This is a genomic window from Zoogloea sp. GDB6 (assembly GCF_056724105.1).
This window is the reverse complement of record NZ_CM161497.1, coordinates 5,130,251-5,354,719: the sequence shown is the minus strand read 5'-3', so window position 1 is coordinate 5,354,719 and position 224,469 is coordinate 5,130,251. Positions and strand designations below refer to the sequence as shown.

Annotated in this window: 210 protein-coding genes, 1 pseudogene and 1 riboswitch (2 of these 212 only partly in view); of the genes and pseudogenes, 85 read left to right on the top strand and 126 right to left on the bottom strand. The window is 64.5% G+C overall.

What is annotated here, in order from left to right; genetic code table 11:
• From AC1PQG_RS24395 to AC1PQG_RS24345, 11 genes and pseudogenes are all read right to left on the bottom strand, one after another.
• Positions 1-261 carry the 5' portion of a hypothetical protein gene (locus AC1PQG_RS24395; protein ID WP_481120318.1) on the bottom strand. It extends 180 nt beyond the left edge of the window, so the window shows 261 of its 441 coding nt (coding positions 1-261); it begins with the start codon at positions 259-261; its stop codon lies beyond the left edge, outside the window.
• Between the two features lie 316 nt (positions 262-577).
• Positions 578-1,993: an IS66 family transposase gene (gene tnpC, locus AC1PQG_RS24390; protein WP_481120182.1), complete on the bottom strand. Its 1,416-nt coding sequence runs from the start codon at positions 1,991-1,993 to the stop codon at positions 578-580.
• 137 nt (positions 1,994-2,130) lie between these two features.
• Complete coding sequence (locus AC1PQG_RS24385; RefSeq protein ID WP_481120317.1) at positions 2,131-2,652, bottom strand: hypothetical protein; 522 nt, start codon at positions 2,650-2,652, stop codon at positions 2,131-2,133.
• A gap of 23 nt (positions 2,653-2,675) precedes the next feature.
• A complete protein-coding gene (locus tag AC1PQG_RS24380; protein ID WP_481120316.1) occupies positions 2,676-3,101 on the bottom strand; it encodes a hypothetical protein in 426 nt (141 codons plus the stop codon).
• A gap of 219 nt (positions 3,102-3,320) precedes the next feature.
• Complete coding sequence (locus AC1PQG_RS24375) at positions 3,321-3,746, bottom strand: hypothetical protein (protein WP_481120315.1); 426 nt, start codon at positions 3,744-3,746, stop codon at positions 3,321-3,323.
• On the bottom strand, positions 3,706-4,794 hold the full coding sequence (locus tag AC1PQG_RS24370) for an RHS repeat-associated core domain-containing protein (RefSeq protein WP_481120314.1): 1,089 nt from the start codon (positions 4,792-4,794) through the stop codon (positions 3,706-3,708). Before AC1PQG_RS24370 ends, AC1PQG_RS24375 begins: the two co-directional genes overlap by 41 nt.
• An 833-nt stretch (positions 4,795-5,627) precedes the next feature.
• Positions 5,628-5,960, bottom strand: coding sequence for a hypothetical protein (locus tag AC1PQG_RS24365; protein ID WP_481120313.1), 333 nt, complete (start codon positions 5,958-5,960; stop codon positions 5,628-5,630).
• 379 nt (positions 5,961-6,339) lie between these two features.
• Positions 6,340-6,510 (bottom strand): annotated as a pseudogene (locus AC1PQG_RS24360) (RHS repeat-associated core domain-containing protein); the annotation flags it as partial.
• A gap of 122 nt (positions 6,511-6,632) precedes the next feature.
• Positions 6,633-6,932, bottom strand: a complete 300-nt coding sequence (locus AC1PQG_RS24355; RefSeq protein ID WP_481123057.1) for an ankyrin repeat domain-containing protein — start codon at positions 6,930-6,932, stop codon at positions 6,633-6,635.
• A gap of 86 nt (positions 6,933-7,018) precedes the next feature.
• Positions 7,019-7,849: an RHS repeat domain-containing protein gene (locus tag AC1PQG_RS24350; RefSeq protein ID WP_481120312.1), complete on the bottom strand. Its 831-nt coding sequence runs from the start codon at positions 7,847-7,849 to the stop codon at positions 7,019-7,021.
• Positions 7,850-8,234: 385 nt separating this feature from the next.
• Positions 8,235-9,194, bottom strand: coding sequence for a hypothetical protein (locus AC1PQG_RS24345; protein ID WP_481120311.1), 960 nt, complete (start codon positions 9,192-9,194; stop codon positions 8,235-8,237).
• Positions 9,195-10,007: 813 nt separating this feature from the next.
• Here AC1PQG_RS24345 and AC1PQG_RS24340 point away from each other — a divergent pair.
• Complete coding sequence (locus AC1PQG_RS24340; RefSeq protein WP_481120310.1) at positions 10,008-10,532, top strand: hypothetical protein; 525 nt, start codon at positions 10,008-10,010, stop codon at positions 10,530-10,532.
• A 275-nt stretch (positions 10,533-10,807) separates the two neighbouring features.
• Here the strand turns inward: AC1PQG_RS24340 and AC1PQG_RS24335 are convergent, their stop codons facing one another.
• Positions 10,808-12,892 (bottom strand): sensor histidine kinase, encoded by a 2,085-nt coding sequence (locus tag AC1PQG_RS24335; protein ID WP_481120309.1) that lies wholly within the window; start codon positions 12,890-12,892, stop codon positions 10,808-10,810.
• Positions 12,893-12,911: 19 nt separating this feature from the next.
• The gene (locus tag AC1PQG_RS24330) at positions 12,912-14,294 is read right to left on the bottom strand and encodes a sigma-54-dependent transcriptional regulator (RefSeq protein ID WP_481120308.1); all 1,383 of its coding nucleotides are present in this window, start codon (positions 14,292-14,294) and stop codon (positions 12,912-12,914) included.
• 202 nt (positions 14,295-14,496) lie between these two features.
• Here AC1PQG_RS24330 and AC1PQG_RS24325 point away from each other — a divergent pair, with 202 nt between their 5' ends.
• From AC1PQG_RS24325 to AC1PQG_RS24305, 5 genes are read left to right on the top strand one after another with little or no spacing between them, the layout of a single operon-like run.
• Positions 14,497-15,009, top strand: coding sequence for a PAS domain-containing protein (locus AC1PQG_RS24325; RefSeq protein WP_481120307.1), 513 nt, complete (start codon positions 14,497-14,499; stop codon positions 15,007-15,009).
• On the top strand, positions 14,984-16,435 hold the full coding sequence (locus AC1PQG_RS24320; RefSeq protein ID WP_481120306.1) for a methyl-accepting chemotaxis protein: 1,452 nt from the start codon (positions 14,984-14,986) through the stop codon (positions 16,433-16,435). The genes AC1PQG_RS24325 and AC1PQG_RS24320 overlap by 26 nt, the downstream gene beginning before the upstream one ends.
• Positions 16,436-16,449: 14 nt before the next feature.
• Positions 16,450-16,779, top strand: a complete 330-nt coding sequence (locus AC1PQG_RS24315; RefSeq protein WP_481120305.1) for an SMR family transporter — start codon at positions 16,450-16,452, stop codon at positions 16,777-16,779.
• 47 nt (positions 16,780-16,826) lie between these two features.
• Positions 16,827-17,636, top strand: coding sequence for a sterol desaturase family protein (locus AC1PQG_RS24310; protein ID WP_481120304.1), 810 nt, complete (start codon positions 16,827-16,829; stop codon positions 17,634-17,636).
• Positions 17,637-17,667: 31 nt separating this feature from the next.
• Positions 17,668-18,702 (top strand): NAD-dependent epimerase/dehydratase family protein, encoded by a 1,035-nt coding sequence (locus AC1PQG_RS24305; RefSeq protein WP_481120303.1) that lies wholly within the window; start codon positions 17,668-17,670, stop codon positions 18,700-18,702.
• Between the two features lie 71 nt (positions 18,703-18,773).
• On the opposite strand, the gene ilvA is transcribed toward AC1PQG_RS24305, so the two are convergent.
• Complete coding sequence (gene ilvA, locus AC1PQG_RS24300; RefSeq protein WP_481120302.1) at positions 18,774-20,294, bottom strand: threonine ammonia-lyase, biosynthetic; 1,521 nt, start codon at positions 20,292-20,294, stop codon at positions 18,774-18,776.
• 98 nt (positions 20,295-20,392) lie between these two features.
• Here ilvA and AC1PQG_RS24295 point away from each other — a divergent pair, with 98 nt between their 5' ends.
• The 3 genes from AC1PQG_RS24295 (at position 20,393) to AC1PQG_RS24285 (ending at position 26,060) form a co-directional block, all read left to right on the top strand.
• A complete protein-coding gene (locus AC1PQG_RS24295) occupies positions 20,393-20,743 on the top strand; it encodes a RidA family protein (RefSeq protein WP_481120301.1) in 351 nt (116 codons plus the stop codon).
• A gap of 254 nt (positions 20,744-20,997) precedes the next feature.
• Positions 20,998-21,990 (top strand): SGNH/GDSL hydrolase family protein, encoded by a 993-nt coding sequence (locus AC1PQG_RS24290; protein ID WP_481120300.1) that lies wholly within the window; start codon positions 20,998-21,000, stop codon positions 21,988-21,990.
• 191 nt (positions 21,991-22,181) lie between these two features.
• A complete protein-coding gene (locus AC1PQG_RS24285; protein ID WP_481120299.1) occupies positions 22,182-26,060 on the top strand; it encodes a DUF3683 domain-containing protein in 3,879 nt (1,292 codons plus the stop codon).
• 102 nt (positions 26,061-26,162) lie between these two features.
• Here AC1PQG_RS24285 and AC1PQG_RS24280 read toward each other — a convergent pair whose 3' ends face one another.
• Positions 26,163-26,888, bottom strand: a complete 726-nt coding sequence (locus AC1PQG_RS24280; protein WP_481120298.1) for a carbonic anhydrase family protein — start codon at positions 26,886-26,888, stop codon at positions 26,163-26,165.
• 186 nt (positions 26,889-27,074) lie between these two features.
• Here AC1PQG_RS24280 and AC1PQG_RS24275 point away from each other — a divergent pair, with 186 nt between their 5' ends.
• Genes AC1PQG_RS24275 through AC1PQG_RS24265 form a run of 3 tightly spaced genes read left to right on the top strand, consistent with a single transcriptional unit; the run spans position 27,075 to position 31,183 of the window.
• On the top strand, positions 27,075-29,078 hold the full coding sequence (locus AC1PQG_RS24275) for an SAM-dependent methyltransferase (RefSeq protein WP_481120297.1): 2,004 nt from the start codon (positions 27,075-27,077) through the stop codon (positions 29,076-29,078).
• A gap of 24 nt (positions 29,079-29,102) precedes the next feature.
• Positions 29,103-29,894, top strand: a complete 792-nt coding sequence (cobA, locus tag AC1PQG_RS24270; RefSeq protein WP_481120296.1) for a uroporphyrinogen-III C-methyltransferase — start codon at positions 29,103-29,105, stop codon at positions 29,892-29,894.
• Entirely contained in the window at positions 29,891-31,183 is a 1,293-nt protein-coding gene (locus AC1PQG_RS24265; protein ID WP_481120295.1) for a cobyrinic acid a,c-diamide synthase CobB, read from the top strand. The genes cobA and AC1PQG_RS24265 overlap by 4 nt, the downstream gene beginning before the upstream one ends.
• An 8-nt stretch (positions 31,184-31,191) precedes the next feature.
• Here the strand turns inward: AC1PQG_RS24265 and AC1PQG_RS24260 are convergent, their stop codons facing one another.
• A complete protein-coding gene (locus AC1PQG_RS24260; protein ID WP_481120294.1) occupies positions 31,192-32,355 on the bottom strand; it encodes an aminotransferase-like domain-containing protein in 1,164 nt (387 codons plus the stop codon).
• Positions 32,356-32,428: 73 nt separating this feature from the next.
• On the opposite strand from AC1PQG_RS24260, the gene AC1PQG_RS24255 reads away from it, so the two are divergent.
• Positions 32,429-32,863, top strand: coding sequence for a MarR family winged helix-turn-helix transcriptional regulator (locus AC1PQG_RS24255; RefSeq protein WP_481120293.1), 435 nt, complete (start codon positions 32,429-32,431; stop codon positions 32,861-32,863).
• Between the two features lie 88 nt (positions 32,864-32,951).
• On the opposite strand, the gene AC1PQG_RS24250 is transcribed toward AC1PQG_RS24255, so the two are convergent.
• The 12 genes from AC1PQG_RS24250 to AC1PQG_RS24195 form a co-directional block, all read right to left on the bottom strand.
• The gene (locus AC1PQG_RS24250; RefSeq protein WP_374480565.1) at positions 32,952-33,515 is read right to left on the bottom strand and encodes a hypoxanthine-guanine phosphoribosyltransferase; all 564 of its coding nucleotides are present in this window, start codon (positions 33,513-33,515) and stop codon (positions 32,952-32,954) included.
• A gap of 16 nt (positions 33,516-33,531) precedes the next feature.
• Positions 33,532-33,816, bottom strand: a complete 285-nt coding sequence (locus AC1PQG_RS24245) for a YqjK-like family protein (protein ID WP_481120292.1) — start codon at positions 33,814-33,816, stop codon at positions 33,532-33,534.
• Positions 33,813-34,196, bottom strand: coding sequence for a phage holin family protein (locus tag AC1PQG_RS24240; RefSeq protein ID WP_481120291.1), 384 nt, complete (start codon positions 34,194-34,196; stop codon positions 33,813-33,815). Before AC1PQG_RS24240 ends, AC1PQG_RS24245 begins: the two co-directional genes overlap by 4 nt.
• 12 nt (positions 34,197-34,208) lie before the next feature.
• Positions 34,209-34,517 carry an ElaB/YgaM/YqjD family protein gene (locus tag AC1PQG_RS24235; protein ID WP_079434566.1) on the bottom strand — a complete coding sequence of 103 codons (309 nt, stop codon included), beginning with the start codon at positions 34,515-34,517 and terminating at the stop codon, positions 34,209-34,211.
• A gap of 109 nt (positions 34,518-34,626) precedes the next feature.
• A complete protein-coding gene (locus AC1PQG_RS24230) occupies positions 34,627-37,710 on the bottom strand; it encodes an efflux RND transporter permease subunit (RefSeq protein ID WP_481120290.1) in 3,084 nt (1,027 codons plus the stop codon).
• 10 nt (positions 37,711-37,720) lie between these two features.
• Positions 37,721-38,857 carry an efflux RND transporter periplasmic adaptor subunit gene (locus AC1PQG_RS24225; protein WP_481120289.1) on the bottom strand — a complete coding sequence of 379 codons (1,137 nt, stop codon included), beginning with the start codon at positions 38,855-38,857 and terminating at the stop codon, positions 37,721-37,723.
• The gene (locus AC1PQG_RS24220; protein ID WP_481120288.1) at positions 38,854-40,299 is read right to left on the bottom strand and encodes an efflux transporter outer membrane subunit; all 1,446 of its coding nucleotides are present in this window, start codon (positions 40,297-40,299) and stop codon (positions 38,854-38,856) included. Before AC1PQG_RS24220 ends, AC1PQG_RS24225 begins: the two co-directional genes overlap by 4 nt.
• On the bottom strand, positions 40,296-40,967 hold the full coding sequence (locus AC1PQG_RS24215; protein WP_481120287.1) for a CerR family C-terminal domain-containing protein: 672 nt from the start codon (positions 40,965-40,967) through the stop codon (positions 40,296-40,298). Before AC1PQG_RS24215 ends, AC1PQG_RS24220 begins: the two co-directional genes overlap by 4 nt.
• Before the next feature lie 118 nt (positions 40,968-41,085).
• Positions 41,086-42,246, bottom strand: a complete 1,161-nt coding sequence (locus tag AC1PQG_RS24210; RefSeq protein ID WP_481120286.1) for an NAD(P)/FAD-dependent oxidoreductase — start codon at positions 42,244-42,246, stop codon at positions 41,086-41,088.
• Between the two features lie 81 nt (positions 42,247-42,327).
• Complete coding sequence (locus AC1PQG_RS24205; protein WP_079434560.1) at positions 42,328-42,492, bottom strand: rubredoxin; 165 nt, start codon at positions 42,490-42,492, stop codon at positions 42,328-42,330.
• Between the two features lie 49 nt (positions 42,493-42,541).
• Complete coding sequence (locus AC1PQG_RS24200) at positions 42,542-43,027, bottom strand: rubrerythrin family protein (protein ID WP_481120285.1); 486 nt, start codon at positions 43,025-43,027, stop codon at positions 42,542-42,544.
• 150 nt (positions 43,028-43,177) lie between these two features.
• A complete protein-coding gene (locus AC1PQG_RS24195; RefSeq protein WP_481120284.1) occupies positions 43,178-43,966 on the bottom strand; it encodes an exodeoxyribonuclease III in 789 nt (262 codons plus the stop codon).
• Between the two features lie 34 nt (positions 43,967-44,000).
• Here AC1PQG_RS24195 and pyrE point away from each other — a divergent pair, with 34 nt between their 5' ends.
• The 4 genes from pyrE (at position 44,001) to AC1PQG_RS24175 (ending at position 46,745) form a co-directional block, all read left to right on the top strand.
• Positions 44,001-44,648, top strand: a complete 648-nt coding sequence (pyrE, locus tag AC1PQG_RS24190; protein WP_481120283.1) for an orotate phosphoribosyltransferase — start codon at positions 44,001-44,003, stop codon at positions 44,646-44,648.
• 4 nt (positions 44,649-44,652) lie between these two features.
• Positions 44,653-45,282, top strand: coding sequence for a hypothetical protein (locus AC1PQG_RS24185; RefSeq protein WP_481120282.1), 630 nt, complete (start codon positions 44,653-44,655; stop codon positions 45,280-45,282).
• Positions 45,283-45,325: 43 nt separating this feature from the next.
• Positions 45,326-45,967 (top strand): MBL fold metallo-hydrolase, encoded by a 642-nt coding sequence (locus tag AC1PQG_RS24180; protein WP_481120281.1) that lies wholly within the window; start codon positions 45,326-45,328, stop codon positions 45,965-45,967.
• A 61-nt stretch (positions 45,968-46,028) separates the two neighbouring features.
• Positions 46,029-46,745, top strand: coding sequence for a response regulator transcription factor (locus tag AC1PQG_RS24175; RefSeq protein ID WP_481120280.1), 717 nt, complete (start codon positions 46,029-46,031; stop codon positions 46,743-46,745).
• A 26-nt stretch (positions 46,746-46,771) separates the two neighbouring features.
• On the opposite strand, the gene mscL is transcribed toward AC1PQG_RS24175, so the two are convergent.
• Positions 46,772-47,200: a large conductance mechanosensitive channel protein MscL gene (mscL, locus tag AC1PQG_RS24170; RefSeq protein ID WP_481120279.1), complete on the bottom strand. Its 429-nt coding sequence runs from the start codon at positions 47,198-47,200 to the stop codon at positions 46,772-46,774.
• A gap of 201 nt (positions 47,201-47,401) precedes the next feature.
• Here mscL and AC1PQG_RS24165 point away from each other — a divergent pair, with 201 nt between their 5' ends.
• The gene (locus AC1PQG_RS24165) at positions 47,402-49,729 is read left to right on the top strand and encodes a CHASE2 domain-containing protein (protein ID WP_481120278.1); all 2,328 of its coding nucleotides are present in this window, start codon (positions 47,402-47,404) and stop codon (positions 49,727-49,729) included.
• 145 nt (positions 49,730-49,874) lie between these two features.
• Here the strand turns inward: AC1PQG_RS24165 and AC1PQG_RS24160 are convergent, their stop codons facing one another.
• The 18 genes from AC1PQG_RS24160 to AC1PQG_RS24075 all read right to left on the bottom strand — a co-directional run bounded on the left by AC1PQG_RS24160 (position 49,875) and on the right by AC1PQG_RS24075 (position 67,385).
• Complete coding sequence (locus tag AC1PQG_RS24160; RefSeq protein ID WP_481120277.1) at positions 49,875-51,206, bottom strand: diguanylate cyclase domain-containing protein; 1,332 nt, start codon at positions 51,204-51,206, stop codon at positions 49,875-49,877.
• A complete protein-coding gene (locus AC1PQG_RS24155; protein WP_481120276.1) occupies positions 51,203-51,850 on the bottom strand; it encodes a hypothetical protein in 648 nt (215 codons plus the stop codon). Before AC1PQG_RS24155 ends, AC1PQG_RS24160 begins: the two co-directional genes overlap by 4 nt.
• Before the next feature lie 4 nt (positions 51,851-51,854).
• Positions 51,855-52,220 (bottom strand): response regulator transcription factor, encoded by a 366-nt coding sequence (locus AC1PQG_RS24150; protein WP_481120275.1) that lies wholly within the window; start codon positions 52,218-52,220, stop codon positions 51,855-51,857.
• A gap of 118 nt (positions 52,221-52,338) precedes the next feature.
• Complete coding sequence (locus AC1PQG_RS24145; protein ID WP_481120274.1) at positions 52,339-53,625, bottom strand: DUF2325 domain-containing protein; 1,287 nt, start codon at positions 53,623-53,625, stop codon at positions 52,339-52,341.
• Positions 53,609-53,851, bottom strand: a complete 243-nt coding sequence (locus tag AC1PQG_RS24140; protein ID WP_481120273.1) for a hypothetical protein — start codon at positions 53,849-53,851, stop codon at positions 53,609-53,611. Before AC1PQG_RS24140 ends, AC1PQG_RS24145 begins: the two co-directional genes overlap by 17 nt.
• A gap of 194 nt (positions 53,852-54,045) precedes the next feature.
• Positions 54,046-54,366: an amine oxidase gene (locus AC1PQG_RS24135; protein ID WP_481120272.1), complete on the bottom strand. Its 321-nt coding sequence runs from the start codon at positions 54,364-54,366 to the stop codon at positions 54,046-54,048.
• 233 nt (positions 54,367-54,599) lie between these two features.
• A complete protein-coding gene (locus tag AC1PQG_RS24130) occupies positions 54,600-56,771 on the bottom strand; it encodes a primosomal protein N' (RefSeq protein ID WP_481120271.1) in 2,172 nt (723 codons plus the stop codon).
• 49 nt (positions 56,772-56,820) lie between these two features.
• Complete coding sequence (locus AC1PQG_RS24125; RefSeq protein ID WP_481120270.1) at positions 56,821-57,000, bottom strand: hypothetical protein; 180 nt, start codon at positions 56,998-57,000, stop codon at positions 56,821-56,823.
• Positions 57,001-57,266: 266 nt separating this feature from the next.
• Complete coding sequence (gene hemE, locus AC1PQG_RS24120) at positions 57,267-58,340, bottom strand: uroporphyrinogen decarboxylase (protein WP_481120269.1); 1,074 nt, start codon at positions 58,338-58,340, stop codon at positions 57,267-57,269.
• A 203-nt stretch (positions 58,341-58,543) separates the two neighbouring features.
• Positions 58,544-59,794, bottom strand: a complete 1,251-nt coding sequence (locus AC1PQG_RS24115) for a sigma-54-dependent transcriptional regulator (RefSeq protein WP_481120268.1) — start codon at positions 59,792-59,794, stop codon at positions 58,544-58,546.
• Positions 59,787-61,913: a sensor histidine kinase gene (locus tag AC1PQG_RS24110; RefSeq protein WP_481120267.1), complete on the bottom strand. Its 2,127-nt coding sequence runs from the start codon at positions 61,911-61,913 to the stop codon at positions 59,787-59,789. The genes AC1PQG_RS24115 and AC1PQG_RS24110 overlap by 8 nt, the downstream gene beginning before the upstream one ends.
• Positions 61,910-62,527, bottom strand: a complete 618-nt coding sequence (locus AC1PQG_RS24105) for a DUF4390 domain-containing protein (protein ID WP_481120266.1) — start codon at positions 62,525-62,527, stop codon at positions 61,910-61,912. Before AC1PQG_RS24105 ends, AC1PQG_RS24110 begins: the two co-directional genes overlap by 4 nt.
• Positions 62,487-63,803, bottom strand: coding sequence for a 16S rRNA (cytosine(967)-C(5))-methyltransferase RsmB (gene rsmB / locus AC1PQG_RS24100; protein ID WP_481120265.1), 1,317 nt, complete (start codon positions 63,801-63,803; stop codon positions 62,487-62,489). Before rsmB ends, AC1PQG_RS24105 begins: the two co-directional genes overlap by 41 nt.
• Positions 63,804-63,807: 4 nt before the next feature.
• Positions 63,808-64,668, bottom strand: coding sequence for a fused MFS/spermidine synthase (locus AC1PQG_RS24095; protein WP_481120264.1), 861 nt, complete (start codon positions 64,666-64,668; stop codon positions 63,808-63,810).
• A 14-nt stretch (positions 64,669-64,682) separates the two neighbouring features.
• On the bottom strand, positions 64,683-65,447 hold the full coding sequence (locus AC1PQG_RS24090; RefSeq protein WP_481120263.1) for a sulfite exporter TauE/SafE family protein: 765 nt from the start codon (positions 65,445-65,447) through the stop codon (positions 64,683-64,685).
• Between the two features lie 30 nt (positions 65,448-65,477).
• Complete coding sequence (locus AC1PQG_RS24085; protein ID WP_481120262.1) at positions 65,478-66,320, bottom strand: SIR2 family NAD-dependent protein deacylase; 843 nt, start codon at positions 66,318-66,320, stop codon at positions 65,478-65,480.
• Positions 66,317-67,078 carry a methyltransferase domain-containing protein gene (locus AC1PQG_RS24080; RefSeq protein ID WP_481120261.1) on the bottom strand — a complete coding sequence of 254 codons (762 nt, stop codon included), beginning with the start codon at positions 67,076-67,078 and terminating at the stop codon, positions 66,317-66,319. Before AC1PQG_RS24080 ends, AC1PQG_RS24085 begins: the two co-directional genes overlap by 4 nt.
• 76 nt (positions 67,079-67,154) lie before the next feature.
• The gene (locus AC1PQG_RS24075) at positions 67,155-67,385 is read right to left on the bottom strand and encodes a hypothetical protein (RefSeq protein WP_481120260.1); all 231 of its coding nucleotides are present in this window, start codon (positions 67,383-67,385) and stop codon (positions 67,155-67,157) included.
• A gap of 215 nt (positions 67,386-67,600) precedes the next feature.
• Between AC1PQG_RS24075 and AC1PQG_RS24070 the strand changes: the two genes are divergently transcribed.
• Positions 67,601-67,801, top strand: a complete 201-nt coding sequence (locus AC1PQG_RS24070) for a hypothetical protein (protein WP_481120259.1) — start codon at positions 67,601-67,603, stop codon at positions 67,799-67,801.
• Between the two features lie 588 nt (positions 67,802-68,389).
• Here AC1PQG_RS24070 and AC1PQG_RS24065 read toward each other — a convergent pair.
• The 10 genes from AC1PQG_RS24065 to rpmH form a co-directional block, all read right to left on the bottom strand.
• The gene (locus AC1PQG_RS24065; protein ID WP_481120258.1) at positions 68,390-68,623 is read right to left on the bottom strand and encodes a hypothetical protein; all 234 of its coding nucleotides are present in this window, start codon (positions 68,621-68,623) and stop codon (positions 68,390-68,392) included.
• A gap of 143 nt (positions 68,624-68,766) precedes the next feature.
• Positions 68,767-69,000, bottom strand: coding sequence for a hypothetical protein (locus tag AC1PQG_RS24060; protein WP_481120257.1), 234 nt, complete (start codon positions 68,998-69,000; stop codon positions 68,767-68,769).
• A gap of 677 nt (positions 69,001-69,677) precedes the next feature.
• Positions 69,678-70,055 (bottom strand): hypothetical protein, encoded by a 378-nt coding sequence (locus AC1PQG_RS24055; RefSeq protein WP_481120256.1) that lies wholly within the window; start codon positions 70,053-70,055, stop codon positions 69,678-69,680.
• 235 nt (positions 70,056-70,290) lie between these two features.
• Entirely contained in the window at positions 70,291-70,731 is a 441-nt protein-coding gene (locus tag AC1PQG_RS24050; protein WP_481120255.1) for a hypothetical protein, read from the bottom strand.
• Between the two features lie 330 nt (positions 70,732-71,061).
• Positions 71,062-71,391, bottom strand: coding sequence for a hypothetical protein (locus AC1PQG_RS24045; protein ID WP_481120254.1), 330 nt, complete (start codon positions 71,389-71,391; stop codon positions 71,062-71,064).
• Between the two features lie 370 nt (positions 71,392-71,761).
• Positions 71,762-73,108, bottom strand: a complete 1,347-nt coding sequence (mnmE, locus tag AC1PQG_RS24040) for a tRNA uridine-5-carboxymethylaminomethyl(34) synthesis GTPase MnmE (RefSeq protein WP_481120253.1) — start codon at positions 73,106-73,108, stop codon at positions 71,762-71,764.
• The gene (yidC, locus tag AC1PQG_RS24035; protein WP_481120252.1) at positions 73,089-74,732 is read right to left on the bottom strand and encodes a membrane protein insertase YidC; all 1,644 of its coding nucleotides are present in this window, start codon (positions 74,730-74,732) and stop codon (positions 73,089-73,091) included. Before yidC ends, mnmE begins: the two co-directional genes overlap by 20 nt.
• A 46-nt stretch (positions 74,733-74,778) precedes the next feature.
• A complete protein-coding gene (yidD, locus tag AC1PQG_RS24030) occupies positions 74,779-74,988 on the bottom strand; it encodes a membrane protein insertion efficiency factor YidD (protein ID WP_481120251.1) in 210 nt (69 codons plus the stop codon).
• Complete coding sequence (gene rnpA, locus AC1PQG_RS24025; protein WP_481120250.1) at positions 74,988-75,329, bottom strand: ribonuclease P protein component; 342 nt, start codon at positions 75,327-75,329, stop codon at positions 74,988-74,990. The genes yidD and rnpA overlap by 1 nt, the downstream gene beginning before the upstream one ends.
• Before the next feature lie 88 nt (positions 75,330-75,417).
• The gene (gene rpmH / locus AC1PQG_RS24020) at positions 75,418-75,552 is read right to left on the bottom strand and encodes a 50S ribosomal protein L34 (RefSeq protein ID WP_079434516.1); all 135 of its coding nucleotides are present in this window, start codon (positions 75,550-75,552) and stop codon (positions 75,418-75,420) included.
• Positions 75,553-75,845: 293 nt separating this feature from the next.
• Here rpmH and dnaA point away from each other — a divergent pair, with 293 nt between their 5' ends.
• The 3 genes from dnaA (at position 75,846) to gyrB (ending at position 81,166) form a co-directional block, all read left to right on the top strand.
• Complete coding sequence (gene dnaA, locus AC1PQG_RS24015; protein ID WP_481120249.1) at positions 75,846-77,306, top strand: chromosomal replication initiator protein DnaA; 1,461 nt, start codon at positions 75,846-75,848, stop codon at positions 77,304-77,306.
• Between the two features lie 77 nt (positions 77,307-77,383).
• Entirely contained in the window at positions 77,384-78,490 is a 1,107-nt protein-coding gene (gene dnaN, locus AC1PQG_RS24010; RefSeq protein WP_481120248.1) for a DNA polymerase III subunit beta, read from the top strand.
• Positions 78,491-78,691: 201 nt separating this feature from the next.
• Complete coding sequence (gene gyrB / locus AC1PQG_RS24005; RefSeq protein ID WP_481120247.1) at positions 78,692-81,166, top strand: DNA topoisomerase (ATP-hydrolyzing) subunit B; 2,475 nt, start codon at positions 78,692-78,694, stop codon at positions 81,164-81,166.
• A 217-nt stretch (positions 81,167-81,383) separates the two neighbouring features.
• On the opposite strand, the gene AC1PQG_RS24000 is transcribed toward gyrB, so the two are convergent.
• Positions 81,384-83,090, bottom strand: a complete 1,707-nt coding sequence (locus AC1PQG_RS24000) for an endonuclease NucS domain-containing protein (protein WP_481120246.1) — start codon at positions 83,088-83,090, stop codon at positions 81,384-81,386.
• Positions 83,091-83,435: 345 nt separating this feature from the next.
• On the opposite strand from AC1PQG_RS24000, the gene AC1PQG_RS23995 reads away from it, so the two are divergent.
• The 6 genes from AC1PQG_RS23995 (at position 83,436) to AC1PQG_RS23970 (ending at position 90,800) form a co-directional block, all read left to right on the top strand.
• Positions 83,436-83,849 (top strand): helix-turn-helix domain-containing protein, encoded by a 414-nt coding sequence (locus AC1PQG_RS23995; RefSeq protein WP_481120245.1) that lies wholly within the window; start codon positions 83,436-83,438, stop codon positions 83,847-83,849.
• Positions 83,850-84,094: 245 nt separating this feature from the next.
• Positions 84,095-84,817 carry a TnsA endonuclease N-terminal domain-containing protein gene (locus AC1PQG_RS23990; RefSeq protein WP_481120244.1) on the top strand — a complete coding sequence of 241 codons (723 nt, stop codon included), beginning with the start codon at positions 84,095-84,097 and terminating at the stop codon, positions 84,815-84,817.
• Complete coding sequence (locus tag AC1PQG_RS23985) at positions 84,780-86,750, top strand: Mu transposase C-terminal domain-containing protein (RefSeq protein WP_481120243.1); 1,971 nt, start codon at positions 84,780-84,782, stop codon at positions 86,748-86,750. The genes AC1PQG_RS23990 and AC1PQG_RS23985 overlap by 38 nt, the downstream gene beginning before the upstream one ends.
• Positions 86,743-87,699 carry a TniB family NTP-binding protein gene (locus AC1PQG_RS23980; protein ID WP_481120242.1) on the top strand — a complete coding sequence of 319 codons (957 nt, stop codon included), beginning with the start codon at positions 86,743-86,745 and terminating at the stop codon, positions 87,697-87,699. The genes AC1PQG_RS23985 and AC1PQG_RS23980 overlap by 8 nt, the downstream gene beginning before the upstream one ends.
• Complete coding sequence (locus tag AC1PQG_RS23975; protein ID WP_481120241.1) at positions 87,680-89,011, top strand: TniQ family protein; 1,332 nt, start codon at positions 87,680-87,682, stop codon at positions 89,009-89,011. The genes AC1PQG_RS23980 and AC1PQG_RS23975 overlap by 20 nt, the downstream gene beginning before the upstream one ends.
• Positions 88,998-90,800 (top strand): TniQ family protein, encoded by a 1,803-nt coding sequence (locus tag AC1PQG_RS23970; RefSeq protein WP_481120240.1) that lies wholly within the window; start codon positions 88,998-89,000, stop codon positions 90,798-90,800. The genes AC1PQG_RS23975 and AC1PQG_RS23970 overlap by 14 nt, the downstream gene beginning before the upstream one ends.
• 1 nt (position 90,801) lies before the next feature.
• On the opposite strand, the gene AC1PQG_RS23965 is transcribed toward AC1PQG_RS23970, so the two are convergent.
• The 6 genes from AC1PQG_RS23965 to AC1PQG_RS23940 form a co-directional block, all read right to left on the bottom strand.
• Positions 90,802-92,127, bottom strand: coding sequence for a hypothetical protein (locus AC1PQG_RS23965; RefSeq protein WP_481120239.1), 1,326 nt, complete (start codon positions 92,125-92,127; stop codon positions 90,802-90,804).
• 361 nt (positions 92,128-92,488) lie between these two features.
• Positions 92,489-92,716 (bottom strand): DUF2188 domain-containing protein, encoded by a 228-nt coding sequence (locus AC1PQG_RS23960; RefSeq protein ID WP_481120238.1) that lies wholly within the window; start codon positions 92,714-92,716, stop codon positions 92,489-92,491.
• Between the two features lie 38 nt (positions 92,717-92,754).
• Complete coding sequence (locus AC1PQG_RS23955; RefSeq protein WP_481120237.1) at positions 92,755-93,057, bottom strand: hypothetical protein; 303 nt, start codon at positions 93,055-93,057, stop codon at positions 92,755-92,757.
• A 12-nt stretch (positions 93,058-93,069) separates the two neighbouring features.
• Complete coding sequence (locus AC1PQG_RS23950; RefSeq protein ID WP_481120236.1) at positions 93,070-93,453, bottom strand: hypothetical protein; 384 nt, start codon at positions 93,451-93,453, stop codon at positions 93,070-93,072.
• Between the two features lie 422 nt (positions 93,454-93,875).
• A complete protein-coding gene (locus tag AC1PQG_RS23945; protein ID WP_481120235.1) occupies positions 93,876-94,457 on the bottom strand; it encodes an ImmA/IrrE family metallo-endopeptidase in 582 nt (193 codons plus the stop codon).
• Positions 94,444-94,815 (bottom strand): helix-turn-helix domain-containing protein, encoded by a 372-nt coding sequence (locus tag AC1PQG_RS23940; protein ID WP_481120234.1) that lies wholly within the window; start codon positions 94,813-94,815, stop codon positions 94,444-94,446. Before AC1PQG_RS23940 ends, AC1PQG_RS23945 begins: the two co-directional genes overlap by 14 nt.
• 439 nt (positions 94,816-95,254) lie before the next feature.
• Between AC1PQG_RS23940 and AC1PQG_RS23935 the strand changes: the two genes are divergently transcribed.
• Entirely contained in the window at positions 95,255-95,566 is a 312-nt protein-coding gene (locus AC1PQG_RS23935; protein ID WP_481120233.1) for a helix-turn-helix domain-containing protein, read from the top strand.
• Between the two features lie 377 nt (positions 95,567-95,943).
• Entirely contained in the window at positions 95,944-97,011 is a 1,068-nt protein-coding gene (locus AC1PQG_RS23930) for a DNA cytosine methyltransferase (RefSeq protein WP_481120232.1), read from the top strand.
• On the opposite strand, the gene AC1PQG_RS23925 is transcribed toward AC1PQG_RS23930, so the two are convergent.
• From AC1PQG_RS23925 to AC1PQG_RS23915, 3 genes are read right to left on the bottom strand one after another with little or no spacing between them, the layout of a single operon-like run.
• Positions 96,987-97,754, bottom strand: a complete 768-nt coding sequence (locus AC1PQG_RS23925; RefSeq protein WP_481120231.1) for an MAE_28990/MAE_18760 family HEPN-like nuclease — start codon at positions 97,752-97,754, stop codon at positions 96,987-96,989. The two genes, AC1PQG_RS23930 and AC1PQG_RS23925, sit on opposite strands and share 25 nt — an antisense overlap.
• On the bottom strand, positions 97,751-98,389 hold the full coding sequence (locus AC1PQG_RS23920) for a hypothetical protein (protein WP_481120230.1): 639 nt from the start codon (positions 98,387-98,389) through the stop codon (positions 97,751-97,753). Before AC1PQG_RS23920 ends, AC1PQG_RS23925 begins: the two co-directional genes overlap by 4 nt.
• Positions 98,334-98,747 carry a DUF262 domain-containing protein gene (locus tag AC1PQG_RS23915; protein ID WP_481120229.1) on the bottom strand — a complete coding sequence of 138 codons (414 nt, stop codon included), beginning with the start codon at positions 98,745-98,747 and terminating at the stop codon, positions 98,334-98,336. Before AC1PQG_RS23915 ends, AC1PQG_RS23920 begins: the two co-directional genes overlap by 56 nt.
• 81 nt (positions 98,748-98,828) lie before the next feature.
• Here AC1PQG_RS23915 and AC1PQG_RS23910 point away from each other — a divergent pair, with 81 nt between their 5' ends.
• Together AC1PQG_RS23910 and AC1PQG_RS23905 are read left to right on the top strand one after the other, a co-directional pair.
• On the top strand, positions 98,829-99,269 hold the full coding sequence (locus AC1PQG_RS23910; protein ID WP_481123056.1) for a very short patch repair endonuclease: 441 nt from the start codon (positions 98,829-98,831) through the stop codon (positions 99,267-99,269).
• A 73-nt stretch (positions 99,270-99,342) separates the two neighbouring features.
• Positions 99,343-100,377 carry a virulence RhuM family protein gene (locus tag AC1PQG_RS23905; RefSeq protein WP_481120228.1) on the top strand — a complete coding sequence of 345 codons (1,035 nt, stop codon included), beginning with the start codon at positions 99,343-99,345 and terminating at the stop codon, positions 100,375-100,377.
• Between the two features lie 31 nt (positions 100,378-100,408).
• On the opposite strand, the gene AC1PQG_RS23900 is transcribed toward AC1PQG_RS23905, so the two are convergent.
• From AC1PQG_RS23900 to AC1PQG_RS23890, 3 genes are read right to left on the bottom strand one after another with little or no spacing between them, the layout of a single operon-like run.
• Positions 100,409-100,963, bottom strand: a complete 555-nt coding sequence (locus AC1PQG_RS23900; protein WP_481120227.1) for a hypothetical protein — start codon at positions 100,961-100,963, stop codon at positions 100,409-100,411.
• Positions 100,960-101,535 carry a lysozyme family protein gene (locus AC1PQG_RS23895; protein WP_481120226.1) on the bottom strand — a complete coding sequence of 192 codons (576 nt, stop codon included), beginning with the start codon at positions 101,533-101,535 and terminating at the stop codon, positions 100,960-100,962. Before AC1PQG_RS23895 ends, AC1PQG_RS23900 begins: the two co-directional genes overlap by 4 nt.
• Positions 101,525-101,821 carry a hypothetical protein gene (locus AC1PQG_RS23890; protein ID WP_079434481.1) on the bottom strand — a complete coding sequence of 99 codons (297 nt, stop codon included), beginning with the start codon at positions 101,819-101,821 and terminating at the stop codon, positions 101,525-101,527. The genes AC1PQG_RS23895 and AC1PQG_RS23890 overlap by 11 nt, the downstream gene beginning before the upstream one ends.
• 467 nt (positions 101,822-102,288) lie before the next feature.
• Between AC1PQG_RS23890 and AC1PQG_RS23885 the strand changes: the two genes are divergently transcribed.
• Together AC1PQG_RS23885 and AC1PQG_RS23880 are read left to right on the top strand one after the other, a co-directional pair.
• Entirely contained in the window at positions 102,289-102,765 is a 477-nt protein-coding gene (locus AC1PQG_RS23885) for a hypothetical protein (RefSeq protein WP_481120225.1), read from the top strand.
• A gap of 887 nt (positions 102,766-103,652) precedes the next feature.
• On the top strand, positions 103,653-103,916 hold the full coding sequence (locus AC1PQG_RS23880) for a hypothetical protein (RefSeq protein ID WP_481120224.1): 264 nt from the start codon (positions 103,653-103,655) through the stop codon (positions 103,914-103,916).
• Positions 103,917-104,036: 120 nt separating this feature from the next.
• Here AC1PQG_RS23880 and AC1PQG_RS23875 read toward each other — a convergent pair whose 3' ends face one another.
• Positions 104,037-104,591, bottom strand: a complete 555-nt coding sequence (locus AC1PQG_RS23875) for a dihydrofolate reductase family protein (protein ID WP_481120223.1) — start codon at positions 104,589-104,591, stop codon at positions 104,037-104,039.
• A 91-nt stretch (positions 104,592-104,682) separates the two neighbouring features.
• On the opposite strand from AC1PQG_RS23875, the gene AC1PQG_RS23870 reads away from it, so the two are divergent.
• Positions 104,683-107,943, top strand: a complete 3,261-nt coding sequence (locus AC1PQG_RS23870) for a DUF2339 domain-containing protein (RefSeq protein ID WP_481120222.1) — start codon at positions 104,683-104,685, stop codon at positions 107,941-107,943.
• A 5-nt stretch (positions 107,944-107,948) separates the two neighbouring features.
• Positions 107,949-109,424, top strand: coding sequence for a DUF3999 family protein (locus tag AC1PQG_RS23865; RefSeq protein ID WP_481120221.1), 1,476 nt, complete (start codon positions 107,949-107,951; stop codon positions 109,422-109,424).
• Between the two features lie 19 nt (positions 109,425-109,443).
• On the opposite strand, the gene AC1PQG_RS23860 is transcribed toward AC1PQG_RS23865, so the two are convergent.
• From AC1PQG_RS23860 to AC1PQG_RS23850, 3 genes are read right to left on the bottom strand one after another with little or no spacing between them, the layout of a single operon-like run.
• Positions 109,444-110,619, bottom strand: a complete 1,176-nt coding sequence (locus AC1PQG_RS23860; protein ID WP_481120220.1) for a metallophosphoesterase — start codon at positions 110,617-110,619, stop codon at positions 109,444-109,446.
• A gap of 24 nt (positions 110,620-110,643) precedes the next feature.
• The gene (locus AC1PQG_RS23855; RefSeq protein ID WP_481120219.1) at positions 110,644-111,033 is read right to left on the bottom strand and encodes a hypothetical protein; all 390 of its coding nucleotides are present in this window, start codon (positions 111,031-111,033) and stop codon (positions 110,644-110,646) included.
• Positions 111,034-111,049: 16 nt separating this feature from the next.
• The gene (locus AC1PQG_RS23850; RefSeq protein ID WP_481120218.1) at positions 111,050-111,646 is read right to left on the bottom strand and encodes an RNA polymerase sigma factor; all 597 of its coding nucleotides are present in this window, start codon (positions 111,644-111,646) and stop codon (positions 111,050-111,052) included.
• Between the two features lie 275 nt (positions 111,647-111,921).
• Here AC1PQG_RS23850 and AC1PQG_RS23845 point away from each other — a divergent pair, with 275 nt between their 5' ends.
• Together AC1PQG_RS23845 and AC1PQG_RS23840 are read left to right on the top strand one after the other, a co-directional pair.
• Entirely contained in the window at positions 111,922-112,380 is a 459-nt protein-coding gene (locus AC1PQG_RS23845; protein ID WP_481120217.1) for a helix-turn-helix domain-containing protein, read from the top strand.
• A 1-nt stretch (position 112,381) separates the two neighbouring features.
• Complete coding sequence (locus tag AC1PQG_RS23840) at positions 112,382-112,921, top strand: VapC50 family PIN domain-containing toxin (RefSeq protein ID WP_481120216.1); 540 nt, start codon at positions 112,382-112,384, stop codon at positions 112,919-112,921.
• Positions 112,922-112,996: 75 nt separating this feature from the next.
• Here AC1PQG_RS23840 and rtcR read toward each other — a convergent pair whose 3' ends face one another.
• A complete protein-coding gene (gene rtcR / locus AC1PQG_RS23835; RefSeq protein WP_481120215.1) occupies positions 112,997-114,598 on the bottom strand; it encodes an RNA repair transcriptional activator RtcR in 1,602 nt (533 codons plus the stop codon).
• A gap of 207 nt (positions 114,599-114,805) precedes the next feature.
• On the opposite strand from rtcR, the gene AC1PQG_RS23830 reads away from it, so the two are divergent.
• The 4 genes from AC1PQG_RS23830 (at position 114,806) to rtcA (ending at position 120,033) form a co-directional block, all read left to right on the top strand.
• On the top strand, positions 114,806-116,380 hold the full coding sequence (locus AC1PQG_RS23830; RefSeq protein ID WP_481120214.1) for a vWA domain-containing protein: 1,575 nt from the start codon (positions 114,806-114,808) through the stop codon (positions 116,378-116,380).
• Between the two features lie 441 nt (positions 116,381-116,821).
• Positions 116,822-118,099: an RtcB family protein gene (locus tag AC1PQG_RS23825; RefSeq protein WP_481120213.1), complete on the top strand. Its 1,278-nt coding sequence runs from the start codon at positions 116,822-116,824 to the stop codon at positions 118,097-118,099.
• 53 nt (positions 118,100-118,152) lie between these two features.
• Positions 118,153-118,968, top strand: a complete 816-nt coding sequence (locus tag AC1PQG_RS23820) for a nucleotidyltransferase domain-containing protein (protein WP_481120212.1) — start codon at positions 118,153-118,155, stop codon at positions 118,966-118,968.
• Between the two features lie 27 nt (positions 118,969-118,995).
• On the top strand, positions 118,996-120,033 hold the full coding sequence (rtcA, locus tag AC1PQG_RS23815; RefSeq protein ID WP_481120211.1) for an RNA 3'-terminal phosphate cyclase: 1,038 nt from the start codon (positions 118,996-118,998) through the stop codon (positions 120,031-120,033).
• Positions 120,034-120,077: 44 nt separating this feature from the next.
• Here rtcA and AC1PQG_RS23810 read toward each other — a convergent pair whose 3' ends face one another.
• The 6 genes from AC1PQG_RS23810 to AC1PQG_RS23785 all read right to left on the bottom strand — a co-directional run bounded on the left by AC1PQG_RS23810 (position 120,078) and on the right by AC1PQG_RS23785 (position 123,739).
• On the bottom strand, positions 120,078-120,662 hold the full coding sequence (locus tag AC1PQG_RS23810; RefSeq protein ID WP_481120210.1) for a YdcF family protein: 585 nt from the start codon (positions 120,660-120,662) through the stop codon (positions 120,078-120,080).
• A gap of 138 nt (positions 120,663-120,800) precedes the next feature.
• Positions 120,801-121,457 carry an anti-sigma factor family protein gene (locus AC1PQG_RS23805; RefSeq protein WP_481120209.1) on the bottom strand — a complete coding sequence of 219 codons (657 nt, stop codon included), beginning with the start codon at positions 121,455-121,457 and terminating at the stop codon, positions 120,801-120,803.
• 1 nt (position 121,458) lies between these two features.
• Positions 121,459-121,995, bottom strand: coding sequence for a sigma-70 family RNA polymerase sigma factor (locus AC1PQG_RS23800; RefSeq protein ID WP_481120208.1), 537 nt, complete (start codon positions 121,993-121,995; stop codon positions 121,459-121,461).
• Positions 121,996-122,001: 6 nt separating this feature from the next.
• Complete coding sequence (locus AC1PQG_RS23795) at positions 122,002-122,376, bottom strand: cupredoxin domain-containing protein (RefSeq protein ID WP_481120207.1); 375 nt, start codon at positions 122,374-122,376, stop codon at positions 122,002-122,004.
• Positions 122,373-123,272, bottom strand: coding sequence for a metallophosphoesterase family protein (locus AC1PQG_RS23790; RefSeq protein WP_481120206.1), 900 nt, complete (start codon positions 123,270-123,272; stop codon positions 122,373-122,375). The genes AC1PQG_RS23795 and AC1PQG_RS23790 overlap by 4 nt, the downstream gene beginning before the upstream one ends.
• Before the next feature lie 71 nt (positions 123,273-123,343).
• A complete protein-coding gene (locus tag AC1PQG_RS23785; protein ID WP_481120205.1) occupies positions 123,344-123,739 on the bottom strand; it encodes a c-type cytochrome in 396 nt (131 codons plus the stop codon).
• 218 nt (positions 123,740-123,957) lie between these two features.
• Here AC1PQG_RS23785 and AC1PQG_RS23780 point away from each other — a divergent pair, with 218 nt between their 5' ends.
• Positions 123,958-126,687, top strand: a complete 2,730-nt coding sequence (locus tag AC1PQG_RS23780; RefSeq protein ID WP_481120204.1) for a M16 family metallopeptidase — start codon at positions 123,958-123,960, stop codon at positions 126,685-126,687.
• Positions 126,688-126,823: 136 nt separating this feature from the next.
• Here AC1PQG_RS23780 and gshA read toward each other — a convergent pair whose 3' ends face one another.
• Both gshA and AC1PQG_RS23770 read right to left on the bottom strand, forming a co-directional pair.
• Positions 126,824-128,410, bottom strand: coding sequence for a glutamate--cysteine ligase (gshA, locus tag AC1PQG_RS23775; RefSeq protein ID WP_481120203.1), 1,587 nt, complete (start codon positions 128,408-128,410; stop codon positions 126,824-126,826).
• A gap of 320 nt (positions 128,411-128,730) precedes the next feature.
• A complete protein-coding gene (locus tag AC1PQG_RS23770; protein ID WP_481120202.1) occupies positions 128,731-130,089 on the bottom strand; it encodes an MFS transporter in 1,359 nt (452 codons plus the stop codon).
• A 197-nt stretch (positions 130,090-130,286) separates the two neighbouring features.
• On the opposite strand from AC1PQG_RS23770, the gene AC1PQG_RS23765 reads away from it, so the two are divergent.
• Positions 130,287-132,425 (top strand): sensor histidine kinase, encoded by a 2,139-nt coding sequence (locus tag AC1PQG_RS23765; RefSeq protein ID WP_481120201.1) that lies wholly within the window; start codon positions 130,287-130,289, stop codon positions 132,423-132,425.
• Positions 132,422-133,021 (top strand): response regulator transcription factor, encoded by a 600-nt coding sequence (locus tag AC1PQG_RS23760; RefSeq protein ID WP_481120200.1) that lies wholly within the window; start codon positions 132,422-132,424, stop codon positions 133,019-133,021. Before AC1PQG_RS23765 ends, AC1PQG_RS23760 begins: the two co-directional genes overlap by 4 nt.
• A gap of 5 nt (positions 133,022-133,026) precedes the next feature.
• On the opposite strand, the gene AC1PQG_RS23755 is transcribed toward AC1PQG_RS23760, so the two are convergent.
• Positions 133,027-133,719, bottom strand: coding sequence for an MgtC/SapB family protein (locus tag AC1PQG_RS23755; protein ID WP_481120199.1), 693 nt, complete (start codon positions 133,717-133,719; stop codon positions 133,027-133,029).
• A 106-nt stretch (positions 133,720-133,825) separates the two neighbouring features.
• Positions 133,826-134,446, bottom strand: a complete 621-nt coding sequence (locus AC1PQG_RS23750; RefSeq protein WP_481120198.1) for a glutathione S-transferase family protein — start codon at positions 134,444-134,446, stop codon at positions 133,826-133,828.
• A gap of 110 nt (positions 134,447-134,556) precedes the next feature.
• On the opposite strand from AC1PQG_RS23750, the gene AC1PQG_RS23745 reads away from it, so the two are divergent.
• Positions 134,557-135,000 (top strand): hypothetical protein, encoded by a 444-nt coding sequence (locus AC1PQG_RS23745; RefSeq protein WP_481120197.1) that lies wholly within the window; start codon positions 134,557-134,559, stop codon positions 134,998-135,000.
• A 42-nt stretch (positions 135,001-135,042) separates the two neighbouring features.
• Here AC1PQG_RS23745 and AC1PQG_RS23740 read toward each other — a convergent pair whose 3' ends face one another.
• Complete coding sequence (locus AC1PQG_RS23740; protein WP_481120196.1) at positions 135,043-136,293, bottom strand: nucleoside recognition domain-containing protein; 1,251 nt, start codon at positions 136,291-136,293, stop codon at positions 135,043-135,045.
• An 85-nt stretch (positions 136,294-136,378) separates the two neighbouring features.
• Entirely contained in the window at positions 136,379-137,062 is a 684-nt protein-coding gene (locus AC1PQG_RS23735) for a L,D-transpeptidase family protein (RefSeq protein ID WP_481120195.1), read from the bottom strand.
• Positions 137,063-137,159: 97 nt separating this feature from the next.
• On the opposite strand from AC1PQG_RS23735, the gene AC1PQG_RS23730 reads away from it, so the two are divergent.
• The gene (locus AC1PQG_RS23730; protein ID WP_481120194.1) at positions 137,160-137,621 is read left to right on the top strand and encodes an NUDIX domain-containing protein; all 462 of its coding nucleotides are present in this window, start codon (positions 137,160-137,162) and stop codon (positions 137,619-137,621) included.
• On the opposite strand, the gene AC1PQG_RS23725 is transcribed toward AC1PQG_RS23730, so the two are convergent.
• Genes AC1PQG_RS23725 through nirB form a run of 4 tightly spaced genes read right to left on the bottom strand, consistent with a single transcriptional unit; the run spans position 137,618 to position 143,116 of the window.
• Positions 137,618-139,357 (bottom strand): bifunctional protein-serine/threonine kinase/phosphatase, encoded by a 1,740-nt coding sequence (locus tag AC1PQG_RS23725; RefSeq protein ID WP_481120193.1) that lies wholly within the window; start codon positions 139,355-139,357, stop codon positions 137,618-137,620. The genes AC1PQG_RS23730 and AC1PQG_RS23725 overlap by 4 nt on opposite strands.
• Positions 139,358-139,385: 28 nt before the next feature.
• Positions 139,386-140,198 (bottom strand): formate/nitrite transporter family protein, encoded by an 813-nt coding sequence (locus AC1PQG_RS23720; RefSeq protein WP_481120192.1) that lies wholly within the window; start codon positions 140,196-140,198, stop codon positions 139,386-139,388.
• Between the two features lie 30 nt (positions 140,199-140,228).
• On the bottom strand, positions 140,229-140,567 hold the full coding sequence (gene nirD / locus AC1PQG_RS23715; RefSeq protein ID WP_481120191.1) for a nitrite reductase small subunit NirD: 339 nt from the start codon (positions 140,565-140,567) through the stop codon (positions 140,229-140,231).
• Positions 140,568-140,578: 11 nt separating this feature from the next.
• Positions 140,579-143,116 (bottom strand): nitrite reductase large subunit NirB, encoded by a 2,538-nt coding sequence (gene nirB, locus AC1PQG_RS23710; protein ID WP_481120190.1) that lies wholly within the window; start codon positions 143,114-143,116, stop codon positions 140,579-140,581.
• A 481-nt stretch (positions 143,117-143,597) separates the two neighbouring features.
• Here nirB and AC1PQG_RS23705 point away from each other — a divergent pair, with 481 nt between their 5' ends.
• Positions 143,598-145,133, top strand: coding sequence for a diguanylate cyclase domain-containing protein (locus AC1PQG_RS23705; protein ID WP_481120189.1), 1,536 nt, complete (start codon positions 143,598-143,600; stop codon positions 145,131-145,133).
• 26 nt (positions 145,134-145,159) lie between these two features.
• Here the strand turns inward: AC1PQG_RS23705 and AC1PQG_RS23700 are convergent, their stop codons facing one another.
• On the bottom strand, positions 145,160-145,528 hold the full coding sequence (locus AC1PQG_RS23700; RefSeq protein WP_481120188.1) for an MmcQ/YjbR family DNA-binding protein: 369 nt from the start codon (positions 145,526-145,528) through the stop codon (positions 145,160-145,162).
• A gap of 583 nt (positions 145,529-146,111) precedes the next feature.
• Here AC1PQG_RS23700 and hsdR point away from each other — a divergent pair.
• From hsdR to AC1PQG_RS23675, 5 genes are all read left to right on the top strand, one after another.
• Entirely contained in the window at positions 146,112-149,534 is a 3,423-nt protein-coding gene (gene hsdR / locus AC1PQG_RS23695; protein ID WP_481120187.1) for a type I restriction-modification system endonuclease, read from the top strand.
• A gap of 5 nt (positions 149,535-149,539) precedes the next feature.
• A complete protein-coding gene (locus AC1PQG_RS23690) occupies positions 149,540-151,117 on the top strand; it encodes a class I SAM-dependent DNA methyltransferase (RefSeq protein ID WP_481120186.1) in 1,578 nt (525 codons plus the stop codon).
• Entirely contained in the window at positions 151,114-152,172 is a 1,059-nt protein-coding gene (locus AC1PQG_RS23685; RefSeq protein ID WP_481120185.1) for a PDDEXK nuclease domain-containing protein, read from the top strand. The genes AC1PQG_RS23690 and AC1PQG_RS23685 overlap by 4 nt, the downstream gene beginning before the upstream one ends.
• A gap of 662 nt (positions 152,173-152,834) precedes the next feature.
• On the top strand, positions 152,835-152,975 hold the full coding sequence (locus AC1PQG_RS23680) for a hypothetical protein (RefSeq protein WP_481120184.1): 141 nt from the start codon (positions 152,835-152,837) through the stop codon (positions 152,973-152,975).
• Between the two features lie 14 nt (positions 152,976-152,989).
• A complete protein-coding gene (locus AC1PQG_RS23675; protein WP_481120183.1) occupies positions 152,990-155,212 on the top strand; it encodes a putative bifunctional diguanylate cyclase/phosphodiesterase in 2,223 nt (740 codons plus the stop codon).
• Between the two features lie 929 nt (positions 155,213-156,141).
• Here AC1PQG_RS23675 and tnpC (AC1PQG_RS23670) read toward each other — a convergent pair.
• The gene (gene tnpC / locus AC1PQG_RS23670) at positions 156,142-157,557 is read right to left on the bottom strand and encodes an IS66 family transposase (RefSeq protein ID WP_481120182.1); all 1,416 of its coding nucleotides are present in this window, start codon (positions 157,555-157,557) and stop codon (positions 156,142-156,144) included.
• Between the two features lie 75 nt (positions 157,558-157,632).
• Between tnpC (AC1PQG_RS23670) and AC1PQG_RS23665 the strand changes: the two genes are divergently transcribed.
• Positions 157,633-157,923 carry a hypothetical protein gene (locus AC1PQG_RS23665; protein ID WP_481120181.1) on the top strand — a complete coding sequence of 97 codons (291 nt, stop codon included), beginning with the start codon at positions 157,633-157,635 and terminating at the stop codon, positions 157,921-157,923.
• Between the two features lie 127 nt (positions 157,924-158,050).
• On the opposite strand, the gene AC1PQG_RS23660 is transcribed toward AC1PQG_RS23665, so the two are convergent.
• Together AC1PQG_RS23660 and AC1PQG_RS23655 are read right to left on the bottom strand one after the other, a co-directional pair.
• A complete protein-coding gene (locus AC1PQG_RS23660; protein ID WP_481120180.1) occupies positions 158,051-159,226 on the bottom strand; it encodes a GGDEF domain-containing protein in 1,176 nt (391 codons plus the stop codon).
• Between the two features lie 306 nt (positions 159,227-159,532).
• Positions 159,533-159,727 (bottom strand): hypothetical protein, encoded by a 195-nt coding sequence (locus tag AC1PQG_RS23655; RefSeq protein ID WP_481120179.1) that lies wholly within the window; start codon positions 159,725-159,727, stop codon positions 159,533-159,535.
• Positions 159,728-160,020: 293 nt separating this feature from the next.
• On the opposite strand from AC1PQG_RS23655, the gene AC1PQG_RS23650 reads away from it, so the two are divergent.
• The 3 genes from AC1PQG_RS23650 to AC1PQG_RS23640 all read left to right on the top strand — a co-directional run bounded on the left by AC1PQG_RS23650 (position 160,021) and on the right by AC1PQG_RS23640 (position 162,664).
• Positions 160,021-161,607, top strand: a complete 1,587-nt coding sequence (locus AC1PQG_RS23650) for a DUF4139 domain-containing protein (protein ID WP_481120178.1) — start codon at positions 160,021-160,023, stop codon at positions 161,605-161,607.
• A 45-nt stretch (positions 161,608-161,652) separates the two neighbouring features.
• Entirely contained in the window at positions 161,653-162,273 is a 621-nt protein-coding gene (locus AC1PQG_RS23645; protein WP_481120177.1) for a hypothetical protein, read from the top strand.
• Between the two features lie 127 nt (positions 162,274-162,400).
• Positions 162,401-162,664, top strand: coding sequence for a hypothetical protein (locus AC1PQG_RS23640; protein ID WP_481120176.1), 264 nt, complete (start codon positions 162,401-162,403; stop codon positions 162,662-162,664).
• 179 nt (positions 162,665-162,843) lie between these two features.
• On the opposite strand, the gene AC1PQG_RS23635 is transcribed toward AC1PQG_RS23640, so the two are convergent.
• Positions 162,844-162,990 (bottom strand): hypothetical protein, encoded by a 147-nt coding sequence (locus AC1PQG_RS23635; RefSeq protein ID WP_481120175.1) that lies wholly within the window; start codon positions 162,988-162,990, stop codon positions 162,844-162,846.
• Between the two features lie 830 nt (positions 162,991-163,820).
• On the opposite strand from AC1PQG_RS23635, the gene AC1PQG_RS23630 reads away from it, so the two are divergent.
• Positions 163,821-164,435: a hypothetical protein gene (locus AC1PQG_RS23630; RefSeq protein ID WP_481120174.1), complete on the top strand. Its 615-nt coding sequence runs from the start codon at positions 163,821-163,823 to the stop codon at positions 164,433-164,435.
• A gap of 349 nt (positions 164,436-164,784) precedes the next feature.
• On the opposite strand, the gene AC1PQG_RS23625 is transcribed toward AC1PQG_RS23630, so the two are convergent.
• A complete protein-coding gene (locus AC1PQG_RS23625) occupies positions 164,785-165,423 on the bottom strand; it encodes a transposase (protein ID WP_481120173.1) in 639 nt (212 codons plus the stop codon).
• Between the two features lie 722 nt (positions 165,424-166,145).
• Here AC1PQG_RS23625 and AC1PQG_RS23620 point away from each other — a divergent pair.
• Positions 166,146-166,703 carry an NADAR family protein gene (locus AC1PQG_RS23620; RefSeq protein WP_481120172.1) on the top strand — a complete coding sequence of 186 codons (558 nt, stop codon included), beginning with the start codon at positions 166,146-166,148 and terminating at the stop codon, positions 166,701-166,703.
• A 258-nt stretch (positions 166,704-166,961) separates the two neighbouring features.
• Here AC1PQG_RS23620 and AC1PQG_RS23615 read toward each other — a convergent pair whose 3' ends face one another.
• Positions 166,962-167,162 carry a hypothetical protein gene (locus AC1PQG_RS23615; protein ID WP_481120171.1) on the bottom strand — a complete coding sequence of 67 codons (201 nt, stop codon included), beginning with the start codon at positions 167,160-167,162 and terminating at the stop codon, positions 166,962-166,964.
• 137 nt (positions 167,163-167,299) lie between these two features.
• Here AC1PQG_RS23615 and AC1PQG_RS23610 point away from each other — a divergent pair, with 137 nt between their 5' ends.
• The 3 genes from AC1PQG_RS23610 (at position 167,300) to AC1PQG_RS23600 (ending at position 169,119) form a co-directional block, all read left to right on the top strand.
• On the top strand, positions 167,300-167,809 hold the full coding sequence (locus tag AC1PQG_RS23610; RefSeq protein WP_481120170.1) for a hypothetical protein: 510 nt from the start codon (positions 167,300-167,302) through the stop codon (positions 167,807-167,809).
• Between the two features lie 426 nt (positions 167,810-168,235).
• Positions 168,236-168,655 (top strand): ankyrin repeat domain-containing protein, encoded by a 420-nt coding sequence (locus AC1PQG_RS23605; RefSeq protein WP_481120169.1) that lies wholly within the window; start codon positions 168,236-168,238, stop codon positions 168,653-168,655.
• Between the two features lie 104 nt (positions 168,656-168,759).
• Positions 168,760-169,119 carry a hypothetical protein gene (locus AC1PQG_RS23600; protein ID WP_481120168.1) on the top strand — a complete coding sequence of 120 codons (360 nt, stop codon included), beginning with the start codon at positions 168,760-168,762 and terminating at the stop codon, positions 169,117-169,119.
• Positions 169,120-169,750: 631 nt separating this feature from the next.
• On the opposite strand, the gene alr is transcribed toward AC1PQG_RS23600, so the two are convergent.
• The 4 genes from alr to AC1PQG_RS23580 form a co-directional block, all read right to left on the bottom strand.
• A complete protein-coding gene (gene alr, locus AC1PQG_RS23595; protein ID WP_481120167.1) occupies positions 169,751-170,875 on the bottom strand; it encodes an alanine racemase in 1,125 nt (374 codons plus the stop codon).
• An 80-nt stretch (positions 170,876-170,955) separates the two neighbouring features.
• Positions 170,956-172,368 (bottom strand): amino acid permease, encoded by a 1,413-nt coding sequence (locus AC1PQG_RS23590; protein ID WP_481120166.1) that lies wholly within the window; start codon positions 172,366-172,368, stop codon positions 170,956-170,958.
• Between the two features lie 51 nt (positions 172,369-172,419).
• Entirely contained in the window at positions 172,420-172,794 is a 375-nt protein-coding gene (locus AC1PQG_RS23585) for a RidA family protein (protein ID WP_481120165.1), read from the bottom strand.
• A gap of 49 nt (positions 172,795-172,843) precedes the next feature.
• Positions 172,844-174,097: a D-amino acid dehydrogenase gene (locus tag AC1PQG_RS23580; RefSeq protein WP_481120164.1), complete on the bottom strand. Its 1,254-nt coding sequence runs from the start codon at positions 174,095-174,097 to the stop codon at positions 172,844-172,846.
• Positions 174,098-174,350: 253 nt separating this feature from the next.
• Between AC1PQG_RS23580 and AC1PQG_RS23575 the strand changes: the two genes are divergently transcribed.
• On the top strand, positions 174,351-175,880 hold the full coding sequence (locus AC1PQG_RS23575; protein ID WP_481120163.1) for a sigma-54-dependent transcriptional regulator: 1,530 nt from the start codon (positions 174,351-174,353) through the stop codon (positions 175,878-175,880).
• On the opposite strand, the gene atzF is transcribed toward AC1PQG_RS23575, so the two are convergent.
• The 8 genes from atzF to AC1PQG_RS23535 all read right to left on the bottom strand — a co-directional run bounded on the left by atzF (position 175,877) and on the right by AC1PQG_RS23535 (position 186,232).
• Positions 175,877-177,673: an allophanate hydrolase gene (gene atzF / locus AC1PQG_RS23570; RefSeq protein ID WP_481120162.1), complete on the bottom strand. Its 1,797-nt coding sequence runs from the start codon at positions 177,671-177,673 to the stop codon at positions 175,877-175,879. The two genes, AC1PQG_RS23575 and atzF, sit on opposite strands and share 4 nt — an antisense overlap.
• Positions 177,674-177,689: 16 nt before the next feature.
• The gene (uca, locus tag AC1PQG_RS23565; protein ID WP_481120161.1) at positions 177,690-181,295 is read right to left on the bottom strand and encodes an urea carboxylase; all 3,606 of its coding nucleotides are present in this window, start codon (positions 181,293-181,295) and stop codon (positions 177,690-177,692) included.
• Between the two features lie 202 nt (positions 181,296-181,497).
• Positions 181,498-182,151 carry an urea amidolyase associated protein UAAP2 gene (locus AC1PQG_RS23560; RefSeq protein ID WP_481120160.1) on the bottom strand — a complete coding sequence of 218 codons (654 nt, stop codon included), beginning with the start codon at positions 182,149-182,151 and terminating at the stop codon, positions 181,498-181,500.
• Between the two features lie 10 nt (positions 182,152-182,161).
• Positions 182,162-182,950: an urea amidolyase associated protein UAAP1 gene (locus AC1PQG_RS23555; protein ID WP_481120159.1), complete on the bottom strand. Its 789-nt coding sequence runs from the start codon at positions 182,948-182,950 to the stop codon at positions 182,162-182,164.
• A 5-nt stretch (positions 182,951-182,955) separates the two neighbouring features.
• Entirely contained in the window at positions 182,956-183,813 is an 858-nt protein-coding gene (locus tag AC1PQG_RS23550; RefSeq protein ID WP_481120158.1) for an ABC transporter ATP-binding protein, read from the bottom strand.
• A complete protein-coding gene (locus AC1PQG_RS23545) occupies positions 183,810-184,634 on the bottom strand; it encodes an ABC transporter permease (protein WP_481120157.1) in 825 nt (274 codons plus the stop codon). Before AC1PQG_RS23545 ends, AC1PQG_RS23550 begins: the two co-directional genes overlap by 4 nt.
• A 7-nt stretch (positions 184,635-184,641) precedes the next feature.
• A complete protein-coding gene (locus AC1PQG_RS23540) occupies positions 184,642-185,694 on the bottom strand; it encodes an ABC transporter substrate-binding protein (protein ID WP_481120156.1) in 1,053 nt (350 codons plus the stop codon).
• A gap of 55 nt (positions 185,695-185,749) precedes the next feature.
• Positions 185,750-185,884: riboswitch (guanidine-I (ykkC/yxkD leader) on the bottom strand.
• Between the two features lie 42 nt (positions 185,885-185,926).
• Entirely contained in the window at positions 185,927-186,232 is a 306-nt protein-coding gene (locus AC1PQG_RS23535; protein WP_481120155.1) for a hypothetical protein, read from the bottom strand.
• 32 nt (positions 186,233-186,264) lie between these two features.
• On the opposite strand from AC1PQG_RS23535, the gene AC1PQG_RS23530 reads away from it, so the two are divergent.
• The gene (locus AC1PQG_RS23530) at positions 186,265-187,179 is read left to right on the top strand and encodes a TorF family putative porin (protein WP_481120154.1); all 915 of its coding nucleotides are present in this window, start codon (positions 186,265-186,267) and stop codon (positions 187,177-187,179) included.
• Between the two features lie 89 nt (positions 187,180-187,268).
• On the opposite strand, the gene AC1PQG_RS23525 is transcribed toward AC1PQG_RS23530, so the two are convergent.
• Entirely contained in the window at positions 187,269-188,198 is a 930-nt protein-coding gene (locus tag AC1PQG_RS23525) for an AEC family transporter (protein ID WP_481120153.1), read from the bottom strand.
• Positions 188,199-188,293: 95 nt separating this feature from the next.
• On the opposite strand from AC1PQG_RS23525, the gene AC1PQG_RS23520 reads away from it, so the two are divergent.
• From AC1PQG_RS23520 to AC1PQG_RS23485, 8 genes are all read left to right on the top strand, one after another.
• Complete coding sequence (locus AC1PQG_RS23520) at positions 188,294-189,178, top strand: LysR substrate-binding domain-containing protein (RefSeq protein ID WP_481120152.1); 885 nt, start codon at positions 188,294-188,296, stop codon at positions 189,176-189,178.
• A gap of 172 nt (positions 189,179-189,350) precedes the next feature.
• A complete protein-coding gene (locus AC1PQG_RS23515; RefSeq protein ID WP_481120151.1) occupies positions 189,351-189,947 on the top strand; it encodes a cytochrome c oxidase subunit 3 family protein in 597 nt (198 codons plus the stop codon).
• A 2-nt stretch (positions 189,948-189,949) separates the two neighbouring features.
• Entirely contained in the window at positions 189,950-190,258 is a 309-nt protein-coding gene (locus AC1PQG_RS23510; RefSeq protein ID WP_481120150.1) for a hypothetical protein, read from the top strand.
• A gap of 116 nt (positions 190,259-190,374) precedes the next feature.
• Positions 190,375-190,965, top strand: a complete 591-nt coding sequence (locus AC1PQG_RS23505; RefSeq protein WP_481120149.1) for a Spy/CpxP family protein refolding chaperone — start codon at positions 190,375-190,377, stop codon at positions 190,963-190,965.
• 149 nt (positions 190,966-191,114) lie between these two features.
• Positions 191,115-192,296, top strand: coding sequence for a serine hydrolase domain-containing protein (locus AC1PQG_RS23500; RefSeq protein WP_481120148.1), 1,182 nt, complete (start codon positions 191,115-191,117; stop codon positions 192,294-192,296).
• A gap of 154 nt (positions 192,297-192,450) precedes the next feature.
• Positions 192,451-193,344 (top strand): transporter, encoded by an 894-nt coding sequence (locus tag AC1PQG_RS23495; RefSeq protein ID WP_481120147.1) that lies wholly within the window; start codon positions 192,451-192,453, stop codon positions 193,342-193,344.
• A 61-nt stretch (positions 193,345-193,405) separates the two neighbouring features.
• Entirely contained in the window at positions 193,406-194,419 is a 1,014-nt protein-coding gene (locus tag AC1PQG_RS23490; RefSeq protein ID WP_481120146.1) for a helix-turn-helix transcriptional regulator, read from the top strand.
• A gap of 244 nt (positions 194,420-194,663) precedes the next feature.
• Entirely contained in the window at positions 194,664-194,939 is a 276-nt protein-coding gene (locus tag AC1PQG_RS23485) for a hypothetical protein (RefSeq protein WP_481120145.1), read from the top strand.
• A gap of 123 nt (positions 194,940-195,062) precedes the next feature.
• Here AC1PQG_RS23485 and AC1PQG_RS23480 read toward each other — a convergent pair whose 3' ends face one another.
• Together AC1PQG_RS23480 and AC1PQG_RS23475 are read right to left on the bottom strand one after the other, a co-directional pair.
• Positions 195,063-195,980: an alpha/beta hydrolase gene (locus tag AC1PQG_RS23480; protein ID WP_481120144.1), complete on the bottom strand. Its 918-nt coding sequence runs from the start codon at positions 195,978-195,980 to the stop codon at positions 195,063-195,065.
• A gap of 26 nt (positions 195,981-196,006) precedes the next feature.
• Positions 196,007-196,489 (bottom strand): hypothetical protein, encoded by a 483-nt coding sequence (locus AC1PQG_RS23475; RefSeq protein ID WP_481120143.1) that lies wholly within the window; start codon positions 196,487-196,489, stop codon positions 196,007-196,009.
• A 202-nt stretch (positions 196,490-196,691) separates the two neighbouring features.
• Between AC1PQG_RS23475 and ompR the strand changes: the two genes are divergently transcribed.
• On the top strand, positions 196,692-197,411 hold the full coding sequence (gene ompR, locus AC1PQG_RS23470) for an osmolarity response regulator transcription factor OmpR (RefSeq protein WP_481120142.1): 720 nt from the start codon (positions 196,692-196,694) through the stop codon (positions 197,409-197,411).
• Entirely contained in the window at positions 197,408-198,721 is a 1,314-nt protein-coding gene (locus tag AC1PQG_RS23465; protein WP_481120141.1) for an ATP-binding protein, read from the top strand. The genes ompR and AC1PQG_RS23465 overlap by 4 nt, the downstream gene beginning before the upstream one ends.
• Before the next feature lie 18 nt (positions 198,722-198,739).
• On the opposite strand, the gene AC1PQG_RS23460 is transcribed toward AC1PQG_RS23465, so the two are convergent.
• The 3 genes from AC1PQG_RS23460 to pdxH all read right to left on the bottom strand — a co-directional run bounded on the left by AC1PQG_RS23460 (position 198,740) and on the right by pdxH (position 202,360).
• Positions 198,740-200,788, bottom strand: a complete 2,049-nt coding sequence (locus AC1PQG_RS23460) for a hybrid sensor histidine kinase/response regulator (RefSeq protein WP_481120140.1) — start codon at positions 200,786-200,788, stop codon at positions 198,740-198,742.
• Positions 200,789-200,807: 19 nt separating this feature from the next.
• Positions 200,808-201,644: a phosphate/phosphite/phosphonate ABC transporter substrate-binding protein gene (locus AC1PQG_RS23455; protein ID WP_481120139.1), complete on the bottom strand. Its 837-nt coding sequence runs from the start codon at positions 201,642-201,644 to the stop codon at positions 200,808-200,810.
• A gap of 68 nt (positions 201,645-201,712) precedes the next feature.
• Positions 201,713-202,360: a pyridoxamine 5'-phosphate oxidase gene (pdxH, locus tag AC1PQG_RS23450; protein WP_481120138.1), complete on the bottom strand. Its 648-nt coding sequence runs from the start codon at positions 202,358-202,360 to the stop codon at positions 201,713-201,715.
• Positions 202,361-202,480: 120 nt separating this feature from the next.
• On the opposite strand from pdxH, the gene AC1PQG_RS23445 reads away from it, so the two are divergent.
• The 3 genes from AC1PQG_RS23445 (at position 202,481) to AC1PQG_RS23435 (ending at position 205,189) form a co-directional block, all read left to right on the top strand.
• Positions 202,481-203,590 carry a hypothetical protein gene (locus AC1PQG_RS23445; RefSeq protein ID WP_481120137.1) on the top strand — a complete coding sequence of 370 codons (1,110 nt, stop codon included), beginning with the start codon at positions 202,481-202,483 and terminating at the stop codon, positions 203,588-203,590.
• A 119-nt stretch (positions 203,591-203,709) separates the two neighbouring features.
• The gene (locus AC1PQG_RS23440) at positions 203,710-204,111 is read left to right on the top strand and encodes a PA2779 family protein (protein WP_481120136.1); all 402 of its coding nucleotides are present in this window, start codon (positions 203,710-203,712) and stop codon (positions 204,109-204,111) included.
• Between the two features lie 127 nt (positions 204,112-204,238).
• The gene (locus AC1PQG_RS23435; protein ID WP_481120135.1) at positions 204,239-205,189 is read left to right on the top strand and encodes a PA2778 family cysteine peptidase; all 951 of its coding nucleotides are present in this window, start codon (positions 204,239-204,241) and stop codon (positions 205,187-205,189) included.
• Between the two features lie 110 nt (positions 205,190-205,299).
• On the opposite strand, the gene AC1PQG_RS23430 is transcribed toward AC1PQG_RS23435, so the two are convergent.
• Genes AC1PQG_RS23430 through AC1PQG_RS23420 form a run of 3 tightly spaced genes read right to left on the bottom strand, consistent with a single transcriptional unit; the run spans position 205,300 to position 209,093 of the window.
• A complete protein-coding gene (locus AC1PQG_RS23430; RefSeq protein WP_481120134.1) occupies positions 205,300-206,526 on the bottom strand; it encodes a hypothetical protein in 1,227 nt (408 codons plus the stop codon).
• A gap of 42 nt (positions 206,527-206,568) precedes the next feature.
• Positions 206,569-207,006 carry a hypothetical protein gene (locus AC1PQG_RS23425; protein ID WP_374480379.1) on the bottom strand — a complete coding sequence of 146 codons (438 nt, stop codon included), beginning with the start codon at positions 207,004-207,006 and terminating at the stop codon, positions 206,569-206,571.
• A gap of 47 nt (positions 207,007-207,053) precedes the next feature.
• Entirely contained in the window at positions 207,054-209,093 is a 2,040-nt protein-coding gene (locus tag AC1PQG_RS23420; RefSeq protein ID WP_481120133.1) for a methyl-accepting chemotaxis protein, read from the bottom strand.
• Between the two features lie 291 nt (positions 209,094-209,384).
• Here AC1PQG_RS23420 and AC1PQG_RS23415 point away from each other — a divergent pair, with 291 nt between their 5' ends.
• Complete coding sequence (locus AC1PQG_RS23415; protein ID WP_481120132.1) at positions 209,385-212,072, top strand: cation-translocating P-type ATPase; 2,688 nt, start codon at positions 209,385-209,387, stop codon at positions 212,070-212,072.
• 59 nt (positions 212,073-212,131) lie between these two features.
• A complete protein-coding gene (locus AC1PQG_RS23410) occupies positions 212,132-213,154 on the top strand; it encodes a zinc-dependent alcohol dehydrogenase family protein (protein WP_481120131.1) in 1,023 nt (340 codons plus the stop codon).
• Between the two features lie 56 nt (positions 213,155-213,210).
• Here AC1PQG_RS23410 and AC1PQG_RS23405 read toward each other — a convergent pair whose 3' ends face one another.
• On the bottom strand, positions 213,211-214,140 hold the full coding sequence (locus AC1PQG_RS23405) for a LysR family transcriptional regulator (RefSeq protein WP_481120130.1): 930 nt from the start codon (positions 214,138-214,140) through the stop codon (positions 213,211-213,213).
• 118 nt (positions 214,141-214,258) lie between these two features.
• Here AC1PQG_RS23405 and trxA point away from each other — a divergent pair, with 118 nt between their 5' ends.
• Positions 214,259-214,585: a thioredoxin TrxA gene (trxA, locus tag AC1PQG_RS23400; protein WP_481116337.1), complete on the top strand. Its 327-nt coding sequence runs from the start codon at positions 214,259-214,261 to the stop codon at positions 214,583-214,585.
• Between the two features lie 158 nt (positions 214,586-214,743).
• Here trxA and AC1PQG_RS23395 read toward each other — a convergent pair whose 3' ends face one another.
• Both AC1PQG_RS23395 and AC1PQG_RS23390 read right to left on the bottom strand, forming a co-directional pair.
• Positions 214,744-214,968 (bottom strand): hypothetical protein, encoded by a 225-nt coding sequence (locus AC1PQG_RS23395; RefSeq protein WP_481116336.1) that lies wholly within the window; start codon positions 214,966-214,968, stop codon positions 214,744-214,746.
• A gap of 229 nt (positions 214,969-215,197) precedes the next feature.
• Positions 215,198-216,091: a tetratricopeptide repeat protein gene (locus tag AC1PQG_RS23390; RefSeq protein ID WP_481120129.1), complete on the bottom strand. Its 894-nt coding sequence runs from the start codon at positions 216,089-216,091 to the stop codon at positions 215,198-215,200.
• A 316-nt stretch (positions 216,092-216,407) separates the two neighbouring features.
• On the opposite strand from AC1PQG_RS23390, the gene AC1PQG_RS23385 reads away from it, so the two are divergent.
• The 3 genes from AC1PQG_RS23385 to AC1PQG_RS23375 all read left to right on the top strand — a co-directional run bounded on the left by AC1PQG_RS23385 (position 216,408) and on the right by AC1PQG_RS23375 (position 220,193).
• Positions 216,408-218,801 (top strand): penicillin-binding protein 1A, encoded by a 2,394-nt coding sequence (locus AC1PQG_RS23385; RefSeq protein ID WP_481120128.1) that lies wholly within the window; start codon positions 216,408-216,410, stop codon positions 218,799-218,801.
• Positions 218,802-218,806: 5 nt separating this feature from the next.
• Entirely contained in the window at positions 218,807-219,703 is an 897-nt protein-coding gene (locus AC1PQG_RS23380) for a ketopantoate reductase family protein (protein WP_481120127.1), read from the top strand.
• Positions 219,704-219,881: 178 nt separating this feature from the next.
• On the top strand, positions 219,882-220,193 hold the full coding sequence (locus AC1PQG_RS23375; RefSeq protein ID WP_481120126.1) for a BON domain-containing protein: 312 nt from the start codon (positions 219,882-219,884) through the stop codon (positions 220,191-220,193).
• A gap of 222 nt (positions 220,194-220,415) precedes the next feature.
• Here the strand turns inward: AC1PQG_RS23375 and AC1PQG_RS23370 are convergent, their stop codons facing one another.
• From AC1PQG_RS23370 to AC1PQG_RS23360, 3 genes are all read right to left on the bottom strand, one after another.
• The gene (locus tag AC1PQG_RS23370; RefSeq protein ID WP_481120125.1) at positions 220,416-220,826 is read right to left on the bottom strand and encodes a response regulator; all 411 of its coding nucleotides are present in this window, start codon (positions 220,824-220,826) and stop codon (positions 220,416-220,418) included.
• 9 nt (positions 220,827-220,835) lie between these two features.
• On the bottom strand, positions 220,836-221,105 hold the full coding sequence (locus AC1PQG_RS23365; RefSeq protein ID WP_481120124.1) for a hypothetical protein: 270 nt from the start codon (positions 221,103-221,105) through the stop codon (positions 220,836-220,838).
• A 62-nt stretch (positions 221,106-221,167) separates the two neighbouring features.
• Positions 221,168-221,509, bottom strand: coding sequence for a BON domain-containing protein (locus AC1PQG_RS23360; RefSeq protein ID WP_481120123.1), 342 nt, complete (start codon positions 221,507-221,509; stop codon positions 221,168-221,170).
• A 218-nt stretch (positions 221,510-221,727) separates the two neighbouring features.
• Between AC1PQG_RS23360 and AC1PQG_RS23355 the strand changes: the two genes are divergently transcribed.
• Positions 221,728-222,363, top strand: coding sequence for a response regulator (locus AC1PQG_RS23355; RefSeq protein ID WP_481120122.1), 636 nt, complete (start codon positions 221,728-221,730; stop codon positions 222,361-222,363).
• 28 nt (positions 222,364-222,391) lie between these two features.
• Here AC1PQG_RS23355 and AC1PQG_RS23350 read toward each other — a convergent pair whose 3' ends face one another.
• Positions 222,392-223,786, bottom strand: coding sequence for a CHASE3 domain-containing protein (locus AC1PQG_RS23350; protein ID WP_481120121.1), 1,395 nt, complete (start codon positions 223,784-223,786; stop codon positions 222,392-222,394).
• Between the two features lie 138 nt (positions 223,787-223,924).
• Between AC1PQG_RS23350 and AC1PQG_RS23345 the strand changes: the two genes are divergently transcribed.
• A protein-coding gene (locus AC1PQG_RS23345; protein ID WP_481120120.1) for an AsmA family protein crosses the window boundary here: on the top strand, positions 223,925-224,469 show its beginning. The gene runs 1,384 nt beyond the window's last position; only the first 545 of its 1,929 coding nucleotides appear in the window; its start codon is at positions 223,925-223,927; its stop codon lies beyond the right edge, outside the window.

The following is a 224,469-nucleotide window of genomic DNA, read 5'->3' as shown; positions in this document are numbered from 1 at the left end:
TTTCAGATCAAAACCAGCCTGAATAACTTCCGGAACAACCAAATATCCAGAAACAGCGTTAAAACAAATTCTTATTGGTTCATGTTCTTGGTTTTCAAGGATTCTATGCCTTTCGCCAATAGCCATAGGAATGACTCGACAAAAGAAGCTATCTTTATCCTCAATCACTGAAACCAAGGACAGTTCGTAAAATTGATCTAGAATTGATTTCATAGCATTAATACCTATGCTTAACCTTAACCACTGGATCTTTTCCGCCACCAATCTCTACGGTTGGGCACCCTGGTTGCGTAGACGATTCATGATAATTTATTGGACGCCATTCGCCTGCAGCGGCAGATGGGCAGGCAAGCTTGATGCGATGCCTCCACCCACTCCCTTGGCGGCAGGACCGGCGTCCTAATTAAGGCGTGCGTTGGCTGCAGCGTTACTGGCGGCGACCATATCAGCATTCGCGGCTGTTCCTGCAGCGCCCCATGGTGTCGCTCTCACGACAGCGCCACCTCCCATGAACGTGGTGGTCATTTCTTGTAAGCATTCACCCCCGCCTACTACTGCTTGAGGGGTATGGGGTCTTTCAGGCGGCTGCGTGCTGCGCACGGATCTCCTCCGGCACCAGCGAAGGGGGCGAAGTGCCGGCGAGCCAGGCGCTGAGGGCCTGGGTCATGTAGTCGAACACGTTGCGTCCCTGCAGCCGACAGGTCTGCACCGCCGAGAAGGTGTGCTCGATGAAGCGTAGCCCTCGTCCGGAACGCGTGAAGTAGGACAGCTTGCGCCGGATGACGAATCCACGCAGAGCCCGTTCAGCGGCATTGTTGGTGGGCGCAACGGCCGGGTCGTCCAGGAAGTGCCACAGCGCCGGCCACAGGGCGAGCAGGTTCCGGCAGGTCTTGGCGGTGCGCGAGCACGAGCTCTGGTCTGCGGCGGCCTGTAACTGGGTACGGATTCGCTTCTGCAGCCAGCCGTAGTGTGCCGCCGGCGCACCGGCGCCTCGCCAACGGAACAGCGTGAAGCCGTAGGCTTCGAGCCGCCGACCGATCCGTCCGGGCAGGCCTTGGCGCAGCCCGATCCGTGCAAAGTCACGCAGCAGGTGCGACCAGCAGACTTGGCGCTGGGAAGAATCGATCCAGGCATAGCCGGCATAGCGGTCGCTGACGATCATGCCTTGCGGCTCTTTGCCCAGAAGTGCCTGAGCGGCAAGCTTTCCGCGCGACGGATCGACCCGGAAGCCCGCGCCCCACGGCGTGACCTGGGCCCACAGCCACATCAGGGACGTGTGGCTCTGGTGCGAGGTTTCGTCCGCGTGGCGCACGGGCGCGCGTGCAATCTCGAGGTGCAGTTCCCGTACTGGCGCGGCCAGGGCCTGCGCCACATGGCCGTGGGCTTGCGAGATCGCCCCAAGACTGAAGCGAACCCCCATCACCTGCCCGAGCAGATCCCGGACCTTGGCTTGCGAGAGGTGGAACTGCCCAGCCAGCGTCCCCACGAGGGCGAGCGCCCGCGGCCCCAGCTGCCCACGCGGCACACCCGTGGGTAGGGCGCCGTGGTTCCGGTGACCGCAGCCCGTGCAGCAGCCCCGCTCGCGCACATACTCGGTGATCTCGGCGGTAAGCGCAGGCACCTCGAACACCTGGTGCCGGATCGGCTTGCCCTCGTCGGGCACAACTGCCGCACCACAGTTGGGGCAGGCCTCGGGCGGCGCACAGCGCACTTGCCGGTCCACCTCGTCCGGGGCCAGCATGGCCCGGAAGCTGCCCTTATGGCCCGCCTGGCCACCGAGGCTTCGTCCGCTCTTCTTTCGGGTCTTGCGCGGGAGCGCTCCGGGACCGTCACCGGACGGGGGCTTGGATGAATTGCGGGAATTGACCTTCAGTTGCTCTTCGAGTCGCGCCAAGCGCTCCAGCAGCGACGCGATCACCGCGTGGCACGCCTCGACCGTTGCGGGAAGCGGTGGCTCACTGGGCGGCGGGTCTGAAGGAGAGGACGGCTTCATGTCATGTGCGTTTTATCACAAGACAGGCTGCCTCGGGGGGAGTGTCACAACCGGGGGGCTGAATGGTTACCATTTCTTGCAGTGCTTGCTGGGACTTCAAACCTGAGGCCCGCCGCAGGAACCCGTGGGCGTTGGGTTTAAGGCCTGCCCCTCGAGCCCGGCGCTTCGGCTCGGCGCCGAACTCGCATGGTTGCCACGCGAACAATCCATGCCAAAAGCATTCCCAGAGGCGTGCCCAGCATCATCTGACCGACACTCGCAACCTCCGATTTCAGTGGCTGAAGTGTCTGAGCCGACGCCGAGTAGGTGAATGTCATTCGACTGCTATCGAGATGCTCCACGCGGACGAACTGCCGGCCAGGTGACTGCGATTCGGCGTGGTATTCCCACGCGAGGTCGGCAGTCGCGCCGGCCTTGTTGGACATCAACAGGGTCGCTTTCGGATGCTTCGCAAAGAAGTCTTGAATATCACTTAGCGGGACGGCGTCAGGATGCTCTCCTTGTCCCCGTTCGATCAACACGGTGAAACTCGAGTGAGGAGCCTCACCGTGGTCCATGGTGCGTGAGCATCCGGCTTGAACACAGACAAGCTCCAATCCGACGTGGGTGCCGACCAAGAAGCTGACCGGCATGAACCACACCGAGCCGAAGATCGCCAACGCCAAATTCAGGGCCTGATTAACTACTGGCCCTTGCACTTGCATTGCTCCATGGCCGGGGCAAACATCTTCCGCAGCGAAACGTCACCATATAGCCAGTAGTTGAAGGCGACGGGGCCATTTGAGTTGGCTTCGCCAGAAATGTTCTTCCATGGCTTTGTCATGTTCATGCTGTTCCACGTTAGTTTCATTCCCCAGTAAAGCAGATGACTCGCACCGGGAACCGCCACCGTACCGGCACCGCCACTCCGCATCATCCAATCGATGCTCACCTGCCCACCAATCGACGGGAACGCAGCGTCGAGGGCGACCATGCTATCTGAGAAATTGAGGGTATTGAACTTCAGCAGTGTTGCCGTCTTGCCGTTCTGGTCTTCGTAGGCCAACAGATCATTGAGAGCCTGACAGTTCATCGAATTGAGCGGGGCCCCATCTGTGGCCAACCCCATGCGATCCGTCCTGGTCAACGGATTCCCGCCGACATATGCGTACACAATCAGTGGCGCGATCTAGGTTGGAAGTAGCCGAGCACTTTCAAGGCATCAAAATGCCGATGCCTGAACAACAGCACCACGCGCGAGGCCGTCGAGCGACGGGAAGCAAGGCGCAAAATCTGCCCCCAAGCTTTGTGACTTCAAGGCCCCGAGAGCAAGGCATGAGCCGTGGCTTCAATTCCGCCGCGAGACGAGCGCAGACCCTTGCGCGGAGAGGTCGGTAAGCGTCACCCGCTCACACACCGCCGCAATCTGAGCACCAACGGACGGAAGCAGCACCACCAGCTCAAGCGCACCGGAGAGGCACAACTGCACCCACTCTGTTCGCTTCTCTTCATAAAGCCAAGATCGGGCGTCCGAGAGGCTGGTAGCCCAGATGATCCAGCGCCCAATCTCCGTGTCGTCAATTCGTCCCCTGCCGCCACTGCGCAGTACTTGCCCGACCTCGTTCTGCATAACGAGGTCTTCGACCCTAAAGGCCTTGACACCTGAGAGGATCAAAGCGTGTCGGCCACCTTCTGGTGCCCGTAATTCGATTGTGGCCAGAGCAGCTGGCCTATCAACTCGAATGGCTGTGACTTCGAAGTCTTGAATGTTCACGGGCCGCTCCTTGGGCCAGTAGGCCTGCCTTGAGGCCAAGGTGAGAAGGGACCACCGAACACGCGCCTCCGCTCCCCATTGGGTCCGCGCTCCCAGTTGTGCGAATGAGGCTGCCACCTACCTCGTTCATCCGAGTGGGCATGATCGTAGTCCAGATCCGTCTCTGGCCCGCCATCGGGCCAGTAGATGCGTTCTTGCCCACTACCAGGGTCACATGACAGGACCCAGGTTCACCTTCATTTGGCGTCTTCTCTTGGAACATACAGACGCCTGCAAGAACACAGGCTGCCACCATACCTGCAGGGCCATACTTGCGCGCCTCTACACCGATGGCACCAGCCAAAGCCCGCCCGCCTATGCCCCGGATGCCAACACCAATTGCGATGTTTGCGTACAGCCCTTCGGGGTCCGTGCTCGAAACCGGATTCCCCTCAACATAGGCGTAGGTATTGATGCCGCCTTGCAGGCCAATCGGGTCGCTCTGGATGTACCGCCCCGTCTCCGGATCATAGTACCGCCTGAAGTTGTAATGCAGCCCACTCTCCTCATCCTCGTACTGCTCCGGCAACCTCAGCCGGGAGACGATGACTGGTGCCTCCGCCGTCGCCGCGGGAGTGGTCAGCGTGGCCCGGCCAAAGGTTTCGTAGCGCGCCGCCCAGACGATGCGCCCGGCCTTGTCCGTCGCCTGCAGCGGCGTGCCCAGGTGGTCGGGGTGGTAGTAGGCGACACGGTCCTCGCCGCTGCTGTTCTTCGTCTTCACGAAGAGCAGGCCCGTGCCGAACGGGGCCCCCGGCCGCGGGCCGTATTGGGTGGTGATCTGCGGGCCCGTTTGGGCACTGACGCTGCCGTCGGGGGTCAGGTTGAGGGCCTGTTCGGCTTCGCCGATCAGCCCTTCGTCGGCGTACAGGTAGAGGGTGCGCTTGGCCGGGTTGAGCAGGCTGCCGGCCTTGTCCCGGTACTGCTCCTTCCAGATCCGCCGGTTGAGGGGGTCGTAGCCGTAGCGGGTAAGCCGGGTGCCCGCTTCGGTCTTCTCGGTGAGGTTGCCCACTCAGCCGCAGAGTCGGATCGGGGCGTTGCTGCCGCATCGGTGGGCACCGGATTCAGCCTGAGGCCCGGTCAAGAGGGGATTGCCGGGTGCTTACGCTGCGCCTGCGGCTGGGCTGCTGTAGCGCCAGGGGTGGTGTCGATGTGAGTCATGGTTTCCTTCGGTCTTGGGATCGATGGCCTGCGCGGGGTACAGGCGTGCAGGGGCCTTGGCGCTCTTGCTTCGGCGGCGCCGGTCGGTCGCGCTTTGGCGGCCTGCCGTGGTCGGGTAGATCGAGCGCGCACGGCTCGCAGCGCACGCGAGCCATGAGGGCTCGCGCGACCACGAAGGGGGCGTCGATGGGGTGGCGCCTTGCGCGTGAGCGCAGGGTGATGCCTTCGGCCTGGACCGCGAAGCGGTGCAGGCGCAGGGGTGTGCCGGTGTTCAAGCGCATGCGGACGTGTGCCGACCTGGTAGGCCGGCAAAGCACCGGCTTGATGGGGTTCAGCTCGGCAGCTTGGCCGAGCGGGCCGCCATTCGGCAGCGTTTCATGATGCGATCAGCGTCGATGGTCCTTGCGGACGCATCTTCCCTGGCGCGCCGCTTTGCAGGTCCTCGAAGTCCCTGCATCGCCGCCTCGGTGGGGGGCTTCGATGATGGCCAGGTCCAGCCTGGCCAAGTTGTCAGCGCCCAAGGGCGCCGAGTCTATGAACCGTTCCAACGCGCCCCGAAGGGCCACGGTGGGCAGTAGGCAGCCGGACGAGCCGGCCGCAATGTCTTTGCGTTGCAGGAAGGCTTTACGTCCGCTAGCTGACCACGGAAGTGGTCACGGGGACAGTACGACCGCGATGAGTGCTTCAACCGACACAGTAAGCGGAGGTTCGAGCCAGCAGCAGAAGAACGAGGCCGACGCCTATTCCCGCAGACACCAGTAGCCACATCCTCGCCTTCGAGGCCAGCTGGCGTAACGTTAGGTCCGGCTGCTCAGCAAAGTCGTTGGCGATCACGCGCCGCAAGTGCTCACGCTCGAAGGCGGTCATTCCCGCATCGTCGCGAAGACCTTCGACAAGAACTCCAGCTCCGGCACGATGCAGTTTGACCGATGCAAGAAATGCTGACCAAGCAAGTGCGCCGGCAGGAATCAGAAGCATCACGCACAACACGATCGCGACGGTTAGCGCCCTGCACATGTGCAGCTCCTACCACCCGAACCGCTGTTCTGTTGACAGGGAAGGTCCAGCCGGCACCCGGCGATGGGGGCGCGATGCCATAGAACCTGTCAGTTCGCCCACCGAAACCTCCGCTCGCTGACCCACCGCCACCGGTCGATCCATCGCCGATTGAGACTGCCACCGAAGCTTGCACATAGAAGCCAAGCCTAGCACCACCTGACGCCTTGATGGTGGGGCCCGCCATGCTCCCGGCGGTGGCATAGCCCTCGGTGAAGTTGCCGATTCCAAGGCCGGGCGCTCGAAGACCCAGGTATAGCGAACTGGCACCGCCCACCTTTGTCGTGTAGTTCACCTCGACCGGACCGAGATACGCAACAGACTTGTTCTGCATGCCCGCCTATCCTGGCGTGCAGCTATTGCCACTGTGCGCTGCCGAGTAACCTCCGCCGCCCATCAACCCCATGGGATCCGTGAAGCTGATCGGGTTCCCTTCGACATATGCATACGTATTGATGCCATCCGCTAACCCGATGGGGTCAGATTGAACGTAGCTCCGCCCAGGCACCCATCCGTCATAGTTACAGGCGTTTTGTCGAGGCGTGACGCGGGGTTGCGGAGCGAAGACGAAGGCGGCCTCCTGGGGTCAGAAAAATTTTTTCTAGAGGCCCATTCTTCGAGCAACGAGCATGCCTACCGCTTGGCTCGCCTCGCATTAGGTGGAGACTCAAGAAGTCTCACTATGTCGCTTGGCGCTGAAACGTTCCGCGCATAGTCGACAACGAGTCGCCCATAGTCGTTCTTCTCGGCAGGATTGGACCCTGCTGATAGCAGCAGCTTCACGACCTCGACATTTCGCCCGACGACAGCATTAAACAAAGGGGTTCCTCCTTGGTCGCCTCTAGCATTCACGTCAGCGCCAGCAGCAATTAGCGCTGCAACAGACTCGGCATCACCCCAACTGCAAACAGTATGCAAAACCGTGTCCTGCATGTAGTTTCTCTGGTGAACGGAGGTAATCGACTCACCATGCCATGCTCCCGTCGTTTCGCAACGATTGAATATTTCGTGGAGATTTTTCATTGCGGGCCACAAACACAAAATTTAGCGATGTCTTCTGCCGCATTCTTCAAACGCTGCTTAACGTGCGCCAAGGCGCGCTCGTGAGCCGCTTTGCTTCCAGGATGGCCCCAACGCTCCTCCCACTCAGAGCGCTTTCTTTGACAACTCATCGCTTGTCGATACCTCCAACGGGCTTTCTCACAGGGCGTCAGATTGGGGGGCTCCGGTTTATCACAGGTATTGTGATAAGCATCATGGTCTCTATCCTTTTGTGCCTCATCTGCAGGCGAAAGTGGCGGCGCTGAAAATATGAGGTCATTCAGCCATTCGCCGGCGGCACGACCACCCCACGCGCCCAAGCGACCACCAATGATTGCGCCAGGCACCCCACCGCCAGCGGGAAACACTGCCTCGCCGGCAGCAGCTCCCCCAACTCTCCCGCCCCAACCGCCGAGAAATGCACCTGCATCTCCGAGCGCGCTCAGCCCATTCGGATCCACGCTGCCCAGCGGATTCCCGCCCACATAGGCGTAGCCATTCACCCCACCTTCCAACCCAATCGGATCCCGGGTCGTATACCGCCCGGTCTCCGGATCATAGTACCGCCGGAAGTTGTAATACAGCCCACTCTCCTCATCCTCGTACTGCCCCGGCAACCTCAGCCGGGAGACGATGACCGGCGCCTCCGCCGTCGCCGCGGGGGTGGTTAGCGTGGCCCGGCCGAAGGCTTCGTAGCGCGCCGCCCAGACGATGCGCCCGGCCTTGTCCGTCGCCTGCAGCGGCGTGCCCAGGTGGTCGGGGTGGTAGTAGGCGACACTGTCCTCGCCGCTGCTGTTCTTCGTCTTCACGAAGAGCAGCCCCGTGCCGAACGGGGCCCCCGGCCGCGGGCCGTATTGAGTGGTGATCTGCGGGCCCGTTTGGGTGCTGACGCTGCCGTCGGGGTACAGGTAGAGGGTGTGCCTGGCTTGTGCCGGGGCTTGTCCGCTCTTGTCCCGGTACAGTTCCTTCCAGATCCGCCGGGTGAGGGGGGCGTAGCCGTAGCGGGTGAGCCGGTTGCCCGCTTCGGTCTTCTCGGTGAGATTGCCCGCCTCGTCGTTGCGGTCGTACTCGAAGCGGGTGGTGTTGCCCAGCGCGTCGATGAACTGGACCAGATTCCCGCGGGCGTCGTAACGATAGAAGCCAACAGCGCAATGACAAAACCATTAAAGCGAATTCTGTAAGCACCTGAATCGCTTATCCACATTGGGCACGGCAAGCGACACAGGCTGCCTCGACATCGGCCGCCACCATCCGGTAAAGCGCTATCCAGCCCCCAATCGCCACTGCCAAGTGGGCTGGGTTGCGGTACACGCCCCGCGGCCGTTCGACGAGGTAGAAAAAAGGAATCTTGACCTTCGCTCTATCCGAAAAACGACCTGCTAGTGAGCGCACATGCAAGCCCAGTGAAGGATCAACGAAATTTGGGGGGAAGTAGCACTCTTTGTCGGGGCCGATCCATCTCGGATGGAACTGACTGAAGCTCCATAAACCATGCAGATCCTCCAACTCGAACCGCAATTCCTGGTCGCCATTTAGGCGCTTGGCCAGAATGACGCGTTTCTTGTCACCTCGTTTGATGCGTTTCCATGCCGGATCACGCAATTCATTTAGCATGCAGGCCGCCACGAAATCCTTCACGGCCTCTGACTCATCCTCCACCGACGGAACGGCCACCGCACCTGAGGCGGCAATCTCATCACGACGCTGCAAGCGCTGATCCACTAGAGTAATACTCCTGTATCTCCAGTTCTGATCGCTCGCCATCCACCATGATCTTTCCCGAACATAGCAGGGATCCAAATGCGGGCGTGTCAGTTCTTCCGCGCGTTTGATCTCGCCGCGGACGCGCAATTCGGCCACAGTCTCAGCGTAAAGACTGTCCAACCAGTTACCCTCGTAGGGAGCCGGGCGGTCATAGCCAAACACATCCGGGCCACTCAGAAGGCACTCATCGTAAAATGACTGTTGTGCAAATTCCGCCTCCATCCGTCGATGCAGCGCTAGATCCTCCTCTGTTTCGGCAAAGGACTCAATGTGGCGCTCGTCAATCAAGAAATCGTCGAAGCCGGCCTTGATCAAGGCCTTTGCATACTTCGGGTAACGATCGAACCATCGAAAAAGAGCTAGCGCGACACAGGCCGAATAAATCACCATTGATTCTCCATAGTAAAAATCAAGGCAGGATCAGGGCACACAACACGCCGAGCAAAGCACCGAACGAAGGTTTAGTGCCTCGGTAAGGGTCAGGCGTGTTGGTCAGCCTGCACTGGTTGCTACCGTTGGCCACGGTGTAGCTGCGGGTGACAGCCCCCAGGCTCTGGAATATCCGTGGCTTGCCCCTTGTATCCTCTTTTATTTCATTGAGTAAATCCGGCTATCGTGGCCTGGGGCCAGAAAACCATTTTCTATCCACTATCGGAATCAGGAAAACAACTAGAACGTGAAAAGAAAGCAATATTGCACAATCGAGCCAAATAGAATGAGTAAATACAGGGTGGTTGGTAATAATAAGCGGTAATAAATAGCATGCGATAAGGGTCGCCATAAAAATACCCGATGGACCGTGTCCTTTTCTATTGCGGAGCATGAATAGGTAGCATGAATGAAAATCCATCAGCATGCCGAATACAATAACCAGAATTAGAAATGTGGAAATCACTTTTTGCACCCGTAACCGCTACCGCCACCAGTAGCTGCGTTTGCTGCACCTGCCTCGCCTATTGCGGCCCCAAGCGAGCCACCGCCCGCAGCAAGCAGCGCAGCTTGTGCCAGGTGGCACAGAGCGCCGGGTGCGGCACATCGCCTTCCGACCCCTTTGGCTAGTTCCGCCGTAGTCCGTAGTCCTCCTTCAGGTGTCTGATCACCGGCTCCACCGCCTGACGGCGTGCAGGGGTTGCCCGCAAAGGCCGGGGCACCGAAGAAATCGGGGGGCGTCATCGGAAAATCGCCCTCCAAGCCTTCCGGAAAATGAATGCCATTGGACTGGAAACTGAAGGGTTCGGCAAGCTCCCAGGGCTCAGCCCGCGTGCGGAAAGGCAGGTGCCGATTGTTCAGGGCCGACTAATTGCCATGATCACGTTCAAATATGCGAACAACAATACGTCCCCCGTACATTCCAACCAGAAAGCCGGCAACCATAAAGATGGCATGGCGACGTCGATTCTCAAATCCAGGATTGCCGGTGTTGATCACGCTGGCTATTTCGACTACCAAGGCTATTGCAGCGAACCAGACCGCCGTTGTCACAAGCATGTGAATCCCGAGACAGGCCGCCACGGGGGGAGTTGGGGCGTCGCAGACTGTGCCGACGACGTCGCAAACGGCCGTTGCGATGCCGGGCGCTGTCCTTGTGATGTCGTGGCACGGTTTGGCGATGCCGGGAAATGCCAGCGTGGCGTGGTGGCGGGATTTCCCGCTGTGAGGACGCGGTTTTGTCTCATCCCAAGCTGCGTTCATCGGATGGCGAACCGGCTTCATGGCGTCGCAAAATGAGTTTGCGACACCATGGGATGGGCTTGTGACGCCATGGGACGGGCTTGCGACGCCAGGGGATGGTCTTGTGACGTCATGGGATGGATTTGTCGCGTCAGGCCGTGGGGGGGGATGGCGTGAAAGGGGTTTGTCACGCGACGGCCTGACTTTTTCCCGTCGTAAACCGATGCGGGATTGGGCAGCACGGGTTTCGGCACGTCACCAGGGCATCGGGCGGTATGGCAATCCGCCGTCGTGGCGCCGATGGCCGCTGCCGGGCCGGCGCTTTTGGTCCGCTAGCCGGCGGCTTCGATGCGCCGGGCGGTGAAGCCGGGGGCCGACGGGGTGTCGGCGTAGCGGGCTTCGCAGCGCAGGTGGATGGTGAAGCAGGCGCCTTCGCCGGGGCGGCTGCTGACCTCGATGTGGCCGCCGTAGCGTTCGACGATGGCGTAGCTGATCGACAGGCCGAGGCCGGTGCCGGAGCCCTTCTTGGTGGTGAAGAAGGGGTCGAAGATGCGCGACAGGTCTTCGGCGGCGATGCCGTGGCCGGTGTCGCAGACGGCGATGGCGGCGCCCTGGGTGTCGCCGTGCTCATCGGCCCAGTCGCGGGTGGTGATGTTGAGGGTGCCGCCGTCGGGCATGGCCTGGATGGCGTTGACGATCAGGTTGATCAGCACCTGCTGGAGTTCGCTGGGGTTCACCTCGACGGGGCAGGTGGCGGCGTTGTCCACCTGCACAGCAATGTTCCGGCGGTCGAGGTTGTGGCGGGTCAGCACCAGGCAGTCGGCGATCACCGTGGCGGGGTCAATGGCCTCGCTGTAGCCGGCGAACTCGCCGGGCCGCGCGAACTGCAGCAGCTTGGTGACGATCAGCCAGATGCGGTGGGTCTGCTCGTGGATCAGGCGGATCTCCTCGCGCACCGGCTCGGCGGCGGGGCCGAGGATTTCCTTCAGTACGTCGAGGTTGCCCTGGATGACCGCCACCGGGTTGTTGATCTCGTGGGCGACGCCGGCGGTGAGTTCGCCGATGGCGGCCAGCTTCTCGGTCATGGCCAGGTGGCGGCGGGCCTGTTCGAGGGTGGCGAGGGCTTCCTGCAGGGCCTGGGTGCGCTCGGCCACCTTGCGGTCGAGTTCGTCGCCCCAGCGCTGCAGTTCGGCGCGGCGGGCGGCCAGGTTGTCGAGGAGGTCGTCGAAGGCGGCGGCGAGCAGGCCGATCTCGTCGCGGCTGGCCACCGGGCCGACACGGGCGTCGGTGTCGCCGGCGCCGATGCGGCGGATCGTCGCGTCCACCTGTTCGAGCGGCTTGAAGATGCTGCGCGCCCAGCGCAGGGACAGCACGCAGCCGCCCAGGCTGACGCTGACGAAGACCACGAACAGGGTCAGCAGCGCATTGCGCATGGCGACGCTGAACGGCGCTTCGAGGAAACCCACGTAGAGCATGCCGACCCGCTCGCCGAAGCTGTCCACCACCGGCTCGTAGCCGGACACGTAGTAGTCGTTCACCACGAAGGCGGTGTCGAGCCAGGTCTTGCCGTCGCTCAGCACGTGCTTGCGCACCGCCTGGGAGGCGCGGGTGCCGAGGGCGCGCCGTTCGCCGAACAGGCGCACGTTGGTGGCGATGCGGGTGTCGCCGAGGAACAGCGTGGCGGTGCCCTGGCTGCCCAACGGCAGGGTGCCGTCCCGGTAGATGATGGTGTTGAGGCTGTCCACCAGGCTGGTGTTGCCGTTGAGCAGCACGCCACCTTCGAGTACGCCGACCAGGCGGTCGTGGCCGTCGCGCACCGGGATCGCGGCGTGGATCAACAGGCCGCGGTTTTCTTCGCGGCGGCTGTCCGGCGCGGCGTTGGCGGTGGGCAGCAGCGGCAGGCGGCAGCGCTGGGCGAGGGCCGGGTCGATGGCGGCGAGGTGGTCGGCATCGAAGACGTCGATGGCGGTGAAGGCGGAGCCGGCCAGCGCGGCGTTGACCACCGGCCAGGCGGTCCGGCGGGCCCGCGGCAGGTGTCCGGGTAATGGGTGGCCCAAGGGCTGGCCGTGGGTATCGAGCAGGAACAGGAAGTCCAGCCCGGCCTGGCGGCGCGCGTCGTCCAGGTAGGCGGCGAGGGCGTCCGGCGCGTCGGCGGCCATGGCCTGGGACAGGCGCTGGGAGCCGGCGACCGCGCCGAGATCCACCGCCACCGTGTGCTGCATGCGGCCGAAGTACTCGTGGGCGGTGACCAGGTCGGAGCCGACCTTGTAGCTGAGCAGGCGGTGATAGCCGTCGTTGCCCCACAGCCACACCAGCCCGAGCAGGATCGGCACGCCGAGGAACAGCGGCGCCAGCACCATGGCCAGCAGCTTGGCGCGGACCGAGCCGGTGAAGCGCGCGAGGAGCGGGCGGATCATCGTCTTGCGGCGGCGGGCGTCAGGCCAGGCCCCATTCGACGGCCTTGCGGTCAAGGGTCTTGCGTGACACGCCGAGCAGCGCCGCGGCGCGGGTCTTGCTGCCGCCGCACTGGTCGAGGACGGCGAGGATGTGGCGTTTCTCGACTTCGGCGAGGCTCAGCGGCAGCGGTTCGACGAAGCCCGGCGCCTGGCTGTCGGCCGGCAGGCCACCGAGGATCAGCGAGCGTTCGATGAGGTTGCGCAGCTCGCGCACGTTGCCGGGCCACGCGTAGGCGGCCAGCCGGGCCAGGTCGGCCTGGCCGAGGGGCAGCGGCGGCAGGCCCAGGCGGCTGGCCAGCTGGGCGTTGAAATGCACGGCCAGCTCGGCGATGTCTTCGCGGCGTTGGCGCAGCGGCGGGATCGCCAGCGTGACCACTTCCAGGCGGTAGAACAGGTCCTGGCGGAAGCGCCCGGCGGCCACTTCGGCGCGCAGGTCGCGGTTGGTGGCGGCCACCACGCGGACGTCCACCGGCACTTCGGCTTCGCTGCCGACCGGGCGGATGCGCCGCTCCTCGAGCACGCGCAGCAGCTTGGTCTGCATGGCCAGCGGCAGCTCGCCGATCTCGTCGAGGAACAGGGTGCCGCCGTTGGCGTAGTGGAACAGGCCGCGGCGCGCTTCGCGGGCGCCGGTGAAGGCGCCGCGCACGTGGCCGAACAGCTCGCTCTCCATCAGCTCGGCGGACACCGCGGCGCAGTTGAGGGGCACGAAGGAGCGCTCGGCGCGGGGGCTCATCTGGTGCAGCGCGCGGGCGGTGACTTCCTTGCCGACGCCGGATTCGCCGAGGATCAGCACCGTGGACGGCGTTGGCGCGACGCGGTGGATCAGCTCCGACAGGCGGCGCATGGCCTCCGAGTGGCCGACCATGCCGTCCACCAGCCCGCCGAGGCCGGCCACCTGGCGCTGCAGCACGAAGTTCTCGCGGTCGAGGCGGGCGCGTTCGAAGCAGCGCTGCAGGGAGTTGACGATCTGGTCCACGCGGAAGGGCTTGAGGACGAAGTCGGAGGCGCCGGAGCGCAGCGCGTCGATGGCGGTCTCGATGTCGGCGAAGGCGGTGATCAGGATCACGTCGCCGGCGAAGCCGTCGTTCTTCAGGCTGCGCAGCCATTCCATGCCGGAGCGGCCGGGTAGCGCGATGTCCAGCACGATGGCGTCGAAGTGGTGCTGCTGCAGGCGCTCCATGCCTTCTTCCGCCGAGCCGGCGGTGTCCACGCGGCAGCCGCGGGCGCGCAGCGCCCGTTCGAGGAAGTTGCGCACGCCGGCTTCGTCGTCGACGACCAGTACGGCGTAGTCCGACCAGGCCGGTTCGCGGCCGGAGGGAGGAGGGGAGGCGGGATCGGTCAAAGTGGGCGGCGGCGGGGTCATCGCCCGATTTAACCACGTGGCCGGCGGCGTTGTCAGGGCGGGGGTGTCCCGTTTCGATGCACTTTTTTGGTAATACCGGTCTTCAGTGTGGGAAAAAATTGCCGACATAGTGCCTGGCCCCGCCCGCTTGTGCGCCCTGCGCACTCGTCCGGCGGGGCCTGTGTATATCGGAACCCGTACTTATGAAGGGCAGTGCCAGGCCATGAAGCCGCGTGTGACGCCGACCAGCAGCGAACGTTCGCTGGGCGAGCAGGATTTCATCGTTTCGAAGACCGATCCGAAGGGGCGCATCCTCTACGCCAACCGGATCTTCATTGCGCTGTCGGGCTACAGCGAGGTGGAACTCCTTGGCCGCCAGCACAACATCATCCGCCATCCGGACATGCCGCGCAGCGCCTTCAAGTTGCTGTGGGACAGCATCGCTGCGGGGCAGGAGTTCATCGCCTACGTGAAGAACATGGCCAAGGACGGCAGTTTCTACTGGGTGCTGGCGACGGTGACGCCGGACTACGATGCAGCGCGGCGGATCGTCAGCTACACCTCGGTGCGCCGCAAGCCGCGGGCCGAGGCGATCCGCGCTGCCGCCGGGCTGTACAAGGAGATGCTGGCCGCCGAGAACCGGGCCGGTGCGCGGGATGCGATCGCCGCCGGGACGGCGGTACTGACTGAAGTCTTGAATGGAAAGAGCTATGAGCAGTTCGTCCTTGCACTCTAAGCTGTCCCTGGTGGGCTGGGGGCAGTCGGCGCTGCTGCTGGCGACCCTGCTGACGGTGTTCTTCATCACCGGCTTCCACCCGGCGCTGCTGGTCTTCCTGGTGCTCGGCGTGGGCCTGACGGTGTGGGGGCAGTGGCAGTTCCGCCGCTCGCTGGCGCCGCTGCAGTCGGCGGTGGAGCTGGCCGAGAAGATCGGCCGCGGGCATTTCGTCGATCGCGTTACCGGAGTGTCGGACAAGGACGAAGTCGGCCGCCTGATCTGGGCGCTGAACGACATGCTCGACCAGCTGGAAGCCTATTTCCGCGAGGCCGACTCTTCCTTCCGGGCCCAGATGGAAGGCCGCTACAGCCGCCTCGCCCAGTCGGCGGGCCTGCACGGCAGCCTGTTCGAGGCGATGGAGACCCACAACACGCTGCTCACCAACATGTCCTCGCACCTGCGCGATCAGGCCCGCAACCGGGTGCTCAGCAATGCCGGCCTGCTCAACGCCGGCAACCTGATCGCCAACCTGACCGGTAACCAGGCCGACCTGCTGGAAGTCACCACGCAGATGCGCAAGGCTGCGACGGCCGCCACCGAAACGGCCAGCGAAGCGGCGGAGAACCAGCACGCGGTGGCCGAGGTGGTCAGCCAGCTGTCGGGCATCAGCGAGCGCATCGTGCACGTGGCGGACGCCATCGGTGGCCTCAATGCGCGCAGCAAGGAGGTCAGCCAGGCGGTGACGCTGATCACCGAGATTTCCGACCAGACCAACTTGCTGGCCCTCAACGCGGCCATCGAGGCGGCACGGGCCGGCGAATCGGGCCGCGGCTTCGCGGTGGTGGCCGACGAGGTGCGCAAGCTGGCGGAGAAGACCCGCAGCGCGTCCCAGGCCATCGGCGAGGTGATGCGCGGGTTGATCAGCGACGGCGAGGCGATGCAGGAGGATGCGCGGGAGATGCGCGAGATCACGGCCCGCTCGTCGGTGGTGGTCGGCGAGCTGACCCAGACCTTCGGCCGCTTCGCTGCAGCGGCGCGGCAAACCGAGCAGGAGTCGGTGCGGGTGCACGACAAGAGCCTGGTGACCCTCTTCAAGCTCGACCACATGGTCTACAAGCAGCGTACCTACCTGGCCCTCAACGGGACTTGCGAAGCGGAGGCGGTGCGGGCGGTGGCCCTGGATCACCATCAGTGCCGCCTCGGCACCTGGTATGACAGGGAGGGGCAAGAAAGCTTCGGTACGCTTCCCTCTTATCGCCGCCTGGAGCAGCCCCATGCCCGGGTCCATGACGGCGCCCATCAGGTAATGGCGCAGATCGACCAGGATTGGCAGAACGACGCCGCGCTGCAGGCGGCGATCGTCGATGGGCTGGAGAGCATGGAGGCGGGTAGCCGGGAGGCGATGGACCTGCTCGATCGGCTGGTTGCCGAGAAGCATCCCGATTGATGTAGAGGGCTTGGATGAACTGGGTTTTTCTTGGGATTGCGATCGTTTCGGAGGTTCTGGCGACTTCGGCGCTGAAGGCGTCGGAGGGCTTCACGCACCTGATCCCGTCGGTGATCGTCGTGCTCGGTTACGCGTCGGCCTTCTATTTCCTGTCGCTGACCATCCAGGTCATCAATCTCGGCGTGGCCTATGCGATCTGGTCCGGCGTGGGCGTGGTGCTGATTTCGGTGGCCGGCTGGCTGCTGTACGACCAGAAGCTCGATCTGGCCGCGGTGATCGGGATCGGCCTGATCACCGCGGGGGCACTGGTCCTCAACCTGTTTTCCAAGTCGGTGATGCACTGAAACGGGCGCCGCCTGGTTGATCTTCGTGAAGGAAGCATGAGCTGAAGATGCCTGAAGAGTTGCTGAGACTGCTCGCCTTCATCGTGCTGGGGATCATCGTCTGGGCGCTTGCCCGGCGTTTCCCGATGGATGAATACGGGCCGCAGCCCGTGGAACCCTTCGACCGCTGGTTCCTGGCCGTCGCGCTGGCCCTGGGGGGCGCGGTGGATGTGATCTTCGGGCCGGCCCTGAATGCCGTGGCGAATGGCCTCTACGCGTGGGCCGCCCCGGCGCGGCAGGCGGTTGCCGGCTGGAGCGTGACGACGCAGGTCCTGGTCTATCTGATCACCACCGATTTCCTCGGCTACTGGGCCCATCGGCTGATGCACTCCAGCGCGGTGTGGCGCATCCACGCGATGCATCACTCCGCCCGCAGCCTGAACTGGTTTTCGGGGATGCGCGGAACGCCGATGGACATGGTCTTCATCCTGGCGCCCGGTGCGCTGATGGCGCCGCTCTTCCTGCTGACGGAAAGCCACACGGCCTTCTTCATCCTGCTGTTCATCCAGATGGCCAGCGAGCACCTGACCCATTCGAACCTGCGCCTGCCCTTCGTGCGGCAGTTGGAGTGGTTCCTGGTCACGCCGCGGATGCACTTCATCCATCACCACCGGGACATGGCCTACGGGAATTCCAATTACGGCTTCTATTTCTCGATCTGGGACCACCTGTTCGGCACCTACATCGATTCGGACGATGTGCCCGACAAGGGGCCGCTGGGCCTGATGGAGGACTACACGATGAAGTCCCTGTTCCTCGGTGTCCGGCTGACCGAGCCGGCGCCTGAAAAGGGCCGGACGCAATCGGCGCAGGCTTGATCGAATGCAAACCACAACCTGGGAGTAAGCCTTGGAGCCTGTCGAAAACACTCTTGCGCTGGTGACCGGTGCCACCGGCTTCGTCGGCGGAGCGCTGGCCCGGCGCTTGCTGCGGGAGGGCTACCGGGTGCGGATCCTGGTCCGCAATGCGAACAACCCGGTGCTGAAGGAACTCGGGCTGGAGGCGTCGGCGAACGGCCGGCTGGAGATCGTCGAAGGTGACATCGCCGTCAAGGAATCCCTCGACGCGGCCTTCGATGGGGTGCGCTACGTGTTCCACGTTGCGGCGATGGTCAGCACCGAAGCCTCCTGGGATGCCTACCGGGCGGCCAATGTGAGCGGCACCGAGAACATGTGCGAACTGGCCTTGCGGCATGGCGTCGCCAAGTTCGTCTACGTCAGCACCGCCGATGTGTTCGGCCTGCCGAAGGCCGGGGAGGTCGTCACCGAGGCCACGCCACATGCGGCCTGGAACGAGAAATACGCGGACACCAAGATCGCCGGCACGCAGGTCGTGAAGGACTACCAAGCCCGCGGGCTGGTATCGACGATCATCTATCCGGGCTGGGTGTATGGGCCGGGCGACCGGGCTTTGCTGCCTTCGGTGCTGGAGCAGCTCGAGAGCGGCTTCCTGCCGCTGTGGAGTCCCAACAATCCGCTGGGCTTCATCTATGTCGAGGATCTGGTCGATGCGATGCTGCAGGCGCTGGCGAGTCCCGCCGCCGACAACGAGGACTTCCTCATCCTCGACGCCGAAACCCAGGCCGGCATGCTCGACCTGTGCGCGCGCATCGCCGAGCGCTTCGGGCTCAAGTACCGGGTGGTGAAGCTGCCGTACTGGCTGATGTATGGGCTGGCGGCGCTGCTCGAGGGGCTGTCCAAAATCGGCATCGGCGGCGAGCCGCTGATCACTACGGCGGTGGTCAAGTCATTCGGCCACTGCTTCATCTATTCGACGGAAAAGGCGGCGGCGCGTCTGCGCTGGACGCCGGCCACGCCCTTCGAAACGGGTATCCGCCAGGCGTTGGACTGGCATTGCGAGCATCTGGCCGTCGGCGGCGATTAGCAGGACATCGCGGGCCAGCCCCTTTTCGGGGCTGGCGCGGATGTGCCGGAACCCGGCGGGCCCGGGGATTTTCAGCCGAGGAACATCCGGTAGACCGGGTTGGCGGTTTCGTCCACGTACTCGTAGCCGAGCCGCGCCAGGAAGCCCTGGAAGGCCTCCCGGTCCGACGGCGGCACCTGCATGCCGACCAGTACGCGGCCGAAGTCGGCGCCGTGGTTGCGGTAGTGGAACAGGCTGATGTTCCAGTCTGAGCGCAGGGTCTCGAGGAAGTTGAGCAGTGCGCCCGGGCGCTCGGGGAACACGAAGCGGTACAGCACCTCGTTGTCCGCCTGCGGGGCGTGGCCGCCGACCATGTAGCGGATATGGCTCTTGGCCATCTCGTCGTCGGTCAGGTCGAGACAGGGCAGGTCGTGGCGCTGCAGCAGCTCGGTGATGCGTCCGCCCTCGACCCGGTTGTGTACGCCGACACCGACGAAGATGTGGGCTTTCTGCGCATCCGCGTAGCGGTAGTTGAATTCGGTGATGTTGCGGTTGCCGAGCAGGTTGCAGAACTTCTTGAACGAGCCGGGCTTCTCCGGGATGGTGACGGCCAGCACGGCCTCGCGCTGCTCGCCGACCTCGGCCCTTTCGGCGACGAAGCGCAGGCGGTCGAAGTTCATGTTGGCGCCGGAGGCCACCGCGACCAGGGTCTTGTCCTTCAGCGCGTGGCGCTTGGCGTATTCCTTGGCGCCTGCCAGGGCCAGTGCGCCGGAGGGTTCCAGAATCGAACGGGTGTCTTCGAAGACGTCCTTGATGGCGGCGCAGATGGCGTCGTTATCCACCAGGATGATCTCATCCACATACTCCCGGCATACGCGCAGCGTTTCGACGCCGACCTGCTTGACGGCGGTACCGTCCGCGAAGAGGCCGACGCTGTCGAGAGTAACGCGCTCGGTGCCGGCGAGGGAGCGTGCCATGGCATCGGAGTCGACGGTTTCGACGCCGATGACCTTGATTTCGGGGCGCACCCGCTTGACGTAGGCAGCGACGCCGGCGAGCAGGCCGCCCCCGCCGACCGCACAGAAGATTGCCTGGATGGGCTTGGGGTGCTGGCGCAGGATCTCCATGCCGATGGTGCCCTGGCCGGCGATCACTTCCACGTCGTCGTAGGGGTGGACGAAGGTCAGCTTCTCGGCCTTTTCGAGTTCCTTGGCGTGGCCGTAGGCGTCGGAATAGCTCTCGCCGGCCAGCACTACTTCGCCACCGTGGCGTTTGACCGCGTCGATCTTGATCGCCGGCGTAGTGGTGGGCATCACGATGACCGCCCGCGTGCCGAGCTTCTTGGCCGACAGGGCGACGCCCTGGGCGTGGTTGCCGGCGGAGGCGCAGATCACGCCGCGCTTGAGGGCCGCCGGGCTGAGGCTGGCCATCTTGTTGTAGGCACCGCGCAGCTTGAAGCTGAACACCGGCTGCATGTCCTCGCGCTTCAGGAAGATCCTGTTGTGAATTCGCGCCGACAGGTTGGGCGCCGGGTCGAGGGGCGTCTCGATCGCGACGTCGTAGACCTGGGCGGTAAGGATCTTCTGGAGGTAGTCCGGATGCTGCGCGCTCATGACACAAGACCTTTGCTTCGGCTGGGGGAAGCAACAAAGGGTAGCAGCCGGAGGCGCCGCGCTGCAACATTGCATCCTTTGACCCTGCGGAGCTTTCCATGACCCCGATCCAGCGTGCCGGCACCACGCCGCGCTATTCCGACTACACGATCCACAACGGCGTCGTTCATTGCGTCGAAGTGCCGCCTGACGAACACGCCGACATCACGGCGCAGACCGCGGCGATGCTGGCCAGCCTCGAAAACCTGCTCGCCCAGGCGGGTAGTGGCAAGGGTCGCCTGCTGATGGCGACCCTGTACCTGGTGGACATGGCCGATTACGACGCGGTGAACGCAGTGTGGGATGCCTGGCTGCCGCCGGGCACGGCGCCGGTCCGCGCCTGTGTGCAGGTGGTCCGTCTGGCCAAGCCGGGCTGGCGGATCGAGGTGGCGGTACAGGCGGCCTGCTGAGCCGGGCGCCGTCGGTTGAATGGTGTCGGGAAATCTTACATATGCTTAAGGAATTAATTGAGAATGATTGTTGAAGGAGATGTGAACGTTTGATGTAAAGGGATTTTTTCACGCTTGGTATTTTATTTGCTTGGCATCGCGTCGCCCGGTTTCGCGGCGTGGAAAGGCTGGTGGCGGTTTTTCGGTCGATGTCCCTGCCAAGCTCCAGCGACACCGGTTTTCCACCAAAAACTCGAACCAATGAGGGGAACCCCATGTCCTGGTCCAAGCGACTGTCCCGCGGCCTTGCCGCCCTGTGTCTGACGACGGCGGCTTTCGCCGCCGAAGCGAGCTATTCCAGCGTTTATTTCTTCGGCGACAGCCTGTCCGATACGGGTAACGTTTATTCGGCGACCAATGGAACCTACCCGCCGCCGCCCTACTACCAGGGCCGCTTCTCCGACGGACCGGTATGGACCGAGAGGGTTGCGGCGGGGCTGGGACTGCCTGCCGATTCCACGGCCTGGCGGCAAGGCGGTAATAACTACGCGTGGGGTGGCGCCCTGTCCGGCACGAACGGCCATGCGGGGCCCGGTACCGGCCTGCTGGCCCAGGTGTTCGGACAATGGGCGCCGACGACCGGCGGGGTGGCGGATCCAAATGCTCTTTACGTGATCGGCATCGGTTCCAACGATCTGCTCGACGCGGTGCGTACCAATAGCGGCAGTTCGGCGGCCGACGTCGCTTACCGTCAATCGGTGGCCGATGCGGTGCTCGGCAATCTGAGCACGTCGCTGGGCTATCTGATCAGTAGCGGTGCGCGCAATTTCCTGATCGCCAATGTCACGGATCTCGGTCTGACGCCCGAGATGAACCTCGGCGGCAAGGGTGGCGCGGCGACGGAAGTCAGCCAGTACTACGATGCACTGCTCGACACGGCACTCGACAACCTGCGCCAGATCTTCGCGGTGAATGTCGCTGAGGTCGACCTGTTCAGCATGCTCGAGGACGTCGTCGCCGATACCAATTCCGGTGGTCAGCGTTTTGGCCTCAGCAATGCGCTCTACCCGTGCTTTGCGTCGGGCGCGCCAGCGTGCGGTGACTCGGTGTTCGCCGATGAGATTCACCCGACGCAGATCGTCCAGGTCCGTGCCGGCGTGCTGGCGCTGTCGGCGCTGGGCATCCCGGAGCCGGGTACGGTGGCGCTGCTGGGAGTCGGCCTGGTGCTGCTGATGGCAACCCGGTATCGCGGCCGGTGCGCAATCTGATATCCGCAATTGCAGAAGCGACGATCGAGGCCGGCGGTTGGGCGCCGGCCTCGTCGTTTTTCAGGGGGGCGGTTGTGGCCGGCAGGCCGCCAGGCAATGGCCCCACAGGCGTTAAGGTATTGATTTGACGCCCCGGCGTTGCTTTCCATTGGATACAATTGGCAGTTCCCCTGTCGGTTCCGGTGTGTTCCATGACCCAACGCCTGCGCGAAATTCCCTACAACTACACGTCGTTCTCGGATCGCGAGATCGTCATTCGCCTGCTCGGCCCCGAGGCCTGGCGGACGCTGGATGACCTGCGCACCGAGCGTGTCACCGGCCGCTCTGCGCGGATGCTCTACGAGGTGCTCGGAGATGTGTGGGTCGTCCAGCGCAATCCTTATTTGCAGGACGATCTGCTCGACAACCGGGATCGCCTCGGTGCGCTGATCGGTGCCTTGCGCCACCGCCTGCACGAGGTGGAGAAGCGTCGCGAGGAGTCCAGCGACGAGGATCCGGAGCGCAGCGTCAAGGTGGCGAGCCTGGTGCAGGCCGCCAACGCCGCGGTGGACCGCTTCGCCAAGCTGTTCGACGACACCGCCGAGCTGCGCAAGAAGGTGCGCCACGAGCTGGCCCGCCATACCCGCAAGGACAACATCTGCTTCGACGGCCATGCCCGCGTGTCCCACGTGACGGATGCCACCGACTGGCGCGTCGAGTACCCCTTCGTGGTCCTCTATCCGGACACCGAGGAGGAGATGGCGCCGCTGGTGAAGAGCTGTATCGAGCTCGGCCTGACCATCATTCCGCGTGGAGGCGGCACTGGCTACACCGGCGGCGCCGTGCCGTTGGACGCGAAGTCGGTGGTCATCAACACCGAGAAGCTGATCTCGATGGGCCCGGTCGAGGACGTGGTGTTGCCCGGCCACACCGAGCCCTACGCGACCATCCGCACCGGCGCCGGCGTCGTCACCGACCGGGTGTCGGAAGCTGCGTCCCTGGCCGGCCGTGTGTTCGCGGTGGACCCGACCTCGGCCAGCGCCTCGTGCATCGGCGGCAACATCGCCATGAACGCCGGCGGCAAGAAGGCCGTGCTGTGGGGCACCGCGCTGGACAACCTGGCCTGGTGGAAGATGGTCACGCCGGATGGCAACTGGCTGGAGGTGGAGCGCCTCAACCACAATTTCGGCAAGATCCACGAACAGGAAACCGTCCAGTTCCGCCTGAAGCGCTTCGACGCCAAGAACTACAAGCCGCTCTCCGAAGAGATCCTGACGATGCCGGGCGCCGCCTGCCGCAAGGACGGCCTCGGCAAGGACGTCACCGACAAGTTCCTCGGTGGCGTGCCGGGCGTGCAGAAGGAAGGCACCGACGGCCTGATCGTGGCGTCGCGCTGGGTGCTGCACAAGATGCCGCCGGTGACCCGTACGGTGTGCCTGGAGTTCTTCGGCCAGGTTCGCGAGGCAGTGCCGGCGATCGTCGAGATCACCGACTACTTCAAGCCGGGCGGTGCCGGCAACGACGCCGGCGTGCTGCTGGCCGGCCTGGAGCACCTGGACGAGCGCTACGTGAAGGCGGTGGGCTACACCACCAAGGCCAAGCGCCACGGGCGGCCCAAGATGGTGCTGATCGGCGACATCGTCGGCCACGATGAAGCGGCGGTGATGACCGCCGCCTCCGAAGTGATCCGCATGACCAACACCCGCGGCGCCGAAGGCTTCATCGCGGTCAGCCCCGAGCAGCGCAAGAAGTTCTGGCTCGACCGCTCGCGCACCGCGGCGATCTCCCGCCACACCAACGCCTTCAAGGTGAACGAGGACGTGGTGATCCCACTGCCGCGGATGGGCGACTACTGCGATGGCATCGAGCGCATCAACATCGAGCTGTCCACGCAGAACAAGCTGGCCTTGTGCGACGCGCTGAAGGACTACCTGCAGGGCGAGCTGCCGCTGGATACCGGCGATGCGACGATCTCCCGCGACGAGCTGATCGGCGATCGCCGCGAGGCCGCCCTCAACTACGTGGAGGCGGTGCGCCTGCGTTGGGAATGGCTGCTCGACAACCTCGACACGCCGCTGGAGCTGGCCGAGCCGAGCTTCGTGTCTTATGGCATCGTAGCCGGCGAGCTGAGCAACCGCGCCGCCAACCCGAAGCTGTTCCACCGCCTGCAGGACTACTCGGTCCGCACCAGCTGGAAGAACGAACTCAAGCCGCGCCTCGACAAGATCTTCGACGGCCAGCTGTTCGGCCCGGTGCGCGAGGGCATCACGAAGCTGCACAAGCAGGTGCTGCGCGGCCGCGTCTTCGTGGCGCTGCACATGCACGCCGGCGACGGCAACGTGCACACCAACATCCCGGTGAACTCCGACAACTACGAGATGCTGCAGACCGCCAACAAGGCCGTCGACCGCATCATGGAGCTGGCGCGTTCGCTGGATGGCGTGATCTCCGGCGAGCACGGTATCGGCATCACCAAGCTCGACTACCTGACCGACGCCGAGATGGCCAACTTCTGGGACTACAAGAAGAAGGTGGACCCGGAAGGCCGCTTCAACCGCGGCAAGCTGATGCGCGGTGGCAACCTCGACAACGCGTACACGCCCAGCTTCAACCTGATGGGCCACGAGTCCCTGATCATGGAGCAGACCGCCATCGGCGAGATCTCCCATGACATCAAGGACTGCCTGCGCTGCGGCAAGTGCAAGCCGGTGTGCTCGACCCACGTGCCGCGCGCCAACCTGCTGTACAGCCCGCGCAACAAGATCCTCAGCACCTCGCTGCTGATCGAGGCCTTCCTGTACGAGGAGCAGACCCGCCGCGGTGTGTCCCTGGCCCACTGGGCCGAGTTCGAGGACGTGGCCGACCACTGCACGGTGTGCCACAAGTGCGAGAAGCCGTGTCCGGTGGACATCGACTTCGGCGACGTGTCGATCAAGATGCGCAACCTGCTGCGCGAGCAGGGCAAGAAGTCCTTCAGCCCCGGCAAGGCCGCGGCGATGGCCTTCCTGACCGCCACCGATCCGGCGACGATCAAGACCATCCGCGCCGGCATGATCGGCCTCGGCTACAAGGCCCAGCGCCTCGGCCACGCGGTCGGCAAGTCCCTCGGCCTGATCCAGGACCAGGTCCAGCATCCGCCGGCAACCCTCGGCAAGCCGACCATCAAGGCCCAGGTGATCCACTTCATCAACAAGCCGATGCCGGGCGGACTGCCCAAGCGCACGTCCCGCGCGCTGCTGGACATCGAGGATGACACCATCGTCCCGGTGATCCGCAACCCGCAGGTCAAGCGCGATGAGTCGGACGCGGTGTTCTACTTCCCGGGCTGCGGTTCCGAGCGTCTGTTCAGCCAGGTCGGCCTGGCCACCCAGGCGATGCTCTACCAGGTCGGTGCCACCACCGTGCTGCCGCCGGGCTACCTGTGCTGCGGCTATCCGCAGAGTTCCGCGGGCGAGGACGACAAGGGGCAGCAGATCACCACCGACAACCGGGTGCTGTTCCACCGGGTCGCCAACACGCTCAACTATCTCGACATCAAGACGGTGATCGTGTCCTGCGGCACCTGCATGGACCAGTTGCAGAAATACCAGTTCGAGAAGATCTTCCCGGGCTGCCGCCTGCTCGACATCCATGAGTACCTGATGGAGAAGGGCCTCAAGCTCGACGGCATCACCGGTACCCGCTACATGTACCACGAGCCCTGCCACACCCCGATGAAGGTCCATTCCGGCATCAAGGTGGCCAACGAGCTGATGGGGACGCGGGTGGACCTGTCCGATCGCTGCTGCGGCGAATCCGGCACGCTGGCGGTGGCCCGCCCGGACATCTCGACGCAGGTGCGCTTCCGCAAGCAGGAGGAGATCGAGAAGGGAGCCGAGAAGCTGCGCGGCGCCGACGCCACCGCCCAGGTGAAGATCCTGACGTCCTGCCCGGCCTGCCTGCAGGGCCTGTCGCGCTACGCCAACGATGCCGGCGGCGTGGATGCCGACTACATCGTCGTCGAGATGGCCAAACATATCCTCGGCGAGAACTGGATGGCCGACTACGTGGCCAAGGCCAACAGCGGCGGCATCGAGCGCGTGCTGCTGTAAGCTGTTTTTTGCTCCGCTGAAACGACGAGGCCCGCGCAAGCGGGCCTCGTCACATGGCGCCGGGGATCTGCAGTGGATCCCCATGGCTGCGCTGCGGCTGGCTCAGTACCAGGTCACCTTGCCGTTGCTGGTGTCGTAGAGGGCGCCGACGATCCTGATCTTGCCCTCGTCTTCCAGGCCCTTGAGGATCGGGCTCTGGTCGCGGATGCGCTGGACGACCTGCTTCACGTTGAGCTCGGTCACCTCATTCACCAGGGCGTGATTGTGGGAGCTGTGTTCGCCGGGCGTGGACGCGGCAGCAACGGCCGGCTTGAACTTGGCCAGCAGGCTGGTCAGGTTGCCCATCTGTACGTCGTCGCAGGCGCCCTTGATGGCGCCGCAGCCGGTGTGGCCGAGGACCACCACCAGGCGCGAGCCGGCCACCTTGGAGGCGTATTCGAGACTGCCGAGGATGTCCTCATTGACCGTGTTGCCGGCCACGCGGGCGGCGAAGATGTCGCCGACGCTCTGGTCGAAGACCACCTCCGGCGCGGCGCGGGAGTCGATGCAGCCGACCACGCTGGCGAAGGGGAACTGGCCGAGCGCCGTGGCCTGGACCCGTGCCTTGAGATTGCGCTTGAGGGGCTTGTCGGCGGCGAAGCGGGCGTTGCCGGCTTTCAGGATCTCCAGCGCCTTGTCCGGCGTGATGCTGGCCTGCACGGCCTTGGTGAGGGTAGCACCAGTGGTGTAGGGCTTGGGGGCAACCGGGCCGCCGTGGTCGTCGGCCAGCGCCGGGGTGTTGCTGATCAAGGCCGCGAGGGCCAGGGCAAGGACGGGTTTGGTTTTCATTATGTCTCCGCTAGTGTGTTGTTCAGACATCGGAATATCATGATGTCCCGCGCTGAAACGGCATTGCCGTGGCTGAACTTTAGTCGATTCTGCGACGCTTGTTGTCCCCGTCCGCGGCCGTAAATGGCTTCGTGCTATCCTGCGTCCCCCGTTTTTCCGGTCGTGCATCGACGCGGCCGCCAGAACATGAGCGAAGAACAGAATTTCGAGCCGCCGGCCGTGCCGGCGGACGCGGAGGTGCCCGCCAAGCCGGCCCGCCGCAAGGCTCCCGCCCGGACCTCGCGCAAGAAAGCCGAAGTCGTGGCCGAAGCCGTTCCCACCGCCGAGGCAGCTCCCGTCGTGGTAGAGGCTGAGACCGAGGCGCCTGCTGCCAAGAAGCCGGCCAAGCCCCGCGCCAAGCGTGCGCCGCGCAAGCCGAAGGCCGAGGCGGCCGTCGTCGTGGAGACGACTCCGGATCTCTTCGCGGCGGTGGAAGCCGTTGCCGACGTGCCAGCGCCGGCGGTCGAGCCGGAGCCGGTTGCCGAGGCGCCCGTTGTGGAAGCGCCCGTCATCCCCGCTCCCATCGTCGAAACCGTGACGTCGCAGGAGCAGCCGCAGCTGATCGAGGCCGTGCCTGCGCCAGTACAGGAGCCGGTACAGGACTCTGCCGCCGAAACGGTGGATGCGGTCGAAGACGCCGCTGACGAATCCGACGACCTGCAGCCGGCCGCCGACGGTGAAGCGGCCGATGCGCCCGCCGGTCCGCGGCGCAAGCGCAAGCGCCGGCGCGGCCGTGGCGAACGGAACGGTCAGGGGGAACGTCGGGAACAGGCTGGTGAAGCGCTGCCACAAGGCGAGTCCGATGAGCCGGTGGCCGAGGTGGTGGATGTGCCCGCCGAAGCAGTGGGCGCAACGCCTATGCCCGTCGACGCCGAAGCCGTCGAGGCGCTGCTGGCCGTCGATGGCGAGGCCGCGGTCGAACCCGAACCCGCTGTCGCCGAACCGGCCCCGCTGACCGTCGTCAGCCTGGGCCTGGACGTGCCGCCGGTGCTGTCCACCGAGGCGCTGACGGCGCTGCGCAATGCGAGGGTCGTGCTGGGCACCGCCGATGCGCTGGACCGCCTGGCTGGCCTCGAACTGAATGTGCCGCAGCAGCTGTGCGCCGCCGAATCGGCCCACATCGACGTGCGCGCCGTCGGCCATGCCGGCAGTGTGCTGGTGGTCACTGGCGACGGTGCCGGCGATGGCCCGGCCGCCGAACTGCTGGCCGAACTGGGCCCGGCCCATGTGCGCGTGCTGCCCGGTGTCGGGCGCGTGCAGGCGGCCTGCGCCGCACTGGGACTGTCGGCGGAGATCGTATCGGTGGTGGACTTGCGCCGGGCGCCGCTGGCGACGCTGCGTGGCCAGTTGCGCGCCCATCGTCTGCTGGCCCTGCCGCTGGCCGACGCCGCGGCGCCAGTGGCGGTGGCGCGCCTGCTGCTCGACAGTGGCTTTGCCGGTGCACGGGTGTGGGTCTGCGAATTCTTTTCGGGGCAACTGCAGGCTCGGGCCTGGCTGGCCTCCGAGCTGGTCGAGCTGCGCGAGACCTTTGATCCGCGGGCTGTGCTGATCATCGCGACTGGACCGTCGAACGGGCTGTTCGCCGAGTTGCCGGGGCTGTCCGATGCGGCCCTCGGCGAAGGGGCGCCCGCTGCGCTGCCGCTGGCGGTGCGCACGCTGGCACTGGCCTGGCTGCAGCCGGCAGCCTGGGAAACCGGCTGGGCGATCTCCGACGGCGAGGCCAGCCTGGCCCTCGAATGGGCGCGGGCGGTGCCGACGGCGCGGGTGCGTGCAGTGGGCATGGAGCCGAGCCTGTTGGGCGTGAGCATTCCGCTGGCCGGGGTGGGTGACAACCTGTCGGCGATCGGCAGCGCGTCGCCGCTGCGCTGCCGCGAATGGCCGGCGCCGGAAGCGGTGTTCATCCGCGGCGGTGTGGGGCTTGGCGACTGGCTGGCCGCTGCGTGGGCGCGTCTGGCGCCGGGTGGACGCCTGGTGGCCAGCGCCGAGGACGACCAGGCCCGCGGCGACCTGCTGGCTTTCGCCACCGAGGTACCTGCCGAAGCCTGGCAGGAACTGAGCCTGTCCAGCGGCGAGACGGTGGCCGGGCGCCTGCGTTTCACGCCCAGCGCACCGGTGCGTCTGGCCTTGTGGCGCAAGCCGGCCCTATCCTGAGACTTTCCACCGTGGAGCGCTGACGTGCCTGCTGACTCTCTTCCCCGCGAACGTTCTCCGGCCAAGCCGGGCTGGGTCTATCTGGTCGGCGCCGGCCCTGGCGACCCGGAACTGCTGACGCTGCGTGCCTTCCGCCTGTTGCTGGAGGCGGATGTGCTGGTCTATGACAACCTCGTCAGCAAGGAAGTGCTCGACTGCGTGCCGACCACCATCGAACGCATCTACGTGGGCAAGAAGGCCTCCAACCATGCGCTGCCGCAGGAAGGCATCAATGCACTGCTGGTGCGCCTGGCCCAGGAAGGCAAGCGCGTCGTGCGCCTGAAGGGCGGCGATCCCTTCATCTTCGGGCGCGGCGGCGAGGAAGTGGAAGAGCTGGTGAAGGCCGGCGTGCCCTTCGAGGTGATCCCCGGCATCACCGCGGCGGCCGGCATCGGCGCCTACGCGGGGATTCCGCTGACCCACCGGGATTTTGCCCAATCGTGCATCTTCGTCACCGGCCACCTCAAGGACGGCTCGGTGGACCTGGACTGGGAAATGCTCGCCCGCCGCAAGCAGACCCTGGTGTTCTACATGGGCATCACCCAACTGGCGACGATCTGCGCCCAGCTGGTCGCCCACGGCCTGCCGGCGACGACGCCGGCGGCGGTAGTGCGGCGTGGCACGACCAAGGCCCAGCGGGTGGTGACGTCCGATCTGGCCGGCCTGGCAGCGGCGGTGAAGGAAGCCGGCATCACGCCGCCAGCGCTGACCATCGTTGGCGACGTGGTCAGCCTGCAGTCGCGTCTGGCCTGGTTCCACCCGGAGGTGAAGGAATGAGCAGGGCCGCCTGTCCGGCCCTGTTCGTCGCGGCCCAGGCTTCCGGCCAGGGCAAGACCACCGTCACCGCCGCGCTGGCCCGCCTGCATACCCGCCAGGGGCGCAAGGTGCGGGTGTTCAAGTGCGGTCCGGACTTCCTCGATCCGCAGATCCACGCGGTGGCCAGTGGGGCGCCGGTGTACAACCTGGACCTGGGCATGTGTGGCGCGGAAGACGCCGCCTGGCGTCTGCACGCGGCCGCGCAGGAGGCCGACCTGATCCTCGTCGAGGGGGTCATGGGCCTCTTCGACGGCGCGCCGTCCGGCGCCGACATCGCGCGTCGCTTCGGCATTCCGGTGATGGCGGTGATCGATGCCAAGGCAATGGCGCAGACTTTCGGCGCGCTGGTGCATGGCCTCGCCACCTGGCAGCCGGATTTGCCGTTCTCCGGTGTGCTGGCCAACCACGTGGGCAGCGAGGGCCACGCCAAGCTGTTGCAGGACAGCCTGGGGCCCGGCATCGCGTGGTACGGCGCGTTGCCGCGGGATGCCGACGCCGCGCTGCCGGAACGCCATCTGGGCCTGTTGCAGGCGGCCGAGATTGCCGACCTGGACGCGCGCCTCGATCGCCTGGCCGACCACCTGGCGCGCACCGGCGCGGCGGATCTGCCGCCGCCGGTGAGTTTTCCGGTGGTCGAGCGTCCGCTGGTGGAGGCAGCCCTGCGCGGCCGGCGCATCGCCGTCGCCCGCGACGCGGCTTTCGGTTTCATCTACCCGGCCAACCTGGATACGCTGGCGGAGCTCGGCGCCGAAGTGAGCTTCTTCTCGCCGCTGGCCGGCGATGCCTTGCCGGACTGCGACGCCGTGTGGCTGCCCGGCGGTTATCCCGAACTGCACGCCGAGGCGCTCGCCGCCAACGTGCGCTGGCAGGCCGACCTGCATGCCCACGTGGCGGCCGGCAAGCCGCTGCTGGCCGAATGCGGCGGCATGATGAGCCTGTTCGAGACCATCACCAACAAGGAAGGCGCAACCTTCCTGGGCTCGGGTGTGCTGCCCGGCCACACGCGCATGCAGGCGCGGCTGGCGGCCCTCGGCACGCAGGTGGCGGAGTTGCCGGAAGGGCGGCTCACCGGCCACACCTTCCATTACTCGAAGAGCGAGACGCCGCTGCAGCCCTTGACCCGCGCCAGCAGCCTGCGCGGCGGCAAGGACGGTGAGGCGATCTACCGGCTGGGCCGGGTGACCGCCTCCTACGTGCATTTCTATTTCCCGTCCAATCCGGCTGCTGTCGCCGCACTGTTCGGCGCCTGACTGCCTTGTCAGGCTGGCTGGCGGGCGATCAGCGCGGCCAGCCGGGCAAGTCCGCGGTCGATCTCATCCTCGCTGGCGTGGCTGAAGTTGAGGCGCAGCGTGCCGGTGGCCTCCGGCGCGTCCGGATAGAAGGCCTCGCCGGGCATGAAGGCGACGCTTTCTTCGATGGCTAGCGGCAGCAGTTTGCGGGTGTCGATGCGGCGTTTCAGCTGCAGCCAGAAGAACAAGCCGCCCTTGGGCACGCTCCAGCTCGCCAGTGCGCCGAAATGGCGTTCCAGCGCCGCGGCAAACAGGTCGCGTTTGTGGCGGTAGAAATCGGCCAGCCCGGCGAGGCGTTCGGCCCGCGTCGGCGATTCGAGCTGCTGCAGTACCAGCCATTGGCTGAGGCGGTTGCTGTGCAGGTCGGCGGCTTGTTTGAGGCGCACCAGGTAGGGGAACAGGTCCGCAGAGGCCGCCAGGAAGCCCAGGCGCAGGCCCGGCGCCAGGCTCTTCGAGAAGGAGCCTTGGTAGATCCATGGGCTGTCCGTCAGCGATGCACACACCGGGCGCCGTTCGCAGGTGTCGTAGACCAGGTCGCGATAGGGATCGTCCTCGAACAGCGGCACGCCGGCTTCGCCGCAGGCCGTGGCGAGCGCCTGCCGTTCGGCGGCGCTGTAGCAATACCCGGTGGGGTTCTGGAAGGTCGGGATGGCGTAGGCCAGTGCCGGTTTGCTGGCGCGGAAGGCGGCGGTGTTGACCTCGGCTGCCGCGAAGGGCACGAAGCGCGCGCCGAAAAAGCGGAACACCTGCAGCGCGGCCAGGTACGTAGGCGATTCGACGGCCACCGGCGTGCCCGTATCGACGAACAGCTTGCCGACCAGGTCGATGCCCTGCTGAGAGCCCGACAGCACGATGATGCGCTCCGGGCCACAGTCGAGACCGCGGCGGCCGAGTTCTTCGGCGATGCGCGTGCGTAGTTGCGGATCGCCTTCGCTGGCGCCGTATTGCAGCGCCGCGGCAGGCGCGGCGAGGCCGAGTTCGGGAAAGGTCTCGGCGGCCGGCAGTCCGCCAGCGAAGGAGATCATGCCGGGACGCCCTACGACGGCCAGGATCTCCCGGATCGGCGACGGGTGCAGATCGTGCACACGGGCGGAAAGGGAGGTTGGCAGGCGCGGGGTGGGGGTGGTCGGCATGGAAGTCTCCAGAAAGAATTAAGTCAATAATATTGACCTATAAATCCTGAGCTTCTTCCGGAATAATGTCAACATGATTGACCTAAATCGCCAGGCTGAGCTCCGCGAGGCCATCGAACTGTTTTATTTCGCCTACCGGGCCTTCACCGCGCCGCCGGACGACATCCTGGCCCAGCGCGGCCTTGGCCGCGTGCATCACCGCATCCTGTATTTCGTCGGGCGTAATCCGGGGATCGCCGTGAATGCGCTGCTGACCACGCTGGGCGTCAGCAAGCAAGCGCTGCATGCGCCGCTGCGCCAGCTGGTGGACGATGGCCTGGTGGGGACTGCGGCAGCAGACAACGACCGGCGCGTGAAGCGCTTGCAGCTGACTGCCGAAGGTGCGGCGCTGGAGGCGCAGCTGTCGGGAACGCAGATGGAGATGCTGGAGAAGGTTTTCGCCGAGGCCGGCCCGGAGGCCGCCGAGGGCTGGCGCCGTGCGATGGCGGGGCTGGTGAAGGGGGGCTGAGGCCGGGGTTCTGAAGGAAAGCCCGGGCCGTTCCAGATTTCCCCTTGCCCGCCGCGGGGGGCGGGCTGGGCGCCGCCCGGTTGGGGGGTCAGTGGCCCTTCAGCGCGTAGATGCCCGGTGCGTTGCGCCAGTAGCCCTTGTAGTCCATACCGCCGCCGAAGAGGAAGCGGTCGGCTACGTCGAGGCCGGTGAAATCGGCGCGCATGCCGGGGTAGGCCTTGCGATCGTGAACCTTGTGCACCAGCACTGCCGAGTGCACCTCGCGGGCACCTTCCTGCTTCAGGTAGTCGATGATCGCGGCCAGCGTGTGGCCTTCGTCGAGGATGTCGTCGAGCACCAGCACCGTGCGGTCGCGCAGGTCTTGGGTCGGGCGCACGCGCCAGTCGAGCAGGGTGCCCTGCAGCGCGTGGCCGTAGCGGGTGGCGTGCAGGTAAGCCAGTTCCAGCGGGAAGGGCAGGCGTGGCAGCAGGCGGCCGGCGAGGATCAGGCCGCCGTTCATCACCACATAGACCAGCGGGTTCTTGTCCTGCAGGCGGACGGTGATGTCGGCGGCGAGCTGGTTGAGGGCGGCGTCCACTTCGGCCGGTGTGCACAGGCAATCGGCTTCTTCGCGGGCCCGGCGGATTTCCTCGAGGTCGACGGTGGTGGTCATGGCAATGGAGGGGCAGTCAGGGGATCAGGTTGCGGACGCGACGCAGCAGCTGCCAGCCGAGCCAGCCACGGCGGGCCCAGCGGATTGCTGCACGGGGGCGGACGACCAGCGTGAACACCGCAAGGCCGCTCAGCAGCGGAGCGTTGTGGCGGGCCCAGCGCAGACCGTCGCCGATACGGTCGATGCCGTGCAGTACCGGTGTGAAGGCCTGGGCGTGGTGGATCAGCGCGTCGCGTTGTTCGCTGCAGCGGATCTGCAGGCGCTGCTTGCGCAGCGCGAGTTCGACGAGTTCGGGGTTCATTCTTTCGGCCGCAGGGCTTCCCGGTCCTGGGCCAGTTCGGCCAGGCTGGAGGCGAACAGGCGCGAGCCGGCACGCAGCCGCGCAGCGGCCCGGGTGGCGGCCCACACGCCGGCGGCGAACAGCCCGGTGGTGGCGAGGCCGAGAGCCAGCAGGCGGTGGCTGTCCCACAGCAGCACGGTCAGGAAGGCCAGCAGGAAGACGAAGCCGAAGCCGATGAAGAGCGCGGCGAGCACGGTGTCGAAAAGGAAGCTGCCGGCGCGCAGCTTCTCTTCCTTCAGCTCGACGGCGAAGAGTTCGAGACGGGTCTGGACGGTGGCCAGACCCGAATCGGCGAGGCCCTTCAGGGACTCGCCGAGGCGCGAGGGCGAGGAATCGCTCATGCGCAACCGGGTTTAGCGGCGATTGACCAGCAGGCCCAGCAGGAAGCCGACGCCAGCGGCGACACCGACGGCCTTCCAGGGATTGTCATGCACGTAGTCGTCGGTGGCGCGGGCAGCGGCCTTGGTCTTCTGCACGACAGCGGCTTCGAGGTCTTGCAGTTTGTACTTGGCGCTGGTGAGGCGGTCGCCGAGGCGGGCACGGACGTCCGCGACCTTGTCGCCGGCCTGGCCGGCGGTCAGCTTGAGCAGTTCTTCGGTGTCGGCCACTACTGCCTTGAAATCGGTGACGAGTTTGTCCTTGGTTACTTGTGCGTCGCTCATGGTTTTCTCCCAATGAATGGCGTTATTGAAGATTGGTAAGCAGCTTGGAGGGCTTGTTGTGGCCACTTGTTCCGGGCTTAGGCTAATCCCAATCGAAGTCCGTGGCAATTCATTCTGGCTGCGCGGTGGGCGCGGAACGGCGCAGGACGCGGGCCAGCCAGGCTTCCAGGTCGTCCACGTAGGTGTACACGGCGGGTACCACCAGCAGGCTCAGCAGCGTCGAGCTGATCAGGCCGCCGATCACTGCGGTGGCCATCGGCGCGCGGAAGCTCGGGTCGGCGCCGAGGCCGAGGGCGATCGGCAGCATGCCGGCGCCCATCGCCAGCGAGGTCATGACGATCGGACGGGCGCGCTTGCGGCAGGCGTCCACCAGTGCGTCGTGGCGGCTGAGCGGCGTGCCGCTGCGGCCGTGGCGGGCCTCGATGGCGTATTCGACGAGCAGGATGGAGTTCTTGGTGACGATGCCCATCAACATCAGGAGGCCGATCAGGGACGGCATCGAGAAGCTGTTGTGGGTGACCAGCAGCGCCACGAAGGCGCCGCCGATGGCCAGCGGCAGGGCCGCCAGGATGGTCACCGGCTGCGTGAAGCCGCCGAACAGCAGTACCAGTACCATGTAGATGCACAGCACGCCGATGCCCATCGCCAGCCCGAAGCTGCCGAACAGCTCCTGCATGACCTCGGTGTCCCCGGAGTCGGCCAGCGTCACGCCGGGCGGCAGCTTGGCCAGGCCGGGCAGGGCCAGGGCTTCCTTGTACACCGAGCCGAGTTCGCGCTGGCCGAGTTCCACCTCGAGGGTCACGTTGCGGCTACGGTCGAGGCGGTTCACCTGGGCCGGGCCGCTGTCCATCGCGATGTCCGCCACGTTGACGAGGAACACCGGGCCGTTCCGGCCAGGCACCTGCAGGCGGCCGATGGCGGCCAGGTCGGCTCGCTCGATGTCCGGCAGGCGCACACGGATCGGCACCTGGCGGCGCTCCAGGTTGAGTTTGGCGAGGCCGACGTCGTAGTCGCCGGCAGTGGCGATGCGGATCGTGTCGGCGATGGCCTCGGCGGTGACGCCCAGGTCGGCGGCGCGGGCGAAATCGGGGCGGATCACCACTTCCGGGCGCACCAGGCTGGCGCTGGAGGTGATGTTGCCGATGCCCTGCAGCGTGCGAAGGTCACGGGTGGCGGCCTGGGCGGCGACGGCCAGCGTGGCTGGGTCGTCGCTCTTCAGCACCAGCAGCATCTTGACGCCCGAGTCGGCCGGCCCGACGGTGATGCGCATGCCGGGCAGCACGGCGAGGCGCTGGCGCATTTCCATCTCGACGGCCTGCTGGTTGCGATGGCGCTGGGTGCGGTGGCTGAGGGTCACCGTGAGCACGGCGCGGCGCACCTCGGCGGCGGCGCCGGGGTTGAAGCCGTCGCCGGCCGCACCGCCGCCTACCGAGCTGAGCACGGCCTTCACGTCGGGCATCACGGCAAGGGCCTGGCGGGCCTGCTCGGCGGCAGTCCAGGTTTCCTTCAGCGTGCTGCCGGGTGGGAGCTCCACGTTGACTAGCGTCTGGGCGCGGTCGGCGGGCGGCACGAAGCCGGTCGGCAGCAGCGGGATCAGCATTACCGAGCCGACCAGGAAGGCGACCGCGCCGAGCAGGGTCAGGAAGCGGTGGCGCAGGCACCACTCCATCGATGCCATGTAGCCGCGCATCAGGCGGCGCTCAGGCACCTCGCCATGGGCCACGGGCTTCAGGAAGTAGGCCGCCATCATCGGCGTCAGCAGGCGGGCGACGACCAGCGAGGCGAGGATGGCTAGCACCGCAGTCCATCCGAACTGCTTGAAGAACTTGCCGGCGATGCCGGCCATGAAGGCGGTGGGCAGGAACACCGCGACCAGTGCGAAGGTGGTGGCGATGACCGCCATGCCGATCTCGTCGGCGGCCTCCATGGCGGCCTGCAGCGGCGTCTTGCCCATGCGCAGGTGGCGGGCGATGTTCTCGATCTCGACGATCGCGTCATCCACCAGGATGCCGACCACCAGCGCCAGCGACAGCAGCGTGACGGTGTTGAGGGTGAAGCCGAACCAGGCCATGCCGAGGAAGGTCGGGATCACCGACAAGGGCAGGGCCAGCGCGGCGACCAGGGTGGCACGCCAGTCGCGCAGGAACCACCACACCACCAGCACCGCCAGCAGCGCCCCTTCGTAGAGGAGCTGCATGGAGCCGTCGAAGTTCTCCTGCACCGGGGCGACGTTGTTGTAGGCGTGGGCGAAATGCACGCCGGGATGGGCGGCTTCCAGTTCGGCGATGGCCTTGGCGACGCCGTCGGCAACGGTGATCTCGCTGGCACCCTTGGTGCGCGAAACTTCGAAGCCGACCACCGGCTGGCCGTCGAAGAGGGCTACGGAACGGCGCTCGGCGATGGTGTCGGTGATTTTGGCGATGCGGTCCAGGCGCACGCTGCGTCCTTCGGACAGCGGGATATCGATGGCGCCCAGCTCGCGGGCGCTGGCCACGGTGGCGATGGTGCGTACGGCCTGCTCGCCGCCGCCCACGTCGCCGCGGCCGCCGGGGGCTTCCTGCTGGGCGCGGCGCAGCTGGCGGGACACGTCGGCGGCGCTGACGCTGAGGGCGGCCATCCGCTCCGCGTCGAGTTCGATACGCACCTCCCGGGTGACGCCGCCGAGGCGCTTCACCGCGCCGACGCCCTTGACCGCCAGCAGGCGCCGGGTGACCGTGTCGTCCACCAGCCAGCTGAGGGATTCCTCGTCGTGGGTGTCGGCGCGGATCGTCCATGCGCCGAGGGGCCGGCCGGCGGTGACGATCTTGGCGACCACCGGGTCGCGCACGTCGGCGGGCAGGTCGGCGCGCACCCGGCTGACCGCGGCGCGGACTTCGGTCTCGGCCTCGTTGGCGTTCTTCTCCAGCTCGAATTCGATGGCCACCGTGACCTCGCCGTCGAGGATGGTGGTGTGCATGCGCTTGATCTGGGCGAGGGTCGCGATGCTGTTCTCGAGCTTGCGGGCGACCTCGGTCTCCAGCGTACCGGGGGCGGCGCCGGGCAGGCTGGCCTTGACAGTGACCACCGGCAGCTCGATGTCCGGAAAGTCCTGCACGCCGGTGCTCTTGAAGGCCAGCAGGCCGGCCAGGCTGAGCAGGATGAAGAGCAGGATCGCCGGGACCGGGTTGCGGATCGACAGGGCGGAAAAATTCATGGCGTGCCGCTCACTTGCTCGGGGCCTGGGGCCCCGGCGCCGTTACCTGGACCAGGTCGCCGTCGTCGAGGAAGCCGGCGCCGCTGGCCACCACCCGTGCGTCGGCGGGCAGGCCGGAGAGGATCTCGACGCGTTCGCCGTCACGCCGGCCGACCTCGACCTTGGTCTGCACGACGCGGTTGCCGTCGCCAATGCGGAACACATAGTTGAAGCCGTCGCGCAGGGCTATTGCCTGGCGCGGCAGCGTCAGGCCGCGGCTGGCGGCCAGCGTGAACTCGCCGCGGGCGAACATGCCGGCCTTGAAGGGGGCGTTGACTCCCTTGCCGGCGGCGGCCGGCAGATCGACGTAGACCAGCGCGTTGCGGCTCTGCACATCGACGGTGGGGGCCAGCGTGCGCACCGTCCCGGTGACCCGCTCGCCGCCGGGGGCGGTGAGCTGCACCGGCTGGCCGACACGGACGCGGGCCAGCTCGGCGGCCGGGACTTCGGCCCGCCATTCGAGGCGCTGCTGGCGGATAAGGCGGAACAGTTCCTGGCCCTGGGGCACCACTGCGCCGACGGTGGCGCCGGCGGCGCGGAAAGAGATCACGCCGTCGTCGCTGGCCACCACGCGGGTGTGGCGCACGCGCAGGTCGGCGCTGGCGAGGCTGGCGCGGGCGGCCTGGCGGCGCGCGTCGGCGGTGGCCTCGGCGGTCAGGTATTGCTGGATCTGCTGGGGGCTGAGGCCGCCGCTGGCTTCGACCGAACGGGCCCGGGCCGCGTTGGCGCGGGCTTCCTGTAGCGCGGCTTCCGCTTCGGCGAGGCTGGCGCGGGCCTGGGCCTGTTCGGCGAGGGGGACGTCGGCGGTAAACTCGGCGAGGAGTTCACCGCGCTTGACCGGGCTGCCCACATTGACCTTCACGTCGGCGAGACGGAGGCCACCGGATTCGGCGCCGATGGAGGCTTCCTGCCAGGCGGCGACGCTGCCGTTGGCGACCAGCCCGCGGGGTAGGTCGCGGCCTTCAGGACTGACGGTGGTGACGGCGAGGGCCGGTTTGGCGGGCCCGGCTGCGGGTTTGGCCGTCTCGGGCGGTGGGGCTTCCGAGGAGCAGGCGGTCAGCAGGCCGGCCAGCAGGCTGGCCATGAGGGGGGCGCGGAGGGACATCATCGGGCGTCGTCCGGGGAGGGAGCTTGAGGGGTGGCCGTATCGGCGGCGTTCCAGCCCCCACCGATGGCCCGGTACAGGGCGATCCAGGCCGAGGCCCGTTCCTGCTCCCAGCCGGCCACCGTGGTGTCGGCGGCGAGGAGGGTGCGGCGGGCGTCTTCGAGTTCGAGCAGGCTGGCGAAGCCGGCGCGTTGGCGGGCCTCGGTGGCGCCGTAGGCCTGGCGGTAGCCGGCGGCTGTGCGGCGTACGTCCGCCTCGCGGGTGGCGGCGGCATCGAGGCGTACGAGGGCTTGTTCGACTTCGCTGACCGCATTGCGCACGGCTTGGCGGTAGGCCGCTTCGGCGGCAGCGTAGTCGGCGCGGGCGGCCTCCACGTTGGCGGTAATGCGACCGCCGTCGAACAGCGGCATGGCCAGCGTCGGGCTGATCGACCAAGTGGTGGCGGACGTGTGCTGGCCGTTGGTGTTAAGGCGCATCGGCGTGAAGAAGCCGGCCAGGGTCAGGCGTGGGTAGCGCTCGGCGGCGGCACTGCCGATTGCGGCGCTGGCGGCAGCGAGATCCCGTTCGGCGGCGGCAACGTCAGGGCGCTGGGCGAGCAGGCGGGCCGGCAGCGTGTCGATGGCGAAGGCAGCAGGTGTCGGGAAGCGCCCGCTGGCGGTGGCGAGGCGGCGGCGCAGCTCGGCTTCATCGAGCCCGGTGAGGGCGACCAGGGCCTTGATCTGGCGGTCGCGGGCGGCGCGCAGGTCGGCCACCGAGGCGGCGCCGTCGGCGGCGCTGGCGCTGGCGAGGGCCACGTCGGCGGGGGCGTTGAAGCCGGCGCTGCCGAGCTTGCGGGTGAGTTCAAAGGTGGTGGCGCGGGAGGCGGCGTCGGCTTCGGCCTGGGCCAGACGGCGTTCCTGGTAGCGCAGCTGCAGGTAGGCGTCGGCGGTCTCGGCGGCGACCGACACGCGGGCGGCGTGCCAGCGGGCGGCGCTGGCCGCGAGGCGGGCTTCGGCGCCTTGCTGGTCGCGGGCCAGGCCGCCGAACAGGTCGATCTCCCAGTTGGCCATCACGGAGGCTTGGCGGGTGGTCTGGAAGGTGGTCGGGGCGCCGAAGGTGAAGGCCGCACGCTTGGCGGCGATGCTGCCATCAACGGTAGGCAGGCCGGCAACGTCGGCTGCCACGGCGGACGCACGGGCCTGGGCGATGCGTGCGCGGGCCTGGGCGAGGCTGGCGCTTTCCCGTTCGGCGGCGTCGATCAGCTCGGGCAGCAGCGGGTCGTCGAGGCGCCGCCACCAGTCGGTGAGTTCGGCGATCTGGCCGTTGTGGGGCTGCGGGGCCTGCCAGCCGGCGGGGGCGGGTATTGCAGGCGTCTGGTAGTCGGGGCCTACGCGGGGCAGCACGCTACAGGCAGACAGGCCGAGCAGCGTCAGCAGGGTGGCGGCAGTGTGCTGGCGCAGGTTCATGGGGTGCTCCCTGCCTGGCGGCGCTGTTGTTCGTTGGTGATCATCGCCAGGGCGTAGCCGGCGAGCCGGTCGGCGAGAGTGTCGACGGCGGTCGCATCGGCCAGCAGTGCGGGGCTGACCCGATCGATCAGGTCGCGGGCGACGTAGTAAGGCAGCGCCAGGCCGATGATGGAGTGAGCCAGGCGCTGGATGTCGGCGTCCATATCGGCGAGGCCCAGATGTTGGGCCAGCAGGCCGGCGAGGCCAGTGTAGAGGGCGGCCAGCTTGGCGTCGTGCTCCTGCCCAAGTACACCGCTTGGGTCGAGCAGCTCGCGGAAGTGCAGGCGCATCATCAGGTCCACCGGTGCGCCGTTCTTCAGCGGGATCAGGAAGTCGAGGAAGAAGCCGGCCAGGACGATTTCCAGCGGCAGCTCGGCGGCCGCGTCAAGGGGTGGGACCTTGGCGTCGGCGCACAGGGATTCGCTGAACACGGCTCGGTAGAGGCCGGCCTTGTCGCCGAAGTAGTAGTTGATGGCGGCCAGGTTGGCGCCGGCGGCATCGGCGATCTCGCGGGTCGAGGTCTGCTGGTAGCCCTTGGCGGCGAACAGCGGCAGCGCGGCTTCCAGCAGACGGCGACGGGCCAGGATGCCGTCGGCACGGGTCGGCTGATGGGCGGAGGTGGCGGTCATGGTGCACACCCCCTGGAAGCCGTGTCCATGCTTCCGGGGGACTAAGTTAATCAATCGACTGAATTTAGTCGATCGACATGATGCGGTCAACTCCTGGCCGTCGGCAGGGCGGCGCCCGTCAGCCCAGCGTGGGCGGCAACTGGGCGGTCAATGCCTGCTTGCCGGCGGTTGCGCTGCCGAGCACCGCGAAGCCGCGCAGACTGCCGTCCGGGGCGATGAAGCGGGCCGCCAGGCCGTCGCTGTCGCCATTGACCTGCCACGTGCCTTCCGTGCCGGCGGCGGGCGGGGCGACCACCGTGGGGGCTGCGGGGGTCTTCACCAGCACCGGCATCGGCGGGTAGCGCACGTCGGTCGGGGTGCCGGCGAGGGTCTGGGCCAGCGCCCGGACCTGCTGCATGATCGGCATCACGAAGGGCAGGCTGAGGCCGTCCACCTCTGCGCAGTCGCCGATCGCGTAGACATGCGGCGCACTGGTGGCCAGGCGACGGTCCACGACGATGCCGCGCTGGGTGGCAAGCCCCGCCGTTGCAGCGATATCGGTACGGGGGCGCAGGCCGACCGCCGACAGCACGAGGTCCACATCGAGCTTGCTGCCGTCGTCGAGTTCGAGGCGATAGCCGTCGGTCTGTCGGGCGACGCTGCGCGCCGCGGTGCCCATGCGGAAGCGGACGCCAGCCGCTTCGAGGCGTTGCTGGAACCAGTGTCCGGCGGCTTCCGGCAGCAGGCGGCCGAGGGGCCACGGGGCGGGGTCGAGTACCGTCGGCGCGATACCGCGGGCCAGCAGGTCGTTGGCGAATTCACAGCCGATCAGGCCGCCACCGAGGATGGCGATGTGCTGCACGCCGTCGAGGCGGGCGCTGAAGCGGGCGAAGTCGTCGAGATCATTGACCGACAGCACGTCGGCGGCGCCGTCACCATCGAGGGGCAGACGGATCGGGTCGGCGCCGACGGCCAGCACCAGGTCGCGGTAGGCCAGTTGTTCGCCGTTGCTGAAAGACACCTGACGCGCCGTCGTGTCGATGGACGCGACCTGGGTGTGGGCGAGGATGCGGGCGCCGAGTTCTTCGGCCATCCGGTCGGCGCTCTTCATCACCAGCGACTCGGCGGTCTTGCCGCCGGCCAGCGCGTTGGACAGCATCGGCTTGGAGTAGAAGGGCGCCGCGTCGCGGCTGACCAGCACCAGTGGGACGGTCTTGTCGAGCTTGCGGATCTCGCGGGCCAGGTTGTAGCCGGCGAGGCCGGTGCCGAGGATGAGGATGGGCAAGTCGGGGTGGGGCATCGGTAGGTCCTCGCGAAATGGGCTGGTGGGGCGGCGCGGTGGGGAGCAGATTGGGAAGGCGCGCCGCCCGGACGGGCATGGTCAGATCTCGACCATCTCGAAGTCCGACTTGGCGACGCCGCAGTCGGGGCAGGCCCAGTCGTCGGGGATGTCGGCCCAGCGGGTGCCGGGGGCGATGCCTTCGTCGGGGAGGCCGGCCGTTTCGTCGTAGATGAAGCCGCAAACGATGCACTGGTAGGTTTTCATGGTGCGCTTTCCTTTTTGGTCTGAATGCTGGGATTGAATGGGGTTGGGTTCAGGCGCCGATCTTGTCGAGGGCGGCCTGGTAGTGGGCGGCGTGGCGTTCCTCGACCTTGGCCAGGGCGGCGAAGCGCTTGGCGGCCTTTTCGAGCACGGCGCGGAACTGCTCCGCATGCTCCTTCGACTCGATGATCTGCTCATCGATCTCCTGCACCGCCGCATCGTTGCCTTCGGCGACCGCGGTGTGGCGGAAGGCCGGGTACATTTCGGTGTACTCGTAGGTCTCGCCTTCGATGGCGAACTGCAAGGCGCGGGCCGGGCTCATCTTGGCCTTCGGGTAGAGCAGGTCGAGGTGGCCGAAGGCGTGCATCACTTCCTGGTCGGCCGTGGCTTCGAAGGCCTTGGCGGTTTCCTCGTCGCCCATTTCGCGGCAAAGCTTGGCGAAATAGCGGTACTTGATGTGAGCCATCGATTCGCCGGCGAATGCGGCTTCGAGGTTCTGGATGGTGGCCGAGGCAGGATTGTGGAAGGGGTTTGCCATGATGGTTCTCCTGATGGTTGTCGTGTCGATCGGGATTCGATGGAGACCATGGTATGGCGGCGGGAAAAATACTTGAAATTGATTATTTAAAGAATTCTGATAATTAATAACTATTGATAAAACGTTCCGCCCCCCTTGGGGGCGACGGGATCAGCCGGCGAAGGGTAGGTCGTAGTCGACGGTCAGTGGGGCGTGGTCGCTGAAGCGCTGGTCCTTGTACACAGCGCTGCGTACCGCGCGGGCGCCAAGTTCTGGTGTGGCGATCTGGTAGTCAAGCCGCCAACCTACGTTCTTGGCCCAGGCCTGGCCGCGGTTGGACCACCAGGTGTAGCAGGCGTCGGTGGCCTCGGGATGGAGGCGGCGGTAGGTGTCCACCCAGCCCTGTTCGTCGAACAGGCGGCTCAGCCAGGCCCGTTCTTCGGGCAGGAAGCCGGAGTTCTTCTGGTTGGAGCGCCAGTTCTTGAGGTCGACGGCCTGGTGGGCGATGTTCCAGTCACCGCAAATCACCACGTCACGCCCGCTGGCGCGCAGTTCGGCCATGTGCGGCAGGAAAAGGTCCATGAAACGGAACTTGGCGGCCTGGCGTTCTTCGGAGCTGGAGCCGGACGGAAGGTACAGGGAAACGACCGACAGGTTGCCGAAGTCGGCCTGCAGGTAACGGCCTTCCAGGTCAAATTCTTCGTGACCCAGGCCCTCGACGATACGGTCAGGTGTCCGGCGGGTGTAGATGCCGACGCCGCTGTAACCTTTCTTGGCCGCGCAATGGAAGTATCCTGTCATGTCGGTTGGAGTGCTCATTTCGGGCGTAAGATCCGGCACCTGAGCCTTCAACTCCTGTACACATACGACGTCGGCATTCTGTTGGCCGAGCCACGTGAGGAAGCCTTTCACGCTGGCTGAGCGGATGCCATTGAGGTTGGCGGTGACGACGCGTAACATTTTGTTTGATTTAGTCCATTTTTTTGGAAACGACGTGGATTTTAGCCGTGATTTTATTGCCCTTTCCTGCGACAAGGGCGTGCTTAGGTTTGGAGAGTTCGTCACCAAGGCGGGCCGTCTCTCCCCTTATTTCTTCAATGCCGGTCTGTTCAACGACGGTGCGTCCTTCGGCAAGCTGTGCGACTTTTACGCGCAGACCTTGCTGGCGGCGCACTTGCCGTGCGACATGTTGTTCGGGCCGGCTTACAAGGGTATTCCGCTGGTGGCCGGTACCGCGATGCGGCTGGCCGAGCGCGGTCATAACCTGCCGTTCTGCTTCAACCGCAAGGAAGCCAAGGACCATGGCGAGGGTGGCACGTTGATCGGTGCGCCGTTGGCCGGTCGTGTGGCGATCCTTGATGATGTGATCTCGGCCGGTACTTCGGTGCGCGAGTCGGTGGAGATCATCCGGGCCCACGGCGCCACGCCGTCGGCGGTGGTCATCGCCCTCGACCGCATGGAGCGTGGCACCGGTACGTTGTCGGCAGTGCAGGAAGTACGCGATGCCTATGGGATTCCGGTGCTGGCGGTGGCCAACCTGACCGACCTGATCGCCTATCTGACCGACAGTCCGGCGCTGAATGCCAACCTGGAGGCCGTGCAGCGTTACCGCGACACTTATGGCGTGAGCGGAGAGCGCTGACCCCATGCGACGGCCGGCTCTGCTGTGTGCGTTGTTGGCGACCTTGCCGGTGGGCGCGCAGACGTCCTCCCGGACCATATACTGCTGCTCGGACAACGGTCATCAGGTATGTGGCGATGTGTTGCCGGCCCAGTGCTATGGCAAGAGCTACCGGGAGATGAGCCCGCAGGGCACCGTGCGTCGGCTGGTAGAGGCGCCGCTGACGCCCGAGCAACTGGCACGCAAGGAAGCCGAGGACCGGGCCCGACGGGCTGAACAGCTCCGTTTGCGGGCCGAGCAGCGCCGCAACCAGTCCCTGCTCGAAACCTACTCCAGTGTTGCCGACATCGATGCGCGGCGGGATCGCGCGATTCAGGGCGTGCAACTGGAACTCAAGCAGGCCGAGGCTGTGCGTGCCCAGTTGCTGCAGAAGCGGACCGGGCTGACCCGCGAGGCGGAGTTTTACCAGAAGCGCGGGTTGCCCCCCAGTCTGGCTGCCGCGCTGCGGGAGTCCGACAGCGAACTGGCTGCGCAGGGTTTGGTGATCGATGCGAAAAAGCGGGACATCGAGGCCATTCGTACCCGTTATGAACAGGATCGCAGCCGCTACATCGCACTGACCGAATCCCATTCGGTGTCGCCGTCCCAGCGGTGAGCGCCGCTGGAGCCTTTCAGATCACCTGACCGTTTTCCCGACCATGCTTCGATACAAGATCGTTCCTGTCACACCTTTCGAACAGAACTGCTCCCTGCTGTGGTGCGACGTGAGCCGCAAGGCGGCGGTTGTCGATCCGGGCGGAGATGTGGATCGGATTACCGCCGCCGCCGAGCAGTTGGGTGTGACGGTGGAGAAGATCCTGCTGACCCACGGCCACATCGACCATGCTGGCGGTACCGCCGAACTGGCCCGGCGCCTGGCCGTGCCGGTGGAGGGGCCAGAGCAGGAAGAACGTTTCTGGATCGATGCGTTGCAGCAGCAGAGCAAGATGTTTGGCTTTCCGCAGGTTGAGACCTTCACACCAGATCGCTGGCTGGTTGACGGGGATACGGTGACCGTGGGGCAGGAAACTCTGGACGTACTGCATTGCCCTGGCCATACACCAGGCCATGTGGTGTTTTTCAGCCCGACGGCGCGCTTGGCGGTGGTGGGGGACGTGCTGTTCGCCGGGTCGATCGGACGTACCGACTTCCCGCGTGGCAATCATGCAGATCTGGTGAAGTCCATCCGCGGCAAGCTGTGGCCGCTGGGCAACGATGTGTCATTCATTCCCGGCCACGGACCGATGTCCACCTTCGGCGAGGAGCGTGACAGCAATCCTTACGTGGGTGACTACGCCTGAGCATCAGGCGCATCCCGGTTTTCAGGCGACGAGCTTCAATTTCAGAAAAAGGTAGGTCTGCGTGCGATTTGCGATTATCGAGGACGATCCAGCCCAGATGGAGGTACTGACGGCCTGGCTGAAGGAGGCCGGGCACGACGTGCACGGTTTCACGCTGGCGCGTGAGTTCATGCGCGTGGCAAGTCGCGAGAGTTTCGACCTGTTGCTGGTGGACTGGATGCTGCCGGATCTGACCGGCGAACAGGTGTTGCGCTGGCTGCGCGTCGAGCGCAGCAACGATACGCCGGCGATCTTCATCACGTCGCGGGACGCGGAGGAGGACATCGCGAATGCCTTCAGCGCCGGAGCCGACGATTATGTGGTCAAGCCGCCGCGGCGCATCGAGTTGCTGTCACGCATCGAGGCGGTGTTGCGGCGCGCTCAGCCGAAGAGTCCCAACCAGACGCTGACGGTGGGTCTCTACCACTTCGACCTGGCCAAGAAGACTCTCGGTATCGACGGCACCGGTGTGGACCTCACGGACAAGGAGTTCGAACTGGCCGCCTTCCTGTTCCGCAACCTTGGCCGCCTGCTGTCCCGCGGTCACCTGCTGGAGGCCGTGTGGGGGCGCAACCCGTCCCTCGCGACGCGCACCGTGGATACCCACATCAGCCGCGTGCGCAGCAAACTGAACCTGCGCCCGGAAAACGGCTTCCGCCTGACCCCTACCTACAATTTCGGCTACCGCCTCGAGCGGATCGATCCGTCCGAACCGTCCGCCCTCGTCTCGCCCGATTGAGGGCGGGACGAGGGGCCGCGACGCGCCTACTTCTTCAGCGCGTCGCGGATTTCCCGCAGCAGTTTCACATCTTCCGGTTCTGGCGGCGGCTCGACAGCGGCTGATTCAGCGGCTGGTTCCTCGCGCTTCAGCTTGTTGATGGCCTTGATCGCCACGAAGATCGCGAAGGCGACGATCAGGAAGTCGATCACCGAGTTGATGAACACGCCGTACTTGAACAGTGGTGCGCCGGCCTTCTCGGCAGCCTCCATGGATTCGTAGGTCTTGTCGCCAAGATTCAGATAGAAGTGCTTGAAGTCCACGCCGCCCAGCAATTTACCGAGGACGGGCATCAGCATGTCCTTGACGAGGGAGTCGACGATCTTTTGGAAGGCGCCGCCGATGATCACACCGACGGCCAGGTCGACGACGTTGCCCTTGACGGCGAATTCCTTGAATTCCTCGATGAAGCTCACGGTTGCTCCTTTGTAGATGAGTCGATGAAAGCGCTTGGCGACCGGAGGTACGACCCGGTAAATGCAATAAATGCGCAAATCTGACAATATCGCATGCCGCTTGGCTCGAATTTGTTCATGAAGATCGAGTTTGGGAAGTATTGCACTTCGAGTAAAACAATAAACTAATATAGTGGTCGCATTTCAATCAAGAGACGTGACTTGAAAAGCGTTACCGCTTCCCTGCACCGGCCCACTCTCGAGTGGCTGGCGGTGACGTTCCTCTGTGTCGCGCTGGCGGTATTGTCGGCGTGCGAGGGCTGGTTGTGGCGTATCGACCATACACTTTATGACGATGCGCTTTCCAGCTGGCTGCGACCACCGAGTTCCGACCTGGTGATCATCGCCATCGACGATGCCAGCCTGGCAAGCGTCGGACGCTGGCCCTGGTCGCGCCGTCTGTACGCCAGGTTGATCGACCAGGCGCGTTCGGCGGGGGCTGCAGCGGTCGTCCTGGATCTGCCGCTGGAAACGGCGAGTCGCGACGATCCTGAGGGGGACCGTCTGCTGGCGCAGGCGATGCGGAATTTCCGGCGGGTCGTGCTGCCGCTGCACCAGGGGGGCTCCGGAATGGGCGAGGAGTTGCCCTTGCCGCTGTTTGCCAATGCTGCCGCGTCCATCGGGCACGACCAGCTGGAGTTCGATCCGGACGGCATCGTGCGCAGCCTGTATCTGTGGGGTGGTTTCGGGGCCGCGCGCAATCCCCACCTCGCGCTGGCTCTGTTGCGGCTGGTCGAGCCGGAAGCGGCGCAGCGCTATCGGGAACCTCCCCTGGCCGACGGGCTCGACAACGTGCTGTGGCAGCGGGCCGACTGGCTGCACATCCGTTTTGCGGGGCCGCCGGGCAGCTACACCCATCATCCCTTTCGCGCCGTGCTCAACGGTGACGTGCCGGACGCTGCGCTGCGCGGCAAGATCCTGTTCGTCGGCCTGACGGCCACCGGCCTCGGTGAGGCGGTACCGACGCCGACTTCCGGCCTGCTCCAGCAGATGCAGGGGATCGAGGTGCAGGCCAACGTCTTCGATGCGCTGCGTCGTGGCGCCACCGTGACGACCCTGTCCCCGTGGGCGGCGGCGGCCGTTGCGGCGGTACTCGTGGTGCTGCTGATGCTGTTCCTGCTGCATGCCGGTCCCAGCGCTGGCTTGATAGCCACTTTCCTGCTCGGCGGTTGGGCGGTTGTGCTGGCCTTTGTCGGGCTTCACGTCGGGGGGTGGTGGTTCGGCCCGGCGCCGGCAGTGCTCGGCTGCGCCTTGGCCTATCCCTTGTGGAGTTGGCGGCGGCTGGAGTCTGCGCAACGCTACCTGGATGCTGAGCTGGTGGCGCTGGAGCGCGAGGGCACGCCCTTCGGTGAGCCACTGAAAGCGGTGGGGGCACACAGCGCGGATCCGCTGGAGCGGCGCATCGGCATCGTCCGGCAGGTTGCCCAGCACCAGCGGGATGTGCGCCGTTTCATGGCGGCGACGCTCGAGCATCTTCCGATCGGCGTGGTCGTGATCGACCCGTATGATCGGGTGATCCTGCACAACGGCCAGGCACGCCTGCTGCTCCATGCCAGTCACGGCGAGGCGGTACTCGAGGCGCTACGGGCGCTGCCATGGCCGGCCTATCTGCCGATGCGCGATGGTCTGCCCGACCTGGGAGGTTTCAAGGGCGCCCGCCAGTTTGAACTGAGCAACGGTGAGCGGCATTGTCTGTTGGTATCGGTGGCTGACCTGACCCTTGAGTCGGGGGCGCCACCTGGACGGGTCATCGGTCTGGCCGACGTGACGGTGATGCATGAGGCGCGGCGCAGTCGCGAGGACACCATGCATTTCCTGTCCCACGATCTGCGGGCGCCTCTGGCTTCCATCCTGACCCTCATCGAGGGGTGCAGCCCCTCGCCGGAACAGCAGGCGGCCCAGATCCCGCGTATTGCCCGTTATGCCCGTTCGGCGCTGGATCTGGCCGACGGCCTGTTCCGCCTGGTGCGTGCGGAAGGGTCGGATCCTCGGGACTTCGTCGAACTCGACCTGGCCGGCCTGGTAGATTCGGCCGCCGACGAAGTGTGGCCCCAAGCCCACGCCCGAGGCATCCGCGTCGAAGTGGACACCCATGCGGCGGACAGTGAGGAGGCTATCGTGCGCGGGGATTTCTCCCTGTTGCGGCGGGCGGTGATCAACCTGCTGACCAATGCGATCAAATACGGCGCGCCGAACAGTACCGTGGGTGTGAGCCTGCAGGCCGACGGCGGTGACTGGCTGATCCGCGTTCGCGATCAAGGGGCTGGTATTCCCCGTGAAGCACTACCGCGCCTGTTCAGGCGCTTTGGCCGCATTGGTGGCGATGGGCCGGCGCAACCGTCCGGGGTTGGCCTGGGTCTGCTGATCGTCAAGACGGTGGCTGAACGCCATGGTGGCACGGTGACGGTGGACAGCACGCCGGGGCAGGGCAGCACCTTTGAAATGCGCCTGCCGTTGCGGGTCCCCTTATCGACGTCGCAGGCCGTCTGAGCAGCTGGTGGTGCCCCGGGGGGCTGTTGTGGCGTGGTCACCCCATGGTGTGAATTCGATCCTGCACGCCGCGAATCCGCGGGGGGAGAGCCCGACCTGGCTGATCTGCCAGCACAGGCTGCCTTGCGTGACGTATGGCCCTGCCTCAGCGCTGGGGATCGTTGTGGCGCCGCTTGGCGCTGTACATGCTCTTGTCGGAGTGGGTCAGCAGCGTGGCGGGATCACGGCCGTGATCGGGATAGATGGCCAGGCCGATGGAGCAGCAGATGTGTACGTGGCAGTGGCCGAGGTTGATCGGCAAGGCCACGACCCGTTTGATCTTGGCGATGACGCCGTCGAGGGCCCGGCGGTCATGGGCGCCGTTGAGCAGCACGGCGAATTCGTCGCCACCGTAGCGGGCAACCCGGTCTTCGTTGCGTAGCGTGCGGCGCAGGCGGCTGGCGATGGTCTTCAGCACGGTGTCGCCGGCCTGGTGCCCGTGGGTGTCGTTGATCTGCTTGAAGTCGTCGAGGTCGATGAACAGCACCGCGACGCGCTCGCCGCTTTCGGCGGCTCCGGTGATGGCGGCGCACAGGTGGCGGTCGAAGCGGTCCCGGTTGATCAGCGCGGTCAGGCTGTCGTGGTTGGCGCGGAATTCGTTGAGCACGGCTCGCTCATGGAATTCGGTGACGTCCACCATGGTGCCGATGAATCCGCTGATGCGTCCGAGTTCGTCGCGCAGCGGGCCGGCCTCGGCGCGCATGCGGCGCCGGCTGCCGTCGTCGGGGCGGATGAAGACGAATTCTTCGGCGAAGCGGGTTGCCGACGCGACGGCCAGGCGCCAGCTGTCCCGGACCCGCTGTTGCTCGCCGGGCGGCAGCAGGTCGAGCCACGGGATGTCGGTGACCTCGGGCAGGCTGCGGCCGAGGATCTGCTCGCAGCGTTCGTTGAGAAAGGTGCAGCGGGCATGGCTGTCGGCCTCGAACAGGCCGGCCGGGGCCTGGCGGGCCAGTTCGCGGAAGCGCATCTCACTGTGCTGGAGTTCGACCTGGGCGCGGGACAGGCGCTGGAGGTCGCTGCGCAGCTGGCGCGCCTGCTGCTTGAGGAGCGCTTCGCGGCGGACCGTTTCGGTGACGTCGCGGATCTGCAGCAGGCAGTGGCGGACGCCGTCCACGTCCACCGGGATCACGTCGATGGCCTGCTTGACTCTTTCGTCTTGCTTGCAGCCGGGCGGAAAGAGCGGCAGCGGCATCGGATGCAGCGCATGGGACAGGCGGGCCGACCAGCCGAAATCCAGGGTTTCACGGACGACCAGCGCCAGCCGTGGATCGATCGGGGCGCCGAAGGCCTCGGCCAGCGGAAGCTGGACAACCCGGGCAGCGTCGAGGCTGCTGCGTTGTTCGATCCAGCGGTTCCACAGGCAGATGCGCCCTTCCCGGTTCAGCAGGATCAGACCGATGTCGACGCAGTCGGCGAGGAGGGAGTGGAAGCCGGTCATGGCGCGGGTGGTGGATCGTCGTGGCCGGGGAGGCGGAACAGGCGGCGGATCTGCCCCATGAAGCTGGTGATCGACGGCACGTCCATGATGAACAGCACGAAGCCGGACAGGTTGTGGGCCGCCATGTTCATCGAGATGCGGGCCACCAGGATCACGCTGTCGGCATCCCGGTCGTCGAGCAGCGTGGCGGCGCTGCGCGACTGCACACTCGGCAGCGAGCCGATGATCTCGGTGCCGAAGAGGTTGGCCAGGCTGGCCATGCAGCTGTTGATGATGATGTTGCCGATCTCGGCGAGGGCATCCTGCTCGAGTTCGGTGATGTGCTGGACGGGTGTATCGTCGCCGAGCATGCGGCGCACGATTTCGAGGCTGCCGTGTTCGGGGAACAGCAGCAGCGCGTCGGTCTGAAAGCCGTCGGCCGAATTGAAGCGCTGGTTGATGCGACACAGGCGGTCGTTGCTGCTATCGGGCCGGCCCTGGGTCAGGCGTTCGGTGAGGGCGTCGCGGGACAGGATCTCGATGGTCGGTACCGATAGCTCGATCTCTTCGTGCACGATCGCCGAAAAGGTGGCCGCCGCCTCGCCGAGGGACAGGTTGAAGGCTTCGGTGAGTGCGTCGAGTTCGAGCTCGGAAAAGGTGTGCATCGCTTCAGTCCAGCAGTTGCAGGATGTCGCTGATGACGGCTTCGCCAATGGGTTTGCGGAAGAAGCGCACGCCCAGCCCAGCTGCCCGCCGCTGGATGGCCTCCTGGACGTTGGCGGTGAGAAGCGCGAGGGTGATGTCGGGATGGGATACGCGGATCTTTTCTGCCAGCTCAAGCCCGGAGATGCCCGGCATGTTCATGTCGAGCACAGCCAGATCGGGACGGGCTGTGCTCAGGATCTCGAGGGCTGCTTCGCCGTTGCCGGCCTCGAGCAGGTTCAGGTCGGGCCGCTGGCTGCGCATGACGGATGCGCAGAGCATCCGGGATGCGCGGCTGTCGTCGACGAGCAGGATCGTTGCAGGGGAGGGCATGCTGTCGCTCCGGTGAGTTTCTTCGATTGCTAACGGAGGACGGCATATGAACTTGAGTGAACTTATTCACAAGGAATGAGTGTGCTGGAACCATGCCAGCCTCTCCTGCAGCTGATGCTCAGCCGGGCTCACCGGCCAGGGTGTATTCACCGCGCCCGATGCGGGCCATCGCTACTGCGAAGCCGGAGATGCCGCCGCCCCGGTAGAACAGGCAGGGCTTGCCGACCCGCTTGCAGTGGGCTTTCACGTGGTAGTAGGCGTTGTGGCTGACGTGATCGGTCGGGCACATTACTGCGTCGGCGCTGCGGATCAGTTCGGGCAAGCGCGACAGGGATTCCTCCTGACCGCCGTCGTGGTGGATCAGCGTGATGCCCAAGCGCCCGGCGAGCTGGCGGTATTGGGCCAGCAGCGCGGCGCGGCCGCCCACATACAGTACGCAGCGTGCGCCCAGCGCGTGTTCGCAGGCGGCGCAGGCGTCGCTGCCGGCGTCACAAGCGGCCGGCTCCATGGCCCGCAGCAGATGTTCCAGCGCGTCCCGCTCGGCCAGTGCGGTGTCTCGTTCGGCGGCGATGCGCTGGGCGTCCTCACGGATGTCCTTCAGGTTGCGCTCCAGCTCCCAGATCCGTCCCGAGGCGGTCAGCAGCTTGTCGTGGGACGCCTGCATGGCCATCAGGCGCTGGCCCATCTCGACGACGACCTGGCCGGACTCGAAGCGTTGCAGTCGCTTCTGCAGGGTGTCGATCTCGCCGCGCAGTGCATCCCGTTCGGCACGCTCGGCTTCCGCGGCAGCGAGCTGGCGGCGCAGGGCGGCCAGTTCCCGTTTGAGGCCGCCTTTCAGTTCGGTGTTTTCCCGTTCCAGGTGGGCGAGGCGCCGTGTGTCGGCCGCGAGGCCGGCACCGACCTGGTGGGACAGCATGTGGACGTCGGCGTAGGCCTGCTGCAGCGTGGTCTGGGAGGCGTTCCGGTGGGTGCACAGGGCCCACAGGGGACCGGCGATGTCGCCGCGTTGCTGGCATTCGTGCCACAGGGCCAGCAGGTCCTGATCGTCCTTGAGCTTGCCGAAGCGGGTCACCGACAGCGCGTACTTGCGGTCGAGGTGACGCTGGATGGCTTCGGCAGCCGGGTTGCGGCCGCGGCACTGGGCGACGGCTTCCACGTGCAGCGCGAAGTCGTCGCCGGGGCGGGCGGTGAAGTGAAAGCGTTTGGCGAAGCGCTGCAACTCGTCGATGGTCAGGCAGGTGCCGATCAACGGGCAATGGTGCTTGTCGTCCAGATCCCACAGCTTGGGCCGTTTGCGGCCCGTGGTGGCGCCGCTCGGTGCTTCGATGGCCACCAGGGCGTTGGCGTATTCGGCACGCAGCAGGCTTTGCAGGCTCGGGGGCTGGTTTTCAGGGGCGAGACACATGGCGCGCTCCCGTATGTGCGGTTTCCAGGCGGTGGGCGGCGCGTTCGCACAGATCGCGAAAACCCGGGTCCAGGTTCGGCTGGTCGGCCAGGCGGCTGAGCAGATCGGCAGCGCGTCGGGCGGCGTGGTGGCAGCCGGTTTCATCGAAGCGGAGGAGTTGGGCGAGGGTTCCGGCCCATAGGCTGGGCGACTCGAGCGTGGTTGCCGACAGGGCTGGAGCGTTCATCGATTCATCCGTTTGAGCTAATGAGAATGGATCTCAATTTAGTGCTGTTGGATTGAAAAGTAAACGAGAATTATTATCAAATGATTGCAGGCGATGTTCGGGGCTGCTGGCGCTATGGACAAAAAGATCGCGGGGCGTGATCCGGATGACCGGACCACGCCCCGCGGCGCTGGTATCAGTACGACTGAGGCAGCTTACTTGGCAGCGGCGGGCGCTTCGGCGGCCTTGGTTTCCGCCTTGGCGTCAGTCTTGGCCGTGTGCTTGGCGTGCTTCATGTGCTTTTCATGCTTCTCGACCTTGGCACCTTCGCTCTTGGCCGGCTCGGCAGCCTTCGTCGTCTCGGTCTTCACCGTTTCGCCAGCCTTGGGAGCTTCAGCCTTCGGCGCTTCGGCCTTCTTTTCGGCAGCGGCGGTGGCTGCAGTAGCGGGCTTGGCTGGGGTTGCGGCGGGCGCTTGCGCAAAGGAGGCGGAAGCGAAACCGGCGGCGATGGCGATGGCGATGATCTTGTTCAGCATTTGCGTTCTCCTTGATGAGACTTGGTCGTTTGTTCCGGGGCGGCGTAATTGCCTGCCCTTGTAGCGAATAACGCCTGCCATCGCCGGTGGTTGTCAGGGGAAATGTAAGCCCTTGTTCATTTGTAACGGCGATGGGCACCACCTGTGGTCCGCGCTATAGCGCTGCCGCTCATACCCCAGCATGGGGCTGCGCTGTTGCGGGGAAGGTTGGTGCTGGGGCGAGCAGGAGCCGTTCAGACTTCGGCGGGGTCCACGTCCAGGTGCCAGCGCAGTTCCCTGGGCGGGCGTAGCGCCCACAGCCGGCGGCTCCACTCGGTGAGGAAGGCCTGCAGTGCCGGGCGGGTTTGTGCCTCGACCAGCAGCTGGGCTCGCTCCCGGCGGGCGAGACGGACCATGCGCATCGGTACCGGATCGAAGACATGCACGCCAAAGGCTTGCGACAAGGGCTCGGCGGTGGCGCGGGCGGCCTTCAGCCAGTCGATGGCGGTGGCCAGTTCGGTGGCGTTGGCGCACAGCAGTGCGTTGGCCGCAAAGGGCGGAAAGCGGGCCTGCTTGCGCTCTTCGAGCTGCAGTACGGCATAGCGGGCGAAGTCGTGGGCGGCGAGGCACTGGTACAACGGATGGTCGGGGTATTGGGTCTGCACCATCACTTCGCCCGGTAGCTCGCCGCGGCCAGCCCGGCCGCCGACCTGCATGAGCTGCTGGAACAGGCGTTCGGGGGCCCGGAAGTCGGCGGCGAACAGCGAGGAATCGGCGTTCAGCACGCCGACGAAGGTCAGCTTGGGGAAGTCGTGCCCCTTGGCCATCATCTGAGTGCCGACCAGGATGTCGGCGTCGCCGCGGCCGATCTGGTCGAGCAGCGCGTCCCATTGGCTGCGGGTACGCGCGGCGTCCCGGTCGACGCGCAGGATCCGGGCATCGGGGAAGCGCTCGCCCAGGGTTTCCTCGAGGCGCTGGGTGCCGCGCCCGAAGGGTTGGATGTCCTGGTCGCCGCAGTCCGGGCAGGCCAGCGGGATGGCGGCTTCGAAGCTGCAGTGGTGGCAGCGCAGGCGCCGGTCGGCCAGGTGCAGGACCATGTTGGCCGTGCAGTGCGGGCAGCGGCTGACCCAGCCGCAGGACGGGCACGAGAGCACCGGCGCGTAGCCGCGGCGGTTGAGGAAGATAAGGCTCTGCTCTCCGCGCTGCAGGCGCGCTTCGATGGCCCGCAGCAGGTGTTCGGAGACCCCGTGCTGGAGCTTCTCGCGGCGGATGTTTACCGGGCGCACCCGTGGCAACGTGGCGGCGACGGCGCGATTGGCCAGTTCGATGCGCCGGTAACGCCCCACATCGGCAGCGTGCCAGCTTTCCAGAGACGGTGTGGCAGAGCCGAGGACGATCGGGACGCTGCGCTGACGTGCGCGCCAGATCGCCAGGTCGCGGGCGTTGTAGCGCACGCCTTCGTGCTGCTTGTAGCTGGCGTCGTGTTCCTCGTCCACCACGATCAATCCAAGGCGGGGCAGTGGCGTGAACACCGACAGGCGGGTACCGAGAACGATTTCCGCGCGCCCCTCCATGGCCTGCACGAAGCCTTGGGAGCGGGCGCCTTCGGCCAGCGCGGAATGCAGGCTGACCACGCGCGCGGCCGGGAAGCGGCCGGCCACCCGCCCTTCCAGCTGAGGGGTGAGGGCGATTTCGGGCACCAGGATCAGAGCCTGGCCGCCGCGCGCAATAACCTGCTGGACGAGCCGCAGGTAGACCTCGGTCTTGCCGCTGCCGGTGACGCCGGCCAGCAGGAAAGTCTGGAAGCGGCCGAAGTCCGCCGACATCGCATCGACGGCAGCCTGTTGCTCCGTGGTGAGGGGCGGTGCGCCGGCCATCGCCGCGGGGTCGGCAGCGGCGGAAGGGGCAATCCAGCCCCGCTTGAGGGCGTCGGCCACCGCCGGGTTTGCACTGCTCCCCTCGCGCAGCTGCGACTTGCGGCGCGGGCCGTGGCTGGCGAGGTCGTGCAACAGGGCTAGCGCGCGGCTCTGCCGTTTGGTGGCGGTGATGGCGTCCCGGCCCGCATCGGTCAGATTGAGCAGGGGGTCGGCTTCATTGCCGCTGACGGCATCCGCCCGGCGCAGGCGCGGGGGCAAGGCCATCGCGACGACTTCGCCGAGGGGATGCTGATAGTAGCGGGCGGCGAATTCAACCATCTCCAGCCAGTCAGCGGGCAAGGCCGGTGCTTCGCGCTGGATGGCGATGACGGGCTTCAGCTGATCCGGTGACAACTCGGTCGTTTCCGGAAGCGCGACGATCAGTCCGGTCTTCTCGCCCCGCCCGAAGGGGACACGTACGCAGCGTCCGAGGTCGGCAGGGGATAGATCTTCGGCGATGTAGTCGAAGCTGCGGGGGAGGGGGACCGGCAGGGCGACGCGGACGATCACGGTGGGCTAGGGTGCGGAATGGTGACTGTTTTGGGAAAGTACCCGTAAATCAGCGTATTGCAACGGTTTTTTGAGATGGCGGATGGGCAAAGGGCTTGAACTCTTTGGCGTCGAATGCGTATTTTTTCTTGTCCACAAAACCTGTGGATAACTTTGTGGGGAAAACCGGCAAATCACCCTTATAGCTACCCGCCATATGCTTTCCATTTTCCAGCCGTGAATCTGGCACAGATAATATTCCATTTAAAAACAGTCTCTTGGAACGACCAAAAAGTCAGTTAGGAATTCATGTCAGAAAAATGACGAGGGACGTGAAGCTGTGCACAAGTCAAGGGGTAAGTCGAAAATTTAGTGCTTGACGGGGTCGTTTTCCCATCTGGGCTCCAGCAGGGGCCCGGATACTCCTGGATAGGCTGGGGAGCCGGCGGAATCCGGGGGCCGGCAGCAAAAAAGGCCGGCAAGCTGCCGGCCTTCGCATGATTGCGCTGCTGCGCCTCAGGCGGCCTTCGCCTTGAGTTCCCGGCTGTAGCTGTGCACGGTATTGACCAGCACCTCGACGTTTTCCGGCGGCGTGAACTGGGAAATCCCGTGGCCCAGGTTGAAGACGTGGCCGTGGTGGGGGCCGAAGGCGTCGAGCACCTTCTTCGCTTCGGCGGCGACGGCTTCGGGAGTGCCGAACAGCACGGCCGGGTCGAGGTTGCCCTGCAGCGCGACCTTGTCGCCGACCAGGCGGCGGGCCGCGCCGATATCCACGGTCCAGTCCAGGCCGACTGCGTCTGCGCCACTGTCTGCGATGTCGGCCAGCCACAGGCCGCCGCCCTTGGTGAACACGATGCACGGCACCTTCTCACCATCCTTTTCGCGGGTGAGGCCGGCGACGATCTTGCGGATGTAGGCGAGGGAGAATTCCTTGTAGGCGCCGTGGGCGAGCACGCCACCCCAGGAGTCGAAGATCATCACGGCCTGGGCGCCGGCTTCGATCTGCGCATTGAGGTAGGCGATGACGGACTGGGCGGTGATGTCCAGGATGTGGTGCATCAGATCGGGGCGGCTGTAGAGCAGGGCCTTGACCTTGCGGTAGTCGTCCGAGCCACCGCCCTCCACCATGTAGCAGGCGAGCGTCCAGGGGCTGCCGGAGAAGCCGATCAGCGGTACAGAATCGCCAAGCGCGCGACGAATCTCGGCGACGGCGTCCATCACGTAGCCGAGTTCGATGTTGGGATCGGGCACTGCCAGGTTGCGGATCTCCCATTCTTCCTTCAGCGGCCGCTCGAACTTCGGACCTTCTCCTTCCGCGAAGTAGAGGCCGAGGCCCATCGCGTCGGGCACGGTGAGGATGTCGGAGAACAGGATCGCCGCGTCGAGGTTGTAGCGGGTGAGGGGTTGCAGCGTGACTTCGCAGGCCAGGCTGGGGTTCTTGCACAGGTCGAGGAAGCTGCCGGCGCGTTTGCGGGTCTCGCGGTACTCGGGCAGGTAGCGGCCGGCCTGGCGCATCAGCCAGAGGGGGGTGTAGTCGGTGGGCTGGCGCAGCAGGGCGCGCAGGAAGGTGTCGTTCTTCGGACGGCTCACGGTAATTCCTCGACGGGGACCGCGCGGGGCGGCAAAGGCGGGATTATCCGCCATTTGTCGCCCCCGCGTGGATGGGGCAGATCAAGAAGGATTGATGGTCACCCGTGTCAGGGGTGGCCGTGGAGCGCGGACCTGTCGAGCGTGTTCGCTGTCTCTTTGCTGGGCCGCGAACTCAGGGAAGCGGGGCCATGCCCGGCATACGCTCAGGCGCTGCCTTCCTCGTGCTTGCGGCCGACGCTGATGCCGAGTTGCTTGAGCTTGCGGTAGAGGTGAGTGCGTTCGAGACCGGTCTTTTCCGCCAGGCGGGTCATGTTGCCGCCGTCCAGCTGCAGGTGGTGTTCGAAGTAGAGGCGCTCGAAGATTTCGCGGGCTTCGCGCAGCGGCAGGTCGAGGGGCAGGCCGAGGGCGGCGGTCGGTGTCTTGACCAGCAGGTGGGCGACGTCGTCCATGCCGATCTCTTCTTCCAGCGTGCCGAGGGACAGGGACTTGATGGCCGCCTTCAGTTCGCCGTAGCCGCCCGGCCAGGCCTGGTTGCGCAGCGCGTTGAGGGCGGCGGAGGAGAGGCGGCGGGGTGGCACTTCGCCGGCTTCGACCAGGTGCAACAGGACCTGGCTGGCGATCTCCGGGATCTCGTCGCGGATCTCGCCGAGGGCCGGTGGGGCCAGGGATACTTCGAACAGGCGGGTCAGTACGCGCTCTTCCCAGCCGTGCTCGGTCAGTTCGTCCGGGCGATGCTCGGTGGCGACGACCAGGGTCTGGCCGTGGCGTTCCAGACGGTCCATCGCGAAGACCAGGTTCTTCTGCTGGGGGCGTGACAGGTAAATCAGCTCCGGGACGTAGAGCAGGCCGTTGCGGGCTCCTTCGAGGATGTTCAGTTCGAGGGGCGCGCTGTTCAGCGAAAGGTCCAGCCATGGAGCGCCGACCCGCTGCAGCGTGCGTGCGCACAGCTCCGCCAGGCTGCCGGGGCCGACCCGCAGCAGGATGATCCGCGACTTGTCGGCCATCTGTTCCAGGCGCTTGCGCAGGTCACGCAGCGGGGCGGAGCGGGCGAAGGCCGCGAGGCCCAACGGACTCGGCGCATGGGCCGGCTTGATGCGGGCCAGGCCGCGTTTGACGGCGGCGAGCAGCTTCTGCAGTGCGATGGGCTTTTCGAGGAATTCCATCGCACCGATGCGCGTGGCTTCGACCGCGGTGTCGATGGTGCCGTGGCCGGACATCATCACGACCGGCATCGTCAACTGGCCATTGGCCGACCACTCCTTGAGCAGGCTGACGCCATCGGTGTCGGGCATCCAGATGTCGAGCAGGACCAGATCCGGGCGGGCGGCATTGCGGGCGGCCCGGGCGGTGGCGGCGTTTTCGGCGAGGATGATGTCGTGACCTTCGTCGCGCAGGATCTCGGACAGGAGTTCGCGGATACCGACTTCGTCGTCAACGATGAGGATTTTAGCCATGGACACTGGACTCAGAATGGGGGGCGCAGCGCAGGCGGATGCGGATTTCCGCTCCACCGGCTTCTCGATTGGCGAGACGGATCTCTCCCTCGTGTTCGTCGATGATCTTCTTGACGATGGCGAGGCCGAGGCCGGTACCGCGGGTTTTTGTCGTTACATAGGGCTCGAAAGCCCGGGACAGGATCTCGGGTGGGAAGCCCGGTCCGTTGTCGCGCAGGATCAAGTCTACCCGGCGCGCATCGGATCGGGTCAACAGCTCGATTTCCGGTTGCGCCTGTTCGGTGAGCGCGTCCTCGGCATTCTGCAGCAGATTGTGGATGACCTGGCGGATTTGCGTGACGTCGCCCAGCACACGGGGTAGCTCGGCGGCCAGCTCTGCATGGATCATCACCGGCGAGCCTTCGTAGAGGACCAGCACCTCGCGCACCAGGGCGTTCAGGTCCACCGGTGTCATCACCGGGCTGGGCAGGCGGGCGTAGTCGCGGAAAGCGTTGACCAGGTTCTTCATCGCCTCCACCTGGTTCACTATGGTGGTGGTGGAGCGCTCCAGCATTTGCCGGCCTTCGTCGTCGAGGCGGTCGGCCAGTTTGAACTGCAGGCGCTCGGCCGATAGCTGGATCGGGGTCAGCGGGTTCTTGATCTCGTGGGCCAGGCGCCGAGCCACCTCAGCCCAGGCGGCGGTGCGCTGGGCGGCGATGAGGTGGGTGATGTCGTCGAACACGACTACCCAGCCTCCGCCGGTATCGTCGGGCAGACGGGTGCCATGAAGGAGGAGGGTTTGGGTGCTGCCGTCCGGATTGGAGAATTCGATCTGCCGGTTCCAGTCGGCTTCGGGGCCATGGAAGCCATCCAGTAGCGCATCCCGGAAAGCACCGTGGCCTTCCCATTCGTCCAGGCGCAGGCGCTCGTAGCCGTCGAGCGGGTCGTTGAGAATGGTCATCGCACCGTGATTGGCTGCGCGTAGATGGCCGTCCGGCGAGAAAGCCAGCACGCCGGCCGAGAGGTTGGCGAGCACGCCTTCCAGGTAGGCCCGGTTGCGTTCGACGGCGGCCCGGTGCTTGTCGGCCTGTTCGCGGGCATCTTCCAGCTGGCGGGTCATCTGGTTGAAGGACTGGGTCAGCACACCGAGTTCATCGCGGGCCGGCAGGGCTTGACGCGGGCTGAAGTCACCGGCAGCCACCGCTTGGGTACCCTCGGCGAGGATGAACAGCGGTGCGGCGAGGCGGCGGGTCAGCACGAAGGCGACGGCGACGGCAGCAAACAGGGCCAACAGCAGGGTGAGCGTGAGGGTCAGCGTGTAGATGCGCTTCAGGCCGTTGCGGGCGAGGGAAAGCTCTTGGTAGTCCCGGTGCACTGTTTCAACGCTCTCGGCGTGCATCGCGAAGGAGCGCGGAACTTCCTGGGTGACCTGCAGTAGTTGGGGTTCGGTGAAGCGCCGCGACGGAATCGGCACGATCACGCGCAGCACCAGCCCTTCGGTGGCATTGCCTTCCGCCGCCCGGTAGCCACGGGTCTGGCGGGCCTGGCGCAACTGGGACGCACTGGGCTGCTCGGGCATCAGCGTGTCGAGCTGGATGTCGGCGGTGGCGATGATCTTGCCACTCGGAGAGAACACCGTTGCGGATTCGATGCCGGCCCTTTCGCGCAGTTGATTGAGCAGCGGCGGGCGGATCGGCGCGGCGGATTCGAGCTCGAGGGCTACCTGATCGGCTTTGTTGGCGAGCTGGTCGAGGAGGATTTCGAGGGTCGTACGACCGAGCTGGAGGCCACTTTCCAGGGCCGCGTCTACCCGCACGTTGAACCAGGATTCGATGCTCTTCACCGCGAACTGCAAAGATACCGCGTAGACGAGGGCGCCCGGTACGACCGCCATCGCCGCGAAGATGGCCATCAGTCGCAGCTTGAGACGGGAGCCGAAACGACGGGCCCGGTGCTCCAGCCACAAGCTGCGCAACTGGACGACCACCAGGCTGGCCAACCCGAGGGTGATGGCGCCGTTGAGCCCAAGGAGCAGGGTGTAGTTGCGGGCGAACAGTGGCGTGTTGGCGCTGGCGGTGGCAAGCAGGAAGAGCAGGATGCCGCCGACAGCCGCCGCGATGACGAGACCGGTGGATCTCATTTCGATTCCCGGGTGACGACGAAGGTCCACCGGTACCAATCGGTTGCCATGTTCCAGTCCTTCCGTCCGAAGGCACTGACCTGAAGTGGCTTGGGCAGCTCGCCGACATCCAGGCGGAAACGCAGCGCGGCGTTATAGCTCTTTCCGACCTTCAGCGCGTTGCGATCGGCGATGCCCCAGTTGCGGATGCGCAGCATGGTCCGCATGGCTTCCTCGAGACTGCCAAAGTTCTGGTGCAGGGCGCCAGTGGTGAGGCGGTACTGGCGGGTCAGGGACTGGTAGGAAAGGCGATAGGTCAGGGTCTTGCTGGCGATCTCCTCGTCCATCCAGTACCAACGTGGGGCACTCAGTTCGAACTCGGCATTGAAGTACAGCGATACCCCGCGGGCCACCACATCGGCGAGAAGCGGGGTGAGTTCGGCGTTGATGTCGGCGTTGAGGACGTAGAGATCGTCGCTGGGCAGCAGGGCGGCACTGCGGATGTCCGCATCGTTGGCATGCGCCGGTGCGGCTTCGAGTGCAAGTAGCGCACCGGCGGTGATGCCTAGGGTGTGGAGCAGGAAGCGGCGGCGCTCAGGCGATTTTCTCGAGCAGGGCGTAGAAGAATCCGTCATGTTCGGAGCTGGGCAGGTATTGGCAGTCGAGCTGGCCGTTCAGGGGCAGCCGGCGGCAATCGGGATGACGGGCAGCGAAGCCGGCCATCTGCTCACGGTTTTCTTCGGCAAATACCGAGCAGGTGGCATAGAGCATTTTGCCACCTGGGGCGAGGACCTGCCACAGGGCATCGACGATCTCGGACTGCTGGGCCGCGAAGTGGGCAATATCGCTGGCGCGTCGCAGCCATTTGATGTCCGGGTTGCGGCGCACCACGCCGGAGGCGGAGCAGGGTACGTCAGCCAGGATGCGGTCGAAGGGGCGGCCGTCCCACCAGCTGGAGACGTCGCGACAATCGGCGTGCTTTACGGTGGCGTCGAGGCCGAGGCGTTGCAGGTTCTCGGTAATGCGTCGTGTCCGCAACGGGTCGGCGTCGAGGGCGGTGAGTTCCGCATCGGCGATTTCGAGGATATGGGCGGTCTTGCCACCGGGAGCAGCGCAGGCGTCGAGAACGCGTTGTCCATCGTCCACGTCGAGGTATTGGGCGGCGAACTGGGCGCCGGCATCCTGCACGCTGATACAGCCTTCCGCAAAGCCGGGGACACGGGAAACGGGGACCGGGCGCTCCAGCAGCAGGGCTCCATTGGTGAGCTGGCGTACCGGCAAACTCGCTTCGGCGAAGCTGGCCAGGGTGTCCTCGAGGTTGCTGCGCAGCACGTTGATACGCAGGGCCATCGGGGGATGGGTGTTGCCGGCCCGCAGGATGTCGCGCCACTCGGCGGGGTATTGGGCCTTCAGGCGGCGGATCCACCAGGGCGGGTGACGGTGCTCGGCGACCATGTCCGCATCGGCAGCCTTGTTCAGTGCATCCATCTGCCGCAGGGCGTTGCGCAGCACGCCGTTCACGACACCCTTGAACTTGCCGTCGATGCATGTCGCCGCGGCACCGACCGCCTGGTTGACGACGGTGTGGGCAGTGTCGGCGTGGCTGTCCAGGCGGTACAGCGCCACGCGCAGGATGGACTGGACCGGTTCCGGTAGCGGCTTTTGCAGGAGCCTGCCGAGGATGAAGTCCTGGCGTCCGTAATCCCGCAGTGTCCCGTAGGTAAGGTCGAGCACTGCACCGCGCACGCCGGCCGGCGTCTGCGCCCGGGCGGCCCACAGGTCGGCCAGGCCCTCGGTGAGGGTGGTGCCGGCAGTGACGTCGGCGATCAGCTGGGCTGCGGTGAGGATCGCGTAGCCCAGGCTGTCTTCCGGCAGAGAGGTGGGGGGCGTGGAGGTAAAAGCGTGAGGCATGGGTTCAGGCGAGCAAATGGCGAAGGTGGTTAGGGAGGGTCTGGCAGGCGTGGTGCAGATCCGGATTGTAGTGGCGCAGACCCGTGATGCTGCGCTCGCTGAGGCGTGCGTTCAGTGTGGCGGGGGCCGGGTCTGTCATGGTGTTGATGGCTGCGCGGGCGAGTAGCCAGGGGCCACCATAGGACGGGACGCTGATGAGTGTCGGGCGCAGGTCGGCAAATACGCCGCGCATGCGTTGCCACAGGGCCGCAGTCTGCGTGGGTTGATAAAAGGGCGAGCCCAACTGGACGTGGATGATACCGCCAGGGTTCAGGCTGGCCGCACACAAGCGCATGAATTCTTCGTGATGAAGATGTGCGCAGGCTGGATCGTCGCTGGCCGTGAGATCGAAGAGGATAAGGTCGAAGCGCTCGCCTCTGGCATGGTGTTGGCGAAGGCTTGCGGCGGCGTCGCCGATCTGCAGGTGCACGCGGGGTGAGGCGAAGGCCAGGGCGGGGAGGGCGGGAATGAATTGTCCGACAAGACGCACGACCGCTGCGTCGAGCTCGGCCACGACGATCCGTTCAAGGCTGGGGTGTTTGAGCAGTTCCCGGGCCGTGGCGCCGTCGCCGCCGCCGAGGATCAGGGCGCTACGCGGGGCCGGGTGCGCCAGGGCTGGGATGTGGGCCAGGCTTTCGTGGATGATGAACTCGTCGGCCTCGCTGGCCATCAGGTCGCCGTCCAGGCGGTACAGGCGTCCGAAGGTGGCAGACTGCTCGATGGCGATGTGCTGGAATGGACTGCATGCCTCCACCAGGCTGAGTGTGGGTTCGATGGAGAGCGCAGCGTCGGGCGTCAGCGAGACATGGAAGGGCGGATGTTTCACGTGGAACAGCTCCTTCAGGCCAGGAAAGTGTCGTAGCTGAAACGCAGGATCAGCACGATGACGACGAGCAGGAAGGCCTTGCGGACGAAGACCGCCCCATGGCGCAGCGCAAGCGCGGTACCGACACGGGAGCCGAGCAGATTGCAGGCACCCATGATGGCTGCCACCTGCCAGAACACTTCGCCGTGGGAAACGAACACAGCGATGGCCGCCAGATTAGTCGCCACATTGATGATCTTGGCAGACACCGATGCATGCAGGAAATCCATCCCTAGGAATCTGATGAACAGGAAGATCAGGAAGCTGCCGGTACCCGGGCCGAAGAATCCGTCGTAAAAGCCGACTGCCGCGCCGATGGCAAGTGTTCGTTGCTGCTCGCGGGATGCATTGGTAAGACGTTGATGCTGGGTGCCGAAGTCCTTGCGGATGAAGGTATAGACCGCAACCGCGGTCAGCAGGATGAGGATCAATGGACGAAGTGCCGCGGGCGGAAAGAGCACGACGGTCCGCGCCCCGAGCCAGGACCCAACCGCAGCAGCGATCGCAGCCGGCCCTGCGGCCCGCCAGGGGATCGTCAGCCGTCGGCCGTACTGGACGGCGGCGCTAGTGGTGCCCAGCACGCTGGCCAGCTTGTTGGTGCCAAACAGCGTACCGGGGCTTGCCTGTGGAAAGGTCGAAAAGAGAAGCGGGATCTGGATCAGACCGCCGCCTCCGACGACGGCATCGACGGTACCGGCAAAGAAGGCACCGACAGCCAGGAGTGGAAGCGTTAAATCCATGGGGCGTGTTTCACGTGGAACAAGGGCTGCTCAGGCGAAGAAATGCTGGGCACTCAGTGCTGCGTGAATGCCGACGAGGGCGGCCAGGCCGCCCTGCGGAAGACTGACGCCAGGCCCAGGAATTTCCGGTTCCGTCGGGTTGATGCGTACCAGGGGCTCGCCAAGCGTCTCGCTGAACCAGCGGACCGTAGGAACGTGATTGCCGGCACCGATCTCGACGATGACTGGCTTGCGCATGTCTCGCAGCCAGGCTTCCAGGCGGCGGTGCTGGGCGTCGCTGCGTCGGCCCAGCCAGTCACCATCCCCGAACATGAGGATGTTGGGACGCAGGAGGCTGTTGCAGTGCGAACAGCGCGGCAGCGGTGAGAGGAGCCGGCAGGTGCTGTCGTCCACTTCGGGGTTGAAGTTGTCTGCCGAACCAATCCAGCCTTCGCACCCATCCAAACATTGGAGGTGATGGATGGAGCCGTGCACCTCGCAGATCCCTTTCTCGTCGTAGCCGGCTTGCTGGAACTGGCCGTCCACGTTCGACGTGAACACGAAGGCACCCTTGGGTAATCGATCGGCGATTTCGCGCAGGAGCGCGAAGCCGCGATGGGGGCGGGTGCTGCGATAGAGATTCAGACGGTGGCCGTAGAAGCCCCAGGCAAGCACGGGATCACGTCGGAAGGTCGCGGGGTTGGCGATCTCCTCGAATGCGATGCGTGCCTTAGCAAGGGCTGGGTAGGCACGCCAGAATCCGCTGTTGCCGCGGAAGTCGGGCAATCCCGAATCCACGCCCATGCCGGCCCCGACCGCGACGATCAGCCCGTCTGCGGCCGCAATCAGGCGTGCTGCCTCGGCATGCAGGGCGCAGTGTTCGATGTCGCTCATCGCTGGGCGACGATGAAGATCCGGCGGAACGGGAAGAGGGTGGTGCCGTTCTCATCGGCCGGGTAGGCGTCGGCGAGCAAGGTGCCCAACTCACCGAAGAAGGCTTCGCGGTTCGCCTCGTCCATTGGCGCGACGTAGGGCAGCAGGGTGGTACCGCGCAGCCAGTCGAGAACTGGGCTGGCCCCGTGCAGGGCCTGCCAGTAGGTTGTTTCCCACAAGGACAGGCGGGTGCTGCGTGGGGCGAGCAGGCGGTGGTAATCCGCCATGCCGAGGATGTTTCCCATACGTCCGGCGCCGACCTTGCCGGACCAGATCGGCGACGCGGCCAGCTCGCGGATCAGGCGATGGGATGGTGCGTCGAAGTTGCCGGGCATCTGCACGGCCAGCACGCCGCCGGGTGACAGCCTGTCGAGCAGGCGAGGGAAGAGGGCTTCATGCTGACCAACCCAATGCAGTGCGGCATTGGAGAACAGCAGGTCCGGCGCATCCTCGGAATCCCACTGCTCGACGCCCGTCAGTTCGAAGCGGGCACTCGGCAGCGCATTGCGTGCCCGCTCCAGCATCTCGGGGGAACTGTCGAGTCCAACCAATTCCGCGTTTGGCCAACGTTCCGCGAGCAGACGGGTGACATTGCCGGCTCCGCAGCCGAGGTCGACGACGTGGGCGGGGCGGATCGGCGGAATATGCCCAAGCAAGTCGAGCGCGGGGCGCAGGCGCTCATCGGAAAACTGCAGATAACGGTCCGGCTCCCAAGTCATCGTCGTGTCTCCTGTGTGCTTGCGATGGAATGCGGCTCAATGCGGGCAAGAGTAAGACCGGCCCGCGCGGCAGTCTTCATACGTCAGGCTTGATGCAGTGGGCGCCCTTGGCGGCCTGATAGGTCCGGTCCACCTGCTTGCTGTCGGATGCTCCGCCGATCTTGCGAGCGTACTCAGCACACTCCGGGCGCTCGGCGATGAGCTCACTGGTGGCCTTCACCTTGTCGGCGAGGGAAAGGGGCGCCTCGCCTGAACAGGCCGCTAGAATTGTGGCGAGCAGGGAGATGCAGAGAACTGGAGTGCGCATGGCGAAGGTCCTGAAGTTGAAGAGCGGTGTGCGTCGGATGCGGTAGATCGATATTCGTTCGATCTTGCGGGGGGGCGCACCAGCCGGATGGCGGATGCTGAGAATTATGTCGCATTTGAAGGTCCCGGCCGATGCCTGGTCGAGAACTAGTTATCACAGGTTTTGGCATGCCTCGCCGATGCTTGTAGTGAAGGGCACACAGACGGGTGAGGGAAATGGAAAAGCTGCTGATCTCCCGTGGAAGAAACTGGAGTGGTTTGGAACGGCGCTCCGGCAACGACCGGCGACAAAGGGACGGGCGATCCCCCACGGGCTATGAACGTCGTTATCAGGTGGAGCAACGGGAAATCGAGGTTACCGAGTGGTACCTCTCCGAACCGGAATGGGAAATCCTGCAGAAGGTGTGGTTGCACTGATACGGCAAGGCCTGTTCCACCGTTGAACTGATTCCGACCTCGATCCGATGATCCTGACCACAAGCGGGCTTAATGTCGGCTCCGCTCAATACAGAATCTAGCGAATGGCTGGACAATCTTTCTGCTGTTGCGGGTGCATTTGATTTCGATTTGAACAAAGGATCTTTTCCCTGCGTAGGATACCGGGTGGTTACTGCCGACCTTGCCGCCCAGGGATTGACCGCCCCCTTGCCCGTCGTTTTCGGGTTGATCTTATAGCTTGCGGTCGGCTTTCTGCCCCGTCGTCGGGCTTCGTATCGACTCGCCGCAGGTGCTCCAGGTCACACAGCAGAGCGGCGGCAGCCTTCACCGCCTCGCGGATGTTCAGGTTCGCCAAGCCCTTCAGATACACGTCATGCACGGCAAACCCGAGCCTGGATCTTGGTGAGCAGGGCGGCGGCGCCATCGGTGTTCGGGCCGGTGCCTGCTCCGTAGGTTCTGGGGGCATGGCTCTTGAGGAGTCGCCCCAGGCCCGCGCCCGCCATAGGGAATCCATACTCACCTCGGTCTCATCGTCCGCCAGGGAGCAGACAAGGGTCGGCGCCGGAATCAGCTTCTGATATTTGGACAGGTGCAACTCCATCGCTGGGGGGCGCCAGCTTGTAAAGCTGTCTCGACGTCGTACCCCCAGTCGTCAAACTCGGCTTGGGCATCGGGCGCGAAGCGATGGACGGCGGGGGCCGGCTCGCCGATCTCGGGGGCGCTGCCCGGTTGCATGGCATCGAGGTGCTGAAAGGTTTCGAAGGCGCCATTCTTCGCGGCTGTATCCTGAAAGCGATCCACGTTGCGCCACTCCCGCCCCACGTCCGGTCATACCGGCAGCCCGAAGCGTTGCAGGAGGCCGTCGTCTGCAGCGCCACCCGATACCGCTTCATGGATGTAGGCTTGAAGCTTGCCCGGCTGGATACCGCTTCACAGGTCCGGGGTCACTCGCCAGATGTCCGCCGCTTGGGGGCTATGCGGGCCTTACGGCCAATTACGGCGGACAGCCCTACCATTGCGGCCACGACGTCATCGTTGAAGGCGATCTGCGGAGCAGAACACCCGCCCTTCATTTCCTTGCGGAACCGACACGCGAGTGGGGGCGAAAGCTTTACTGTCTTGCAGGTGCGTTCCTGCGGGTTGGCGACCAGCTCTCCAGCGATCAGGGCGCGGATCATTACACCTCCAATCCGCAGCAGTGCCGCCGGTAACGAAGCGTCAGGCATGGGGAGGCCGGCTCGAACGCTGTTGCCGATCAGAAAACCGGTGGTTGGCCAGTGCGGTACGCGCAGGGAGTAGCGGGCGACATTCCGGCGGATGCGTCCTCGAAATTACGGCGGATGATGCGAATTTCCGCCCGTTCCTTCAGTGCTGCTTCGTTTCGTGCTGCCATGCTGTCGCTCTCCGTGGAGGAAGGCGACGCTCTCCAAGACAGTTCGGAGTACCGCGGCTAAGCAGGTCATTCAGCAGAAGTGTGGCTTCTTTTGCACTGTTGGGCAGAGCGTCAAACGCCTTAGCCGCGACGCTACTGCTACCAATTTTTCATTCGCTCTAGTGGATTCGTCCCTTGATGTCTCAGCTCCTTGAGTGGCCAACGACATTGATCTCCAGGGGTCTAGTTGGGCGAACTCTTGTATGGCCTCTCGCACTCCCAGCCCGCCGCTGCTCCATGTACTGTGCCCGTTATAAACGCCCCGGATGCCCTTGGTTTCATGGACTAGGCATTTCTCGCTCCACTCGGAATTGAAGCTGGCGTCGGTCAGGTGGGTGGAGGCGGTGTGCCGGAGGTTGTGAATCACGAAGTCCTGCACGTCGTGTTCCATCGTGTGGGCGGCGATGTTCAAGGTGCTTTTGGCTATCGGTTTGTGTAGGTCGCCACGGCTTGGCGGGGGAGGGGGACGAAGTGTGGCTTGTCCTTCTTCATCCGTTCGCCTGGGATCAACCATTCATCCTTCTCGAAGTCGATTTCTTCCCACTTGGCCTCGATCAGTTCGAACTTGTGGACCATGCGCAGAATCAGCAGGTGCTGCGCCAGCTTGTGCACTCGTTGCATGGAGGACTGGTCGATCGTCCGCAGCAGTCGGTCCAGCATGTCGGCAATCTGTTTGTTGCCGACTGCCGGGACCATGTTCTTTTCCAAAGCCTTCCAGCACCAGTTTTGCAGGAAGGCTTGGACGATCGCCGGGTCCACCGATCGGTAGCGCAGTCGCCAGACCTTTGTGCCGCCGTGCATAGGCCACCTTCATCGGTTTCGATGTATGGCTTTTCGCCCGGTTTGAGGTTCCACGGCTTGGTATCGGCAAGCGTCATGATTCGTTCTCCCGCCTATGTGTTCCCATGAAATTGGCGTCAGCCTTGGAAGCACCATCTAGCGGATTCACCCGGCGTATACAAGTACGCTGCGAAACAAAAAACCCGCCACTGGGGCGGGTCGGTTCTTGAAGTGCGTGAGTCTGATCGACGGAAGTTCAATGTCTGATTTTTCTTGGCGTGACAGATGCAGCCAGATCCGACTTCGATGAAGAGACGAAATATTCATCCCCAAGCTGGAAGTAGTAAGTGCAAGCTGTTGTGGGGAGTGCGTTGGGGGCATTGGCTTTGTAGTCAAAGCAGAACCGTCCATCATCAGCGATTTTCCAGACTCCGATGAAGTTAAGCGCCGCACGCCCTGGATTCTGTAAATTCCCCCCTATGCGCCCGTCTGCATTCACGCTCGCATCGATGGTGCCGCCATTTGCTCGAACACCTGAAAAGCTCGCGCCAACAAGGGTCTTGGTCAGTTCGTCTTTTTCGAGAACGTGCCCCCCCTTGTCGAGTATCTCGCCAAGTGTGGTTTGCGCCTGGGCTGCGGAACAAGAGACACTCGCCAGCAGCAGCGTAAAAACGTTCGACTTCCACTTCGCGTCCATACTTTCTCCCTTGTCATCGTCCTAGAAACAACATGAATCTACCTCATTGCAACATGCGAGCTGGTTATTGAAACGAAAAGTCACGACGTGGGTAGATCAGGTTTCTCGCTGATTTTTCGATAATGGAAAACAACAACTAAGGGGCTTCGGAAAACAGTCAATCTTCGCGGATCTCCGTCCCCGTGAAGCAGCACAGCCAGGAGGACCCGCGCAGTTCAAGACGTGCTGTCTCATGGTCATTTGATTTCGATTTGAATGGGCGATTATTTTTTCCCTATGTGGGATACCGCTCGGTTTCTCCCGCCCTTGCCGCCCAGGGATCGGATGCCCCTACCTCCACATTTCGGCGTGACGATCAAGCGCGCGCTTGGCCGAATCCAGCCGATGCGACACCGGCCCCAGGTGTTCAGCCATGCCACCCAGCGCCGCCGCAACAAGCGCGTCGTGCTCGATATTCAGCCGTGCGAATGTCACCCAGTGCATGCCCTTCGGTTTCTGCCAGCCTTTCGGGTTGAGGATGCCCCCAGGCCAGCCCAGCCGCAGCCGGATCTTGTCCGCGCGCTCGGCCAGACGGTTGTAGCCCCATTCCCGCTGCGACTCATAGGCAAGCTGGTAGCAGTGTCGGCAGGCGAAGATTGAGCCGCCATGCAGGATCGCCACGCGCCGCCCGCAGCCTCTCGCAGGACAGAGGAACCACGGACGCGCGCCACCGTACTGGCAAGGCGTCCAATCTAAGCGTAGCGCAGTCACCAGCCCTTTGTGCCGTCGGGCATGACTTCAATGTGCAGGCCACCTTCATCGGTTTCGATGTATGGCTTTTCGCCCGGTTTGAGGTTCCACGGCTTGGTATCGGTAAGCGTCATGATTCGTTCTCCCACCGATGTGTTCCCATGAAATCGGTGTCAGTCTGGGGAACACCATCTAGCGGATTCACCCGGCGTATACAAGCCCGCTGCGGAACAAAAAAGCCCGCAGTTACGCGGGCTTGAGGGGGTTTGGTGGATCGTGTCGGAACGCTGCGGAAGGCTCGCTATTTTCCGATGCAGAAGCGCGAGAAGATGACCCCGAGCAGGTCGTCGGGCGTGAACTCGCCAGTAATCTCGTTGATGGCCTCCTGGGCGAGGCGAAGCTCCTCGGCCATCAGTTCGAGGGCCAGGCGATTTTCCAGCGCGGCCTGGGTGTGGGCGAGGGCGGTGCGTAGCGCCACCAGGTGGCGCTCGCGGGCCAGGATGACGTCCTCCCCATGACGGTGCCAACCGGCCACGCGCAGCAACTCGCTGCGCAGCAGGTCGACGCCCTGGCCGGCTTTGGCGGACAGGAAGAGCTGGACGCCCTCCGGGCCTTCGAGCCGTTCGGGCTGGCGTTCTACCAGGTCGACCTTGTTGAAGACGGTGATCCGTTCGACGCCGGCCGGCAGGCGCGCGTCGATGGCTGCATCGGCGTCGGTCGCGCCATTGCGTACGTCCACCAACCGTACGACGACGTCGGCCCGTTCGATCTCCTGCCAGGTGCGGGCGATGCCGATCTTCTCGACCTCGTCGTTCGTGTCGCGCAGGCCGGCGGTGTCGGTGATGTGAAGCGGGATGCCCTCGATCTGGATCGTCTCGCGCAGCGCGTCGCGGGTGGTGCCGGCAATGTCGGTGACGATGGCGCGCTCCTCGCCGGCGAGGCGGTTGAGCAGGCTGGACTTGCCGACGTTGGGCTGGCCGACCAGCACCACATGCAGGCCGTTGCGCAGAAGGCTGCCCTGGGCGGCGCGGTCGAGGATGGCTGAAAGTTCATCGACGATGACAGCGACGCGTTCGAAGGCTCGTGCCTCGACGAGGAAGTCCACGTCCTCATCCGGGAAGTCCAGCGTGGCCTCTACCAGCATGCGCAGGTCGACGAGGCGATCACATAGACCGTGGACCTCCTGCGAGAAGCTGCCGGTCAGCGAACGGACGGCTGAGCGCGCGGCAGCGGCGGTGGAGGCTTCGATGAGGTCGGCGACGCTTTCCGCCTGGGCGAGATCGAGTTTGCCGTTGAGGAAGGCGCGGCGGGTGAATTCGCCGGGTTCGGCCAGACGGGCGCCGAGCTCCAGGCAACGGGCCAGCAGCATCTGCATGACCACCGGGCCGCCGTGGCCCTGCAATTCGATGACGTCTTCGCCGGTGAAGGAGTGGGGCGCCGGGAAGTAGAGGAGGAGGCCTTCGTCGATCAGCTGCCCGCTGCCGTCACGGAAGCGGGCGAACTGGGCGACCCGGGCTTGCGGCTCACGGCCGGAGAAGGTGGCCACGAGCGCAGAGAGTTTCGGTCCGGAGATCCGGACCACGCCGATGCCACCGCGCCCGGGCGCGGTGGCAATCGCCGCGATGGTGTCACTCGGCGGTTTTGCCACCGGCCGCGATCATCCGGTTGATCTGCCACTGCTGGGCGATCGACAGGGAGTTGTTCACCACCCAGTACAGCACGAGGCCGGCCGGGAACCACAGGAACATGAAGGTGAACAGGATCGGCATCAGCATCATCACCTTGGCCTGGATCGGATCGGGCGGCGCCGGGTTGAGGCGGGTCTGGATCAGGCTGGTGGCGCCCATGATGAGCGGCAGGATGTAGAACGGATCCTTCACGGACAGATCGTGGATCCAGCCCAGCCACGGCGCGCCGCGCATCTCGACGACGCCGAGCAGCACCCAGTAGAGGGCGATGAAGACCGGGATCTGGATCAGGATGGGCAGGCAGCCGCCGAGGGGATTGACCTTCTCGCGCTTGTAGAGGTCCATCATGGCCTGCTGCAGCTTCATCTTGTCGTCGCCGTACTGCTCCTTCAGGCGCTGCAGGCGCGGGCCGAGGGTCTTCATCTTGGCCATCGACTTGTAGCTGGCGGCGGATAGCGGGAAGAACAGCGCCTTCAGCCCGATGGTCACCAGGATGATGGCCCAGCCCCAGTTGCCGGTGAGCTTGTGCAGGGATTGCAGAACCCAGAACAGCGGAGCGGCGATGATGGTCAGCCAGCCGTAGTCCACCACCAGGTCGAAGCCCTTGGCGAACTGGTCGAGGCGGCTCTGTTCCTGCGGGCCGGCGTACAGCGGCACCGACAGCTTGCCGGTCTGGCCCGGGGCGATGCTGGCCACCGGCACGATCACGCCGGCCGAGTACAGGTCGGAGCTGATCTGGCTGGCGAAGAACTCGCGCTCGCCTTCCTTCGGTGCCCAGCCGGCGACGAAGTAGTGCTGAACCATCGCAGCCCAGCCGTCGGCGGCCTTGGTGACGAACTTGGCCTTCTTGTCGGCGATGTCCTCGAACTTCACCTTCTGGTACTTCTCGGCCTCGGTATAGAAGGCCGGGCCGGTGAAGGTCTGTACGCCGAAGCCACCGGGCTGCTCGGCCGGTTTGCCGTCACGGGTGAACTGGAAGTAGGCATGCGGTGCCAGCGGCGCGGCGCTGCCATTGGTGATCTCGTAGCTCACCTCGGCAGCATAGCTGCCGCGGTGGAAGGTGATCAGCTTGCTGACCTTCACACCGTCGGCGGTCGGCGGCGCGTCGAGGCGCAGCGTGACAGCATCTTCGCCATCCTTCAGCGCGACGTTCTTGCTGCTCAGCGTGAACAGGGTCTTGTGGTTCGGCAGACCGTTGCCGATCAGGCCGGTTTGGGCCGCGTAGTTGTGCTTCTCGCCGTTGTCGAAGAGCACATAGTTGCGGTTGTGGTCTTCGGTGGCCCTGTGCTGGGTCAGTTCCAGGCGAATGATGTCGCCGCCCTGGGCGGAGACTTCTGCCACCAGCAGGTCGGTGCGCACGGTGGCGATCTCGGCGGGCGCAGAGGCGGCGGCGGCAGTCTGGCCGGGCACGGCTGCGGCGCCAGGGGCTGCTGCGGCGGTAGGCGTCGGCACGCCCGAGGCTGCGCCGCTGCCGGCTGCGGCCACGGGCGGAACCTTGGACTGGTTGTGCTTCTGCCAGCCGTCCCACAGCATGACCAGCGAGAACGAGAAGACGAGAAGGAGGATCAGGCGACGGTTGTCCATCGGTGTCAGTGTCAGGAAGGGGTTGAGGCGGACCGGAGGCGGTGGATCAGGGCACGGGGTCGAAGCCGCCGCCATTGAAGGGATGGCAACGGCACACCCGGCGTGCGGCGAGCCAAGAGCCCTTCAGGGCTCCATGACGTTCCACTGCCTCCACGGCGTACTCCGAACAGGACGGAACGAAGCGGCAGTTGCGTCCCAGCATGGGGCTGATGGCGTAGCGATAGACCTGCAGCAGGGCCAGCACGGCGCGCTTCATCACTTTGCCTTGCTCTCGCGGCCTGCCTTGGGCAAACGCTCGAACAGGGCGAGCATGTCTTCGCGCATGGTGCGTCTCGTTACGTCGCCAACCTTAGCCGACAATCGTAACACCAGATCGTAGTCCGGCAAGCTTGCGCGGGCATGACGAAACACGTCGCGGCCGATCCGCTTCACCAAGTTGCGCAACACGGCGCGTTTGGCGAGCTTCTTGGCGACAACGAGACCGAGGCGGGCGCTTCCGACTTCGTTCGGACAGTAGTGCAGCGCGAAGTACTTTCCGCGAAGCACGCGCCGAAAAGCAAAAACGGATGAGAACTCATCCGTTTTGTGCAGTCGCAAGGACGAGCCGAAGCCGAATCCTGCCGGGGGTGTCGCTTCCTCTGCCGCGCGGTTGTCGCTGCCGACAGGGGAAGTGGCCTCTGCGGCCTTAGACGGCGAGGCGATGACGGCCCTTGGCGCGGCGAGCGGCGATGACCTTACGGCCGCCACGGGTGGCCATGCGAACCAGGAAGCCGTGGGTGCGCTTGCGACGGACGACGGAAGGTTGGTAAGTACGTTTCATTTTTCGTGCCCGAAAAGTTGAGTCAAACGCGCAATTTGATACGTTAACCCACTGTTTGTCAAGCACGTTTCAATGTTCCGGCGCAAGCCCCTGCCGGCTGGGCGTGACGATGGCGTGCGTCGCATGGCTGTCGGTCTGTACAAGCTGTGGATAAGTCTACGCCGGGAGGGTACAATACGCGTTTGGCCGGACCCCCTCGCGCGCATGTCCGGCTGCCCCGATCCCAGGTCGGAGCGCCCTGTATAACGAGAATCCGCGCGCATTCCGCTGTTTACCAAACCCACCCGTAGATCGTGCCCGAAGCCTCATCGTCGTCCCAATGCGCCGCCTTCTGGACGCATTGCCTGAGCTGCCTGGAGCAGGAATTGCCCGCTCAGCAGTTCAAGACCTGGATCCTTCCCCTGCGCGTCGAAGAGCTGAGCGACGACGGGGTGGGGCTGCGTCTGGTCGCTCCGTCCAACTTCCATCGCCAGTGGCTGCGTGACCGCTACCTGCGGCGCATCGAGGAACTGGGCGAGGAGTACTTCGGCGGCCTGCCGACCATCGAGATCAGTCTGGCCCCCGCGGGTGGCCTGCGCCGTCCCATGCCGGCCGCTGCGCCCGTTGCACCGGCGGTGGCTCCGGCTGCTGCGACCTCCCCTGCGGCCGCAGCTGCGCCTACCATCGCCACGCCGGCCGGCCTGCGTCCGGCGGCCCCGGAGGCTGGCACTTCCGCCGAAGTCGTCAACTACGACAAGTCGCGCCTCAACCCCGATTTCACCTTCGACACGCTGGTCACCGGCCGCGCCAACGACCTGGCCCGCGCCGCCGCCCTGCAGGTGGCCCAGAATCCCGGCGTGTCCTACAACCCGCTGTTCATCTACGGCGGCGTCGGCCTCGGCAAGACCCACTTGATCCACGCGTTGGGCAACTACGTCTTCAAGCACGACCCGAAGAAGGTCATCCGCTACGTGCACGCCGAGGACTACTACGCCGATGTGGTGCGGGCCTACCAGCAAAAATCCTTCGACGTCTTCAAGCGTTACTACCGCTCGCTGGACGTGCTGATCATCGACGACATCCAGTTCTTCAACAACAAGAACCGGACGCAGGAAGAGTTCTTCCACGCCTTCAACGCCCTCACCGAGGCCAAGAAGCAGATCATCATCACCAGCGACACCTACCCCAAGGACGTCCAGGGTCTGGAAGACCGCCTGATCTCGCGCTTCGACTGGGGCCTGACGGTGCAGATCGAGCCGCCCGAGCTCGAGATGCGTGTCGCCATCCTCAAGAAGAAAGCCGAAGCCGAGCGCATCGACCTCAACGAGGACGTCGCCTTCCTGATCGCCAAGAACCTGCGCTCCAACGTGCGCGAGCTCGAAGGCGCCCTCAAGAAGGTGCTCGCCTTCGCCCGCTTCCACGGCCGCGACGTCAGCCTCGAAGTGGCCAAGGAAGCCCTCAAGGACCTGCTCAACGCGCACAACCGCCAGCTCACCGCGGAGTTCATCCAGAAGACCGTCGCCGACTACTACAAGATCAAGGTCGCCGACATGCACTCCAAGAAGCGCACCCGCGTCATCGCGCGGCCGCGCCAGGTGGCCATGTTCCTTGCCAAGGACCTCACCCCGATGAGCCTGCCGGCCATCGGCGAAGCCTTCGGCGGCCGCGACCACACCACCGTGCTGCACGCCTGCCGCACCATTGCCGAGCTGCGCCTCGGCGACACCCAGCTCAACCACGACCTCCACGTGTTGACCCAGGTGTTGCGTGGTTGAAGCCTGCAACCATTACGATCTGCGGACTGGCGCCCCGGCGCCCCGCCCCCTGAAAAACGATTCGGAGACCTGAGTCCATGCTGCTCTTCACTGCGCCCCGCGACGCCCTTCTCGCCCCGCTGCAATCGGTATCCGGCATCGTCGAGAAGCGTCACACCCTGCCGATCCTCTCGAACGTGCTGATCGAGAAGAAGGGTGAGTCCCTCACCCTCCTCGCCACCGACATCGAAATCCAGATCCGCAACAGCACCACCGCGGCCGATGGCGCCGACGACGTGGCGATCACCGTCGGTGCCCGCAAGCTGCAGGACATCCTGCGCGCCCTGCCCGACACCGCCGACGTCAGCCTCACGCTCGACGACAAGCGCATCACCCTCAAGGCCGGCAAGAGCCGCTTCCAACTGCAGACCCTGCCCGCCGCCGACTACCCGCGCCTGGCCCCGCCGGAAGGCGAAGGCATCCACTTCACCACCACCCAGCGGGCTTTCAAGAAGCAGCTGGCGCTGGTGCAGTACGCCATGGCCCAGCAGGACATCCGCTACTACCTCAACGGCCTGCTGCTCGTCGTCGCCGGCGACACCCTGCGCATGGTCGCCACCGACGGCCACCGCCTGGCCTACGCCGCCTCCCCGTTGGTCGGCGATTACGCCCGCACCGACGTGATCCTGCCGCGCAAGACCGTCGTCGAACTGGCCCGCCAGCTGGCCGACTCCGACGATGCGCTGGAAGTCACCATCGTCGGCAACCAGATCGTCTTCCGCTTCGGCCACATCGAGCTCATCTCCAAGCTCATCGACGGCAAGTTCCCCGACTACGAGCGCGTCATCCCGCAAGGCCACCCCAAGCTGGTCAAGGCCAGCCGCCTGGCCCTGCTGCAGTCCCTGCAACGTGCCGCCATTCTCACCAACGAGAAGTTCCGCGGCGTCCGTCTGATGCTCTCCGAAGGCAGCCTCAAGCTGGTGTCCACCAACGCCGAGCAGGAAGAAGCGCTGGAAGAACTCGAAGTCGACTACGCCGGCGACAGCCTCGACATCGGCTTCAACGTCACCTACCTGCTCGACGTGCTGACCAACGTCGCCGCCAACGAGATCGAGATCCGCTTCAACGACGGCAACGCCAGCGCCCTCTTCGGCCTCGCCGACAACACCGACTTCAAGTATGTCGTGATGCCGATGCGCATCTGAAAACGTGTAAATAAACCTACTGCGCGATCCGATCTCGCAATTCCGGTGCTCGCTGTACTTCAGTACAGCTCCGCTCCTCGTTGCGACCTCGGACCGCTCGCTACGGTTTCTTCACACGTTTTGCACGGCTCCGTTTGTTCGAACGGAGCAAATCGGTAGGACTGAAATCCGCCGGTAAACATCAGTAGAACCGAGAACGCCATGTCCGATACGCCGCAACAACCCGCACCCGCCGACAACTACGACGAATCCAGCATCCAGCAGCTCGAAGGGCTGGAGGCCGTGCGCAAGCGGCCGGGCATGTACATCGGCGACACCTCCGACGGCACCGGTCTGCACCACATGGTCTTCGAAGTCGTCGATAACGCCATCGACGAAGCCCTCGCCGGCCACTGCGACGACATCGTCATCACCATCCACGCCGACAACTCCATCTCCGTCACCGACAACGGCCGCGGCATCCCGACCGGCGTCAAGATGGACGACAAGCACGAGCCCAAGCGCTCCGCCGCCGAGATCGTCATGTGCGTGCTGCACGCCGGCGGCAAGTTCAACCAGAACAGCTACAAGGTGTCCGGCGGCCTGCACGGCGTCGGCGTGTCCTGCGTCAACGCCCTCTCCAAGTGGCTGCGCCTCACCGTCGCCCGCGACGGCCACAAGCACTTCATGGAATTCAACCGCGGCCACGCCGTGGACCGCGTCATCGAAGTCGTGGACGGCGTCGAGACCAGCCCGCTGAAGATCATCGGCGACACCACCAAGCGCGGCACCAAGGTGCACTACCTCGCCGACGAAGAGATCTTCGGCACCGTCGAATACCACTACGAAATCCTCGCCAAGCGCCTGCGCGAACTGTCCTTCCTCAACAACGGCGTCAAGATCCGCCTGGTGGACCAGCGCAGCGGCAAGGAAGAAGACTTCGCCTTCGCCGGCGGCGTCTCCGGCTTCGTCGAATACATCAACCGCGCCAAGTCCGTGCTGCACCCCAGCGTCTTCCACTCCAGCGGCGAATCCATCCAGAACGGCGTGCCCATCACCGTCGAAGTCGCCATGCAGTGGAACGACAGCTACGCCGAACAGGTGCTGTGCTTCACCAACAACATCCCGCAGGCGGATGGCGGCACCCACCTCACCGGCCTGCGCGCCGCGATGACCCGCGTCATCAACAAGTACATCGAAGAACACGAGATCGCCAAGAAGGCCAAGGTGGACATCTCCGGCGACGACATGCGCGAAGGCCTCGCCTGCGTGCTCTCCGTCAAGATGCCTGATCCCAAGTTCGCCTCCCAGACCAAGATGAAGCTGGTCTCCGGCGAAGCCCGCCCGGCCGTCGAAGAAGTCGTCGCACAAAAACTCGCCGACTTCCTGCTCGAACGCCCCGCCGACGCCAAGACCATCTGCGGCAAGATCGTCGAAGCCTCCCGCGCCCGTGAAGCCGCCCGCCGCGCCCGCGAAATGACCCGCCGCAAGGGCGTCCTCGACGGCATCGGCCTGCCCGGCAAGCTCGCCGACTGCCAGGAAAAAGACCCCGCCCTGTGCGAAATCTACATCGTCGAGGGTGACTCCGCAGGCGGCTCCGCCAAGCAGGGCCGCGACCGTAAGTTCCAGGCCATCCTGCCGCTGCGCGGCAAGGTGCTCAACGTCGAGCGCGCCCGCTTCGACAAGCTCATCAGCTCCGAGCAGATCACCACCCTGATCACCGCCCTCGGCACCAGCATCGGCCCCGAAGACTTCAAGCCCGAAAAGCTGCGCTACCACCGTATCATCCTGATGACCGACGCGGACGTGGACGGCGCGCACATCCGCACCCTGCTGCTCACCTTCTTCTACCGCCAGATGCGCGAACTCGTCGAGCGCGGCCACATCTACATCGCCCAGCCGCCGCTCTACAAGATCAAGCACGGCAAGAACGAGATGTACATCAAGGACGACAACGAGCTCAACGCCCACCTGCTCAAGCTGGGCCTCGAAGGTGCCGCCCTCACCCCGAGCGAGGGTGCCGATCCCATCCACTCCGAAGCCCTCGGCGGCCTCGCCCGAACCTACCTGCTGGCCGAAGCCGTCATCCGCCGCCTCGCCGACTGGATCGACTCCTCCGTCCTGCACGCCCTGCTCGCCAACGACCTGCCCCTGTCGCTGGACGACGAAGCCGCCGCCCGCGACTCCGCCGCCCGCCTGCAGGCCGCCGTCGGCACCGCCGTCACCATCGAGGCCCGCCACGACGAAACCAGCGAAGCCTGGACGCTCCAAATCGCCCGCATGCACCACGGCAACCGCAAGCTCAGCCGCATCGATGGCGACTTCCTCAACGCCGGCGACTACCGCACCATCCGCCAGGCCACCGAGTCCATCTCCGGCCTCATCGGTCCCGGCGCCGTCATGCGCCGCGGTGAAAAGCAGCAAGCCGTCACCAGCTTCGCCGACGCCATCCGCTGGATGCTCAACGAAGTCGAACGCGGCATCTCCAAGCAGCGCTACAAAGGCCTTGGCGAAATGAACCCCGAGCAGCTGTGGGAAACCACCATGGACCCCGCCGTCCGCCGCCTGCTCCGCGTCCAGATCGACGACGCCATCGCCGCCGACGAGATCTTCACCACGCTGATGGGGGATAACGTCGAGCCGCGTCGGGCGTTCATCGAAGAGAATGCGCTGTATGCGCGGAATATTGATGTGTAAGGGTTGTCGGGTGACACAGAAAGTGAAAACTGTGCCTAGTTAGTGAAAATTTGCTGACATAGATAATGAAAAAAGCTCCGAAAGGAGCTTTTTTCATTGAATCGAAATTTAGCGATGGGCCTATCCTGCTAAAACAACCGCTATGAAAAAATCGAAGGCTTTTACAGATTTCCTCTTGGTGGTCACGTAATAGCCTATCTATCGACAAGGGGCCAAGTTAGGTTCGAAACTCGAGTACCTCATCTCTGCTATACGAGTATGTAACCCCATCCCAATGGGATGAGTAGTAATCGCAGACGTCAAAAATGAAATCCGGAGAGCTGTCTATGAACTTATGGAAACCGGATGATGGCGTTTCAGGCCCGCAGGTTTCCCAGCCTATTTCCGTCAGTTCAAAGAAGCTCTGATGTTCATCCTGAACATCAACCATCTTGAATGTCTTGTAGGTCATGCCTAGATCCCGTGACATCTGAACATCCCTTGATTCGTATCCACCCCAGCCTAGATTTACCAAGAACTGGAAGCCATCTCCATCGTAGTATTTGTTCAAGTGATTAGTGAATGACGGATTATTTCCTGTTGGCTGCATTGACCCGAAAATCACCGTAAAAGGAATTCCTCCTTTTTCGAACACTAGTGTGTAGTCGGGGATGTACTGCTCTCCATTTTCGCTTGCTAGAGAAAGATACAGCGCTAAGCAGAGGTTGGCTGGATTGAAGATGGAGAGAGTTGCTACTACGCTCTGGTCACTAGGCAAGAACTCATCCAAGACACGAAGAATTTGATTCCGCCAAAGAGGGTTGTCACGTAAGCACCTCTGCGTGCCAAGGCGAACCTCGGCTACTTCTGACTTGTTCGAGGGAGAAAACTTTCTTCGATACTTTTGGAGATTTTTTCCGTCGGCGCCGCTGAGATCTTTGATAATAGAGTCATCAGTGAGGACGCTGTTGGCTTTTAGCGTGCCATAGCGCCGAACTTCTTTGATGTTCCATCCCTCATCCTCAAGGAGCCTATTTCCGAATTTCGCCGGGTAGCCGATCTCGTAATAGTCCCGGTTTGCATTTGGTTTGGCCTCATAGACCTTTTCGTGCAGGGTGCAAATTCGCCCATCATCTTGCATTTCTGACACATACGACTCAAATTCTTCGAGATCCTCGGCTGACGTTCCCTTCCGAATTGCTTCCCAGCACACCTCTTCGGAAAGTTGCAGAGTTGCAAAATAGATCACGAACTTGTACTCCGGCATAGTTGCAACGACTTCCTCCGGTGTCTTGATTCCGGCGCCGTTACCGAACGATTGCCGTAAGCTATTTAACTGGTCGCGCGTAGCCTCCATCGATTTTTGATGGTGCCCCGGCGGAGGGGTCATTACCAGCAATACGAAGTTCTCTATCCCTTTGGCCGAGCAGCTTGTCTCATAGCTCTGCAGCCCCGCTTTGAGTGACTCTTCGGTCTTATAAAAATTCAGTTCATGCCAAGGCGCAAATAGACGGTCCTCCGCAAGCAAAAGAGGTATTACGGGCGTAGCCTTAGTCGGTACGTTATTTGAATCGACCTCCAGTGCAAAACCTTTCACTTCGCAACTAGTCCGCTTCACGAATGACGAGAAGGGGACAAGTAACTCGGACCACTCAGTCGAGACAATGAAGATACGTACTTCCGCATCCCGTACGCTTAAACCTACTTTCACTGCTTCAAGGTACTTAAGGATTTCATGCAGAGCTTCGCGACTCGCTGCATCGCTCCGTTTTAGCTCTATAAGCACGTACTTACCATGCCGATCTGTAGCAAATAGATCAATGAAGCCCCTAGTTCCTTGCGGGTTAGGCAAATACTTTTCAATTTTGATCAGCTGCAAACCTTCTTCAAGAAGTTCGAGCTTTGTGCTCAATGCGTCGCGGATTTCGGCTTCTCTGCGCTCCATTGTCATTCCAAAAATGAGATTTGAATACTACTTTTAACACCACTTGGATATGAGTTCAATGAGGCGAACCGAAGAACGAGAACCTTCGAAGTAGTGATATTGAACGATCAGGCTATTCAGCTGCCCCCAGTGATTTTTGTCGGTGAAGCACCGGCAATATTAAATTGGTATTTCAAAAATACGACGGCACGAATTTACCTATTTTGCAGTATCAAAGTATCTAACAATGCACCAGCAAAGTTATATAACTTGCTGATACAAAAGAGTAATTTTAAAAATCATTGATTGATTCCGAACTTTTTTGGCTCTATCCTTGAGTCAATTTATCAATCTCCGTATAAATCAATGAGCCCGTTTTCCCATTACCTGGTTGATTTGCGCAGGCGCCTTGGCGTTCGCCAGGGCGAGCTCGCCGAACTTCTCCACTACGATCAAAGCTATCTGTCAGCGCTGGAAACTGGCCAAAAAGGCCCGCCTACGCCCGAGTTCGTTGAGCGATTGGCCAAGACGCTTGAACTGTCCGAGGAGGAAAAGCGAGTGCTGTTTGCGACGGCCGAAGCGTCCGAACGCAGATTGACGATTTCCCCGAAAGCGGACGAAGAGGTTTACCTGTTGCTCCGGGATCTTCGGGACAAGCTGCCACAGCTTTCCGCCGCCCAGGTTCGTGTCATGCGCGAATTGCTGCGTTTCCACGATCCGGAGCCTTCCCCTTGCTCGATTAGATCGAGAATTCAGTCAAAACAGGAGGCCAGAATGTAAAAACGGGACAAACCTTTCGGCTTGCCCCGCTTGGTAAGCATCTCGCGATACCTACGACTGAACATCCTCAGTATCGCTAGGCAGCCAGCCAGCGTCAAGCCAAATCCAACTCGCGAATCTGTTTTTAACGGCGGTTATTACCCGCCGGGGGCAACTTTTTGCCTGAAAACGGAAATATCCAGACGCCAACGCGGCCGAGGAGGGGATGGCTTTGCCTTCGCTTCGTCGGTTGCAGGAGATGAATGATGTCTAGCACGACCTGGGGAGGCCGTTGGAACGGCCTAATACCTGTAGGAGATGCCCACCAGCGCTCCAGAACGATAGTCCGGCATACGGGCGGAATCGTTCGCGGCAAGTTTCCAAGCCGCAAAAATGGCCGAATGATCCACCACGAAGGCCTTCTTGAACTCGATGCGATCTACCTTTTCGAAACATCGCCACGGATTATTCGCTACCGCGAGCAAATGCCGGCGATTCGCTATGCCGATGGTGCTCGCTTGCGGCGCTATACACCGGACTTCGAAGTGGTACTCGATACAGGGGAGACAATCACTGTCGAGGTGAAGGCTGCCAGGAGTCTTGCCGACCCTGAAATCAGCCACAAGATTGATTGCATCCAAACCTACTACCGGCGCCGTGATGAAGTTTTTGCGGTGCTGACCGAGGAAACACTCCGTCAGGAGCCTCGGCAATCCAACTTGCGTTGGATTTATCACCAAATCCCACGTGTTTCACCGACCGCTGACGCCATCCGGTTCGCATTGAGTGAGATTCGGCAGGTATTTCCGACTTCGCTTCGTCACCTCGTGACGTTGCTGGAGCCCCGTGCGGTTGACCCGTTCAGCGCCCTGATTGCAGGTTTCTTGCACTGCCACCTGGATGTTCCCGTTTCCCTCGATACCGAAGTTCAACTGACCAAGGAGGATAGCCATGCGTGGATTTTCACTACGCCCAAACTTGGTTTTTAACTGGGATTCCGCTGCGTTTCGCATCGACCGTCTGCCGCCAGGCGATTCCGTGTTGATCGAACGTGTGGAAGATGGGGAATACAAGATCGTCAAAAAGGATGAGCTGCTCCAAGAGTTTTCAGCAGGTCGGATATCGGTGGAGCAGGTTGCCGATTCAGTCACGAAGTTGCGGACCTATAGCCGACCAATGACCGATATTCCTGAGTCGCTGAGGAATGAGGTGCGGCGTCGTTTGACGTATCTGAGGGCCTTGGAGGCGCATGGTGGCCCCCTATTCACACCGGCGTTCACTCGCCCGATTTCGCTGCAAATTGCTGAGCAAATAGGTGACAAAACCCCGCCTTCAGCCACGACCTTGTACCGATGGCATTGCCTTTATCGCCAGGCAAACGATTCCGCATCCTTGCTACCGCGAACTGATCGTAGAGGGAGCCGAATGCTTCGCCAGGGGGAACGCGTGCTTCAACTTGCCGAGGAGGCCATTGAAGAAGCGTTTCTAACATCGCCAGGAGCAGGAGCGAAAGCGGTGTATGTCCTCTTGAACGGGAAGATTGATCAAGAGAATGAGCGCCGATTTGGCGATATACCGTTGAAGAAACCCAGTTTGCGGACTGTTTTTCGACTGATGGGACGGTTGGAGCGCTACGACTTGGCGGTTTTGAAGGATGGGAAATCAAGCGCTGACAAGCGTTTTCGGATCAATAAGCAGGGGGTCAAAGTGTCGAATATTTTGGAACGAATCGAGGTCGATCACACACCGTTGGATCTTTTTCTGATCTGCGAAAAGAGCTTTTTGCCATTAGGGCGTCCAACGCTGACGATGTTGATTGATCGTTACAGTCGCATGCCGATCGGCTATTACCTTTCATTTGGTGCTCCGTCGGCAGCTGCCGTGATGGGGGCTTTGCGTCATGCGATCTTGCCAAAGACCAAGCTGAAGCAAGCCATACCTGGACTGGAAATCGAACATGAATGGCCATGCTACGGTGTGATGGATGTCCTCGTCCTGGATAACGGCTTGGAATTCCATGGCATTGATCTTGAAAGCGTGGCGTTCGATCTGGCAATCCGTCTGCAGTACTGTCCAAAGCACGCACCCCAGTTCAAAGGCACTATTGAGCGCCACCTCAAGACGGTAAATTATTTTTTCGCGCATCAATTGCCTGGTACCAGCATGTCCAGGCTACAGGAACGAGGTGATTACGATCCCGCTAAGCATGCCGTGCTGACTTTGGCCGAGTTCAAGTACGTCTTTGAAAAATGGTTACTCGATATCTACGCCCAGACCATTCATCGCGGCATTGGGATGACGCCGTGGGCGAAATGGCATGAAGGTCAGATCCGTCGCCCGCTAGTCCTACCGAGCAGCCTTCAAGCGCTTGAGCGTCGGATCGGCTTGGTCACTGAACGAAGCCTGCGACGCGATGGACTCTGGCTAAACAACATCCGATATAGCGGGGAGGTTCTTGGGCCTGTTCTGCGCAAATTCGGTGAAGGGGTACGGCTTCGGGTTCTCTACAACCATGAGGATTTAGGGGATGTACAGGTTTGGGCCCCCGATTCGGACGAGCCCATTACCGTCCAGGCTGTCGATTATGACTATGCCAAAGGCCTGACGAGTCTTCAGCACGACCTGATCTGTGCGAAGCTTCGGGAAGAAGGAATTGCGACAGAGAACCCAGTTGCCCGTGACCGAGCAAAACTTGAGCTTGCCCAATCGATTCAGGGATTGATGGCGAGCCGCAAACAGCGCAATCGTCGTCAGGCCGCTGCGTTGGTTGGTTTGAGCAGTGCCAACCCCTCTAAGGAAGTGGCAAAGCCCAGCAAGCCAAAGTCCAAGAAAGCAATATGTACTGTTGAGCCGGAATCTGAATCCTTGCCGCCAGTGCTGCCTTCCTTCCGCATTTCGCGTCAGGAGGCCTACCGTGGTTAATTTTCTTGCCTACGACCATTTGCTTCGGTTCGAGGAGGAGAACATCCCATTTCCTCCGTTTGTTCTCGCGCTGACTGCCATCGAGGAACAACTGACGACGTATCGCCAAACTGGCCTGGCGCATCATCTGCTGGTGCTGGGCGAGAGTGGAACCGGAAAAAGTACGTTGTGCCGTTTGCTGACCCAGAAGTATCCCCGACAGGCCTTGCCTGAGCGGGATGTCGTACCGGTGCTTTATGTTTCGGTACCGGCCGGGGCCACGATTACCAGTGTGGCTTCGGAAATCCTGTTTGTGCTGGGAGACCCGCATTCCAACGTGGGATCGGTGGCGGCGAAGACGCGCCGGATTATTTTGCTCTGCCGATCATGTGGTGTGGAGTTGATCCTGTTGGATGAAGCTCAGCATTTGCATGACCGAGGTCAGGTTGCAACGCACTACTTGGTTGGCGATTGGATCAAACGCCTGATCGATGATCTGGGAATTCCCTCGGTGTTCTTGGGGTTGCCACGCCTGCAGCGATTGCTGACGGTGAACGAACAGTTACGGCGGCGATTTTCCCGGCGCGTGATGATGGCACTTGGCCAGAACCCTGAAGTGTCGATACAGGCCGAGTGCTACCAACTGTTCATCTCGTTGATTGCCTGCTTTCCGGTGCCAATCGACTACGGGGAATATGGCAGCGGCGAGCTAGGGCAACGGCTGTATTTCGCGAGTGATGGCCGGGTGGCCTACATCAAGAAGCTCCTCCATAGCGCCTTGGCGCAAGCGCACTCGGCTCAGCTCGAACGTGTGGTGCCACAGGATCTCGAAGAGGCTTTTACGCGGGATATTTGGTGGGAAGGGATTGGCAAGCTGAATCCGTTCAATCCGGCCTTCGAGTTTCGACGGCTGGATCGTGCTGGAGAACCGTTTGAACAGGTAGATCACCGTGGTAGAACTCAGGCTTGAGTCAGCACTGCCGCTGAATCAATACCTGGTTCGACCGAAGCGTATGCCAGGGGAGGGCCTTTCGGCCTGGTTAAACCGTCATTTCTTGATGAACGGTTTGCCGCTTCCCTGGCGGCTGCGTAGCCAAATTATCTTGAGCTACCGGCATCGTCGAGAGCCCGAACCACGTGTTGAATTGCTCGAACGAATCAATGATCTGCTACCGGTAGAGGCACGAGTACAACCGGAAAGCTGGGTTGCGTGGTGTTTCGAGCAGCAGCCAAGCAATGCGGCAGATTGGCAAAGCAGCTCGCGCCAATACTATCCACACGGCTTTTGTCCCGAATGTCTACATGAATGGGGGTATTTCCTGGAGCTATGGGAAATACCCGGTGTCTCGGCTTGCCCGCGACATGGCAGCAAGCTGCTGTTGGTGTGTCCAGCCTGTGGTCACGATACTGGGGATTGGGAATGGGTAGATGGCCGTTACCGCTGCCAGTGCGGCCTGCTGTTGGAAGATTTTGCGGCCGACCCGGCTGATCGCTTTTCGCTGGCGTGGTCCCGGATCATTGCTACGCACCTAGGGATCAAGCTGCCGCCAGGCTATTCTTTTGAAGGTCATCCTCCAGAGGTGGCTTTGCCGCAGGCTTTCGAGCTGACGCGGGTGATGGGTAGCTTGAAGCTTGGTTCCCATGGCCGCTTGGACGAATATCGGCTTTTCTTCGATTGGCCGACCTATCCGAGGACTGTACTCCGTCGGTTGGTACGTCGGATATTCGCTAATGACGAGAGGCCAACAAAGCTGGTTACAGGGAAGGGAAGTCTCGCCTCTTTGATATGCCAGCTCCTCACGAAGCTTCGCCTGCGAAAAGCACCACTGCTCGAATCGCTTTTGCGGGTGGAGCTTAGTCACCATTGCCTTTTCGTGTTCGGGGATGCTGCCCTGTTCGTCAATCCAAAGATATATCCAGACGGCGCCGCGCCTTTGAGGCAAAAATTCGCGGCTTGGTGGCGAAGAGCCATTTGGGATGATTGTGTTGCAGCGGGCCATGTAACCCCCTCCTATCGCTACCCATGTCGGTTTCATCGGCCCTTGGTGATTGGGGTCATACTGACATTACTTCGGATGGCTGATTGGGGTTTCCCGGCTGCTTTGCTCAATTCCCTTCAACATTGCTGGGTTCCTTCACCAGCGCTTCGCGAGGGCTGTAAGCCGCATGATTTGATTGACGGGATCGTGCGAGAACTCTACGGATTGCCACTGGACCGTTTGCGGGGTGTGGCTGACCGGATTGGGGAGCTTAATGGGGGAAGTCTCGTTGGATACGACTGAGGAAGCCGGGCCGCTTCCCCGCCGATTGCTTGTTCGTCCATTACCGTATCCGGATGAGGCGATCACGGGGTATTTGGTCCGGCTGGCTGATTCGAATGGGTTCTTCGGTCTGAGAGATCTTTTTCGATACGTCGTCGAGCTTGGAGAAGGCGATTGCAAACGCGGGATCGCGTTGGCAGTTGATTTGCCGCGGGAGACCGTTGAAGGACTTGTAGGCCCCTATCCTTCTTACTGGAAGACAGCCGGCAATTTAGCCGGGCTGGCCGTCCAGGACTTCAATCAGCAGACGCTACGGTGGTGTCCAAGCTGTCTTCTTGAGGCTCCCTATCTTCGGACTTTCTGGACGCTTAAGCTCGTCTGCCATTGCGAGCGGCACCATATGGAACTCCAGGAGCGTTGTCCTGCCTGTGGTGGCGCTCATTCCCCGGCACGGTCTAATTTCCGGTCGTGCCTATGCGGAGAACGCCTTTCCGTCGCCGATGAGTTGGTGGCTCCAACAATATCGGAGGCGAAGCTGCTGGGTCGATTGCATTTCGCGTTCGACGGCAGGCGCGGATACGACGCCTTGAAGCAACTCAACTTAAGCGCCTGGGTGCGGCTGATCCGCTATCTGGGGCAGTTCGAAGATGATAGAGAGCCAGATCGACCAGGACAGCTCGGGAATCTGCATGACCTCAATGTAGCGGGGCAAGTGTTTTCTCGGGCAGCGGTGTTGCTGGATGAGTGGCCGGCCAACTTCAACAGCTTGCTCGAATTGACCCTGAAAAACCGGCCCATGTCGCCTAGTTTGCGGAAGAGCTTTGGCCGTCTGTACCGGCTGATCTATCGTGATCTGGCTGACCCGAGCTTTGAGTTCGTGCGTGAAGCGTTCGAGGCATTCATCAATGACTCTTGGTGGGGCACTGTATGTAAGCGCAACCGAAGACTCTCTGCTGCTATTCGGGGAGAGCATCCCCGCCTGACGTTGCGCCAAGCGGCGGACTCTCTTGGCATCGGCAAGAAGACGTTGAAGCACCTCGTTGAGGCTTCTGTGATCGAGGCAACGGAGGCCAAAACAACCAAAGGAAGGACGCTAGCCACGATTCATCAAACGCAGCTAGGTCTCCTTGGTGACTTGCCCGCTTCAACCATGAGTTTGAAGGATGCCGCAGCAGCACTGGCGTTACCTGAACGTCGCTTGCGCGAACTGATCGCCGCAGGGGTAATCAAGCCTTTGTTGCACCGGAAGGAGGCCAAGGCATCGCGATGGCTGATCTCAATGAGCGAAGTTGGCATGCTGAGCGAGCTACCTGGCTTGGAGTGCGGGGAAGGCGTGACGATCAAGCAAGTGTTGAAGAACTGGCGCTTGAAGCCTGGCGAATTTCCGGATTTGGTTCGTGCAATCCTGAGCGGTTCTATTGAACTGCTGAAAGCCGACGAGCAATCGGCATTCGGTGATCGGATGTGCAGCAGAATGTCCCTTACCTTGTGGCGGCAGATGGCAGTCGAAGCGCATCAGACACTATCGGTTGATCAAGCTGCCCAGGTTTTGGGGGTAAAGCAGCAAGTGGCCTACGCCTTAGTGCATTCTGGGCTGATTCGGACAGATCGACTGCACAAGCCAATCCAAATCGGCCGAGATGTGCTTGAGACCTTTCAGCGGGAATATGTCTCCTTGGCGGAGCTCGCGAGAGCGCGTCGCATATCGTCTAGACGGCTATTGCTCGAACTGAAAGCTGCCCCGGTGTGTGGTCCGGCAGTCGATGGCTGTCGGCAGTATTTTTTCCGGCGGTTTGATGTGGCAGCGTAGGTCAAACGTCACGGAAAGGGCCTTTACTTGCTTCTTCCGCTGATGCCCATGCTTCAGATTTCCCTGTCCATGGCAAAAACGTGACGGATGACCTACAGAAAAACAGTTCCGATGGGAATTTCCGCCAAAAATGCTTCTCAAGCGTCGAGTAATCTCCATCCCATTCGGTAGTCCAGTAAAGTCCAAGCAACCCTTCGAATCGCTCAACTGCTCGTTTCTTTCCTAAAGCTGCAGCTAGTGCCAAGGCCTCATCAAGTACTTCGCGGTAGATATCAGGATCGCGCCCGGCACCGAGGTTATATGCTGCGAGATAGTGTTCGTACGCTTCATCTAAGCGGCCAGAAAGCACAAGATAGCGGCCTCGTAGCCATTCAACGGTGTGCATGGTCTGATTGGCTATCGGTTCCCAGGTACGTTTCAGCCGGATGAGCATGTCTTCCACATCTGCCGCATTTCTCGGGATAGAGGGATCGTACAAAGCTGCGCGGAGCTTTGCGAAAGGCGGATCTGGGCCAATATTTAAGGTCTTGCCGATATCCCACGAAATCCGTTTCCGTAGGATGGTGAGGTGGGTTTCCGGGTCAGGTAAACCGTGATCTGGCTTCATGCGGACTGAGATACATGCCCGATGGGCTTTTGACGTTTTGGCCAATAGCCTTGCAACGGGAAGCCAAATCAAGAAGGAGGTATTGGTGCCCAGTTCAAGTGCATCGAGAATTTCCTTGAGCTTCGCTAGGCTGGGTACAGCTTCTCCCGACAGCCATTCCTCCACAGTGTCCCGACAGTTATCAGGGTCGATATTGTGTTTTTTGGAGCGGTAGTCGCAGACAGTCTTGATATCTTCCTTCCCCCTAGCAAAGAGAAAATTTAGATACGCGCCTAGTGGTGCATCTGCGTCGAGCATGGCTATGGGGTTGGCAGTCGGGAACAACTTAGAGATCGTAGCCAGGAGGACCGTACCGCCGAAGCTAAAAGCAGTTGGCCAGAGGATTTGTTCAGCCAATACGTCTCGTTCCAGTAACGTCGCATCGTGCCTCGCGGTGATTCCTGCGTACCAATCCAGCCATTTCCGAATTCCCGCGAATAATCCTGCAGCAAGTGATCCGTCGCCTATGAATGACGCTAGGCGATCTTCCAGATCAACCAGAACATATTTTGGGAATTCGATGGGCCGTAACCCTGGGCGCAGGCGATCATCTTTGAAAGCTTTGAGGTCTTCATAAAGATGCGAGTCCGTTTCGTTGGAACGGACAAGGCCACTTCGAACGGCGCATTCGAAGACAATTTCACCTACAGAGGGGTAGGGGGGCAGAGGGTATTTCTTCATGCTGATTAGGCCGGGGCTTGAGCCCCGGCATATCCCCTTATTTGCTTTTGATCGCCGGGGTCATGTTCTTAGCAGCTGCGCTAGCAGCACGCGCTTCGAATCCTCCCTTCGGGATTGTTCCGTTCCCGGATTTCGCAGTTGCAGAGTAAATTCGAGCAACGGCTTGCGTTGTCATGGGGGTCTTTCCACCCGAGCGTTTAGACATGATTGCTTCCTTTCTTTGGTAAGAGAACATCGCAACGGCGCGACGGACGGAAGCTTAAGAAACAGGGGAAATTACTAGCAGGGGGGAAAGTAGGAAAAAATCTTGCTATAGACCATGCCGGGCTGCCTCCGAAGAGGCAACCCTGCCTTGGTATTACTAACCCTTTGGAGGATACGGATCTTTCCCGTGGCTATCACGCTCGCGAATTTGCCCGTTGGGGCGATGGATAAAGAACTCTGTCCCTTGGTTCTGGGAAATTTGGCGACCACGTTCTATTGCTTCGGCCTGAGTCTCGTAAGTACCGCTTACGCGTTCAGATCCACTGCGGCGCACAGCCCAAGAGTCGCCATGCGGAACTACGTGGTGAGAATCTTTTTTGCTCATGATGGAAATCCTCTAAATCAGAATTTGAGTTGAGACGGCTACTTGAACCAGCGGTCGTACAGCACGCTGTGGCAGCGGGCTGCAATGCAACCAAAGAACCAAACTTGCAGCCCAAACAGCAGCAGAAATAGAGCGAGGGCAGTGCCCATGGCGTCGATATATCCGAGGCGATTAACGGCTTTGATGTACTCAGGGGTGACATCTTTCAGCATCACTGTCCAATAGCCAGCAATCAGGAAAGATGGCCCTCCGAGGAAAATTAACGCTTTGTCGCTTAGGTCTTGAAGCTGATATTTCCGTCGAGACTTCCACTTGGCGACAACTGTGTTGAAGATTTTCATGATGACTAACCCTCAAAAACTCAACTTGCCACGGCAGGAAGGGCGCATGCAGCGAAGGAACGCACCATATCGGCCAACCTTCTCTTCCATCATCATCCCGCAGTTCGGGCAACACGGTTCCTCCCCTTCGCTCCATTGCCAAAGCCGGTATCCATTTAAAAGGCACCAGGTGAAGCCAAAAAGAGTCAGTGCAAGCGGAACGAGGCTGCTGTGCTCCTGAATGGCTAATCCAAGCGGCTTGAGGAAAGGAGAGGCAGAGAATTTTTGAGGTAGCCAGTAAGCCATGACCGCATAAAGGAAAACGCTACCGATGATGGTCAAGACCGGCTTGGCAAATAGGCGAAAAATTAGATAGTTCATTGTCATGTTCCAAGTTTGCAACAGAACAGAAGACATCGGATTTCGCCGGTGTCAGATATACATTCCATTGCAACGTCAAAGCTCGAACTCCCGTGAAAGGGAGTCCACGAATACTGCAGGCGAGGAAGGGGCAGCTTGACCCTTCCTGCCACTACCTAGCTTTAGCAGCTAGGCCAAGACCGCCAGTGTTGGCAGACATGTTCGCGCCGGCCGAACCGGAGGCGGACATACTGACGAACCCTGACGACCTTGGGGCGCAAGTTCATGGTGAACATCGCGACACCTCCATCGAAAGGCGCCTCGAAGACAAAACTTGGGACTTGATAGTCGCGGATTATTTCTACATAATCTCGCGTCGCACACTAACAAAGTATTCCAAGAGAATTCCAGAGGCATTTGGAATTCTTTTCCCCAGACGCTTATCGGTGAGTTGGCGCTCCCTTTAAGCGTTTTCTTTTTCAAAGCAGCCCCTCCGTTCGCAGGTTTGCTATCCTGTTAGTTGCTGCTCTCGAACTTACGCCGCATTCTGCTTGTATCAGGATTGGCTTGGCTCCAAGTTCTTTGATGACCTCGACTGGCATCAATATCTCTGCAGCAAGGTTGTTTGCCTGCCACTCACTGTCTTCCCACCATTCGTGATTGCCTAACTGTTCTCCACGATGCAAGGTGATCGCATGGTCCAGAACGATATGACTGAACTCGTGGACTACCGTATATCGGGCAAAAGCATCGTTTTCTATTAGCCCGTCATAAACGTCCGAGCGAAGAATCAGCAACCCTTTTTCCGGAATCGTGAAGGCTGCGGTTTCAGTCAATTCGCTTTCATCTACGATGTGAAGCTGATAGTTCGCCCGGAATAGAAGGTTTTCCAAGAGAAAGCTGGTATCAAGGAAGGCACGGCCCTCCTTGAAGCATCCTTCCTTTTTTAGCAGTTCCACGCAGTCCGAGGCGACTGTTCGAAGCTGCTTCCTGTTACGGGGGGCCACCTTGTAACCACGTGGTTTCCGTTGGCCCTCGAAGTCGTTGTTAGTTATCACCATCTTGGTTTTTCCCTTTGAGCCAGCGGAGGACATCCGGCGGCACACCGTTGCCATCACTAAGTCGTCGAGCAAAGGCTGCTACAAGCCCTCGTTCGTCTGCGCTTAGGTTTGAAACCGGAACAATCTTTATGGACTGAGCGGCGGCGGCCCTCAACTCATCAAGCTGCTCCAGCGTAATCTTGTCTTGCAAATATCGACTTACATCCTCAATCAAATTGTTGTTAAGTGCTTTTTCGCCGAGCTCTACCGAACTCAAGTACGCAGAACTGACCGATACAGCGGTCGCCATTTCCTTCAGAGTTAGTCCAAGTTCAAGCCTTATCTTTCGAACACACAAGCCAAACGGCGTAAGTTTCATCATGACCTCCTGGGACCAGTAGATTTAACGTGTAGAGTAATTTTGGAGGTGTTTTCCTCTCCCTATCGCCCATCTTACGCTCCCTCTCCTGGTTGTCAACCGATAGGTTGATTTATCCCGTATCGGTGTACGTGTCTCCGTGTTAGGTTGAATAAACTGCATGTCATCCGAACGGTCTGCATGGCTGTGGAAAACTTGTCCCCTTATAAGCTACTACATTTAGTAGGTTGAGGTTGAGTAAGCACGACATACAGTAATTTATCCCGATTTTGCCTGTTGATAACACAAAAATTACTTTAAAATCAACGGTGTGTTGTTGTATTTTTACACCAAATGCGCTCAATAACAGACTTACTCACAGGTTTGTTCAGGCGCAACGGGCCATATATGGCCCGTTAAGTGCTAGGATCGCGTTGTCATTGCGCCACAAAGGGATGCTTTGCATAGTTTTGACTTCTTGTCTGATGCGGCTATTTGCGGCGTCTTGGGGGTTCGTCTAAAAACTGAACGCCTTCGGAAGGGGTTAACCCAGGAAGAGATGTCAGTCGCAAGTGGCGTTGCTGTTAGAACCTACAAACGCCTAGAGGCGAACGGGCGCGGAAGTATCGAGACACTAGTTGCCGTGTTAAGGGCCCTGGATCGCTTACAGATACTGGAGGCGGTAATGCCTAAACCAAGCCTTCCACCCCAGAACACCTTAATTGCTCGTTTTGAGAGAGTGCGTAAACGGGTGAGACACCGGCCGCAGTAGCTTCATGACCTGAAGCAAGGGGGGGTATTTCGGACAACCGGAAGTGCTGCGATGCGGGGTGGAACCCAGCAACGTTTTCGCGGGGGCCTGTCTGTATAACCCACCGAAACATTGCTGGCCTTAAGGCTAGGTTTATTCAGTAACAGTGGCATCAATGCCCGATTTTTTTCGTTTACTTGGCACACCATGACTGCTTCGATGACAGAGCAAATGAAAAACTCGTTTCCTGCCGTGCAGGCCATTTTCACTAACTATGTCATCTGACAAGGGTGTGGCTTGTTATCACCGGCGTTTTTTTCTGATCTTCTTTGCTCTTTCATGTGCTGTGCTGACCTAAGTGTTACTTGTCGGTTCAGTCCGCGTGGGAGCGTTTTTGCATGAAAATTGAAGCCGTTGATCTGTTCTGTGGTGTGGGCGGGCTAACGTGTGGTCTGCGCGAGGCGGGGGTCAAGGTGTCAGCGGGAGTTGACGTCGAGGAGCTGTGTAGATATCCATTCGAGCAAAACCATCCGGGTGCTAAGTTCTATGCGAGGGATGTCGGTAACCTGACGGCAGATGAATTGCGAAAGTATTGGCGGAACAAAGGAGGGGCTGTACGTCTGCTAGCTGGTTGTGCTCCATGCCAACCGTTTTCGTCATATACCCGCACATCTTTGACCTCCAGACATGCGAAATGGGGTTTGCTACAAGAGTTCGCTCGTCTTGTAGAAGAGACGTGTCCAGAGTTGGTAACGATGGAGAATGTGCCGGGACTTGAGCGTGAAGAACCCTTCACGCTTTTCTTGAGCATACTCGCGACCGCTAAATACGAGTTCGACTATCGTGTGGTGAACTGCGCAGATTACGGTGTTCCACAGCAGCGGCGGCGGTTGGTCTTGGTCGCGTCACGATTGGGACCAATTTCGCTGCCTGAGCCGACTCACCGTGGTCCAGACAATTGGATTACTGTGCGGAAAGTGATTGCTGATCTACCGAAAATCGGTGCCGGTGAAGGTCACGATAACGACCCACTTCATCGAGCAGCAAAGTTGTCGGAGCTGAATCTGAAGCGTATCCGTGCTGCAAAGGAAGGCGGTACATGGAGGGATTGGCCTGACGAACTGGTGGCGGAGTGCCATCGCCGGGAAAGTGGCAAGCACTCAGCGGGTGTCTATGGACGTATGCGTTGGGATCAGCCAGCGCCTACCATGACAACCCTTTGTTATGGTTTTGGAAATGGCCGCTTTGGCCATCCTGACCAGGATCGCGCAATCTCGCTAAGAGAGGCTGCTATCTTCCAATCGTTTCCGGCGAAGTACCGCTTCGTTGCAGAGGGGGATGAGATACCAATGAAGCGCGTTTCGCGCTGGATTGGAAATGCGGTGCCGCCTAAGTTGGGTGCAGCCATAGGCCGGGTTTTCGTCAAACACGTGAAGCAGCATTACGCTGAGTGCTCCTCGCCCTGATATTGTTCTTGCCGTGTTCGTGGACGGTTCAAATACTGTAATTCGTAGAGGTAAGTTTCGATATTTTTGAGGATGTCGCCGAGATAATAGATGACTTCGTCCTTGATGCGAATCAGTTCGTCAAAGGAGAGTTCTCGGCCACATTCCTTGAATGCCAAGCTACCGTGAGCTAGTTCATTGCGCTTCTTTTTGACCTTTACAAGGTTGCCACCATTTTGAGTCTTTTCACTGTTCGTATTTGCTGAGAATCCATACATCGCGGCAATCTCTCTTATCATTCTTGCGTCAATGTTCCCGGAGAAGAGAGGATTTTTTTCTCTTTTTGCAGATTTTCGATGGTCATCGATCCAGTGCCGGAGCATGGATTGGCTGAGTGGATGTGAAAGATGTGTGGCCAACTCTTCTGTAGTTGGTCTAAATCGTTCGATAGCCCGTCTTCTCAGTGGTTCAGTTAAATCATCAATTCCGATGTCGTTATTTGCTTCAATCTCATTGTGAATATCCTCGATGGCCGAAGTCATAGTCGCTTCTACAAGGTTGTAGAGCAATAACATACCGTTGGCCTTGAGTGTATGCGTCAGGTCTTTTGGTAGAGATTTTTCCTGCGGCTTTGTTTCTGGCGGAGAATTCAAAGGTAGGGGAAATATTAGCCGGGCTTCCTTGTCGATTAAGTCATCTAGCAGGTCAAAGTAAAGATGAATCTCAAGCGACCGCTCGTCAAAAAGCTCTCGTGTTGGGATCATTCTTCATCTTCCTCTTCTGGAGCTACGCCAAGAAGATTGTCTCTTACAAAATGAATTCTGTTCCGTACTCGTGGTTTAGAGTTGCTGGCGTCCGAGCGGGTGTGGCGGATAAATTCTTTGCTATGCAGCCATGAAGTTGGATCTTCGGGAACTAAATTGGGATTGATACGGCGTGCCAACGTAACACCGACGGAGATGGCTTCAAAGCGGATGCGTGGGACAGAGGTATTCTTTTCGTTCTTGCGGAATCCGTCCGGGAAGTAAGTTTTGACGAAAACCAACATTTCTTCAAATTCATTACGAAGACGTTCTTCTTCGAATCCATTGTTGCCGTTCGCTAGAAATTCGTTAAGAAATTCCTCTACTGACTTCTGAAAGTCCAGATATTTCTCTATGTAAGCAAAGTAGCGTAATGCCAGTTCAATGTATTCGGCTCGATCTTCTCGCACTCTGCTTACTGGGCAAAGTTCCCGGAAGAGAGGCTTCTTTGCGCAGCCCTGGATGAATGTAAGGAATTTGCCATCAAGACTTCCTCGGCGCTGCTCCATTGGGACCAGTTTGGTTCCGCCTGTGTTCAATCTATCGAAGATTTCTCGTCGAGTTTCTTCGTCTGCCATTTCTGTCAGTTCGATCATGCGAAGGTATACGCTGACTGCCATCGACAATTTCTAGACGACCTTCATACTTGCCCGCCCCCGTGTCTGCGACAAATATATATGGGATGGGTATGTTGAGTAGAAGAGATTCGATGAATCGAGATTGCTGTCTGTCATCCCATACGAATTCACGTTGATAATCTGGGATATAAAGTTCGGCTTCGTCGTTCTCCAGACCGTGAATGAATTTGTCGACAATGACGCTCACAGGGAATTCCCTTATTTCGTGATCGGTGATCTTTTGTTTTTCGTGAATGTCCTTGTCTACCGCTTCTTGTTCTTCGATAGTTCTTGGAAGATCCAACTCACCCTGTTGATCGCTATGCTTTCGTGCCATCGTTCAGTCCGATAAGATTGGTATGCAGAGAATTATGCCACTAAGATGATTCGTGTGAGTTGTGAAGGAGCGTGATAATTGATGGTCGACCGTCTAACCCCAGAGGCTCGAAGTCGGTTGATGGGGCGTGTTCGGCAGCATGGTACGGAGCCTGAGCTTGCGCTGCGCAAGGCCTTGTGGCGTCGTGGGGTGCGCTACCGCCTTAAGACTAAAGAGAGGTTGCCAGGACGGCCCGATATCATTTTTGTGAGGGCAAGGGTTGCCGTATTTGTTGATGGCTGTTTTTGGCATGGATGTCCAGAGCACGGTACTCGATCGAAAACCCGTGCTGATTTTTGGGCAGCCAAGATTGCACGTAATCGAGAACGTGACGCCGAAGTTGACGTCGCCTTGATCGCGATGGGATGGCGTGTTGTACGCATTTGGGAACATGAGATCCGTCGTGATCTCGATGGTTGTGTCACGTTGCTGGAGACCGCTGTACGGTGCCTACCCGAGAAGCAACCTGAGTCTGCAAACTAACTCGAACTGTATTGCGTTGAGGACCTAATGCATCACAAAGAAGAGCGTGTCGAACAGAAGGACGGACTAGCCAATGAACACCCCAGCCGGTGAATTTCTGCTGTACGAGAGTGACGATGGTAATACGCGTATCGAGTGCCGTTTTGCCGGCGATTCGCTGTGGCTATCCCAAGCCTTGATGGCCGAACTGTTCCAGACTAGCAAGCAGAACATTGCCAAGCATCTGAAAGCGATCTTTGCTGAAGGTGAGTTGGAAGGGGATTCAGTTGTCAACCAATGGATGACAACTGCCGCTGATGGTAAGAACTACCGCGTCACCTATTACAACCTCGATGCCATCCTCGCCGTCGGCTACCGGGTGCGCTCGGTGCGGGGCACGCAGTTCCGTCGCTGGGCAACCGAGAGGCTGCGCGAATACCTCGTCAAGGGCTTCACGCTGGACGACGAGCGCCTGAAGAATCCTCCGGTGGGTTCGTCGAGCGCGCCGGACCGTTTCGATGAGTTGCTCGACCGCATCCGTGACATTCGCGCCAGTGAGCGGCGGATGTATCTGCGGGTGCGCGAGATCTTTGCGATGGCATCTGACTACTTGCCGAGTCTCTCGGCAACCACGCAGTTCTTCCAGACCATCCAGAACAAGCTGCACGTTGCGGTCACCGGCATGACGGCGGCGGAGTTGATTCTGGCCCGGGCCGACGCATTGGCGCCGAACATGGGGCTGACGCATACGAAGACCGGGCGTGTGAGCAAGGCAGACGTACGCGTGGCAAAGAATTACCTGTTCGAAGGTGAGATTGAAGAACTGAACCGCATCGTGACGATGTGGCTGGATTTCGCCGAGGATCAGGCGAGGCGCCGTAAAGCGGTCTTCCTCAAGGATTGGGAGACGAAACTCGATGATTTCCTGAGATTCAACGAACGCGAAGTCTTGCAAGATGCGGGCAGTCGGTCGCACAAGCAGGCCATGGCGCATGCTGACGCGGAATACGAGCGCTTTGCGGCCCAGCGTCGTGCCCTGCTGGAGGCCGAGGGCAGTATGCACAACGTGCAGATGCTGGAAGACGCCGCCAAAGTGCTGCCGAAACAGGGCAGGAAGGCGCAAAAGTGAGAGAGCTCAGAGCTCTCAATTTAGTACCTCTTTAGTCAAGCTTACAGCGCCCAAGATTACGCCCGTCCATGTCGAACTCCTGGCATCCCCCCGGCACGTAGCGCTTCCCATCAAAGTCGTAGCGTGTCTTGTAGCACTTCATCGCCGTGCAGTTAGTTTCATCGACCGACGCGAAAGATTTGTCTGTCGCCACGACATCGACACGATCCGCACCGCCGTACAGCAAGACTTTATTGCGGTCATCGACGATCCAATAGGAGAACGTGTGCGCTCCAGCCAGTGGCGAGAAGTGCTCGGCCGATGCTCTGATGAATGCATATTTGCCTGGGCACGCTGAACAAATGGCAACGTTTCTTGCGGCGAGAATAGTTCGTTTGTCCCTGATTTCCTTATGCTCTTTGAAATAGTCGCCCAAGAGACTCTTCAGGTCGGCATCAAGAGACCCGAAGATCGAGTGCGCGACTGTGGCACTGGGCAAACTCCAGCCTGATTTTGTGTTGTCGTCAGTTTGTGTCGTCAGGATGGGGTCAGAGGCCTGGGCTCCGATGGAAACAACCAAGGCCAACCAAGCGAACTTCGACGTCATTTGAGCGTGCCGCCAGCTGCTTTGTACCAAGCTTCCAGCGTTTCGTACTTGTGCACACCGAACGAAGTCCATTGCTTTCTCGTCAGTAGTACCTTGATGGGGGTTTTGATCTCGCCGTCGACAATGTGTTGGATCATCTTGAAGCTGCGAATGTTGTCGACCGCAATCAAGTCCTGCGTGTGCGGAGAGAAGTTGACCAACCCTTGTGATTTGATCCCATGTTCTGTCCAGCAGGCGCGGTTGATTTGGTAAAGCCCTGCCGCAGTCGTATGGCCGTCTTTGCCCACTCCGGGGTGAGTTGATTCGTCGGAGAAGGTCCAGGCGTCCTTGCCACGAACCCATCCGAATTTGGCGTGATAGTCACCCCCCTCGGCTTTGGCCGTCATTTGCAGAAACGCCTGCACATTCTTGTTCTTCAACAATTCTTCGTTCTGCGCACGCCGCACGGCCTTCTTGTCGATCTTGAGCGTCTTCGGATCGGTATCGCCGGCAGACGTGGTGGTCGCATTGGCTGCAGCCATCAGCGGTACGCGTGAGGAATGATGAGCCCTACGGGCCGCACTATTGCTCATTCAAATCCTCCCAATCACCCATCTCGATGCGGATACCCTCGGCGTTGTTCGTATTACCCACCAGGTGGGTGTAGCCTTGGGCATCTGTCACACCGTATTCCGATCGGCCGTCTGCCCGGTGCACCACGTATTCGCAGTGGGCCAAGGGGGTTCCTGTCTCGTCGTCGACCAGACGGAACCAGTCGTTGAACGCCTTGGCCGTTACTGGAACCGATGTGTGACCCGCATGCGCAAGCCACCCTTCTGCACCGGCCATTTGTGCAATCTCATGGCCTTCAAAGCTCATACGGGCCTTGCCAGATAATGCTTTGAGGCGTGGCGGCGTCGGGCATTTGCAAAGACACAGATCCCCGTCCAAGTTCGCTTGTCGGCCGTCTGCTCCTGTATGGGGATGGTAGGGCGGTACGCACTTAGTCACACCCCAACTTTTGCAGGTATCGCAATACACTGGGTCGCCCTCGAAGCAACCATGTTTCCCATCATAGGTTATTGACCACTGCTGAGGATTCGGGCGCACTCTGCCCCCGCCTGGGGTGAGACTGTCTCCCTCACGAACGAACAGACGCCAGTACATATTTATTTCTCTTTCGTTGGGGTTCATTGCTTGCGTCAGCCACACTAGAGATTCCGTCATCGAGCATTCGGCGAGCTCTGGATAATCTAATTGACATATTCTACACCCTTCTCCCAGAATCCCCCTCGCACAATTTCGTGCCAATGTCATGAATCGGCAAGCCGAGAAGGAGCGAGAGGATGACCCAGAACGTGATTTCACTGCCGCTGTCCGCGGAGCAGATCGACTTGGTCCAGAAGGCCCTGGAGGTGCTGGAGCAGCAGTTGGCGGGTTTGATTTCCCTGTCGGTGGATCAGCGGCGGGAGCTGAGCAAGATGGGGCCGAAGTCGGAGATGTTCGCGCGCAAGGCGTATGACGTGATCGCCCAGTCTCCGGAGATCCTGCCGGGGACTTTCGATCTCAAGGAATTTGGCGCGGACATCCAGGCGTTGGATCGCCTGCGTCCGGTGCTGGCCCGTCTGACCGCGCTGACCCAGCGCGGGGATGACACCGAGATGGCGCTGGGCAGCGACATCTACGCTGCGGCGCTGGAGGCTTACCGTTTTGCCAAGCTCGCGGGCAAGGGCACGGCACTGGATGAACTCCGCGCTCAGGCGTTGACGCGTTTCAAGGGGCAGAGTCGGCGTCGCGATGAAACGGGTGCCGTTCCGGCCTGATGGTCCTCGCTTGCAGGGGAGTGCGCGAGGCCCGGATCGAAACCCGTGTTGCTCTGGGCGGCACGGGTTTCATTTTTTGGGAAGCTAGCCTCCTCCGGACATGAACGGGCTTCAATCAGGGGTGAGCCAGCTCATGTCGCAGCCTCTAGCGCTTCGCTCTGAGGGAAGTGGGCTTCAATCACGGGATCAAATGCTCAGTTCTGAGGGAAGTAGGCTTCAATCGCGGGATCAAAAGTTCAGCTCCGAGGGACGCGGGCTTCAATCGCGGGATCAAATGCTGAGTTCCGAGGGAAGTGGACTCCCATCGCGGGATCAAATGCTCAGCTCCGAGGGAAGCGAGTTCAAATCCCGGCATCAAGCGTTCGGCTCCGCGCATCGAAGGTTCAAGTCGGAGAGGCGAGAGTCTGTCCAGGTCTGACGCGTTTTATCCGGTTTTATCTTGTTCAGGATAAAACCGGATAGTTGGGGCGGATCGCCAGTTGGCCGGGATCGCCGCAAATCTTGACCCCCGCTGTAACTCAGGCCGATACTTCACTCGTTACCTAAACAATGGTGACCGGGATTGGAACCCCGGATCGACATAGGCCGATACGATCAGGCCGCGCTGTGCGCGGTTTTTTCTATTGGTGCATGGCTGCGTCCATCCTATGGCGGGCCGTGCGGGGCAGCCGTGAGGCTGGCCGGTTCCTATGTCCCGGTAGTTCCAACCCCGTACGGTTCCGCCGCCCTCATTGGAACGAGAGCGCGGAAATCCATATCGCAGACATAGGAGCTATCACCATGCACCACCGCGAAATGGGCCCACTTGCCCGAACCCAGCTTTACCGTCTCCGTCCTAGCAGTGTCATGCCCGCATGTCATCCGATCGTCATCGGAAGGAGTATCGCATGAGCACTCCGATGGAGTTTCCCGCAACAGCTGATCCGCTTTACCTGCTCAACGACGAAGTTGGAAATTTGGCGCTCACCGACCAGCTTTCCGCCCGTCAGGCCCAGCTCCAGGCTTTGCTTGCCGTGACTTTCGGCAGTTCGGGCGACGCCTTTCGGCGTCTCAGTCCCACTTACCAAGACAATTACCTGTGGGCCTGCGCGATGATCGCGGAGGAGGTGCAGGAATTGTTCGAGGCCTTGCGGGCGCGGGGGCGCGCTTAGAGGATCAGCCGGGTCAGGGGGCAGGTGTTTCTTGCCGTTGCGTATGTCGTGCTGGTTGGCGTCGTAACGGCACACTTGCTCCATAAAGGGCTGGGACGCTCTATCAAAATGGGACTTCCGCTATTTCCCAATCTCATACCGCAGTTCCACCATGCTGGTCCCCATCTGGCGAACTGACACCAGCCGCAGCGTGGGGCTCAGGACGCGGCGTGGGAAGATCTGTTTCCCCTTGCCGAGGGTCACGGAGCCGATCTGGATGATGATTTCATCGAGCAGTCCGGCGTCATGAAACTGCCCGGCCAGGTCTCCGCCGCCGACGATCCAGATGTTCTTCGGCCCGGCGGCGGCGCGCATCTGCTGGTGCACCTCGCGCACGTCGCCTTTGACGAAGCGGATGTCCGCCGCTTCGACGACAGGGAGCTGGCGGGTGGTGAATACCCAGGCCGGTTGGGAGTAGGGCCAGGGTGAGCCGGTTTCGGCGGCCACCTGGTCGGCGTTGCGGAGCATCCATTCATAGGTGGAGGACCCCATGGCCAGCGCGCCGACTTCGGCGATGAAGGCGGGATAGCTGGACGCGTTCAGATCGCCAAGGGGAAACAGCCATTCCAGCGAGTCGTCCTCGGTGGCAATGAAGCCATCGAGACTGGAGGCGGTGTAGTACTGGGTTTTCGTCATTCTGCTCACCTCTTGCCAAAAGCGTTGTGCACACGGCGGAAATTACTCCCATGTGATAATCCGGCACACCCCTCCTGCACGGAAGATCCGTATGGAATCCCTGCTCGTCCTGCTGGCGTTCGCCTTTGTCATCGCGCCCATCGTGCTGCTGTTCCTGGTGATCGGTGCCCGGCGCCGGCTGGGGGACCTGGAGCAAAAGGTCCTGCTGCAGGAGGAGCGGATCCAGCAGCTTTATCGTCAGGCCAGTGCAGCCCGGACGGCTGAGTCGCCGGAGGTTCCCGTCGTGTGGCCCGCCGAAGCGTCCGTGGTTCCGACGCCCGGCGGCGACCCGGCGGCGGTCCCTGCCGAAATCGATTATGGGCCAGTGTTCGTGCCGACGCTGCCGGACCGGGAGCCGGTTCCGCTTGTGGAGGCCGTGGCCGATTATGAGCCGGAGCCGGCGACGATGCCCGGCACCGTGGAGACGCCCGCCGAGCCCGTCCGGCCCGCACCGCCGCCGGAAGCCTACGAACCAGCGCCGCCACCGGCCTGGCTGCTAGCCGCCAAGGCCTGGCTGTTCGGCGGTAATCTGGTCGCCAAGGTCGGCCTGCTGATTCTCTTCTTCGGCGTCAGCTTCCTGCTCAAGTACGCCGCGGCGCGGGTCTCGGTGCCGATCGAGCTGCGGCTGGCCGGCATCGTGGTCGCCGACATCGCGCTGCTGCTGTGGGGCTGGCGCATCCGCGCAAGCCGCGCGTCGATCAGCCTGCCGGTGCAGGGCGCGGCCCTCGGCATCCTGATGCTGGTGACCTTCGGTGCCTTCCGTCTGTACGACCTGATTCCGGGCGGGCTGGCCTTCGCGCTGCTGTTCGTGCTGACCTTGTTCACCTGCCTGCTGGCGGTCCTGCAGGATGCGGTCTGGCTGGCGGTGTTCGGTATCGTCGGCGGCTTTGCGGCGCCGATCCTGACCTCCACCGGGCAGGGCAGCCATATTGGCCTGTTCTCGTACTACGCGCTGCTCAACGCCGGGATTCTGGCCATCGCGCTCAAGCGTTCGTGGCGGCTGCTCAACCTGCTCGGCTTCGCCTTCACCTTCCTGATCGGCACGGCCTGGGGCGTGCTGCGCTACCGGCCGGAAGACTATTTCTCGGCGCAGGGTTTCCTGATCCTGTTCTTCGTCTTCTACGTCGCCATCGCCATCCTCTACGCCGGCAGCCAGGCGCCGCGCCTCAAGCACTATGTGGATGGCACGCTGGTCTTCGGCACGCCGCTGCTGGCCTTCGGCCTGCAATACGGCCTCGTCCGCGACACGCCTTTCGGCCTGGCTTTCTCGGCGCTGGCACTGGGGCTGTTCTACACCGGCCTTACTGTGGCCCTGTGGCGGCGCCGCGGCGACACGCTGAAGCTGCTGGTCGAATCCTTCCTGGCCCTCGGCATCGTGTTCGGCACCCTGGCCATTCCGTTTGCCCTCGATGGCCGCTGGACCTCGGCCGCCTGGGCGCTGGAAGGGGCCGGCATCGTGTGGGTCGGCCTGCGCCAGAAGCAGACGCTGGCCTGGGTGTTCGGCGTGCTGGTGCAGGTCGGCGCCTGGGTGTCCTACGTGGCATCGGTCAGCGGCCTGCAACCGGACGTCGCCACCCAGTCCAATCTGTGGCTCGGCTTCCTGCTGCTGGCGGGTACCGGCTTCGTCATGGCGATGAATTTCCGCAAGGAAAGCCTTGCCGACGCCGGCGAAGGGGCATCCGTCCCGATCGCCGCCACGCTGGCCACCGTCTTCCTCTTCTTTGCCGCGCTGTGGCTGCTGGCCGGCGCCTGGTCGGAGATCTTCCTGCACGGCGGCGCGCACGCGCATACCTTGTATGTGCTGAGCGCGATGGCTGTGGCCGCCATCCTCGGCGTGATCGCCGGGCGCCTGGAATGGCCCATCGCGCGTTATTTCGCGCTGGTTCCGCAGGTGCTGGCCGGTCTGGCCCTCTTCTGGTTGCTGGATTTCGATTTCACCGTGGCGGGGCAGCTTGTCAGCGACAATCTTTTCGACACCGGCTTCCTCGGCGGCCTGCTGCTTGCGCTGGGCGCGGGGGTCAGCAGCCGGGCCTTCCTGCGCCAGCCGGAAGGCCGCTATCGCCTGCATTCCCGCATCCTGCTCGGCTGGGCCGCCTACTGGTGGTTTGCCTGGGTGCTGGGCAGCCTCGACGGCTGGGGGGAGCAGGTTCTCGCCAGCCACAATCTGTTCCGCGAGACCGCCTGGCCGCCCGTCCATCCCCTCTATGGCCTCTTCCTGGCGCTGGCCGCGCCGCTCTTTGCCCGCCTGGCCACGCGCTGGAAATGGGGTGAGCTGCGCTGGCTCGCCGCCGCCGTGTGGCCGGGCCTGCTCCACGCCACGCTGCGGATTCTCGAGCAGCTCGGCAACCACCTCGCCATTCCCCCGTGGCCGGTGTGGCTGGCCTTTGTCGCGCTGTGGGCCGCCAGCGAATGGCTGCTGCGGGATGCCGCTCGCGCCGGCTGGCTGCTGCCGGCACGCCAGCCCCGGCTGTTGCGGGTGCTGCACGCCCTCCGTACGGTCGGTCCGTGGCTCATCCTGTGGCCGCTCGGGCACCATCTGGTCATCCTGGGCCTGCAGGCCGACTCGCCGGAACAGGCCGAACTCCTCGCCGCCGGCGGCTGGTTCACGGCCGGCAGTTGGGCGCGCTACCTGCCGGCCTGGGCAATGATGGCCTACGTGGCGCTGCTGATCCCCCGCGCCCGCAGCGAGCGCTGGCCGACCGCCCCCATCGCCGACTGGTACCGGAGCGTGTTCATCCCGCTGGGTACGCTGTGGTCCGTCGGGGTCGCCGTGATCTGGAACTTCACCCAGAACGGCCTGATGGCGCCCTTGCCTTACCTGCCGCTGCTCAACCCCCTCGACCTCACCACCGGCTACGCCGCGCTGCTCGCCGTGGCCACCTGGCGGCTCACCGCGCCCGGCGGCGAACGCCGGCTGCCGGACTGGCTGCCGCAGCTGGCGGCCGGCGCCGCCTACGTGTGGTTCAACCTGATGCTGCTGCGCAGCGCCGCCCACTTCCTCGACATCCCTTACCAGAGCGAAGCGCTGTTCCGCTCGCAATTCGTTCAGGCCATGTTGTCGCTGGTATGGAGCGCCACGGCGCTGGTGCTGATGCGCTTCGCCGCCCGGCGCCTGCTGCGCAAGCCCTGGATGGCGGGGGCCGGGCTGCTGGGGCTGGTCATCCTCAAGCTGTTCTTGGTGGACCTCTCCAACATCGGTGGCATCGAGCGTATCGTTTCCTTCCTCGGCGTCGGCGTCCTGATGCTGGCCATCGGGTATCTGGCCCCATTTCCCACCGAACCCACCGACAAGAAACCGTCCGCCGCGCAATGACAGCCATGTTCCCACCGCGAGCCCTGGCCTTTCCCGCTGTGCTGCTGGTGGCCAGCCTCGCCGCCCCGGCCGTGGCGGCGTCCACCGCTGCCGCGGTGAAGTCGGACACCCCGGCGGACTACGCTTACGCGCTGCCCCTGCAGGTCAACGGCAAGCAGGGCGTGGTCAGCCTGCGCCTGCCGCAGACTGTCTATCTCAAGGCCAGAACGGCCGAGCTCGACGATCTGCGGGTTTTTGATGCGCAGGGCGTGGTCCAGCCGCATGCCTTGTATCGCCCGCCGGCGGAGCAGCCGGCCCGGCGTGGCGTTCTGGCGGCGAGCATCTTTCCGGTCCGCGGTGGGGCGTCTACGACTGCCGGCAGGGCGCCGATCGATATCGACATCCAGACCCGCTCCGATGGCAGTGTGCAGTCGGTGCAGGCGCGGACCGGCAGCGTGCCGGACCGTGACCGTGTCGCGATCAGCCAGCTGATCCTGGATTTCGGTCCGGCGGCCAAAGGCGACGACAACGATCCGCTGCGCATCGAAGCCTTGCGCTTCCAGGCCCCCGGCGGGCAGGGCAGCTACAGCGCCGAGGTCTGGCTGGAAACCAGCGACGACCTCAAGCAATGGCACACCGCCGGCGTCGCCGAGCTGAGCTGGCTGCGCAACGATGGCGCCCAGACCCTGGCCAGCGACCGCCTCGAATTGGGTCCGCAGTCTTTCCGCTACGCGCGCCTGAGCTGGCGCCGGGGCGAGCCGATCCTGTTTCCGGGCATCACGGCGGAAACGGTCAAGCCGCAAAGCAGCGAGCCGGCCCGCGAAACCCTGTGGATCAAGCCCGTGGCCGGCAGGCAGCCCGGCGATCTGGTTTACGCGGCGGGAATCGCCTTGCCGGTGGAGCAGTTCAGCCTCGGGCTGCAGGAGGCGAACATCGTCTATCCGATGGCCCTCGGCGCCTACGTCGAACGCCCCAGCCGCCAGGCCGGCAAAACCACCGAGTGGGTCTTTCAGCCGCGCTCCCAGGCCACCTTCTATCGGATCACCCAGGACGGCCAGACCCGTCGCTCGGGCGCCGTGGGTATCGGCCTGGGCCTCGGCCATCAGCAGGAATGGGTGATCCGGCCCCTGAATGCCGCGGCGACCGCTCAACCCGAGCTCGGGCTGTCGTGGCAGGCCGCGACGCTGATCTTCCTGGCCGGTGGCACACCGCCCTATACCCTCAGCTTCGGTCGCAGCGATGCGACCCCGGTCAACCGGACGCTCGACCAGGTGGCCCCGGGATTCACCCCGGTCGAACTCAGGCAGCTGGAGCAGGCGCAGGTCGGCGAGCTGCAGGTCGGCCGCAGCGATGCCGCCGCAGCGAGCGCCGCCAGTCAGGCCGCCGCCGCGGCCCGGCAGCGCACCTACATCCTGTGGGGCGTGCTGCTGCTCGGCGTCGCCATCCTCGGCGGAATGGTCTGGCGGCTGGTCCGGCAGATGAATGCGGGCAAGGGAAGTTGAGGCGGGTAGGGCAGGCCGATCAAGCCGCAACCAGCCGCAGCACGGTGATCTCCGACGGCGCGCCGAAGCGTTTCGGCGGCCCCCAGTAGCCGGTGCCGCGGCTGGTGTAGACCTGCAGGCCGCCGTGGCGGTGCAGGCCGGCGGTGAAGGGCTGCTGCAGGGGCACGAAGAAATTCCACGGCCAGAACTGGCCGCCGTGGGTGTGGCCGGACAGCTGCAGGTGGAAGCCGGCGGCGTCGGCGGCAGGGGCCGAGCGCGGCTGGTGGGCGAGGAGGATGCGCGGCAGGTCGGCGGGGCTGCCGGCCAGCGCCGCATGCGGGTCGCTGGCGTGGGCGGCGTCGAAGGCGCCGGCGGAATAATCGGTCACGCCGGCCAGCACGAGGCGGCCACCGCGGTGGTGGATGACCACGTGGCGGTTGTGCAGCCCGCGCAGGCCGATGCGCTCGAACTCGCGCATCCACGGCGCAGCGCCGGAATAGTATTCGTGGTTGCCGGTCACGAAATAGCTGCCATGCCGGCTCAGCAGGCCGCCCAGCGGTGCGGTATGGGCGCGCAGCTGGTCGACGCTGCCGTCGACCACGTCGCCGGTGATGGCGACGAGGTCGGCATCCAGTTCATTGACGCGGTTCACGATGGCCTGCACGTAGTCGCGCTTGATCGTCGGCCCGACGTGGATGTCGCTCAGCTGGACGATGGTGAAGCCGGCCAGCTCGGGCGGCAGATCGGCCAGCGGGATATCCACGCGGACGATGCCGGCCAGACGCCGTGCATTGAAATAGCCGACCACGGTGAACAGGCTGGCCAGCCCGACGACGGCCAGGGCGCTCGGCTCGGCCAGCGACGGTGCATCGGCGACCAGCAGGGCGATATCGCGCAGCACGGTGAGCACCAGCACCGAGGACAGCCAGCCCATCGCCAGGCTGCTCAGCCAGGCGAGCCGGTCGGCCAGCGCCTGGCTCACGACAAGGAAGCGCCCCAGCAGGCCGAGCGGCATGAGGCCGGTGGATAGCGCCAGCCCGCCGATGGCCAGCGCCAGGCCGGCCGGGCCCAGGTCAAGGGGCGGCAGCAGCCGCCAGCCGATGTAGGCGTGCAGGGCGGCGATCAGCGGCAGCATGCGCCACAGCGCGCGGCGCAGGTGGCTGGGCAGCCGCGTCTGGCTGCTTGAAGGTGCTGTCTCGGTTCGAGTCTGGGGCATGGGGGGCATTCCGTTCTGGTTGTTTCAGGCGGTGCCGGAGGTTTGATCGCTGTTGCCACCGGTGTTCTCCGGTGCTTCGACCTTGTTCGGCGCACCGCAGTTGCCCCAGCGGCTGTGGAAGCGGCCCTTGAGCTGCTGGCGCTCTTCCGGCGTCAGGCTCTCCCACTGGGCCCGGCGCTCGCGCCAATGGCCGTGGCAGCCGCCGCGCAGCCCGCCGAAGAGGATCCGGCTGAGCACCAGCACGCCCAGCGCCTGCCAGTAGCCGATGCGCGAGACACCGGCGAACAGGTCGGGCAGCAGGCAGTTCCACAATTCCATGACGACCCAGGTGAGGGCGCCGACGCCGGCCACGGCCAGCAGGCCGATCTTGATGCAGCGCGACACGCAGCCGGATTTCTCGGTAGAGCATTTCATCTTGATGGTTTCCCGTTCAGTTTCGTTCGTCGTAAAGGGGCTGGAGGCGCTCGCGCAGGTGCAGTACCGCCTGGCGCTTCCAGCCGAGCAAGGTGTTCAGGGGGACGCCGCTGTCGGCCGCCATGTCCTTGAAGCTGCGCCCGTCGATCTCGTGGCCGATGAAGGTGTCGCGCGGCCCCGGCGCAAGCTCGTCGAGGGCCGCCGTGATGGCCTCCAGCCACAGCCGCCGCAGGTGCGCCGCCTCGGGCCCGCCGTCGCCGGCCGGCAGCGCGTCGTCCAGCCAGTGCGCGTCGTCGTCGCCATCCTCCGGCCCGGTGAGCGGCAGGGGCTCTTCGCGCCGCTTGCGAAAGCGGTCCACGATGCGGTTGCGCGCCACCCGGAACAGCCACGCGCCGACCTGCTCGATCGGCTGCGGCAGGCGCCAGGCCTGGACCAGCTCGAAAAAGACATCCTGCAGGATGTCCTCTGCCTCGCCCGAATCCGGCACCCGCTGACGGATGAAGCTGCCCAAGCGCCCGCTCTCGCGGGCGATGGTCTCAGTCAGGCGTCGGTCCTGCTCGGCCATCGGCGTGGGCTCTTCGTTGGGCAGAGGAAGTGAAAACGATGCGTCCATGCCTGGGTAGACGAACGCCAGGCGCGGATATTGTGGGGCGGGGAAAAATAGTTGGGGCGGTGTGCGTGTGCCTGTTTCGCTTGTTTCGTTTATTTCGTTTGTTTATAGTCAATGTACGGCAAGAGATGGCTGCGCCCGGAACCCTGCGAGGTCCGGTTCGCGAACAGCCCGCCGACCGATACTTGAGCTCACATTGATCCTGAACGGATATCACGCTGAACGAGATCACGGACTCCAGCGCTGACATTGATACCGATACCGACTCTGAGCGAATCATGAACACAAAGGTAAGACCCGACCTCCCGACGGAGGCCGAAGCGACGCTGGCCAAGGAAAGCAGCAGATTGCTGTCCCTGTATCTCAGCAGCCAGGAAGAGACCCAGGAAATCCGGGTCGTCGATCAGGGCGGCGAACATGAGGCGGTGCGCGTACCGACTGCAGCCTATCGCCTGTTGATCGACATCCTGGCCGAGATGGCGCAGGGCAATGCAGTGAGCCTGATCCCGGTGCATGCGGAGCTGACAACACAAGAGGCGGCCGACATGCTCAATGTTTCCCGTCCGTATCTGGTCAAGTTGCTGGATGGTGGGAGCATTCCCTTCCACAAGGTGGGTACCCATCGGCGCGTGTATTACCAGGATCTGGTGAATTACAAGAACCGCATCGATACGGAACGAATGAAGGCATTGGAGGAACTGACGGCCCAGGCACAGGAATTGAACATGGGCTATTGAAATGACCAGTTTTTCGGTGGTGTACGACGCGTGCGTGCTGTATCCGGCACCCTTGCGCGATCTCTTGATGCACCTGGCAATGAGCGACCTGTACCGCGCCAAGTGGACGCAGCAGATTCACGCGGAGTGGATGCGCAATGTGCTGGCCAACCGACCTGATCTGAAGCCCGAACAACTGGAGCGGACACGCGAGCTGATGGACAGCAAGGTGCGTGACAGTCTGGTGGAAGGCTATGAGTACCTGATTCAGGGACTGAGGCTGCCGGATGAGGATGATCGGCACGTGCTGGCCGCGGCGATCCGCAGCCAGAGCAGCGTGATTGAGGCGCTGGATGAGTACGAGGTGGAGGCACTGCATCCGGATGAGTTCATCGCACATCTGATCGACCTGAACCCGGCACAGGTGCTGGCAGCGGTGGCAAGACATCGCGCCAGCCTGAAGAACCCGCCGAAGACGCAGGAGGCGTATCTGGACACGCTGCTTCAGCAAGGTTTGCCGGAGACGGTGGCGCAATTGCGGCAGTGGGTGATGGCCTTCTAGCTGAATGACATTGTTCGGTTGAAGCCTGGCAAGTGTATCGGTTGGGCAAGCCCGGTTTCGTTTCAGCCAAATTTTCTATCGCCGGTGTAGCGCATCCCACGTCAGCCCGAACTTGAGCAGGTACTTGCGGAGCCGGTCTGCGTCGTTGACCACGGCGCGCTGGCTGCGTGACTGGTCGAAGAGCCGGCGGCCGGCGTCGGAGAGGGTCTGCGATTGCTGGCAGATCCGGATGACGGCTTCGAGTTGCAGGCGGTCGAAGAGGTCCAGCTGGCTGGCAGCCTCGGCCGGCAGCAGGACGTCGAGATCGACGTCGGGCACCTGCGCTTGTGCTGCCGACTGCCATTGCCACTGGAGCCGCTGTATCTCGGCATCGACCAGTCCGGTTGAAATCCGCCCGCCATCCGCCAGTGTCGCCATGCGCGTCACGCTGGCCGAGAGGTCGCGGAAGTTGCCGCTCCAGGGGGCATCGGCTGATCGGGCAAACCGGAGGTAGCGGGCCTTGGCCTCGGTGTTGAAGCGAACGGCGCGGCCGGTTTCGGTGGCGGCCCGCACGAGCAGGTGGTCGATGTTGGGCTCGATGTCCTCGGGGCGCTGGGCCAGGCCCGGCAGCGTGTAGGTCCATAGGTTGATGCGTGCGAACAGGTCTTCGCGGAAGCGGCCCTGGGCCACGTCGATGCGCAGGTCCCGGTTGGTACCCGTGATCAGCTGGAAGTCGCTGTTGACCTCGCGGTCGCTGCCCACCGGCAGGAAGCGCTTCTCCTCCACGGCCTTTAGCAGCATGGCCTGTTCATCCAGCCCCAGTTCGCCGATTTCGTCGAGAAACAGCACGCCCTGGTGGGCCGTGCGCAGCAGGCCGGCGCGGTCGGCGGTCGCGCCGGTGAACGCCCCCTTCTTGTGGCCGAACAGTGTCGACGCCGCACCGTCGCCGCGCAGCGTGGCGCAGTTCACTTCAACGAAATCCCCCTGCACCTGGTGTCGTGACTTCTTGAGCTCGAACATGCGCCGCGCGAGGTGCGACTTGCCGGCTCCGGTGGGGCCGGTCAGCAGGATGGGCGCCTGGGAGCGCACTGCGACGCGTTCGATTTCTTCGATGAGCGCGTTGAAGCGCTTGTTGCGGGTGGGAATGCCGCTCTTCAGAAACGCCAGGGCTTCCGCATGCGCCTGGTTGAAGCGCTGGGCCAGCACGTCGTAGCGGGAGAGATCCAGATCGATCAGCGTATAGCTGCCCGGATTCCCGGGGCCCTGTTTCCTGGGTGGGGCGGTCTGCAGCAGTACGCCGGGAATGAAGCGCGACTCCACCATCAGGAACATGCAGATCTGCGCCACGTGCGTGCCGGTGGTGATGTGGGCCCAATACTGCTCATGGGCCGGGTCGAAGCGGTAGCTCCGCGCCCAGTCGTAGAGGGCCGCGTACATCTCGCCGAAGTCCCAAGGATCGGCAAGGTCCATGCGCACCAGGTTCACGACGGTGTCGGGCGATGCGTTGGCAATGTCGCGCACCAGGGTTTGGGCCAGCGCCTCGTACTTCGTCGCGTAGAACAACTCCATCCGGTCGATCAGCGTGTCTTCGTGCTGGACGAGGGAGATCGTCGGGCGCCACTTCTCCCACCGACCGGCCCCCTGGCCCGAGTCCAGCTGGGTACCCATGAATCCGATGACGACGTTTTTCCTGACCATATCTGTTCATATAAATAGCTAGTCAAAATTCTAGCGCATGCGTAGTTGTTTGGAATCATGAAAACCACATGGTCTTTGGCTTCATAGGATTTATTTCTTTGTAAATCAGCGTCTTGTTATTGATCTCTCCAGAGTTGAGAAGAACTGGCACACCCATTGCAAAGAAGGAAGCATGAACAACGGGTTGAATGCACAGAGGAGAATGCCATGGTCAACACGCAGCTTTTCCAGACACTCAAGGGTGCCATGTCGCCCTCTGCGGTGACGTGCAATGCGGAGCAGGCGCCGGCCTATGCCTTCAGTGCCCGCCATCAACTGGCGCAACTCGCGGCCACCGGCTGCCTGAGCCGTACCTTCTATGCCAACGCCGAAGACCAGCTCGACCGGGTGATGGCGCTGGTCCAGGAGCTGGACGTGTCCTTCGTCGCGAGAGCGGCGATCTATGGCCGTGAGTCGGGCCACATGAAGGACATGCCGGCCCTGCTGGCGGCCAGCCTGGCCGTGCGTGACGTCGCGCTGCTGAACCAGGTGTTCTCCCGGGTGGTGGACAACGGCAAGATGCTGCGCAACTTCGTGCAGATCCTGCGCAGCGGCGCCGTGGGGCGCAGGTCGCTGGGAACCCGTCCGAAGAAGCTGGTGCAGCACTGGTTGCTGACTGCCACCGAAAAGCAGCTGTTGAACGCCGCCGTCGGCAACACGCCGTCGCTGGCGGATGTGGTCAAGATGGTGCACCCCAAGCCGGCCGAAGCCTGGCGGGCGGCCTGGTTCGCATGGTTGATCGGCAAGCCGGTCGATGAAGCGCTGCTGCCGCCCATCACCCAGGCCTTCGAGCGCTTCAAGCGCGAAAGCGCCCAGGGCGTTGCCGCCGAGGTGCCCGACGTGCCGTTCCAGATGTTGACGGCGCTGGCGCTGAACCCGGCCCAATGGGCGCAGATCGCTCGCTCGGGCTCCTGGCAGATGGTGCGTCAGAACCTCAACACCTTTGCCCGGCACGGTGTGTTTGATCTCCCCGGCATGGCCGAGGTGGCCGCCGCCAAGTTGGGCGATGCGCATGCGGTGGCAAGGGCGCGGGTGATGCCGTACCAGCTGCTGGCGGCCTTCAAGGCTGCTGGAGAGGCGCTGCCCGCCGTGGTCCGTGAGGCGTTGCAGGATGCCATGGAGCTCGCGCTGGCCAACGTGCCTGGTTTGCAGGGGCGGGTGGTGGTGTGCCCGGACGTGTCGGGTTCGATGAGCTCGGCCGTGACTGGCCAGCGCGGTTCGGCAAGCTCGCGCGTCCGCTGCATCGATGTGGCCGCGCTGGTGGCGGCAGCCGTGCTCCGCAGGAATCCGTCGGCCCGGGTGCTGCCGTTCGAGCAGGATGTGGTGAAGCTGTCGCTGAACGCACGGGATTCGGTCATGACCAATGCGCAGGCCCTGGCCAGTATCGGGGGTGGTGGAACCAGCTGCAGTGCGCCGCTGGCGCTGCTGAACCGCGAGCGTGCGTCGGTGGATCTGGTGATCCTGGTCTCCGACAACGAGTCCTGGGTCGATGCCAGACGGCGTGGCACAACGCAGACCCTGCGCGAATGGGACGTGCTGAAGCGGCGCAACCCGGGCGCGCGCCTGGTGTGCATCGACGTCCAGCCGACGGCGACCACGCAGGCGGCCGAGCGGCAAGACATCCTGAATGTCGGCGGCTTCTCGGATGCGGTGTTCACCATGCTGGCCAACTTTGCCGCCGGCAAGATGGAGGCCGGGCATTGGGTCGGCGAGATCGAGAAGGTGTCGCTCGCTGCGCAATAGATGATTTGATTTGGGAGGTGTTCCAGGCGAATGCATGCAGGAGTACAGCCCCCTGGCCGCGCGGGTCGGCAGGCCCGCAACGGAGACTCCGTAGGCCGCTCTTGCAGCTCTTGTCGCCTGGAATACCAACCACTATGGATGCCGTCGTCGCATGACGAATGCCGACGCGCCGTTTGAGATGCCTTGTTGCGAATGCAGGTGGAACTACAGCCTCCAACGCTCGATGTCGTGGGTTCGAGTCCCACCGGTCCCGCATCAGGGGGGCCGTAGCTCAGTGGTAGAGCACGATGTTTCACCAACCCTTGTCGCAACTTGGCATCCCCTGTTTCGCGGTGAATGCAGATGGAATTACAGGTAGACGCACGCGGCTTCCACTGCGTGCCCGGCGAGCGATCGCCGGGCGTCCCGGGTTCAAATCCCGGTCCAGCAATGGATGGCGGAGTGAAGATTTCATCGACCCTTGTCACCGCTCCCTTCATGGAGAAGAAGAACATGTCAGACCAGAACTACAACGTGGAAGACGTCCCCGGCGGTGTGCCGGTGAAGATGTGGACCAAGGGCGTCCCCGTTGAGGACGAGGCCAGGCAACAACTGGCCAACGCAGCGCGCCTGCCCATCGTGTTCAAGCACATCGCGGCCATGCCCGACGTGCACCTGGGCATCGGCGCCACCGTCGGTTCGGTGATCCCGACGCTCAAGGCCATCATCCCGGCGGCGGTGGGCGTGGATATCGGCTGCGGCATGATGGCCGCCAAGACCACGCTGCGCGCCGAAGACCTGCCGGACAACCTGGGGCCGCTGCGTTCGGCCATCGAACAGGCGGTTCCGCACGGCTCCGTACCCCGGCATCGCGGCCGCGACTCCGGCAGCTGGGAGAACCCGCCGACGTTGGTGGATCAGGCCTGGGCCACGCTGGTCGACGAGTTCGACGCCCTGTGCGAACTGCACCCGCGCCTGAAGAACACGAACAACCACAAGCATCTGGGGACCCTGGGAACAGGCAACCACTTCATCGAGGTCTGTCTCGACGAAGCAGGCTTTGTCTGGTTCATGCTGCATTCGGGGTCGCGCGGCGTGGGTAACGCCATCGGCACGCACTTCATCGAACTGGCCAAAAAGGATGCCGAGCGCCATCAGCGCAACCTGCCCGACAAGGACCTGGCCTACTTCGAGGAAGGCGCCCAGTACTTCGATGACTACGTGCGTGGTGTGTCGTGGGCGCAGAAGTTCGCGATGCGCAACCGCGAGGTGATGATGGCCAACCTGATCGCCACGGTGCGCAAGGTCATCCACAAGCCTTTCGAGTCGCACGTGGAGGCGGTGAACTGCCACCACAACTACGTGCAGCAGGAGCGCCATTTCGGGCAGGACGTGTTCGTGACCCGCAAGGGCGCGGTGAGCGCCAAGCGCGGCGAGCTGGGCATCATCCCAGGCAGCATGGGCGCGCGCAGCTACATCGTGCGCGGCCTGGGCAACCCGGAGAGCTTCGAGAGCTGCAGCCACGGTGCCGGCCGCGTGATGAGCCGCACCAAGGCCAAGAAGATGTTCACCGTCGACGACCAGATCAAGGCGACCGCCGGCGTCGAGTGCCGCAAGGACGTCAATGTCATTGACGAAATCCCGATGGCCTACAAGGATATCGATGCTGTCATAGCGGCGCAGAAGGATCTGGTCGAAGTGGTGCACACCTTGAAGCAGGTGGTCTGTGTGAAGGGTTGAATGGGGGAGGGCGCTGTGCTCTCCCCCGCCCAGGAGAAAGTAGTGGGGAGAGCATGAAGGAAGAGACCGTTCTGAGCGCGCATCCTGTCTCGGACGAGATGCGTGCCACCGTGCTGGACGAGCTTGCGGCGCTGGAGCGCCGGCACCAGGTGAAGGTGCTGTTTGCCAGCGAATCAGGCAGCCGCGGCTGGGGCTTTGCATCGCCCGACAGCGATTACGACGTGCGCTTCGTGTATGTCAATCGGCTGCCCTGGTATCTGGCCGTCGAGCCCGGCCGCGACGTCATCGAACAGCCCATCAGCGGTGAGCTGGACATCTGCGGCTGGGATCTGCGCAAGGCGCTGCACTTGCTGCGGGAGTCCAATCCGACCCTGCTCGAATGGCTGCGCTCGCCCATCGTCTACCGGCAGGAGACACCCTGGGTGGGGCGCCTGCGGGGGCTGGCCGAAGAGGGCTTCTCGCCGGTACGGGGCTATCACCACTATGTGTCCATGGCCAGGAAGAACCTGCGGGAGCATCTGTACGGCGAGCGTGTCCGGTACAAGAAATACCTCTATGTCCTGCGCCCGCTGCTGGCCGCACGCTGGATACGCGAAGGGCATGGGGTTCCGCCGATGCGTTTCGCGGAGCTGGCGAGCCGGATGCTGACCGACCGTGCCCTGCTCGACGAAATCAACATGCTGCTCGAGGTCAAGATGCGTGCCGGAGAGTCCGCGACCAGCCCGCGCTGGGTCGGCATCCACGACTTCATCGAGCGCGAACTGGCCGTGGCCATGGCGCACAGGCCCGATAAAGGGCCGAAGGCGGACAGGGGCGGGCTCGACCGCTACCTGCATGACGCGGTACTGCACTTCGAGGCCCAGGCCTAGAACAACAAGAAGAGAAGAGGGAAGAACATGATCGAGATCGATGGCGCCGCTGGCGAAGGCGGCGGACAAATCCTGCGCACCGCGCTGGCCCTGTCCATGTGCACGGGCCAGCCTTTCACGCTGACCAGGATTCGCGCCGGCCGCGCAAAGCCCGGCCTGATGCGGCAACACCTGACGTGCGTGAACGCAGCGGCCGAGGTCTGCGCTGCTGAAGTCGATGGGGCCGAACTGAACGCCCAGTCGCTGCGCTTCACGCCCGGCCAGGTGCGCGCGGGCGACTACCACTTCAACGTCGGTACGGCGGGCAGCTGCACGCTGGTACTGCAGACCGTGTGGCCGGCCTTGCTGATGGCCGATGCCCCGAGCCGCTTGAAGCTGGGCGGCGGGACCCACAACCCGATGGCCCCGCCGTTCCATTTCCTGGCGCGCAGCTATGCGCCGCTGATGCGCAGGCTCGGCGCCAACGCCGAGCTGAACCTGCGTCGTCTGGGCTTCTATCCGGCTGGTGGTGGGGAGATCGAGGTGACCATCTGGCCCGCCGGGGACACGCTGCAGCCCTTCGACCTGGACGTCCGCGGGGCCAGGCTGGAAGGCTATGCCGAGTGCTTTGCGCCAGCGCTGCCACGCTCCGTCGCCCGGCGCGAACTCGAGCACCTGGGGGCTGCCCTCGGTTGGAGTGGCGATCAATTGCGCGAGGCGCCTACCCGTCAACACGAAGGGCCTGGCAACGCGCTGCTGGTGACCCTGGTGTATGAAAACGTCACCGAGGTCTTCACCGAGTTCGGTGAAAAGGGCGTCAGCGCCGAAAAGGTCGCGCACAACCTGATGCGGCAAGTGCGGGCGCATCAGTTGAGCGACGCCGCGTGCGGCCCGCAGCTGACCGACCAGTGGGTTCTGCCCCTGGCCCTCGCCGTGTGGAAGCGTCGCAGCGAGGCCTCCTACACCTGTACGGCCTTGACGCCTCACGCGAAGACCAACTTCGAAGTGATCGAGCGCTTTCTGCCGGTGAAGTTCTCAAGCGTGCCGTCCGGAAACGGCTGGCGGGTCACCGCACAGTTTGCTTAGAGGGCCGATGCGGGATGCGCGAAAACGCACCCGCAAGACTGCCATCATCGTACTTCCCTGAGGGTGGGTTGCGTCGGTGTTGCCAACCAATACTTCGGCAGCGCGACCAGTTCCCGCGCCGTCGAGTAGATATCTCGCGCTTCGAAGAAGCGGGCGTGAGCGGTATGTATCACCTCAACGCCTGCGCGTCGCAACGCGTGACGGCTGCGCGTGATGTGGAAATACTGGGTGACGACCAGGGCGCTTCTGAAGCCGTGCGCCTTCATGATGGCGGCGCTGTTGCGCGCCGTGGCTTCCGTGGTGTCGCCATGCTCGTCCATGAGGATCGCTACACGGGGCACGGCTTGCTGGCCCGCCAGGTAGTCGGCCATGACCCGGGCCTCGCTGAAGCCTTCGACACCCGTTCCACCGCTCACGATGATGCGCGTGAACATGCCTTGCCGGTACAACTCGGCGGCCCTGTCGAGACGGGCCCGCAAGCGGTCTGACGGCGTGCCGTCCGGTATGACCTTCGAGCCGAGGACTACACCGACATCGCTGATCCGGACATCGTCGCGCAGGCCATCGAGGACGATGCCTGCGACACCGATCAGCAACAGGGCGATTGCGAGGACAAGGGCGCGTTTCATTGAGAAAAATGACAAAAGAGCTGAGCGTATCGCTTGTTCCAGTGCCGCGATGCAGTGTTTCAAAAAACCATTCTGGATTCTCGCCAAGGTGAGAACGGCTTCTCACTCGGATGAGGCCTTGCAGGCGCGGTAGCGCGCCTAGGGGATCAGCCGGGCCAGCGTCTGGAGTTCTTCGCCGTTGAGGTCGGACACGGCCCAGAACTGCATGCCGGCGTTGCGCCAGTGGGCGAGCTGGTAGCCCTGATGGCTGTGCAGGGTCGGCGCGGTCTGGCCGTCGGCGGGCCAGACGAAGAGGTTGATGAGGTGGCCGTGGCGGCGGTAGATCAGGGCCGCGACGGGGCGGCCGGCCACGTAGTCGAGGCGGCCGCCGATCAGCGGGTAGCCGTCGTTGGCGAGGTCCTTGACCGGCGGCGAGTAGTCCAGCTTGCCCTGGAACCAGGGTTTGACGGTGTGCTGGTCGGATGAGGCGACATCGGTGAGGTGGGCGACCATAAGGGCGCGCACGTGGCTGCTGGCCAGTTCCTGCTCCAGCGCGCGGTTGCCGTCCGCCGGCGGCAGCAGCTGCAAGGCGAGCATGCTGGCCAGCACGCCGCAGGCGAAACCGGCGGCGGCAAGGCCCCAGGCGGGCCAGCGCCAGCGGCGGTCGACTGGCGGCGTGGCCTGGCGCCGCTGGCCGGCTGCTTCCAGGGCGATCTCGGTGCGTACGGCGGATTGCAGCGCGTCGCCGGCCCGGTGGCGGGTGGCGTGTTCCCGCAGCAGGCGGCCCACGGCCCGGTCGGCGTCTTCTTCGTTCATGTCATTCCGTTCCAAGCAAATCCGCCAGCGCCGTGCGCAGGGCCGCGCGGGCGCGGGACAGGCGGGACATCACCGTGCCGATGGGGATGGCGGCGATCTGGGCGATCTCCGCGTAGGAGAGGTCTTCCAGCTCCCGCAGCACGATCACTTCCCGGTAGGGCGGTTCCAGTGCGCGGATCGCCGCGTCCACCATCTGGCGGCGGTCGGCGTGCCACAGCTCGGTCTCGGGCGTGGCACCGCGGCTGTCCGGCGGCACCGGCACTGCCGCCAGCAGCGCGTCGTCCGCGCCGTGGGCCACCCAGCGGGCGCTCATGCGCTCCTCTTCCAGCCAGGCGTAGCAGTTGTTGCGCACGATGCCCAGCAGCCAGGGCTTGGCGGCGTCGCCGCGCAGGGCGTCGAAGTAGCGGTAGGCCCGCAGGCAGGCGTCCTGCACCATGTCGTCGGCCACGTGCTCGTCCCGTACCAGCCAGCGGGCCAGGTTGTAGGCCGCGTCCAGGTGGGGCAGGACCAGCGCTTCGAAATCCCGCGTGTGCGCCATGGTCCGTCAGGCTTCCACGATCAGCATGCCGTTCATCTCCTCGTGGCCTTCGCCGCAGAAATTGTCACACAGAAAGGTCCAGCGCCCGACGGGCAGATCGGCCACGCGGATGCGCGTCACCCGGCCCGGCGGCAGGTCGCTGCGCAGGCCCAGCTCGGGCATGCTGAAGCCGTGCACGAAATCGACGGAGCGGATAGCCAGGGTCAGGGTCTCGCCGGCGCGGGCGTGGATCTCGTTGGGCGTGTAGCGGAAGCGCCGCGCTTCCAGCTCGATGACCCGGCCTTCGCCCTCTGCGGCCCGCACGTGGCCGACGCCCAGTTCCAGCAGCGGCAGCGCCACGGCCACGCCCCCCAGGCAGCGCAGGACGTCGCGCCGCTTCATGTCGCCACCACCGGGAATTCCTGGATCGCCAGGCGGGCCGTGCGGGGCTCGGCGTCCACCTCGCGGAAGCCCAGGCCCTGGTAGGGCACTGCCGGGTTCCACGGCAGCGGTGTGCGCTTTTCCTGGGAGCCGGGAGCGGGCAGCGGGAACATCAGGGACTTGGCCGAGTGGTGGGCGATGTGGCCGGTCAGGTGGTGGTGTTCCTGGTGGATGTGGCCGTAGAACACGGTCAGGTTGCGGTAGGGCATCAGCGCGGCGATCACCTGGGCGCCGTCGCGCGTGGCCCAGTCCCACTTGGGCACGAGGTCGAAGAGGGGGCGGTGGGTGAACAGCACGATGGGGGCGTCCTTGTCCTGCCGCTCCAGGTCCGCCTTCAGCCACTCCAGCTGTTCGGTGCCGACGCGGGCGCCGGGGTCCGACACGTTGTCGAGGACGATGAAGTGGATGCCCTTGTGGTCGAAGGTGTAGTGGGTGGCGCCGAAGTATTCCTGGAAGGCGGCGCCCCGGTCGAAGGAGGCATCGTGCTCGCCGGGCATGAAATGCACCGTCGGCACCTTCAGCGCGGCCGCCACGCCCTTGAACTCGGCCATGCGCCGCCGCCGCTCCTCCGGGTCGTCGGTGGTGTGGGTCAGGTCGCCGGTGAAGACGATGAAATCCGGCTGCCGGGGCAGGGCGTTCACCGCCGCAATGGCCTTCGGCAGCGTGCCGGTGGGGTCGGGGTTCTCGGGGCCGCGGAAGCCCCAGTGCACGTCCGACAGCTGGACGAAATAGAAGTCCGCGGCGTCCGCGCTCTTCGCGGCGCCCAGGCTGGAACAGCCGGCCAGCGCGGACGCGAACACCGCGCCGCCGCCGAGCCCGCACAATTCCAGAAATCGCCTGCGATCCATGGTGTTCATGTTGGTCCTCTCCGTGGGTCGGGATGCCCGGAAAGGGCGTCCCTACAGTGCATACCGTGCCGGGCCGCCGTTTATTCCCGCGTGCCCTGGCTTTTGAGGAATTCGATGAGGTCGGCCCGGTCGCGGGCGTCCTCGATGCTCACGTTCATCCGCTGGCCGGGCAGGAAGCGCTCCGGATCGGTGAGCCAGCGGTCCAGGTTCTCTTCGGTCCACATGCCCTGGGCGGTGCGCAGCGCCGGGGAATAGTCGAAGCCCGGCGCCCGCCCGATGGCGCGCCCCACCACGCCGGCGTGGGCCGGCCCCTGGCCGTTGTAACGGATCGAATGGCAGGCCGAGCAGCGCTCCTTGTACAGCGCCTGGCCCCGCTCGGCGTCGCCAGCGGCCAGGGCCGCGCCCAGCCCCAGCAGGCCCAGCCCGGCGAGGGCCACGCGCAGGACGACCGGGAATTGCAGAATGCCGCGTCCCATGGGGTGCTCCTTTCTCGAACGGGATCTCCTGCATTGCAATACCGGGTGAGGGCCGGATTTATTCCCGGCTCCAGTGGCGGGCTTGTCTTCAGGGAGCACGTTCGCTCTAAAGATCGCAGAAATTCGCATAAGCACTGCCCTCTCCGCGCAAGGTTCGCCCCAGCCCTGCGCGTTATCATCAGCGCCCCTGCATCGCGCCCACCGGGCCCCGCGCCATCATGTCCCTGATCCCCCGTCGCCTGCCCCTGGCCGTCTTCCTTGCCGTACAGATGCTGATGCCCGCCGCGGAGGCCGCGGGGAAAACCGAGGCGGCCTTGCCGAAGGTGGAGGTCGAGGCGGGCGGGTTTGCGTCGTACCGGCTGGCCAATGGCTTCAAGATCATTCTGGCGCCGTTTCCGTCAGCAGCGAGCGTGCGGGTCGAGTTGCTGGTGAAGACCGGCAGCAAGCAGGAGGGCTATGGCGAGACGGGCATGGCGCACCTGCTGGAGCACATGCTGTTCAAGAGCGCCGGCCCGCGCGCCGACCTGAAGCGCGACCTGACCGCGCTGGGGGCGACGTGGAACGGCACGACGTCCACCGACCGCACCAACTATTTCGAGGTGGTGGCCGCCGAGCCGGAGAAGGTGGACGAGGTGCTGCGCCTGGAGGCGGACCGCTTCATCCGCGCCAGCTTCACCAAGGCCCACCTGGCCAGCGAGATGACGGTGGTGCGCAACGAGCTGGAGCGCAACGACACCGATCCGGGCAGCGTGGTGATGCGCGCGCTGCAGCGCCAGTCCTATTTCTGGCACGGCTACGGGCGGCCGACCATCGGCGCGCGCAGCGACATCGAGGACGCGCCCTTCGAGGCGCTGCAGGCCTTCCACCGCAAGCATTACCGCCCGGACAACGCGGCGCTGATCGTCACCGGCAACTTCGACACGCAGCGCGTGCTGGCGCTGGCCAGCCGCCTGTTCGCAGAGGCGCGCAACCCGGCCGAGCCGAAGCCCGCCACGTGGACGCGCGAGGAGCCGCGCGCCGTCATCAACCGCAGCGAGCTGTTCCTGCCCGCCGGCACTACCATCGCCGCCAGTGGCTGGAAGCTGCCGGGCATGCGCGACCGCAGCCTGTATGCCTTCGATCTGGGCGTCAGCGCCATCTGCGCGCAGGACTGGGGCAGCCTGCGCAAGGACCTGGTGCTGGAGCGCAAGCTGGCGGTGTCGGCCCAGTGCCGCACCCAGATCCAGCCCGACTACAGCCTGCTGGTCGGCAGCGCCTCGGCGGGCAAGGACGCCGACGCCGAAGCCCTTGGCCGCGCGCTGCGCGAGCACCTGGAGACGGCGGCGCGCCAGGGCATCAGCCAGGAACAGCTGGAGCGCGCCCGCCAGGCCGAGCTGAACGGCTATGAGCGCCTCGCCAGCAACCACGAGAGCGTGGCCAGTCTGCTGTCCCGCGCCGAGGTGGCCGGCGACTGGCGCCTGTTCTTCTGGCAGCGGGACAGGGCCCGCGACGTGACGCTGGACGAGGTGAACGCGGCGCTGCGCAAGTGGGTGGTGCCGACCAACCGGGCCGACGTGCTGCTGCGCCACGGTGACCAGCCGGAAGTGCCGGCATGGACCGCCGCGCCGGCGGCGCAGGAACTGGTTGCCGGCGGCAACTGGCCGGCGCTGGCCCAGGCCAGCGACCCGATCCCCGCCAGCGCGGCGGAACTCGCCAAGGCCAGCGTGCCGGTGCCGCTGCCCAGCGAGACGGCCAAGGCCGTGCTGATCCCGCGCAAGACCCAGGGTGGGCTGGCGTGGATCAGCCTCAACAACGACTACGGCAACACCCAGGCCTTCACCGGCCGCCGCGTGGCCTGCAACTTCGGCAGCAGCCTGCTGGCCTACGGCGGCGCCGGCCTGAACCGCGACCAGATCGATGCCAGGCTCGAAGCCCTGCAGGCCCAGTGGTCCCTCAGCCTTGGCGATATCACCCTGGAAGTGCCACGCAAGAACGCCGAGGCGGCCCTCGACATTCTGCTGGCGGTGTGGGCCAAGCCGAGCCTGCCGCAGAACGAGTTCGAGCGCATGAAGGCAGCCTCCATCGCCCGCCTGGAGGCTGCGCTGAAGGACCCGGCCTCCGTGGCGTCCAGCCAGGCCGCGCTGCGCTTCGACAACTACCCGGACGAGCACCCCAACCAGCCCTGGTCGCTGGAGCGCCAGCTGGCCGCGGTGCGGGCCGCCACCTACGAGCAGGCCCGCCAGTGCGTCGCCGACCTGCACGGCATCGGCCGGCTGCGCCTGGCGGCGGTGGGCGACTTCACGCCGGCCGACGTGCAGGGCGTGTGGGACAAGGTCGCCAGGCTGCCGAAATCCCCGATGCCCTACGAACGCATCCGCGAAGAGGCGGCGCCGTCCGCCGTCGATACGGCGCCCATCGTGGTGAGCATGCCGGCCAAGCCGAACGCGTCGGTGGTCGGCCAGGCCCTGCTGCCGATCACCGACGATTCGCCGGATTTCCCGGCCCTGCGCATTGCCGCCAAGGTGCTCGGTGGCGATGCGGACAGCCGCATCTGGCAGCGCCTGCGGGAGAAGGAAGGCCTGGCCTACGGGGCTGGCGTCAGCCTCGCCGGGCGCAGCTTCGATCCGCGCAGCAGCTTCCGGCTGCAGGCCTCGGCGGCCAGCCCGCAGGCGGAGGCCGCGCTGGCCAGCCTGAAGGCCGAGCTGGCGCGCGCGCTGCAGGACGGCTTCAGCGAGCAGGAAGTGGAACGCGCCAAGCGCACCTGGCTGGAGGAGCGCAAGACCGGCCTGCGCAGCGAGAAGGGCTTTGTCGGCGTGCTCTCCGCCGGCCTGGAAAACGGCCACGACTACGCGTGGATCGCCCAGTACGACGCGCAGATTTCCCGCCTCAGCGCCGCCGACGTGACCGCGGTGTTCCGCAAGTATCTGCAGGGCGCGCCGCTGGTGTGGTCGGTCGGCCGCGGCGAGTAAGCGTGCCGTAGCCGGTTTGTCGAGCCGGCGGCCGGGGCCGCGGCTCGTTCTGAGCGCCCCCAGCGCCGGGCTGAGCCCGGCCCGCCCTCCGCAGGGGCAAGGAAACCTGGGGCGGCCCGGCGTTTCCTGAGGGGCTTTAAGCGGCGGGCTCGGCGTGGATGGCGCCCAGATAGTGCGCCATGTAGTCCTCGAAGCTGCCTTGCTGCTCCGCTTCCAGCCTGGTCTGGGCGGCCAGGGAGTCGCGGGCGGCCTGTTCGAAGCGGGCCTCCGTGGCGGCGTCCAGCGGGTGCTGGCGGAACCACTCGGCGTGGCGCTCGGCCTGGCGGCGGCCGAAGGCGAACAGGCTGATCCTGTCGTCCTGCAGGCTCTTCAGCACCTGGGCGGACGGCGTCAGCGACACGTCTTCCAGCTTGGCCCGCTGGGCGTCCAGCGCGCGGCGGTGCTGGTCGTGGCCGAAGGCGGCATCGAGCCGATCGGCACAGGTGCCGATGCGCTCGAGCAGTTCCAATCCCCACGCCTGCAGGCCGATGGGCTTGCCGTGGCGCTTCAGCTGAAGGCCCGGCTTGCGGCCTTCATTGACGCTGCGCGCGAAGTTGCCGGTGCATTCGCCGCATTCGCCGGAGATCAGGCCGGGGCCGTCCTCCAGCGCGCAGAACAGCAGGAAGGCGTCGAGGAAGCGCGTCTCGCTGAGGTCGATGCCCAGCGGCAGGAAGGGGTTGAGGTCCAGGCAGCGCACTTCCACGTACTGCACACCGCGGGCGCCCAGCGCCTGCAACGGCCGCTCGCCGCTGTTGATCACGCGCTTGGGGCGGATCGTCGAGTAGTACTCGTTCTCGATCTGCAGCACGTTGGTGTTGAGCTGCACCCACTCGCCGTCCCGCTGTGTGCCGACTGCGGCGTAGGGGGCGTAAGGCGTGGTCACGGCGCGGCGCAGGCTGTCCAGGTAGCTGTCCAGGCTGTCGTAGCAGGGCGTCAGGCTGGCCTGGGCCTCGCTCTGGTAGCCCAGGTCGCTCATGCGCAGGCTGGTCGCCCACGGCAGGTACAGGGTTTCGGCGTCCAGCGTGTCGAGGCGGTGCGGCTGGCCGCGGAAGAAGCTGGCACCCACCGCCGGCGAGGCGCCGAACAGGTAGGGCAGCAGCCAGCTGTAGCGGCGGAAGTTGCGGATCAGCGCGATGTAACAGGCCGATTGCCAGTCCTGTGCCGGGCGCGTGTCGCCTTCCTCCTGCTGCAGCAGCGGCCACAGGGCTTCGGGCAGCGAGAAGTTGTAGTGGATGCCGGCGATGCACTGCATCGTCTTGCCGTAGCGCACCGCCAGGCCCTTGCGATAGACGTGCTTGAGGCGGCCGACGTGGCTGCTGCCGTAGTCGGCGATCGGGATGGTGGCTTCGTCCGGCAGCCGGCACGGCATCGAGTTGGGCCACAACCGCTCGTCGCCGAGGTGGGCCTGCACGAAGCGGTGGATCGCGTCCAGCTCGTCCAGCGTGTCGGCGGCGTCCTCGTGGGCGTCGGTGATGAACTCCAGCAGCGCCTCGGAGTAGTCGGTGGTGATCTGGGTGTGGGTCAGCGCCGAGCCGAGGGCCAGCGGGTGGGGCGTCAGGGCCAGGTCGCCGGCGGGATCGACGCGCAGGCTCTCCCGCTCCACGCCGTGTCGGCAGTGACGCAGCAGGGCGTGCCGGTCGGCACGGTCGAAGAGGGCCAGGCGGCGCAGCAGGGGATCGCTCAAAAGTCGGATTCCTAGGGGCTGATTCAATCGGGGCGGATGGGGCTGCCGGTCAGTTGCAAGCCGGGGCGTGACGGATCACGAGACGTGCGTTCGACGCGGCCTCATCCTCCAGTATCGGGCGGCATTATGAAGGAAGCCGGTGTATGCACGCTTATTGTGCGCGCTCCAACCGGGTCTGAGGACTGGGGATTACCGCATTGGGATGCCCTGGCTCCGTGTTGGTTCCGGGGTGGGGGGTGTGCCGACGAAAAAAAAGCCTCCGCGCCGGAAACGGCGCGGAGGCTGAGAAGGAGCGGATGCCGGGGCATCCGCGTCAGGGATCAGGCCTGGGCGGGCTGCAAGGCGGCTTCCGCCTCGATCTGCGAACTGGCGCGGGTGTCGCGCATGAACCAGCACACCAGCAGCGTACAGCCGATCACCGCGGTGGCGTACCAGTAGAAGCCGCTCTCCAGGCCGGACTGCTTGAACCACAGGGCGATGTATTCCGAGGTGCCGCCGAACACCGACACCGCGAAGGCGTAGGGCACGCCGACGCCGGTGGCGCGGATCGACGCCGGGAACATCTCGGCCTTCACCAGCGCGTTGATGGAGGTGTAGCCGGACACGATGAGCCAGGCGCAGGCGATCAGGCCGAAGGCTTCCCACGGGCCGCTGGCGTGGCGGATGGCGGTCAGCAGCGGCACGGTGAACAGCGTGCCGAGCAGCGCGAAGCCGACCAGCAGCGGCCGCCGGCCGATACGGTCGGACAACGCGCCGTAGAGCGGTTGCAGGCACATCGCGAAGATCAGCGAGGCGGCCGACACGGCGGTGGTCTGCGCGTCGGTGAGGCCCACCGACAGGCGCAGGAACTTCTGCATGTAGGTCGTATAGACGTAGAAGGCCAGCGTGCCGCCCATCGTCAGGCCGACCACCAGCAGCACTTCGCGGGGGTGCTGGGCGAGCTGCTTGAGGCCGCCCATCGGCGAGGCCTTCTTGCGGGCGTTTTCGAAGGACTGGGTCTCCGGCAGGTCGTGGCGCATGCGCAGGGCCAGCAGCGCCAGGCCGGCGCCGACCACGAAGGGAATGCGCCAGCCCCAGGCGCGCAGCTGCTCGGCGTCGAGCAGGAAGTTCTGCAGCACGAGGAGCAGCAACAGGGCCAGCAGCTGGCCGCCGATCAGCGTCACGTACTGGAAGCTGGCGTAGAAGCCGCGGTGGCGCGAGTCGGCCATTTCCGACAGGTAGGTGGCGCTGGCGCCGTATTCGCCGCCGAGGCTGAGGCCCTGCAGCAGGCGGGCGAGCAGCAGCAGGATCGGCGACAGGATGCCGGCGGTGGCGTAGGTGGGGGCACAGGCGATCAGCAGGGAGCCGAAGCACATCAGCAGCACCGACAGCATCAGCGCCACCTTGCGGCCGTGGCGGTCGCCGATGTGGCCGAACAGCACGCCGCCGAGGGGGCGGATGAAGAAGCCCAGCGCGAAGATGCCGGCGGTGGACATCATCTGAGCGGTGGGGTCCTGGGCCGGGAAGAAGGAATTGGCGAAATAGAGGGCGAAGGCCGCGTAGCAATAGAAGTCGAACCACTCGACCAGGTTGCCCGCCGAGCCAACGATGATCGCGCGCAGGCGTTGCCCGCTGATGCGCTCGCCGCGGGCCGTCGCCTGTGGGTGCTCCAGGGCCAGATCTGCCGTACCAGTGCTCATGTCTTGTCTCCTGTGGAACCGCGTCTGCCCCCGGATGGAGGTTCGCGTTATGGGACGAGTATCCGCAGGCGGCAGGGCCGGCACATCCGCAGCATTCGCCCCTGGCCCCTCCGTAAAACTACGCAGAGCGCGTCTGCCTGCCCCGTGGCGGACGGCGGACGCGCTATCGTTTACGCATCCCGAATGCCGCTGCCGCGATGACGCCGACCGCCCGTTCTTCCTTCCTGCGCCACTGGCGCTGGGGCCTCGCCGCCCTGGCTGCGCTGCTGCTGATCGTGGCGGTCGGGCGCTGGGCGGAGAACCGCGAGTTCCAGCTCAAGGCCGCCACGCTGCGCCAGGCTGCCGAGGCCCACGCACTGGGCCTGCGCGGCATCGTCGAGAAGCACGACTACCTGCCCTACGTGGCGGCGCGCCATCCGGACGTGCTGGGCCTGCTGCTGCGCCCGGCCGATGCGGCGCTGCCGGACCGGGTCAATCGCTACCTGGCCGACCTGCAGCAGCGCACCGGCGCCGCCGCGCTGTTCGTCGTCGATGCCCAGGGACAGACGCTGGCGGCCAGCAACTGGGGTACGGCGACGAGCTTCGTCGGCCAGTCCTACCGCCAGCGCCCGTATTTCGAGGATGCGCTGCAGGGGCGGCGCGGGCTGTTCTACGGCCTCGGCCTGACCACCGGCCAGCCCGGCCTGTTCATCGCCGAGCCGGTGCGCAGCGGGGCGGCCATCGTCGGCGTGGCGGTGGTCAAGCTGGGGCTGGAGATGCTGGAACAGACCTGGTCGCGCAGCGTCGATCCGGTGGTGCTGCAGGACAGCCGCGGCATCGTCTTCCTGAGCTCGGTGCCGGAATGGCTGTACCACAGCGACCGGCTGCTGGACCGTGCCGATCTGGACTGGCTGCGTCAGCACGGCCAGTACGGCGCGCGGGAGCGTTACGAGCGCCTGCCGTGGCAGCTCGAGCGCAACGGCGACGGGGATGGCTTCACCTTGCAGGCCAGCCTGCAGAACCGCCGCAAGGACTATCTCGCGGTGCAGACGACGCTGCCTGAGCTGGGCTGGACGCTGACCGTCACCAGCGACCTGGTGGAGGTCCGCCAGGCCCGTCAGGAGGCGCTGGCCATCGCCACGCTGGCCGCTGCACTGCTGCTGCTCGGCGTGCTGTACTGGCGCCTGCGCGAGAAGCGCTACGCGGAGCAACGCCAGGCCCGCCTCGAACTCGAACGCCGCGTGCAGGAGCGCACCCACGACCTGCAGGAAGCCCACGCTTTCCGCAAGGCGATGGAGGATTCCTTGCTGATCGGTATGCGCGCCCGCGACCCGCAGGGCCGCATCATCTATGTGAACCCGGCCCTGTGCGAGATGGTCGGCTACAGCCAGGAGGAGCTGCTCGGCTGCATGCCGCCTTACCCCTACTGGCACCCGGACGACCTGGACAAGCACATGCGCGAAAGCGACGACGCGCTGCAGGGCCGAGCTGCGCCCCACGGCTTCGAGTCCCGCGTCCGCCACCGGGACGGCCACGACGTGGTCACCATGGTCTACACCGCGCCGCTGATCGATGCCGAGGGCGAGCACCAGGGCTGGATGAGCTCGGTGGTGGACATCACCGCGCAGAAGCACGCCGAGGCCCGCCAGCGCGAGCAGGAGCGCCAGCTGCAGCGCAGCGCGCGCCTCGCCAGCGTCGGCGAGATGGCGTCCACGCTGGCCCACGAGCTCAACCAGCCGCTGATGGCCTTGTCGAACTTCGCTGTCGCCGCCCGCGCGATGATCGGCCACTGTCCGCAGGACATGCTGGTCACGGCCCTCGATGAGATCGTCGAGCAGGCCACGCGGGCCAGCGAGATCGTCAAGCGCGTGCGCGCCTTCATCAATCCCCAGCGGGGGAGCTACGAGGGGCTGGCCATCGACGGCGTGATCGCCCACTCGTTGGCGCTGCTGCAGCCCGAACTGCAGCGCGGCCACGTGGCGGTCCGCAGCGTGCTGGCGGACGGCTTGCCGCCGGTGCGCGGCGACCGCGTGCTGCTGGAACAGGTGCTGGTCAACCTGATCCAGAACGCCGTGCAGGCCATGCACGACACGCCGCCGGCGCGGCGCCGCATCGAGTTGACCGCCCGCCAGGCCGGACCGGCCGTCGAGGTGACGGTGGCCGACAACGGCCCCGGCATCCCGGCCGAGCAACTGGAGCAGGTCTTTTCGGCCTTCTTCAGTACCAAGTCCGACGGCCTGGGGCTGGGCCTCAACATCTGCCGCACCATCGTCGAGGCCCACGGTGGTCGCCTGGCGGTGGCCAATCGCCCCGGCGGCGGTGCCGCCTTCACCTTTACCCTGCCGACAAGCCCATGAAAGACACGCCGCTGACCCTCTACGTGGTGGACGACGACGAGGCCCTGCGCCGCTCGCTGCTGATGCTGCTGTTCTCCCAGGGGCTGGCGGTGCAGGTGTTTGAGTCCGGCGAGGCCTTCCTGGATGCGGTGGACATGCGCCAGCCCGGCTGCGTGATCCTGGACCTGCGCATGGGCGGCATCAGCGGCCTGGAAGTGCTGGAGCGCCTGCGCCTCGGCCACAGCCCGCTGGTGACGCTGTTCCTGTCCGGCCACGGCGACATTCCCACTGCGCTGGAGGCGATGCGCAACGGTGCCTACGACTGGGTCGTCAAGCCGGACACCCAGCAGCTGCTGCACAAACTGCCCGCCGCGATGGCCGAGGCGCGGGCCCGCAGCACCGCGCTGCGCTTGTGGGCCGAGCTGACCCCGCGGGAGCGGGAGGTCGCCCGCCTGGTCGGCGTCGGCCAGCCCAACAAGGAAATCGCCCGCCTGCTGGTGCCGCCGTGTAGCCCGCGCTCGGTGGAAACCCACCGCGCCAACCTCTTCGCCAAACTGCAGATGGCCAACGACAACGAACTGGGACGCTGGCTGGCGTCCCACCCGTGGCTGGCCTGATGGCCTCAATCGCCAGTCGGCGACACCCGGAAGGTGCGGAGGCGGGGCATTTCGCGCAGGGCCTCGACGAGCCGGGCCGTGTTCTCGGCGCGGGTGGTCCGGATGACCATCTTGTACTCGAAGGACAGGCCGTCGTCGGTGATGCGGTAACTCATGTTGGCGATGCTGAAGCCGTGCTGGTCCAGGAAGCTGCGCACATCGCTTTCCGGCATGACGTCGTCGCGGTTGAAGCGGAGGTAGTGATGGGCGTAGGAATGGGACGGCAGGCGCGCCTCGATCCAGCGGAAGGCCGACAGCACGCCGAGGGTCAGTGCCGTCGCCAGCACGGCGGGCAGGTAGAAGCCGACGCCGATCAGGATGCCGATCGCCGCCGTGATCCAGATCGACGCTGCGGTGGTCAGCCCGCGTACGCTGAGCCCTTCCTTGAAGATCACCCCGGCCCCGAGGAAACCGATGCCGGTCATGATCCCCTGGGCCATGCGTGTCGGGTCGGTGCGTATCGTGTCCATCGCCACGCCGGGTAGCCAGTTCCACTGGTAGAGCGTCACCAGCATCAGCAGGCTGGAGGCGAGGCACACCAGGGTGTGCGTGCGGAAGCCCGCCGGCCGGGCGTGGAAGCTGCGTTCCATGCCGATGATGCCGCCGGCGAGCACGGCCCCGAAGAGATGCAGGGCGATGGGTTCGATGTCGCTTGTCATGGACGCCTCCTTGGAGATCAGGATGGGCACATGACAGCCATGTTAAGTTTGTGTGACGATTGCGGCAACCGGGGATCGCAGCCCGTCGGCGGACTCCCGGCGTAGGTCAGCCGGGGATCGGCAGCGAGTCCATGTCCTTGAAGCCGGGAATCGCCGCCACGCGGGCCAGCCAGGCCTGGATGTTCGGGTAGGGGGCGAGACTGATGCCGCCCTCCGGCGCGTGGGCGATGTAGGCGTGGCAAGCCAGATCGGCCAGCGTCGGGTGGTCTGCGGCGAGGAAGCGGCGCTCTGCCAGGTAGTCTTCCATGAAGTTGAATAGGCGTGCCGCGATGGCCTTGGCGGCGGCCAGATCGCCGGGCAGGTTCCACTGGCTGATTGCCCGTGCGATGGCCGGGCCGAAGCGCACTTCGGCGGAGGCGATCGACAGCCAGCGCTGTACTTCGGCGCGGGTGCGCGGATCGCGCGGCAGCCACGGGCTGTCCGGTGCGTACTTCTCTGCCAGATAGATGAGGATCGCGGTGCTGTCGCAGAGCACCGCGTCGCCATCCACCAGCACCGGGATCTGCCCCAGCGGGTTCAGCGCCAGGAATTCCGGCGTCTTGCGCACGTCGGCTGTCGCCGTTTGATAGGTGTAAGGCAGGCCCAGCAGGGTCAGGAAGACCTCCACCCGGTGGGCATGGCCCGACGGCGGGGTTCCGTACAGGGTGATCGAAGCAGTGCTGCTCATCGCATTTCCTCGGCGTGATGGGGAGGGAAATGCTGAATGGCTTTGCGGTGCGTGGCAAATCATTCTTGCGGCATCTAGGATGGTAGTGAGGTTATACGTCGAGATCAGCCATGAACAAGACCAGGCTTTTCAGCGTCGCAGCGATTGCAATGGTCCTTTCAAGTTGTGCGACGACGGACGATCCAAGGGATTACCAGCCAACGGGCGACTCTGCTCAGAGCGGGCGCTTGTGTCTTTATCGAACGATTCCCCGTTTTACCGCCGGGGTGTGGCAGGACTGGGTGCTCGATGGCCGATGGACGGGGCAGATCAGACCGGACCATTACTACTGCGGCGAGACGTTTGTCGGCAAACACATTGTTCGTGTGGGGATGGGTGACGAGAAGCTGGTCTTTTCGGTCGGCAAGGATCAACAGGTTTTCGTCCGCTTCGGCAGTGCAGGTCAGAAAGGTCTGGATCCCGTGTTAGTCGACCATGACACGGCTCTCATGGAGCTCAAGGAGCAGGGCTACGACAGCGATCACCCGCGGTCTCCTCTCCCTGTCTGGCGATGAACGCGATGCAGGGGCTGTGTCGCCGGAGCCCGCCAGCTCGTATCACCCGCCGTGATAGAACAGGTAGCCGACGATGATCGCCCCGATCAGTCCCACAAAATCGGCGATCAACCCGCAGGCGACGGCGTAGCGGGTGCGGGTGATGTTGACGCTGCCGAAATACACCGCCAGCACGTAGAAGGTGGTTTCGGTCGAGCCCTGGATGATGGCGGCGAGGCGGCCCTGGAAGGAGTCGACGCCGTAGGTCGTCATCACGTCCACCATCAGCCCGCGGGCACCGCTGCCGCTGAGGGTCTTCATCAGGCCGACGGGCAGCGCCGGCACGAAGTCCGCGTTGATGCCGAGGGCCACTACCACGTGGCGGATGCCGTCGATCAGGTAGCCCATGCAGCCGCTGGTGCGGAAGATCGAGATCGCCACCAGCATGGCGATCAGGTAGGGAATGATCTGCACCGCGACGCCGAAGCCTTCCTTGGCGCCGTCCACGAAGGATTCGTACACATCCACGCCGCGCCACGCGGCGACGCCGACGAACAGCACGATCAGCGAGACGATGATGCCGCTGCCGAGCAGGCCGATCATCTGCGCCATGTCGGCTGGCGGCAGTGGCGCCAGCCACGCGTAGAGCGCGCCCATCAGCAGGCCGAAGCCGGCGAAGAAGGCCAGCAGCGGGGCGGACAGCAGGTTGATGCGCTGCCAGGCGGCCACTGCGACCAGGCCGGCACAGAAGGAGATGAAGGTGCTCAGCAGCGTCGGCAGGAAGATGTCCGCCGCGTTGAAATGGGTCAGCCCCTGCTGCACGGCCATGCTCTGGCGGATCGCGATCACCGAGGTGGGGATTAGTGTGATGCCCGCCGTGTTGAGCACCAGGAACATGATCATCGGGTTGCTGGCGGTGTCCTTGCGTGGGTTGATTTCCTGCAGCTCCTGCATCGCCTTGAGGCCCAGCGGCGTGGCGGCGTTGTCCAGCCCGAGCAGGTTGGCGCTGAAGTTCATGACGATGCTGCCGCTGGCCGGATGGCCCGGCGGAATGTCCGGAAAGACGCGGCGGAAGAAGGGCGCGACGAGCCGCCCGAAGAGCTGGATCAGGCCGCCCTTCTCGCCGATCTTCATCACGCCCAGCCACAGGCTCATGACACCGGCGAGGCCGAGGGCGATCTCGAAGCCGCTCTTGGCGGTGTCGAACAGGCCGGTCAAGAGGCGCGAGAAGATGTCGAGATCGCCCTGGATGGTCTGCACCAGGGCCGCGACGAAACCGACGAGGACAAACGCGACCCAGATCCGGTTGAGCACGATGACGGAAGCGGCCCGGCGCCTTGCGGGGTGCGGGCGGGAAAGGGTTGAAGTGCCGGCAGTCTATCGGCGGTGTCGGCGCCTGTCACCGCCGGGGCAGGCCCCAGGCCTGTTGGTGGCGGGCGAACTCCGCCTCCGGCAGCTGCACCAGCAGCGGTTGGCGGGCGCCGTCCAGCCAGCTGGCAAGGGTCAGCATGTCGGGCAGGCTCATCGCGGTGCAGCCCGCCGTCGGCGTGTCCGGCGACTCCCACACGTGCAGGAAGATGCACGACCCGGCCCCCGGCAGCGGCGGCGCGGTGTTGTGGGCGACGACGGCGCCGGCCTCGTAGCGCCGGTCCTGGCGCAGCATGTCCTCGCAGGAGGCCCAGTCGACGGCTACTGCGGATTGATCGACGAGGCAGTTGTAATGGGCCGACGCCGGATCGTCGACGCACTTGAGCCCTGGCCGTGCGGTGAAGTAGGGCAGGCGCAGGCCTGCCGTCCACCCGTCGCCCGCCGCCGCGTAGCCAAACAGCCCGGTGATTGCGAACACCCCGGCTGGTGCCCGGCCATCGCCCTCGCATTTGCCGGCGCCGTCCATCGGCGGATGCACGCCGTGCCCCCACGCCATGCCGCTGCGCCCGAGCGTCACCGTGATCGGAGACCCCACCGGCTGCCAGTCTTCAGCGGCGCCTTGTTCGAAGCGCTGCAAGTGGCCAGCGGGGGCGTCCCAATCGGATGACAGGCACAGCAGCAGCTGGCTTGCGCCGGCGGGAATGACAGCCGTCATTGTTCTGGATCCTTCATGGCCGCTACATTACGCCTGAGTAAAGAAGACAAGGTTGCGAATGAAATACTGCCCCCAATGTGCGCATGAATTGCATGACATGCTGATCGATGGCGTCGACCGCCGCGCCTGCCCGGCAGCCGGCTGCGGGTTTGTTCATTGGAACAACCCCATTCCGGTCGTTGCGGGCCTGGTGCGTCATGAAGGCCGCTACATCCTGGCCAGAAACGCCCAATGGCCGGCTGGCATGTTCTCGGTGATCACCGGCTTCCTGGAAAAGAATGAAACCCCGGAGGGCGCCATTCTGCGCGAAACCCGGGAGGAACTCGGCGTGCGCGGCCGTCGCGCCGAGTTCATCGGCCATTTTGCGTTGCCGGAATTCAACCAGCTCATCATCGCCTTCGCCGTGGAGGCCGACGGCAGCCTGGGGCTTGGCGATGAAATCGCGGAAATAAAGGCCTTGTCGCGGAGCGAGCTGGAAACGCACGATTTCGGGCATCTCGAGCTCACGCGAAATATCGTCTCCCGCTGCCTCGCGCACACGGGCAGCCCTGATTCCTAGTGCCCCGCCAGCGCCTGGCGCAGCACCAGCACGATCACCGTGATGGCCAGTAGCAGCGTGCTGCACTTCCAGAACAGCACCGGATCGCGTTCGATCAGCGGCGCGCTCCGCTGGCTGCGGAACTGCTGGCCGGGGGCGTGCAGGTCGTGGACGAATTCGGAGACGACTTCCTGGCGTTTGCCGGGGCTGACGTGCAAGGCCTTGCCCAGCACCGCATCGACCCACAGCGGCAGGTCTGGCCGGTGGTGGCGCAGCGGCACGTAGCGCAGCCGGCGCAGGTCCTGCGGGCTGCGCACGCGGGCCGCGTCGAGGCCGTAGGGGAGCTGGCCGCTGAGCATGCGGTAGGTGAGGGCGGCCAGCGCGTAGAGGTCGGTGCGCGGGCTGCCGGCGTGGCCGAGCAGACATTCCGGCGCGATGTACTGCAGCGTGCCGGGGGCCGCGTCGGCGTGGTGTTCGGGCTGCTCTTCGGCCAGGCCGGCGACGTGGACGGTGGCCAGGTCGATGAGCTTGACCGTGCCTTGCGAGTCGATCATCACGTTCTCGGGGCGCAGGTCCTGGTGCACCATCTCGCGCCGGTGCAGCGCCTGCAGGCCCTGGGCCAGTTGCGCGACGATGGCGCGCACGCTGTCCAGCGCCGGCTGCGGGTGATCCACCATCCATTGGGCGAGGGTCTGGCCGTCGATGTACTCCATCGCCACGTAGAGGTGGCTGCGCGGCCGCTCGCCGGCCCAAGCCTTGATGACGTGGGGGCTGTCCACGCGGCGGGCGACCCATTCCTCCAGCACGAAGCTGTCCAGATAGGCCGCGTCCTCGCGCCGGTCGATGGACGGCGCCTTGAGCACCACCGCTGCGCCGCTGGCGTCATCGACGGCGAGGAAGACGTGGCTGCGGGCGCTGACCTGCAGCTCCCGCACGATGGTGAAGCCTTCGAAGGTCATCCGTGGCGCCAGCGGCGGCGGCAGCGCCAGCCCGTCGCGGCGCAGGTCGGCACGCGGCGCGCCGGCGTCGGGCAGTGCGTCGATGCGCAGCAGCTGCAGCGTGGCGTCGTCGGTGCTGCCGCGCAGGCGGGCCTGCTCCACCAGCCACGCCGCCGCGGCGTCCAGGTCCTGCGGGTGGCGGTGCAGCGCGTCGTGCACCGTGGTTGCGTCGAGCTGGGCATAGGCGCCGTCGGTGGCGAGCAGGTACAGCTCGCCGGTCTCCGCTTCCCAGCTGCGGTAATCGATTTCGATGTTCGGGCCGATCCCCAGTGCGCGGCCCAGGTAGGACTCGACGGACGACAGGCGGACCCGGTGGTCTTCCGTCAGCTGTTCGAGGGTCTGGGCATGCACGCGGAAGATGCGCGAATCGCCGACGTGGAACAGGTGCAGGTCGCGCCCCTTGAGGATCAGCGCGCTGAAGGTGCACACATAGCCACGGTCCTTCTCGAAGCGGGCGTCGCTGGCGATGGTCTGGGAATGCAGCCAGGAATTGGCCGCACTCAAAACCCGCTCGGCGGCCCGGCGCACCGACCAGGCCTCGGAGGTCGCGTAATAGTCTTCGAGGAAGGAGCGGACGGCGGTCTGGCTCGCCACCTGGCTGACCTGGCTGGAGCTAATGCCGTCGGCGATGGCCAGCGCGATGCCCTTGCCGGCGAGCTGGCTGCCCTTGGGCAGCACGGCGCCGTGGAAGTCCTGATTGGTGTCGTGGGCCCCGGCCAGGGAAGCCTGGCCGAGACTCACGCGCGGGGTTGCCGACATGGGACGGCAGCTCGTACGTCCGGGCCGGTCAGGCGGCGCGGCGCTTGGGGGCGGTCTTGTAGTGGGTGGAGTACAGCGTGGCGCCGACGAAGGTCAGGCCGCCGACCACGTTGCCGAGCACGGTGGGGATCTCGTTCCAGATCAGGTAGTCCATGAAGGTGAAGTTGCCACCCAGCATGAGGCCCGACGGGAACAGGTACATGTTGACCACACTGTGCTCGAAGCCCATGTAGAAGAACACCAGGATCGGCATCCACATGCCGATGACCTTGCCGGACACGCTGGTGGACATCATCGCGGCGACCACGCCGGTGGACACCATCCAGTTGCACATCACCGCGCGCACGAACAGCGTCAGCATGCCCGCCGCGCCGTGGGCGGCGTAGCCGACGGTGCGGCCCTCGCCGATGTGGCCGATCTTCTGGCCGATGGCGTTGGGCGCCTCGGAGAAGCCGTTGGTGAAGATGATCGCCATGAACACCGCCACCGTCAGCGCACCGGCGAAGTTGCCGGTGAACACCAGGCCCCAGTTGCGCAGCACGCCGCTCCAGGTGGCGCCGGCGCGCTTGTCGAGCACCGCCAGCGGGGCCAGCGTGAACACGCCGGTCAGCAGGTCGAAGCCCATCAGGTAGAGCATGCAGAAGCCGACCGGGAACAGCAGCGCGCCGATCAGCGGGTTGGCGGTGTTCACCGACACCGTCACCGCGAAGGCGGCGGCGAGGGCCAGGATGGCGCCGGCCATGTAGGCGCGGATCAGGGTGTCGCGGGTGGACATCAGCAGTTTGGATTCGCCGGCGTCCACCATCTTGGTGACGAACTCGGCGGGAGCGAGGTAAGCCATTTCAGTTCCTTTCTGAATTCGGGCCGGGGCTCAGCCCAGGGCGACCAGCACGCGCTGGTCGTCGATGCGTACCGAGTGGGCGCGCACCGAGTGCTCGGGCGCTTCCAGGCAGGCGCCGGTGGCCAGGTCGAAGTGGTTCTTGTAGAGCGGCGAGGCGACCACGACGTGTTCGCCGAGGTTGCCCAGCAGGCCGCGGGACAGCACGCTGGCGCCGGACTTCGGGTCCACGTTGTCGATGGCGTAGAAGTCGGACTGGCCGACACGGAAGACCGCCACGTGGCGGTCCTCCACCAGCGCGCAGACGCCGGTATTGGGTAGGATTTCATCCACCTTGCAGACGGTGGTCCAGACGAGGGGGGCGATGCTCATTGCGGGTCTCCTCAGGCGGGAATGGCGGTGTCGTCAAGCTCGGCGGCAGGGCGTTCGTCGGCGCGGGCGGGGCGGATCTGGCCACGCTCCTGCACGAAGACGATGTGCTCGTCGGCCTTGTCGCTATTGACGAAGGAACGGAAGCGCTGGCGCACCTCGGGGTTGGTGACGGCGGTCTTCCACTCGCACTGGTAGGTGTCCACCACATGCTGCATCTGGCCCTCCAACTCGGCGGCGAGGCCCAGGCTGTCGTTCACCACCACGTCCTTCAGGTAGTCGAGGCCACCGTCCAGGTTGTCGCGCCAGGTGCTGGTGCGCTGCAGGCGGTCTGCGGTGCGCACGTAGAACATCAGGAAGCGGTCGATCAGCTGCACCAGCTGGGCCTTGGTCAGGTCCGCGGCGAGCAGCTCGGCGTGGCGCGGCTTCATGCCGCCGTTGCCGCACACGTAGAGGTTCCAGCCCTTCTCGGTGGCGATGATGCCCACGTCCTTGCCCTGGGCCTCGGCACATTCCCGCGTGCAGCCGGACACCCCGAACTTGATCTTGTGCGGCGCGCGCAGGCCCTTGTAGCGGTTCTCCAGCTCCACCGCGAGGCCGACGCTGTCATCCACGCCGTAGCGGCACCAGGTGCTGCCGACGCAGCTCTTTACGGTGCGCAGGGACTTGCCGTAGGCGTGGCCGGATTCAAAGCCGGCAGCGATCAGCTCTTCCCAGATCAGCGGCAGCTGCTCGACGCGGGCGCCGAACAGGTCCACCCGCTGGCCGCCGGTGACCTTGGTGTAGAGGCCGTACTTCTTGGCCACCTGGCCGACGGCGATCAGGCCGTCCGGTGTCACTTCGCCACCCGCCATGCGCGGCACCACCGAGTAGGTGCCGTCCTTCTGGATGTTGCCGAGGAAGTAGTCGTTGCTGTCCTGCAGGCCGGCCAGCTCCTTCTTCAGCACGAACTCGTTCCAGCACGACGCGAAGATGCTCGCCGCGGCGGGCTTGCAGATGTCGCAGCCGAGGCCCTGGCCGTGCTTGGCCAGCAGCTCGTCGAAGGTCTTGATCTGGCCGACCTTGATGAGGTGGAACAGCTCCTGGCGGGAGTAGGAAAAGTGCTCGCAGAGGTGGTTGTTCACCGCCATGCCCAGGCGGCTCATCTCGGCCTTCATCACCTGCGTCACCAGCGGCACGCAGCCGCCGCAGGTGGCGCCGGCCTTGGTGCAGGCCTTCAGCTCGCCGATGGTGGTGGCGCCGTCGGCCACCGCCGCGCAGATCTGGCCCTTGCTGACGTTGTTGCAGGAGCAGATCTGGGCGCTGTCGGGCAGCGCATCCACGCCCAGGCCGGGCTTGGCCTTGCCGTCGCTGGACGGCAGGATCAGGAATTCCGGGTCGGCCGGCAGCGCGATGCCGTTGAGGGCCATCTGCAGCAGCGTGCCGTACTCGTCGGCGTTGCCGACCAGCACCGCGCCGATCAGCTGCTTGCCGTCGGCGCTGGTGACGATCTTCTTGTAGATCTGCTTCACCTCGTCCATGTAGCGGAAGCTGCGGCAGCCGGTGGTGCGCCCTTGCGCATCGCCGATGCTGGCCACATCCACGCCCATCAGCTTGAGCTTGGTGCTCATGTCGGCGCCGGCGAAGGCCGCATCCACCTGGCCGGTCATGTGGCGGGCCGCCACGCGGGCCATGTCGTAGCCGGGGGCCACCAGGCCGAACAGCTGGTCCTTCCACGCCGCGCACTCGCCGATGGCGTACACGTCGGGGTCGGTCGTGCGGCAGTGGTCGTCCACCGCGATACCGCCGCGGGCGCCGACGGCCAGTGCGTTCTGGCGCGCCAGCTCGTCACGCGGGCGGATGCCGGCGGAGAACACGATCATGTCGGTCTCGAGGTAGGTGCCGTCGTCGAACACCATGCGGTGGCGGGCGCGGGCGCCGTCGGTGATCTCCGTCGTGTGGCGGCTGGTGTGCACATGCACGCCCAGCTCCTCGATCTTGTTGCGCAGGATGCGGCCGCCGTCGTCGTCCACCTGCACTGCCATCAGGCGCGGCGCAAACTCCACCACGTGGGTTTCCAGGCCCAGGTCGCGCAGGGCCTTGGCGCACTCCAGGCCGAGCAGGCCGCCGCCGATCACCACGCCGCTCTTCGAGCGCTTGCCGGCCTCGGTCATCGCCTCCAGGTCTTCGATGGTGCGATAGACGAAGCAGTCGGCCCGGTCGGCGCCGCGCAGCGGCGGCACGAAGGGCACGGAGCCGGTGGCCAGCACCAGCTTGTCGTAGGACAGCACCTCGCCGTCGGCGGTGGTCACCGTCTTCTTGCGGCGGTCGATGGCGCTGGCGCGGGTCTTCAGGCGCAGCGCAAAGCCGCTCTCGTCGAAGAAGCCGGGCGCCACCAGGGACAGCTCGTCGGCGCTCTTGCCGGCGAAGAATTCGGACAGATGGACCCGGTCGTAAGCCGCGCGCGGCTCCTCGCAGAGGACGCTGACTTCAGTGGGGACGGATGCCAGTTGGTGAAGTTCTTCGAGGAACTTGTGACCCACCATGCCATGGCCGACAACGATGATTTTCATATTCGATCCTGCGAGTCCGGCTCCACCGGAAGCCTCACAGGATCACCGGCGATTCACGGACGTGAATGGCACGGCGCATCAAGGGCCCCCGCAGAACGCGGCTCAAACTCGGGTTGGAACTGGCGAGCGGCGCCCAAGGGCAGTCTGCTCACTCGAATCCCGCCGTCGTTGGCGGAGGCAAATTCCCCTTCGGCAGCGTTGCCAGCCGGGGTCTGGTCTCTTCTTAGCAAAAGGCGGGCCAGGAGCGGATCAGGCGGAAAACGGGGGGTGGTTGGGGGGTAGGAGGCGGAAAAGCAGCGGGGCATGCACTTGGGTGGTGCGTGGGGCACGGGTTTGGAGCAGGGCGGCTCGAGGGGCAGTGCGACACCAAAATTTGCCGGAGTGAGACAGCACGCAGCGCATAATTGTGCAAATGCCTTGTCATGTTTTTTGCTGCCGCCTGTGGCCCCTGCTTTTCACTGCCCTGCTGGGGGCTCCCGGTATGGGCTGGGCGTTGGAAAAGGTCTCCCTGCAGCTCAAGTGGAGCCATGCCTTCCAGTTTGCCGGCTATTACGCGGCGCTGGAGAAGGGTTATTACCGGGAGGCCGGTCTGGATGTCCAGTTGCGTGAAGCCACGCCCGGCATTGATCCCTTGCAGGCGGTCCTGACCGACCAGGCCCAGTACGGCGTAGGAACCAGCAGCCTGTTGCTGGCCCGCAGGTCGGGCAAGCCGGTGGTCGTGCTGGCGGTGATTTTCCAGCATTCCCCGCTGGTGCTGATCGCGCGCCAGAGCGGTGCGGACAGCGGCACTCAGGCCATCCATGACATCGTTGGCAAGCGCGTCATGATCGAGCCGCAGTCGGACGAGCTGGTCGCCTATCTCAAACAGGAAGGCATCACGCTGGATCGCCTGGTCCAGCTGCCCCACAGCTTCAAGCCGGAAGACCTGATCGAAGGCCGCGTCGATGCCATCTCCGCTTACGTCAGCAACGAGCCCTACTACCTGGACCGCGCCAAGTTCGATTACCAGGTCTATACGCCGCGGGCCGGCGGCATCGATTTCTACGGTGACAACCTGTTCACCACCGAGCGGGAACTGAAGGCCCATCCGGAGCGCGTACGCGCCTTCCGGGAGGCCAGCCTGCGCGGTTGGCAATATGCGATGCAGCATCCGGAGGAAATCGCCGATCTGATCCTGGCCAAGTACTCCACGCAACATCCGCGCGGCTTCTATCTTTTCGAGGCGCAACGCATGACGTCGCTGATGCGCACCGATCTGGTCGAGGTCGGCTACATGAACCGCGGGCGCTGGCGCCACATCGCCGACACCTATGCCGATCTCGGGCTGCTGCCCGGCAATTACTCCCTGAATGGCTTTCTTTACGAGCCCGATGCCCCGCGCGACCCGACGACGCTGTATATCGCGCTAGGGCTGCTGGCCGGTGTCAGTGCGTTGGCCATCTACATCTACCGCATCAACCACCGCCTGCGTCGTGCCCTCGGCGAAAGCAGGGAGGCGGAAGGGCGCATCCGTCATCTGGCGCAGCACGATCCGCTGACCGATCTGCCCAACCGCGCACTGTTCTCCGACCGCCTCGAGCAGGCGCTGGCCAACGCCAAACGCGATGGCCAGCTACTGGCGGTAATGTTCATGGATCTGGATGACTTCAAGCCGATCAACGACAACCTGGGGCACGGCATCGGCGACTGCCTGCTGCAGCAGGTCGCCCTCCGCCTGCGCCACAGCCTGCGCGAATCCGACACCGTGGCGCGGGTGGGCGGCGACGAGTTCATCCTGCTCCTGCGCAACATCACGGACGCGCCCGATGCCCTGGCCGTGGCGCAAAAACTTGGCGCGGCCCTCGCCACGCCCTTCGAGATCGCAGGCCACACCATCCAGATCTCCGCCAGCATCGGCATCGCCCTCTATCCCGATCACGGCCTCGGCAGCATCGAATTGCTCAAGCATGCCGATGAAGCCATGTACGAAGCCAAGCGCGCCGGCCGGAACCGGGTGCAGGTCTTCGCGCCGGCTTGAATCGAAGCCGGGCGGCAGCGCCCGGTTCAGCTTTCCGGAACGAGAAATTCCGGCTGCCGGTATTTGGGCAGGCGCAGTGCCACCAACTGGTGGGCCCGTGTCAGCGCGGTCTTCAATTCCGCCTCGCCAAGGGGATAGGGCAGGTCCATCGCGATCCAGCGGGCACGGGCCAGATAGGGCGCCGGCCGGATTCCGGGGCGGTCGGTGTAGCCCAGGAACAGATCTCCATCGACCTTGAAGGCCAGCCTTTCCACGCCTTTGGCCGGCGCGTTGAGCATGGCGAACATCTTCTCGTCCGCAATCGAAAAAACCCGGTTGTTGCCCCATTTGAGAGACTCATGGGTGCCCGGCAAGGTCAGGCAGAACTCGGCAACCTGATTCGGCGTCATCGACATGTGTGGTGCTTTCTTTCGGTGGTATCGGCGCTGGGCATCGCGGATCTCCCACACCTGTCCTTGGAGGCTCCATTTTAGTCCCATCGGCATCAGCCTCAGGCTGCTCGTCATGACCCGCGGCAATGCGGGTGACGTGTTTCGACGCATGGATGCCGAGTCCTGAGATAACTACCTGTGGGAATGCGGGATGATTGCGGATGAGGCGCGGGGGTGGAGGTAGAGCGCTGTACCTCTTGCACTCCAGGTGAAAGGGATGGCAGGACCAGAGCGGTACGGGCCTGTCGTCCGTTCAATACTTGTCCAAGGGGAGGTGTTACGCATTCTGGGTGTGACGGATCGCCTAAGTGTATGGGTATCAATGGATGTAGTATCGCCATCCATGAATTCCTTGAATGCCATTAGGATGAAGGTCGTCGAGTTTGCTTGTGGGCATGGCTGCATCACTATGTACGATGCAGTTCGGTCGACCAATGGAAATCGCACAACGCCCACGCAGTATTTGCGGGCATGAGTAGATGGAGATTGCGTGGACCTTCACGGCACTGCCTTGAGTGTCTGGTGCGAGTTCAGATAAAGGGCATTCATGACCAGTCTTCGCCATCAAAGCAATTTTTCGCAGCTTAAGGCGCACGACGAGCAACTTGAGCGCTTGGGCTTGCTAGCCGAGCGCTACTTCGCCGATGACCCGAATACCTGCCTCCTGAAACTTCGCCAACTCGCGGAAGGCATGTCCCAGTCGGTGGCTTCCCAGGTCGGCATATACACTTCAGCGGATGAAAGGCAGATCGACCTGCTGCGCCGCCTGCAAGAGCACGGAATCCTGCCCCGTGAGATCGGCGGGCTCTTCCACGAGATTCGCAAAGCTGGCAACGATGCAAACCACAATCTGGGAGGAGACCATCGTACTGCCCTAGTGGCGATGCGCCTGGCTTGGCAATTGGGTGTTTGGTTTCACCGAACGTTCAAGGATCTCGGGTTCAAGTCCGGCCCCTTTATTCCGCCGCCGCCACCGGCTGATGAAAGCTCTGAGCTCAAGGCTGAGCTTGAGGCCCTGCAGCAGGAGCTTGATGCGTTCCGGGCCGCCCACCAGGATGCGACGTTGGCGCTGGCGGCAACGCAGGCACGTGTGCAGCAGACCGAGGAAGAGAGCGCCATCTGGGAAGCGATGGCGGCCGAGGCTGAGACAGCCAAACATGAACTGGTGCAGCGTCTCGAGGCGATGCAGGTGCAGGCTAGCGCCCAGCCGCCGCAGGTGGTGGCGCGACTGGTTGAGGCCGCCAACAATGCGGCTGCGACGCTCAAATTGAGCGAAGCCGATACCCGCAAGATCATTGACGAACAACTTGCTGCGGCCGGTTGGACTGCAGATTCAACCTATCTGACCTTCAGTAGAGGCGCCCGGCCGCAACGCGGCCAGAATATGGCGATCGCCGAGTGGCCAACCGAAACTGGGCCGGCAGACTACGTGTTGTTTGTCGGATTGCAGCCCGTCGCAGTCATCGAAGCCAAGCGCAAACACCTCGACGTTTCCGCCGCCCTACAACAGGCCAAGCGCTATAGCCGTGGTTTCAAACCGTCGTCCGAAACCGAGCTGCCGCTGACCAACTATGGCGCCGACGGTACTTTTCGTGTGCCGTTTTCCTTTTCATCCAACGGTCGCCCCTATCTTCGCCAGGTGGCGCAGCAGAGCGGTGTCTGGTTCTGCGACCTGCGCCGTCCAGACAACCTGAGCCACGCTTTGGACGGCTGGTATACGCCCGAAGGCCTCAAGGCCCTGCTGCAGCAAGATAGCGCACGCGCGCATGCCGAGCTCGATCGCACAGCCTTCGACTACGGCTTTCCCTTGCGCCCCTATCAGGAGAACGCCATCCGTGCAGCCGAGGCGGCCATCGCTGACGGCCAGAGGGCCATTCTGCTGGCCATGGCCACCGGCACCGGCAAGACCAAAACCTGCATCGCGCTCATCTATCGCCTACTCAAGGCTCAGCGCTTCCGTCGCATCCTCTTTCTGGTCGATCGTTCCGCCCTTGGGGAACAGGCGGCCAACGCATTCAAGGACACGCGAATGGAAAAGCTGCAGACCTTCGCCGACATATTTGGCATCAAGGAGTTGGAGCATCCGCAACCGGACGACGATACCGCCGTACATATCGCCACCGTGCAGGGCATGGTCCAGCGTGTTCTGTACACGGCGGAAGATGTCGCGCCGCCCCCCATCGACCAATACGATTGCATCGTCGTCGATGAATGCCATCGTGGCTATCTGCTGGATCGTGAGTTGTCGGAAACTGAACTGAGTTTCCGCGGTTATGAAGACTACATCTCCAAGTACCGGCGTATTCTCGACTACTTCGACGCAGTCAAGATCGGCCTTACCGCCACTCCAGCGCTGCACACCACGCAGATTTTCAGTGCACCGGCCTACACCTACAGCTACCGCGAAGCGGTGATCGATGGCTATCTGGTTGATTACGAACCACCGGTGCAAATCCACACCGAGCTGTCTACGCAAGGGATGACTTGGCGGGTCGGCGAAGCGGTCAAGGTTTACGACACCGGCCGCCAGCAGATCGAGCTCTTCAAGACACCCGACGAGATCAAACTCAAGGTTGAGGACTTCAACCGCAAGGTCATCACCCGTGCCTTCAATGAAGTCGTCTGCGATTACCTGGCCCAGGAGCTGGACCCGGCCTCACGCCGCAAGACACTGATCTTTTGCGTCAGCGATAGTCATGCCGATCTGGTGGTCAACCTCCTCAAACATGCCTTCGAAAAGCAATACGGTAGCGTCGATGACGACGCCGTGATCAAGATCACCGGGGCTGCTGATAAGCCCCTGCAACTGATCCGCCGCTACAAGAACGAGCGCCTGCCCAATGTTGCCGTCACCGTGGATCTGCTGACCACTGGCGTGGACGTGCCCGAAATTTGCAACCTGGTCTTCCTGCGGCAGGTGAGCAGCCGCATCCTGTTTGATCAAATGCTCGGCCGCGCCACCCGACTGTGCGATTTCGGTGGAGCCGAGGACAAGGAGTCCTTCCGCGTCTTCGACGCCGTGCGTATCTTTGAAGCCGTGGGCGAGATGACTGCCATGCAGCCGGTGGTCGTCAATCCCAAGATCGGCTTTGCCCAACTGGCCCAGGAACTCGCCACCCTCAAGGATGAGGCGGCAACTGTCCTGGCCCGCGATCAGTTTCTGGCCAAGCTGCAACGCAAGAAACGCCACCTCTCGGCACAGGACCGCCAGGCTTTCGAAGCCAAGGCGGGCATGGCGCCCCAGGACTTCATCCAGAAGTTGAAGTCCCTGCCGCTGGCCGACGTGGCCAACTGGTTCATCCAGCGCCCCGGCCTGGGTGAGCTGCTCGACCGTCAATCCGGCGGCCTGCCCCGCACCATATACGTATCCGATCACCCGGACCGTTTCGAGCGTGCCGAGCGCGGCTATGGCAAGGCACACAAACCGGAAGACTACTTGCGCGAGTTTGGCGATTACCTCAAGAGCCACGGCGACGAAATCCCGGCCTTGCTCACTGTGCTCACCCGCCCCCGAGACCTGACCCGTGCCCAGTTGCGCGAGTTGGTGTTGGCGCTGGATGCCGCCGGCTTCACTGAAACCAACCTCGCTACCGCCTGGCGCGAACTCACCAACCAGGACATTGCCGCCCGCATCGTCGGCTACATCCGCCAGGCCGCCATTGGTGACCCCTTGCTGCCCTATGGGGAGCGTGTCGACCGTGCGCTGCAGCACTTGCTGGCCCAGCCGCCCGGTGGTCTGTCCTGGACCACGCCGCAACGGGACTGGCTCAAGCGTATCGCCGCCCAGACCAAGGCCAATGTGCTGGTAGACTGCGCCGCCCTGGACGACCCTGACCTCATCTTCAAACGCGAAGGTGGTGGTTTCAGTCGCCTCGACAAGATCTTCAACGGTCAGCTCCAGCCCGTGCTGGCCGCTTTCAATGACGCGCGTTGGGCCAACCAGCCCAAATCTGCCTGCGATACACCGTAACAACCATGACCAACCGCACAGCCGCCATCGACATCGGCGCAAAACTCTGGTCGCTCTGCCATGTGCTGCGCGACGACGGGGTGACCTACCATCAGTACCTCAGCGAGCTGACCTACCTGCTGTTTCTCAAGATGATGAAGGAAACCGGCCAGGAAGACAGGCTAAAGGTTTGGACGCGGCCCAAAAAGAATGAAGCGCCAGTCGAACAGCCCGGCACCCGCTGGGACGATCTGCTCAATGCCTCGGCCCCCGAGCGGCTGGATACCTACAAGGAAATGCTGCTTGATTACGGCCTGCACGGCCGCGGTGCGGTGCAAGAGGTGTATGCCAATACCTTCATCACCAAACCTGCCACGCTCAGCAAGCTGGTTACGGATATTGACGCGCTGGACTGGTATAGCGTCGACCGCGATGATCTGGGCCGAATGTACGAGGACCTACTGGAGCGAAATGCCGGCGAGAAGAAGAGTGGAGCGGGGCAGTACTTCACTCCTCGCGATCTGATTGACAGCATTATTGCGGTGATGAAGCCGCAGTTCAGCGATGTAATCCAAGACCCGGCGGCGGGCACCTGCGGCTTTCTGATTGCGGCCAATAACTACCTCCGCAATGCTAAAGATATCTACAGTCTCAGCGAGGCAGACCAGCGTCGGTATCGAAACGAGACCTTCTACGGCATGGAACTGGTGCAGGACACCCACCGCCTGGCCTTGATGAACATGCTCCTGCATGGCATCGAAGGTGGCGTGATCTACGGCGACACTCTGAGTGACGACTACAAGCAACTTCCACCGGCCACGCTGATCCTCTCCAACCCACCCTTCGGCACCAAAAAGGGCGGTGGCCTGCCTACCCGCGGTGATCTCACGTACCTCACCAGCAACAAGCAGTTTGCCTTCCTGCAGCATATCTACCGCGGCCTCAAACCCGGAGGTCGTGCCGCCGTGGTCCTGCCTGATAACGTGCTTTTTGAAAGCAACATTGGCACCGACATCCGCCGTGACCTGATGGACAAGTGCAATCTGCACACCATCCTGCGCCTGCCCACCGGCATCTTCTACGCCCAAGGTGTCAAGACCAACGTGCTGTTCTTCACCCGTGGCGAGACGGACAAGGACAACACCAAGGAAGTCTGGGTCTACGACATGCGCGCCAACATGCCCCAGTTCGGCAAGCGCACACCTTTCAGCCGCGATTACTTCCGTACCCTGGCCGACGTGCCCGCCGAAGTTCCCCGCGACAAGTTCGAGGACGTCTTCGGCGATGACCCGCAGGGTGGTCCCGAGGCGCTGGCTCGCCGTGTGGATACCGGTGAAACTGGCCGCTGGCGCAAATTCTCTCGCGAACAGATTGCCATCCGTGGTGACAACCTGGACATCAGCTGGCTGAAGGACGGCGGCGCAGAAACCGCCGAAGCCCAACGCGACGAACCTGCCTTGGTTGCCCGGCTTGCTATGCGCGAACTGAATGCCGCCATATCTGAACTGCGTGCCTTGCTCGACGAACTGGGTGAAGACCCCGACCTGGTGCTGGATGACTTCCTGCCCGACGGCGAGGAAAGCGATAGCGGAGTCGCAGCATGAGCGAACAGGCATCGCCCCCGGCGCATCCGCTGGAGCCCCTGCACGACGAACTGCGCGATCTGATCGCTACCAGTCGTCAACGTCTGGCTGCCACGGTCAACGCAGAACTCACACTGCTCTACTGGCGCATCGGCCAGCGTCTGGCAACCGAAGTGCTGGGCGGCGAACGTGCCCGCTATGGTGTCCAGTTGATGGACCGCCTCGGCGAACGCCTGGCCCATGAATTCGGCCGTGGCTTCGAGCCCAAGAACCTGCGCCGCATGGTGCAGTTCGCCCAGGCCTTCCCGGATGCCGAAATTGTCGCATCGCTGATGCGACAATTGAGCTGGACCCACTTCCTGCAGTTGTTGCCGCTCAAGACCGAACCCGCCCGCCACTTCTACGCCCGCCAGTGCGTGGCCGAGCGTTGGAGCGTGCGTGAACTGCACCGGCAGATCGAACGCAAGGCCTTCGAGCGCAGCGAAATTGCCAGCGCACAAGGCGGCGCACTCACTGCCCCGAGTGAAGATGCCAGCGCCCCCGCCGTCGTCTTCAAGGACCCGTACTTCCTCGACTTCCTCGGCCTGCGCCAGGGCCACGACGAAGCCGACCTGGAAACCGCCATCCTGCGTCAGCTCGAGGCCTTCATCCTCGAACTCGGCCGCGGCTTTGCCTTCGTCGAGCGCCAGAAACGCATGGTCATCGACGGCGATGATTTCTACCTCGACCTGCTCTTCTTCCACCGCCGCCTGCGCCGACTGGTCGCCATCGAACTCAAGCTCGGCCGCTTCAAGGCCGCCCACAAGGGCCAGATGGAGCTCTACCTCAAATGGCTGGACAAGCATGAACGCCAGCCGGGCGAAGAGGCCCCCATCGGCCTGATCCTCTGCGCCGAGTCCAGCCGCGAACAGGTGGAACTGCTGCAAATGCACAAGGACGGCATCACCGTCGCCGAATACTGGACCGAACTGCCGCCCAAGGCGGAACTGGAGCAGCGCCTGCATGCGGCGCTGTTGGATGCACGGGAACGGTTGGCGAGGCGTGGGGTGTTGTTGGCGGGGGGCGAGGATGAGTAAGCTCCCCAGTGGTTGGACACGAGCCCCGATAGGATCATTGTGTTCTTTGCTAAATGGACGAGCCTTCAAACCCACTGAATGGCAACCCAGCGGACTCCCAATTGTTCGGATTCAGAATCTCAACAATTCTGCGGCTCCGTATAACCATTTCGATGGCGAGGTCGATGAGCGAAACCGTTTGCTAGGAGGGGAACTGCTGTTCGCATGGTCAGGAACACCCGGCACGTCGTTTGGAGCACATATTTGGCACGGAAATCATGCGGTACTAAATCAGCATATATTTCGCGTCGACTTTGACCAGGGTTCTTCACCCGCCACTCCTCGCACAGAAAAGTCAGTGCCACGCTGAACCAGCAGACAAATTCCCTGAGAACTTCATCAACTCTCCGCTTGGAGCGAGAAATTCCGGCTGTCTGGCGCTGAAGGCTCTTTTGGCGCTCTGCGTGCTGGCTGGGATGCTTGGGAGGGTGGTCAGCGGCGAGGGTTCTAGCCCGCTAGGCAGGTCACTGGATGTGGCGAATTGAATATTTCAGGGGCGACTCCTTAAATTCCAAAAACATATCCACGCCTGACCGCGCCGGACGTTTTGATTCGCATCAAGACAAAACAAGCAATTCCCGAGTAAATCTCTCAACATTCCCCGAGTGCTCGCTGGAGGCATCATGCTTGGAAACAATGCAAAACAAGCGCTAGCCGCAGCGCACGCTCTGCTGGGCAAACTCAAGGCAACGCTGAAGCGTCTGGCCGTGATGGCTGGCATGCAGCGCATCCTGGCGGTAGGCACGGAACGGGGTGGCTCGTGAGCTGCAAGTCCCGCATGCCAGCCCCAACCGCCGAGGTGGATGGGATTGCCGCCGAAATGGGCATCGATGTCGCCGAGATCGAAGCCCGCAAGGCCTTTCTCGAATTGACCGCAACCGATGCCGAACGCCTGAGTGCCATCCGCAGCAAGTTGGCCGCCGCCCAGAACGGTTTCGCCGACGGCTTCTACGAGTACCTGCGCCGCCTGCCCGAACTGGCCGCGCTGCTACCCGATGAAGCGACCGTGAGCCGCCTGAAGGGAGCGCACGGCCGCTATTTCGACAGCCTGACCGCCGGCGACTATGGGGCGGCCTATGTCGCCGGCCGGCTTCGCGTCGGTATGACGCATGCCCGCATCGGGCTGACGCCGAAATGGTATGTCGGCGCTTTCCGCAAATATCTTTCCGACATGCTGCAGGCGACTTGGACGGCAACAGATGGCGATTTCGATACCTTTCGGCCAGTCTTCGACGCCTTGCTCAAGGTCGTCATGCTCGACCTCGGTCTCACCCTCGACACTTACATCCATGCCGACAAACGGGCCATCGCGCTACGCGACCGCGCCATCGAGTCCAGCGTCAATGGCGTGTTCATCGCGGCCGCGACGCCTCCCAGCTACCCGCTGACCTACGTCAACGCCGCCTTCACCCGCATTCTTGGCCGCTCGCGAGAGACTGTCCTCGGCCAGCCCTGCCTGTGCACAGGCGAAGACGACGGTTTCGATGTTATTCGCAGCGCCATCGCCGAAGGCCGGGATGGCTACACGACACTCTCCCGCCAGCGACCCGACGGCTCGCAGCAATGGCTCGAACTCTTCCTGGCCCCGGTGCACGGTGAATCCGGCGCCCTCAGCAGCTACGTCGGGGTCATCAACGATGTTACGGCTCGCAAGGCGGCCGAGGCACAACTCGCCTACCTTGCCCACCACGACGCCCTCACCGAGCTACCCAACCGCATGCGTTTCGACCACCGCTTGCGCGAAGTTTTCGAACGCAGCGATCCGGGTAAGCGTTTTGCCCTTTGCTTCATCGACCTGGACGGCTTCAAGCTGATCAACGACAGCCTGGGCCATGGTGCCGGCGATGCCGTCCTCGTCGAAGTGGCGCGCCGCCTCCGTGGCGTTTGCCGCAGCGAGGACACGCTGGCGCGTCTGGCTGGCGACGAATTCGTCCTCCTCCTCGAAGGTATGGCGGACGCCGCGGCCGCAGCCAGCGCGGCGGCGCGGGTGCTCGATGCTTTGTCACCCCCGGTCGTCTTCGGCGGCCGCGAGATCGATGTCGGCGCCAGCCTGGGGCTGGCCCTTTACCCCGGTGATGGCGGCGACATCGAATCCCTGCTACGCAATGCAGATGCAGCCATGTATGCGGCCAAGGCAGCAGGACGCAACACCTTTCGCTTCTACGACGAAGCGATGAACCGGCGAGCCATGCAGCGCCTGGCTCTAGAGAGCGATCTGCGCCGGGCTCAGGGCCGCAATCAGCTCGAGCTGTTCTACCAGCCGCAGATTCGGACCGCTGACAACAGCCTGGCCGGCGCCGAGGCGCTGCTGCGCTGGCGACATCCAGAGCGGGGGCTGGTTTCGCCAGCCGAATTCATCCCGGTCGCCGAGGAACTGGGCATCATCTCCGAACTGGGCGACTGGGCCTTGCAGGAAGCCGCGCGGCAGATGGCGGAGTGGCGCCGGCGCGGCGTTCCGGTGCCGCGCGTGGCGGTCAACCTTTCCCCTCGGCAATTCGACGACCCCGACTTGGTCGATCGTCTCGAACGCATCATCGCCGCGGCCGGTGCGGATAACGCCTGGCTGGAATTGGAAATCACTGAATCCGCCGCCATGCAGCGGCCGGAACGGGCGATCCAGATTCTGCGCCAGTTGCGCCAACGGGGCTTGCAGGTCGCGATGGACGATTTCGGTACCGGCCATTCGTCGCTCGCCATGCTGTGCACCCTGCCCTTGAACGTCCTCAAGCTGGATCGCAGTTTCGTCCAGCAGTTGCCGGATTCGGAAACCGACGCCGCCGTTGCCGGCGCCGTCGTCTCGCTGGCCCGCCAGCTACGCCTGGCGGTCGTCGCCGAAGGCGTGGAAACCCCGGGCCAGCAACAATTCCTCGCCAAACTGGGCTGCGACATGCTGCAGGGTTACCTGTACTCCTGCCCCCTGCCGGCAGTGGAATTCGAGGCCTGGATCGGACACGCCGAAACGTCGCTCCGTCGCCCCGCGGTAGAGCTCTCGCTCAAATAGACAGGCCCGGCTCGGGAGGCTGCTGGCAGGCGCAGTCAACAAAAATTACCACCGCCCCACGGATCGGTTTTGACACTTCCAATTTTGGTGACCGACTCTGGTCGCAAGAACATAAAGTGTCTTCAAGATAGCGGAGCCGAAGGTTTCGAAAAAGTGTCAGCCGTTCCGTTTTCACGCCCAAGCTGGCCGACTCGGCGCCGTCGGCCAGCTTGTGGGCGGAACTCGACGGGCTTTACGCCAAAGGCGGCCGACAGTCGATTCTGCCGGAGCGGCTGCTCAGGGCCCCCGGAGCCATGTGCTCATGGAGAACCGCTGCGGCCTGTGTATCGATCTGCTCATCACCGATGCCGCCCTGGCAGAACACCAGGCTGCCCGCCAAACCGGGCAGGACATTCGCCGGGCTCCGGATTGCGTGCGTGGAGTGAGTCGGTGGGGGACGAGCGGATGGCAGCGCAAGGGGGCTGTGGCCTCCGTACTGGGGCGACCGTCCCTTGACGCTCCTCGAACACCCGGCCGATACTCCCCGCCGTCGCTGCAACAACAGCGAACGGGTTTGGCGACCTGACCGACAAAGGCGGACCTCAGCCGCAATGCGGCTTTTTTTGTCCGTGCACCCTTGGTGCGCCCATGATCAATGGCGGGCCGGGTGGGGAGGGCTTCGGCCCTGCCGGTTCCTTTGTCCCGGTTCGCCAACCCCGCTTTGGCCCGCCCCCCGTTTGGCGACGGGGAGCGGAAATGCCCTTTGACAAAGGAGTTTCGCACCATGGCTTTCCGTGTCCTGGCGTGCGCATGCCCGCACGCGTCTGTTTCTGTTTCGATCCAATTCCCATCCGCTTGCCCGACCTTGCGGGGTCGGCCCAACAAGGGGAGGGCGCCGCAATGGTAAGCATTCACCCCCGCCTACTACTGCTTGAGGGGTATGGGGTCTTTCAGGCGGCTGCGTGCTGCGCACGGATCTCCTCCGGCACCAGCGAAGGGGGCGAAGTGCCGGCGAGCCAGGCGCTGAGGGCCTGGGTCATGTAGTCGAACACGTTGCGTCCCTGCAGCCGACAGGTCTGCACCGCCGAGAAGGTGTGCTCGATGAAGCGTAGCCCTCGTCCGGAACGCGTGAAGTAGGACAGCTTGCGCCGGATGACGAATCCACGCAGAGCCCGTTCAGCGGCATTGTTGGTGGGCGCAACGGCCGGGTCGTCCAGGAAGTGCCACAGCGCCGGCCACAGGGCGAGCAGGTTCCGGCAGGTCTTGGCGGTGCGCGAGCACGAGCTCTGGTCTGCGGCGGCCTGTAACTGGGTACGGATTCGCTTCTGCAGCCAGCCGTAGTGTGCCGCCGGCGCACCGGCGCCTCGCCAACGGAACAGCGTGAAGCCGTAGGCTTCGAGCCGCCGACCGATCCGTCCGGGCAGGCCTTGGCGCAGCCCGATCCGTGCAAAGTCACGCAGCAGGTGCGACCAGCAGACTTGGCGCTGGGAAGAATCGATCCAGGCATAGCCGGCATAGCGGTCGCTGACGATCATGCCTTGCGGCTCTTTGCCCAGAAGTGCCTGAGCGGCAAGCTTTCCGCGCGACGGATCGACCCGGAAGCCCGCGCCCCACGGCGTGACCTGGGCCCACAGCCACATCAGGGACGTGTGGCTCTGGTGCGAGGTTTCGTCCGCGTGGCGCACGGGCGCGCGTGCAATCTCGAGGTGCAGTTCCCGTACTGGCGCGGCCAGGGCCTGCGCCACATGGCCGTGGGCTTGCGAGATCGCCCCAAGACTGAAGCGAACCCCCATCACCTGCCCGAGCAGATCCCGGACCTTGGCTTGCGAGAGGTGGAACTGCCCAGCCAGCGTCCCCACGAGGGCGAGCGCCCGCGGCCCCAGCTGCCCACGCGGCACACCCGTGGGTAGGGCGCCGTGGTTCCGGTGACCGCAGCCCGTGCAGCAGCCCCGCTCGCGCACATACTCGGTGATCTCGGCGGTAAGCGCAGGCACCTCGAACACCTGGTGCCGGATCGGCTTGCCCTCGTCGGGCACAACTGCCGCACCACAGTTGGGGCAGGCCTCGGGCGGCGCACAGCGCACTTGCCGGTCCACCTCGTCCGGGGCCAGCATGGCCCGGAAGCTGCCCTTATGGCCCGCCTGGCCACCGAGGCTTCGTCCGCTCTTCTTTCGGGTCTTGCGCGGGAGCGCTCCGGGACCGTCACCGGACGGGGGCTTGGATGAATTGCGGGAATTGACCTTCAGTTGCTCTTCGAGTCGCGCCAAGCGCTCCAGCAGCGACGCGATCACCGCGTGGCACGCCTCGACCGTTGCGGGAAGCGGTGGCTCACTGGGCGGCGGGTCTGAAGGAGAGGACGGCTTCATGTCATGTGCGTTTTATCACAAGACAGGCTGCCTCGGGGGGAGTGTCACAACCGGGGGGCTGAATGGTTACCCGCAATGAGCACGCCGATGTATTTCCCCGCGCCCGGAGGCCGCCTCTACGTGCTTGCCGACGATGCGGACACGCTTACCCTCACCGACCAACTCAGCGCCCGACAGGCACAACTTCAGGCCCTGCTCGCCATGACCCGCGGCAACGCCGGCGATGTCTTCCGGCGCATGGATGCGGAACTTCAGGAGAACTATCTGTGGGCCTGCGGGATGATCGCGGACGAGGCGCGGGAGTTGATGGCGCTGATTCAGCGTCGGGAGAGCGGTTGGTGCGCGAGGGCTGAGATAGAGCGCTGAACGCCCGGCGCCTCAGTTGAAAGGGACGGCAGGACAGTAGCGGTACGGGCCTGCCAACTGATCTGTTGCGATTGATGATCTGGAGGCTGCTTCTCGGCCTTTGCTGCCGTTCAGTTTGAAGTAAAACTCAGTCAGCCATTACGCAGTTTCTACCATTTTCCTTGGCGCGATAAAGTGCCTTATCGGCTCGGATAAGCCAGGTATCGATCGATTCGTTGGCCTTTATTTGTGCAACGCCGAATGAGGCAGTAATCGTCAAAGGCCGAGGATGCTCTAGCAGAGGGGTACTCGCCAAATAGCCACGTATGCGCTCGGCGAGACTCAGTGCAGAGGGTAATTCTGTCATCGGCAATATCAGCAAGAACTCTTCGCCTCCATAGCGTCCGAAAGTATCGCCTAATCGTATTTTCGACTCAGTCCGTCGGCTGAAGGCAACCAGTACCTCATCGCCCGAGGCATGCCCAAACTGGTCGTTGACCTGTTTGAACCGATCGATATCAATCAAAACGATGCTGCATGGATTTCCATAGCGCCTAAAAAGATCCAGTTGCTGCTTCAATTGATCAACGATGAAATGCCGGTTGTACAGGTCAGTCAAACTGTCGTGAGTGGCTGTAACACTGAGCTGCCTATTCAGTTCATCAAGCTCATTGTTCCGCATTTCCAGTTGTAGGGAGATTCGTCGATTCAACACTAACTGTTTCGCACCATCGACGAACTGTTGGTAAGCATCCCACCCAAATTGGAGTGTGACCAGCAGCAGTATGGTGGAGCCAGTAGCCAGCTTGATATAGATCGGGTCGCCCAACCAGAAGTAATAGCAGATCGGGATTATTAGTACGCAGAAGGTAAAACCGAACGAGGTACGAAATGAAGGTGCCGTATTGACAATGCCTGCGGAGGAGACGGCAACCAACACCACAAAGATGGTCATGTCGTGAACCAAGGAAACAGGCCACGCCACATGGAAGAAGATCACAGCGGATCCCCAGCACAATCCCTGCAAGGAGCGAAGGGCGATCTGCAAGTTGTGCCAATAGCTTATCTGCTGGTTGGGGAGTGGGCGCTTTATCAGACGCGAAGTCAGAACGAAGGTAATGGTATCTGGCAAGGTATTGATGATGATCCAGGCCAGCACGAGCTTCGCCGCCACGATCTCGTGTACCAGCCAGAAGATGAATCCTGTGCCTATCGGCGACAACATCGTCGCCTTGCGAGCACGCTCAAACAGAGCAGTCACGCAAATAGCGTCAACCTCCAATTGATCTTCGTGGGTGAGGCTGACGGCTGGTTCCTTGTCCATTTTTGTTGATTCTTGGGATAACAGTCAGGAGTCTAATCGCTTATTCTCGTCCGGTACCAACGCAAATCAACTAGGTAGCTGGACTCCGTGAAGCTAACCGGGTGATTTAGTCGTCCTGACCGAACCGGCGCAAAGACAGTTCCTGTATTGGGATCGACTCACTCCACGTCAGCGAAAATGGCCACCACAGCCACGAATGGCAGCTTTTTCTTCCGACAAACGCGAACTTCATAGGCCCGTTGGCATAGCGGACGTTCGGCAACTAATTTGCAGCACTCGCGTTCGCGTAAAACGCCGAATTAGGAATTATTTTCTCCACATAGACAATTTTTTCGCTAGGCACTGTGGCCCTGCCACCATCGAAGCAAGTGTTGGCAAAGCCACGCAACTCCAAATATCAAAATTGCAGAAAAACCGCTGAATTGCATTTGGGTCAGCATCGTAAATTTCTGCGATGGATTCCAGAGCAGTTGCCGGGCTTTCACTGTTGAGATAAGCCATAGGATTTCCTAAGGTTGAAGTAAACGTCGATTTTGCAGGGTTTCTCTGGTTCGCAATGAGATAGGGCTCTGCCCAACGCTGCTCCAAGTAGCAACTGAACTGCCCGCCGCTTCTTTGTGCGCTTGTAGATCAGGGGGGCGACTCTCGAGGCCGTTCCTCTAGACGGGCCAGCGCCCCATAATTGCCATGCAATTTGAATTGCAGCAAGATGCGCGCATGCACTGCAGCTATCGTCCGATAAACATTCAGACAATTCGAGGGATTTTGCCATGGGACAATTTACGTGGGCGTGGATGAAGACGGGTGCCGTCGTCTCTGCGCTCGCTGCACCGGTGGCTTGCCTCGGGGCCGAACTCGCAGCCCCGATCACGGCTGTAGCCCTTTACCCTGGCAGCGCAACGGTAGTGCGCACAGCGCAGGTTGCACCGGGCATGACACAGCTTGTAGTCGCCGGCCTGTCCGCACAACTGGACCGTCAGACGCTGAGGGTGGAAGCCGGATCTGGTATTCAAATCGGTGAGATCGTCGTGCAGGAGACCGCGACGCTCCAAGCAGCCAATCCGGCCGAGGCGGACCTGGAAGGCAAGATACAGATGCTCCAGGATCAGGTGGCTATCCTCGATGCTGAAGCCAAATCGGCGGAAATCGTGACGGGTTACCTGGAGCGATTCGGCAGCAACGGAACGGCGAGCGATCACCCGACCACAATCATCGACGGCAAGACACTGGGCGCCATCATCGATACCTTGGGACGGGGCGCTCAGGAGGCGTTTGCCAAGATGCAGCGCATCGCAGTGCAAAAGCGCGAACTCACCAAAAGGATCGATGCACTGCAACGGGACTTGGCGCGGCTTCGTACAGGCGCCAAGGACACTCGGGTGGTCACGGTCAACCTAGTGGCGGATCGACCAGGCACCCTGAAGATCTCCTACCAGGTCAATAACGCTGGATGGAAGCCCGCATATCGTGCGGGGCTGGATTCCGCATCATCTAAGGTTGAACTGGAACGCTTGGCAACCATTTCTCAAAAGACAGGTGAGGACTGGCGCAACGTCAAACTCTCTCTATCGACGGCCCAGCCCGAACTCTCGCCACAAGGCATCGCACCCCAGCCTTGGCTGCTGTCCTACTCGCCACCGCAGAAGTTTTCAGAATATCGGGCTGCTCCCGCCGCCGTTGCGGCCCCTGCACCGATGGCGGCAAGACGAAAAGAGGGGGATCAGGAAGAAGGCTATAGCCCGCCGACCTTCGAGACCAACAGCACCTTTGCGACCGAATTTGAAGTGCCGGCGCGGGTGACTCTAGCGGCTGATGGACGCGAAACCTCCGTCGTCTTGTCAAAGCAAACCTTGCCGGTTCGGCAGGAAGTGCGGGTGGTGCCGCGGTTCGACCGCGCTGGCTTTGTCAGTGCCGAAGCCGAGCGGCCACCAGGCGTCTGGTTGCCCGGCAACATGCAACTTTACCGGGATGGCAGCTATGTCGGATCGAGCCATTGGGACCCCAAGGCAGCGGAGCGCTTTGTAATTCCTTTTGGTCGAGACGAACTGCTGCGGGTGACGGTTAATCCGGTGAAAAGCATCTCCGGGGCAACGGGAATATTGGAAAAGCACAACGAGCGTCGTACAGGCGATGTATTTGCGCTCAGTAGCGCCCATAAGACACCAGTGGATGTGCTGGTTCTGGAGTCGTCCCCGGTGAGTACGGCGGACGAGATCAAAGTGAAAGCAATGTTTGATCCGAAACCGACCGTGGAAGCTTGGGAGCAGCAACAGGGGGTGGTCGCCTGGAAGAAGACTCTGGCCCCATCTGAAACCGCAACCTTTAAGGTCGAGTACTACATCGAATACCCGAGGGAGGGCAGCATCTATGGGGTGCGCTAGCACTCATGCTTTGGGTGTCAGCTCACGGGAAATCGAGGAATCTTAATGGGCGTCTGCCGACTTCTGAACTCGGCCAGGAGCGGCCGGTCGCTGCCCCGTCCGGATAGCAGCCATCCGGGCGAAGCGGTATGCTATCAACCTATCGGTCAACACCGCCTCCAACTTGCGCTTGAAGGTTCCCTCCGCGCTTCACGCCCCGGCGGAGGGTTACTTCAAACATCGGGCCTGAAAACTATGCGTTCGTGGCACGATTTCCACATCATCGGGTATTCGGTAGAGAGTAAGCGCCAGACGCTCGCCTTCAATCTGGAGTGGCCGTATGAAACGGCCACGGACATCCAGAAAGTCAAACTGTATTTTTCGGGTATCGAATCCTACTATTTGGAGTACGACCTTGGCGGGAACATTATCTACTCTTTTGCCGAGGTGCCTCTTCGTCCGTTCCTGGAGCACTGGGCAAATCGTTTTGAGAACGAATGTAAGTGGGGTTGGCCAAGATTCTGGCGTTCAAAGCCCTATCCGGTTCGGCCTGCCGAAATAGAGCTTGAAGAGGCATTCGAATATCTAACCCAGAGACAGCTCAAATGCGTTGAGCTCTCAAGTTCGTATGGGCTCAGCGGCTGGGTCCTGGCACAATCCAGTCATCATGTACCTGTTGAAGCCTGACCTCCGGTCCGGCGGATCTGCCGAATACCCAACCTGGCTTGTTCTGTGCCACCCGTGGCTGCAGTCTGCTTACCTATAACGTTGGGCATCACATTCGGAGCGCTCGTTCATCCGATAGAGAACAAACATGTCGAATCCATTTCTCGGCCGGGCCGCCATCGTAGACATCATCAAAAGCCGCGAGCGGACGAACGCGATCCAAAAGCGAGAAGGTCTGACGGAGCACCCGGTGCGGTTCACGGTGTGCGGCTGTCCCGACCCGAACTGCGGCGGTTGGCACACGATCGAAACGGATCGACAGGTCCCGACATCAGATGAATGCGTGCAAATCCTCAAGGCGGATAACGCGGCGCGGAAACGCATGAGGCGTAAGAGCGTCAAGGCTCCGTAGGACTATGCAGGTGGTTGTTCTTGTCCAAGCGGTGAGGCCCAACCAGTTGCTGCAGCGGACGGCTACGCCGCCCGCTGAGCGCGAACGTTATGCCTATTAGAACCGTCCCAATCGCCCCCGCGCTAGCCGTCCCAAGCGAATCGGACATTGCTTCCGTGCGCTTCAACGGCCAAAGCCTCTCAATAGCGGTTGCTCGCGAGCCACTCGAGGGTGATCGGTTCCGTGGCCTTCGCGTAACTTTTCAATCTGTCCAGGGCTTCCGCCTTCTCGATGAATCGGACTTGGCGCAGTACTGGGTAGCCCCAGGTTTTGTTCGCGGTCATCATGTTCTGCTCGTTACGTCTGGTGGTTGGGGTGCCGAGGAGGATCTGAGGCAGGGCCTTGAAGTTCGCCGTCGCGAATGGCTCGTAGTAACCGGAAATCGCTGCCTGAACGTCTTTGCGAGTGAGGATCCTCAAATCGAGGAAGGCGTCTACGATACTGAGGCATAACCATTCATTCCAGCGGACGCCTAACGGCGTCCGCTGAATTCAAACGTTAGCCGCCATATGTCAAAGTCTGCGACTCAGTATCCCTTTGCTCCAAAGTCCACCCGGCTACTCAGACGCGGTCAATTCTGGGCCATCCCCTTGGCATCCGGACAATTTGGCGCCGGTTGCGTGGTAGGAATGCACTCAAGAGCAGGCAAGGCCAGCCAACGCATGTTCATCGCTGGCGTAGTTCGCTGGGTCGGTACGCATGCGCCATCCGCAACTGACATCGAGAACCGCCCGCTGGTCGAGTTTGCATTTGCTCATCTAAAGGCAATCACCGAATCCGGCGGGCTAGTCCTCGGCGAAGCCCACCTTCAGTTCGCCGAGGCTCCGGCTACAGCTGAGTCGCTGTCTTTGCCTACGTGGGGCTTTGGCGTGCCCAGGCTACTTGCAGAAGGTCTAGCGAAGAATGGCGGCTAACCCTGCGGTCAACACGGACCTTGCGCATAAAGCCGCGTAAGGCCGTTTAACTAATGAGGCTTCCGTGGTGCGTATGTCATCGGGGCCGGCGCCGACGGGTGCCATAGTAGGCCGGATAGATTCCTGCAGGCTTGTCCATCAAACCAACAGCACATTCATCGTGCAGAATCGGGGGAGTCCATAGATCAACGTTAGGCCGCTGAATGCGTGCTCTGCTCGCAGCAATCTTCGTTTTCGGAGCCATGCTCGGAACCGTGGGATTGGTCAACTCCTACTACCCCACCGGTCCAATGCCGTGGTGGGCCAAGCTGGCCCCGGGCGGAGTGCTCCTTCTGGCCTTGCTCGCCTCGCTTTTTCTGTTCAATCGAGCTGGCTTTCGTCCGAGCCTTCGGCGCAAGTCACTAGAGGAACAACTCGCTGAGCTGGATGCGAAGGGTCTTCTTCTACGCCAGCCCTTTGAGGCCCGCCGCGCCTTTTGTGTCAACGAGTTCGAGGACGAGGGCCCGCACTACTTCACCGAACTTAGTGACGGTCGAGTTCTCTACCTCAACGGCCAGTACTTGTACGACTACGAGCCGATTGAGGACGATCCCGAACTCAACCAACCTCGTGCATTTCCCTGCAGCAACTTTGAGGTCCTGCGCCACAAAGCCGCCGGCTACGCCATCCATGTTGCATGCGGAGGGCAAGTACTAGAGCCTGAGGTGATCGCCGCACCATTCACCCGACAGACACTTCGCGCCGGGATCCCAGAGGATGGCCAAGTCTTTGAGGTTGGAAGCTATGAACGCCTCAAGCAGCAGTTCGCAGCGGCCTAACCCTTTCTAAGGACTTCCCCGTCAAGCACCATTTTCCAATGACCGGCCGCCAGGCCGGTTTTCCTTTCCTGCCTACCTGCTTTTGTTTCCTAACCTCTGCACACACGCGACGGATCGGACAGACAGACTGCCTCTCTCTAATCGGCCTTGATCGGGTCTCGCCCGGGGCCATGCGACTAACCGCACCAGCAGGCCTCAATCGTTCATCGGCGGGATCAGGGAAACAGGGATCAGCCGTTTCCCTCTTTGATCCGCCATCAGGTTAGCCAGGCTCTCTGCTGGTCGGTCTGACCTGTTCGTCTATCGTTGATGTGCAGCTGCCATTGCTCGGTTGCGCTCAGGCCCGTTGTCAGGCCTGTGGGTTGTAGGATTCGCCCTTCGCCAGCACTGCCCACAGTTGCCGGGCATGTTTGTTGGCGATGGCGACCAAGGTCTTGTGATAGCCGATCCGTCCGTTGAGTACGACGATCCACTGCTGCAGACGAGTCAGTTTTTCAGGGGATTCACGCCGTTGTTTCCGGAGCGTCGTAGCCAAGACGCTGCGCGCGCCTTGCACGAGCAGGGTGCGCAAGTAGTCGTCGCCTCGCCGGGTGATGCGTCCAAGCTTCGTCTTGCCCCCGCTGCCCGACTGGCTGGGCGTGAGGCCGAGCCACGCGGTAAACTGGCGGCCATTGCGGAATATCGATGCGTCACCCACGCCGGCGCTCACTGCGTCGGCGGTGATGAGCCCGACGCCGGGCAGATCGTTCCTCCACCCACCCCACGCGCAGACTGTGCCAGGCCCAGACGCTATGCTGTGCGGCCACCAGTGGTGGGCGCTGCCACACGCTTCCATGCCGATCATCGTGCCCGTGGGCAAGGTGCCGAGCCAGGTCAGAAAACCCGCCCGGTTGAATTCCCGCCGCTCCACGATCCGACCGGCGCAATCCGCAACACAGGCCACGAAGACGTTCTTTGCCAGATCCACACCAACCATCGTAGTATCCATTTTGACTTCCCTCCTCACCGTTCAGATTGAGCTTCAGCAATTCGATCTTGGCACTTGGATGCCGGGTGGCAAGCCCACCAGGTGGGTGGGGGAAGTCCTTTTGTAGTCGTTCGAGAGGGACGCTACGCCGGCAAGCCGGCTTCGCGCCCCTCGACTCAAACGTTGGGCGTCATGAAATTTCTTTTCCTTAGGCAACCTCCGAAAGTCCAATCAGTCTGGCGGGCGGTGCTAGCCGGAGTCGTGGCGCACCCATTGTTCATTGTCATTCTGAGCGCCGTGTATTGGGCTCTGCGGCCTTTCGTTTGGGCAGCTATTTATTCCGAGCCCTATCGTCCGCCTCCTGGGCCGTATTCGCCCAACAGCGGAGAGTGGCTCTTTGTGCAAGGCATCAGCCTCTGTGCCTCGGTAGTAGCTGGCGTCGCCGCGGCTTACTGGTCGCCACCGAGATCAAGGGTTCCAATCGCTCTTCTTATTGCTTTTGCCGTTGTGGCATTGCTTTTTGGGCAATTCCCGTTTGACGCATCGCTCTTCCGCAACGCTTTGTACGCCTTGCACATGCCAGCGGGCCTCGTTATCGGGTCCGCATTTCTTTGGCGTAGGCGGGCGGCCGAGGACGGTAGGTAATGGCAAAGGGCTCTCTGTATTTGGCTCTGACGCCCAACCCGGTAGTCAACCGGACCTGCGCGAAAAGCCGCGCAGGCCGGTTACCCACGTTAGGCGTCATGACCAAGCCTGCGCACGAGGCGGACCCGCTCGAAGAACTCCGCTCTCGCCACAACAGTGGCGAGAAGTTGAAGTACTTGTTCTTCTGGGGCCATCAAGCAAGAAGAACCGGCGTCGGACCATGGTGCTTTAGCCAGTGGTATGTCGCTCCGTTCGATGTCGATGGCAAGCACTATCCAACCGCCGAGCACTTCATGATGGAGAGGAAGGCCGCGCTGTTTGGGGATGAGAAGACGGGAGCACGGATCCTTCAAGCCTCAAATCCAGGAGCAGCAAAGGCGCTGGGCCGGCAAGTCCGCGGCTTCGACGAGGCAGTCTGGCTAGAACACAGATTCCCAATCGTTGTCCGCGCGAACCAAGCGAAGTTCACGCAGAACCCAGAACTTGGCCAGTTCCTTACGCAAACCGGCTCCCGCATTCTTGTCGAGGCAAGCCCCATCGACCAAATCTGGGGTATTGGCCTCGCGCAAGACGATGAGAGGGTCCATAACCCAGACCAATGGCTCGGTCTAAATCTACTTGGCTTTGCGCTCATGCGGGTTCGCAATGACGCCTAACCCTTTCTAAGAACTTCCCCGTCAAGCACCATTTTCCAATGACCGGCCGCCAGGCCGGTTTTCCTTTCCTGCCTACCTGCTTTTGTTTCCTGACCTCTGCACACACGCGACGGATCGGACAGACAGACTGCCTCTCTCTAATCGGCCTTGATCGGGTCTCGCCCCCGGGGCCATGCGACTAACCGCACCAGCAGGCCTCAATCGTTCATCGGCGGGATAGGGAAACAGGGATCAGCCGTTTCCCTCTTTGATCCGCCATCAGGTTAGCCAGGCTTTCTGCCGGTCGCACTCGCCGATCCGGGCATCCAGCGCATCAAGTTGGTCGCGCACGCTCTGGATCAATCCACGCAGGACCGGTGACAAGGTAGTGTCGAACTCCCGCCGCTCCACGATCCGACCGGTGCAATCTGCCACGCAGACGTTCTTTGCCAGATCCACACCAACCGTCGTAGTATCCATTTTGACTTCCCTCCTCGCCGTTCAGATTTAGCTTCAGCAACTCAATCTTGGCACTTCGATGCCGGGTGGCAAGCCCACCAGGTGGGTGGGGGAAGTCCTTTTGTAGTCGTTAGGCACAAAGTTTTCGCGGAACTCAAATGAACATTTTTCGCGTTGTATTCGGAATAATGCTTGGAATCGTCGCAAGCATACTCATGGGGGTCGCAAATGCACTAAATCTATCGCAGACAAACAGGCTCAGGGAAGCGGCTCTTCTTCTTGCCTGTCAAATGTACGCAATAGGCGGTGGTATTGATGAAGGTGCTTCTTCACTCATTGAAAGCTGGGGGCCTTCGGCTATACATCTCCTCCATTTGCTACGGCAGCGAGGGCAAATACCTCAAAATTTGGCGCATGCGGCTTATGTCCTTGACACGGAGGACAATACCTCGGAAACGTTGCAACAAAAATTTTCACGCGGCGAAATAATTGACGGTGTGGCTTTCAAGCCAAACCAATCCGTATTGATTGTCAATGGTCGGAAGTCCGGAGCTATCGGAAAAGTAGCCGGGCTTTATGACTTTCATAGCGAGCCATTATATCGGCTTGAGGTCAATGGAGGAGAAGAGTACGCCTATCAGTCAGAAATTAAGGCTGAAAATGTATAGCGTCAATACTGAAATACAACAAAAGCACTGGGTCACTTTCGTCGTTGAGAGGCCGCTTTCACAGGCCTCGATTGCTCTTTACATGAATCGCATCGTGGCCTCTGCGATTTTTTTATGTCATTCTCCACCGAGCTATTTGCATTTCAGCCATGTCCAGCTGGAACGCACCCGTGCGCTACACCTTGGCAGGTTTTGTTTTTGGTTGTCTTGCCAAGCCTCGTTTTGTTCGGCCTCGCATTGCTTGCAAAACGAAAAATTCAACGGATGTGGCTAAGGCTCAGCACGGTTACTCTTGTTGGAGTTTTTTGGTTATTTTCGCTACTTGTTCTTCTTGCCGCATTTGGTGCATTTCTCGCGCCGTGCTCTGGTAGTTGCTGGTATGGTGCCTTCAGTTAAAGCGCGGCCTAAAACCAAGTTAGGCAAACAATGATACGCAAAACTCCGAAGAAGAACGAACGCCCGGGTGTGGATCGCATGGGGCGAACGGAACTTCACTATGCTGCTCTGGATGCTGACCTGGCTAAAGTGAATGCACTATTGCTCGCTGGTGCAGACCCTAATGCCATGGATGACAATGGATTTAGTCCTCTGCATTTTTCTACCCAGTCAAATAGTCTTTCCGTCAGCGACGCATTGCTTCAAGCCGGAGCGAAAGTTGACTTGACCGACGCTAATGGCAATACACCACTCTCAATAGCTGTTTTCAACTCGAACGGTGGTGGAGAGCTAATTGAGCTACTGCTGGAGGCTGGTGCTGACCGAAATAAGGAAAACAATTACGGCGTCTCTCCTATTGGTCTTGCTAAATCAATCGCCAACTATGATCTTGTGCAATTCTTTAGTTAGCGGGCGCACATTGCCTAACAATGCGGTCAAGGCCAGCTCCCTTCGGTCGCTGGACGCTGCGCGATAGAGCTCCGCGCAGTGCCCCTTACCTAGGTTAGGCTGGAATGGAAGTCTTCGCTTTTCGACTCCTCATTTTCACTGCGGCAACAGTTCTGGCCGCGTGCTCTCGCGCTCCGGAGGTGACCGTACTTTCGCGTACAACCTCTCCCCACGGCACGTACACGGCCGAAGTACGCGAAGTTGTGTATGGCCCCCACTTTGGCGGAGAGTCTCCAGCAATCGAAGTCTGGGTAGCTCGCGGCGGGCAGTCAGAGCAAGTGTTGCAATTGCCAGAAGAAGGGAACGCGATCGTCCCCCGCTGGAACGGTTCTGCCCAGCTAGTACTCCAATTCAAAGGCAGCAATGTGGCAACCAACTTCAAGGCATCATCTCTTGGCACATCCATCAAGCTGGAAAAGAATTGAGCTTTCAAGAGCCTAACACTGCAGTCGAGAGGGACAGCTTTCCTCAAAGCTCAACGGCAATATTGGGTCGAGTGCCGCCATACGGCGCCAAAGAAAGCAGACCGTCATCGCTGAGCCGACTCCAATGACTGCTGACCAGCAGATACCAGCCGCTGATGCGGCACCGGTTCTATGTCTGCAAAGGCCGACGACGACCCGCCGCCTCAACTTTCTACACTCGTCACTCATCGCCCAGAAGAGTCCGTGCCGCGCCAAGCCGGCAGGCGCGATCTCTGAACTTCATCAATGCCCCGCCCCGTGGGGCTGCCTTGCGAGGAACAGGCCCAGCCCCACGATGAGGCCGCAGTCCTCCCGAGCCCGACTGTCATCCCTCGCATTTGAACCCTTGAAGCTCCGATTTGAACTCCTGCGGCACTGAGTTCCGCGAGTTCATCTTTTCGTTGAACAAGTTCAACCCGGACTTGAACTTGTTTAAATCCGGACATCGAAAGTTCAAGTCCGAGCCCCGACGGTTTAAATCCACGGCTCACGGGTTCAAGTCACGGCATCGACAGTTCAAGTCTGTGCATCTCGAGTTCAAGTTTACGGATCTCAAGTTCAAGTCCGGACCGCAATGGTTCAACTCGACGCCTCAAACGTCTTCCCCGCCACCTCCGGTGTAGCGGCGTGCATAGCGGCGTCCCAGGCTGGTCAGGATCTCGTAGCCGATGGTGCCGGCCCGGGCGGCGATGGCGTCCACGCCATTCAGCGGGTCGGCGAGGTCGAGCAGTTCGCCTTCCGCGATGCGTCCTTCCGGTAGGTCGGTGATGTCGACAATGAGGGTGTCCATGGAGATGTTGCCGATGAGGGGCAGCGGGATGCCATCGCAACTGACGGTGCCGCGGTTGCTGAGGCTGCGCAGATAGCCGTCGGCATAGCCGACCGCCACGGTGGCGATGCGCGAGGGGCGTGGTGAGGTCCAGGTGTGGGAATAGCCGACCGCTGTGCCGGCGGCGATGGTGCGCGTCTGCAGAACCTTGCCCTGCAGGCGGATGACGGGCCGCATCGGGTTGGCCTGCCCGGCCACCGGCGCAACGCCATAGAGCGCGGCGCCCGGGCGGACCAGGTTGAAGTGGTAGTCGTCGCCGAGAAAGATCCCGGAGGAGTTGGCGAGGCTGCCGGGGAGGCCGGGCAAGCGCGCCATGGCTTGGCGAAAGCGCGCGAGCTGCAGGGGATTGGCCGGGTTGTCCTGCTCTTCGGCACTGGCCAGGTGGCTGATGATGAACTTCAGCGAGAGCCCCAGCAGCAAGGCCGGGCTGCTCGCCACGCGTTCGAATTCGTCGGGGGCGAGGCCGAGGCGGGCCATGCCGGTATCCACCTGGAGAATGGCCGGCAGGACGGTATCCAGGTCGCGGGCGAGGGCTTGCCAGGCGCCGAGTTGCGGCAGGCTGTTGAGGACGGGAACGAGCCGGTGGTGGACGAACTCGCGCTCGTCGCCAGGGTGGGGCCCGTGCAGGACATAAATGGACGCATCGGCGGGCAAGGCGGGGCGGAGCGCAATGCCTTCGTTGAGGTGGGCGACGAAGAAGTTGCGGCAGCCGGCGCGATACAGCGCCGGGGCAACCCGCTCGGCGCCCAGGCCATAGGCGTCGGCCTTGACCACGGCGGCGCATTCCGCACTGGCCAGCCTGGCTTTGAGGCTCCGCCAGTTGTCGCAGAGGGCGTCGAGGTCGATGCTGAGCAGGGCGCCTGCCCTGATGGGGTGCTGGTCGGTCATGCCGGGGTCCTTCGAGATGAGGCGTGAGTGGGCGGTGTCGAGCGGACCCGCCGAGGGGGTGAGGGCGGGTCCGGGTGGAATCAGGCGTTGGTCACCGCGAGCTGCAGCTTTCCGGCCTTGCTCAGCCGATAGCCGATGCTGAGCAGGGCGAACCAGGCGGGGGCTACGTAGAGGGCGACCCGCGTGCTGGGATCGAGGGCGAGGAGGGCGCCGACGGCGACCATGAAGGCGACCACGATCCAGTTCATGTAGGGGGCACCCGGCATGCGGAAGGCCACCGCCTTGGCTTGCCCGGCGGCCACGGCCTTGCGGTAGCCGAGGTGGGCGATGACGATGACCGACCAGGTCCACAACGCGCCGATGAGGGAGATGCTGGTCACCCAGACGAAGACTTCCTCCGGCACGATGTAGTTGAGCACCACGCCGATACTCATCAGGGCCGCCGAGAAGGTGATGGCGTTGGCCGGCAGGTGGTGCCGGTCTACCTTGCCAAAGGCTCGCGGCGCCTGGCGGAACTGGGCCAGGGTGTAGAGCATGCGGCCGGTACTGAAGATGCCGCTGTTGCAGGACGATGCCGCCGCGGTGATGACGACGAAGTTGATCAGCCCGGCCGCGCCGGGAATGCCGATGCGCTCGAAGACGAAGACGAAGGGGCTGACGCCGGGCTTGAGCTCGCTCCAGGGCACGAGGGCCATCATGACCACGAGGGCGCCGAGGTAGAAGGCCAGGATGCGCCAGATGATGCTGTTGGTGGCGCTCGGCAGGACCTTCTCCGGGTTCTGCGCCTCGCCGGCGGTGACGCCGATCAGTTCGACCCCCTGGTAGGCGAACATGACGATCTGCAGCGTCATCACGACGCCCAGGATGCCGAAGGGCATGAAGCCCTGGTGGCTCCACAGGTTGGAGAAGCTGGCCGTAGGTCCGAGGGGCGTCAGGTCGAAACAGATGATGGCCAGGCCGATCAGGATCATCGCGACGATGGTGACGACCTTGATCAGCGCGAACCAGAACTCCAGCTCGCCGAACAGCGCCACCGAGATGCGATTGACCGTGTACAGCACGGCGAGGGTGACCAGCGCCGGTATCCACTGGGGGACCTCGGGAAACCAGTAATGGATATACACGGCGACGGCCGTGATCTCGGCCATGCCGATGGTCACCCAGGTGAACCAGTAGGACCAGCCGGTGGCGAAGCCGGCGAAGGGCCCGATGAACTCTTCGGCGTAGGTGGCGAAGGAGCCGGCCACCGGGCGGTAGAGCAGGAGCTCGCCGAGGGCGCGCATGATGAAAAAGATGATCAGGCCGCCGAGGGCATAGCTCAGCAGCAGCCCCGGCCCGGCAACGGCAATGGCCCGGCCGGCGCCCAGGAACAGGCCGACGCCGATGGCGCCGCCGAGGGCGATCATCTGGATGTGCCGGTCCTTCAGGCCACGGTGGAGATCCCTTGCCTCGTGACGCCCTTCCTCGGCAAGCAGTGTTTTGACATCTGTCATGACAAATTCCTTTCAGTCCGGCCCCGCCGGATCAGACGATGGGACGCGCCGTCAGCCCAGGCGGGCGATGGCTTCGATCTCGACCTGGACGTCGCGGGGCAGGCGGGCCACTTCGACCGTTGAACGGGCCGGCTTGTGGGCGCCGAAGCGGCGCTCATAGACGGCGTTGAGGCGCGCGAAGTCATTCAGGTCCTTGACGAAGACGGTGCATTTGACGACCTGGGCGAGGGACGCGCCGGCCGCCTCCAGCACGGCGCTGAGGTTGTCGAACACCTGTTCGGTCTGGGCTTCGATATCGGTGGCGAGCAGCTCGCCGGCGGCGGTCAGCGGGATCTGCCCCGAACTGAACAGCCAGCCGTCGACAACGATGGCCTGGGCGTAGGGACCGATGGCCTGGGGGGCTCCGGATGTGGCGATGACGTGCATGGTGGTGTCTCCTCGGTTATGGATTGGTGTGGGGTCGTGCAGGGTGAGGTCAGGCGTAGCGCGCGACGCTGAGGTCGGCCACGGGGATCTCGGGTTTGCGGCCGCTGAGCATGTCCGCCACCACGCGGCCGGTGCCGGCGGCCATCGTCCAGCCCAGCGTGCCGTGGCCGGTGCTGAGGGTCAGGTTGTCGAGGCGGGTCTTGCCGATGATGGGCGTGCCGTCCGGCGTCATCGGACGCAGGCCGGTCCAGAACTCGGCCCGGGAGAGGTCGCCCCCGTGGGGAAAGAGGTCGGACACCACGAACTCCAGGGTCTTGCGTCGTCCCGCTTCGAGGCCCAGATCAAAGCCCGACAGCTGCGCGGTGCCGCCGACCCGGATCCGGTCGCCCAGGCGGGTGACGGCAACCTTGTGGGTCTCGTCCATGATGGTGGACTCCGGCGCCATGGCCTGGTCGGTGATGGGCACGGTGATGGAGAAGCCCTTCACCGGATAGACCGGAACGTCGATGCCCACCTGCTTGAGGAGCCGGGTCGAGTAGCTGCCGAGGGCGAGCACATACTGGTCGGCCGCCAGCGTACCGGCGCTGGTGTGGATGCCGGTGATGCGCTGCCCATCCTGTTCGATGTCGGTGATGGTGGTTCCGAAGCGGAACGTCACCCCCAGCGACTCGGCCATGCCGGCCAGGTTGCGGGTGAACTTGTAGCAGTCGCCGGTCTCGTCCCCCGGCAGGCGCAGGGCGCCGACGAACTTGTGTTTGACCTGGGACAGGGCGGGCTCGTAGGCCAGGTAGCCGTCCCGGTCGAGCACCTGGAAGGGCACGCCGGACTGGCGCAGGATCTCCACGTCCTTGCCGATGCCGTCGAACTGCTTCTGGGTGCGGAACAGCTGCAGCGTGCCCTGGGTGCGCTCGTCGTAGGCAATGCCGGTATCGGCGCGCAGCTGTTTCAGGCAGTCGCGGCTGTACTCGGCGATGCGCACCATCCGGCTCTTGTTGACCTGGTAGGCCGCCTCCGTGCAGTTGCGCAGCATGGCCATGGTCCAGCGCCACATGGTGGGGTCGAGCATGGGCTTGATGACCAGCGGGCTGTGGTGCATCAGCATCCACTTGATCGCCTTGACCGGAACGCCTGGCCCTGCCCACGGTGCGGAATAGCCGGGCGAAACCTCTCCGGCGTTGGCAAAGCTGGTCTCGAGCGCCGGTCCGGGCTGGCGGTCCACCACTGTGACCTGGTGCCCGGCCTTGGCCAGGTAGTAGGCGATGGTGGTCCCAATGACGCCACTGCCGAGGACGAGGACATGCATGGAAGTTCTCCTTGATGAAACGGGTTGCCATTCGGATGAGTGGCATTTAGCGATTACCGTGCCATCAAGGAAAATCTATTAAAAACAACTGGTTGTGTAATTTCTCGGTTGTTTCTCAAATATTTTCGTATCGATATCGTTACGGATTGCGCGGCGCGGGCTGGTTTTGCTGCTGATTACCCTTATTACTCAGTGACTTGAATGGCCCGTATCATTATCGATACGCTGTATCGAATTCATTACGGGCTCCGTCATGCGCATTGATGTGTTCTTTTCCGACCGGGTCGGGATCGCCCAGGAAGTGCTGGCAGAGCTGGCCCGGCGCAGCTTCAACGTGACGGCGGTGGAGGTGGATCCGCCGCATATCTTCATCGAGGCCCCCGCCGTCGATCAGGCCTGCCTCGACGAATTGCGCGCCCAGTTGATGGGGGTGGCAGGGGTACGCAGCGTGGAGCCCGTGCAGATGCTGCCGGGCGCCCAGCGGCGCCTCTACCTCGACGCCCTGCTCGCCTCCCAGCCCGATCCGATCTTCGCGGTCGATGAAGCGGGCTGCATCGTGGTCGCCAACGGGGCGGCAATCGGCGCCTGCAGCCTGGACGAGACACGCCTGATCGGCACCTCCATGCAGGAATTGATCGGCAACCCCGAACTGCTGCGCGAGCTGGTCAACGGGGGCTACCACCTGCCAGTGTGTGAGGTCGTCATGAACGGCGAGCCCTACATGCTGGAAACGATGCCGCTGCACGAGGCGGGCGGCCGCGTCGCCGGTGCGGTGATGACCCTGCACGCCCCGAGCCGCATGGGCGAGCGCATGAGCGCCCTGCAGAACTACGATGCCGGTGGTTTCGAGGCCGTCCTCGGCAGCTCGCCCGCCATGGAGCAGCTCAAGCAGCGCGCCGCCCGCATGGCCACGGTGGATGCGCCGCTGCTGATCACCGGTGAAACCGGCACCGGCAAGGAGCTGCTGGCTCACGCCTGCCACGCCGGCAGCAGCCGCAGCGGCCAGCCTTTCTTTGCCCTCAACTGTGCGGCCCTGCCGGAAAGCCTGGCCGAAAGCGAACTCTTCGGTTACGCCGCGGGCGCCTTCACCGGCGGCCTGCGCGGCGGCAAGCCCGGCCTGCTCGAGCTGGCGCATGGCGGCACGGTGTTCCTCGACGAAATCGGGGAGATGTCACCGTATCTGCAGGCCAAGCTGCTGCGTTTCCTCAACGACGGCAGCTTCAGGCGGGTCGGCGGCGATCGTGAGGTGAGGATGAACGTACGCATCATCAGCGCCACCCATCGCAAGCTCGAGGACATGGTGAGCAGCGGCCATTTCCGCCAGGATCTGCTGTTCCGCTTGAACGTGCTCCACCTGCACGTTCCGCCGCTGCGCGAGCGCCCCGGCGATATCCTGCCGATCGCCCACGCCTTCCTCGGTCGCGCCTGCACCCAGGCGTCGCGCCCACCGATGCGCCTGTCCCAGGGCGCATGCGCCGCCATGTTGGCCAACCCGTGGGTGGGCAACGTGCGCCAGTTGCAGAACGTGATCTTCCGGGCGGTGACGATGACGGAGCGCAACGTCATCAACGTGGAAGACCTGGAGCTTGCCCAGGTCGCCGCGCCTGCGCAGGCCGGCGATGAGCGAGAGGTTGCGAGCCTGGAACAGGCCGTTGCCGATTTCGAGAAGAGCCTGCTGCAGCGCCTGTACCGCGAGTTTCCGTCGAGCCGCCGCTTGGCCAAGCGCCTTGGTACCTCTCACTCCGCCATCGCCAACCGGCTGAGGCGCTATGGCATCGATTAAGGCCTGCGCCCCAACCACGCCCTCCACCCGCCGTACTCGGTGATGTCCTCCGCCCCCGCCAGGCCGCCGCTTTCGCAGATGAAGCCGCAGACCTGGCTGCCGTCTTCCAGTTTCACCTTGCCGATGCCCAGCGGGGCGGGGATGGCGGCGACGAAACTGCCGAAGTGGCGGGCGGGGAGTTCCCAGATCTCCATCTCGATGCGGGCGCCGCCTTCCGTCACGCGGACCATGCCGGGGCGCTGGGGCGGGCCGCCGGCCAGCGCGTAGAAGCGGTATTCCGGTGCGGAGCGCACGCTGCGCAGCAGGCGGCCGCCGCGCTGGGTGAGCTGGCCGTTGAGGGGCAGGCCCGCCAGGTGGGCGCCGCAGACGGCGACCTGCACCATGCCGTCGGCGCCGGGTGTGGTGGGGAAGACTTGTTCCGGCAGCGGCTGGCCGGTGGCGCCGAGGGGCAGGCCGGTGTCGGCCTGCCAGCGGGCGGCCAGTTCGAGCAGCGGCAGATCCTGGTGGGCGGGGGCGAAGAGGGTCACGCCGAAGGGCAGGCCGTCGGGCCGGAAGGCGGCGGGCACGGCCACGGCGGCGTAGTCCAGCAGGTTCATGAAGTTGGTGTAGTGGCCGAGCTCCGTGTTGATGCGGATCGGCTCGTTCTCCACGGCGGCGATGGTCGGGTGGTAGCCGGCGGTGGGGGTGAGGATCAGGTCCACCTCTTGCCAGGCGGCGTCGCAGCGGCGCTTGAGGGCGCGCAGCCGGTACTGGGCGTCGAAGGCGTCCACCGCACTGGGCTTGGCGCCGCTGAGGGTGATCGCCCGCGTCACCGGGAAGACGGATTCCGGCTGGCGCTCGATGAAGTCCTGGATCGCGTGGTAGCGCTCGGCGACCCACGGGCCGCCGTAGAGCAGGCGGGCGGTTTCCAGGAAGGGCGCGAAGTCCAGTTCCACCGGCGTGCCGCCGAGGCCTTGCAGGCGGGCCGCAGCGGCGGCGAACAGGCCGGCGTTGTGGGCGTCGCCGAAGAAGGCCAGCTGGTCTGGGCGCGGCACGCCGAAGCGGAAGGGCTGGCCGGCCGGGAAGCGCCGGCCGTGGCCTTCTGCGGGGCGGCTGTAGGCGTCGGCTGCGTCGAAGCCGCGGGCGATGCCGAACAGCGTGGCGGCGTCGGCGGCGGTGAGGGTGAAGATCGAGACGGTGTCGAGGCTGCGGCAGGCCGGCACGACGCCGGTGGACGACAGCAGGCCGCAGCTCGGCTTGAGGCCGACCAGGTTGTTGAAGGCGGCCGGCACGCGGCCGGAGCCGGCGGTGTCGGTGCCCAGCGCAAAGCTCACCTGGCCGACCGCCACGGCGACCGCCGAGCCGGAGCTGGAGCCGCCGGAGATGTAGTCCGGCTGGAAGGCGTTGCGGCAGGCGCCGTAGGGGCTGCGGGTGCCGTTGAGGCCGGTGGCGAACTGGTCCAGGTTGGTCTTGCCGAGGGGAATCGCGCCGGCGGCGATCAGGCGCGCCACCACTGCCGCGTCGGCGTGCGGGGTGTAGGCGAAGTCCGGGCAGCCGGCAGTCGTCGGCAGGCCGGCCAGGTCGATGTTGTCCTTCACCGCGAAGGGCACGCCGTACAGCGGCAGGCTGGCCGGGTCCTGGGCGTCCAGCGCGTGGGCGCGGGCCAGCAGCTCGGCTTCCGGCAGCAGGCTGATCCAGGCGTGGTGGGTGTCGGCGGCGGCCCGGGCGTGGAGGTGGGCGAACAGGGCGCTGGGCTTGAGGCCGGCGCGGTAGGCGGCGGCCAGCGTGGCGAGGTCGAGGCTGGTGGGCAGCATGGTCATCTCTCCGGAATCAGTGGGTGGCGGTGCGCAGGATCAGCAGATCCTGGCCGGCGGCGACGGGGCTGGCTTCGCGGCACAGTAGCTGGAGTACCTCGCCGTCGGCGGGGGCGGTCACAGTGAATTCCATCTTCATGGACTCGACGACCGCCAGCGGGTCGCCGGCCTTCACGTGCTGGCCGGCTTCGACGAGCAGCTTCCAGATGTTGCCGGGCACGTAGCTGGCCACCAACTGGGCGCCTTCCGGCAGGTCCAGCTCGGAATCGGCCGCCGCTGCGGCGATGTCGGCCTCGCTGATGTACTCGGCCTGGCCGGCGGCCTTCCAGCGTTCCCGCTCGGCCTCGAAGGCGGCCTGCTGGCGGGCCTTGAAGGCGCCGATGGGGGCGGCGTTGTCGGCCAGGAAGCGCCGGTAGTCGGCCAGGCGGAACACGCCGTCCTCGATGCGCAGGCGGGCGCGGCCGGCGGCGAAGTCCTTGCGCAGCTGCAGCAGTTCTTCCTCGCCCACCGGCACGAAGCGCACCTGGTCGAAGAAGCGCAGCAGCCAGGGCTTGTCGAACTGCTCGGTGCCGCGGGCGCCGTGGTTCCAGCGGTTCCACATCTGCACCGTGCGGCCGACGAACTGGTAGCCGCCGGGGCCTTCCATGCCATACACGCACATGTAGGCGCCGCCGATGCCCACCGCGTTCTCCGGCGTCCAGGTGCGGGCCGGGTTGTACTTGGTGGTGACGAGGCGGTGGCGCGGGTCCATCGGCGTGGCCACCGGCGCACCGAGGTACACGTCGCCGAGGCCCAGCACCAGGTAGCTGGCGTCGAAGACGGTGCGATACACGTCGTCGATGGAATCCAGCCCGTTGATGCGGCGGATGAACTCGATGTTGGACGGGCACCACGGGGCGTCCTTCCGCACCGACTGCATGTACTTGTCGATGGCCAGCTTGGTCGCCGGGTCGTCCCAGGACAGCGGCAGGTACACCGTGCGGCTCGGCACCTCCATGTCGTCGATGGCGGGCAGCGCGTCCTCGGCGGTCTGCAGCGCGGCGAGCAGCGCGGCGCGGTCGGTGCGGCGGGCGTCGAAGTGCAGCTGCAGGGAACGGATGCCGGGGGTCAGGTCGATGATGCCCGGCTGGGGATGGGCCTTCAGCCAGTCCATCAGCGCATGCACGCGGAAACGCAGCTCCAGGTCGAGCACCAGCGGGCCGTATTCGACCAGCAGGTAGGCGTCGCCGGCCTGGCGATAGACCACGCGGGGGCGCTCGCCAGCGGCCGGCAGCTCGGCCAGCACCGGCGTGGTGACGGTGTCCGGCTCGGCGATCACCGGCAGCGCGAGGGGCCCGTCGGCATGGGCCAGTGCCGCGTCGGCAGCGGCCAGGCGCCGTGCCGCAGTGGCGGCGCTGACCGGCACGAAGCGCAGCGTGTCGCCGGGGCGCAGCTGGCCGAGTTTCCACAGGTCGGCCTGGATCACCACCGCCGGGCACACGAAGCCGCCCAGGCTGGGGCCGTCCGGGCCGAGGATCACCGGCATGTCGCCGGTGAAGTCGATGGCGCCGATGGCGTAGGCGTTGTCGTGGATGTTGGACGGGTGCAGGCCGGCCTCGCCGCCGTCGGTCCGCGCCCACTCGGGCTTGGGCCCGATCAGGCGCACGCCGGTGCGGCTGGAGTTGTAGTGGATTTCCCAGTCGGTGGCGAAGAAGCCGGCGATGTCCGGATCGGTGAAGAAGTCCGGTGCGCCGTGGGGGCCGTACAGCACCGCCACTTCCCAGTGGTGGCCGTAGACGGGTGGCTGCAGCTCGACGGGCGCGGGCAGGGCGGTGGTGGGCTGGATCGCCAGCACGTCGCCGAGGCGCAGGCAGCGCCCGGCGTGGCCGCCGAACTGGCCGAGGGTGAAGGTGGACCGGCTGCCCAGGTAGTCGGGCACGTCGATGCCGCCGGCGATCGCCAGGTAGCTGCGGCAGCCGGCGTCGGTGACGGCGCCGACCTTCAGCGTGGCGCCGGCCTTCACAGCGTGGGCCTGCCACCAGGCCAGCGGCACGCCGTCCAGCGTGGCGGCGGTGGGCGCGCCGGTGAGGGCGATCACCGTGTCGCAGTTGAAGCGCAGGGTCGGGCCGCTCATCGTGCATTCCAGGCCGGCGGCGCCTTCCGGGTTCCCGACCAGGCGATTGGCGGCGCGCAGGGCGAGGTCGTCCATCGGGCCGGACGGCGGCACGCCCACGTCCCAGTAGCCGACGCGGCCGGGCCAGTCCTGCACCGAGGTCTGCACGCCGGGCTCCAGCACGTCGAAGGTGGCCGGGCGGTAGTCGAAGGTATTGAGGTAGCGGGTTGTCTGGCGGCCGGCGCGGAACACCTCGCCGTCGAGGATCTGGCGCAGGTAGGCGCGGTTGGTCTCGATGCCGTACACGCGGGTGGCGTCCAGCGCGGCGATCAGCTTGTCGGTGGCGGCTTCCCGGCTGTCCGCATGGACGATGATCTTGGCGACCATCGGGTCGTAATAGGGCGGCACTTCCGAGCCGGTGGCGACGGCGGTTTCGACGCGTACGCCGGGCGGAAAGCGCACTTCGGTGAGCAGGCCTGACGACGGCTGGAAGTTCTTGGCCGGGTCCTCGGCGTACAGGCGCACCTGGATGGACGCGCCCTGCGGCCGCGGTGCGGCGGCGGGCAGCGCCAGGTCGCCGGAGGCGAGCAGCACCATCCATTCCACCAGGTCGGTGCCGGTCACTTCCTCGGTGACGCCGTGTTCCACCTGCAGGCGGGTGTTCACCTCCAGAAAGTAGAAGGCGCCGCTGTCGGCGTCCATCACGAACTCGACGGTGCCGGCCGAGCGGTAGGCGATGGACTCCATCAGGCGCACCGCGGTGGCGGCCAGCCCGGCGCGCTGGGCGGCGGACAGGCCCGGCGCCGGGGTTTCCTCGATGACCTTCTGGTTGCGGCGCTGCACCGAGCAGTCCCGCTCGCCCAGGGCCAGCACGCGGCCGCAGCCATCGCCGAAGACCTGCACCTCGATGTGGCGGGCGGCGGTGACGTACTTCTCCAGGTAGATGCCGGCTTCCTTGAAGTTGGCGCGGGCCAGCCGGTCCACCGAGGCGTAGGCCTCGTCCAGCTCGGCCTCGCCGCCGATCAGGCGCATGCCGATGCCGCCCCCGCCGGCGGTGCTCTTGAGCATCACCGGGTAGCCGATGCGGGCGGCCTCGCGGCGTGCCTCGTCGACGCCGGACAGCAGGCCGCTGCCCGGCAGCAGCGGCACGCCGGCCTGCTCGGCCAGCTCGCGGGCGGTGTGCTTGAGGCCGAAGGCCAGCATCTGGGCGCGGGTCGGGCCGATGAAGGCGATGCCGGCGGCCTCGCAGGCGTCGGCGAAGTCGGGGTTCTCGGACAGGAAGCCGTAGCCCGGGTGGATCGCCTGGGCGCCGCTGGCACGGGCCGCGGCGAGGATGGTGTCGGCCTTGAGGTAGCTCTCGGCGGCGGGGGCCGGGCCGATGCACACCGCCTCGTCGGCGAGGCTGACGTGCAGGGAGTTGGCGTCGGCTTCGGAATGCACGGCCACCGAGGCGATGCCGAGCTTCTTGAGCGTGCGGATCACCCGGCAGGCGATGGCGCCCCGGTTGGCGATGAGGACTTTGCTGAACATGGTGGAGGCTCTCGGAGCGAGGGGGCGGGTCGTCCCGCCCGGTCATCCTGTCCGCCCGGGTCGTCCCGGGGGCCGGCGAGTGCCGGTTGATGGTCGATACAGCGTGGCCTTGGCAGGCCGCAAGAAAATGCCGGGCCGCCCCAAGTTTTCTTGCGCCCCCCTTGGGGGGGTGGGCCGGGCCCGGCCCGGCCCTCGGGGGTCGTCAATTCCAGATCAGGAACTGCACCGGGGTCGGGTTGTAGGCGTTGCAGGGGTTGTTGAGCTGCGGGCAGTTGGAGACCAGCACCCACAGGTCCATCTCGGCGCGCAGCTCGACGTACTTGCCGGGGCCGGACACGCCGTCGTCGAACTTGAGGTCGCCGTCGGCGGTGACTGGCACGTTCATGAAGAAATTGACGTTGGGCACCAGGTCGGCCTTGGTCAGGCCGCTATCGGAGTGCTGGATGGCCAGCAGGTAGTTGTCGCGGCAGCTGTGCATGTACTTCTTGTGCAGCGCGTAGCGCACGGTGTTGCTCTCGGCGGCGCAGGCGCCGCCCAGCGTGTCGTGGCGGCCGCAGGTGTCGGCGACGAGGGTCAGCATCGGGCGGCCTTCGTTGCTCATCAGCACCGAGCCGGTGGTGAGGTAGATGCCGCCTTGCTGCAGCAGGGTCTGGGTGGCGCTGTAGTGCTCGTCGGTGTCGTGGCGGTTGTAGAAGATCACGTCGGCGGCCTGGTTGCCGTGCAGGTCGACGATGCGCAGGGTCTGGCCCTGCTTCACCTCGTGCAGCCAGGGTTCGCCGGCGGGCAGCACCACGTCGGTGACGGCCTGGACCGGGTCGAGGGCGCTTTCCCGGAGGCGGATGGCGGTGGCGGTCATGGTGGTCTCCTCAGGCCAGGTAGTGCAGGTCGGTGTTGTGCAGGGCGCGGGCGCCCTCCGGGCGGAACTGGCGGCACACGTCGTCCGCCGCCGCCGGGCCGGAGCGCCAGGCGACGATGCCCACCGGCGCCGGCGCGTAGTCCGGCCGTGGGTCGAGGGGGTGCGGCGCGGCGGACACGGCGACGATCACGTCCATGTCGAGGCGCACTTCCACCATCGCGCCGGCCGGCGCGTGATTGGGCTGGAAGTGGAAGCGGCCTTCCTCGTCCACGCTGACCTTGCTGAAGAAGTTCACCGGCGCCACCAGGTCGCGGCGGCGCAGGCCGTATTTGCCGATCTCGATCAGCAGGCCGTCGCGGCCGGCGCGGTACATGCCGTTGCGGTACTGCTGGTAGGGGTGCTGGCCGTATTTCTCGTGCATGCGCGGAGCGTCGAGCAGCAGGCCGAGTGGGTCGTGCCAGCCCAGACTGTCGGCGGTGATGGAGGCCATCGCGCAGCCCATGTCGCTCATCAGCACGTGGCCGCGGCCGTAGTGGGCGGTGTGCTGGGCCTTGAGGGAGTCCGGCATGTTGTAGCGCTCCAGCGGCTGGCGGGCGTTGTAGAGCACCATCGACAGGTTGGCGCCGGCGGCCTGGGCAACCAGGCGCAGCGTGGTGCCGCGGGGCAGCTGCCACGACCAGTGGCAGCCGCCGGGGACCACGTCAGAGAACAGGATCTTGTCTTCCGGCAGGTCGGCGGCGAGCTGTTGCCAGCGGGTGTCCACGTTGACGGCGTCGGTGGGGGTGAGCAGGGCATTCATGGGCTTCAGTCCGTGGTGAGGGCAGCGTCGGCGTCGACGTCGGCGTTGAGGCGGGCGAGCTGCTCGAGGTCGGTTTTCATGCCGGAGGTCTCGCGGATGCGTTCCAGGATCTCGCGCTTCAAGGCGAGAAACTCGGGGGCGAGCTTCATGTCTTGGTGCCGCTCGGCGGGCAGGGGCACGTCGTAGAGGGTGTCGATGCGGCCGGGGCGGGGCGCCATCAGCACGATGCGCTGGCCCAGGTAGATGGCCTCTTCCACGTCATGGGTGACGAACACGATGGTGCTGCCTTCCATGCGGTGCACGTGGCGGATGAGGTCGTGCATCACCTCGCGGGTCTGGGCGTCCAGCGCGCCGAAGGGCTCGTCCATCAGCAGGATCGGCGGCCGGCTCATCAGCGCGCGGGCGATCGCCACGCGCTGCTGCATGCCGCCCGACAGCTGGCTGGGGTAGGCATCGGCGACGTGGCTGAGGCCCATCAGGCGGATCAGCGCGTCGGCGCGGCCCGCGGCCTTCTCCACGTCGGCCGAGGTCCGGTCGCGGGTGTGGGCCTTGAGCTGGCGGCAGAACTTGATGTTCTGGGTGACTGTCAGCCACGGGTAGAGGCTGTAGTGCTGGAACACCATGGCCCGGTCCACGCCGGGGCCGGTGATGGGCTGGTCATTCACCGCGATGCTGCCGCGGCTGAGGCTCTCCAGCCCGCCGATCATGCGCAGCAGCGTGGATTTGCCGCAGCCGGAGGCGCCGACGAAGGTGACGAACTCGTTGGGGCGGATCGCCAGGTTGGCGTGCTCCAGCGCGTGGATGGCCTGGGGGCCGTGGCCGAAGGTCTTGAAGGCGTCGCGGATGTCGATGCTGGCGGTCATCGGTGTCTCCCGGCGAGGTAGGGGAAGGCCTTGCGATGGACCAGGCGGAAGCCCTGGTCGATGAGGAGGCCGATCAGGCCGATCAGCAGGATGCCGGCGAAGATCTTGTCGGTCTGCAGGAAGCGCTGGGCCTTGAGCACCGCGTAGCCGAGGCCGGAGTTGGAGGCCACCAGCTCGGCCACCACCAGGTAGGTCCACGCCCAGCCCATGGTCACCCGCAGGGTGTCGAGCAGGGCCGGCTTGGCCGACGGGACGATGACCTTCTCGAGGATCTCGCTGCGCGTGGCGCCCATCGTCTGGGCCGCCTCGATCTGCGCCAGCGGCACCCGGCGCACGTCTTCGGCGACCATCAGCACCATCTGGAAGAAGGTGCCGATGAAGATGATCGCCACCTTGGAGCCCTCCTCGATGCCGACCCACAGCATGACCAGCGGGATGAAGGCCACCGCCGGCATGTAGCGGATGAAGTCGGTGAGGGGCTCCAGCAGGGCCTGCACGGCCCGGTAGCTGCCGATGAAGAGGCCTAGCGGCAGCGCGATGGCGGCCGACAGAGCCCAGCCGGCCACCACGCGCCAGGTGCTGATCGCCACGTCGGCGGCCAGGTCGTCATCGGTGGCCCAGCTCCAGATGCGGGCCAGCACGTCGGCCGGACCGGGCAGGAAGACCTTGTCGGTGCCGTCCAGGTGGCTGGCCACCAGCCACGCGACGAGCGGCGCGACCAGCCCGAACAGGGCCAGCAGCCAGTACTGGCGCGGGTCGATGGCGGAGCGGATCTGCCACAGGGGGCTGCCGCCCGCGCCGGCTCGCTTGCTTGCGCTCATGGCCGTCTCACTTGCCGAGGGCTTCGGCGAGCAGGCTGGCGTCGATGCCCTTGGCGGCGTCGGGCTTGCCGTCGATCAGCTTCTTGTCGAGCAGGAAGGCCGAGATGGTCGGGGCGACGGCCTGCAGGGATTTGGCGTCGGCCGGCGTCAGCGCGGCCTGGTTGGCCGTCGCGTCGAAGAAGTGTGTGCCGGGCAGGAAGACCTTGTAGTCCTCGGCCTTCATGCCGACCACCTTGGACATGATCCTGGCCGCCTCGTCCGGGTTGTCGCGGATGAACTTCTCGGTGTCGAACCAGGCCCGGATCATGCCGACCAGGTCCTTGTGCTTGGTCTTGATGGCCTTGTCCTGGGCCACCAGCAGGTCGGGGATCAGGCCCGGCATGTCCTTCGACGTGAACAGCGGCTTGCCCTTGCCGCTCTTCTCGATCTGCGAGACCCACGGGTTCCACACCACGGCAGCGTCCACGCGGCCGGCCAGGAAGGCCGCCGCGGCGTCGCCGGCGGACAGGTTCACCACCTTCACGTCCTTCTGGGTGAGGCCGTTCTTGGCCAGTGCGGTGGCGAGCACGAAGTGGGAGATGCTGAACTCTTCGAGGGCGATGCGCTTGCCCTTCAGGTCGGCGAAGCCCTTGATCTTGTCGCTGACCATCAGCGCGTCGTTGCCGGCCGAGTTGTCATTGACCAGCACCGCTTTCACCGGCACGCCCTTGGCCAGCGGGCCCATGGTGTCGGACCAGGTCTGGCAGTTGGCGTCGAGCTGGCCGGAGGACAGCGCTGAGATGGAGTCGGTGTAGTTGGCGAACCACACCAGCTTCACGTCGGCCTTGTATTTCTTGAAGAAGCCCTTCTGCTCGGCCACGTACCAGGCCACCCAGCCCGGCCAGTCGGACACGCCGACCTTGACTTCGGCGAGGGCCGGCGCTGGTGCGGCGAGCAGCGCGCTGCCCAGGCCGAGCACGGCGAGGGTGGTCTTGAGGCGCTTGAGGATGGAGGAAGTGGCGGTGGCGCGCGTGTCGCGGAGGACGGTCGGACGAACGCGGCGGGTGTCGGTCTGGTACATGAAGGGCTCCTGTCGTTTGGACAAAATGGGCGAGAGGGCGCTTCATCCAAAGCGTTCCTCCCGGGCTTTTATCCCTCCGTGGAGCCACAACATGCCTGCTCGGCCTGTTGCAGCCGGCAGCTCTCGGACCAGACATCCCCCGATATGTGCGCATATCCGAAACGGGACCGGAACCCTAGCCACCCTTCGATGAAGCGAATGCGATACAGCGCGATTCGCTCCCTCTCGCCGATCATTTAGCAATAGCGGTGCCAGTTGTTGTGACGATTCCGTGAAACCCTTGCGGGGACTGGCGTGCCGGGCGTTCGCCAAGCGCGATGCGGGTGAAATCCGGCATCTCGTGCTGGCCATGCCGAAAGGGTGGATGCACCGCCGTGGTGCCGCCTGAAATGGGCAGGCACGCCGCGGGTGCATCGCCGGAGGGCGCGCCGCGCTCGGATGGGGCGTGGCGGATTGTGCCGGCATGTATATGCAAAGCCGCCGCCGCTTCCACCTCGGTGCCGGCTGGTCCGCTTTCTGCTTGAAGGACGGCGCGCATATCCGGAACCTCAATCGGAGTCTTCTCTCGTGATGCTTGATAAAGCCATCGCAGGGTCGCTGTGCGCCCTGTCCGTCCTCGCCGTTTCCGCCAGCCCCGCTCTTGCGGCCGATGAAGCCGCGCCGCCCTACACCCTCACCGGGCATGTCGATCTCGCCAGCCGCTACTACCTGCGCGGCGCGACGACGACCTACGGCAACGCCAAGCCCGGCCTCGGTAACCAGGGCGCGGACGCTCCCGAGTCGGACCGCTTTACGCCCCAGTGGGGCGTCGATTTCACCCATGAAAGCGGTTTCTACCTGGGCTACTGGGCGTCGGCGATCAACTATTCGTACAAGCAGCTGGGGCGCTCCTACGATCAGTACGCGGCCACCGGCAACGTGGCGGTCAGCGACTTCCAGGACGGCAAGTCGGTGGAGAACGACCTCTACGGCGGCTACACCGGCAAGCTCGGCGACGTCTCCTACACGCTGGGCCTGACCGCCTACTACTACCTCAACGGCCGCCACGCCAACGCCACCGAGACCAAGCTCGGCCTGGCCTGGCAGGAATACGCGCTGAACGCGCAGACCCTGCTCAACGACACCGTGTGGGGCAACCGCGGCGACACCTACTGGACGCTCAACTACACTCGCCCGCTGCCCGCCGAGCTGACCTTCACGGCCAGCCTCGGCTGGTACACCTACGCGCGGGAGGGCAAGTACCTGGGCACCGGCGACGCCGCCACGGGCGCATCCTGCGCGCTGGGCACGGCCTTCGTCGTCAACGGCTGCTTCGCCGGCAAGGGCCCGATCAGCGACGGCTTCCGCCACCTCGTCCTCGGCCTGTCCCAGCCCATCGGCAGCACCGGCCTGACGTGGACGCTGCAGGGCATCATCGGCGGCGACAACCGCTTCGGGGTGAACCAGGTGAGCAAGCTGGTGGGCTTGATCAGCTACGGGTTCTGAGCGGGATCGTGATGTCGTGAGGGCCAGTCCGCCACCGGGCGTGGCGGGCTGGTCGGACGGATCACGCCGGGTTCGTCGTGATCTGCGCCTTACAGCGCCAGCACATACAGGCAGGCCGAAATGGTGAGCAGGGAGCCGAGCGTGGTGAGCAGGATCACGCGTGAGACCAGGGCGCCATCCCGCCCATAGAAGTTGGTCAGCATGAAGGGGCCGGTGCCGGTCGGCAGTGCGCTGAGCAGCAGGGCCGAGTGGGCCCACAGGGCCGGCAGCTCGAACACCCGGAACGCAAAGAAGGCGGTGATCAAGGGTTGCAGCAGCAGCTTGGCCAGCACCAGTCCGGCCGTGCCCTCGCATTGCCCAACCTGCTTGTGGGCAAGGAAGGCGCCCAGCGAGATGAGGGCGCAGGGCGTTGCCGCCGTTCCGAGCAGGCTGAGGAACTGGCTGGCGGGCGCCGGCAGTGGCGTGTCGCTGGCGGCCCAAAGTGCGCCGAGCAGCGGGGCGACCAGTAGGGGATTGCGCAGCAGCGCGCGGCTCACCTTGGCGGCGGCCCGCAGCGGGTGTTTCTCGGTCTGCAGGCTGATCTCGACGAGGACGATGCCGACTGCGAACAGCAGGCAGGCCACGATCAGCGTGGCGACGATGGCCGGCAGCAGGCCGCCGTCGCCAAGGACCAGCACGCACAGGGGAATGCCCAGGAAGCCGGTGTTGGAATAGGCCGCGCTGAGCCCGTCGATGCTGGCGTCGGCCAGCCCGCGGGCATGCCGCAGGCGGTGGACGACGGTGGCGCCGAAGACCAGCACGCAGCCCGCGCCGACCGAGGCGACGAAACCCGGCTGCCAGATCTGCGCCCAGGTGGCAGTGGCCGTCACCTTGAACAACAGGGCGGGCAGCGCCAGCCAGGCGACGAAGCGGTTGAGCTCGGCGGACGCCGTTTCGCCGAGGCAGCGGGTGCGTCGGCAGAGGTAACCGGCCAGGATGAGTCCGAAGATCGGCAGGACGACGTTGATGATGGAAGACATGGCTGCAAAGGTGGGGAAGCTCGCTGCAGCTTAGGATTTCCAATCGATGCGGTCCAATGTTAAATAGGTGATCGATCAATACGGAATCCGTATCAATGGCCATCGACTTTCGCCAGCTCCGCTACTTCGTAACCCTGGCCGATACGCTGCATTTCGGGCGCGCTGCCGCGCTGCTGCACATCTCGCAGCCGCCCTTGAGCCGCCAGATCGCCGCGCTCGAAGAAGAACTCGGGGTCACGTTGTTCAAGCGCAGTTCCCGGCAGGTGGAACTGACGGTTGCCGGGCGGCATTTCCATGAACAGGCCGTCCGCATCATCGAGGCGCTGGACGGCGCGGTGCGCAGCACGCAGGCCACCGAGCGCGGTGAGCGCGGGGTGCTGCGCATCGGCTTCACGATGAGCGCCGCGTGGAGCGTGCTACCGCCGCTGATCAAGGCCTACGGCGATGGGGCGCCGGATGTGGACGTGCAGTTGAACGAGGTGCTGCCGCGGGAACTGAACGACGTGCTGATGTCCGGCAGCGTGGATGTGGGTATCGCCTTCCCGTGGCAGCGTCCGGCCGGCCTCGAATACCTGGCGATCCACGCTGAGCCCCTGTGCGCGGTGCTGCCCGCCAACCATCGGCTGGCCCGCAAGACGGAGGTCGCTGTTGCCGATCTCGCCGGCGAGCCCTTCATCACCTTCCCGGCGGCGACGGCGCCCGCGCTGCACGAACTGGTGATCGGCTGCTGCCGGGAGAACGGCTTCGAGCCGCGCATCCGCCTGGAAACCCACCTGCAGCAGACCATTGTCAACCTGGTGGCGGAAGGCCTCGGTGTGTCGCTGGTGCCCTGGTCGATGAGCAAGATGCAGTTGCCCGGCGCGGTGTTCCGGGCGGTTTCGGTGACGCGCATGGTCGAGCAGGGCGTCATCTGGGCCGCCGGTAACGACAACCCATGTCTGCCGCGTTTCCTGGCCTGCGCGCGGGCCTTCGGCCGCTGAGCCGTGACGTGTAGAGGACGGTGTTTCCCCGCCGTCGTCAGCAGAATTGACCGGGGTCAATTCCCCGATCTGTATCGGCAGTAAACCATTTCATCTGTTCCTTCTGCGGCCGGACCGGTGGCGAAGAATGGCGGCTTGCCAAGCAATGGGGAAATCGATGACTGCCAACACCATGACTGCAACCATAGCGGGACCGGGCTTCGAGGAGGCGCCAGGCGGGCGGATTCCCGGCAACAAGGGGATCTGGGTCGGAATCTGCTGCGAGTTCGTCGAGTTCCTGGTGCTCTTCGTCGTCTATTTTGTCGCCCGCGCCCATTTCCCGGAGGCCTTCGAGAAAGGCGCGGGGGGCTTGTCCACCACGCTTGGCACCGTCATCACGCTGGTGATGATCAGCAGTAGTTTCTGCATCGCCTGTTCCACGGCGCTGATCCGCGCCGGGCGGCGCCGGGCCTCGATCGCCTGGCTGGTCGGCGGGCTGGTGCTGGCGCTTGGCTATCCCGTCGCCAAGATCATCGAGATCCGGTGGAACCTGGCCCACGGCATCGACGGCCAGGCTGGCATCTTCTCGGGCGTTTATTACTACCTGACCTTCAACCACATGGTGCATGCGGTGTGGGGCATCCTCGGCATCCTGTGGGTGCTGGCGCGCCACCTGGCCGGCGGCTATTCGGCCGACGACTACAGCGGCCTGGAGGCGCTGGCCTGCTACTGGCACGCCACCGACATCATCTGGCTGGTCATCTTCTCCTTCTTCTACGTGCTGGTGTGAGCATGAACGACACGCATCGTGAATCGGCGGCTCCGCTGGCGCCGCTCGTGAAGACCTGGCTGGGCCTGCTCGCGCTGACCGGGTTGTCGCTAGTGCTGGGCCATGGGCTGCACGGCCAGGCCGGGCTGCAATGGCTGGTCGCCGCCATCCTGTGGCTGAAGGGCTGGCTGGTGATCCATCACTTCATCGAAGCCGACAGCGCCCATCCGCTGATCCGCCGCGTGCTGTACGGCTTCATCACGATCACGCCGGCCCTGCTGCTGGTGACCGCCCTGTTCGGCCGCCAGCTGGCGCGGCTGACGACGCTCTAGCCGGCCGTGGTCCTGCATCCGGTAACCGAAGCCTTCAGCGTCTTTACACGGTCTTAAAGAAATCTAACCCGCGCCACGGCGATACTCGGGGCATTTCCCTCCGCTCGTGGATTGCGATGAAGACCCGTTTCCTGCCCCTGCTGACGGCCTCCACCCTGGTCATTGCGGCCTGCGCGCCCCTGCGTGGTCCCGGCGGCGAGCCGCCGGGGCAGGGCGGGATGGGCCGTGGCGGCGGGGCAATGGTGGTGTCGCAGATCCAGGGCCAGCTGCAGCAGACCGCCGAGGCCCTGCAGCTGACGCCGCGCCAGCTGCCGCTGTGGGAGGTCTACCAGGAGAAGGTCGGCGCGCTGATGGCCGACCAGCTCAAGCTGTCGTCCTACGCGGCGGTATCCCAGAGCGCGCCGAAGCAGGTCGCCCACAAGGTGGAGGTGGTGCGCAACCGCCTCGCCGCGATGGAGGACATCCAGGACGCCGCCGAGAAGCTGTACGCCACCCTCGACGACACGCAGAAGAAGATCGCCGACCAGCGTCTGGCACAGACCGTGCCGGCGCTGTATTCCGGCCTTGGCGACGTGGCTGGCGGGTCCGCCGAGCAGAGCAAGGATGGCAAGGAGCAACGCGGCGCCGGCGGCCGCGGCCGCCGTGGTGGCGGCCCAGGCGGCATGGGCGCGCCCGACGGCATGGGAGGCGGCTTCGGCCGCATGTAAGCCGCCAATAATTGCCGGATCCCGATAGCCGCCTGCCGTTTCCGGACAGGCGGCGGCCTCGTCCCGACATATCGTCCTTCCGCCCGCCCGGCCTCCGGGTTTCAGGGCGGGCGCGTCAAGCGGACCACAACGATATGAGGAGACAAGGCATGACGGTAAGCACGTTGACGGCCGTCCTGGATTCCGTACTGGACCAGGCGGTGCACCGGGCCGGCGGGGTGCCCGGCGTGGTGGCGATGGCCACCGACCGGGACGGCAATTTCTACGAAGGCTGCGCGGGGCTGCGGGAGCTGGGCGCCGAGCCGGCGATGACGCTCGATTCGGTCTTCGCGATCTTTTCCACCACCAAGGCGCTGACCGGCACCTGCGCGATGCAGCTCATCGAGGAGGGGCGCCTGTCCCTCGCCGACCCGGTGCGCAAGTACCTGCCCGAGTTCGCCGAGCTTCAGGTGCTCGACGGCTTCGACGCGGCGGGCCAGCCGCGCACGCGGCCGCCGCAGCGCGACGTGACGATCAACGACCTGTTCCTGCACACCTCCGGCCTCGGCTACGAGTTCTTCAGCCAGGACGACCTGCAATACCGCACGGCGAAGGAGATCCCGACCATCGTGTCGTGCGAGTTCCCGTCCATCCGCAGCGTGCTGCTGCACGATCCGGGCGAGCGGTGGACCTACGGCGTCAACATCGACTGGCTCGGGCTGGTGGTCGAGGCGCTGCGTGGCAAGCGCCTCGGCGAGGTGATGAAGGAGCGGATCTTCGAACCGCTGGGCATGGCGGATATCGGCTTCACGATGTCGGAGTCCATGCGGGCACGCCGCGTGACCATCCACGAGCGGGCCGCCAACGGCGCGCTCAGCCCGTTGCCCGAGCTGGTGCTGCCGCAGCCGCCGGCGATGGACTGCGGTGGCCACGGGCTGTACGCGACGGTCGGCGAGTACATGAAGTTCATCCGCATGCTCCTCAACGACGGCGCCGGCCCCCACGGCCGCGTGCTGCGCCCGGAGACGGTGGCGCTGATGGCCCGCGATGGGCTCGGTTCCCTCGAATGCACCGGCTGGCCCACGTCGATCCCGTCCCTCGCCAATGCCGGCAGCTTCTTCCCCGGCGTGCCGAAGGGCTGGGCCTATACCTTCATGACCAACCGCGCGCCGACCCCGTCGGGTCGCCCGGCCAATTCCCTGGCCTGGGCCGGGCTGGCCAATTCCTTCTACTGGATCGACCGCCAGACCGGCATCGGCGGCTACTGGGCGACTCAGCTGCTGCCCTTCCAGGACTGCGTGGCCTATCCCCAGTTCGTGGAGTTCGAGACGGCGGTCTATCACCACCGCTGAAACCACCGCACCCCTTCCCAAAAATTGCCGGCGCGCGACAGGCGCATGCCGGAACGAGACACGGCCCGATCGGGGGCCTGTCACAGTAAGCCCCGGCGTCAGGCCGTCCCGAATGCGAGAGACGGCCGCCGCCACCCAGAGGAGATATGGAGACATGAAACGACGTACCCCCATGGGCCGTCGCGGGCACGCCGTTGCCTGCGCCGTGGCCCTCGCCGTGCCCGGGCTGGCTTCCGCCGTGACCATCGATGCCGGCGACTACACTTATCTGCCGGCCGGCACCAGCCTGGCCGTCGGTTATTACCAGCACACCGAGGGCCGCCAGCTCTACGCCGGCGGCAAGAAGGTGGCCGACCAGGCCCGCGTCGAGGCGGACGTGGGCATCCTGCGCGGCGTGCATTACGTGGATGTCGGCGGCCTCACCATGGCGCCCCAGTTCCTGCTGCCCTTCGGCCGCGTGCATACCGGCGGCGACCTGGCCGGCGTGGACGCCACCAACGGCGTCGGCGACCTGATCCTGGCGTCCACCATCCACCTGATGAAGGACCCGGAAGGCCGCCGCGCCTTCGCGGTGACGCCCTGGCTGTGGCTGCCCACCGGCCGCTACGATCGCAACGCGCCGCTCAACCCCTTCGGCGAGAACCGCTGGAAGTTCGCGCTGCAGACGGGCTGGATCACGCTGCTGTCGGAGCGTTTCACGCTGGACCTGATCGCCGACGGCCAGGTCTTCGGCCGCAACGGCGACTACGGCCCTGCCGGCGCGACGCTCAAGCAGCGCCCCGCCTGGGAGCTGCAGTCCCACCTTCGCTACAATCTCGGCGCGGCCACGTGGGTGGGCGGCATGCTGTCCCAGGCAGGCGGCGGCGAGACGGAGATCGACGGCATCGCCCAGGGCGACCGCCAGCGCCGTACCAAGGCCTTGCTGAGCGTGGCGCATTTCGTGGCGCCGGGCTGGCAGGTGCTGACCTCGCTGGGGCGGGATCTGTCCGTCCGCACGGGCGTCAAAGAGGATGCACGGCTCAACCTGCGCCTGCTGAAAGTGTTCTGAGTTCGCCCTTCGCCCCGGGAGCGCCGCCCGGGGCGGCGGTCGCAAGGTCTTGGGAGCTGCCATGGAAAGCCTGTGCAATGCCCTCGTCGTGGACGCCGGCGGACGGCCGACCGACGCCCATCAACTGATCGCCACCCGCGACTTCGACGAACTGGAAGCGTGGACCCGGCGTGTCTACATGCCTTACGCGGTACGCCCCACCGGCAACATCCTGGTGCCGAGCTCCGACCTGCACGCGGTGCATATCGGCAGCATGATCCTCAGCCGCTTCTCCTACGGCATTCCGGTCCATCTCAGCGACTTCTCGGAAGGGGCCGGCATGGGCATGGCGCTGACCACCGTGCGCGGTGCTGGCCGGCACTGGGTAGACCGCCATGAGCCGGCCGAGACGGCTGCCGGCGAGAGCTTTCTCGTCGATACCAGCCGCACCGAGTACTGGGCCGATTTCGACCCGGATCACCTGCAGGTGAACATCACCTTCCCGCACCGCTACCTGGAAGAGCTCTACCTGCGGTGGACCGGCCAGCCGGCCCATGAGGCCCTGTGGCGCCTGAAGATCCGCTTCGGCGGCGCCGGCTCGCCGTGGCATGCGCTGCTCGCCTACTGCTGCCGCTGCGTGGCGGAATACCCGCGCCAGGTCGGCGAGGGGCCGCTGGGACGCCAGCTGGAGGAGATGCTCGGCACCCAGATGCTGATGGAGTGGACCCGCCGCTGGGGCGAGCCTCCGGCCCGCCCGTGTGCGCTGGCGCCGCGCTACGTACGCCAGGCCGAGCAGTACATGCGCGAGCATGCCCGCGAGGCGCCGACCTTGAGCGCGGTGGCGGCGGCAGTGGGGATCAGCGTGCGGGCGCTCAGCGGTGCGTTCCGCGAATTCCGCCGCACCACGCCGATGGCCTTCCTGCGCGAGGCACGCCTGCAGGGCGTGCGCCAGGCGCTGCTGGCAGCCCCGCCGGAGAGCACCGTCGCGGCGATTGCGGAGCAGTGGGGCTACTACAGCCTCGGCGTCTTCGCGGCGCGCTACCGGGCGCGCTTTGCCGAGAACCCGTCGGACAGCCTGCGGCGGGTGGGGCGCTGATACGGCGGCGCCGCGATGGACTAAAAACCACAATCATGGTGTGGTTTATTACAAGGCGGCATGTTTGTGTCTGCCATAAAACCGTTGAGCGCACTCAAATAGTTGATATAACAAAACTTGTATAACTGGTACGGAACGTGCAGGCCATGGCGTCCTGCTTCCTGCGGGTCGTCCGGCGACAGAACCGGTGCCGCGGAGGCATGTGCTGATCGCCTTGTGATTCATTGAAGAAAGGATTCGCCTCATGTTCCGCCGTTTTGTCAGCCTCGCGCTCGCCCTGCTGGGTGCGTTCGCGGCTACTACCGCCTTTGCCGGTCCCGACTGGTACCTGATCGAACATGGCCGCCAGCTGAAGCGCGCCGCCCTCGCCAGCGGCGAGGCCCAGGTAGCCGTTCAGCCGGTCGGCTACGGCCCGCGCGCCCAGCCGGTGGCGGCCAACCGCAGCATCGAGCAGGCTCCAGCCGTTGTTGTGCCTACCAAGCTGGCCTGCGGCCAGACCACGGCGGCCAAGGGCTGCTGACGCGTCGCTGCTGCTGGCAGCCCGCTTCCATCGGCCATCCCGGGCTCACAGGCCCGCGATGGCCGATCTGCTTTTGGAGGCGTGGGGATTTCAGGCGACGCCTGCGAATGGATGGACGCGCCCTTATGGGAGGCGGTGCGCGAGGTCCGCGTGAAGGCCGGCCATGAAGCGTTCGACGGTGCGTGTATAGGCGTTGTCGAGGCCCAGCTGACTGTTGATGTCGCCGTGGGACAGGTCTTCGCCGAGGACCTGGACCTGCATGCCCAGCCCGTCGGCGCGGGCGGCGAGGCGCCGGGCCTGATCGCAAGAGTCCTCCCGCCGCGTCGAGCACACCGCCAGCAGCGGCGCAGCCCCCGGCGTCAGCGCGTGGTAGGGCGACAGCGCACGCCAGTAGGACGGGTCGGTGCCGAAGGGGCGGTCGTAGAGGCGCAGGTGGCGCTGGTTCATGATCGCTTCCACGTCCATCGCGGCGCTGTCCAGCGCCACCGTGCCGAGCACCGGCAGCGGTTGCGGTGTGAAGCGGGCCGCCGGTGAAACGGCCAGCAGGGCGGCAAGGTGGGCGCCGGCCGAGTGGCCCATCAGCACGAAGCGCTGCGGGTCGCCGCCCCACGCTGCGGCCTTCTGCTGAGCCATTGCCAGGGCCCGCGCCACGTCGCGCAGCTGCACGTCGACGGCGGCCTGCGGCAGCATGCGGTAGTTGATCGAGATGAAGACGATGCCGCGCGTCACCCAGCGTGCCACCTTGGCATCCACGACGCGTTCCATCGCCTTGTCGCCGATGGCCCAGGCGCCGCCGTGGACCATCAGGATCACCGGCGCGCCGTGGGCGTCGGCCGGGATGTACACGTCCATCGTCTGGGCCGGGTCGGCGCCGTAGGCGATGTCGGCCAGCTTGCGGACGCCGGCCGGCAACACGTTTGTTGCGCTGGCGCTGGCCGCTTGCCGTTCGCGCAGGCGCTCAAGCAGCGGACCGGCGTCGGCAGCCTGCGCCAAAATGGCGAGGGTGAGGGCCGCGCACAAGCGGAGGATGATGGGCTTCATCGGGGTATTCCTCATGACGGCCTGAGTCAGCGCGAACACGGAATCGGAGTGCCGGCAGAGTCGCTGCAGGTCGCCGTGTGGCTCACGCCGTCGCTCCGGCTGTAGGTCGTGCTGCCCTGGTAGGTATTGCCCTGCGAGCCGGTGCCGGTGGTCGTGCGCTGACCGTTGATATCCCCGTCGGTGCTGCGCGTCACGCTGCCCTGGCTGCGTATTGAACCGTTGGGGCCGCTGGCTGCGAAGCCTCCCGTGCGTTCAGCGCTGCCGTCTGCGTTGCGGGTAAGGTGGCTGGCACGCATGCCCTGGCGGCCTTCGGTGCCCTGGAAGGCGCCGCCACGGAACGATTCCCGGTTGCCAGCTCCGTCGCTGTGCGTGACGCGTCCGTGGACGACGGCACCGCCATCGGCACCATGGAGGCGGGTGATGCGCTCACCGGCGTGGGCTGCCGTCGTGAGGCCGAGGGTTAGGCTCAGGGCCGCAAGGGCCACAAACCGGGGGAGCGCTACGGACATGACGTACTCCTGAAAAGGGGGTATGCCAATACTCTAGCCCGGTCGCCGGGTGCCGGCGATTCTGGAGGTGGCTCCGTTCGTTAGGTTTTGTGATGCTTCGTCGCTTTTGTCATCATTTGCAATAAACCCGGGGCGCCGCTTGCCTGCACCTTCAATACCGGCCGGCGGCACAATGGTGACTCCATCCAAATCCAGTTCCGCCATGCCCAATGCCCGCATCCTGGTCCTCGACGACGAAGCTGAACTGCGTGCGCTGCTGCAGCGCTACCTGGGTAGTCAGGGTTTCGAGGTGCGACAAGTGTCCGACGGTGAGCAACTCGACCGTCTGCTGGCCCGGGAACCCTACGATGCTCTGGTGCTTGACCTGATGTTGCCGGGTGAGGACGGGTTGTCCATTTGCAGGCGCCTGCGGGCCAATGGGGAGGCGATCCCGATCCTGATGCTTACGGCACGTGGCGAGGCGGTGGAGCGCATCATCGGGCTTGAGATGGGAGCCGATGACTACTTGCCGAAACCCTTTGAGCCCCGCGAACTGGTGGCCCGACTGCGGGCCCTGTTGCGCCGTCAGCAACTGGCCCGCGGTAGTGCGTCATTGGCGGGCGACGGCGTGGTGCGCTTCGGTCCCTTCGTCCTTGATCTAGGCGCTTGCCGGTTGAGCCGGGATGGTCGGGATGTAGTGCTCACCTCCGGCGAGTTTGCCCTGCTGCAGGTATTGGCAAGGCACCCGGGCCGGCCCCTCGGGCGGGAACGCCTGCTCGATCTGGCCTTCGGATCTCGCAAGGACAACAGTGAGCGTAGCGTGGATGTGCAGGTTCTGCGCCTGCGCCGGGTTCTTGAGGAGGACCCTGCCACGCCGCGTTACATCCGCACCGTCTGGGGGGCAGGTTATGTCTTTGTCGGCGATCGGGAGGCCCCACAGTGACGTCGCGCTTCGGCTGGCCTCGGAGCCTGTTTGGCCGTCATGTGCTGCTGATCGTCTGCTTGATCCTATGTGCCGAGTTCGGCGTTGTTGCGGCCTATTATGTCCTCGTCCAGAAGCCCCGTATCGAGCGGATGAGCGAGGTTACCCTGCGTTACCTGAATCTGTTGTCGGGGGCCGTGGCGCACATGAGCGTCGCCGAGCGGCAGCGCTTCATCGCCGATCTGGGGCGGCAGAATGCGTCGGCGTGGGTCTCGCGGGGGCAACCCGAAGGATTGGTCATACCCCCCACGCGGCTGATGCGGTGGGCGCTTGAGCGCCTGCAGGCACGCTTGGGGTCGGATGTCCGCCTCGGCTGGTCGGCGGGGCCGCCTTCCCTCCTGTGGGTTCGGACCGACCTGGGGGGCGAGTCCTGGTGGCTGGGACTGGAGGCTGGCGGCCTGGCCGCCGAGCACAGCAGGCTGGTCCTGGGTGTAATGGTCGGTGCCGGCGTGCTGGCGATCCTTGGTGCAATGTTGATTCAACGTCACCTTCACCGCCCACTGGTGCTCCTCCAGCAGGCAGCGGAGCGTCTGGCCGCCGGCGAATACCCGGAAATCCGTATTGCCGTCGCACCCACCGAGATCGCCGGCTTGGCGATGGCCTTCAATGGCATGGTGCGCCAACTGGAGGTCAACGAGAAGGAGCGGGCGCTGATGTTGGCAGGGCTGTCCCACGACCTGCGGACGCCCCTCGCAAAATTGCGACTGGCCGCGGAAATCCTCGACGTGGAAGGCGAAGACGAATTGCTCCGGGGCATGGTGCGCAATATCGGGGTGGCGGAGCAGATCATCGAACAGTTCATCGATTTTGCCCGTCTGGGAGCGGAAGAACCTCGTGTGCCGTGCGACGTGGAAGAACTCGTGGGCGATGTCGCTGCTAGCTTGGCAACGCCGCGTCTCATCGTGGAGAGACCGGTGAGCACACTCCCGACCTTGGTTTGCCGGCCGCTGGCTTTGCGCCGGGCGGTGATCAATCTGGTGGAAAACGCGCTGAAATACAGCGATGCCACGGTGTGGATGTCTGTGGGGCCCGGCGTGGATACATTGCTCATCACCGTACGCGACCAGGGGCCCGGGATTCCTGAGGAGGCGTTGAATGCTATCCGACAACCCTTTGCCCGCCTGGATCGGGCTCGCGGTGACCCAGGTGGGGCGGGATTGGGGCTGGCCATCGTCGAGCGCGTCATGGCTCTGGAAGGGGGGCGCCTGGAACTGATCAACCGTGGCGGCCTTGAGGCGCGGCTCGTGTTGCCCATGGAGAGCGTAACGTGATCACTTCCATGGCCGGCATTACGCGCCCTGGACTTGCCCCACGGTTTTCTTGTTGAGCATGCCCTCAATGCGTTCGTAGAATTCCTGGGCCTTGATCGGCTTGCTCAGGTAGTCGTCCATGCCGGCGTCGAGGCAGCGTTCCCGGTCGCCGATCATCGCGTTGGCGGTCATCGCGATGATCGGCACCCGCGTGTGCCCGGCCGCCTGCTCCTGGTTGCGGATCCGGCGGGTGGCTTCGAGGCCGTCCAGTACCGGCATCTGCATGTCCATCAGGATCACGTCGAAATGGCCGGCGCCGACCATGTCCACCGCGTCGGCGCCGTTCTCCGCCAGGCTCACCGCGTAGCCGCGCTTCTGCAACAGGGCCTGGGCGAGGCGCTGGTTGATCGGGTTGTCCTCGACGAGCAGGACCCGCGCGCCGCTGATGGCCGCCTCTTCCTGCGGCGCGGCCGCTGCGCTGGCAGGCACGGTGGTGTCGGCTGTGGCAGCCGTCCGGCAGGGCAGCGTGAAGTGAAAGGTCGAGCCCTGGCCCGGCGTGCTGTCCACCCAGATGCGGCCACCCATCAGTGCGATCAGGCGGCTGCAGATCGACAGGCCCAGGCCGGTGCCGCCGAACTTGCGGGTGATCGACGTATCTTCCTGGGAGAAGGCGTCGAAGATGTGTCGCTGGGCCGCCGCGGCGATGCCGATGCCGGTGTCACGCACCGAGAACCGCAGTTCCTGGCCGTCGCCGCGGCCGACCTTTACCGCCACCTCACCGGCCTCGGTGAACTTCACCGCGTTGCTGAGCAGGTTGATGAGCACCTGGCGGATCCGTACCGGGTCGCCGCCGAGCATGCGCGGCACGTCGTCGGCCACCTGGCAGCGTACCTGCAGGCCCTTCTCCTCGCCCTGCAGCGTGACCGGGCGCAGCGCGTCTTGCAGCAGTTCGCGCAGGTCGAAGTCGATGTTCTCGATGGCCAGCTTGCCGGCCTCGATCTTCGAGAAGTCGAGGATGTCGTTGATGATGGTCAGCAGTGCGTCGGCGGAGGAGCGCACGATGTCCAGGTAATCCCGCTGCTCGTCGTCCAGCTTGGTGTCGAGGGCCAGTTCGGTCATGCCGATGATGCCGTTCATCGGCGTGCGGATCTCGTGGCTCATGTTGGCCAGGAAGTCGCTCTTCGCGCGGTTGGCCGCCTCGGCGGCATCGCGGGCCTGTTCCAGCGCGAGGCGGCCGGCCTCCCGTTCGGCGACCAGCCGGCCGATGGCGGCGGTCACCGCCTCGATGTCCTGGTCGGATGGCGTGCTCGGCGCCGGGCTGGGCAGGGCCTGCAGGCCGGCCAGCACCTCGCGCAGAGAGGTCAGCGCCTTCTCGCGCTGGCTGAGCTCCAGCTGCAGCCGGGCGGCGGTCTGGTTGAGCACGTCGAACATCGGGCGGAATTCCAGCGGCAGGTCGGCGAGGAGTTCCTCGTCGTCCTGGGGGGCGCGTGCTTCGCGCCGGGTCTCGTCGAAGCCCTTTACGCGGCCCAGGCTGCCCAGCCACAGCTTGAGGGGAAACCAGATCAGCACGATGCCGCCGGTGAAGCCCAGCAGGGTCAGCAGCAGAGCCGTGCGGAACAACCGCCACAGTCCGCCGGCGATCATGTCCACGTCGAATTCGAGGCGTAGCACGCCGTAGTCGTGGCCGCCGGCCGAGATGTTGCGATTGACCTCGTAGAGGTCGGCGGCAACGCGCTTGCGCAGCCAGTCCGGCGGTACGATCGGTGGCTTGTCCCGGTTGACGCTGCGCAGGCCGCCGCCGGCCAGGTCGATGAAGGTGGCGGAGGCGAACTGGGAACCGAGGATGGATTTGTCGAGGGTGCGCTGGATGGTGTCGTAGTCGCCGATCACCGCGCTGTCGGTGATGGTCTGGGCAGTCACCTCGATCAGCATCGTGGCCGACTGCTGGGCGGTTTCCAGTTCCTGGGCGAACTGGTACTGGTAGAACATGACGAGCCCGCCGCCGATGAAGAACAGCAACGCAACCGAGTACAGTGCGTAGATGCGCGTGACCAGCGACTGCGGCAGCAGCCTCGAGAGCTTGCCCATGGGCCGGGGCCTTTATCCGTCAGCGCAGCGCAGCCGGTGCGCTCTGGTAGAACTTGCGGTATGGCACATAGTCACTGCCGCTGGCGGGGATGAAGTAGGCGTCGCTGCTGAGACCGACCTCCTGGGATGCGTGGTGCAGGACTTCCTGGCCGCGGGGGTCCTTGTGCATGCCGAGGAAGGCCGCCGAGACGGCCTTCAGGTCCTTGTCGGGCACCCGGCCGGAGACCATCAGCGCCAGGTCGTGGTAGGGCTCGGACGTCCACAGCACGCGGAACTTCTTGCCTTCCCGGTTGGCGTAGCCCTCCACCAGCATGGAATTGCTGCCCACCGCCTTGGCCTTGCCGGCGAACAGCTGGGCCATTGCGGCGTTCTGGTTGCCGCCGAAGACGGTCTTCACGTCCACGTTCCTCGACAGCAGGTAGGCGTAGGGCACCTTGTAGCCGATGAAGGCTTCGGGGCCGGCAAAAGCCACTTCCTGGCCCTTGAGCTCCTCGATGCGGGTGATCGGCGAGTCGGCGGGTACGACGATCTGGCCGCGTAGCGGCGGTGCGTTGCGGCGCCCGAAGACCTTCCAGCCCAGCGATTCGCGCTCGGGGCTGAACAGGTGGTTGGTGAATACGAACTCCACTTCCTGGGCCAGCACGTAACTGGTGGTGTCGGCCGACGTGCGGCCGATCTTGAGCTGCAGCCTGACCCCGCTCTTCTCCGAGACGTACTGGATGATCGGGTTCCAGTAGGCCGCCGTCTTGTTGATGTCCCACTGGTTGACCGGCGAGAAGCGGTAGACCGTCTCGTCGGCATGGGCGGTGGCGATGCCCAGGGCCAGGGTGAGGACGGTGGCGAAGCGCACGAACATGTCGGATCTCAGCAAAGGAAAGCGCCGCCGATTATAGACATTCAATCCCGGCGCTGCCTTGGTGCGCCTCAAGGGGCCAGCCGCGCCTTGTGCCAGCTGCCGTCCGGCTGCAGGCGGTAGGCGATGCGGTCGTGCAGGCGCGAGCTGCGGCCCTGCCAGAATTCCCAGTAGTCCGGCACCAGCCGGAAGCCGCCCCAGTGGGGCGGGCGTGGCGGGTTGAGGCCGAAGCGCAGGCCGTATTCGGCGGCGCGGGCAACCAGCACGCCGCGGCCGGTAATCGGCTCGCTCTGCGGCGAGGCCCACGCGCCGACGCGGTGGCTCAGCGGGCGGCTGGCGAAGTAGGCATCGGACTCCTCGGCGGAGACCTTCTCGACGCGGCCCTCGATGCGCACCACCCGTTCCAGCTCGACCCAGTGGAACTGCAGCGCGGCGAAGGGATGGGCCTCCAGTTCCCGGCCCTTGCGGCTGGTGTAGTTGGTGTACCAGACGATGCCGCGCGCGTCGTAGCCCTTGATCAGCACGATGCGGGTGGAAGGCCGCCCGTCGGGGCCGACCGTCGCGACGGTCATCGCGTTGGGTTCCGGCAGGCCCTTGTCCAGCGCTTCCTTCAACCAGGCGGCGAACTGGTTCAGTGGAACCGCGGCAGCCTCGTCGTCGTCGAGGGTGCCGTGCTCGTAGCTCTTGCGCAGGTCGGCAAGTGTGGGATCCTTACTCATCGCGGCGTCGGTTGTCGGTGGGGATATGGGATTGTGGCACTTTGCGGCCATGTTGGCCGGCCTGCCCATGGAAATGACGGAGTGGTATCGTGAGCTCCCGCCTGTCCGAGGAGCCCGTCGATGGCCGCCGTTCCCCGTCTCCGCGTGATGTTCTCCAGCCGTGCCCTGTCGCCCGTGTTCGGTGGCGAGCTGCTCACCGACCTGCGCCTGGAGCTCAAGGCGCGCATCGAAGCTATCCGCGTCGGCGGGCATCAACTCTTCGAGGTGTGGATCCACGAGGACGATCCGGAGCCGGCCGGCAAGACCATCCTCGAAGGTTCTCTGGAGGAGATCGCCAAGGCCGACATCGTGCTGGTGCTGTACACCGGCGAGGCCGGCAGCGCAGACAACGGCAGCGAAATCGGCATCTGCCACGCCGAACTGCAGGAAGCGCTCACTCATCGGCGCGACGTGGTGTCGGTGATTTCACTGGAACCGGCCTTCCCGGCGGTGGAACATCGTGACAAGGTGTTTCAACAATACGTCGCCGCCCGGCGCCTGATCCACACGCGGGTCGCTGATCGCGACGCGCTGTTCGACGCCGCGCTGCGCCTTGTTGTGCAGCGTGCCGTCGAGTTGGCCAAGCGCGGTGCACGGCCAACCGGTCGGCGGGTCGATCAGGGGGCAGCGCTGGACTGGGCCCGTCTGGATCTGCCTCGCCGCGCCGAGGCGATGCGCGCCGCCCTCGTCGAGGCGCTGGACGGCGAGGTGGCGGAGGACGGCGTCGTGTTGTCCGACCTGGGTCTGTCCGGGCTGGCGCCGGCCCGTCTGCTGCTGCGCGTGGAGGCGATTCCGGCGGCACTGGGCGTGGCAGCGGCGCGGGAGCGGGTCGGCCAGCCTTTCTACCAGGACCACGACTATGCGGCGCTGCTGGCGGAAGCAGATACTGTCGGTCCGGTGCATGTGATTGCCTGCCACCGGGGCGTTACCGAATCCCAGGCCCTCAGGCTGCTCGGCACCAGCAACGCGGTGGCGGTGGCCTCGGAGTTCGGCGTGTTCGCCGCCGAGGACGTCATGCAGACCCAGCTCGTGCTGTTGTCCCACTGCGTCGAGGAAGGCGCTGTACGGCTCGGCCTCAGGCGCTTCCGCGAATGGCTGGAGCGGGAGGGGGAGGCCGCCAACCTGTTGCGCCGTGCGCGGGCCCGCCGCGGCATCGTCGAGGCCATCGCACGGGGCCAGGCAGGCCCGTGACGGATGCCACTACCCAAAATGTGTTGTTACAGGATCGACCTTGAAGAAGCGTGGACCGGCCTGCCAGCATGAAGCATTGCCTGCCATGCGGGCCTTCCATGATCCCAAGGAGAACCACAATGAAACGCTTCAAGCAGACTCTTGCTGCCCTGCTTATCGTCAGTACCACTCAGGTGGCCTTCGTACAGACCGCCCAGGCCACCATGATCGGCACCGAGCAGGTCGCCCAGGCCAGCCAGGGCACGACCCGCAGTGGCGCCGAGGCGCGCGCCCACCTGAACGAGCTGCTCGACCGTGCCGACGTGCAGTCTCGCCTGGAGAGCATGGGCGTCAAGGCTGCCGATGCCCGTGAGCGCGTCGCCGCGCTGACCGACGAGGACGCCAGCCGCCTTGCCACGCAGATGGACAAGGCGCCGGCCGGTGGTTTCATCGAGGTGATCATCTTCCTGTTCCTGTTGTTGCTGGTGACCGACATCCTCGGCTTCACCAAGGTCTTCCCCTTCACCCGCTCCATCCGCTGACCTTGGCGAATAAATCTACTGCGCACTCCGATCTCGCAATTCCGGTGCTCGCCGTACTCATGTACGGCTGTGCTCCTCGTTGCGACCTCGGAGCGCTCGCTACGATTTCTTCGCCAAGGTCGAACCAATGAGCAAGTCTCCTTTTCTTGAAAAGCGGCGGCGTCTGCTGGGCGCGGCGGGTGCACTGGTGGCGCTCGGGCTGAGCGGTTGCGCGGCGCAGACGGCGGCCTTGCGTGCTGAGAGGCCGACCGGGGTGCCGCCGCGGGTCGAGTTGTCAGGGGTGCCGTATTACGCGCAGGAGGATTACCAGTGCGGGCCGGCGGCGCTGGCGATGGTGCTGGGAGCCAATGGCTTCGGCGTGACGCCGCAGGCGCTGGCCGGGGAGGTTTTCCTGCCGGGGCGCCAGGGTTCGCTGCAGATCGAGATGCTGTCCGGTGCGCGGCGCCAGGGGGCGCTGGCGGTGGAGATCCCCGGCACACTGGAGGCGCTGATGCGCGAGACGGCGGCCGGGCATCCAGTGATCGTGCTGCTCAACCTCGGCCTGTCGTGGGCACCGACCTGGCACTACGCGGTGGTGATCGGCTACGACCTGGACGACGAATCCTTCCTGCTGCGCTCCGGTCCGATGGAGCGCCAGGTGATGCCCTTCCGTACCTTCGAGTTGACCTGGGAGCGGGCCGGCAAGTGGGCCTTCGTCGTCGTGCCGCCGGGGCAGTTGGCCGCGACGGCCGACGAGGCGCTGACCACCCGCGCGCTGGTGGCCTTCGAAAAAGCCGCGCCGGCGGGGCGTGCGGTGCCGGCCTACCGGGCCGCGCTGGCCCGCTGGCCGGACAGCCTGACCCTGGCGATGGGCCTCGGCAACAGCCAGTACCAGGTCGGCAACCTGCGCGGCGCGGAAGCCGCCTTCCGCGCCGCGGCCAAACGCCATGACGCGGCGGTCGCGTGGAACAACCTGGCCAACGTGTTGCTCGAGCTGAAGCGTCCGGTCGAAGCTCGCAAGGCCGCCCAGCGCGCCGTCGAACTCGGCGGCCCGACGGCGGATGCGGCGCAGGACACCCTCAAGCGCATCGGCCGCTAGCGGCGCTCAGCCCTTTCACGCGTACCACCCTGGGCTGCAAGGTTGCAGCGGCGGTGTGAGCGGCCGCATGTGTCGTCTGCCGGTGCCGCCGCACCTTCCATCGGGGCTGCTCAGAACACCACGTCGTAGGTGGCGGTCAGCAGGCGTGCGTTGCCGAAGCGGTTGAAGCCGTCCACGGTGTAGTTGGGGCCGCTGCGGTCCTTCTGGAAGTCGAGCTGGACCTTGACGGCGCTGGAGGTGGTCAGGTCGTAGCGCAGCGTGAGGGACTCGGTGCGGTGGGCTTCCTGGCCGTCCGGGTCGGCGCCAGCGGAGATCTCGGCCTGGCTGCGGTAGTTGGACACGGTGACCATCGGCGTCCATTTGCCGAGGCGGTAGCCGACGCCGAGGATCTGCGCGCGGTCGGTGTAGCCCATCACGTCGTTGTGGGCGATGCGGATGAACTCGCTGCGCACCAGCACGTTCTCGTAATCCACGTTGAAGCTCACGCCGTAGATCTGCTGCTTGCCGGCCGGCGAGCTGAAGGACGTGTCGGCGTCGATGTAGCTGCCGAAGGTCGGCGAGCTGGGATCGGCATCGAGGGAGCCGCTGACGTTCTTCTGGCGGACCTTGGACTGCAGATAGACGAGGCGCGTCTCGAACCAGTCCTTGGTGAGGGTCAGGTCGCCGCCGACGATGTTGTCCCAGCGCACGTCGGTGCGGTTGTTGCGGCCGCGGTAGACCTTCCAGTAGCCGCTGCGGTCCTTGGCCTCGTAGCCGGCGAGCAGGTTGGCGTTGGCGTCCCAGCCGCTCCACTGGCCGCGGTAAGCCAGGTTCATGCCGTTGTAGTTGACCGCTTCCCAACCGTACAGCTGCGGCGGCAGGTGGGTCCACGGCAGGGCCACGCCGATGTCTTGGGTGTCCGAGTAATAGAACATCGGGATGCGCTTGCGGCCGGCCTGCAGCGTGAAGCTGTCGTTCACCTTGAAGCTGGCGTACAGCCATTCGAGGTTGATGGCCCCTTCGCGGGCGCCGCGGGAGACCAGCTGGCCGGTGACCGAGAAGCGCCGGTCGGGGAAGGTGGCGACGCCCTGCACGCCGACCTTGGAGTCGGGCTTCCATTGCACGCCGCCCTTGCCCTCATAGACGCCGCCCTGGGCGTAGTCGGAAACGAAGACCGGCTTCTTGAAGTCGCTGACGGTACCCGAGGTGCCGCCCAGCATGTGGCCGAGGCCGAGGGTCATGAAGCCGGAGCCGGCGAAATCGACGCCGCCCATTTCGACGGCCGACGCCGGCGCGCTTGCGCACAGTAGTGCCGCCACGGACAGGGCCGCGGCGCAGGGGATGTTGCGGAAAGACATGGAACCTCCAGATGCGAATTCGGTAAGGGACGCGGCGCGGCCTCAGTGGACGGTCAGGACGACTTTGACGGTGGCGTCGGCGGCGGCCTTCTCGACGTAGCCGATGCCGCCGGGGGCGGCCGCGACGGCCTTCTTGACCGCCGCGCTGTTGGCCGCCTCGGGGGGCGGTGTGCCCTTGCCGGTGAAGGCCAGCTTGGACCAGTAGGCCTTGGCCTGGGCGGCGGACTTGCCGGTCATCTTGGTGTAGAACTCGTCGCGCAGGGGGCTCGCCTCGGGCTGGTCCTGCGGAGCGGCGGCAGCGCCGCCGGGCAGGCTGGCGGCCTTGCCGAGGAACACGTCGGCAACTTGTTCCTTGGTCATCGCATCGGGGCCGCCTTTGCCGACGATCACCACCATTTCGGCCGCAGCCCCGTGGGCGGCAAGAACGCCCAGCAGGCACAGGCCCGTCTGCAGCTTGCGCTGCAATCCGTCTAGAAACATGACACTCCCTTGTTTGCTTTGTAATTGCCCGCGCGGGCGGGCTGGATTCAGAAACTGGCGTTCTTCTTGAAGAATTCGAAACAGCGGCGGATCGTGCTGCGTTCCGCCTCGCCGACCCCGGTGAATTCGATGCCGTACTCGTGTTTGGCACCGTCCCTGCCGCTGCGCACGATGCGCCCGGTGAGGCGTACCGGCGCCTGGCTGGCGTAGCGCTCCAGGTCGTCGTCGGGCACGAAGAGGCCGAGGTTTACCGGCTGCTGCGAGTCAACCGCCTGACTCAGGCTGAGGCACAGGCCGCCGACGGAGAAGTCGGCACAGACGCCTTCCTGGCGGACGCCCCCTTGTTCGACCTTCACCAGCAGCCCGTGGCGGGCGCGCGGAGCCCGCCGTTGCTCGTTCTCGACCGGCAGGATCCGGGTGCCGCTGGCGAAGCTGAAGCCGGCCATGATGTCGGTGAGCCGGCTCGTCACGTCGCGCAGGTCTTCACCGATGGCGGCCGTGGTGTCCACCTTGGTGGCGCTTTCGCGCAGCGTCGAGAAGAGGGTCTCGGTGGTCGATTCGAGCAGCGAGAAGCGGTCGAGCTGCTGGTGGCTGGACGATGCGATGCCCTGGATGGCCTGTGCCGAATCCACCGCGTTGCTGGCCATGCCCTCGATGGAGCCGCTGGTCTTGTGCGCCTCGTCCTGGGTCAGGTCCACCTGCTGGACGACCTCGTTCATCGTCCCCGACACTTGCTGCACCTTGGTGGACAGCTGGTCGATGATCAGGCCGACTTCGCTGGCCGACGCGGTGGTGCGTTCGGCCAGCTTGCGCACCTCGTCGGCGACGACGGCGAAGCCGCGTCCCTGCTCGCCGGCGCGGGCGGCCTCGATCGCGGCATTGAGGGCCAGCAGATTGGTCTGCGCGGCAATGTCCTTGATCGTGTTGACGATGGAGTGGATCTGGCGGGCGGATTCTTCGAGTTCGAGGATCTCGCCGGCGGCGCGGCTGACCTGCGCGGTGGTCTGCTGCATCGAGCTGATGTTCTGGCGCACGCTGGCCAGCCCGTCGCGGGACAGGACTTCGACCACCGAGGCGCGCTCGGCGGCCTGGCTGGCCTGGCTGCGCACTTCTGCGGAGATCTGGTGCAGCTGCAGCATGGCGCCGGACACTTCGTCGGAGCGGCTGCCCTGCTGGCGGCTGACGCCCGAGATCTCGTTGGAAATCTTGGATATCTGGTAGGCCGACTGGCCCATGTGGCGGCTGCATTCCTCGATCTCGCGCAGGATGCCGGCCAGCCGGTCGCGCATGGTCTTGATCGCGAACAGCAGGCTGCTGCGGTCGTCGCGGCCGATCTGCACGTCCACACCCAGCTGGCCCTCGGAGATGCGGCGGGCGATCTCGGCGGCATAGGCGGGCTCACCGCCCATCTGGCGCAGGATGCTGATGGCGACCAGCGCGCCGAGTACCAGCACGGCCAGCGTCGCTCCGGTGCCGACCGCGAGCATGCCCTGCTGGGCCAGTTCGGTGGCCTGCTCGGCCGATTCGGTCTGGCTGGCGACATTGCGGGCATTGATGTCCACCAGCTGCATCAGGTTCTTCTCGGCGGCCAGGTAGGGTTTGCGCTGGGCGCCGCCGAGCAGGTAATACTTCTGGAACAGTTCCTTCTGGCGTGCCGCGTCGTGATTGGCGGCCAGGGCGCGGATCAGCTCGATGATGTCCTGGTCCACCTTCTTCCAGGCCGTCCACTCCGCTACGAAGGCTTGCCACAGGGCTTCTTCCTCGGCCGAGCGGGGAATCGCCTCATAGCGCTTCCAGACCCCCTCGACGTTGGCCCACAGGGCCTGCTTGTCGCGGGCGATGGCCTCGAACTGGTCCTGGGCGTCCGGATCGCTTTCCCACAGCGCCGCTTCGTAGGTGCTCGATTTGAGGGCGACCTGCACCTCCCGCAGGCCCTGGATGGCGATCACTGCCGGCAGGCGTTTGCGGCCGAGCTCCTTGACGCCGCTTACGCCTTCGCGGATACCTACCAGGCCGGTCAGTACCGCGATGATCAGGGCCACGATGGCCACCGCCCCGAGCGTCAGCAGCTTCTGACGCAGACTCATTCGTGCAAGCATCGTATTGTTCTTTCTATGTTTTTGGCATGCCTGCCGCTGCGTGGCGAATCCCTGTCCCCTACAGGAATCTACAGCCGACATACCGGCTGCAAGCTCATTGCCCGGCGCTTTTTCGGCAGCCAAGCTGACACCTTTAGTATTTTCTGCGTATTTATCGAAAATTCACGCGGCCCAGAATATGCCGCATGCCAGGCTTCGCGGTGTTGACCCAGGTCGTATCGGTAGTGTCCGACCAGTCGTAAAGTAAGCGCTGGTCCGCTCCAGCACGGTGCGCCTGCGATGAAGATCCACCAACTGTCCGTTTCCGATGCCCTCGCCAGCGTGCGCAGTTCGGCGCAGGGGCTGGGCGTGGCCGAGGCGGCGCTGCGGCGGGCCGAGTACGGCCCGAACCGGGTTGAGCCACTGGCGGCGGAGCCGGCCTGGTTGCGCCTGCTGAAGGAATTCACGCACCTGTTCTCGATCATCCTGTGGGTCGCCGCCGGCCTGGCCTTCCTGGCCGACTGGTTCGATCCGAGCCAGGGCATGGCCCGCGTCGGCTGGGCGGTGGTGCTGGTGATCCTGGTGTCGGGGCTGTTCTCCTTCTGGCAGGAGCTGCGCGTCGAGCGCACGTTGGCGGCGCTGCAGGGTCTCTTGCCGCAGCAGGTCGATGTGCTGCGCGGCGGGCAGCCCGCCCGCGAGCCGGCCGAAAACCTGGTGCCCGGCGATGTGATCCAGCTGGCCCAGGGCGACAACGTGCCGGCCGACTGTCGCCTTATCGAGGCCTTTGGCCTGCGCCTCAACCGCGCCACGGTGACCGGCGAGTCGCGCCCGCGCAGCTGCGAGCCGGGGCCGTCCGCCGAGGAACAGGCCTTCGATGCGCGCAACATCCTGCTGGCCGGCACTTCGGTGGTGGCCGGGCAGGGGCGGGCGGTGGTCTATGCGACCGGCGCGCACACCGAATTCGGGCGCATCGCCCACCTGACCCAGTCCGGCGCCGGCGGGGATTCACCGCTGCGTCGCGAGATCGCCCGCCTCAGCCGCAGCATCGCGCTGCTGGCGCTGGCCATGGGTGCCGGCTTCTTCGCGGTCGGGCGCGTCACCGGTGTGCCCTTCTGGCGCGACACCATCCTGTCCCTCGGCATCATCATCGCGCTGGTGCCGGAAGGCCTGCTGCCGACGCTGACCCTGTCGCTGGTGCTGGCCGCCCAGCGCCTGGCCCGGCGCAAGGTGCTGATCCGCCATCTGCCGTCGGTGGAGACGCTGGGCTCGGTGACGGTGATCTGCACTGACAAGACCGGCACCCTCACCGAGAACCGCATGCGTGTCGAGCATCTGTACCTCGGTGGGCAGATCGTCCCGCTGGATGGTCTGACACCGGAGCAGGTGGCTGGGCACGCGCTGTTCTTCCGTGTGGCGCGCTGGTGCAACGATCTGGGCGAAAGCCGCGGCGCCGGTGTGCCGGTCTTCAGCGGCGATCCGCTGGAGGTCGCGCTGGCCGAGTTCGCCGAGCACCACGCGCCGCAGCCCGCCGCGCCGCCGCGCAGCGACGAGTGGCCTTTCGACTCGGAGCGCATGCGTCAGTCGGTACTGTTCGACGCGCCGGACGGCCGTCTGCTGGTGTGCAAGGGGGCGCTGGAAAGCGTGCTGCCGCGCTGTTCGATGATCCACACGGCCGCGGGCGAGCAACCCCTCGACGACGCCGTCCGCGCCGCCATCCAGCGCGCCCAGGAGGTCCTGGCCAGCGAAGGCCTGCGGGTCATCGCGCTGGCCTTCCGCCGTCCGCCGACGGATTGCCCGCGGGACGCGATGGAGAGCCAGCTCGTCTTTGCCGGCCTGGCCGGCATCGCTGATCCGCCGCGGGCCGACGTGGACAGCGCCATCGCCACCTGCCACGCGGCGGGTATCAAGGTGATCATGGTGACCGGCGACCATCCGTCCACCGGCCTCGCCATCGCGCGGCGCATCGGCCTGGTGCGCGGCGAGGCGCCACGGGTGATCACCGGCGCCGAGCTGCGCCGCCTGCACCGGGCCCAGCTGCAGCTGGCCCTCGACGCGCCGGAGATCCTGTTCGCCCGTGTCGCTGCCGACCAGAAGCTGCGTATCGTCGAGGCCCTGAAGGCCAAGGGCCAGGTGGTGGCGGTGACCGGCGACGGCGTCAATGACGCGCCGGCCCTGCGTGCCGCCCACATCGGCATCGCCATGGGGCGCAGCGGCACCGACGTGGCCAAGGAGGCCGCCGACATGGTGCTGCTCGACGACCACTTTGCGAGCATCGTGAACGCCATCGAGGAAGGCCGCGCGGTGTTCCAGAACATCCGCAAATTCCTCACCTACGTGCTGGTGCACAACGTGGCCGAGCTGGTGCCGACGCTGGCCTTCGCGCTGTTCCGCATCCCGCTGCCGCTGACGCCGGTGCAGGCGCTGGCGGTGGATATGGGCACGGATTCACTGACTGCGCTGGGCCTCGGCGTCGAGCGTGGCGATCCGCTATTGATGCAGCGCCCGCCACGCGCCCGCAAGGAGCGTCTGCTGAACCTGGCGGTGGCGCTGCGCGCCTACCTGTTCCTCGGCCTGTTCGAGGCGGCGGCGGTGCTGGCGGTGTTCTTCCAGGTACTGCACGGCGGCGGGTGGACCTACGGCGTCGAGTTGCCGGCGGGCAGCCTGCTGTACCGGCAGGCCACCACCGCCAGCCTGGCGACCATCGTGCTGCTGCAGGTCGTCAACGTCTTCCTGTGCCGCAGCGCGGTCCGCTCGGTGTGGGCCACCGGGCTCGGTGGCAACCCGCTGATCCTGGGGGGTGTGGCGCTGGAGATCGGCCTGCTGGCGCTGATCGCCTACACGCCGTGGGGCAACGCGCTGTTCGGCACCGCGCCGCTGCCGTGGCCGGTGTGGCTGGACCTGCTGCCGTGGGCCGCCGGCATGCTGGTGGTGGAGGAGGCCCGCAAGTTCGTGGTCCGCCGCCGGCTGGCGATCCGGCCGTCGTCATGAGCGGCGTGCTTGCTCCGTCCGTGTCCGTCTTATCCCTTGATGATCCGGAGGCCATCGTGATGACCGATTCCCTGCCTGCCACCATGCGCGCCATGGTCCTGCACCGTCCCGGCGAGGCGTTATGCCTGGAGCGCCGCCCAGTGCCGCGTCCCGGCCCGGGACAGATCCTGATCCGCGTGGAAGCCTGCGGCGTGTGCCGCACCGATTTGCACCTGATCGATGGTGAATTGCCGGAGCCGCGCCTGCCCATCGTGCCGGGCCACGAGATCGTCGGCCGGGTGGTGCTCACCGGCGACGGCGTGACGGGCTTCCAGGCGGGCCAGAGGGTCGGCGTGCCGTGGCTCGGGTGGACCTGCGGCACCTGCCGCTACTGCACCAGCGGCCGCGAGAACCTGTGCGACGCGGCGCGCTTCACCGGCTACCAGATCGATGGCGGCTACGCCGACTACACCGTAGCCGATGCCCGCTACTGCTTCCCGCTGGCCGACACGGCCGCTTTGCCGGCGGCCACCGACCTGGCGCCGCTGCTGTGCGCCGGGCTGATCGGCTACCGGGCGCTGCGCCTGGCCGGCGACACCGAGCGGGTCGGCATCTACGGCTTCGGCGCGGCGGCCCACATCATCGCCCAGGTGGTCCGCCACCAGGGGCACCGCTTCTATGCCTTCACCCGCCCTGGCGACGTGGACAGCCAGGCCTTCGCACGCCAGCTCGGCGCCAGTTGGGCCGGCGACACGGGCCAGATGCCGCCGGAGCCGCTGGATTCGGCGCTGATCTTCGCGCCGGCCGGGCCGCTGGTGCCGACGGCGCTGCGCCACCTGGAGAAGGGCGGCCGGCTGGTGTGCGCGGGCATCCACATGAGCGATATCCCGGGCTTTCCGTATGCCGACCTGTGGGGCGAACGGATCATCCGCTCGGTGGCCAACCTGACCCGCCAGGATGGCCTCGAATTCCTCGAACTGGCGCCGCGCATCCCGGTGAAGACGGCGGTGACGGTGTTTCCGCTGGAGGCGGCCAACACGGCGCTGGAGCGCCTGCGCCGCGGCGAGTTGCAGGGCGCCGCGGTGTTGTCGCTGGAGGACTGAGGCGGGAAGGCTGGCGCGTTGCGTGGCGGGTGCCGGCCGTCGCGTTGCCCGCCGTTTCAGGGCCGGCGCAGCGTGGAGCGCAGCTGGATGCCGTCGTGCTCGCCGAAGAGTTCGGCGATCCAGTCCACGAAGACGCGGATTTTGCCGGACAGGTGGCGGTTCTGCGGATAGACCAGGTTGAGCGGTACCGGCTCCGGAAACCAGTCGGCCATCACCAGTTCCAGGCTGCCGCGCTCCATCGCGTCCTTCAGCACGAAGGCCGGGATCTGGGCGATGCCCAGCCCGGCCTCGGCGGCCGCCACGTAGCTGTTCTCGTCGTCGAGGGCGATGTGGCCGTCGAGGGACACCTGAATGCGCTGGCTGCCCTTGGCGAAGACCCAGTCGATGATCTTGCCGGTGCGCGGCAGGAAGTGGTTGATGCAGCGGTGCTGCGTCAGGTCGTCCGGATGGCGCGGCGTGCCGTGCCTGGCCAGGTAGGACGGCGCCGCGCAGGTGGCGAAGTAGAGTTCGCCGATGCGCCGCGCGACGAGGCTGGAATCCTCCAGTTCGCCGGTCCACAGCGCGCAGTCGATGCCTTCCTCGATCAGGTCGGCGCGGCGTTCGCTGCAGCCCAGCTCCAGCTCGATCTCCGGGTAGCGTTCGAAGAAGCCGGGTAGCGCCGGCACGATCACCGAGCGTGCGATCAGCGTCGGCACGTTGACGCGCAGCTGCCCGCCTGGCGTGGCGTGGCGCTGGGCCAGGGATTCCTCGGTTTCGCGCACGGCGGCGAGGATTGCCACGCAGCGCTCGTAGTAGGCCGTGCCGTCCGGCGTCACGCTGATCTGGCGCGTCGTGCGGTTGAGCAGCTTGACGCCGAGGGCCGCTTCCAGCTTCTGGATCAGTGTCGTCGCAGTCGCCTTGGGCAGGCGCAGGCTGTCGGCGGCGCGGGTGATGCCACCGCTTTCGACGACGCGCACGAAGACTTCCATGGCTTGTAGCTTGTTCATTGTTCGATATTCTGAATGATCAATTCGGGTTTTGCCTGTTGAATCAATAAAACGCGAACAATAGACTGGGGGCCTTCCGGTTCAAGACACCGGTTTCCCCTCTTCAACGGAGTACAGCATGAGCGACGCAATCAAGCACGTTACCGATTCTTCCTTCGAAGCCGATGTCCTGCAGTCGGCAAAGCCGGTTCTGGTCGATTACTGGGCCGAGTGGTGCGGCCCCTGCAAGATGATCGCTCCGGCGCTGGACGACGCGGCCGTGACCTTTGCCGATCGTCTGGACATCGCCAAGATCAACATCGACGAGAACCAGCAGGTGCCCAGCCAGTATGGCGTGCGCGGCATCCCGACGCTGATGCTGTTCAAGGAAGGCCAGGTCGTGGCGACCAAGGTCGGCGCGCTGTCCAAGTCCCAACTGGCTGCCTTCATCGAAGCCAACCTGTAAGACTGTTTTGCCGGCGGGCTGCGGCCCGCTCGCTGGCGGCGACCTGTGGTGAGTCGCCGGCAGCACAAAAGACAAAGGCCCGTCCAATGGACGGGCCTTTGTTCTTCCTGCGGGTCTTGCCGGGATGGTCTCCCGCAAAACCCGCGGCACAAGCTGTCTTACTTGGCAGCTTCGGCGGGAGCGGCAGCGGGAGCAGCGGCTTCGGCCTTCTTCGCAGCAGCCTTCTTGTGCTTCTTCTTGGCCGGGGCCTTCTTGGCGGGAGCCGGGGCAGCAGCCGGAGCGGCGGCGGCAGCATCAGCGGCCGGGGCGGCAGCGGGGGCTTCGGCCAGGGCGACGGAAGAGAAGGCAGCGGCGATAGCAAGAGCGACGAGCTTGTTGATCATGGAAGTTCTCCTTGAACGGTTGATCTTGTAAGGCACCGTCGAAATGCGGTGCCTGCCTGTTCAAACGCGCCTAGCTGACTGGCGTTGACACGAATGTGGCCGTTTTTTCATTGAAATGGCAGATCGCGTCATAAGCGGGCCGCATGCCTCTCAAGGAAACGTCGGACCGCCCTGGCTTGCCTTGTCCCCCATAGGGGGTGGGCAGGGTGCGGCCCGACCCTGGGGATGCTCAGTTCCAGTCGCTGTCGCCGCCCGAGCTGTCGTCCCACGACGAGTTGTCTGAGACCCCGAAGTCGGTGCCGCCCATGTCGTTGCGGTCGATTTCCGGTGTGCCCAGGTCCAGGTTGCCCAGGTTGCTGTTGTCCGGTGACGCCGGGGTGTCGCGCGGCACGGGCTTGCCGTCCTTGTCGAGGAAGTGGTGCATCAGCGCCTCGCCGGCCACCATTCCTGCACCGACCGCCGCGCCGGTGGCGAGGCCACCCATGACCCGCGAGCCGAGGCCGGGCTGGCTGGGGGCCGGGGCGCCGCCGTAGCCGCCGGCATAGCCTCCGCCGCTGCCGCCACCATAAGGGGCGCCACCCGCGCCATAGGGCTGCAAGCCGCCACTGCCGTAGGCCGCGCCGCCCATCGCCGGCTCCGCGTTGCGGCGTGCCATGAAGCGGGCCACGAAGACGATGAAGGCGATCAGCCCGACGCCGGTCAGCAGCAGGCCCCACGGGACGGAGGAGTGGGCGACGGCGGGTGCGGCCGGCTGAAACGGGGCGGCGCTGGCGCCACCTCCTGTCGTCTTGTGGCTGCCGCCGAGGATGTTCTTCAGCTCCTGCACGGCCTGGGGCTTGGCGAAGGGCAGGCCGGGGGCCAGCTTCTCGGCTGTTTGCAGTTCGCTCTCGGCCTTGTGCAGCTGGCCTTGCTTGGCGAGCAGTTCGGCTTCCACGTAGTGGGCCTTACCGCTGTTGGGGTGGGCCTGCAGGACTTCGCGCATCATCGACTGGGCGTCGTCCAGCTTGCCCGCTTCGGCGGCCTGGTAAACCTGGTGCAGGCTGGGTTCGGCGGCGAGGACGGAGCCACTCATGAAGGTGGTGGCGGCAAGCATAATCAGGCCGATCAGGGTTTTTCGGGACATCGAGGTTTCCTTCCTGTCGTTCCGGGTTCGCGGGGGCGCAGGGTGGCGCCCGAGGGCATCGTCGACCGACGGTACCGTGCATGTCGCAAAATAGGGACGCAAGGAGCCGGACTCAAGATGGGTTTTGCAACAAAACGTGTGCTGCAGTGCGGTGGGCGGGGCGCCTGCCGGCGTGTGAACGCGCCATGGGCAGCCTGCAGCATGGGATGGCAGTGAATTCGTCGGTGCCGCATTTCCGCCACACATGGGCGGCGAAGGGGTGCCCGATCTGTGTTAAAACGCCTTCCACCCGAACACAGTTCGTGATTCGCCCCTGATGCCGCTACCCGCTCTTTCCGCCTTGCTGGCGCAGGCCGTCGCCCGCGTCCGTCCCCTCGTCGAACGTCTGCGCCATCCCACCCGTCGTGGCGTGCTGCTGGCCGTGGCCGCACCGCCGGCGCTGCTGCTGGCCTACGCGCTGATCCTGATCCCCTTCACGCCGGGCATCAGCGACATCCGCAAGGCCAAGGTGGAGCAGCCGGCGCGGGTGCTGTCGGCGGACGGCAAGGAGCTGGCGGTGTTCAAGTGGGCCAACCGCCAGTGGGTGGGGCTGGCCGACATCTCGCCGCAGGTCACCGCAGCGCTGATCGCTACAGAAGACCACCGTTTCTACGAACACCACGGCATCGACTTCTACCGCCTTGGAGGTGCCGCGCTGCGCACCTTCTCCGGCGACAAGCAGGGCGGCTCGACGCTGACCCAGCAGCTCGCCCGCAACCTGTTCCCCGACGATATCGGCCGCGCGCCGACGCTGACCCGCAAGCTGAAGGAGGCGATCACCGCGCTGAAGATCGAGGCCTTGTACTCCAAGGACGAGATCCTCGAGACCTATCTCAACACCGTGCCCTTCCTCTACAACGCGTGGGGCATCGAGATGGCGGCGCGGACCTACTTCGACAAGTCGGCCAAGAACCTCGACGTGCTCGAGAGCGCCACGCTGGTCGGCATGCTGAAGGGCAACAGCTACTACAACCCGGTGATCAACCCGGAGCGCGCAGCGACCCGCCGCAACACCGTGCTGGCGCAGATGGCCAAGCACGGCAAGCTCGACGAGAACCGCCTGGCCGGGCTGCAGAAGAAACCCCTGCGCCTCGACTTCGAGCGCCAGCTGGAGGCGCCCGGCGCCGCGCCGCACCTCGCCCAGCAACTGCGCAAGTGGCTGATCGCCTGGGCCGACCGCAACGACTACAACGTCTACGCCGACGGCCTGGTGGTGCGCACCACCATCGATTCCCGCCTGCAGGCTCAGGCCAACCAGGCCGTGCAGCGCCGCGGCCGCCAGTTGCAGGCGCTGGCCGATCAGGCGTGGAGCGGCCGGCGTGGCTGGACCGGTAGCCCGGAGCTGGTGGACGCCTTCATCAAGGAGTCGAAGGAGTATCGCAGCGCGCTGGCCGCCGGCCAGACGCCGGAGGATGCCCTCAAGCGCCTGCGCGCCGACCGCGCTTTCATGGACGCCCTGCGCCGCGACAAGACCCGCGTGCAGGTCGGCTTCATGGCGCTCGACCCGCGGGACGGCCAGGTGCGCGCCTGGGTCGGCAGCCGCGACTTCGTGCAGGACCCCTTCGACCACGTGGCCCAGGCGCGCCGCCAGCCCGGCTCGACCTTCAAGCCCTTCGTGTATGGCGCAGCCTTCGAGAAGGGCATGAGCCCGGACGACACCATTGTCGACCAGGAAGTCGAGATCCCGCTGCCCGGCGGCGAAGTGTGGCGCCCCAGCGACGACGGGCCGCCGAGCGGGCAGGCGATGAGCCTACGCGATGGTCTGGCCTATTCGAAGAACACCATCACCGCCCAGCTCATGCAGAAGGTCGGTCCGGCCCGCGTCGCCAAGCTGGCCAAGGCGATGGGCGTGCGCCAGAGCGTGCTGGAAGAGGTGCCGTCGCTGGCCCTTGGCACCAGCCCGGTGACGCTGAAGGAAATGGTCACCGCCTACGGCAGCATCGCCAACGGCGGCAGCTTCATCGAGCCGATGCTGGTGACCCGCGTCGAGGACAGCGAGGGCAAGGTGCTCGAGGAGTTCGCCCCGGCCACGCCGCAGGAAGTGCTGCCACCGGCCACCGCCTACACGCTGCTCGATGTGATGCGCGGCGTGGTGAACCGCGGCACTGGCGTCGGTATCCGCAACCAGTTCGGCATCCGCGCCGACGTGGCCGGCAAGACCGGTACCACCCAGGACAACACCGACGGCTGGTTCATCCTGATGCACCCGCAGCTGGTGGCCGGTGCCTGGGTCGGCTTCAACGACAACCGGGTGACCCTGCGCAGCGACTACTGGGGGCAGGGCGCCCATAGCGCGTTGCCGATCGTCGGCGACACCTTCAGCTACGCGCTGCGCACCCGTCTCATCGATCCCAAGGAGCGCTTCGAGTCGAAGGCCCAGCCGGGCCTGCTGGCGCGAGCCTGGGAATGGCTGTCGACGGGGCTGCGCGACTGGTGGCAGGGCCTGTTCAAGCGGCCCGAGCCGGCGCCCGAGGCGCCACCGCACCGCATCAAGCCGGTCGAGCCGGAGGCTCCGCCGCCGGTCCCAGCGGTACCGCCACCCGATGAGCCGCTGCCCGTCCCGGCGCTGCCGGAGACGCCGCCCGACAGCACGCCGCCGGCCCCACCCACCGACACGCCGGCAGCGCCGCCGCCGACGGTGCCCAGCCTCGACCCGTCGTCCGGGCACTGAGCGGTATGGACAGCGTCCATCGGCCTGCCCGTTTTCCGCTGGCGATCATCGGCGCCGGTGCGCTGGGCCTGCACTTTGCGGCTCGCCTGGCGGCGCAGGGGCCGGTCGCCGTCGTTGCGCGCAACGAGCAGCGGGCGGCTGTGTTGCGGGTCGGCGTGGACATCGGCGCGCAGCGTTACGTGCCGGACGTTTTCGCGCCGGAGGACGCGCCCGCAGCCGACTGGGTGCTGGTCCTCGTCAAGGCCGCCGACACTACGGACGCGGCCCGCACGGCGCGGGGGATGGCACCGCGCGGCGTGCTGTCCCTGCAGAATGGCCTGACCGGCGAGATGCTGGCCGCGGGCTGCGGCGCCATCCCGGCCGACCAGGGCATTACCACCGAAGGGGCCTTCCGCGACGGTGGCCGCGTGGTGCCCGCCGGCGCGGGGGAAACCCTGTTGCCACCGGGCTTCGAGACCGTTGCGGCGGCGCTGGTGGCAGCCGGCTTCAGCGCTCGCGTCGAGCCGGACATCGCCGCGGCGCGGCTCGCCAAGCTGCTGGTGAATGTGGCCATCAACCCGCTGGCGGCCCTGTTCCGGGTGCCCAACGGCGCGCTGCTGGAGGCGCCGCACCGGGGGTTGCTCGATGCGCTGGTGGACGAGGCCTGGCCGGTGCTCCACGCCGCCGGCCTGCAAGTCGACGCCAGCGCAGCGCGGGCGCGGGTACACGCCGTGGCGACGGCCACCGCCGGCAATCGGGCCAGCATGCTGCAGGACGTACTGGCCGGCCGGCGCACCGAGATCGACGCGATCACCGGCACGCTGCTGGCTATGGCGGCTGCCCAGGGGGCAGAGCTGCCGACGCACCGGGCGGTCTTCACGCTGGTGAAGTGCCTCGAAGGCCGTGCCGTGGCCTCTTCCTGAGCCTCGCGTACCGCTACCGGCCGTAGTGCAGGCAGGATTCCTCCTACATCGCTATCGGCTGCGTCGGACAGGGCGAGACCACGCCGGGCGCCTATATTCAAGTCACCCTGATCGACATCGCATGCCGGGCACATCCGGTGCCCGGCGCTCCGCGATGCCACATTTCAAGGAGGCAGCAATGAAGCACACAATCGCCACGCTTGCACTGTCCGGCCTGCTGGGTATTACCGCCGTGGGTTGCGCGGTGACCCGCGAACAATCCACTGTCGGTGAATACCTGGACGACGCGACTATCACCACCCGCGTCAAGGCCAAGTTCGCCGAGGATCCGAAGGTGAGCGGCATGGCCATCGGGGTGGAGACCCTGAAGGGCGTCGTACAGCTGTCCGGCTTTGCCAAGACCAGCGTCGAACGCGGCCGTGCCGAAGAGATCGCCCGCAATACGCCGAGCGTGAAGGGCGTGATCAACGACATCGTCATCAAGCCGTGACGCTTCCACGGCCTGGGGTGGCCTGATCGCCCCAGGCCGTGGAAGGCCCCCAAAAAAAGACGCCAGCGCTCGAAGAGTCGCTGGTGCTTTTTTGTTGGCAGCCACGGGCGTGCCGTGGGTCAGCCCCGAGCGGCGCAGGGCGCCGAGGTGCCGACTACGAACAAAGACCATGGGGGGGCTAATGAATTTGCCCCCACAGGGGAATGAGGGGGAATGCGTCGATCAGCCGGGGCGAGGGCCGGGCTCGTCGGCGGCGGAGTGCACGTAGGCGAGCAGCTCGTCGAGCTGGAAGGATTTGTCGAAGAAGGCCTGCGCACCGAGCATCTGGCAGCGCTCGCGGACAAGAGGATGGGTATGGTTGGAGAACACCACTGCCCGCGGCGTGTCCGCACAGGCCGGCATGTCCCGCAGCGCGGCGAGTACCTTGAGGCCGGTGCCGCCGCGCAACTCCAGGTCGATGATGGCCAGGTCGGGGTGGAGCCGGCGCAGGAGGTCGATGGCTGCCGGCTCGCTGTCGGCGGAGCCGATGATTTCGACGTCGCCGCTATCCGCCAGCATCTCGGCGAGCAGGTCGCGCAGGGCGACCGAATCCTCGATCAGCACGACTCGCACGGGCCTGTGGGCGCTGGCCATGATGGGGACTCAGTAAAGGGTTTCCGGAGGGGCTTCCGGGGTGCGGCATTCCCGCAGTACGCCCCAGGCCGACGGGCCGAGCATGCGGTACACCGCGCCGATGTCACGCACGCAGGGCTCCGGCGGGTTGATGGTGGGCACATGGTTGCTGTTGCCGAACAACATGCCGCCGCACAGCAGCAGGCTGCCGAGCAGGCTGGCATGCACGGTCCAGTCCCATTCGCCGGGCGGTGCCCAGGCGTGGCCGCGTTCGAGGCGGGGGAAAGTGGCGTGGGTCATGGTCGTCTCCAGGAAGAGTGGGACGGAGGGCGGCAAGCGGCCGGGCTGGCCGGCCGCCGCGTTTAACGCTGGATGATGATGTCGTTCCTGACATCCTTCACGCCCTGGGTGGTCCGGGCGATTTCCTCGGCGCGCATCTTCTCCTTGGCCGACGGCGTGAAGCCGGACAGCTGGACGACGCCGTTGTGGGTCTCGACGCCGATCGCGGTGATCCGCACGGTCTTGTCCTCGGCGTGGCGGGCCTTGACGTTGGCGGTGATCGACGCGTCGTCGATGAACTGGGCGGTGGCGGACTTGTCCGTCTCGTGGGCGACCGACTGGGGTTCGGCGGCCTGGACAAGGCCGGCGGCGGCCAGGCTCAGGGTGGTGGCGACGAGCAGTCGGGTGAAGGGCTTGCTGTACATGGCGGTTCTCCTTGCATATCGGGTGGGTATGTCCGGGAGGCGGCCGTGACTGCCGCGCTTCCACGGTTTCCACTCTATGCGGCGGCTGCGCAGCGGGCTGTCCGACAAGGGCGGAAAGGCGTGTAGGACTGCGCTGGCAAGCATGTCGGAGTCCATGGGCTGTGCCGTGGGCAGCGGCTGGCTACAATGGAAACTGTCGAATGTGCTGAAAGGACGCCATGCTCCGCCTGGCCATCGTGGATGATCACAGCATCGTGCGTGCCGGCTTCCGGGAAATGCTGGTGGACGAACTGGGTATCAGCATCGCCTTCGAGGCGGCCTCCGGCGAGGAGGCGCTGGAGAAGCTGCGCGAGCAGGAGTGCGATGTGCTGCTGCTCGACTTGTCCCTGCCGGGCAAGAGCGGCGTCGACGTGCTGCGCGTGGTGCGCCAGCGCCATGCGGACCTGAAGGTGCTGGTGCTCAGCGGTTTTCCGGAGGAGCGCTACGCACTGCCGATGCTCCGCCACGGAGCCAACGGCTACCTGTGCAAGGACTGCGAACGGGACGAACTGCTGAAGGCCATCCAGACGGTGGCACGGGGGCGGCGCTACATTTCGGGCCGCACTGCCGAGCTGCTGGCCGACGACCTGGCCGGGGAGTCCTCCGCGCCGGCCCACGAGAGCCTGTCGGAGCGGGAGCTGCAGGTCTTCCTGCGGCTGGCCCGCGGCGAGTCGGTGTCGGGCATCGCCGAGGCGCTGAACCTGAGCGTCAAGACGGTCAGCACCTATCGTTCGCGCCTGCTCGAAAAACTGGCCCTGGCCAGTAATGCCGAGCTGGCGGCCTACGCGCTGCAGCACGGCCTGATGGTGGCCTGACGGGGTGCCGCTGCGGCACGTTGCTGCGTCAGGCCGGGCGGGGCTGCAGCGGCATGCAGGCCTCGATCGTGCAGCCCTTGCCCGGTGCCGCCGCCACCGTCAGTCGGCCGCCGAACATCTGCACCCGGTGCCGCATGCCAGCCAGGCCGTGGCGGCCCTGCATCGGCGAGTCGGCATCGAAGCCGACGCCGTCGTCGCGGATCCACAGTTGCAACTCGCCGTCGACCACGTCGAGGCCGAGTTCCACGTGGGCGGCGTGGGCGTACTTGCGGATGTTGGTGAAGGCTTCCTGGGCGATGCGGAATACCGCCAGGGCCTGGTCCTCGGTGGGCTCCGGGTCCGCGTCGGGCAGCAACAGTTCCACCGGGACTTCGTGGCTGAAGTCGTCGGCGAGGGCGCGCAGCGCCTCCACCAGGCCGAGGCCCTGCAGCAGCGGCGGGCGCAGGTCATCGATGAGGCGCCGCTTGAGGGTGATGCCGGAGCCGATGGTGTCTATGAGGCGTTTGAAGCGGCCGCGGATGTCCTGCCCGGCGCTCGGGCCGAGGCTGCGCAACAGCCATGCCGCGTCCATGCGGGCGGCGGTGAGGAGGGCGCCCAGCTCGTCGTGGAGCTCCCGCGCCAGCCGGCCGCGCTCCGCCTCGCGGGCATTGGTGAGGTAGCTGGCCAGGTCGCTCAGCTCCCGCGTGCGCTGGCTGACCGTCGATTCGAGCATGCTGTTCTCGTCGGCCAGCAGCCGGGCGATGCGGGTCCGCAGGCGGGCCTGCTGCTGCTGGACGCCGAACAGCATGATGAGCAGCCCGAGGGCGCCGACGGCGAGGGCCGTGACGGCCGTCTGCATGTGCTGCAGGCGCTGCAGGGAGTCGCGGGTCAGTTGTGCGTTGCTGACCGCGCGGCGCTCGTGCAGCGTGGCGATCGACAGGCGGATCTGATCCATGAAGGCCTTGCCGGGGCCTGCCTGCTCCGGGCTGCCGGTGTCCTCGATGTCGCCGGAGGCGACGGCCTGGGCCAGGTGACGGCGCTTGAGGGTGACCAGTTTCTTGAGGACCTCGAACTCGTCGCGGTCGGCGCTGTCGGCTGGGAAGTCCGTTTCCATCGCGGCCAGCAGGCGGCCGACGCGGGCCTCGCTGTCCCGGTAGGGTTCCAGGTAGTCGTCATTGTGGGTCAGTATGTAGCCACGCACGCTGCTTTCCGCATCCACCACGGTCAGCAGCAACAGGTCCAGGCGGTCCAGCCGAGCGCGGTTCTCCTGTACGGCATGGACGGCCTCGAGGCCCAGGCGGGAGTGGTCGCGGCTGGTCGCCAGCAGTGTCAGCACGATGGTGCAGCCAGCCAGCAGCAGCGCGAAGGGCCAGTAGCGCAGGGCCCGCATGTGCGCCCGCAGGTCGGCGAAACGGGGTTTTCCGCTGGAAAGGGGATTGGGCATGATTTCTACAGCCGGCTGGAGGAGGCGCGGGGCGGGTTTTCCTGCCATCGTGCGCGTGCGTGTCGGACAGTGCCGGCGGGGTGACGGTTCCTGCCGGGCCGCCGCGCGGGCGGGTGGGACGGGACGAGGGAAATGCAAATGACAGAAGCCGAACGTGACAATCTGCCGCCACCGCGCCGACGGCGTCGCCGATGGGGGCTGGCGGTGCTGGCGGCGGCGCTGCTGGGAATGTTCCTGTTCGACTGGAACATGCTGCGCGGGCCTATTGGCGACATGGTGTCGGCCCGCCTGCAGCGCGGTTTCCGCATCGCCGGGCCGCTGGACGTGCAGTTGTGGAGCCTGACGCCGTCGGTTTCGGCCGGCGACGTGCAGCTGGACAATGCGAGCTGGGGTAAGGCACCGCAGATGCTGACGGTGCGGGAGGTGGCGGTGAGCGTCAACCTCATCCGCCTGCTGCGCGGCGAGCTGGTGCTGCCGCGGCTGGAGATCGACGGGCCGCGCCTGCAACTGGAAGAGGATGCCCACGGGCAGGGCAACTGGCGACTGGGTGCCCATGCCGATGCCGCGCCGGTCGCACCGCGGCTGCGCGTCGGCACCTTGCTGATCCGCGCCGGTGAGGTGTCGGCCAAGTTGCCGTCGCTGCAGACCGACCTGCAGCTGAGCATCGCCTCCGACGTGGTGGC

Coding starts and splice junctions, on each gene's coding strand:
- tnpC (WP_481120182.1), bottom strand. CDS start 1,993: ATGAAGCCGTCCTCTCCTTCAGACCCGCCGCCCAGTGAGCCACCGCTT.
- AC1PQG_RS24380 (WP_481120316.1), bottom strand. CDS start 3,101: ATGGGGTTGGCCACAGATGGGGCCCCGCTCAATTCGATGAACTGTCAG.
- AC1PQG_RS24365 (WP_481120313.1), bottom strand. CDS start 5,960: ATGTGCAGGGCGCTAACCGTCGCGATCGTGTTGTGCGTGATGCTTCTG.
- AC1PQG_RS24355 (WP_481123057.1), bottom strand. CDS start 6,932: ATGCAGGACACGGTTTTGCATACTGTTTGCAGTTGGGGTGATGCCGAG.
- AC1PQG_RS24345 (WP_481120311.1), bottom strand. CDS start 9,194: ATGGTGATTTATTCGGCCTGTGTCGCGCTAGCTCTTTTTCGATGGTTC.
- AC1PQG_RS24340 (WP_481120310.1), top strand. CDS start 10,008: ATGAATGCCATTGGACTGGAAACTGAAGGGTTCGGCAAGCTCCCAGGG.
- AC1PQG_RS24335 (WP_481120309.1), bottom strand. CDS start 12,892: ATGATCCGCCCGCTCCTCGCGCGCTTCACCGGCTCGGTCCGCGCCAAG.
- AC1PQG_RS24330 (WP_481120308.1), bottom strand. CDS start 14,294: ATGACCCCGCCGCCGCCCACTTTGACCGATCCCGCCTCCCCTCCTCCC.
- AC1PQG_RS24325 (WP_481120307.1), top strand. CDS start 14,497: ATGAAGCCGCGTGTGACGCCGACCAGCAGCGAACGTTCGCTGGGCGAG.
- AC1PQG_RS24320 (WP_481120306.1), top strand. CDS start 14,984: ATGAGCAGTTCGTCCTTGCACTCTAAGCTGTCCCTGGTGGGCTGGGGG.
- AC1PQG_RS24315 (WP_481120305.1), top strand. CDS start 16,450: ATGAACTGGGTTTTTCTTGGGATTGCGATCGTTTCGGAGGTTCTGGCG.
- AC1PQG_RS24310 (WP_481120304.1), top strand. CDS start 16,827: ATGCCTGAAGAGTTGCTGAGACTGCTCGCCTTCATCGTGCTGGGGATC.
- ilvA (WP_481120302.1), bottom strand. CDS start 20,294: ATGAGCGCGCAGCATCCGGACTACCTCCAGAAGATCCTTACCGCCCAG.
- AC1PQG_RS24295 (WP_481120301.1), top strand. CDS start 20,393: ATGACCCCGATCCAGCGTGCCGGCACCACGCCGCGCTATTCCGACTAC.
- AC1PQG_RS24290 (WP_481120300.1), top strand. CDS start 20,998: ATGTCCTGGTCCAAGCGACTGTCCCGCGGCCTTGCCGCCCTGTGTCTG.
- AC1PQG_RS24285 (WP_481120299.1), top strand. CDS start 22,182: ATGACCCAACGCCTGCGCGAAATTCCCTACAACTACACGTCGTTCTCG.
- AC1PQG_RS24280 (WP_481120298.1), bottom strand. CDS start 26,888: ATGAAAACCAAACCCGTCCTTGCCCTGGCCCTCGCGGCCTTGATCAGC.
- AC1PQG_RS24275 (WP_481120297.1), top strand. CDS start 27,075: ATGAGCGAAGAACAGAATTTCGAGCCGCCGGCCGTGCCGGCGGACGCG.
- AC1PQG_RS24265 (WP_481120295.1), top strand. CDS start 29,891: ATGAGCAGGGCCGCCTGTCCGGCCCTGTTCGTCGCGGCCCAGGCTTCC.
- AC1PQG_RS24260 (WP_481120294.1), bottom strand. CDS start 32,355: ATGCCGACCACCCCCACCCCGCGCCTGCCAACCTCCCTTTCCGCCCGT.
- AC1PQG_RS24255 (WP_481120293.1), top strand. CDS start 32,429: ATGATTGACCTAAATCGCCAGGCTGAGCTCCGCGAGGCCATCGAACTG.
- AC1PQG_RS24250 (WP_374480565.1), bottom strand. CDS start 33,515: ATGACCACCACCGTCGACCTCGAGGAAATCCGCCGGGCCCGCGAAGAA.
- AC1PQG_RS24245 (WP_481120292.1), bottom strand. CDS start 33,816: ATGAACCCCGAACTCGTCGAACTCGCGCTGCGCAAGCAGCGCCTGCAG.
- AC1PQG_RS24240 (WP_481120291.1), bottom strand. CDS start 34,196: ATGAGCGATTCCTCGCCCTCGCGCCTCGGCGAGTCCCTGAAGGGCCTC.
- AC1PQG_RS24235 (WP_079434566.1), bottom strand. CDS start 34,517: ATGAGCGACGCACAAGTAACCAAGGACAAACTCGTCACCGATTTCAAG.
- AC1PQG_RS24230 (WP_481120290.1), bottom strand. CDS start 37,710: ATGAATTTTTCCGCCCTGTCGATCCGCAACCCGGTCCCGGCGATCCTG.
- AC1PQG_RS24225 (WP_481120289.1), bottom strand. CDS start 38,857: ATGATGTCCCTCCGCGCCCCCCTCATGGCCAGCCTGCTGGCCGGCCTG.
- AC1PQG_RS24220 (WP_481120288.1), bottom strand. CDS start 40,299: ATGAACCTGCGCCAGCACACTGCCGCCACCCTGCTGACGCTGCTCGGC.
- AC1PQG_RS24215 (WP_481120287.1), bottom strand. CDS start 40,967: ATGACCGCCACCTCCGCCCATCAGCCGACCCGTGCCGACGGCATCCTG.
- AC1PQG_RS24210 (WP_481120286.1), bottom strand. CDS start 42,246: ATGCCCCACCCCGACTTGCCCATCCTCATCCTCGGCACCGGCCTCGCC.
- AC1PQG_RS24205 (WP_079434560.1), bottom strand. CDS start 42,492: ATGAAAACCTACCAGTGCATCGTTTGCGGCTTCATCTACGACGAAACG.
- AC1PQG_RS24200 (WP_481120285.1), bottom strand. CDS start 43,027: ATGGCAAACCCCTTCCACAATCCTGCCTCGGCCACCATCCAGAACCTC.
- AC1PQG_RS24195 (WP_481120284.1), bottom strand. CDS start 43,966: ATGTTACGCGTCGTCACCGCCAACCTCAATGGCATCCGCTCAGCCAGC.
- AC1PQG_RS24185 (WP_481120282.1), top strand. CDS start 44,653: ATGCGACGGCCGGCTCTGCTGTGTGCGTTGTTGGCGACCTTGCCGGTG.
- AC1PQG_RS24180 (WP_481120281.1), top strand. CDS start 45,326: ATGCTTCGATACAAGATCGTTCCTGTCACACCTTTCGAACAGAACTGC.
- AC1PQG_RS24160 (WP_481120277.1), bottom strand. CDS start 51,206: ATGACCGGCTTCCACTCCCTCCTCGCCGACTGCGTCGACATCGGTCTG.
- AC1PQG_RS24155 (WP_481120276.1), bottom strand. CDS start 51,850: ATGCACACCTTTTCCGAGCTCGAACTCGACGCACTCACCGAAGCCTTC.
- AC1PQG_RS24150 (WP_481120275.1), bottom strand. CDS start 52,220: ATGCCCTCCCCTGCAACGATCCTGCTCGTCGACGACAGCCGCGCATCC.
- AC1PQG_RS24145 (WP_481120274.1), bottom strand. CDS start 53,625: ATGTGTCTCGCCCCTGAAAACCAGCCCCCGAGCCTGCAAAGCCTGCTG.
- AC1PQG_RS24140 (WP_481120273.1), bottom strand. CDS start 53,851: ATGAACGCTCCAGCCCTGTCGGCAACCACGCTCGAGTCGCCCAGCCTA.
- AC1PQG_RS24135 (WP_481120272.1), bottom strand. CDS start 54,366: ATGCTGAACAAGATCATCGCCATCGCCATCGCCGCCGGTTTCGCTTCC.
- AC1PQG_RS24115 (WP_481120268.1), bottom strand. CDS start 59,794: ATGGCTAAAATCCTCATCGTTGACGACGAAGTCGGTATCCGCGAACTC.
- AC1PQG_RS24110 (WP_481120267.1), bottom strand. CDS start 61,913: ATGAGATCCACCGGTCTCGTCATCGCGGCGGCTGTCGGCGGCATCCTG.
- AC1PQG_RS24105 (WP_481120266.1), bottom strand. CDS start 62,527: ATGACGGATTCTTCTACGCCCTGCTCGAGAAAATCGCCTGAGCGCCGC.
- rsmB (WP_481120265.1), bottom strand. CDS start 63,803: ATGCCTCACGCTTTTACCTCCACGCCCCCCACCTCTCTGCCGGAAGAC.
- AC1PQG_RS24090 (WP_481120263.1), bottom strand. CDS start 65,447: ATGGATTTAACGCTTCCACTCCTGGCTGTCGGTGCCTTCTTTGCCGGT.
- AC1PQG_RS24085 (WP_481120262.1), bottom strand. CDS start 66,320: ATGAGCGACATCGAACACTGCGCCCTGCATGCCGAGGCAGCACGCCTG.
- AC1PQG_RS24080 (WP_481120261.1), bottom strand. CDS start 67,078: ATGACTTGGGAGCCGGACCGTTATCTGCAGTTTTCCGATGAGCGCCTG.
- AC1PQG_RS24075 (WP_481120260.1), bottom strand. CDS start 67,385: ATGCGCACTCCAGTTCTCTGCATCTCCCTGCTCGCCACAATTCTAGCG.
- AC1PQG_RS24070 (WP_481120259.1), top strand. CDS start 67,601: ATGGAAAAGCTGCTGATCTCCCGTGGAAGAAACTGGAGTGGTTTGGAA.
- AC1PQG_RS24060 (WP_481120257.1), bottom strand. CDS start 69,000: ATGATCCGCGCCCTGATCGCTGGAGAGCTGGTCGCCAACCCGCAGGAA.
- AC1PQG_RS24055 (WP_481120256.1), bottom strand. CDS start 70,055: ATGCACGGCGGCACAAAGGTCTGGCGACTGCGCTACCGATCGGTGGAC.
- AC1PQG_RS24050 (WP_481120255.1), bottom strand. CDS start 70,731: ATGGACGCGAAGTGGAAGTCGAACGTTTTTACGCTGCTGCTGGCGAGT.
- yidC (WP_481120252.1), bottom strand. CDS start 74,732: ATGGACAACCGTCGCCTGATCCTCCTTCTCGTCTTCTCGTTCTCGCTG.
- yidD (WP_481120251.1), bottom strand. CDS start 74,988: ATGAAGCGCGCCGTGCTGGCCCTGCTGCAGGTCTATCGCTACGCCATC.
- rpmH (WP_079434516.1), bottom strand. CDS start 75,552: ATGAAACGTACTTACCAACCTTCCGTCGTCCGTCGCAAGCGCACCCAC.
- dnaN (WP_481120248.1), top strand. CDS start 77,384: ATGCTGCTCTTCACTGCGCCCCGCGACGCCCTTCTCGCCCCGCTGCAA.
- gyrB (WP_481120247.1), top strand. CDS start 78,692: ATGTCCGATACGCCGCAACAACCCGCACCCGCCGACAACTACGACGAA.
- AC1PQG_RS24000 (WP_481120246.1), bottom strand. CDS start 83,090: ATGGAGCGCAGAGAAGCCGAAATCCGCGACGCATTGAGCACAAAGCTC.
- AC1PQG_RS23995 (WP_481120245.1), top strand. CDS start 83,436: ATGAGCCCGTTTTCCCATTACCTGGTTGATTTGCGCAGGCGCCTTGGC.
- AC1PQG_RS23990 (WP_481120244.1), top strand. CDS start 84,095: ATGTCTAGCACGACCTGGGGAGGCCGTTGGAACGGCCTAATACCTGTA.
- AC1PQG_RS23985 (WP_481120243.1), top strand. CDS start 84,780: ATGCGTGGATTTTCACTACGCCCAAACTTGGTTTTTAACTGGGATTCC.
- AC1PQG_RS23965 (WP_481120239.1), bottom strand. CDS start 92,127: ATGAAGAAATACCCTCTGCCCCCCTACCCCTCTGTAGGTGAAATTGTC.
- AC1PQG_RS23960 (WP_481120238.1), bottom strand. CDS start 92,716: ATGAGCAAAAAAGATTCTCACCACGTAGTTCCGCATGGCGACTCTTGG.
- AC1PQG_RS23955 (WP_481120237.1), bottom strand. CDS start 93,057: ATGAAAATCTTCAACACAGTTGTCGCCAAGTGGAAGTCTCGACGGAAA.
- AC1PQG_RS23950 (WP_481120236.1), bottom strand. CDS start 93,453: ATGTCTTCTGTTCTGTTGCAAACTTGGAACATGACAATGAACTATCTA.
- AC1PQG_RS23945 (WP_481120235.1), bottom strand. CDS start 94,457: ATGGTGATAACTAACAACGACTTCGAGGGCCAACGGAAACCACGTGGT.
- AC1PQG_RS23940 (WP_481120234.1), bottom strand. CDS start 94,815: ATGAAACTTACGCCGTTTGGCTTGTGTGTTCGAAAGATAAGGCTTGAA.
- AC1PQG_RS23930 (WP_481120232.1), top strand. CDS start 95,944: ATGAAAATTGAAGCCGTTGATCTGTTCTGTGGTGTGGGCGGGCTAACG.
- AC1PQG_RS23925 (WP_481120231.1), bottom strand. CDS start 97,754: ATGATCCCAACACGAGAGCTTTTTGACGAGCGGTCGCTTGAGATTCAT.
- AC1PQG_RS23920 (WP_481120230.1), bottom strand. CDS start 98,389: ATGATCGAACTGACAGAAATGGCAGACGAAGAAACTCGACGAGAAATC.
- AC1PQG_RS23915 (WP_481120229.1), bottom strand. CDS start 98,747: ATGGCACGAAAGCATAGCGATCAACAGGGTGAGTTGGATCTTCCAAGA.
- AC1PQG_RS23910 (WP_481123056.1), top strand. CDS start 98,829: ATGGTCGACCGTCTAACCCCAGAGGCTCGAAGTCGGTTGATGGGGCGT.
- AC1PQG_RS23905 (WP_481120228.1), top strand. CDS start 99,343: ATGAACACCCCAGCCGGTGAATTTCTGCTGTACGAGAGTGACGATGGT.
- AC1PQG_RS23900 (WP_481120227.1), bottom strand. CDS start 100,963: ATGACGTCGAAGTTCGCTTGGTTGGCCTTGGTTGTTTCCATCGGAGCC.
- AC1PQG_RS23895 (WP_481120226.1), bottom strand. CDS start 101,535: ATGAGCAATAGTGCGGCCCGTAGGGCTCATCATTCCTCACGCGTACCG.
- AC1PQG_RS23890 (WP_079434481.1), bottom strand. CDS start 101,821: ATGAGCTTTGAAGGCCATGAGATTGCACAAATGGCCGGTGCAGAAGGG.
- AC1PQG_RS23885 (WP_481120225.1), top strand. CDS start 102,289: ATGACCCAGAACGTGATTTCACTGCCGCTGTCCGCGGAGCAGATCGAC.
- AC1PQG_RS23880 (WP_481120224.1), top strand. CDS start 103,653: ATGAGCACTCCGATGGAGTTTCCCGCAACAGCTGATCCGCTTTACCTG.
- AC1PQG_RS23875 (WP_481120223.1), bottom strand. CDS start 104,591: ATGACGAAAACCCAGTACTACACCGCCTCCAGTCTCGATGGCTTCATT.
- AC1PQG_RS23870 (WP_481120222.1), top strand. CDS start 104,683: ATGGAATCCCTGCTCGTCCTGCTGGCGTTCGCCTTTGTCATCGCGCCC.
- AC1PQG_RS23865 (WP_481120221.1), top strand. CDS start 107,949: ATGTTCCCACCGCGAGCCCTGGCCTTTCCCGCTGTGCTGCTGGTGGCC.
- AC1PQG_RS23860 (WP_481120220.1), bottom strand. CDS start 110,619: ATGCCCCAGACTCGAACCGAGACAGCACCTTCAAGCAGCCAGACGCGG.
- AC1PQG_RS23855 (WP_481120219.1), bottom strand. CDS start 111,033: ATGAAATGCTCTACCGAGAAATCCGGCTGCGTGTCGCGCTGCATCAAG.
- AC1PQG_RS23850 (WP_481120218.1), bottom strand. CDS start 111,646: ATGGACGCATCGTTTTCACTTCCTCTGCCCAACGAAGAGCCCACGCCG.
- AC1PQG_RS23845 (WP_481120217.1), top strand. CDS start 111,922: ATGAACACAAAGGTAAGACCCGACCTCCCGACGGAGGCCGAAGCGACG.
- AC1PQG_RS23840 (WP_481120216.1), top strand. CDS start 112,382: ATGACCAGTTTTTCGGTGGTGTACGACGCGTGCGTGCTGTATCCGGCA.
- rtcR (WP_481120215.1), bottom strand. CDS start 114,598: ATGGTCAGGAAAAACGTCGTCATCGGATTCATGGGTACCCAGCTGGAC.
- AC1PQG_RS23830 (WP_481120214.1), top strand. CDS start 114,806: ATGGTCAACACGCAGCTTTTCCAGACACTCAAGGGTGCCATGTCGCCC.
- AC1PQG_RS23820 (WP_481120212.1), top strand. CDS start 118,153: ATGAAGGAAGAGACCGTTCTGAGCGCGCATCCTGTCTCGGACGAGATG.
- rtcA (WP_481120211.1), top strand. CDS start 118,996: ATGATCGAGATCGATGGCGCCGCTGGCGAAGGCGGCGGACAAATCCTG.
- AC1PQG_RS23810 (WP_481120210.1), bottom strand. CDS start 120,662: ATGAAACGCGCCCTTGTCCTCGCAATCGCCCTGTTGCTGATCGGTGTC.
- AC1PQG_RS23805 (WP_481120209.1), bottom strand. CDS start 121,457: ATGAACGAAGAAGACGCCGACCGGGCCGTGGGCCGCCTGCTGCGGGAA.
- AC1PQG_RS23800 (WP_481120208.1), bottom strand. CDS start 121,995: ATGGCGCACACGCGGGATTTCGAAGCGCTGGTCCTGCCCCACCTGGAC.
- AC1PQG_RS23795 (WP_481120207.1), bottom strand. CDS start 122,376: ATGAAGCGGCGCGACGTCCTGCGCTGCCTGGGGGGCGTGGCCGTGGCG.
- AC1PQG_RS23790 (WP_481120206.1), bottom strand. CDS start 123,272: ATGAACACCATGGATCGCAGGCGATTTCTGGAATTGTGCGGGCTCGGC.
- AC1PQG_RS23785 (WP_481120205.1), bottom strand. CDS start 123,739: ATGGGACGCGGCATTCTGCAATTCCCGGTCGTCCTGCGCGTGGCCCTC.
- AC1PQG_RS23780 (WP_481120204.1), top strand. CDS start 123,958: ATGTCCCTGATCCCCCGTCGCCTGCCCCTGGCCGTCTTCCTTGCCGTA.
- AC1PQG_RS23770 (WP_481120202.1), bottom strand. CDS start 130,089: ATGAGCACTGGTACGGCAGATCTGGCCCTGGAGCACCCACAGGCGACG.
- AC1PQG_RS23765 (WP_481120201.1), top strand. CDS start 130,287: ATGACGCCGACCGCCCGTTCTTCCTTCCTGCGCCACTGGCGCTGGGGC.
- AC1PQG_RS23760 (WP_481120200.1), top strand. CDS start 132,422: ATGAAAGACACGCCGCTGACCCTCTACGTGGTGGACGACGACGAGGCC.
- AC1PQG_RS23755 (WP_481120199.1), bottom strand. CDS start 133,719: ATGACAAGCGACATCGAACCCATCGCCCTGCATCTCTTCGGGGCCGTG.
- AC1PQG_RS23750 (WP_481120198.1), bottom strand. CDS start 134,446: ATGAGCAGCACTGCTTCGATCACCCTGTACGGAACCCCGCCGTCGGGC.
- AC1PQG_RS23745 (WP_481120197.1), top strand. CDS start 134,557: ATGAACAAGACCAGGCTTTTCAGCGTCGCAGCGATTGCAATGGTCCTT.
- AC1PQG_RS23735 (WP_481120195.1), bottom strand. CDS start 137,062: ATGACGGCTGTCATTCCCGCCGGCGCAAGCCAGCTGCTGCTGTGCCTG.
- AC1PQG_RS23730 (WP_481120194.1), top strand. CDS start 137,160: ATGCTGATCGATGGCGTCGACCGCCGCGCCTGCCCGGCAGCCGGCTGC.
- AC1PQG_RS23725 (WP_481120193.1), bottom strand. CDS start 139,357: ATGTCGGCAACCCCGCGCGTGAGTCTCGGCCAGGCTTCCCTGGCCGGG.
- AC1PQG_RS23720 (WP_481120192.1), bottom strand. CDS start 140,198: ATGGCTTACCTCGCTCCCGCCGAGTTCGTCACCAAGATGGTGGACGCC.
- nirD (WP_481120191.1), bottom strand. CDS start 140,567: ATGAGCATCGCCCCCCTCGTCTGGACCACCGTCTGCAAGGTGGATGAA.
- nirB (WP_481120190.1), bottom strand. CDS start 143,116: ATGAAAATCATCGTTGTCGGCCATGGCATGGTGGGTCACAAGTTCCTC.
- AC1PQG_RS23705 (WP_481120189.1), top strand. CDS start 143,598: ATGGGCTGGGCGTTGGAAAAGGTCTCCCTGCAGCTCAAGTGGAGCCAT.
- AC1PQG_RS23700 (WP_481120188.1), bottom strand. CDS start 145,528: ATGTCGATGACGCCGAATCAGGTTGCCGAGTTCTGCCTGACCTTGCCG.
- hsdR (WP_481120187.1), top strand. CDS start 146,112: ATGACCAGTCTTCGCCATCAAAGCAATTTTTCGCAGCTTAAGGCGCAC.
- AC1PQG_RS23690 (WP_481120186.1), top strand. CDS start 149,540: ATGACCAACCGCACAGCCGCCATCGACATCGGCGCAAAACTCTGGTCG.
- AC1PQG_RS23685 (WP_481120185.1), top strand. CDS start 151,114: ATGAGCGAACAGGCATCGCCCCCGGCGCATCCGCTGGAGCCCCTGCAC.
- AC1PQG_RS23680 (WP_481120184.1), top strand. CDS start 152,835: ATGCTTGGAAACAATGCAAAACAAGCGCTAGCCGCAGCGCACGCTCTG.
- AC1PQG_RS23675 (WP_481120183.1), top strand. CDS start 152,990: ATGCCAGCCCCAACCGCCGAGGTGGATGGGATTGCCGCCGAAATGGGC.
- tnpC (WP_481120182.1), bottom strand. CDS start 157,557: ATGAAGCCGTCCTCTCCTTCAGACCCGCCGCCCAGTGAGCCACCGCTT.
- AC1PQG_RS23665 (WP_481120181.1), top strand. CDS start 157,633: ATGAGCACGCCGATGTATTTCCCCGCGCCCGGAGGCCGCCTCTACGTG.
- AC1PQG_RS23660 (WP_481120180.1), bottom strand. CDS start 159,226: ATGGACAAGGAACCAGCCGTCAGCCTCACCCACGAAGATCAATTGGAG.
- AC1PQG_RS23655 (WP_481120179.1), bottom strand. CDS start 159,727: ATGGCTTATCTCAACAGTGAAAGCCCGGCAACTGCTCTGGAATCCATC.
- AC1PQG_RS23650 (WP_481120178.1), top strand. CDS start 160,021: ATGAAGACGGGTGCCGTCGTCTCTGCGCTCGCTGCACCGGTGGCTTGC.
- AC1PQG_RS23645 (WP_481120177.1), top strand. CDS start 161,653: ATGGGCGTCTGCCGACTTCTGAACTCGGCCAGGAGCGGCCGGTCGCTG.
- AC1PQG_RS23640 (WP_481120176.1), top strand. CDS start 162,401: ATGTCGAATCCATTTCTCGGCCGGGCCGCCATCGTAGACATCATCAAA.
- AC1PQG_RS23635 (WP_481120175.1), bottom strand. CDS start 162,990: ATGATGACCGCGAACAAAACCTGGGGCTACCCAGTACTGCGCCAAGTC.
- AC1PQG_RS23630 (WP_481120174.1), top strand. CDS start 163,821: ATGCGTGCTCTGCTCGCAGCAATCTTCGTTTTCGGAGCCATGCTCGGA.
- AC1PQG_RS23625 (WP_481120173.1), bottom strand. CDS start 165,423: ATGGATACTACGATGGTTGGTGTGGATCTGGCAAAGAACGTCTTCGTG.
- AC1PQG_RS23620 (WP_481120172.1), top strand. CDS start 166,146: ATGACCAAGCCTGCGCACGAGGCGGACCCGCTCGAAGAACTCCGCTCT.
- AC1PQG_RS23615 (WP_481120171.1), bottom strand. CDS start 167,162: ATGGATACTACGACGGTTGGTGTGGATCTGGCAAAGAACGTCTGCGTG.
- AC1PQG_RS23610 (WP_481120170.1), top strand. CDS start 167,300: ATGAACATTTTTCGCGTTGTATTCGGAATAATGCTTGGAATCGTCGCA.
- AC1PQG_RS23605 (WP_481120169.1), top strand. CDS start 168,236: ATGATACGCAAAACTCCGAAGAAGAACGAACGCCCGGGTGTGGATCGC.
- AC1PQG_RS23600 (WP_481120168.1), top strand. CDS start 168,760: ATGGAAGTCTTCGCTTTTCGACTCCTCATTTTCACTGCGGCAACAGTT.
- alr (WP_481120167.1), bottom strand. CDS start 170,875: ATGACCGACCAGCACCCCATCAGGGCAGGCGCCCTGCTCAGCATCGAC.
- AC1PQG_RS23590 (WP_481120166.1), bottom strand. CDS start 172,368: ATGACAGATGTCAAAACACTGCTTGCCGAGGAAGGGCGTCACGAGGCA.
- AC1PQG_RS23585 (WP_481120165.1), bottom strand. CDS start 172,794: ATGCACGTCATCGCCACATCCGGAGCCCCCCAGGCCATCGGTCCCTAC.
- AC1PQG_RS23580 (WP_481120164.1), bottom strand. CDS start 174,097: ATGCATGTCCTCGTCCTCGGCAGTGGCGTCATTGGGACCACCATCGCC.
- AC1PQG_RS23575 (WP_481120163.1), top strand. CDS start 174,351: ATGCGCATTGATGTGTTCTTTTCCGACCGGGTCGGGATCGCCCAGGAA.
- atzF (WP_481120162.1), bottom strand. CDS start 177,673: ATGCTGCCCACCAGCCTCGACCTCGCCACGCTGGCCGCCGCCTACCGC.
- uca (WP_481120161.1), bottom strand. CDS start 181,295: ATGTTCAGCAAAGTCCTCATCGCCAACCGGGGCGCCATCGCCTGCCGG.
- AC1PQG_RS23560 (WP_481120160.1), bottom strand. CDS start 182,151: ATGACCGCCACCGCCATCCGCCTCCGGGAAAGCGCCCTCGACCCGGTC.
- AC1PQG_RS23555 (WP_481120159.1), bottom strand. CDS start 182,950: ATGAATGCCCTGCTCACCCCCACCGACGCCGTCAACGTGGACACCCGC.
- AC1PQG_RS23550 (WP_481120158.1), bottom strand. CDS start 183,813: ATGACCGCCAGCATCGACATCCGCGACGCCTTCAAGACCTTCGGCCAC.
- AC1PQG_RS23545 (WP_481120157.1), bottom strand. CDS start 184,634: ATGAGCGCAAGCAAGCGAGCCGGCGCGGGCGGCAGCCCCCTGTGGCAG.
- AC1PQG_RS23540 (WP_481120156.1), bottom strand. CDS start 185,694: ATGTACCAGACCGACACCCGCCGCGTTCGTCCGACCGTCCTCCGCGAC.
- AC1PQG_RS23535 (WP_481120155.1), bottom strand. CDS start 186,232: ATGCGCGCCGTCCTTCAAGCAGAAAGCGGACCAGCCGGCACCGAGGTG.
- AC1PQG_RS23530 (WP_481120154.1), top strand. CDS start 186,265: ATGCTTGATAAAGCCATCGCAGGGTCGCTGTGCGCCCTGTCCGTCCTC.
- AC1PQG_RS23525 (WP_481120153.1), bottom strand. CDS start 188,198: ATGTCTTCCATCATCAACGTCGTCCTGCCGATCTTCGGACTCATCCTG.
- AC1PQG_RS23520 (WP_481120152.1), top strand. CDS start 188,294: ATGGCCATCGACTTTCGCCAGCTCCGCTACTTCGTAACCCTGGCCGAT.
- AC1PQG_RS23515 (WP_481120151.1), top strand. CDS start 189,351: ATGACTGCAACCATAGCGGGACCGGGCTTCGAGGAGGCGCCAGGCGGG.
- AC1PQG_RS23510 (WP_481120150.1), top strand. CDS start 189,950: ATGAACGACACGCATCGTGAATCGGCGGCTCCGCTGGCGCCGCTCGTG.
- AC1PQG_RS23505 (WP_481120149.1), top strand. CDS start 190,375: ATGAAGACCCGTTTCCTGCCCCTGCTGACGGCCTCCACCCTGGTCATT.
- AC1PQG_RS23500 (WP_481120148.1), top strand. CDS start 191,115: ATGACGGTAAGCACGTTGACGGCCGTCCTGGATTCCGTACTGGACCAG.
- AC1PQG_RS23495 (WP_481120147.1), top strand. CDS start 192,451: ATGAAACGACGTACCCCCATGGGCCGTCGCGGGCACGCCGTTGCCTGC.
- AC1PQG_RS23490 (WP_481120146.1), top strand. CDS start 193,406: ATGGAAAGCCTGTGCAATGCCCTCGTCGTGGACGCCGGCGGACGGCCG.
- AC1PQG_RS23485 (WP_481120145.1), top strand. CDS start 194,664: ATGTTCCGCCGTTTTGTCAGCCTCGCGCTCGCCCTGCTGGGTGCGTTC.
- AC1PQG_RS23480 (WP_481120144.1), bottom strand. CDS start 195,980: ATGAAGCCCATCATCCTCCGCTTGTGCGCGGCCCTCACCCTCGCCATT.
- AC1PQG_RS23475 (WP_481120143.1), bottom strand. CDS start 196,489: ATGTCCGTAGCGCTCCCCCGGTTTGTGGCCCTTGCGGCCCTGAGCCTA.
- ompR (WP_481120142.1), top strand. CDS start 196,692: ATGCCCAATGCCCGCATCCTGGTCCTCGACGACGAAGCTGAACTGCGT.
- AC1PQG_RS23460 (WP_481120140.1), bottom strand. CDS start 200,788: ATGGGCAAGCTCTCGAGGCTGCTGCCGCAGTCGCTGGTCACGCGCATC.
- AC1PQG_RS23455 (WP_481120139.1), bottom strand. CDS start 201,644: ATGTTCGTGCGCTTCGCCACCGTCCTCACCCTGGCCCTGGGCATCGCC.
- pdxH (WP_481120138.1), bottom strand. CDS start 202,360: ATGAGTAAGGATCCCACACTTGCCGACCTGCGCAAGAGCTACGAGCAC.
- AC1PQG_RS23445 (WP_481120137.1), top strand. CDS start 202,481: ATGGCCGCCGTTCCCCGTCTCCGCGTGATGTTCTCCAGCCGTGCCCTG.
- AC1PQG_RS23440 (WP_481120136.1), top strand. CDS start 203,710: ATGAAACGCTTCAAGCAGACTCTTGCTGCCCTGCTTATCGTCAGTACC.
- AC1PQG_RS23435 (WP_481120135.1), top strand. CDS start 204,239: ATGAGCAAGTCTCCTTTTCTTGAAAAGCGGCGGCGTCTGCTGGGCGCG.
- AC1PQG_RS23430 (WP_481120134.1), bottom strand. CDS start 206,526: ATGTCTTTCCGCAACATCCCCTGCGCCGCGGCCCTGTCCGTGGCGGCA.
- AC1PQG_RS23425 (WP_374480379.1), bottom strand. CDS start 207,006: ATGTTTCTAGACGGATTGCAGCGCAAGCTGCAGACGGGCCTGTGCCTG.
- AC1PQG_RS23420 (WP_481120133.1), bottom strand. CDS start 209,093: ATGAGTCTGCGTCAGAAGCTGCTGACGCTCGGGGCGGTGGCCATCGTG.
- AC1PQG_RS23415 (WP_481120132.1), top strand. CDS start 209,385: ATGAAGATCCACCAACTGTCCGTTTCCGATGCCCTCGCCAGCGTGCGC.
- AC1PQG_RS23410 (WP_481120131.1), top strand. CDS start 212,132: ATGACCGATTCCCTGCCTGCCACCATGCGCGCCATGGTCCTGCACCGT.
- AC1PQG_RS23405 (WP_481120130.1), bottom strand. CDS start 214,140: ATGAACAAGCTACAAGCCATGGAAGTCTTCGTGCGCGTCGTCGAAAGC.
- trxA (WP_481116337.1), top strand. CDS start 214,259: ATGAGCGACGCAATCAAGCACGTTACCGATTCTTCCTTCGAAGCCGAT.
- AC1PQG_RS23395 (WP_481116336.1), bottom strand. CDS start 214,968: ATGATCAACAAGCTCGTCGCTCTTGCTATCGCCGCTGCCTTCTCTTCC.
- AC1PQG_RS23390 (WP_481120129.1), bottom strand. CDS start 216,091: ATGTCCCGAAAAACCCTGATCGGCCTGATTATGCTTGCCGCCACCACC.
- AC1PQG_RS23385 (WP_481120128.1), top strand. CDS start 216,408: ATGCCGCTACCCGCTCTTTCCGCCTTGCTGGCGCAGGCCGTCGCCCGC.
- AC1PQG_RS23380 (WP_481120127.1), top strand. CDS start 218,807: ATGGACAGCGTCCATCGGCCTGCCCGTTTTCCGCTGGCGATCATCGGC.
- AC1PQG_RS23375 (WP_481120126.1), top strand. CDS start 219,882: ATGAAGCACACAATCGCCACGCTTGCACTGTCCGGCCTGCTGGGTATT.
- AC1PQG_RS23370 (WP_481120125.1), bottom strand. CDS start 220,826: ATGGCCAGCGCCCACAGGCCCGTGCGAGTCGTGCTGATCGAGGATTCG.
- AC1PQG_RS23365 (WP_481120124.1), bottom strand. CDS start 221,105: ATGACCCACGCCACTTTCCCCCGCCTCGAACGCGGCCACGCCTGGGCA.
- AC1PQG_RS23360 (WP_481120123.1), bottom strand. CDS start 221,509: ATGTACAGCAAGCCCTTCACCCGACTGCTCGTCGCCACCACCCTGAGC.
- AC1PQG_RS23355 (WP_481120122.1), top strand. CDS start 221,728: ATGCTCCGCCTGGCCATCGTGGATGATCACAGCATCGTGCGTGCCGGC.
- AC1PQG_RS23350 (WP_481120121.1), bottom strand. CDS start 223,786: ATGCCCAATCCCCTTTCCAGCGGAAAACCCCGTTTCGCCGACCTGCGG.